This window comes from Nocardioides sp. NBC_00850 (assembly GCF_045207335.1).
Taxonomy (GTDB): Bacteria; Actinomycetota; Actinomycetes; order Propionibacteriales; family Nocardioidaceae; genus Nocardioides.
The window spans coordinates 5,257,783-5,482,219 of sequence record NZ_CP108845.1; the positions used below are offsets into that span (position 1 = coordinate 5,257,783).

The 224,437-nt window shown below is 69.7% G+C and carries 216 protein-coding genes, 2 tRNA genes, 1 other RNA gene and 2 riboswitches (2 of these 221 running past the window's edge); of the genes, 87 read left to right on the plus strand and 132 right to left on the minus strand.

Annotated features, from left to right (window positions below):
• On the minus strand, positions 1-471 hold the 5' portion of the coding sequence (locus OH802_RS25460; RefSeq protein WP_406023197.1) for a DsbA family oxidoreductase. Its footprint begins 225 nt before the window's first position; the window shows 471 of its 696 coding nt (coding positions 1-471); its start codon is at positions 469-471; its stop codon lies beyond the left edge, outside the window.
• A 148-nt stretch (positions 472-619) separates the two neighbouring features.
• Between OH802_RS25460 and OH802_RS25465 the strand changes: the two genes are divergently transcribed.
• Both OH802_RS25465 and OH802_RS25470 read left to right on the plus strand, forming a co-directional pair.
• On the plus strand, positions 620-1,555 hold the full coding sequence (locus tag OH802_RS25465; protein ID WP_406023198.1) for an ABC transporter ATP-binding protein: 936 nt from the start codon (positions 620-622) through the stop codon (positions 1,553-1,555).
• Positions 1,552-2,385, plus strand: a complete 834-nt coding sequence (locus tag OH802_RS25470) for an ABC transporter permease (protein ID WP_406023199.1) — start codon at positions 1,552-1,554, stop codon at positions 2,383-2,385. The genes OH802_RS25465 and OH802_RS25470 overlap by 4 nt, the downstream gene beginning before the upstream one ends.
• Positions 2,386-2,565: 180 nt before the next feature.
• Here the strand turns inward: OH802_RS25470 and ilvC are convergent, their stop codons facing one another.
• The 3 genes from ilvC to OH802_RS25485 are packed head-to-tail and all read right to left on the minus strand — an operon-like array spanning position 2,566 to position 5,940.
• The gene (gene ilvC, locus OH802_RS25475) at positions 2,566-3,591 is read right to left on the minus strand and encodes a ketol-acid reductoisomerase (protein WP_160024591.1); all 1,026 of its coding nucleotides are present in this window, start codon (positions 3,589-3,591) and stop codon (positions 2,566-2,568) included.
• Between the two features lie 34 nt (positions 3,592-3,625).
• Positions 3,626-4,189 carry an acetolactate synthase small subunit gene (gene ilvN / locus OH802_RS25480; protein WP_183546677.1) on the minus strand — a complete coding sequence of 188 codons (564 nt, stop codon included), beginning with the start codon at positions 4,187-4,189 and terminating at the stop codon, positions 3,626-3,628.
• Positions 4,189-5,940: an acetolactate synthase large subunit gene (locus tag OH802_RS25485; RefSeq protein ID WP_406023200.1), complete on the minus strand. Its 1,752-nt coding sequence runs from the start codon at positions 5,938-5,940 to the stop codon at positions 4,189-4,191. The genes ilvN and OH802_RS25485 overlap by 1 nt, the downstream gene beginning before the upstream one ends.
• Positions 5,941-6,306: 366 nt before the next feature.
• Between OH802_RS25485 and OH802_RS25490 the strand changes: the two genes are divergently transcribed.
• Complete coding sequence (locus tag OH802_RS25490) at positions 6,307-6,789, plus strand: nitroreductase/quinone reductase family protein (protein WP_406023201.1); 483 nt, start codon at positions 6,307-6,309, stop codon at positions 6,787-6,789.
• A 13-nt stretch (positions 6,790-6,802) separates the two neighbouring features.
• Here OH802_RS25490 and OH802_RS25495 read toward each other — a convergent pair whose 3' ends face one another.
• Entirely contained in the window at positions 6,803-8,923 is a 2,121-nt protein-coding gene (locus OH802_RS25495) for a prolyl oligopeptidase family protein (protein WP_406023202.1), read from the minus strand.
• 54 nt (positions 8,924-8,977) lie between these two features.
• On the opposite strand from OH802_RS25495, the gene OH802_RS25500 reads away from it, so the two are divergent.
• The gene (locus tag OH802_RS25500; protein WP_406023203.1) at positions 8,978-10,315 is read left to right on the plus strand and encodes an ABC1 kinase family protein; all 1,338 of its coding nucleotides are present in this window, start codon (positions 8,978-8,980) and stop codon (positions 10,313-10,315) included.
• A gap of 10 nt (positions 10,316-10,325) precedes the next feature.
• Here OH802_RS25500 and OH802_RS25505 read toward each other — a convergent pair whose 3' ends face one another.
• The 3 genes from OH802_RS25505 to OH802_RS25515 form a co-directional block, all read right to left on the minus strand.
• Positions 10,326-10,736: a VOC family protein gene (locus OH802_RS25505; protein ID WP_406023204.1), complete on the minus strand. Its 411-nt coding sequence runs from the start codon at positions 10,734-10,736 to the stop codon at positions 10,326-10,328.
• Between the two features lie 46 nt (positions 10,737-10,782).
• Positions 10,783-11,100, minus strand: a complete 318-nt coding sequence (locus tag OH802_RS25510) for an SHOCT domain-containing protein (protein WP_378836921.1) — start codon at positions 11,098-11,100, stop codon at positions 10,783-10,785.
• A gap of 71 nt (positions 11,101-11,171) precedes the next feature.
• On the minus strand, positions 11,172-12,428 hold the full coding sequence (locus OH802_RS25515) for a multidrug effflux MFS transporter (protein WP_406023205.1): 1,257 nt from the start codon (positions 12,426-12,428) through the stop codon (positions 11,172-11,174).
• A gap of 59 nt (positions 12,429-12,487) precedes the next feature.
• Here OH802_RS25515 and OH802_RS25520 point away from each other — a divergent pair, with 59 nt between their 5' ends.
• Complete coding sequence (locus tag OH802_RS25520) at positions 12,488-12,952, plus strand: MarR family winged helix-turn-helix transcriptional regulator (RefSeq protein ID WP_406023206.1); 465 nt, start codon at positions 12,488-12,490, stop codon at positions 12,950-12,952.
• Here the strand turns inward: OH802_RS25520 and OH802_RS25525 are convergent.
• The 5 genes from OH802_RS25525 to OH802_RS25545 all read right to left on the minus strand — a co-directional run bounded on the left by OH802_RS25525 (position 12,930) and on the right by OH802_RS25545 (position 18,554).
• Positions 12,930-13,634 carry a GNAT family N-acetyltransferase gene (locus tag OH802_RS25525; RefSeq protein WP_406023207.1) on the minus strand — a complete coding sequence of 235 codons (705 nt, stop codon included), beginning with the start codon at positions 13,632-13,634 and terminating at the stop codon, positions 12,930-12,932. The two genes, OH802_RS25520 and OH802_RS25525, sit on opposite strands and share 23 nt — an antisense overlap.
• Positions 13,635-13,682: 48 nt before the next feature.
• Positions 13,683-14,903 (minus strand): MFS transporter, encoded by a 1,221-nt coding sequence (locus OH802_RS25530; RefSeq protein ID WP_406023208.1) that lies wholly within the window; start codon positions 14,901-14,903, stop codon positions 13,683-13,685.
• Between the two features lie 91 nt (positions 14,904-14,994).
• Complete coding sequence (locus tag OH802_RS25535) at positions 14,995-15,558, minus strand: pyridoxamine 5'-phosphate oxidase family protein (protein WP_406023209.1); 564 nt, start codon at positions 15,556-15,558, stop codon at positions 14,995-14,997.
• A gap of 6 nt (positions 15,559-15,564) precedes the next feature.
• Positions 15,565-17,412, minus strand: coding sequence for a dihydroxy-acid dehydratase (gene ilvD, locus OH802_RS25540; protein WP_406023210.1), 1,848 nt, complete (start codon positions 17,410-17,412; stop codon positions 15,565-15,567).
• Between the two features lie 74 nt (positions 17,413-17,486).
• On the minus strand, positions 17,487-18,554 hold the full coding sequence (locus OH802_RS25545) for a WD40/YVTN/BNR-like repeat-containing protein (protein ID WP_406023211.1): 1,068 nt from the start codon (positions 18,552-18,554) through the stop codon (positions 17,487-17,489).
• Between the two features lie 128 nt (positions 18,555-18,682).
• Between OH802_RS25545 and OH802_RS25550 the strand changes: the two genes are divergently transcribed.
• The 5 genes from OH802_RS25550 to OH802_RS25570 all read left to right on the plus strand — a co-directional run bounded on the left by OH802_RS25550 (position 18,683) and on the right by OH802_RS25570 (position 24,385).
• Entirely contained in the window at positions 18,683-19,450 is a 768-nt protein-coding gene (locus tag OH802_RS25550; RefSeq protein WP_406023212.1) for an HAD family hydrolase, read from the plus strand.
• Positions 19,447-22,092: a glycoside hydrolase family 65 protein gene (locus OH802_RS25555; protein WP_406023213.1), complete on the plus strand. Its 2,646-nt coding sequence runs from the start codon at positions 19,447-19,449 to the stop codon at positions 22,090-22,092. Before OH802_RS25550 ends, OH802_RS25555 begins: the two co-directional genes overlap by 4 nt.
• 30 nt (positions 22,093-22,122) lie before the next feature.
• On the plus strand, positions 22,123-23,010 hold the full coding sequence (locus OH802_RS25560) for an EamA family transporter (protein WP_406023214.1): 888 nt from the start codon (positions 22,123-22,125) through the stop codon (positions 23,008-23,010).
• 117 nt (positions 23,011-23,127) lie between these two features.
• A complete protein-coding gene (locus tag OH802_RS25565) occupies positions 23,128-23,385 on the plus strand; it encodes a hypothetical protein (protein ID WP_355021049.1) in 258 nt (85 codons plus the stop codon).
• A 76-nt stretch (positions 23,386-23,461) separates the two neighbouring features.
• Positions 23,462-24,385: an alpha/beta fold hydrolase gene (locus OH802_RS25570; RefSeq protein WP_406023215.1), complete on the plus strand. Its 924-nt coding sequence runs from the start codon at positions 23,462-23,464 to the stop codon at positions 24,383-24,385.
• A 1-nt stretch (position 24,386) separates the two neighbouring features.
• Here the strand turns inward: OH802_RS25570 and OH802_RS25575 are convergent, their stop codons facing one another.
• The 5 genes from OH802_RS25575 to OH802_RS25595 are packed head-to-tail and all read right to left on the minus strand — an operon-like array spanning position 24,387 to position 29,581.
• Positions 24,387-25,178, minus strand: a complete 792-nt coding sequence (locus OH802_RS25575) for an ECF transporter S component (RefSeq protein WP_406023216.1) — start codon at positions 25,176-25,178, stop codon at positions 24,387-24,389.
• Positions 25,175-26,779: an ABC transporter ATP-binding protein gene (locus OH802_RS25580; RefSeq protein WP_406023217.1), complete on the minus strand. Its 1,605-nt coding sequence runs from the start codon at positions 26,777-26,779 to the stop codon at positions 25,175-25,177. The genes OH802_RS25575 and OH802_RS25580 overlap by 4 nt, the downstream gene beginning before the upstream one ends.
• On the minus strand, positions 26,776-27,891 hold the full coding sequence (locus tag OH802_RS25585; RefSeq protein WP_406023218.1) for a CbiQ family ECF transporter T component: 1,116 nt from the start codon (positions 27,889-27,891) through the stop codon (positions 26,776-26,778). Before OH802_RS25585 ends, OH802_RS25580 begins: the two co-directional genes overlap by 4 nt.
• Entirely contained in the window at positions 27,888-28,514 is a 627-nt protein-coding gene (locus tag OH802_RS25590) for a hypothetical protein (RefSeq protein ID WP_406023219.1), read from the minus strand. The genes OH802_RS25585 and OH802_RS25590 overlap by 4 nt, the downstream gene beginning before the upstream one ends.
• Entirely contained in the window at positions 28,508-29,581 is a 1,074-nt protein-coding gene (locus tag OH802_RS25595; protein ID WP_406023220.1) for a hypothetical protein, read from the minus strand. The genes OH802_RS25590 and OH802_RS25595 overlap by 7 nt, the downstream gene beginning before the upstream one ends.
• Positions 29,582-29,646: 65 nt before the next feature.
• Positions 29,647-29,779: riboswitch (cobalamin riboswitch) on the minus strand.
• A 65-nt stretch (positions 29,780-29,844) separates the two neighbouring features.
• On the opposite strand from OH802_RS25595, the gene OH802_RS25600 reads away from it, so the two are divergent.
• Complete coding sequence (locus OH802_RS25600; protein WP_406023221.1) at positions 29,845-30,480, plus strand: hypothetical protein; 636 nt, start codon at positions 29,845-29,847, stop codon at positions 30,478-30,480.
• Between the two features lie 10 nt (positions 30,481-30,490).
• Here the strand turns inward: OH802_RS25600 and OH802_RS25605 are convergent, their stop codons facing one another.
• The 6 genes from OH802_RS25605 to ligA all read right to left on the minus strand — a co-directional run bounded on the left by OH802_RS25605 (position 30,491) and on the right by ligA (position 39,128).
• Positions 30,491-31,249 (minus strand): NYN domain-containing protein, encoded by a 759-nt coding sequence (locus OH802_RS25605; RefSeq protein WP_406023222.1) that lies wholly within the window; start codon positions 31,247-31,249, stop codon positions 30,491-30,493.
• 131 nt (positions 31,250-31,380) lie between these two features.
• A complete protein-coding gene (gene gatB, locus OH802_RS25610) occupies positions 31,381-32,874 on the minus strand; it encodes an Asp-tRNA(Asn)/Glu-tRNA(Gln) amidotransferase subunit GatB (RefSeq protein ID WP_406023223.1) in 1,494 nt (497 codons plus the stop codon).
• Positions 32,871-34,367 carry an Asp-tRNA(Asn)/Glu-tRNA(Gln) amidotransferase subunit GatA gene (gene gatA / locus OH802_RS25615; RefSeq protein WP_406023224.1) on the minus strand — a complete coding sequence of 499 codons (1,497 nt, stop codon included), beginning with the start codon at positions 34,365-34,367 and terminating at the stop codon, positions 32,871-32,873. Before gatA ends, gatB begins: the two co-directional genes overlap by 4 nt.
• A complete protein-coding gene (gene gatC / locus OH802_RS25620) occupies positions 34,364-34,663 on the minus strand; it encodes an Asp-tRNA(Asn)/Glu-tRNA(Gln) amidotransferase subunit GatC (RefSeq protein ID WP_350663917.1) in 300 nt (99 codons plus the stop codon). Before gatC ends, gatA begins: the two co-directional genes overlap by 4 nt.
• A 66-nt stretch (positions 34,664-34,729) precedes the next feature.
• Positions 34,730-36,997 carry a glycosyltransferase gene (locus tag OH802_RS25625; RefSeq protein ID WP_406023225.1) on the minus strand — a complete coding sequence of 756 codons (2,268 nt, stop codon included), beginning with the start codon at positions 36,995-36,997 and terminating at the stop codon, positions 34,730-34,732.
• A 25-nt stretch (positions 36,998-37,022) separates the two neighbouring features.
• Complete coding sequence (ligA, locus tag OH802_RS25630; protein WP_406023226.1) at positions 37,023-39,128, minus strand: NAD-dependent DNA ligase LigA; 2,106 nt, start codon at positions 39,126-39,128, stop codon at positions 37,023-37,025.
• 245 nt (positions 39,129-39,373) lie between these two features.
• On the opposite strand from ligA, the gene OH802_RS25635 reads away from it, so the two are divergent.
• On the plus strand, positions 39,374-40,849 hold the full coding sequence (locus tag OH802_RS25635; RefSeq protein ID WP_406023227.1) for a hypothetical protein: 1,476 nt from the start codon (positions 39,374-39,376) through the stop codon (positions 40,847-40,849).
• A 6-nt stretch (positions 40,850-40,855) separates the two neighbouring features.
• On the opposite strand, the gene OH802_RS25640 is transcribed toward OH802_RS25635, so the two are convergent.
• Genes OH802_RS25640 through OH802_RS25655 form a run of 4 tightly spaced genes read right to left on the minus strand, consistent with a single transcriptional unit; the run spans position 40,856 to position 45,263 of the window.
• On the minus strand, positions 40,856-41,953 hold the full coding sequence (locus tag OH802_RS25640; RefSeq protein WP_406023228.1) for a hypothetical protein: 1,098 nt from the start codon (positions 41,951-41,953) through the stop codon (positions 40,856-40,858).
• A 9-nt stretch (positions 41,954-41,962) separates the two neighbouring features.
• Complete coding sequence (locus tag OH802_RS25645) at positions 41,963-42,961, minus strand: methionine synthase (RefSeq protein WP_406023229.1); 999 nt, start codon at positions 42,959-42,961, stop codon at positions 41,963-41,965.
• Positions 42,958-44,058, minus strand: coding sequence for a tRNA 2-thiouridine(34) synthase MnmA (mnmA, locus tag OH802_RS25650; RefSeq protein WP_406023230.1), 1,101 nt, complete (start codon positions 44,056-44,058; stop codon positions 42,958-42,960). Before mnmA ends, OH802_RS25645 begins: the two co-directional genes overlap by 4 nt.
• 11 nt (positions 44,059-44,069) lie before the next feature.
• Positions 44,070-45,263 (minus strand): cysteine desulfurase family protein, encoded by a 1,194-nt coding sequence (locus tag OH802_RS25655; protein ID WP_406023231.1) that lies wholly within the window; start codon positions 45,261-45,263, stop codon positions 44,070-44,072.
• Positions 45,264-45,371: 108 nt separating this feature from the next.
• Between OH802_RS25655 and ppk2 the strand changes: the two genes are divergently transcribed.
• Entirely contained in the window at positions 45,372-46,262 is an 891-nt protein-coding gene (gene ppk2, locus OH802_RS25660) for a polyphosphate kinase 2 (protein ID WP_160024629.1), read from the plus strand.
• Between the two features lie 4 nt (positions 46,263-46,266).
• Here ppk2 and OH802_RS25665 read toward each other — a convergent pair whose 3' ends face one another.
• Complete coding sequence (locus tag OH802_RS25665) at positions 46,267-47,082, minus strand: phosphotransferase enzyme family protein (protein WP_406023232.1); 816 nt, start codon at positions 47,080-47,082, stop codon at positions 46,267-46,269.
• Positions 47,083-47,732: 650 nt separating this feature from the next.
• Positions 47,733-48,995: a DUF222 domain-containing protein gene (locus OH802_RS25670; protein ID WP_406023233.1), complete on the minus strand. Its 1,263-nt coding sequence runs from the start codon at positions 48,993-48,995 to the stop codon at positions 47,733-47,735.
• 448 nt (positions 48,996-49,443) lie between these two features.
• On the opposite strand from OH802_RS25670, the gene OH802_RS25675 reads away from it, so the two are divergent.
• The gene (locus OH802_RS25675) at positions 49,444-49,998 is read left to right on the plus strand and encodes a GNAT family N-acetyltransferase (RefSeq protein ID WP_406023234.1); all 555 of its coding nucleotides are present in this window, start codon (positions 49,444-49,446) and stop codon (positions 49,996-49,998) included.
• A gap of 65 nt (positions 49,999-50,063) precedes the next feature.
• Here OH802_RS25675 and OH802_RS25680 read toward each other — a convergent pair whose 3' ends face one another.
• From OH802_RS25680 to obgE, 4 genes are read right to left on the minus strand one after another with little or no spacing between them, the layout of a single operon-like run.
• Positions 50,064-50,642 carry an STM3941 family protein gene (locus OH802_RS25680; protein ID WP_406023235.1) on the minus strand — a complete coding sequence of 193 codons (579 nt, stop codon included), beginning with the start codon at positions 50,640-50,642 and terminating at the stop codon, positions 50,064-50,066.
• A 29-nt stretch (positions 50,643-50,671) separates the two neighbouring features.
• Positions 50,672-51,646, minus strand: coding sequence for an endonuclease/exonuclease/phosphatase family protein (locus OH802_RS25685; protein ID WP_406023236.1), 975 nt, complete (start codon positions 51,644-51,646; stop codon positions 50,672-50,674).
• Positions 51,643-52,755 carry a glutamate 5-kinase gene (proB, locus tag OH802_RS25690; protein ID WP_406023237.1) on the minus strand — a complete coding sequence of 371 codons (1,113 nt, stop codon included), beginning with the start codon at positions 52,753-52,755 and terminating at the stop codon, positions 51,643-51,645. Before proB ends, OH802_RS25685 begins: the two co-directional genes overlap by 4 nt.
• Entirely contained in the window at positions 52,752-54,302 is a 1,551-nt protein-coding gene (obgE, locus tag OH802_RS25695) for a GTPase ObgE (RefSeq protein ID WP_406023238.1), read from the minus strand. Before obgE ends, proB begins: the two co-directional genes overlap by 4 nt.
• Before the next feature lie 77 nt (positions 54,303-54,379).
• On the opposite strand from obgE, the gene OH802_RS25700 reads away from it, so the two are divergent.
• Positions 54,380-55,234: an LLM class flavin-dependent oxidoreductase gene (locus tag OH802_RS25700; RefSeq protein WP_406023239.1), complete on the plus strand. Its 855-nt coding sequence runs from the start codon at positions 54,380-54,382 to the stop codon at positions 55,232-55,234.
• Between the two features lie 149 nt (positions 55,235-55,383).
• On the opposite strand, the gene rpmA is transcribed toward OH802_RS25700, so the two are convergent.
• Together rpmA and rplU are read right to left on the minus strand one after the other, a co-directional pair.
• Complete coding sequence (gene rpmA / locus OH802_RS25705; protein ID WP_141803598.1) at positions 55,384-55,641, minus strand: 50S ribosomal protein L27; 258 nt, start codon at positions 55,639-55,641, stop codon at positions 55,384-55,386.
• Positions 55,642-55,677: 36 nt separating this feature from the next.
• Positions 55,678-55,980 (minus strand): 50S ribosomal protein L21, encoded by a 303-nt coding sequence (gene rplU, locus OH802_RS25710; protein WP_160024636.1) that lies wholly within the window; start codon positions 55,978-55,980, stop codon positions 55,678-55,680.
• 298 nt (positions 55,981-56,278) lie between these two features.
• Between rplU and OH802_RS25715 the strand changes: the two genes are divergently transcribed.
• The 5 genes from OH802_RS25715 (at position 56,279) to OH802_RS25735 (ending at position 61,811) form a co-directional block, all read left to right on the plus strand.
• Positions 56,279-57,061: a DeoR/GlpR family DNA-binding transcription regulator gene (locus OH802_RS25715; protein ID WP_406023240.1), complete on the plus strand. Its 783-nt coding sequence runs from the start codon at positions 56,279-56,281 to the stop codon at positions 57,059-57,061.
• 109 nt (positions 57,062-57,170) lie between these two features.
• Entirely contained in the window at positions 57,171-58,547 is a 1,377-nt protein-coding gene (locus tag OH802_RS25720; RefSeq protein ID WP_406023241.1) for an ABC transporter substrate-binding protein, read from the plus strand.
• Positions 58,547-59,506 carry a carbohydrate ABC transporter permease gene (locus tag OH802_RS25725; RefSeq protein ID WP_406023242.1) on the plus strand — a complete coding sequence of 320 codons (960 nt, stop codon included), beginning with the start codon at positions 58,547-58,549 and terminating at the stop codon, positions 59,504-59,506. The genes OH802_RS25720 and OH802_RS25725 overlap by 1 nt, the downstream gene beginning before the upstream one ends.
• Entirely contained in the window at positions 59,503-60,339 is an 837-nt protein-coding gene (locus OH802_RS25730) for a carbohydrate ABC transporter permease (protein WP_355020621.1), read from the plus strand. Before OH802_RS25725 ends, OH802_RS25730 begins: the two co-directional genes overlap by 4 nt.
• Positions 60,336-61,811, plus strand: coding sequence for a mannitol dehydrogenase family protein (locus OH802_RS25735; RefSeq protein WP_406023243.1), 1,476 nt, complete (start codon positions 60,336-60,338; stop codon positions 61,809-61,811). Before OH802_RS25730 ends, OH802_RS25735 begins: the two co-directional genes overlap by 4 nt.
• A 56-nt stretch (positions 61,812-61,867) precedes the next feature.
• On the opposite strand, the gene OH802_RS25740 is transcribed toward OH802_RS25735, so the two are convergent.
• Positions 61,868-65,470: an Rne/Rng family ribonuclease gene (locus OH802_RS25740; RefSeq protein WP_406023244.1), complete on the minus strand. Its 3,603-nt coding sequence runs from the start codon at positions 65,468-65,470 to the stop codon at positions 61,868-61,870.
• Positions 65,471-65,950: 480 nt separating this feature from the next.
• Here OH802_RS25740 and OH802_RS25745 point away from each other — a divergent pair, with 480 nt between their 5' ends.
• Both OH802_RS25745 and OH802_RS25750 read left to right on the plus strand, forming a co-directional pair.
• Positions 65,951-66,847 (plus strand): ABC transporter ATP-binding protein, encoded by an 897-nt coding sequence (locus tag OH802_RS25745; RefSeq protein WP_406023245.1) that lies wholly within the window; start codon positions 65,951-65,953, stop codon positions 66,845-66,847.
• On the plus strand, positions 66,844-67,569 hold the full coding sequence (locus tag OH802_RS25750; protein ID WP_406023246.1) for a hypothetical protein: 726 nt from the start codon (positions 66,844-66,846) through the stop codon (positions 67,567-67,569). The genes OH802_RS25745 and OH802_RS25750 overlap by 4 nt, the downstream gene beginning before the upstream one ends.
• 27 nt (positions 67,570-67,596) lie before the next feature.
• Here OH802_RS25750 and OH802_RS25755 read toward each other — a convergent pair whose 3' ends face one another.
• Complete coding sequence (locus OH802_RS25755) at positions 67,597-68,793, minus strand: winged helix DNA-binding domain-containing protein (protein ID WP_406023247.1); 1,197 nt, start codon at positions 68,791-68,793, stop codon at positions 67,597-67,599.
• Between the two features lie 24 nt (positions 68,794-68,817).
• Positions 68,818-69,546 (minus strand): TIGR03936 family radical SAM-associated protein, encoded by a 729-nt coding sequence (locus tag OH802_RS25760; RefSeq protein WP_355231603.1) that lies wholly within the window; start codon positions 69,544-69,546, stop codon positions 68,818-68,820.
• Between the two features lie 100 nt (positions 69,547-69,646).
• Here OH802_RS25760 and OH802_RS25765 point away from each other — a divergent pair, with 100 nt between their 5' ends.
• Positions 69,647-70,639 carry an endonuclease/exonuclease/phosphatase family protein gene (locus OH802_RS25765; protein WP_406023248.1) on the plus strand — a complete coding sequence of 331 codons (993 nt, stop codon included), beginning with the start codon at positions 69,647-69,649 and terminating at the stop codon, positions 70,637-70,639.
• Between the two features lie 31 nt (positions 70,640-70,670).
• Here the strand turns inward: OH802_RS25765 and OH802_RS25770 are convergent, their stop codons facing one another.
• Complete coding sequence (locus OH802_RS25770) at positions 70,671-71,039, minus strand: nuclear transport factor 2 family protein (protein ID WP_406023249.1); 369 nt, start codon at positions 71,037-71,039, stop codon at positions 70,671-70,673.
• 48 nt (positions 71,040-71,087) lie between these two features.
• On the opposite strand from OH802_RS25770, the gene OH802_RS25775 reads away from it, so the two are divergent.
• Both OH802_RS25775 and OH802_RS25780 read left to right on the plus strand, forming a co-directional pair.
• On the plus strand, positions 71,088-71,510 hold the full coding sequence (locus OH802_RS25775; RefSeq protein WP_406023250.1) for a GNAT family N-acetyltransferase: 423 nt from the start codon (positions 71,088-71,090) through the stop codon (positions 71,508-71,510).
• Positions 71,511-71,561: 51 nt separating this feature from the next.
• Positions 71,562-71,942, plus strand: coding sequence for a RidA family protein (locus tag OH802_RS25780; RefSeq protein ID WP_406023251.1), 381 nt, complete (start codon positions 71,562-71,564; stop codon positions 71,940-71,942).
• Positions 71,943-72,254: 312 nt separating this feature from the next.
• Here the strand turns inward: OH802_RS25780 and OH802_RS25785 are convergent, their stop codons facing one another.
• A complete protein-coding gene (locus OH802_RS25785) occupies positions 72,255-74,225 on the minus strand; it encodes a TIGR03960 family B12-binding radical SAM protein (RefSeq protein ID WP_406023252.1) in 1,971 nt (656 codons plus the stop codon).
• A 97-nt stretch (positions 74,226-74,322) separates the two neighbouring features.
• On the opposite strand from OH802_RS25785, the gene OH802_RS25790 reads away from it, so the two are divergent.
• A complete protein-coding gene (locus OH802_RS25790; RefSeq protein WP_406023253.1) occupies positions 74,323-74,997 on the plus strand; it encodes a class I SAM-dependent methyltransferase in 675 nt (224 codons plus the stop codon).
• A 70-nt stretch (positions 74,998-75,067) separates the two neighbouring features.
• Here OH802_RS25790 and OH802_RS25795 read toward each other — a convergent pair whose 3' ends face one another.
• The 8 genes from OH802_RS25795 to ndk form a co-directional block, all read right to left on the minus strand.
• Positions 75,068-76,285 (minus strand): S8 family peptidase, encoded by a 1,218-nt coding sequence (locus tag OH802_RS25795; protein ID WP_406023254.1) that lies wholly within the window; start codon positions 76,283-76,285, stop codon positions 75,068-75,070.
• 360 nt (positions 76,286-76,645) lie between these two features.
• On the minus strand, positions 76,646-78,241 hold the full coding sequence (locus tag OH802_RS25800; RefSeq protein WP_406023255.1) for a S8 family peptidase: 1,596 nt from the start codon (positions 78,239-78,241) through the stop codon (positions 76,646-76,648).
• 209 nt (positions 78,242-78,450) lie between these two features.
• A complete protein-coding gene (gene rodA, locus OH802_RS25805) occupies positions 78,451-79,674 on the minus strand; it encodes a rod shape-determining protein RodA (RefSeq protein ID WP_406023256.1) in 1,224 nt (407 codons plus the stop codon).
• A 10-nt stretch (positions 79,675-79,684) separates the two neighbouring features.
• Entirely contained in the window at positions 79,685-81,772 is a 2,088-nt protein-coding gene (gene mrdA, locus OH802_RS25810) for a penicillin-binding protein 2 (RefSeq protein ID WP_406023257.1), read from the minus strand.
• A gap of 160 nt (positions 81,773-81,932) precedes the next feature.
• Positions 81,933-82,487, minus strand: a complete 555-nt coding sequence (gene mreD / locus OH802_RS25815) for a rod shape-determining protein MreD (protein WP_406023258.1) — start codon at positions 82,485-82,487, stop codon at positions 81,933-81,935.
• Positions 82,484-83,437, minus strand: a complete 954-nt coding sequence (gene mreC / locus OH802_RS25820; protein ID WP_406023259.1) for a rod shape-determining protein MreC — start codon at positions 83,435-83,437, stop codon at positions 82,484-82,486. The genes mreD and mreC overlap by 4 nt, the downstream gene beginning before the upstream one ends.
• A gap of 73 nt (positions 83,438-83,510) precedes the next feature.
• Positions 83,511-84,536, minus strand: a complete 1,026-nt coding sequence (locus OH802_RS25825) for a rod shape-determining protein (RefSeq protein ID WP_160024659.1) — start codon at positions 84,534-84,536, stop codon at positions 83,511-83,513.
• A 274-nt stretch (positions 84,537-84,810) separates the two neighbouring features.
• Positions 84,811-85,215 carry a nucleoside-diphosphate kinase gene (gene ndk, locus OH802_RS25830; protein ID WP_045549664.1) on the minus strand — a complete coding sequence of 135 codons (405 nt, stop codon included), beginning with the start codon at positions 85,213-85,215 and terminating at the stop codon, positions 84,811-84,813.
• A 112-nt stretch (positions 85,216-85,327) separates the two neighbouring features.
• Here ndk and OH802_RS25835 point away from each other — a divergent pair, with 112 nt between their 5' ends.
• Positions 85,328-87,760: a Tex family protein gene (locus tag OH802_RS25835; RefSeq protein WP_406023260.1), complete on the plus strand. Its 2,433-nt coding sequence runs from the start codon at positions 85,328-85,330 to the stop codon at positions 87,758-87,760.
• A gap of 81 nt (positions 87,761-87,841) precedes the next feature.
• Here the strand turns inward: OH802_RS25835 and OH802_RS25840 are convergent, their stop codons facing one another.
• Positions 87,842-88,540, minus strand: a complete 699-nt coding sequence (locus OH802_RS25840; RefSeq protein ID WP_406023261.1) for a pyridoxamine 5'-phosphate oxidase family protein — start codon at positions 88,538-88,540, stop codon at positions 87,842-87,844.
• A 74-nt stretch (positions 88,541-88,614) separates the two neighbouring features.
• Here OH802_RS25840 and OH802_RS25845 point away from each other — a divergent pair, with 74 nt between their 5' ends.
• Positions 88,615-89,961, plus strand: coding sequence for a PLP-dependent aminotransferase family protein (locus tag OH802_RS25845; protein ID WP_406023262.1), 1,347 nt, complete (start codon positions 88,615-88,617; stop codon positions 89,959-89,961).
• Here the strand turns inward: OH802_RS25845 and OH802_RS25850 are convergent.
• The 3 genes from OH802_RS25850 to OH802_RS25860 are packed head-to-tail and all read right to left on the minus strand — an operon-like array spanning position 89,958 to position 92,077.
• Positions 89,958-90,203, minus strand: a complete 246-nt coding sequence (locus tag OH802_RS25850; RefSeq protein ID WP_406023263.1) for a competence protein CoiA family protein — start codon at positions 90,201-90,203, stop codon at positions 89,958-89,960. The two genes, OH802_RS25845 and OH802_RS25850, sit on opposite strands and share 4 nt — an antisense overlap.
• 34 nt (positions 90,204-90,237) lie before the next feature.
• A complete protein-coding gene (locus tag OH802_RS25855; RefSeq protein WP_406023264.1) occupies positions 90,238-90,645 on the minus strand; it encodes a DUF4233 domain-containing protein in 408 nt (135 codons plus the stop codon).
• Entirely contained in the window at positions 90,635-92,077 is a 1,443-nt protein-coding gene (locus OH802_RS25860; protein ID WP_406023265.1) for a bifunctional folylpolyglutamate synthase/dihydrofolate synthase, read from the minus strand. The genes OH802_RS25855 and OH802_RS25860 overlap by 11 nt, the downstream gene beginning before the upstream one ends.
• 103 nt (positions 92,078-92,180) lie before the next feature.
• Between OH802_RS25860 and OH802_RS25865 the strand changes: the two genes are divergently transcribed.
• Positions 92,181-94,013: a M48 family metallopeptidase gene (locus tag OH802_RS25865; RefSeq protein WP_406023266.1), complete on the plus strand. Its 1,833-nt coding sequence runs from the start codon at positions 92,181-92,183 to the stop codon at positions 94,011-94,013.
• A gap of 17 nt (positions 94,014-94,030) precedes the next feature.
• Here OH802_RS25865 and OH802_RS25870 read toward each other — a convergent pair whose 3' ends face one another.
• Complete coding sequence (locus OH802_RS25870) at positions 94,031-94,900, minus strand: GNAT family N-acetyltransferase (protein ID WP_406023267.1); 870 nt, start codon at positions 94,898-94,900, stop codon at positions 94,031-94,033.
• 79 nt (positions 94,901-94,979) lie between these two features.
• On the opposite strand from OH802_RS25870, the gene valS reads away from it, so the two are divergent.
• Entirely contained in the window at positions 94,980-97,607 is a 2,628-nt protein-coding gene (gene valS, locus OH802_RS25875) for a valine--tRNA ligase (RefSeq protein ID WP_406023268.1), read from the plus strand.
• 149 nt (positions 97,608-97,756) lie between these two features.
• Here valS and OH802_RS25880 read toward each other — a convergent pair whose 3' ends face one another.
• The 5 genes from OH802_RS25880 to OH802_RS25900 form a co-directional block, all read right to left on the minus strand.
• Positions 97,757-98,686, minus strand: a complete 930-nt coding sequence (locus OH802_RS25880) for a hypothetical protein (protein WP_406023269.1) — start codon at positions 98,684-98,686, stop codon at positions 97,757-97,759.
• A gap of 116 nt (positions 98,687-98,802) precedes the next feature.
• Positions 98,803-100,095, minus strand: a complete 1,293-nt coding sequence (gene clpX, locus OH802_RS25885) for an ATP-dependent Clp protease ATP-binding subunit ClpX (RefSeq protein ID WP_141803564.1) — start codon at positions 100,093-100,095, stop codon at positions 98,803-98,805.
• 100 nt (positions 100,096-100,195) lie between these two features.
• A complete protein-coding gene (locus OH802_RS25890) occupies positions 100,196-100,801 on the minus strand; it encodes an ATP-dependent Clp protease proteolytic subunit (RefSeq protein WP_396982814.1) in 606 nt (201 codons plus the stop codon).
• A gap of 4 nt (positions 100,802-100,805) precedes the next feature.
• Positions 100,806-101,414 (minus strand): ATP-dependent Clp protease proteolytic subunit, encoded by a 609-nt coding sequence (locus tag OH802_RS25895; protein WP_168381170.1) that lies wholly within the window; start codon positions 101,412-101,414, stop codon positions 100,806-100,808.
• 175 nt (positions 101,415-101,589) lie between these two features.
• Positions 101,590-102,576 (minus strand): hypothetical protein, encoded by a 987-nt coding sequence (locus OH802_RS25900; protein WP_406023270.1) that lies wholly within the window; start codon positions 102,574-102,576, stop codon positions 101,590-101,592.
• Positions 102,577-102,785: 209 nt separating this feature from the next.
• Between OH802_RS25900 and OH802_RS25905 the strand changes: the two genes are divergently transcribed.
• On the plus strand, positions 102,786-103,547 hold the full coding sequence (locus tag OH802_RS25905; protein ID WP_406023271.1) for a hypothetical protein: 762 nt from the start codon (positions 102,786-102,788) through the stop codon (positions 103,545-103,547).
• A gap of 71 nt (positions 103,548-103,618) precedes the next feature.
• On the opposite strand, the gene tig is transcribed toward OH802_RS25905, so the two are convergent.
• The 7 genes from tig to OH802_RS25940 all read right to left on the minus strand — a co-directional run bounded on the left by tig (position 103,619) and on the right by OH802_RS25940 (position 109,293).
• Positions 103,619-105,004 (minus strand): trigger factor, encoded by a 1,386-nt coding sequence (gene tig / locus OH802_RS25910; protein WP_406023272.1) that lies wholly within the window; start codon positions 105,002-105,004, stop codon positions 103,619-103,621.
• Between the two features lie 57 nt (positions 105,005-105,061).
• Positions 105,062-105,134, minus strand: a tRNA-Pro gene (locus OH802_RS25915).
• Between the two features lie 35 nt (positions 105,135-105,169).
• Positions 105,170-105,243 (minus strand) — tRNA-Gly (locus OH802_RS25920).
• A 105-nt stretch (positions 105,244-105,348) separates the two neighbouring features.
• Positions 105,349-106,425: a PP2C family protein-serine/threonine phosphatase gene (locus tag OH802_RS25925; RefSeq protein ID WP_406023273.1), complete on the minus strand. Its 1,077-nt coding sequence runs from the start codon at positions 106,423-106,425 to the stop codon at positions 105,349-105,351.
• Between the two features lie 66 nt (positions 106,426-106,491).
• On the minus strand, positions 106,492-107,352 hold the full coding sequence (locus OH802_RS25930) for an Fpg/Nei family DNA glycosylase (RefSeq protein ID WP_406023274.1): 861 nt from the start codon (positions 107,350-107,352) through the stop codon (positions 106,492-106,494).
• Positions 107,353-107,359: 7 nt separating this feature from the next.
• Entirely contained in the window at positions 107,360-107,878 is a 519-nt protein-coding gene (locus OH802_RS25935; RefSeq protein WP_350716267.1) for a ribose-5-phosphate isomerase, read from the minus strand.
• Between the two features lie 152 nt (positions 107,879-108,030).
• Positions 108,031-109,293, minus strand: coding sequence for a DUF222 domain-containing protein (locus OH802_RS25940; RefSeq protein ID WP_406023275.1), 1,263 nt, complete (start codon positions 109,291-109,293; stop codon positions 108,031-108,033).
• Between the two features lie 406 nt (positions 109,294-109,699).
• Between OH802_RS25940 and OH802_RS25945 the strand changes: the two genes are divergently transcribed.
• On the plus strand, positions 109,700-110,938 hold the full coding sequence (locus tag OH802_RS25945) for an inositol monophosphatase family protein (RefSeq protein WP_406023276.1): 1,239 nt from the start codon (positions 109,700-109,702) through the stop codon (positions 110,936-110,938).
• Positions 110,939-110,948: 10 nt separating this feature from the next.
• On the opposite strand, the gene OH802_RS25950 is transcribed toward OH802_RS25945, so the two are convergent.
• Genes OH802_RS25950 through OH802_RS25960 form a run of 3 tightly spaced genes read right to left on the minus strand, consistent with a single transcriptional unit; the run spans position 110,949 to position 113,075 of the window.
• Positions 110,949-111,521, minus strand: coding sequence for a hypothetical protein (locus tag OH802_RS25950; protein ID WP_406023277.1), 573 nt, complete (start codon positions 111,519-111,521; stop codon positions 110,949-110,951).
• Between the two features lie 19 nt (positions 111,522-111,540).
• On the minus strand, positions 111,541-112,185 hold the full coding sequence (locus OH802_RS25955) for a methyltransferase domain-containing protein (protein ID WP_406023278.1): 645 nt from the start codon (positions 112,183-112,185) through the stop codon (positions 111,541-111,543).
• Positions 112,182-113,075, minus strand: coding sequence for an alpha/beta hydrolase (locus OH802_RS25960; RefSeq protein ID WP_406023279.1), 894 nt, complete (start codon positions 113,073-113,075; stop codon positions 112,182-112,184). The genes OH802_RS25955 and OH802_RS25960 overlap by 4 nt, the downstream gene beginning before the upstream one ends.
• Positions 113,076-113,114: 39 nt before the next feature.
• Between OH802_RS25960 and cls the strand changes: the two genes are divergently transcribed.
• Genes cls through OH802_RS25975 form a run of 3 tightly spaced genes read left to right on the plus strand, consistent with a single transcriptional unit; the run spans position 113,115 to position 115,825 of the window.
• Complete coding sequence (gene cls / locus OH802_RS25965; RefSeq protein ID WP_406023280.1) at positions 113,115-114,569, plus strand: cardiolipin synthase; 1,455 nt, start codon at positions 113,115-113,117, stop codon at positions 114,567-114,569.
• A gap of 51 nt (positions 114,570-114,620) precedes the next feature.
• Positions 114,621-115,094 (plus strand): thioredoxin family protein, encoded by a 474-nt coding sequence (locus tag OH802_RS25970; protein ID WP_406023281.1) that lies wholly within the window; start codon positions 114,621-114,623, stop codon positions 115,092-115,094.
• Positions 115,091-115,825 (plus strand): cytochrome c biogenesis CcdA family protein, encoded by a 735-nt coding sequence (locus OH802_RS25975; RefSeq protein ID WP_406023282.1) that lies wholly within the window; start codon positions 115,091-115,093, stop codon positions 115,823-115,825. Before OH802_RS25970 ends, OH802_RS25975 begins: the two co-directional genes overlap by 4 nt.
• On the opposite strand, the gene OH802_RS25980 is transcribed toward OH802_RS25975, so the two are convergent.
• From OH802_RS25980 to OH802_RS26005, 6 genes are all read right to left on the minus strand, one after another.
• On the minus strand, positions 115,809-116,576 hold the full coding sequence (locus OH802_RS25980; RefSeq protein ID WP_406023283.1) for a 2-phosphosulfolactate phosphatase: 768 nt from the start codon (positions 116,574-116,576) through the stop codon (positions 115,809-115,811). The genes OH802_RS25975 and OH802_RS25980 overlap by 17 nt on opposite strands.
• A 19-nt stretch (positions 116,577-116,595) precedes the next feature.
• Positions 116,596-117,225 (minus strand): non-canonical purine NTP pyrophosphatase, encoded by a 630-nt coding sequence (locus tag OH802_RS25985; RefSeq protein WP_406023284.1) that lies wholly within the window; start codon positions 117,223-117,225, stop codon positions 116,596-116,598.
• Positions 117,215-117,922: a ribonuclease PH gene (gene rph / locus OH802_RS25990; RefSeq protein WP_355018684.1), complete on the minus strand. Its 708-nt coding sequence runs from the start codon at positions 117,920-117,922 to the stop codon at positions 117,215-117,217. Before rph ends, OH802_RS25985 begins: the two co-directional genes overlap by 11 nt.
• 9 nt (positions 117,923-117,931) lie before the next feature.
• Positions 117,932-118,711: an SGNH/GDSL hydrolase family protein gene (locus OH802_RS25995; protein ID WP_406023285.1), complete on the minus strand. Its 780-nt coding sequence runs from the start codon at positions 118,709-118,711 to the stop codon at positions 117,932-117,934.
• A gap of 73 nt (positions 118,712-118,784) precedes the next feature.
• On the minus strand, positions 118,785-119,624 hold the full coding sequence (locus OH802_RS26000) for a hypothetical protein (RefSeq protein WP_406023286.1): 840 nt from the start codon (positions 119,622-119,624) through the stop codon (positions 118,785-118,787).
• Positions 119,621-120,550, minus strand: coding sequence for an ABC transporter ATP-binding protein (locus OH802_RS26005; RefSeq protein ID WP_406023287.1), 930 nt, complete (start codon positions 120,548-120,550; stop codon positions 119,621-119,623). The genes OH802_RS26000 and OH802_RS26005 overlap by 4 nt, the downstream gene beginning before the upstream one ends.
• Positions 120,551-120,683: 133 nt before the next feature.
• Here OH802_RS26005 and OH802_RS26010 point away from each other — a divergent pair, with 133 nt between their 5' ends.
• A complete protein-coding gene (locus tag OH802_RS26010; protein WP_406023288.1) occupies positions 120,684-121,844 on the plus strand; it encodes a sensor histidine kinase in 1,161 nt (386 codons plus the stop codon).
• Positions 121,841-122,527, plus strand: coding sequence for a response regulator (locus OH802_RS26015; RefSeq protein ID WP_406023289.1), 687 nt, complete (start codon positions 121,841-121,843; stop codon positions 122,525-122,527). Before OH802_RS26010 ends, OH802_RS26015 begins: the two co-directional genes overlap by 4 nt.
• Positions 122,528-122,645: 118 nt before the next feature.
• Here the strand turns inward: OH802_RS26015 and OH802_RS26020 are convergent, their stop codons facing one another.
• Together OH802_RS26020 and murI are read right to left on the minus strand one after the other, a co-directional pair.
• The gene (locus OH802_RS26020) at positions 122,646-123,416 is read right to left on the minus strand and encodes an MBL fold metallo-hydrolase (RefSeq protein ID WP_406023290.1); all 771 of its coding nucleotides are present in this window, start codon (positions 123,414-123,416) and stop codon (positions 122,646-122,648) included.
• A complete protein-coding gene (gene murI, locus OH802_RS26025) occupies positions 123,413-124,270 on the minus strand; it encodes a glutamate racemase (protein ID WP_406029412.1) in 858 nt (285 codons plus the stop codon). Before murI ends, OH802_RS26020 begins: the two co-directional genes overlap by 4 nt.
• A 136-nt stretch (positions 124,271-124,406) precedes the next feature.
• On the opposite strand from murI, the gene OH802_RS26030 reads away from it, so the two are divergent.
• From OH802_RS26030 to OH802_RS26045, 4 genes are all read left to right on the plus strand, one after another.
• Positions 124,407-125,405, plus strand: coding sequence for an alkaline phosphatase family protein (locus OH802_RS26030; protein ID WP_406023291.1), 999 nt, complete (start codon positions 124,407-124,409; stop codon positions 125,403-125,405).
• Positions 125,406-125,447: 42 nt separating this feature from the next.
• Positions 125,448-126,485, plus strand: a complete 1,038-nt coding sequence (locus tag OH802_RS26035; RefSeq protein WP_406023292.1) for an alkaline phosphatase family protein — start codon at positions 125,448-125,450, stop codon at positions 126,483-126,485.
• A 75-nt stretch (positions 126,486-126,560) separates the two neighbouring features.
• Positions 126,561-127,784 (plus strand): FAD-dependent oxidoreductase, encoded by a 1,224-nt coding sequence (locus tag OH802_RS26040; RefSeq protein ID WP_406023293.1) that lies wholly within the window; start codon positions 126,561-126,563, stop codon positions 127,782-127,784.
• 30 nt (positions 127,785-127,814) lie between these two features.
• Entirely contained in the window at positions 127,815-128,159 is a 345-nt protein-coding gene (locus tag OH802_RS26045) for a hypothetical protein (protein ID WP_406023294.1), read from the plus strand.
• 28 nt (positions 128,160-128,187) lie between these two features.
• On the opposite strand, the gene OH802_RS26050 is transcribed toward OH802_RS26045, so the two are convergent.
• Positions 128,188-129,135, minus strand: a complete 948-nt coding sequence (locus OH802_RS26050) for a pyridoxal-phosphate dependent enzyme (RefSeq protein WP_355232119.1) — start codon at positions 129,133-129,135, stop codon at positions 128,188-128,190.
• 90 nt (positions 129,136-129,225) lie between these two features.
• On the opposite strand from OH802_RS26050, the gene OH802_RS26055 reads away from it, so the two are divergent.
• The 4 genes from OH802_RS26055 to OH802_RS26070 are packed head-to-tail and all read left to right on the plus strand — an operon-like array spanning position 129,226 to position 132,758.
• Positions 129,226-130,167 (plus strand): ABC transporter ATP-binding protein, encoded by a 942-nt coding sequence (locus OH802_RS26055; RefSeq protein WP_406023295.1) that lies wholly within the window; start codon positions 129,226-129,228, stop codon positions 130,165-130,167.
• A complete protein-coding gene (locus OH802_RS26060) occupies positions 130,164-130,907 on the plus strand; it encodes an ABC transporter permease (RefSeq protein WP_406023296.1) in 744 nt (247 codons plus the stop codon). The genes OH802_RS26055 and OH802_RS26060 overlap by 4 nt, the downstream gene beginning before the upstream one ends.
• Before the next feature lie 13 nt (positions 130,908-130,920).
• Positions 130,921-132,135 carry a sensor histidine kinase gene (locus tag OH802_RS26065; RefSeq protein ID WP_406023297.1) on the plus strand — a complete coding sequence of 405 codons (1,215 nt, stop codon included), beginning with the start codon at positions 130,921-130,923 and terminating at the stop codon, positions 132,133-132,135.
• Positions 132,132-132,758: a response regulator gene (locus OH802_RS26070; protein ID WP_406023298.1), complete on the plus strand. Its 627-nt coding sequence runs from the start codon at positions 132,132-132,134 to the stop codon at positions 132,756-132,758. Before OH802_RS26065 ends, OH802_RS26070 begins: the two co-directional genes overlap by 4 nt.
• A gap of 5 nt (positions 132,759-132,763) precedes the next feature.
• On the opposite strand, the gene OH802_RS26075 is transcribed toward OH802_RS26070, so the two are convergent.
• From OH802_RS26075 to OH802_RS26085, 3 genes are all read right to left on the minus strand, one after another.
• On the minus strand, positions 132,764-133,039 hold the full coding sequence (locus tag OH802_RS26075; RefSeq protein WP_008358635.1) for a MoaD family protein: 276 nt from the start codon (positions 133,037-133,039) through the stop codon (positions 132,764-132,766).
• 32 nt (positions 133,040-133,071) lie between these two features.
• Positions 133,072-133,500, minus strand: a complete 429-nt coding sequence (locus OH802_RS26080; RefSeq protein WP_355232109.1) for a M67 family metallopeptidase — start codon at positions 133,498-133,500, stop codon at positions 133,072-133,074.
• An 83-nt stretch (positions 133,501-133,583) separates the two neighbouring features.
• Positions 133,584-135,416: an ABC transporter ATP-binding protein gene (locus OH802_RS26085; RefSeq protein WP_406023299.1), complete on the minus strand. Its 1,833-nt coding sequence runs from the start codon at positions 135,414-135,416 to the stop codon at positions 133,584-133,586.
• Between the two features lie 74 nt (positions 135,417-135,490).
• On the opposite strand from OH802_RS26085, the gene OH802_RS26090 reads away from it, so the two are divergent.
• On the plus strand, positions 135,491-135,919 hold the full coding sequence (locus tag OH802_RS26090) for a MarR family winged helix-turn-helix transcriptional regulator (RefSeq protein ID WP_406023300.1): 429 nt from the start codon (positions 135,491-135,493) through the stop codon (positions 135,917-135,919).
• Here the strand turns inward: OH802_RS26090 and OH802_RS26095 are convergent, their stop codons facing one another.
• Both OH802_RS26095 and clpS read right to left on the minus strand, forming a co-directional pair.
• Entirely contained in the window at positions 135,920-136,510 is a 591-nt protein-coding gene (locus OH802_RS26095) for a DUF2017 domain-containing protein (RefSeq protein WP_378834366.1), read from the minus strand. It lies immediately after the preceding gene.
• Positions 136,510-136,803, minus strand: coding sequence for an ATP-dependent Clp protease adapter ClpS (gene clpS / locus OH802_RS26100; RefSeq protein WP_040755277.1), 294 nt, complete (start codon positions 136,801-136,803; stop codon positions 136,510-136,512). Before clpS ends, OH802_RS26095 begins: the two co-directional genes overlap by 1 nt.
• Before the next feature lie 80 nt (positions 136,804-136,883).
• Here clpS and OH802_RS26105 point away from each other — a divergent pair, with 80 nt between their 5' ends.
• The 3 genes from OH802_RS26105 to OH802_RS26115 are packed head-to-tail and all read left to right on the plus strand — an operon-like array spanning position 136,884 to position 140,043.
• A complete protein-coding gene (locus OH802_RS26105) occupies positions 136,884-138,122 on the plus strand; it encodes a nicotinate phosphoribosyltransferase (protein ID WP_406029414.1) in 1,239 nt (412 codons plus the stop codon).
• 45 nt (positions 138,123-138,167) lie between these two features.
• Positions 138,168-138,743, plus strand: a complete 576-nt coding sequence (locus OH802_RS26110) for an isochorismatase family protein (protein ID WP_406023301.1) — start codon at positions 138,168-138,170, stop codon at positions 138,741-138,743.
• Positions 138,744-138,798: 55 nt separating this feature from the next.
• Positions 138,799-140,043 carry an MFS transporter gene (locus OH802_RS26115; RefSeq protein WP_406023302.1) on the plus strand — a complete coding sequence of 415 codons (1,245 nt, stop codon included), beginning with the start codon at positions 138,799-138,801 and terminating at the stop codon, positions 140,041-140,043.
• A 10-nt stretch (positions 140,044-140,053) separates the two neighbouring features.
• Here OH802_RS26115 and OH802_RS26120 read toward each other — a convergent pair whose 3' ends face one another.
• A complete protein-coding gene (locus OH802_RS26120; protein WP_406023303.1) occupies positions 140,054-140,656 on the minus strand; it encodes a TetR/AcrR family transcriptional regulator in 603 nt (200 codons plus the stop codon).
• Positions 140,657-140,715: 59 nt separating this feature from the next.
• Here OH802_RS26120 and OH802_RS26125 point away from each other — a divergent pair, with 59 nt between their 5' ends.
• Positions 140,716-141,663 (plus strand): patatin-like phospholipase family protein, encoded by a 948-nt coding sequence (locus OH802_RS26125; RefSeq protein ID WP_406023304.1) that lies wholly within the window; start codon positions 140,716-140,718, stop codon positions 141,661-141,663.
• The gene (locus OH802_RS26130) at positions 141,660-143,141 is read left to right on the plus strand and encodes a flavin-containing monooxygenase (RefSeq protein WP_406023305.1); all 1,482 of its coding nucleotides are present in this window, start codon (positions 141,660-141,662) and stop codon (positions 143,139-143,141) included. Before OH802_RS26125 ends, OH802_RS26130 begins: the two co-directional genes overlap by 4 nt.
• 25 nt (positions 143,142-143,166) lie before the next feature.
• Here OH802_RS26130 and OH802_RS26135 read toward each other — a convergent pair whose 3' ends face one another.
• The gene (locus OH802_RS26135) at positions 143,167-143,706 is read right to left on the minus strand and encodes a DUF1697 domain-containing protein (RefSeq protein ID WP_357353650.1); all 540 of its coding nucleotides are present in this window, start codon (positions 143,704-143,706) and stop codon (positions 143,167-143,169) included.
• Positions 143,707-143,764: 58 nt separating this feature from the next.
• Here OH802_RS26135 and OH802_RS26140 point away from each other — a divergent pair, with 58 nt between their 5' ends.
• On the plus strand, positions 143,765-144,256 hold the full coding sequence (locus tag OH802_RS26140) for a MarR family winged helix-turn-helix transcriptional regulator (protein WP_406023306.1): 492 nt from the start codon (positions 143,765-143,767) through the stop codon (positions 144,254-144,256).
• Here OH802_RS26140 and OH802_RS26145 read toward each other — a convergent pair.
• From OH802_RS26145 to OH802_RS26165, 5 genes are all read right to left on the minus strand, one after another.
• On the minus strand, positions 144,253-144,984 hold the full coding sequence (locus tag OH802_RS26145; protein WP_406023307.1) for a copper homeostasis protein CutC: 732 nt from the start codon (positions 144,982-144,984) through the stop codon (positions 144,253-144,255). The two genes, OH802_RS26140 and OH802_RS26145, sit on opposite strands and share 4 nt — an antisense overlap.
• A 143-nt stretch (positions 144,985-145,127) precedes the next feature.
• Positions 145,128-146,915 carry a DEAD/DEAH box helicase gene (locus OH802_RS26150; RefSeq protein WP_406023308.1) on the minus strand — a complete coding sequence of 596 codons (1,788 nt, stop codon included), beginning with the start codon at positions 146,913-146,915 and terminating at the stop codon, positions 145,128-145,130.
• Positions 146,912-147,190 (minus strand): DUF3039 domain-containing protein, encoded by a 279-nt coding sequence (locus tag OH802_RS26155; RefSeq protein ID WP_160024715.1) that lies wholly within the window; start codon positions 147,188-147,190, stop codon positions 146,912-146,914. The genes OH802_RS26150 and OH802_RS26155 overlap by 4 nt, the downstream gene beginning before the upstream one ends.
• Before the next feature lie 21 nt (positions 147,191-147,211).
• Positions 147,212-147,778 (minus strand): YqgE/AlgH family protein, encoded by a 567-nt coding sequence (locus OH802_RS26160; RefSeq protein WP_406023309.1) that lies wholly within the window; start codon positions 147,776-147,778, stop codon positions 147,212-147,214.
• A 175-nt stretch (positions 147,779-147,953) separates the two neighbouring features.
• Positions 147,954-148,484, minus strand: a complete 531-nt coding sequence (locus OH802_RS26165; protein ID WP_406023310.1) for a hypothetical protein — start codon at positions 148,482-148,484, stop codon at positions 147,954-147,956.
• A 125-nt stretch (positions 148,485-148,609) separates the two neighbouring features.
• On the opposite strand from OH802_RS26165, the gene OH802_RS26170 reads away from it, so the two are divergent.
• Positions 148,610-149,302 carry a TetR/AcrR family transcriptional regulator gene (locus OH802_RS26170; protein ID WP_406023311.1) on the plus strand — a complete coding sequence of 231 codons (693 nt, stop codon included), beginning with the start codon at positions 148,610-148,612 and terminating at the stop codon, positions 149,300-149,302.
• Between the two features lie 19 nt (positions 149,303-149,321).
• Here OH802_RS26170 and OH802_RS26175 read toward each other — a convergent pair whose 3' ends face one another.
• The 13 genes from OH802_RS26175 to ftsE all read right to left on the minus strand — a co-directional run bounded on the left by OH802_RS26175 (position 149,322) and on the right by ftsE (position 161,359).
• On the minus strand, positions 149,322-150,362 hold the full coding sequence (locus OH802_RS26175; protein WP_406023312.1) for a DUF3048 domain-containing protein: 1,041 nt from the start codon (positions 150,360-150,362) through the stop codon (positions 149,322-149,324).
• Positions 150,363-150,467: 105 nt separating this feature from the next.
• A complete protein-coding gene (locus OH802_RS26180; protein WP_406023313.1) occupies positions 150,468-151,235 on the minus strand; it encodes an SDR family NAD(P)-dependent oxidoreductase in 768 nt (255 codons plus the stop codon).
• A 90-nt stretch (positions 151,236-151,325) separates the two neighbouring features.
• The gene (locus OH802_RS26185; protein WP_406023314.1) at positions 151,326-152,489 is read right to left on the minus strand and encodes a glycerophosphodiester phosphodiesterase; all 1,164 of its coding nucleotides are present in this window, start codon (positions 152,487-152,489) and stop codon (positions 151,326-151,328) included.
• A 76-nt stretch (positions 152,490-152,565) separates the two neighbouring features.
• On the minus strand, positions 152,566-153,477 hold the full coding sequence (locus OH802_RS26190; protein ID WP_406023315.1) for a glycerophosphodiester phosphodiesterase: 912 nt from the start codon (positions 153,475-153,477) through the stop codon (positions 152,566-152,568).
• 115 nt (positions 153,478-153,592) lie between these two features.
• Positions 153,593-154,000 carry an HIT family protein gene (locus OH802_RS26195; RefSeq protein WP_406023316.1) on the minus strand — a complete coding sequence of 136 codons (408 nt, stop codon included), beginning with the start codon at positions 153,998-154,000 and terminating at the stop codon, positions 153,593-153,595.
• A 79-nt stretch (positions 154,001-154,079) separates the two neighbouring features.
• Positions 154,080-154,907 carry a hypothetical protein gene (locus OH802_RS26200; RefSeq protein WP_406023317.1) on the minus strand — a complete coding sequence of 276 codons (828 nt, stop codon included), beginning with the start codon at positions 154,905-154,907 and terminating at the stop codon, positions 154,080-154,082.
• Positions 154,908-154,944: 37 nt separating this feature from the next.
• The gene (locus tag OH802_RS26205; RefSeq protein ID WP_406023318.1) at positions 154,945-155,826 is read right to left on the minus strand and encodes a phenylalanine 4-monooxygenase; all 882 of its coding nucleotides are present in this window, start codon (positions 155,824-155,826) and stop codon (positions 154,945-154,947) included.
• A 232-nt stretch (positions 155,827-156,058) separates the two neighbouring features.
• Positions 156,059-156,429, minus strand: a transfer-messenger RNA (tmRNA) gene (ssrA, locus tag OH802_RS26210).
• Positions 156,430-156,502: 73 nt separating this feature from the next.
• A complete protein-coding gene (gene smpB, locus OH802_RS26215) occupies positions 156,503-156,982 on the minus strand; it encodes an SsrA-binding protein SmpB (protein ID WP_160024725.1) in 480 nt (159 codons plus the stop codon).
• Between the two features lie 66 nt (positions 156,983-157,048).
• Entirely contained in the window at positions 157,049-158,320 is a 1,272-nt protein-coding gene (locus tag OH802_RS26220; protein ID WP_406023319.1) for a peptidoglycan DD-metalloendopeptidase family protein, read from the minus strand.
• A 78-nt stretch (positions 158,321-158,398) separates the two neighbouring features.
• A complete protein-coding gene (locus tag OH802_RS26225) occupies positions 158,399-159,664 on the minus strand; it encodes a murein hydrolase activator EnvC family protein (protein ID WP_406023320.1) in 1,266 nt (421 codons plus the stop codon).
• Positions 159,665-159,688: 24 nt separating this feature from the next.
• Positions 159,689-160,597 carry a permease-like cell division protein FtsX gene (ftsX, locus tag OH802_RS26230; RefSeq protein ID WP_406023321.1) on the minus strand — a complete coding sequence of 303 codons (909 nt, stop codon included), beginning with the start codon at positions 160,595-160,597 and terminating at the stop codon, positions 159,689-159,691.
• A 72-nt stretch (positions 160,598-160,669) separates the two neighbouring features.
• A complete protein-coding gene (gene ftsE / locus OH802_RS26235) occupies positions 160,670-161,359 on the minus strand; it encodes a cell division ATP-binding protein FtsE (RefSeq protein WP_008358693.1) in 690 nt (229 codons plus the stop codon).
• A 74-nt stretch (positions 161,360-161,433) separates the two neighbouring features.
• Here ftsE and OH802_RS26240 point away from each other — a divergent pair, with 74 nt between their 5' ends.
• Complete coding sequence (locus OH802_RS26240) at positions 161,434-162,057, plus strand: hypothetical protein (protein WP_406023322.1); 624 nt, start codon at positions 161,434-161,436, stop codon at positions 162,055-162,057.
• 165 nt (positions 162,058-162,222) lie between these two features.
• Here OH802_RS26240 and OH802_RS26245 read toward each other — a convergent pair whose 3' ends face one another.
• The 6 genes from OH802_RS26245 to OH802_RS26270 all read right to left on the minus strand — a co-directional run bounded on the left by OH802_RS26245 (position 162,223) and on the right by OH802_RS26270 (position 168,046).
• On the minus strand, positions 162,223-162,966 hold the full coding sequence (locus tag OH802_RS26245) for an alpha/beta fold hydrolase (protein ID WP_406023323.1): 744 nt from the start codon (positions 162,964-162,966) through the stop codon (positions 162,223-162,225).
• Positions 162,967-162,970: 4 nt separating this feature from the next.
• Positions 162,971-164,089, minus strand: coding sequence for a peptide chain release factor 2 (gene prfB / locus OH802_RS26250; RefSeq protein WP_400458673.1), 1,119 nt, complete (start codon positions 164,087-164,089; stop codon positions 162,971-162,973).
• A gap of 167 nt (positions 164,090-164,256) precedes the next feature.
• Entirely contained in the window at positions 164,257-165,075 is an 819-nt protein-coding gene (locus OH802_RS26255) for a C40 family peptidase (protein ID WP_406023324.1), read from the minus strand.
• 5 nt (positions 165,076-165,080) lie between these two features.
• Positions 165,081-165,252, minus strand: a riboswitch (cyclic di-AMP (ydaO/yuaA leader).
• Between the two features lie 213 nt (positions 165,253-165,465).
• Positions 165,466-166,146, minus strand: a complete 681-nt coding sequence (locus tag OH802_RS26260; protein WP_176884042.1) for a response regulator transcription factor — start codon at positions 166,144-166,146, stop codon at positions 165,466-165,468.
• 14 nt (positions 166,147-166,160) lie between these two features.
• Positions 166,161-167,078, minus strand: a complete 918-nt coding sequence (gene ligD / locus OH802_RS26265) for a non-homologous end-joining DNA ligase (protein ID WP_406023325.1) — start codon at positions 167,076-167,078, stop codon at positions 166,161-166,163.
• Complete coding sequence (locus OH802_RS26270; protein ID WP_406023326.1) at positions 167,078-168,046, minus strand: DNA ligase; 969 nt, start codon at positions 168,044-168,046, stop codon at positions 167,078-167,080. The genes ligD and OH802_RS26270 overlap by 1 nt, the downstream gene beginning before the upstream one ends.
• Positions 168,047-168,167: 121 nt before the next feature.
• Between OH802_RS26270 and OH802_RS26275 the strand changes: the two genes are divergently transcribed.
• From OH802_RS26275 to kynA, 7 genes are all read left to right on the plus strand, one after another.
• Positions 168,168-169,001, plus strand: coding sequence for a Ku protein (locus OH802_RS26275; protein WP_406023327.1), 834 nt, complete (start codon positions 168,168-168,170; stop codon positions 168,999-169,001).
• Positions 169,002-169,104: 103 nt separating this feature from the next.
• The gene (locus tag OH802_RS26280) at positions 169,105-169,461 is read left to right on the plus strand and encodes a YciI family protein (protein WP_406023328.1); all 357 of its coding nucleotides are present in this window, start codon (positions 169,105-169,107) and stop codon (positions 169,459-169,461) included.
• Positions 169,458-170,735: an RNA polymerase sigma factor gene (locus OH802_RS26285; RefSeq protein ID WP_406023329.1), complete on the plus strand. Its 1,278-nt coding sequence runs from the start codon at positions 169,458-169,460 to the stop codon at positions 170,733-170,735. Before OH802_RS26280 ends, OH802_RS26285 begins: the two co-directional genes overlap by 4 nt.
• Before the next feature lie 53 nt (positions 170,736-170,788).
• The gene (locus OH802_RS26290; protein WP_406023330.1) at positions 170,789-171,604 is read left to right on the plus strand and encodes an alpha/beta fold hydrolase; all 816 of its coding nucleotides are present in this window, start codon (positions 170,789-170,791) and stop codon (positions 171,602-171,604) included.
• A gap of 34 nt (positions 171,605-171,638) precedes the next feature.
• Positions 171,639-172,271 (plus strand): arylformamidase, encoded by a 633-nt coding sequence (gene kynB, locus OH802_RS26295; protein ID WP_406023331.1) that lies wholly within the window; start codon positions 171,639-171,641, stop codon positions 172,269-172,271.
• Positions 172,268-173,533 carry a kynureninase gene (gene kynU / locus OH802_RS26300; protein ID WP_406023332.1) on the plus strand — a complete coding sequence of 422 codons (1,266 nt, stop codon included), beginning with the start codon at positions 172,268-172,270 and terminating at the stop codon, positions 173,531-173,533. The genes kynB and kynU overlap by 4 nt, the downstream gene beginning before the upstream one ends.
• On the plus strand, positions 173,530-174,330 hold the full coding sequence (kynA, locus tag OH802_RS26305; RefSeq protein ID WP_406023333.1) for a tryptophan 2,3-dioxygenase: 801 nt from the start codon (positions 173,530-173,532) through the stop codon (positions 174,328-174,330). The genes kynU and kynA overlap by 4 nt, the downstream gene beginning before the upstream one ends.
• Before the next feature lie 110 nt (positions 174,331-174,440).
• On the opposite strand, the gene OH802_RS26310 is transcribed toward kynA, so the two are convergent.
• The 3 genes from OH802_RS26310 to OH802_RS26320 all read right to left on the minus strand — a co-directional run bounded on the left by OH802_RS26310 (position 174,441) and on the right by OH802_RS26320 (position 177,045).
• Complete coding sequence (locus OH802_RS26310; RefSeq protein ID WP_406023334.1) at positions 174,441-175,361, minus strand: methylenetetrahydrofolate reductase; 921 nt, start codon at positions 175,359-175,361, stop codon at positions 174,441-174,443.
• Between the two features lie 71 nt (positions 175,362-175,432).
• On the minus strand, positions 175,433-176,341 hold the full coding sequence (locus tag OH802_RS26315; RefSeq protein WP_406023335.1) for an HpcH/HpaI aldolase/citrate lyase family protein: 909 nt from the start codon (positions 176,339-176,341) through the stop codon (positions 175,433-175,435).
• 113 nt (positions 176,342-176,454) lie between these two features.
• Entirely contained in the window at positions 176,455-177,045 is a 591-nt protein-coding gene (locus tag OH802_RS26320) for an ArsR/SmtB family transcription factor (RefSeq protein ID WP_406023336.1), read from the minus strand.
• A gap of 67 nt (positions 177,046-177,112) precedes the next feature.
• Here OH802_RS26320 and OH802_RS26325 point away from each other — a divergent pair, with 67 nt between their 5' ends.
• A complete protein-coding gene (locus tag OH802_RS26325; RefSeq protein WP_406023337.1) occupies positions 177,113-178,414 on the plus strand; it encodes an MFS transporter in 1,302 nt (433 codons plus the stop codon).
• Positions 178,415-178,472: 58 nt separating this feature from the next.
• A complete protein-coding gene (locus OH802_RS26330; protein WP_406023338.1) occupies positions 178,473-180,530 on the plus strand; it encodes a collagen binding domain-containing protein in 2,058 nt (685 codons plus the stop codon).
• Here the strand turns inward: OH802_RS26330 and OH802_RS26335 are convergent.
• Entirely contained in the window at positions 180,490-184,440 is a 3,951-nt protein-coding gene (locus OH802_RS26335; RefSeq protein ID WP_406023339.1) for an NAD-glutamate dehydrogenase, read from the minus strand. The genes OH802_RS26330 and OH802_RS26335 overlap by 41 nt on opposite strands.
• A gap of 184 nt (positions 184,441-184,624) precedes the next feature.
• Here OH802_RS26335 and OH802_RS26340 point away from each other — a divergent pair, with 184 nt between their 5' ends.
• The 3 genes from OH802_RS26340 (at position 184,625) to OH802_RS26350 (ending at position 187,335) form a co-directional block, all read left to right on the plus strand.
• Positions 184,625-185,098 carry a DUF2505 domain-containing protein gene (locus OH802_RS26340; RefSeq protein ID WP_406023340.1) on the plus strand — a complete coding sequence of 158 codons (474 nt, stop codon included), beginning with the start codon at positions 184,625-184,627 and terminating at the stop codon, positions 185,096-185,098.
• A 51-nt stretch (positions 185,099-185,149) separates the two neighbouring features.
• Positions 185,150-185,626: a DUF2505 domain-containing protein gene (locus OH802_RS26345; protein WP_160024749.1), complete on the plus strand. Its 477-nt coding sequence runs from the start codon at positions 185,150-185,152 to the stop codon at positions 185,624-185,626.
• Positions 185,627-185,748: 122 nt separating this feature from the next.
• Positions 185,749-187,335 (plus strand): lysyl oxidase family protein, encoded by a 1,587-nt coding sequence (locus OH802_RS26350; RefSeq protein WP_406023341.1) that lies wholly within the window; start codon positions 185,749-185,751, stop codon positions 187,333-187,335.
• A gap of 31 nt (positions 187,336-187,366) precedes the next feature.
• Here the strand turns inward: OH802_RS26350 and OH802_RS26355 are convergent, their stop codons facing one another.
• Entirely contained in the window at positions 187,367-187,711 is a 345-nt protein-coding gene (locus OH802_RS26355; RefSeq protein ID WP_406023342.1) for a DUF6912 family protein, read from the minus strand.
• Positions 187,712-187,726: 15 nt separating this feature from the next.
• Positions 187,727-189,181, minus strand: a complete 1,455-nt coding sequence (locus OH802_RS26360; RefSeq protein WP_406023343.1) for a wax ester/triacylglycerol synthase family O-acyltransferase — start codon at positions 189,179-189,181, stop codon at positions 187,727-187,729.
• Positions 189,182-189,373: 192 nt separating this feature from the next.
• Between OH802_RS26360 and OH802_RS26365 the strand changes: the two genes are divergently transcribed.
• From OH802_RS26365 to OH802_RS26375, 3 genes are all read left to right on the plus strand, one after another.
• Positions 189,374-189,718, plus strand: a complete 345-nt coding sequence (locus OH802_RS26365; protein WP_378834193.1) for a hypothetical protein — start codon at positions 189,374-189,376, stop codon at positions 189,716-189,718.
• Complete coding sequence (locus tag OH802_RS26370; protein WP_406023344.1) at positions 189,715-191,058, plus strand: hypothetical protein; 1,344 nt, start codon at positions 189,715-189,717, stop codon at positions 191,056-191,058. Before OH802_RS26365 ends, OH802_RS26370 begins: the two co-directional genes overlap by 4 nt.
• Positions 191,059-191,181: 123 nt before the next feature.
• Entirely contained in the window at positions 191,182-191,442 is a 261-nt protein-coding gene (locus tag OH802_RS26375) for a helix-turn-helix domain-containing protein (protein ID WP_091049065.1), read from the plus strand.
• A 91-nt stretch (positions 191,443-191,533) separates the two neighbouring features.
• Here the strand turns inward: OH802_RS26375 and OH802_RS26380 are convergent, their stop codons facing one another.
• Positions 191,534-192,022 (minus strand): MarR family winged helix-turn-helix transcriptional regulator, encoded by a 489-nt coding sequence (locus OH802_RS26380; RefSeq protein ID WP_406023345.1) that lies wholly within the window; start codon positions 192,020-192,022, stop codon positions 191,534-191,536.
• 82 nt (positions 192,023-192,104) lie between these two features.
• Between OH802_RS26380 and OH802_RS26385 the strand changes: the two genes are divergently transcribed.
• Both OH802_RS26385 and OH802_RS26390 read left to right on the plus strand, forming a co-directional pair.
• A complete protein-coding gene (locus OH802_RS26385) occupies positions 192,105-193,994 on the plus strand; it encodes an FAD-binding protein (RefSeq protein ID WP_406023346.1) in 1,890 nt (629 codons plus the stop codon).
• A complete protein-coding gene (locus tag OH802_RS26390; protein ID WP_406023347.1) occupies positions 193,991-194,899 on the plus strand; it encodes an LLM class flavin-dependent oxidoreductase in 909 nt (302 codons plus the stop codon). The genes OH802_RS26385 and OH802_RS26390 overlap by 4 nt, the downstream gene beginning before the upstream one ends.
• Here OH802_RS26390 and OH802_RS26395 read toward each other — a convergent pair.
• From OH802_RS26395 to sigE, 3 genes are all read right to left on the minus strand, one after another.
• Positions 194,896-196,290 carry a S1C family serine protease gene (locus OH802_RS26395; RefSeq protein WP_406023348.1) on the minus strand — a complete coding sequence of 465 codons (1,395 nt, stop codon included), beginning with the start codon at positions 196,288-196,290 and terminating at the stop codon, positions 194,896-194,898. The genes OH802_RS26390 and OH802_RS26395 overlap by 4 nt on opposite strands.
• Positions 196,291-196,360: 70 nt before the next feature.
• Positions 196,361-196,828, minus strand: coding sequence for a hypothetical protein (locus tag OH802_RS26400; protein WP_406023349.1), 468 nt, complete (start codon positions 196,826-196,828; stop codon positions 196,361-196,363).
• Positions 196,825-197,421 (minus strand): RNA polymerase sigma factor SigE, encoded by a 597-nt coding sequence (gene sigE, locus OH802_RS26405; RefSeq protein ID WP_222118728.1) that lies wholly within the window; start codon positions 197,419-197,421, stop codon positions 196,825-196,827. Before sigE ends, OH802_RS26400 begins: the two co-directional genes overlap by 4 nt.
• A 178-nt stretch (positions 197,422-197,599) precedes the next feature.
• Between sigE and OH802_RS26410 the strand changes: the two genes are divergently transcribed.
• Entirely contained in the window at positions 197,600-198,235 is a 636-nt protein-coding gene (locus OH802_RS26410) for an O-methyltransferase (RefSeq protein WP_406023350.1), read from the plus strand.
• A gap of 90 nt (positions 198,236-198,325) precedes the next feature.
• Here the strand turns inward: OH802_RS26410 and OH802_RS26415 are convergent, their stop codons facing one another.
• From OH802_RS26415 to dapE, 6 genes are all read right to left on the minus strand, one after another.
• Positions 198,326-199,864, minus strand: coding sequence for a leucyl aminopeptidase family protein (locus OH802_RS26415; RefSeq protein ID WP_406023351.1), 1,539 nt, complete (start codon positions 199,862-199,864; stop codon positions 198,326-198,328).
• The gene (locus OH802_RS26420) at positions 199,865-200,038 is read right to left on the minus strand and encodes a DUF3117 domain-containing protein (RefSeq protein ID WP_008358749.1); all 174 of its coding nucleotides are present in this window, start codon (positions 200,036-200,038) and stop codon (positions 199,865-199,867) included.
• Positions 200,039-200,184: 146 nt separating this feature from the next.
• A complete protein-coding gene (locus OH802_RS26425; RefSeq protein WP_406023352.1) occupies positions 200,185-201,939 on the minus strand; it encodes a hypothetical protein in 1,755 nt (584 codons plus the stop codon).
• Positions 201,940-201,954: 15 nt separating this feature from the next.
• Entirely contained in the window at positions 201,955-202,293 is a 339-nt protein-coding gene (locus tag OH802_RS26430; RefSeq protein WP_406023353.1) for a DivIVA domain-containing protein, read from the minus strand.
• A 3-nt stretch (positions 202,294-202,296) separates the two neighbouring features.
• Positions 202,297-203,016 carry a TIGR00730 family Rossman fold protein gene (locus OH802_RS26435; RefSeq protein ID WP_378835715.1) on the minus strand — a complete coding sequence of 240 codons (720 nt, stop codon included), beginning with the start codon at positions 203,014-203,016 and terminating at the stop codon, positions 202,297-202,299.
• The gene (dapE, locus tag OH802_RS26440) at positions 203,013-204,098 is read right to left on the minus strand and encodes a succinyl-diaminopimelate desuccinylase (RefSeq protein WP_406023354.1); all 1,086 of its coding nucleotides are present in this window, start codon (positions 204,096-204,098) and stop codon (positions 203,013-203,015) included. The genes OH802_RS26435 and dapE overlap by 4 nt, the downstream gene beginning before the upstream one ends.
• A 136-nt stretch (positions 204,099-204,234) precedes the next feature.
• Here dapE and OH802_RS26445 point away from each other — a divergent pair, with 136 nt between their 5' ends.
• From OH802_RS26445 to OH802_RS26470, 6 genes are all read left to right on the plus strand, one after another.
• Positions 204,235-205,308 carry a homoserine O-acetyltransferase gene (locus tag OH802_RS26445; RefSeq protein WP_406023355.1) on the plus strand — a complete coding sequence of 358 codons (1,074 nt, stop codon included), beginning with the start codon at positions 204,235-204,237 and terminating at the stop codon, positions 205,306-205,308.
• Entirely contained in the window at positions 205,305-206,627 is a 1,323-nt protein-coding gene (locus OH802_RS26450) for an O-acetylhomoserine aminocarboxypropyltransferase/cysteine synthase family protein (RefSeq protein ID WP_406023356.1), read from the plus strand. Before OH802_RS26445 ends, OH802_RS26450 begins: the two co-directional genes overlap by 4 nt.
• Positions 206,627-207,121 carry a CoA-binding protein gene (locus OH802_RS26455; protein ID WP_406023357.1) on the plus strand — a complete coding sequence of 165 codons (495 nt, stop codon included), beginning with the start codon at positions 206,627-206,629 and terminating at the stop codon, positions 207,119-207,121. Before OH802_RS26450 ends, OH802_RS26455 begins: the two co-directional genes overlap by 1 nt.
• Positions 207,122-207,193: 72 nt before the next feature.
• Positions 207,194-207,715 (plus strand): OsmC family protein, encoded by a 522-nt coding sequence (locus OH802_RS26460; protein WP_406023358.1) that lies wholly within the window; start codon positions 207,194-207,196, stop codon positions 207,713-207,715.
• 46 nt (positions 207,716-207,761) lie between these two features.
• A complete protein-coding gene (locus tag OH802_RS26465) occupies positions 207,762-208,316 on the plus strand; it encodes an OsmC family protein (protein WP_406023359.1) in 555 nt (184 codons plus the stop codon).
• Positions 208,313-209,557 (plus strand): NAD(P)-binding domain-containing protein, encoded by a 1,245-nt coding sequence (locus OH802_RS26470; protein WP_406023360.1) that lies wholly within the window; start codon positions 208,313-208,315, stop codon positions 209,555-209,557. Before OH802_RS26465 ends, OH802_RS26470 begins: the two co-directional genes overlap by 4 nt.
• Here the strand turns inward: OH802_RS26470 and OH802_RS26475 are convergent.
• Positions 209,554-210,324 (minus strand): TetR/AcrR family transcriptional regulator, encoded by a 771-nt coding sequence (locus OH802_RS26475; protein WP_406023361.1) that lies wholly within the window; start codon positions 210,322-210,324, stop codon positions 209,554-209,556. The genes OH802_RS26470 and OH802_RS26475 overlap by 4 nt on opposite strands.
• A gap of 99 nt (positions 210,325-210,423) precedes the next feature.
• Between OH802_RS26475 and OH802_RS26480 the strand changes: the two genes are divergently transcribed.
• Genes OH802_RS26480 through OH802_RS26490 form a run of 3 tightly spaced genes read left to right on the plus strand, consistent with a single transcriptional unit; the run spans position 210,424 to position 212,647 of the window.
• Positions 210,424-210,879 carry a nitroreductase/quinone reductase family protein gene (locus OH802_RS26480; RefSeq protein WP_406023362.1) on the plus strand — a complete coding sequence of 152 codons (456 nt, stop codon included), beginning with the start codon at positions 210,424-210,426 and terminating at the stop codon, positions 210,877-210,879.
• On the plus strand, positions 210,876-211,838 hold the full coding sequence (locus OH802_RS26485; RefSeq protein WP_406023363.1) for an ATP-binding cassette domain-containing protein: 963 nt from the start codon (positions 210,876-210,878) through the stop codon (positions 211,836-211,838). The genes OH802_RS26480 and OH802_RS26485 overlap by 4 nt, the downstream gene beginning before the upstream one ends.
• On the plus strand, positions 211,835-212,647 hold the full coding sequence (locus OH802_RS26490) for an ABC transporter permease (RefSeq protein ID WP_406023364.1): 813 nt from the start codon (positions 211,835-211,837) through the stop codon (positions 212,645-212,647). Before OH802_RS26485 ends, OH802_RS26490 begins: the two co-directional genes overlap by 4 nt.
• 62 nt (positions 212,648-212,709) lie before the next feature.
• Here OH802_RS26490 and OH802_RS26495 read toward each other — a convergent pair whose 3' ends face one another.
• A complete protein-coding gene (locus OH802_RS26495; RefSeq protein ID WP_406023365.1) occupies positions 212,710-213,186 on the minus strand; it encodes an aromatic ring-opening dioxygenase LigA in 477 nt (158 codons plus the stop codon).
• A gap of 176 nt (positions 213,187-213,362) precedes the next feature.
• Here OH802_RS26495 and OH802_RS26500 point away from each other — a divergent pair, with 176 nt between their 5' ends.
• Positions 213,363-213,833, plus strand: coding sequence for a DUF6069 family protein (locus OH802_RS26500; protein WP_406023366.1), 471 nt, complete (start codon positions 213,363-213,365; stop codon positions 213,831-213,833).
• Between the two features lie 14 nt (positions 213,834-213,847).
• On the opposite strand, the gene OH802_RS26505 is transcribed toward OH802_RS26500, so the two are convergent.
• The 4 genes from OH802_RS26505 to OH802_RS26520 form a co-directional block, all read right to left on the minus strand.
• The gene (locus OH802_RS26505; RefSeq protein ID WP_406023367.1) at positions 213,848-214,528 is read right to left on the minus strand and encodes a class I SAM-dependent methyltransferase; all 681 of its coding nucleotides are present in this window, start codon (positions 214,526-214,528) and stop codon (positions 213,848-213,850) included.
• Between the two features lie 56 nt (positions 214,529-214,584).
• Complete coding sequence (locus OH802_RS26510) at positions 214,585-215,538, minus strand: type IV toxin-antitoxin system AbiEi family antitoxin domain-containing protein (RefSeq protein WP_406023368.1); 954 nt, start codon at positions 215,536-215,538, stop codon at positions 214,585-214,587.
• Positions 215,539-215,635: 97 nt separating this feature from the next.
• Complete coding sequence (gene ileS, locus OH802_RS26515; RefSeq protein WP_406023369.1) at positions 215,636-218,866, minus strand: isoleucine--tRNA ligase; 3,231 nt, start codon at positions 218,864-218,866, stop codon at positions 215,636-215,638.
• 279 nt (positions 218,867-219,145) lie between these two features.
• Positions 219,146-219,592, minus strand: a complete 447-nt coding sequence (locus tag OH802_RS26520; RefSeq protein WP_406023370.1) for a GNAT family N-acetyltransferase — start codon at positions 219,590-219,592, stop codon at positions 219,146-219,148.
• 56 nt (positions 219,593-219,648) lie between these two features.
• On the opposite strand from OH802_RS26520, the gene OH802_RS26525 reads away from it, so the two are divergent.
• The 4 genes from OH802_RS26525 to OH802_RS26540 all read left to right on the plus strand — a co-directional run bounded on the left by OH802_RS26525 (position 219,649) and on the right by OH802_RS26540 (position 223,483).
• Positions 219,649-220,419 carry an enoyl-CoA hydratase/isomerase family protein gene (locus tag OH802_RS26525; RefSeq protein WP_406023371.1) on the plus strand — a complete coding sequence of 257 codons (771 nt, stop codon included), beginning with the start codon at positions 219,649-219,651 and terminating at the stop codon, positions 220,417-220,419.
• 41 nt (positions 220,420-220,460) lie between these two features.
• A complete protein-coding gene (locus OH802_RS26530) occupies positions 220,461-221,030 on the plus strand; it encodes a DinB family protein (RefSeq protein ID WP_406023372.1) in 570 nt (189 codons plus the stop codon).
• Positions 221,031-221,120: 90 nt separating this feature from the next.
• On the plus strand, positions 221,121-223,301 hold the full coding sequence (locus tag OH802_RS26535) for a carbon starvation CstA family protein (RefSeq protein ID WP_406023373.1): 2,181 nt from the start codon (positions 221,121-221,123) through the stop codon (positions 223,299-223,301).
• Complete coding sequence (locus tag OH802_RS26540; RefSeq protein WP_406023374.1) at positions 223,298-223,483, plus strand: YbdD/YjiX family protein; 186 nt, start codon at positions 223,298-223,300, stop codon at positions 223,481-223,483. The genes OH802_RS26535 and OH802_RS26540 overlap by 4 nt, the downstream gene beginning before the upstream one ends.
• A 4-nt stretch (positions 223,484-223,487) precedes the next feature.
• Here OH802_RS26540 and OH802_RS26545 read toward each other — a convergent pair whose 3' ends face one another.
• A complete protein-coding gene (locus OH802_RS26545) occupies positions 223,488-223,778 on the minus strand; it encodes a hypothetical protein (RefSeq protein WP_406023375.1) in 291 nt (96 codons plus the stop codon).
• Between the two features lie 68 nt (positions 223,779-223,846).
• Between OH802_RS26545 and dapD the strand changes: the two genes are divergently transcribed.
• Positions 223,847-224,437: the 5' portion of a 2,3,4,5-tetrahydropyridine-2,6-dicarboxylate N-succinyltransferase gene (dapD, locus tag OH802_RS26550; RefSeq protein WP_406023376.1), read on the plus strand. The gene runs 354 nt beyond the window's last position; 591 of the gene's 945 nt are visible here — the first part of the coding sequence; its start codon is at positions 223,847-223,849; its stop codon lies off the right edge, out of view.

A 224,437-nucleotide genomic window follows, 5' to 3' on the forward strand; every position in this document is an offset into this window, starting at 1 on the left:
CGCGAGGACCTCGTCCACCCGGGCGGCGTCGAGGCCGACGTTCACCGCGGCCTGCTTCAGGACGGCGTGGTCGCCCATCGACTCACCGCGGGTGAAGTACGCGGCGAGTAGCTCCTCCTTGAGCACGGCCTGCTTGCCCTCGGCCTTGGCCAGGTGGAGCAGTCGGTGGGCGTCGATGGTCCGCGCGTGCGGGGTGTCCTCGTGACGGAACTCGAGCCCGGCCGCGGCCGCGGGCACGTTGGCCTGCTTCATCATCTCGCGGGCCTGGTCGACGGAGGCGCCGAACTTCTTCGCCAGGGCCTCGACCGTGGTCTCGACGGGCACCTGCGGCGCGCTGGGGTCGAGCTCGAAGGAGTGGTAGACGATCTCGACGTCGTCGCTGTGCTCGAAGCGCTCCAGGGCTTCCTCGAGGTGGCGCTTGCCGATGTAGCACCAGGGACAGACAACGTCGGACCAGACATCAATACGCATGCCCTGAGAACGTTTCGTCCCGTACGAAACATTCCACAGCGGACTGATCTACCCCGAGACGGTCTCAGGGGAGATCAGGGGAAGGTCCAGGCACCCGCCAGGGATCTGCCCGACGCGCCGGAGGGCCGCCTGGCACCAGGCTCGGAGCATGATCCAGATCGATGCCCTCTCCAAGAGGTACGGCAGGTTCACGGCCGTCGACAACGTGACCTTCACCGCCGAGCCCGGTCGGGTGACCGGCTTCCTCGGCCCCAACGGCGCCGGTAAGTCCACGACCATGCGCATCCTGGTCGGACTCACCGATCCGTCCTCCGGCAGCGCCCACCTGCTGGGCCGCCACTTCTCCCAACTGCCCAACCCCGGTCGCGAGGTCGGAGTGCTGCTGGATGCCTCCGCCCAGCACGGCGGCCGCACCGGCCGCGAGATCCTCACCCTGGCCGCCCGCACCATGGGGCTGCCGAAGTCCAGCGTCGCCGAGACCCTCGACCGGGTGAGCCTGACCGAGGAGGAGGCCGGTCGTCGCGTACGCAACTACTCCCTCGGGATGCGGCAGCGGCTCGGCATCGCGACGGCCCTGATCGGCGACCCCGAGGTGCTCATCCTCGACGAGCCGGCCAACGGCCTCGACCCGGCCGGCATCCGCTGGATGCGCGACCTGCTGCGTGGCTTCGCCGACGACGGCGGCACCGTGCTGCTCTCCTCGCACCTGCTGCACGAGATCGAGGTGATCGCCGACGACATCGTGGTGATCGGCAACGGCCGGATCGTGGCGCAGGGCACCAAGCAGGAGCTGCTCACCAGCGGCGAGACGTACGCCCGTTCCAGTGATCCCACCTCACTCGGCCGGGCCCTCCAGCGGGCCGGCCACACCGCCGAGATCACCACCGAGGGGGCCGTCCTCAGCGACGCCGACCTCACCACCGTCGGCCAGATCGCCTTCGACACCGGGCTCGTGCTGACCGAGCTCCGCGCCGCCGACGGCGCCGGCCTGGAGGAGATGTTCCTCCAGCTCACCGCCGAGACCCAGCGCGACCACCTCCAGACCCCCGAAGGGCTGGATTCATCGAAAGGGAAGGCAGCATGACCACCACGACCCTCGCCCCTGAGCCGGCCACGCCGGCCGGACGCAACCCCGAGGCGGTACGCCGCCGCGAGCGGGCCGTGCCCGCCCCGATCCCCTTCGGCCGGATCGCCGGCGTCGAGCTGCGCAAGATGTTCGACACCCGCTCGGGGTTCTGGCTGATGGCCAGCCTGGTCGTGCTCTCGCTGGCCGCGACCGCGGTGACGATCATCTTCGTCGACGCCGACAACCTCGACTACGAGGGCTTCGCCAGCGCCTGGGGCATGCCGATGTCGGTGGTCCTGCCGATGATCGCGGTGCTAGCGGTCACCAGCGAATGGAGTGCCCGCAGCGCACTGACCACCTTCACCCTGGTGCCCGGCCGCGGCCGCGTCATCGCCGCGAAGGCCCTGGTCACCGCCGTGGTCGGCGTCGTCGCCATCGCGGTCGCCGCGGCCGTCGGGGCGCTCGGCTACCTCGGCGTGGCAGCCGTCATGGACCTCGACCCGGTGTGGAACATCTCGTTCACCGAGCTCGCCCAGGTGACCCTGGCCAGCGAGATCGGCATGTTCATGGGCTTCATGCTCGGCACGCTGTTCCGCAGCTCGCCGGCCGCCATCGTGGCGTACTTCGTCTACGCCCTCGTCCTGCCCGGTGTCTCATCGGCGCTCGCCTCGACCAACACCTGGTGGGCCGAGCACGGCAATTGGCTCGACCTCAACTGGGCCACCATGGGCCTCTACACCGAGATGACCGACAAGATGTGGGCCCAGCTCGGCGTCACCAGCGTGATCTGGCTGGTGGTCCCGATGCTCGTAGGCCTCCGCCTGGTCCTCAAGTCCGAGGTCAAGTAACCCGCCGAGTCGGCGCAAACTGACCACAAATCCAGCCGAGTCGGCGCGTTGGAACGCGCCGACTCGGCTGGGTTTTGACGAACAGCGGGATCAGCGGGCGGCTGAGCCCGAGCGCCCCTTCGGGACGCTGGGTCGCTTGCTCGGCGAACGAGCCAACGCTCGCTGGCGCTCGCGAGCTCGTTACCTCGCTGCGCTCCCCTCGGTGTAGTCGTCGTCGGACTGGCTCCACGAGAAGTGGGCGCGCAGGGCCTTGCCGGTGGCCTCGATCGGGTGACCGGCCTCCTCCTCGCGCAGCTTCTGGAACTCGGCCGCACCGTTGTCCTGGTCGGCGATGAAGCGGGCGGCGAAGGAGCCGTCCTGGATCTCGGCGAGCACCTGCTGCATGGTCTCCTTGACCTGCGGGCCGATGACGCGCGGGCCGGAGACGTAGTCGCCGTACTCAGCGGTGTCGGAGATCGACCAGCGCTGCTTGGCGATGCCGCCCTCCCACATCAGGTCCACGATGAGCTTGAGCTCGTGGAGCACCTCGAAGTAGGCGATCTCGGGCTGGTAGCCGGCCTCGGTCAGCGTCTCGAACCCGGCCTGGACCAGGTGGGACACGCCGCCGCAGAGAACGGCCTGCTCGCCGAAGAGGTCGGTCTCGGTCTCCTCGGTGAAGGTCGTCTTGATGACACCGGCGCGGGTGCCGCCGATGCCCTTGGCGTACGACTTCGCGAGGTCCCACGCGGAGCCGGAGGCGTCCTGCTCCACGGCGATGATGTCCGGGATGCCGCGGCCGGCGACGTACTCACGACGGACGGTGTGGCCCGGGGCCTTCGGGGCGACCAGGATCACGTCGACGCCCTCGGGCGCCTTGATGTAGCCGAAGCGCACGTTGAAGCCGTGGCCGAAGACGAGGGTCTTGCCGGCGGTCACGTGGGGCGCGAGCTGGTCGTTGTAGAGACCACGCTGGTGCTGGTCGGGGGCGAGGATGACGATCACGTCGGCCTCGGCGGCGGCGTCGGCCGGCGCGAGGACCTTGAAGCCCTCCTCCTCGGCCTTGGGGGTCGACTTCGAACCGGGCTGCAGGCCGATGCGCACGTCCACACCGGAGTCACGCAGGTTGAGCGCGTGGGCGTGGCCCTGGCTGCCGTAGCCGATGACGGCAACCTTCTTCGCCTGGATCAGCGCGAGGTCGGCGTCGTCGTCGTAGAAAATCTCAGCCACGAGGGCTTCTCCTTTAGTTGTGTTTGATAGGGGTTCAGACCGCGGAAGGCGGAGCGGGCACAGCCACGGATCGCAGGCTGCGCTCGGAGATCGACCGGGAGCCGCGGCCCATGCCGACCATGCCGGACTGGGAGAGCTCACGGATGCCGAAGGGCTCGATGACCCGGAGGAAGTCGTTGAGCTTCCCGGTGTTGCCGGCGAGCTGGACGACGACGGTGTCGGTGGACACGTCGACGACCTTTGCCCGGAAGAGCTGGATGGTGTCGAGCACCTGGCTGCGGGTCTCCGTGGTGGCGGTGATCTTGACCAGCATGAGGGCGCGCTGGACGCGCGTCTCAGGCTCGAGCTCGACGATCTTGATCACCTCGACCAGCTTGTTGAGCTGCTTGGTGACCTGCTCGAGGGGGGTGTTCTCGAGATTGACCACGACCGTCATGCGGGAGAGCTCGTCGTGCTCGGTCGGGCCCACCGCGAGAGATTCGATGTTGAAGCCGCGGCGCGAGAAGAGCGCGGCCACGCGGGCCAGGACGCCGGGCTTGTTCTCGACCAGGACGCTCAGCGTGTGCTTGCCGCCGGTCTTCACGGGCTGGATGCTCATCAGAGGTCGTCCTCGTCGAACTCGGGCGCGAGGTCGCGCGCGTACTGGATCTCGTCGTTGGAGGAGCCGGCGGCGACCATCGGCCACACCATGGCGTCCTTGTTGACCCGGAAGTCGACGACGACGGGCATGTCGTTGATCTCCATGGCCTTCTCGATGGTGGCGTCGACATCCTCGGCGGAGTCGCAGGCCAGGCCGACGCAGCCCATGGCCTCGGCCAGCTTGGGGAAGTCAGGGATGCGCTTGGGCTGGCCGTGGGACTGCAGGTTGGTGTTGGAGTAGCGCTCGCCGTAGAAGAGCGTCTGCCACTGGCGCACCATGCCGAGGTTGTCGTTGTTGATGATCGCGACCTTGATCGGGATGCCCTCGATCGCGCAGGTGGCCAGCTCCTGGTTGGTCATCTGGAAGCAGCCGTCGCCGTCGATCGACCACACCGTGGAGTCCGGGCAGCCGACCTTCGCGCCCATCGCGGCCGGGACGGAGTAGCCCATCGTGCCGAGGCCGCCGGAGTTGATCCAGGTGTTGGGGTGCTCGTAGTCGATGAACTGCGCGGCCCACATCTGGTGCTGGCCGACACCGGCGGTGAAGATCGTCTCCTCGCCGGAGATCTTGCCGAGCCGCTCGATGACGTACTGCGGCGAGAGGCCCTCGGTGGGGAGGTCGTAGCCGAGCGGGTACGCCTTCTTGATCCCGGCCATGAACGCGACCCAGCCCTCGTAGTCGCCCTCCTTGCCGGCTTCCTTCTCGGCGGTGAGCACCGCGATCAGGTCGGTGAGGACCTCACGCACGTCGCCCACGATCGGGACGTCGGCGTAGCGGTTCTTGCCGATCTCGGCCGGGTCGATGTCGGCGTGGATCACCTTGGCGTTGGGGGCGAAGGAGTCCAGGTTGCCGGTGACGCGGTCGTCGAAGCGGGCGCCCAGGCTGATGATCAGGTCCGACTTCTGCAGGCCGGCGACGGCGGGGACGGTGCCGTGCATGCCCGGCATGCCGAGGTGCTGCGGGTGGGAGTCGGGGAAGGCGCCGCGCGCCATCAGGGTGGTCACCACCGGGATCCCGGTGAGCGTGGCCAGCCGCAGGAGCTCGCGGTGGGCGCCGGAGCGGATCGTGCCGCCACCGACGTACAGGACCGGCTTCTTGGCCTCCAGCATCAGGCGCGCCGCCTCGCGGATCTGCTTGGCGTGCGGCCTGGTCACCGGGCGGTAGCCCGGCAGGTGGAGCTCGGTCGGCCACCGGTAGGTGGTGGTGGCCTGCAACGCCGACTTGGTGACGTCGACGAGGACCGGACCCGGCCTCCCGGAGGAGGCGAGGTGGAAGGCCTCAGCGACCCGCAGCGGGATCTCCGCGGGGTCGGTGATGAGGAAGCTGTGCTTGGTGACCGGCATCGTGATGCCGCGGATGTCCGCCTCCTGGAAGGCGTCGGTGCCGATCATCGCCGCGCCGACCTGGCCGGTGATGGCCACCATCGGCACGGAGTCCATGTTGGCGTCGGCGAGCGGGGTGACCAGGTTGGTCGCGCCCGGGCCGCTGGTGGCCATGCAGACCCCGACCTTGCCGGTCGCGGCGGCGTAGCCCTGGGCGGCGTGGCCGGCGCCCTGCTCGTGACGTACGAGGATGTGGCGGATCTTCGAGTCCATCAGCGGGTCGTACGCCGGAAGGATCGCTCCTCCCGGAATGCCGAAGATGTTCTCGGCCCCCGCTGCTTCCAGCGACTTGATCAGGCTCTGCGCGCCTGTCATCTGCTCGCTCATGTCCGCCGTCCTACTCATCAGAGCTGTCTACTCATGGGATCTCGTGGTCTGTCGCTTGTGCAACAAAAAACCCTCCGGCCCGGCGGGCAACGGAGGGAGACGCGTCGTCTGGGGCCAGTGGCTCCTAGGCGACGCGCCTGATAAGTACGAGAATGCTGTTCAGCATGCCCACACGTTAACCCCATGTGTCGCGCCGTGTCACCCAACCCTATCGTGCGTCCCATGATCTGAGATCACCGTCCCAGTATCTGTCAGTCGTTCGGCTGGGGCGGATCTCAGGGTTCTCACCGAGGCGACCGGCCCGCGGCCGTCGATACGCTGGCCGGACAAGTGGATCTCGGGTCTGACTGCCCCATGGAGGCAACGATGTCGACCGACGAGAAGCAGAAGTCCCCGTGGCTGCCGCCACACTGGTTCATCCGCGCCGCGTGGTGGTTCCACCGCCGGCTGTACGCCGCGGGCGGAGCCCGCTTCCTGCGCCGCCCACGCGCCGGCCGGGCCGGCATGCTCCGGCTGACCACGGTCGGGCGCCGCACCGGACAGGAGCGTTCGGTCATCGTCTCCTACGTCCCCGACGGGTCCGGCTACGCGACGCTCGCCATGAACGGCTGGGCCGATCCGGCTCCGGCGTGGTGGCTCAATCTGCAGGCGCTTCCCGAGGCGCGCGTGGAGACGGTCGAGGGCGGCGTACGCGAGGTGCGTGCGCGCGAGGCCGTCGGGCCCGAGCGCGACCGGCTCTGGGAGCTGCTGGCAGCCGTGGACGACGGATGGGGCGAGCTCGACGACTTCGCCGCTCGCCGCTCGCACCCCACCCCCGTCGTGGTCCTGGAGCCCACCGAACCGTCGTAGCCCGCCTCCGGGATCAGGCCAGACCCAGCCGCTCGCGCAGGAAGGTCCAGGCGAAGGCGGAGAGGTGGGCCGACTGGGCGTTGTTGGCGGCGCCGCCGTGGCCGCCCTCGATGTTCTCGTAGTAGGTGACGTCCTTGCCGGTCGCGGCCAGGAGCGCGGCCATCTTGCGGGCGTGGCCGGGGTGGACGCGGTCGTCCTTGGTGGAGGTGGTGAGCAGGACGGGCGGATAGGTCCTGGCAGCGTCGAGCAGGTGGTAGGGCGAGAAGGTCTTGATGAACTCCCACTCCTCCGGCACGTCCGGGTCGCCGTACTCGGCCATCCAGCTCGCGCCGGCAAGGAGATGCGAGTAGCGCTTCATGTCCAGCAGCGGAACCTGGATCACGACCGCGCCGAACAGCTCGGGGTAGAGGGTGAGCATGTTGCCGGTCAGCAGCCCGCCGTTGGAGCCGCCCTGGATCCCGAGGTGCTGGGCGTCGGTCACGCCGGTCTCGGCGAGGTGGCGGGCGACCGCGGCGAAGTCCTCGTACGCCTTGTGCCGGTTCTCCTTCAGCGCCGCCTGGTGCCAGGCCGGGCCGTACTCCCCTCCCCCGCGGATGTTGGCGACGACATAGACGCCGCCCTCGCCGAGCCAGGACCGGCCGACGCCGGCGGAGTAGCCCGGCGTCATCGGGATCTCGAAGCCGCCATAGCCGTAGAGCAGCGTCGGCGCCGGTCGACCGTGTCCGGCGAGGGCGGCCTCGGAGCCGACGATGAAGTAGGGGATCCGGGTGCCGTCCGCCGAGGTGGCGAAGCGCTGCTCGGCGCGGAGCCCGTCGGTGTCGAACCAGGCCGGCGCCGACTTGAGCGGCTCGATCGCCTCCGCGCCGATCTCGGTCAGCCCGTACGTCGCCGGGGTCAGGTAGCCGCTGGTGACGACCCAGACCTCGTCGGACTCGACCGCGTCGACGGCACGAGTGCCGACCGCGGCCACCGGGTCGGTCGCGGGGAAGTCGGAGCGCGTCCACTCGCCGGAGGGCGACGGGGTGAGTACATGGAGCCGGTTCTTGACGTCCTCGAACACGTTGAGGACGAGGTGGTTACGGGTCCAGGTCGCCCCGGCGAGCGAGGTCTTCGCGGTGGGCTCGAAGAGCACGGTGAGGTCGCGCTCACCGGCCAGGAACCGCTCCGCGTCGGTCGCGAGCAGCGAGCCGGCGGCGTACGTCGTTTCGGCGACGGTCCACTCGTCGCGGAGCTCGATGACCAGCCACTCACGGTGGAAGCCGGCCTCGGCCGAGTCGGGGATGTCGAGCTTGGTGAGGGTCTGCTCGGGGGTGCCGGGGTCGGTGGCGACGTAGGTCTCGGACTTGTAGAACGCGATCGAGCGGCTGACCAGATCGCGCTCGAAACCGGGGGTGTGGATGCGTCGGGCGGAGATGTACATGTCCTCGTCGGTGCCCTCGTAGACCACCGCCGCGTCCTCGAACGGGGTGCCACGGCGCCACAGCTTCACGATCCGCGGGTAGCCGCTCGGGGTCAGTGAGCCCGGGCCGAAGTCGGTGTAGACGTAGACCGCGTCGGGTCCGCACCAGGAGAGCGCGCCCTTGGCGCCGCCCTGCTCGACGGCGCGGGTGAAGCCACCGTCGGCCGGGCTCACGAAAGCCTTGGTGACCAGGTCGAACTCCCTCGTCACGTCGGCGTCGGAGCCGCCCGGGGAGAGGTCGACGAGCACCTTGCGCCACGGCTCGCCTGGCTCGGGCCGGAGCACCGAGGCGCCGTGCCAGACCCAGCTCTCGCCCTCCTCCTCGGCGAGCGCGTCGAGGTCGAGCAGGATCTCCCACTCGGGATCGTCGGTGCGGTAGGACGCCGGCGTGGTGCGCCGCCAGATGCCGCGCTCGTGGTCGGCGTCGCGCCAGAAGTTGTAGAGATGCTCGCCGAGGCGCGAGACCTCGGGCACCCGGTCGTCGGAGTCGAGGACCTCGAGGATCTGCGCCTCGATCTTGGCGAAGACGGGGTCGGCACCGACGCTCGCGTGAGCCTCCTCGTTGCGGGCCCGGACCCAGGCCAGCGCCTCGACCCCTTCGACCTCCTCCAACCAGCCGAACGGGTCCTCCCCGGCGGGGTCGAGCGGGGTCACGATCGTCAGCTCAGAGGTCATGCCGGAAGGCTACTTCGCGGTGTGCAAGTTGCAGCCGACAGGCACAATTGCGACATGAGTGACGCGGAGGGGTCGTCGAAGGGGTTGCCGCGGCGAGCGGCGACACGGACGGCGAAGCTGGCCGCGCTGCCGATGGGGTACGCCGGGCGCAAGGCGCTCGGGCTCGGGAAGCGGATCGGGGGCAAGCCCGCCGAGGCGGTGCTGGCCGACGTGCACCAGCGTACGGCCGACCAGCTGTTCCGCACCCTGGGCGAGCTCAAGGGTGGTGCGATGAAGTTCGGGCAGATGCTCTCGGTGATGGAGGCGGCGCTGCCGGAGTCGCAGGCGGCCCACTACCGCGCCCAGCTCACCCGGCTCCAGGACTCCGCTCCCCCGATGCCGACCGGGATCGTACGCGGCCTGCTGGCCCGCGACCTCGGACCGGACTGGGCCTCGCAGCTGATCGAGCTCTCCGACAAGCCGGCCGCCTCGGCCTCGATCGGGCAGGTGCATCGGGGCCGGTGGTCCGACGGTCGCGAGGTCGCGGTGAAGGTGCAGTACCCGGGCGCCGACGAGGCGCTGCGCGCCGACCTGCGCCAGATCGGCCGGGTCGCGGCGATCGGCAACGCGGTGGTGCCCGGGATGGACGTCAAGGCGCTGGTCGCCGAGCTGCAGGAGCGGGTCGTCGAAGAGCTCGACTACCCGAAGGAGGCCGAGGCCCAGCACGTCTTCGCCGAGGCCTATGCGTCTCATCCCCTGATCGACGTCCCCGATGTCGTCGCCGTGGGACCCTCGGTGCTCGTCACCGAGTGGGTGGAGTCGGAGGGCTCGATCGCGAAGATGATCGCCGAGGGCACTCCCGAGGAGCGCGACCACTACGGCGAGCTGCTCGCCCGGTTCTGGTTCTCCGCGCCCGGACTGACCGGGATGCTCCACGCCGACCCGCATCCGGGCAACTTCCGGGTCCTTCCCGACGGTCGGATGGCCGTGCTCGACTTCGGGCTCGCCGCGCGGCTCCCGGAGCGGGGCTTCCCCGAGCCGATGGGGCGGCTGATCCGGATCGCCGCGACCGGCGACGCGGACGCCCTGGTCGCGGGCCTGCGCGACGTGGGCTTCATCCGCGAGGGCATCAAGGTCGAGCCGCAGCACGTGCTCGACTACCTGGCGCCGTTCGTGACCCCGGCGCTGGAGGAGCGCTTCCGGTTCACCCGGAAGTGGATGCGGGAGGAGTTCAAGCGGATCAACGACCCCAAGGATCCCGCCTACACGGTCGGCCTCAAGCTCAACCTGCCGCCGTCCTACCTGCTCATCCACCGGGTCTGGCTCGGTGGACTCGGGGTGCTGGCGCAGCTCAACGCGGAGGCGCCGTTCCGGGAGATCCTCGAGGAGTATCTGCCCGGGTTCGCGGACTGAGGTTCCGCGGTCAGGGCAGCACGGTCTGCCCGACCGGGCCGGGGTTGTAGGCGATCTCCCAGCGCACGCCGTCGGGGTCGGCGAAGTAGCCGGTGTAGCCGCCCCAGACCCGCTCCTCGGCGACCGAGGCCTCCCGCCCGAGCGACCGGGCGAGCTCGAGGACGTCGTCGACCTCCTCGCGGGTGGCGACGTTGTGGGCGAGGGTGAACGGCGCCACGCCGTCGGCGACGGCGATCTTGCCGACCTCCTCCTCGAACTCGCCCCGGTCCCACAGCGAGAGGATGACGTGCTCACCGACGCGGATCATGAGCACCCCGTCCGCCTCCATCTCGGGGGTCCAGCCGAGGCCGTCGACATAGAACGCCCGGCTCGCCGCCACGTCGGCGACGGCCAGGGTGATGAAGCTGATGCGCTGGTCCATGGCAGCCACACTGCCATGGACCAGCGAGGGCGTCAGGCCTCCACTGTCAGGCTTCCTTGGGCCGGCCCGGCTTCTCGCGCAGGACGTCACGACGAGCGCGGTACTCGTTCTCGTCGATCTCGCCCGCGGCGTACCTCTCGGCCAGCCTCGCCTCGCCCGCGCGCCGCGGCCCTTCGGCCACCCGCTTGCGGTTGAAGAGGACGACCGCGGTGATGATCGCCGCGATCACCAGGAACCACAGGATCGGGAAGATCGGCCAGAACGCCGGCGGCCCTCCCCCGTCCTGCCATGGTCCGTTCTCGCGCCACGGACCCCAGTTGTCGCCGGTCACGGCGAGGGTTGCCACGGTCTCGTTGATGCTCATTGCTCGTGTCCTGTCTGTTGGGCTTCTCGATGCCCTCCAGACTGCTGCGCGCGAGCCGCCCGCACATCGGCTCAGGAGCGGGGGCTGCGTACGCAATCGTGCGTAGGCCGCCCCGCGAGAACGAACGCGACACAGGCGATGACCGCCGAGGTCACCATCACGATCGCGGCCGGCACGGCGGTGCCCTCTCCGCCGAGACTGACCAGCGGCGAGACCAGCGCGGCGAGCCCGAACTGGAGGGCGCCGAGTAGGGCCGAGGCGCTGCCGGCGGCACGAGGCACCGACTCGAGCGCGAGCGCGGTCGCGTTGCCGAAGACCAGGCCGAGGGGTGCGACCGCGACGAAGACCGTGACGGCGAGGAGACCGACCGGTAGGCCGGTGAGCGCGATGGCCAGGAACAGCACGGTGCCAGCGAGAGAGACCGCGAGCCCGAGGCCCACCAGGCGGCGTACGTCGACCCGGCCGGCGAGGTTGGCCGAGGCCGCGCTGACGATCATGAGGGCGAGCGCGTTGAGGCCGAAGAGCAGGCCGTACGCCATCTCGCTGAGGCCCATCATCTCCTGGTAGAGGAACGGCGAGGCCGAGATGTAGGCCATCATCACCGCGAACCCGAACGCGAAGGCCAGCGTGTGGCCGACGTAGCCCCGCGAGCCGAGCTCACCGGCCACCGACCCCTGGTCGACCCGGGCGGCGCGGAGCTCGGCGCGGCGGACGGGCGGCAGCGACTCGCGCACGACCGCGAGGACCGCCACGAGCATCAGTACCCCGATCGCGAGCACGACGGCGAGCACACCGCGCCAGCCGAGCGGCCCGGCGATGAAGCCGCCGGCCAGCGGCGCCACGACCGGGGCGACGCCGCCGACGACCATCATCAGGCTCATCGCGCGTGCTGCGGCGGGCCCGTCTGCGCGGTCGGAGACGATCGCGCGGCCGAGCACCATGCCCGCGGCCCCGGACAGACCCTGCACGAGCCGGGCCATGACCAGGAGCTCGACGGTCGGCGCGAAGACGGTGGCGAGGCTCGAAAGCACGAAGACCGCGGCACCGACGAGAAGAGGCGTACGTCGCCCGACCCGGTCCGAGAGCGGCCCGAAGGCGAGCTGGCCCACGGCGACGCCGACGAGGAACGCCGTGAGCGTCAGCTGGATGCTCGTGGCGTCGGTGCCGAGGTCGGTCACCATCGCCGGGAACGCCGGGAGATAGAGGTCGGTCGCGAAGGGCGCGACGGCGGAGAGAAGGGCGAGCACGAGCAGCAGCGCCGGCCCGATCGCGGATACGGCAGGCCGAGACGGCGGCTCGAGGGTGGAGGTGGCGGCGGGCGAGGTCATGTGACGCAACATTAGTTATGTTTTCATAATTATCCAAGCGCAACCATTAGACTGTGAGCATGCTTACCCGCGCCGACGCCGACGAGCTCGCCGACCTCGCGGAGATCGTCGCGACACTCGCCCGTGACATCGAACGCCACCACATCCGCGACCCGGAGATCACCGAGCTCTCGACGGGCGAGCAGGCGGTGATGCGCTACGTCGACCGCCACCCCGGCGCCACCCCCAGCGAGATCGCCCAGGACGTCGGCATGCAGCGCCCCAACATGAGCGCCACGCTCCGCAAGCTCGAGGAGCGCGGCCTCGTGGTGCGCACCGAGGGTCAGGGAGACCGGCGGGGGAAGGTCGTCACCCCGACCCCGTACGCCGCCGAGAACCTGCGCCAGCTGCGCGCGGTGTGGAGCGACGCGCTCGCCCCGGCCGCCAGCGAGCCGGACCTTGCCGAGCTCACCGCCCGGCTCAGCGCCATCCGCGACCTCGTCGCGGCCAACCGCGGCAGGCTCAGCGCCGGGTCAGGTCGCTGAGCGCAACCCGCTGACCACCGTCGGCATCGAAGTTGTCGGGTGCGAGCCAGCGCTCGTGACCCTCCCGAACGCCTCGCCACTCCTCGGCGGTCACCGAGAACCAGTCGGTGTCGCGGTTGCGGCCCTTGACGACCATGTGGTTGCGGAACCGGCCCTCGTAGCTGAACCCGAGCCGCTCCGCGGCCCGCCGGGACGGTTCGTTGAGCGAGTCGAGCTTCCACTCGAAGCGCCGATAGCCCAGCGTGTCGAACGCGTGCCGCATGAGCAGGTGGATCGCCTCGGTCGCTGCCCTGGTGCGGGCCAGCGCGGACCCGAAGAGCACCCCGCCGACCTCGATGCTCCCGTTCGCCGGGTTGATCGCGTGGTAGCCGGCGACCCCGGTCGCCCGGCCCTCCCGCTCCCCCTCCTTCGGGACGAACGCGAACGGCACGACGTCGGCCGCGTCGACGAGCCCGGCCAGGTGCATCCACAGGTCCTGCAGCGAGGTCGGCATCGCGATCGGCCGGTAGGTCCACAGGTCGGCGTCCTCGGGGCCGCAGACCGCGGTGTAGAGGTCCGAATACTGTGCCGACGAGAGTGGCGCGACCCGGACGTAGCTTCCCTCGAGGGTCACCGGCTCGGGCCACGGCCGCACCTCCCAGCCTTCGACGACAGCACCAACGGGATAGGAGAAATCGGTCACGGCGGTCATTGTCTCCGACCGCCGTGACCGTTGCTCAGGAGGCCGCGCTCAGGAGGCGGCCGCGTCCACCGTGGCGAGCGAGCGCCGAGCGCTGCCGAGGGCGAGCATCCCGACCAGGCAGCCCAGGAGCAGCACCCCGGCCAGGACCATCACCGACTCCACCGCGAACCTGTCCGCGAGCGGCCCGAAGACGATCATCGAGACCGGCATCGACACCGACATGACGATCCCGTAGAACCCGAACACCCGGCCGCGCATCGAGTCCTCGACCTGCTCCTGCAGAACCGTCGCGGCGGGCACCAGCAGCGTCTGGAAGAGGACGCAGATCACCAGGCCGGCGACCGAGAACACCCAGAAGTCGGTCGAGACGCCCAGACCGATGACGAGCACCCCGACACCGACCGAGGCGGCCACCATCAGCCGCACCCGGCGCTTCACCCGCGGCCCGAAGACGGCCATCATCGCGCCGCCGACGACCATCCCGATGCTCCAGAACAGCTCGTTGACGCTCAGCATCCAGACCTCGTCGCCGAAGCTGCGCGTGATCATCAGCGGCGTGAGGTGCGCCGGGGCGCCGGCCATGAACATGACGACGGCCACGAGACCCATCACCCAGCGCACGGAGGGGTTCCCCTTGACGTACCGCACCCCGGCGAGGAGGTCGCCGAAGTAGCTGACCGGTTCGGTCGAGCGGACCATCCGCGCCACCGGCACCAGAAGCAGCAGGAGTACGCCGGCCACGGCCGTCACCACGTCGATGAAGAAGACCGCGACGATGCCGGTGCTGGCGTAGACCGCGGCGGCGACCGCAGGCGCGAACAGCATCATCCCCGACTGGATCGTCTGCTGGGCGCCGTTGACCCGCATCAGGTGCTCGGCGGGGACGATCTGCGGGAGCATGGCGTTGACCGCCGGCCCCTGGATCCCGGCCAGCGCCGAGCGGACCGCCATCGCGACGAAGATCATCCACAGGTCACCGACACCGCTCAGCATCAGCAGCGCGAGCACCAAGGTCGCCACCGCGATCGCCGAGTCGGCCCCGATGATCAACAGCTTGCGCGAGTGCCGGTCGGCCCATACGCCGCCGAAGACCGACACCACCGCCTGCGGCAGCATCCCGGCCGCGACGCTCAGGGTCAGCACCGCGGCCGACCCGGTCTCGACGGTGAGGTGCCACATCACCGCGTACCCGACGATCATCGATCCCAACGACGACACCGTCTGGCCGCCTAGGAAGACCAGCAGATTCCGCTTCCATCGATCCGACATCGCAACCACTCCCGCATCAGGTGGGCCGCCGTGTCGGCCCCTCACCCATGCCACGAACGGTTGCCGCCGGTTTCGACAGTCGCGAAGACGGCTATTCAGGTGCCGGGTCGAAGTCGAACGCCGGGAGCCCGTCGAGACTGACGAGGTTCTTGCGGTGCCGATACTCGGCGGAACCCTCGACCCCCTTGCGCTCGAAGTACGCCGGGAGCAGGTCGCGCTCGCCGACGTACGACATCAGCGGGACGGCGAAGCCACAGGAGTCCGAGACCCGCTCGATGTCCACGACGACGACCGCCCGGGCACCGGGAAGGTCCGTGAAGCGGCCGGCCAGGTCGGCGTACTCCTCGTCGTAGCGGGTCACGACCCGGCCACGCCCGTGGAAGCGGACGATGTTCGGTGCCCCGTCGAAGGCACAGAACATCACGGTGATCCGGCCGTTCTCACGCAGGTGCGCGATCGTCTCGCTGCCGCTCCCGGTGCCGTCGACCCACGCGAAGGTGAGCTCGTCGAGCATCCCGAAGGTGCCCGGGATGCCCCGCGGCGACAGGTTGACGTGGCCCTCCTCGGAGAGCGCTGCGGTGGCTACGAAGAAGACGACCTGGCGGTCGACGAACTCCCGCAGCCGCCCCTCGACGCGGGCATGAACCTTTCCCACGCCCGTCTACTCGGGCACGAGGCGGTAGGCGCCGTCGGAGGCGGAGGTGGCCATCGAGGCGTACGCCCGCAGCGCAGCGGAGACCTTCCGGTCCCGGTCGGCCGGGGTGTAGGGCTTGTCCCGCTTATCCTGAGCGGCGCGACGCTGGTCGAGGACGAGGTCGTCGACGTCGAGGGAGATCGAGCGGTTCGGGATGTCGATGGAGATCTGGTCGCCGTCCTCGACCAGGGCGATCAGGCCGCCACCGGCCGCCTCCGGGGAGACGTGGCCGATCGAGAGGCCGCTGGTGCCGCCGGAGAAGCGGCCGTCGGTGATCAGCGCGCACTTCTGGCCCAGACCGCGGCCCTTGAGGAACGAGGTCGGGTAGAGCATCTCCTGCATGCCCGGCCCGCCCTTCGGGCCTTCGTAGCGGATCACCACGACGTGGCCGGCCTCGACCTTCTTGGCGAGGATGCCCTCGACCGCGGCGTCCTGGGACTCGAAGACGATCGCGGTGCCGGTGAAGGTCAGGCAGTCGTCGGGAACTCCGGCGGTCTTCACGACACAGCCGTCGGGGGCGATGTTGCCCGACAGGATCGCCAGCCCGCCGTCGGCGGAGTAGGCGTGCTCGAAGTCGCGGATGCAGCCCTCGGCGGCGTCGGTGTCCAGGCTCGCCCAGAGGTTCTCGGTGGAGAACGCCTCGGTCGTACGCACCCCGCCCGGTGCGGCGAGGAAGAGGTCGAGCGCCTCCTGGCTGGGGTTCTCGGCGCGGATGTCCCAGGTGCCCAGCCACTCGTCGATGGTGTCGGAGTGGATGGTGTGGACGTCCTCGTTGAGCGCGCCGCCACGGCGCAGCTCACCGAGCAGGGCGGGGATGCCGCCGGCGCGGTGGACGTCCTCCATGTGGTACTTCGGGCTGTTGGGCGCGACCTTGCTCAGGCACGGCACCCGACGGGAGATCGCGTCGATGTCGTGCACGTTGAAGTCGAGCTCGGCCTCACGCGCGGCCGCGAGCAGGTGCAGCACGGTGTTGGTCGAGCCGCCCATGGCGACGTCGAGGGCGACCGCGTTCTCGAAGGCGCTGCGGCTGGCGATGCTCCGTGGCAGGACGGACTCGTCGCCCTCCTCGTAGTAGCGGCGGCACAGCTCGACGACCGTACGTCCCGCCTCCTCGAAGAGCGCGCGGCGCTTCGCGTGAGTGGCCAGGGTGGACCCGTTGCCCGGCAGGCTGAGGCCGATGGCCTCGGTGAGGCAGTTCATCGAGTTGGCGGTGAACATGCCGCTACAGGAGCCGCAGGTCGGACACGCGGAGCGCTCGACGGTGTCGAGCAGCTCGTCGCTGACCGCCTCGTTGACCGAGAGCACCATCGCGTCGACCAGGTCGAGCTTGTCGTGGACCAGGCCCTCGACGGCGACCGTCTTGCCGGCCTCCATCGGGCCGCCGGAGACGAAGACGACGGGGATGTTGAGGCGCAGGCTGGCGAGCAGCATGCCGGGGGTGATCTTGTCGCAGTTGGAGATGCACACGATCGCGTCGGCGCGGTGCGCCTCGACCATGTACTCGACCGCGTCCGCGATCAGCTCGCGGCTCGGCAGCGAGTAGAGCATCCCGGCGTGGCCCATCGCGATGCCGTCGTCGACGGCGATCGTGTTGAACTCCTTCGCTACTCCCCCGGCCTCCTGGATCTTCTCGGCGACGATCTTGCCGAGGTCACGGAGGTGGACATGGCCGGGCACGAACTCGGTGAACGAGTTGGCGATCGCGATGATCGGCTTGCCGAAGTCGTCATCAGTCATGCCGGTGGCGCGCCACAGCGCGCGGGCACCCGCCATGTTGCGGCCCGAGGTCGAGGTTGCGGAGCGAAGAGTGGGCATGCCAGAAGGCTAGACCCGTCGGCACAGGTCTTCTGACACGCGCCACGCGATGGACTGTCGGTCCCGGACGGGACTCAGACCTTCGCGGCCCGAACAACCATCACGTCGGGGATGTCGCGGAGGATCTCGCGCCAGGTCTCACCGGCGTCGGCGGAGGCCCAGACCGAGCCGTTGCGGGCGCCGAAGTAGACACCGGCGGTCTCGTGGTCGTCGGCGCACATCGCGTCGCGCATGACGCCGACGTAGAAGTGGTCGGGCAGGCCCTTGTCGAGCGGCTCCCAGTGGTCCCCGGCGTCGCGCGAGCGCCACACGATCGGCTTGGCCTCCGGTGGGTAGCGGGACTCGCCGGCGCCGATCGGGAAGGTGAAGATCGTGTCGGGCTCCTGCGGGTGGACGACCACCGCGAAGCCGAAGTCGGTGGGCAGCCCGTCGGCGATGGACTTCCACGACAAGCCCTCGTCGTCGGAGCGGTAGACGCCACCGTGGTTCTGCAGGTAGAGCCGCTCGGGACGGGAGGAGTGTCGGGCGACCTTGTGCACGCACTGGCCGAACTCGGGGTACTGCTGCCCCTCGGGCAGGAAGACCGCGATGATGCCGTTGTTGCGCGCCTCCCAGGTCTCCCCGCCGTCGCGGGTCTGGTAGACGCCGCCGGTCGAGATCGCCGCGGTCACCGAGTCGGGGTCGGTGGGGTGCGGCAGGATCGTGTGGAACGCCTGCCCGCCGAAGCCCTCGTTCCACTCCGTGCGGTGCGGGTGGTCCCACAGCCCTCGCACCAGCGAGAAGCTGGCTCCGCCGTCGGTCGACCGGAAGATCGCACCGGGCTCGACGCCCGCCCAGATCGTGCCCTCCGGCAGCCCGGGCTGGAGCTGCCAGACCCGGGCCAGGCTCGCGTCGACGTCCTCCGGGAACGACATCGAGGTCTCGGTCCAGGTCTCGCCGCCGTCGGCCGAGGCGCGTACCAGCGCACCCATCCACAGCGAGGAGCATCCGGCAAGGACTCGCCCGGTCCCGGGCTCGATCATGGCGGAGTAGATCTCCTCCATGTCATGGTGCGGACCGGTGAAGTCCCAGTCCTGCCGGGCGTCGTCAGAGCGCCCTATCCACAGACCCTTGCGGGTCCCGACAAGCAGCTGCGTACCCATGCCTTCCAGCATCCACCCGCCCGCCTTCTGTGGCCAGGAGATTTCGGCGAAAGAACGGTGAGGGAAAACACCACCACCAGCGGGGCCTGATTCTTCGGCCTGGGCCACCCAGCCCCTAGCCTGAAGTCATGACCAGACCTGTTGCCTGGGAGACGTTCACCGCGATCCTCTTCGACCTGGACGGCGTGATCACGCCGACCGCGGTCGTGCACATGCGTGCATGGGAGGAGATGTTCAACGCCTACCTGCAGGAGAAGACCCCGGGGGCGCCGGCCTACACCGACCAGGACTACTTCGCGTACGTCGACGGCAAGCCGCGCTACGACGGCGTCCGTGACTTCCTCGCCTCCCGCGACATCCGGCTTCCCGAGGGCACCCCGGACGACGCGCCCGAGCTCGAGACCGTCTGCGGTCTCGGCAACCGGAAGAACAACGCCTTCAACATGGTGCTTGAACGTGACGGCGTGGAGGCCTACCCCGGCTCGGTGCGGTTCCTGGACTATCTGACCACCCTCGACGTCCGGCTCGGCGTGGTGTCCTCGTCGGTCAACGCGCCGACCGTGCTGAAGGCGGCAGGGCTGCTGGACCGGTTCGAGACGGTCGTGTCGGGAGCCGTCGCAGATGAGCAGGGCCTGCCCGGCAAGCCTGCACCGGACACGTTTGTCTACGCGGGTAAGGTCCTCGGAGCCACCCCGAGCGAAGCCGTCGTCCTCGAGGACGCCGTCTCCGGGGTGCGCGCCGGCAAGGCAGGAGATTTCGCGCTCGTCGTCGGGGTGGACCGTGGCGCCGGCCACGACACCCTCACGGCCGCCGGCGCCAGTCTCGTCGTATCCGACCTTGCTGAACTTGTCCCTGATCGGCACAGCCCTGACCCTGCTCGAGGAGCACAGCAGTGAGAACCAACGTCGGCCCGAACCCCCTGGACCGGGCCCGTTATCCCATCGACCCGTGGCGGCTGGTGGAGACCAGCTACTCCCCCGAGGACCTCGGCCTGACCGAGACGATCTTCAGCGTCGCCAACGGCTATCTCGGCATGCGCGGCACCCCCGAGGAAGGTCGTCCGACCTACGCGCACGGCACCTTCATCAACGGGTTCCACGAGACCTGGCCGATCCGCCACGCCGAGAACGCCTACGGCTTCGCCAAGACCGGCCAGACCATCGTCAACGCCCCCGACTCCAAGATCATGAAGATCTACGTCGACGACGAGCCGCTGACCTTCGGCACCTCCGACCTGGAGGAGTACGAGCGGGAGCTCGACTTCCGGGAGGGTGTGCTGCGGCGGCATCTGGTGTGGCGTACGCCCTCGGGCAAGCGGGTCGCGATCAAGTCGACCCGGATGGTGTCGATGACGCAGCGGCACCTCTCGATCCAGACCCTCGAGATCACGATGCTGAGCGGCGCGGCGCCGATCGTGGTCTCGTCCCAGCTGCTCAACCGGCAGGACGGCAAGGACGAGTACCACGTGCCGTCGGCGGCGCTCGGCGAGGGCATGGACCCCCGCAAGGCCTCCGCCTTCGACACCCGCGTCCTGCTCCCGCAGATGTCGGTCGCCGACGAGGAGCAGATGACCCTCGGATACCGGTGCGCCAACTCCGGGATGACGATCGCGGTCAGCGCCGCCCACCAGATCGACACGCCGGACCAGGTCGAGACCGTCGTCCGCGCCGAGGACGACCTGGCCAAGACGGTCTTCCGGGTCGACGCGACCGAGGGCAGCACGCTGCGGCTGCAGAAGACCGTGGCGTACCACACCTCACGCGGGGTGCCGGTGCGCGAGCTGGCCGACCGCTGCGGACGTACGCTCGACCGGGCGATCCGCCTGGGCGTCGGTCACTTCGAGCGCGACCAGCGCAACTGGTACGACGAGTTCTGGTCCGCTGCCGACGTCGAGATCTCCGCCGCGGAGGAGGACGACGCCGAGGACATCGCCGCGGCCCAGCAGGCGATCCGGTTCAACCTGTTCTCGCTGGCCCAGGCGACCGCCCGCACCGACGGGCTCGGCGTCCCCGCGAAGGGGGTCACCGGCTCCGGCTACGAAGGCCACTACTTCTGGGACACGGAGTGCTACGTCGTCCCGTTCCTCTGCTACACCCAGCCCGAGGTCGCCCGCAACGTGATGCACGCCCGCTCGGTGATGCTTCCCGCGGCCCGGCAGCGGGCGCTGGAGATGGCCGCGAAGGGCGCGCTGTTCGCCTGGCGCACCATCAACGGGCAAGAGGCCTCGGCCTACTACGCGGCCGGCACCGCGCAGGTGCACATCGATGCCGACATCGCCTTCGCGCTGATGAAGTACGTCTACGCGAGCGGTGACACCGGCTATCTCATCCGCGAGGGCGTCGACATCCTGGTCGAGACCTCGCGGATGTGGGCCGACCTCGGCTTCTGGCGCCACAACGGCGAGCCGTCCTTCCACATCCACGGGGTGACCGGGCCGGACGAGTACACCACGGTGGTCAACAACAACCTGTTCACCAACGTGATGGCTCGCTACAACCTGGAGAAGGCCGTCGAGACCATCGAGATGCTCCGGGCGGACTATCCGCGCGAGTATGCGCAGGTCATGGGCCGGCTCGACATCTCCCCCGACGAGGTCGAGGAGTGGGGTCGCTGCGCCGCCGCGATGCACATCCCCTACGAGGAGGGGCTCGGCATCCACCCGCAGGACGACAACTTCCTCGACCGCGAGGTGTGGGACCTGCCCAACACCCCCGACGACGTACGTCCCCTGCTGCTGCACTACCACCCGCTGGTGATCTACCGGTTCCAGGTGCTCAAGCAGACCGACGTGGTGCTCGCCCTCTTCCAGCAGGGCAACCGGTTCACCCCTGAGCAGAAGCGGGCCGACTTCGAGTACTACGACCCGATCACCACCGGCGACTCGACGCTGTCGGCTGTCGTGCAGTCGATCGTGGCGGCCGAGGTGGGCTACCAGGACGACGCGCTGCGCTACTTCTACGACGCGCTCTACGTCGACCTCCACAACATGCACGGCAACACCGTCGACGGGATGCACATCGCCTCCACCGGCGGCGTGTGGGGCGGGCTCGCGTTCGGCTTCGGCGGGATGCGCGACTACGACGGGAAGCTCTCCTTCGACCCGCGCCTTCCGGTCCAGTGGGGCTCGCTGATCTTCCGGGTCCAGTGGCACTCGACCCGGATGCAGGTCGCGCTGACCAGCGACCAGATCGTGTTCACCGTCGTGGACACCCCGGGCGAGGAGTTCGACATCCCGATCAGCGTCCGCGGGGAGGAGTTCGTGGTCTCGAAGGGCTCGCCGGTCATCGTGCCGCTCGCCGACCAGGGGCCGCGGATCGGGACCCACCTCGACGAGGAGCCGCACGGCGGCATCCGCCCCGATGGATCGCGGATCACCGCGACCGTGCCGGCGCCGATCCCGCCGGAGATCTACGAGCAGGACCATGTCGAGCATGCGATGGTCCCGCAGGAGTCGCGGCGTGGGTCCGAGCGGCTCGCGGAGGAGGCCAACAAGGCCACCAACCTGTCCAACATCTCGCAGACGGACTCGGCGCAGTAGCGGGTCTTTACGTGGTCCTAGACTGACCGGGTGGTCACAGCTTCTTCCTCTCTGCGGGCGAGGCTGGCCCACCCGGTCGTCCTGGTTCTGATCGGGATCGCGTCGGTGCAGGTCGGCGCGACCTTCGCCAAGTCGCTCTTCGACGAGGTCACCCCGACGGCCATGGTGTGGCTGCGGCTGACGCTGTCCGCGCTGATCCTGCTGGCGATCACCCGACCCCGGGTGCGCGGCCTATCCCGCCGCGACTGGCTCGTCGTGGTCGCCTTCGGCGCATCGCTCGGGCTGATGAACTGGGCCATCTACCAGTCCTTCGCCCGGCTCCCGATCGGGATCGCGGTCACCATTGAGTTCATCGGTCCGCTCACGATCGCTCTGGTCACCTCGCGGCGCGCCCGCGACCTGGTCTGGGTCGCGCTGGCGGCCGCGGGGGTCGTGCTGCTCGGTCTCGAGCCCGGTCGGATCTCGATCGTGGGTGTGTTGTTCGCGCTGCTCGCGGGAGCCTGCTGGGCTGCGTACATCGTGCTGTCGAAGGCGACCGGAGCGCGGTGGGAGGGACTCGACGGGCTCGCTCTGGCCTCCACCGTCGCGGCGGTGGCGCTGACGCCTGCGGCGATGGCGTACGCCGACGGGCTGGGGTCTCCGCACGTGTGGCTGGTCGGCCTGATGGTGGGCCTGATGTCCTCGGTGATCCCCTACTCCCTCGATCTCGTCGCCCTGCGTTCGATCAAGTCGGGGCTCTACGCGATCCTGATGTCGCTGGAGCCGGCCGCCGGCGCGCTGGCCGCGATCCTGATCCTCCACGAGGGACTCTCGGTCCTGCAGTGGCTGGCCATCGCGTGTGTCGTGGTCGCCTCCGCGGGCGCGACGCGCACCGGCAAGCCGGAGCATCACGTGCCGGCGGAGTCGACCCCGGTGTAGTGCCGCGTTTCACACAAGCGACATCGGAACGTCACTGACTCCGAACGTTGAGGTCACTACAGTTCGGTGACAACTCCCCCTCGCCGCCCGGTCCCGCCAGTCCTTGGAGTTGCTCCGTTGTCGACCATCACCGCACCCGTACACACCGCTGCCGTCGCCCAAGTCGCCGCCCTCCTCGCCGCTCGCACCGCTGGGCGAATGGTCGGCCCGTTCCTACGACCGATCCAGCTGCTGCTCGCCTGGCCGGTGGCCTCCCAGCTCGTCGCCCGGCACAACGCCAAGGCCGCCGAGGAGGCGCTCCTGCTGCGGCGTGCCGAGCGTGAGGATGTGCAGAACTATCTCCAGCTGCTCGCTTCGGAGAGAATGTCTGCATGAGCGAGCGCCAGCGAGAGACCATCGAGGTCATGCCGCCGCTTCCGTATTCTGTGCTCTGTCCTACGGAAGCGGCGGCATGACTGTCCCGCGGGCCGTTGCTGAGTCCACCGTTGCCTTCCGGGACGTGCTCTCCGATGACGGCACCCTGATCCGCGCGTGGACCAACGACCCCGAGGGCGTGATCGATGGGCCGACGGTGCTGCTGTGCAACGGCCTCGGCACCAGCCCGTGGAACTGGCCGGCGCTGCTGCACACCTCGTGCGGCATACGCGTCGTCTCCTGGCAGCACCGCGGCACCTCCGGCTCGGCGCGGCCGAAGGACCCGGAGCAGACCACCTCGAGGCACTTCGCCGAGGACGCGCTGTCGGTGATGGACGCCTTCGCGCTCTCCCGGCCGGTCGTGATGGGCTGGTCGATCGGGGTCAACACCGCTTTCGAGCTGGCCGCGGACCATCCCGAGCGGGTCTCGGGCGTCTTCGGTGTCGCCGGCGTGCCCGGCGACACGTTCAAGTCGATGCTGGGGCCGCTGCGACTGCCCGCCCCGGCGGCGGCGACCGTGACCCGCACCGCCTCGAGGGTGCTGTGCCGCACCGGCTCCCTGATCACTCCCCTGGCGGCGCGCCTCGATCTCGGCCCGCGGGCGATCGAGATGTTCTCCAAGGCCGGCCTGATCGGCAAGGTCCCTGATCCCGAGCTCGCCGCGGCGGCGCTGGCCGAGTTCCTGACCACCCCGGTCGAGTGGTACTTCCACCTCGCGCTGCGCACCTCCCAGCGCCGCCCGGTCTCGCTGCGCCGGATCAAGGTGCCGGTCGTGCTGGTCGCGGGCACCCGCGACCTCATCGCCGGTGCGCGCCACATGTCGCGGGTCGCCGCCGGGGTCAAGGACGGCACCTTCGTCGAGCTCGAGGGCACCCACTTCGTACAGATGGAGCAGCCCGACCGCGTCCACCAGCTGCTGCTCGCCTTTCTCGCCCGGGTCTCCGAGCACCAGCGCGTCTGACCTAACCGGTCGAGCCTGTCGACACCACGCCGGTGACCGTTGCCCGGCGGGCGACGCGGCGCAGGGTGGCGAGTACGGCGGGGCCGAGCAGCGCGATGGCGACGGCGGTGGTGATCGCGCGCACGGTGTCCCAGCTGCTGGTCGAGGTGACCAGGGTGTAGCGCAGGAAGGTCGCCAGGTTCTCGCCGAACGCCGCACCGGGTTCGTAGGAGAGGTTGCCGCTCGCGCCAGGCACCGTGACGCCGGTGAGCAGTGGCCACCCCTGCAGGTTGAGGAGGAGCCCGTAGGCGTACGAGGCGAAGATCCCGTACGCCGCCAGCAGCCCGATCTCCCGGCGGCCGCTCGCGGGTGGCAGGAGCCCGGCGCCCATCGCCACCCAGGCGGCGCCGAGCATCTGGTAGGGCAGCCATGGTCCGACGCCGGCGGTGACGAGCGCGGCGACGAACAGGCTGGTGCAGCCGAGGACGAAGCCGAAGGCCGGACCGAAGACCCTGCCGCCGAGGATGAGCATGAAGAAGACCAGCTCCACCCCGCCGGTGCCGGCGGAGACGGCGCGCAGGACGGCCTCGATCGCGCTGAGCACGCCGAGGACCGCGATCATCCGGGTGTCGATCCCGCCCGTGGAGAGCTCGCTCAGCAGCACCACCAGCATCAGCGGCAGCAGCGCCAGGAAGATGAACGGCGGCTGCACCCGGTCGTAGCCGTGGAGCAGCAGCGGCCAGCCGAACATCATCAGCCCGGCCGCGGAGATGATGACGAGCAGGACCGCCGTGCGGGGCGAGAACCTGATCATCTCTCGCCCACCGCCTCGACGATCTCGCGTACGTTCAGCCAGCCCGGGCCGAAGACCTTGCTCGCCTGGGGCGCGAACGCAGGCGACTCGGCCGTGACGGTGCGTACGTCGCCCGCAGAGACCACCTCGCCGTCGGCGAGCACCACCACGTCGTCGGCGGCCTCGGCGACGAACTCGACGTCGTGGGTCGCCACCAGGACCGCCTTGCCTGCCTCGGTGAGCTCGCGCAGGATCTCGGAGAGAGCGTGCTTGGCGGCATAGTCGAGGCCGCGGGTGGGCTCGTCGAGGAGCACGACCGGCGGGTCGGCGCTCAGGATCAGCGACAGCGCCAGAGCGAGGCGCTGGCCCTCCGAGAGGTCGCGCGGGTGCTGGCCGTCGGGGATGCCTGGAACGAGGCTGTCCAGGATCTCCCTCGTCCGTGGGCCGCCGGCATCGCACTCCTCGGCCACCGTCTCCAGGTAGAGCAGATCCGCCGCGGTCTGCGGCAGCAGCCCGACGAGCTCGCGTCGCTCTTCGGGGTCGAGGGTCGCCGGATCCTTGCCTTCCACGTCCACCGACCCGGCCAGCCGCTTCTGGGTCCCCTGCAGCGTCCACAGCAGCGTCGACTTGCCCGATCCGTTGCGTCCCATCAGCGCCGTCACCCGCCCCGCGGGCAGCTCGATCGAGACGTCGTGCAGGACCGGCGTACGTCCTCGGGTGACCGTGAGCCCGGAACTTCTCAGGCTTTTCCTGCGCTTCTCTGGCATTGCAATGCCAGAGAAGCGCAGGCCTGAGAAATTGGTAGAGGGCCGGTTAACCGGGTATTCCAACGACCGCGCCCGCCGCTTCGCATCCCGCACCGTGAGCGGCAGGGGCGACCAGCCGAGCTCGCGGCCGAGCTCGACGAGCGGCGGCACGATGGGCGAGGTCTCCAGGACCTCAGCGGGGTCACCGACGGCGACGGAGCCGTCGCCGACGAGCAGCGCGATGCGGTCGGCGAACGGCACGACCCGCTCGAGCCGGTGCTCGGCGAGGACGACGGAGGTGCCGAGGTCGTGCACCAGCCGGGTGATGGTGGCGAGCACGTCCTCGGCGGCGGTGGGGTCGAGGGCGGAGGTGGGCTCGTCGAGCACGACGACCCGCGGGTGGGTGGTGAGCACCGAGCCGATCGCGACGCGCTGCTGCTGCCCTCCCGAGAGCGTACGCAGCGACCGCTGCCGCAGCTCGGCGATGCCGAGCAGGTCGAGGGTCTCCTCCACCCGGCGCCGCATGGTCGCCGGCGGGAGGCCGAGCTGCTCCATCCCGTAGGCGAGCTCCTCCTCGACCGTGTCGGTGACGAACCCGGCCACCGGGTCCTGCCCGACGTAGCCGATGATCCCGGCGCGCTCGCGCGGCGGCGTACGGACGATCGAGGCCCCGTCCAGCAGGACGTCACCGTCGAGCAGGCCGCCGGAGAAGCGCGGCACCAGGCCGGCGAGCACGCCGAGCAGGGTCGACTTCCCCGAGCCGGTCGGACCGGAGACGAGCAGCAGCTCGCCCTCCTCGATGGTGAGATCGACGTCCTTGAGCACGTGCTCGGAGGAGTCGGGCGGGGTGAACGTGATGCCTCGCAGCTCGATCATGCGACTGCCTCCTCGTGGACGAGCGATGATGCCGGTAGCGGGGCGGCGACGGCCGGGACCAGCCCGACGAGCACACCAGCCATGGCGGTCAGGGTGACTTCCGGGACGGTGCTCACGCCCGGGAAGGCGACCGGGACCTGGTAGCGGGCGACCCACCAGCCCACGGCGATGACCACGATCCCGCTCAATGCCACCACGACCTCCGGCCAGCGCCACCGGTCGGGTCGGTAGACGGTCCGTGTCACCCGGCGGCCGGCGAGCGCCAGCCCACCAGCGGCGGCGCCGACGCCGAGCGCGAGCATGGTGGCGGCCAGCCAGCCTGGCGTGGTGCCGTCCAGCACCGCGTAGACGCCGGCGCAGAGCCCGACGAGCGAGACCAGCATGAGCGCCGAGGTGATCCGCCTGGTGGCGACCGGGACGCCGGCCGTACGTCCGTAGCCGCGCGTGTCCATGCCCGCCGCCAGCGCCATCGACCGCTCCAGGGCGTCCTCGAGCACCGGCACGAGGAAGCGGCGCAGCCGCTTGACCTTTCCGGTCGCACCGGCACGCAGCCGCTGCGCGGCGCGCACCCGCTGCACCGACTCGGCGAGCTGCGGCAGCACCGTCACGGCGACCACGACAGCGGTGCCGATCTCGTAGAGCGCCGGCGGCAGCGAGCGCAGCAGCCGCTTCGGGTTCGCGAGCGCGTTGGCCGCGCCGACGCAGATCACGATGGTGCCCAGCCGCATCCCGTCGTAGAGGCCGGCCAGCAGGGCCTCTCGGGTGAGCGGCCCGAGCAGCCGGATCCCCAGTACCCACTCCGGGAGCGGGATCTCGGGCAGGTCGAGGATCACGTGACCCGGAACGGCACCCAGGAGCACCCGGAAGAGCACCCGGGTCACGACGATGAACACCGCGAGGCCGACGTAGAGCCGGAACGCCTTCGCCCACGGTTGGTCGCCACGACGCGCGGCGACCACGACCGACACCACCCCCACCACGAGCAGGAGCAGCAACGGGTTGGTGGTGAAGGAGGCGTACGCAGCCATGCCGATCGCCCACACCCACCAGGCGACGGGGTGCAGATCACGGGGCAGGTGCGCGACCGCGGCCGTACGCAACAGCGTGCTCATCGCCGGCGCCACCACACGGCACCGGCCACGGTGAACAGTGCGAGGATCCCCGCGGGCGCGACCCAGGTGGGCAGATGCTCGGTCTCGGAGGTCGAATCCGTCGACTCCTCCGGAAATAACTCCGGCGACGGGCTTGAGGGCGCCCCCACAGCATCCCCAAGCTCCGTCGCCGGAGCGGTAACGACATCGTCGTCTATCCACGTGAACGCAACACCCTGCCCGGAGGTCACGCTGATTTCGGTAACATTTCTGGAGGCATAGCTCCAGGCCCCCGAATCGTCGGTGATCCAGAGCGACCAGTACGCGTCGGCAGGCGGCATCTGGGCGCAACCGGCTGCTTTCGGCCGCTCATCGACGCGACATACGACGCTGGGCATCGAGGTCACATAGGTGAGCGGATGTCCCGCCTTCTCGAAGAGGTCGGCGCCGGTGTCACCCTCCTCGGGCTGGACACAGGTGACCTCAGGGCCGCCACCCAACGCGTTGGGCTCGACGACGACGGTGACGCCGTCACACGCCTCGGCGGACGAGGCCGCAGACCAAGCGGAGACGGGGGTGAAGACAGGTGCGGTGGCCCCGGCGAGGATCGCCAGGGCCACCAACGAGGACCGCAGGATCAGCACGAGCTCTTCGCGGTCGCATCCTTGGGCAGGAAGACCAGCGACGGCAGCGCCTGGGCGGCGGCGAGGCGGTACATCCCCTCGGACTCCTTGGTCAGGCCCTTGGTGTTGCCCTCGGTCAGCGCGGCGTCGTCATAGGCCACCGCGCCGGCGTCGTCGCCACAGGTCACGACGTGGTCGGCGACCCAGCTCGCCGCCTTCTCGGCGGCGTCGGTCTCACCGGCGCGTCCGAACGCCCACCCGGCCAGGCCGGTGGTGTTGGAGTTGGCGATGTTGCCGGTGGCCGCCTTGAACGACCCGTCCTCCGCCTGGGTCTCCTTCAGCCAGCTCACGCCGGCCTCGACGGCCTTCTCCGCCTCCGGGGACGCGACCCCGGACAGGGCGATCAGCGCGAACGCGGTGGCGTCGGCGTCCGGGACTGCCTTCGGGTCGGCGTCGCAGGTCTGATCAGCAGCGGCGGGGTCGGCCGTGAAGGTGACCCGGAACCACCCCTCCTCGCACTGCTGCCCGGCCAGGAACTCCGTCGCGGCCGCGGCCTCCTCGCTCTCGGCGTTGTTCAGCGCCCACACGGCGTACGACTGTCCGATGGTGTTGGAGTAGTCAGCCGCCTTCTTGTCCTTGGGGTCGAGCTCGTCGGCGATCCGGCCGTTCTCGGCGACCGTGCCCTCGAGCTGCTCGAGCAGACCGGGGTCGGAGGCGTCGACGTTCTGCTGGAGGACGAGCGCCTTCGCGGTCGCTCCGGCCGAGGTGATCGTGCCGAACCCGGGCGAGGTGTAGGCCTTCTTGTTCTCCATCACCGCCGCGGCGATCGTGGAGATCTCCTCGTCGTAGCCACCGACCTCTGCCAGCGCGATCCCGATGTCGGCGCTGAGCCCGAAGTCGTCGGTGCCGTACTGCGCGTTGCGGGCCACGCCCTCCGGCGCCTGGGCCACGAGCCAGTCGGCCACCGCGGTGGACACCTTGGCGTCGTAGGTGGGCTTCTCCCCCTCCTCGACGGCTTTCTCGCCACAGCCGGCGAGCGAGGTGAGGGCGAGGGCGGCGGCGATGCCGCCGAGGACGGTCTTCTTCATGGTTCCTTCCGCGCTGTTCGTCGGGAAGGCCCAGGGCCGACCCGCTGCTTTCCACGACAGCGTCAGGTCAGTACGCGCCCGTCGGCAGGTGCTCCGGCTCGCTCAGGACTCTCGGTCCTGGGCCTACGGTTGCGGGTCAGCGCCGGGATCCGACCGGCTTCCCCCACCACGGCGTGTGTTGATTGAGGCTCTGCTATGCGGGGCAATCCTATGCCGGGCAGGCCCTGCTTGCGGGATCGCCGCCGAGCAGTCACTCTGTCCCCATGCGCCACAGGATTCTCGGCCTTGTCGCAACCTCGATCTCGGCCACCTTTCTCGCCCTCTCCCCGACCACGACGGCGGGTGCGGAGGAGGCACGGACATCGGTCACGTACGCCGATCTGGTCGCCATGTTCGGCGAGAAGGTCGGTGACCGGAGCACCGTCGAGACCGGGCTGCCGAGCCTCAACCGCGCCATGGCCGATGCCGGGATCACCACGGCCTACCGGCAGGCGGCGTACCTGACCACGCTCGCCAACGAGAGCTCCTTCCACCACGACGCCAAGGGTCGCGACAAGCGGAAGTTCACCGGTCGCGGCTACATCCAGCTGACCGGCGAGGCCAACTACACCGACGCCGGCGCCTACTTCGACATCGACCTGCGCCGCCGCCCCGAGCTCGCCCGGTCGCTGGACTACAGCGCGCCGATCTCGCGGTGGTACTGGACCGTCGCCCGCGACATCAACCCGCTAGCCGACGCCCTCGACATGGGCGGGGTCAACGCGGCGATCGGCTACCCCCGCAACAAAGAGGAGGACACCGAGCGCTGTCGCGACTTCAAGGCCGCGCTGAAGCACCTCCACGGGTCGGTGCCCAAGGGCGTTCGATGCTCTCGCCCGGCGTCCACGGAGACCCGGTAGAGGACGTACGTCACTTCTTGTTGCGTTTGTCGCTGACCGCGATCGCCGAGGTGCCCTCGTCCTTGAGCTCGAAGAGGTCGATCGCCTTGATGAGCTTGGTCCAGGTGGCGTACCCGTAGTTGCGCGGGTCCTCGGAGGACTGGTTGCGGATGCGGGAGACCACGGTGCCGACCAGTGCCCAGCCGTCGTCGTCGGCGGCCGCGGCGATGGAGTTGCGCAGCAGCTGGATCAGCCGGGCGTTGCGCTTCAGCGCCTGCCCGTTGGTCGCCGCGGACGACTGCTTGCGGGTGCGCGTGGTCCCGGGCTCGGTGTCGGCCTCGGTCTCCTCCTCGGAGCCACCGAGCTTCTCCACCACGGTGAACCGGGTGCAGGCGCTCTTGAACGGCGCCGGCGTCTTCTCCCGGCCGTAGCCGTAGACCGCCCGGCCCTTCTCCCGCAGGTAGTGCACCAGCGGCGTGAAGTCGGAGTCGGAGGAGACCAGTGCGAACGCGTCGGGGATCGCCGCATGTAGCAGCTCGACGGCGTCGATCGCGAGCGCCATGTCGGAGGCGTTCTTGTGCGCGGTCAGGTCGAACTGCTGCATCGGCCTGATCGCGGCGTCATGCAGCTCCTCGATCCAGCCCTTGAGCTCGGACTTGGTCCAGTTGCCGTAGGCCCGCCGGATCGTCACCTCGCCGTATTCGGCCAGGTCGTTCAAGATCTCGTCGATCTTCGAGGCAGGCGCGTTGTCGGCGTCGATGAGCAGTGCGATGCGGAAGGGCTCGGTCACGCCGGACAGTCTGCCAGTGCACCCCATCGCCGAGTCGGCTCATTCTGACCAAAACCAACGCCGAGTCGGCGCGTCATGACGCGCCGACTCGGCGGAGTTTGTTGTCAGGACGAGCCGACTCGGCGTGGGTCTTAGGCGAGCTTCTCCAGGATCAGCTCGCGGACACGCTTGGCGTCGGCCTTGCCGCCGGTCGCCTTCATGACCGCGCCGATGAGCGCACCGGCCGCGGCCTGGTTGCCGCCGCGGATCTTGTCGGCGACCGCGGGCTGGGCGTCGATGGCTTCGTCGACGGCTGCGCCGAGCGCGCCGTCGTCGGAGACCACGGCGAGCCCGCGGGCGTCGATGATCTCCGAAACCGTGCCCTCACCTGCGAGAAGACCCTCGAAGACCTGGCGGGCCAGCTTGTCGGTCAGCGTCTTGGCGTCGACCAGCTTCTGCACCTCGGCGACCTGCACCGGGGTGACACCGAGCTCGGCGAGCTCGACGCCACGGTCGTTGGCGCTGCGGGAGAGCTCGGCCATCCACCACTTACGGGCGGCCTGTGCGGAGGCTCCTTCGGCGACCGTCGCCTCGATCAGCGACAGCGCACCGGCGGCCCAGACGTCGCGCATCTCCAGGTCGGAGTAGCCCCACTCGACCTGCAGGCGGGCCCGCTTGTCAGCGGTGCGCTCCGGCAGGCTCGCCCGCAGCTCCTCGACCCACTCTCGCGACGGCGCGACCGGGACGAGGTCGGGCTCGGGGAAGTAGCGGTAGTCGTCGGCGTCCGACTTCGCCCGGCCCGCCGAGGTGGTGCCGGTGTCCTCGTGGAAGTGGCGGGTCTCCTGGAAGATCGCCTCCCCCGCGTCGAGGATCCCGGCGTGGCGCGACATCTCGAAACGTACGGCCCGCTCGACCGAGCGCAGCGAGTTGACGTTCTTCGTCTCGGTGCGGGTGCCGAGCTTGCCGGAGCCCTTCGGGGACAGCGACAGGTTGACGTCGCAGCGCATCGAGCCCTGGTCCATGCGTACGTCGGAGACACCCAGACCCAGCAGGATCTCGCGCAGCGCGGCGACGTAGGCCTTCGCCACCAGCGGCGCCTTGGCACCGGTGCCGAGGATCGGTCGGGTGACGATCTCGATCAACGGGATGCCCGCACGGTTGTAGTCGACCAGCGAGTAGTCGGCGCCGTGGATGCGGCCGGTCGCGCCACCGATGTGGGTGGTCTTGCCGGTGTCCTCCTCCATGTGGGCACGCTCGATCTCGACCCGGTAGGTCTCCCCCTCGACCTCGACGTCGAGGTAGCCGTCGTAGACGATCGGCTCGTCGTACTGCGAGGTCTGGAAGTTCTTCGGCATGTCCGGGTAGAAGTAGTTCTTCCGGGCGAACCGGCACCACTCCGCGATCGAGCCGTTGAGCGCAAGGCCGATCCGGATCGCGCTCTCCACCGCCTTGGCGTTCACGACCGGCATCGAGCCGGGCAGACCGAGGCAGGTCGGGCAGACCTGGGAGTTGGGCTCGCCGCCGAACGTCGCCGGGCAGCCGCAGAACATCTTGGTGTTGGTGTTGAGCTCGACGTGCACCTCGAGCCCGAAGGCCGGGTCGTAGCGCTCCAGCACCTCGTCGAAACCGACCAAAGTCTCGCTCATCGGGCCACCTCCAGCTTGTCGATCGAGAGCACCGGGCCGATGGCGCCCTCGAGCGCGGCACCGACGCGGTAGAGACGGGCGTCCTCCAGGACCGGAGCCAGGAGCTGTACGCCGACGGGCAGCCCGTCCACGTCGGAGACCCCGGCCGGGACGGAGATACCGGGCGTGCCGGCCAGGTTGGCCGGGATGGTGGCCAGGTCCTGCATGTACATGGCCAGCGGGTCGTCGAGCTTCGCGCCCAGCGGGAACGCGGTCGACGGGGAGGTCGGCGAGACCAGCACGTCGACCTGCTCGAAGGCCTTCTTGAAGTCCTCGATGATCAGCGTGCGGATCTTCTGCGCCTGACCGTAGTAGGCGTCGTAGTAGCCGCTGCTGAGCGCGTAGGTGCCGAGGATGATGCGGCGCTTGACCTCGTCGCCGAACCCGGCGTCACGCGACGCCTTCATGACGTCCTCGGCGCTCGGGTCGCCGTCGGGGGTGACCCGCAGGCCGTAACGCATCGCGTCGAACTTGGCCAGGTTGGAGGAGCACTCCGCCGGCAGGATCAGGTAGTAGGCCGCCATCGCGTGCTCGAAGCTCGGCGTGGAGACCTCGACGACGTCGGCACCCAGCTTGGTGAGCAGGTCGACCGACTCGTTGAACTTGCTCATCACGTCCGGCGCCCAGCCCTCGCCGGCAAGCTCCTTGATGACGCCGACCTTGACTCCCTTGAGGTCACCGGTCGCGCCGGCACGGGCCGCGTCGACGAGCCCGGTCACCGGGGTGGTCGTCGACGTGGAGTCGAGCGGGTCGTGGCCGCCGATGAGCTCGTGCAGCAGGGCGCTGTCCAGGACCGTACGGGTCACCGGACCGACCTGGTCCAGCGAGTTGGCCAGAGCGACCAGGCCGTAGCGGGAGACCGACCCGTAGGTCGGCTTCACGCCGACGGTGCCGGTGACGGCACCCGGCTGGCGGATCGAGCCGCCGGTGTCGGTGCCGAGCGCCAGCGGCGCCTCGAAGGCTGCGACGGCCGCGGCCGAGCCACCACCGGAGCCGCCGGGGATCCGATCGAGCTTCCACGGGTTCTTCGTCGGGCCGTACGCGGAGTGCTCGGTGGAGGACCCCATCGCGAACTCGTCCATGTTGGTCTTGCCCAGGATCGGCAGACCGGCTGCCTTGATCTTCTTGACCACTGTCGCGTCGTAGGGCGGAACCCAGCCCTCGAGGATCTTGGAGCCGCAGGTCGTCGGCAGGCCGGTCGTGGTCAGCACGTCCTTGACCGCGATCGGCACGCCGTCGAGGGCATGGAGCGCGTCGCCGTTGGCCCGGCGCGCGTCGGAGGCGGCGGCCTGGGACAGCGCGCCCGCGGCGTCGATGTGCAGGAAGGCGTGGACGTCGCCGTCGACCGCGGCGATCCGGTCGAGGTGGGCCTGGGTCAGCTCGACCGAGGTGGTCTCACCGGCGGCGAGAGAGTCGGCCAGCTCGGCCGCCGACTTCAAAATGAGGTCGCTCACTGCTCGTCCCCCAGGATCCGCGGAACCGAGAATCGCTGCTCCTCGACACTCGGCGCACCGGAGAGCGCCTGCTCCGGCGTCAGGCCGGGCACGACGACGTCCTCACGGAAGACGTTGGTCATCGGAAGCGGGTGGGAGGTGGCAGGCACGTCGTCGCCGGCAAGCCCCTGGATCGAGGCGACGGACTCGAGGATCACCTGAAGCTGCGGAGCAAGGTGATCGAGCTCGGCGTCGCTGAGGTCGATGCGGGCGAGGTCGGCCAGGTGCGCGACCTCGTCGCGGGTGATTTCTGGCATGCGCACATCCTAGGTGTCAGCGGCCCCAACTCTCATCTCGGCTGCGCCGCGGCGAGCAGATGAGGCCTACGGCGCCTTGTTCGGGCCGCCGCCGTTGGACGGCTTGTCGGTCGGTCTGCCCGCCGAGCTCGGCTGGGCGGGGGCCGCCTGAGTCGGATCGGCACCGCGAGTGGGATCGGTCGACGGGGTCGGGTCGGCGGCCTGGGTCGGCCGGGTGCTGGCCGTGGCGCCGGCGCCGCTCGATGACGGCTCCGGGGCCTGGGTCGTCGGGTCAGCGGTCGGCTCCGGCGCCGGGCTCCGTGCGGGCGTGGGCCGGTCCTCCCCGTCGCGCGGCTTCTTCTCGAGCGCACCGTGGACGTCGCCGACCTCGGGTACGTCCGGGCTGCCCACCGGCGCCGCGAGCGCGACCAGGCCGGCGAGCATCACCGAGCTGAAGGCCAGCACCAGTCCCCCGCGCCGAGCAGCGGGCGCCGCGGCGGCGCTCCATGCCCAGATCCGCTCGCGACGGCGCCGCAGGTCGGCGGGCAGGTCGCTGCGGATCGCCGCCCAGCTGTTGATCGGGGCCAGCGCGTAGCCGATCCCCTGGAAGGCGAGCAGCGACGCGATGGCGAGCCCGGTCGCCCCGCCGAGTGCGCCGACCAGGACCGCCATGACCAGGCAGGCGACCGCGGCGAAGGTCTCCACCAGGTTGCCCCGCACCACGTCCCGCACCCGCGGCTGCCCCTTGATCTTCGGCGTACGCAGGAAGGTGCCCTCGCGCGAGACCAGCCCGAGCCAGGAGGCCCGCGCGACGGTCACCCCGAGCGCCAGCCACAGCCCGAAGGCACCGAGCGCGTCGCGCCACGAGGCCCCGCTGCGCAGGCGGACCAGTGCGATCGAGCGGGCCGCGCCGAAGAGCACCAGCGCGACAGTGGCGAACAGGAGGAGCCCCGAGAGGCGGCGTACGACCAGTCCCCCGCCCAGCATCAGGTCGAGCGCGCCCGAGATCAGGAAGAAGGTGAACAGGGCTCCGGCGAGGTCGCCGAACCACTGCAGCCCGCCGACGAGGTAGGCCCAGCGCTGCCCCAGGGTCATCTGGTTGTCCTCGGTGCGACGCCCGGGCAGCAACGAGCGCCAGTGCATGCGCAGGATCTGGATGCCGCCGAAGCACCACCGGAACCGCTGCTTCTTGAGCGTCTCGAAGGTCAGCGGCATCACGCCGCGACCGTAGGAGCGGTCGACGTGCATGCCGTTGTAGCCCATCTTCAGCAGCCGCAGCGACAGCTCGGCGTCCTCCGTGATGCACCACTCGTCCCAGCCGCCGGACCGGACCAGCGCGGAGGCGCGGATCAGTCCCATGGTTCCGCCGAAGATGGCGCCGTTGCGCTCGTTGCGAGACACCTGGCTGACGTCGAAGAAGTAGCCGTAGGAGTGGTAGAGCCGGCGGAAGTACGCCGAGACGTCCCAGTCCCGGTAGTCCTGCGGCGTCTGCACGAAGGCCACCGACTCGTCGCTGAACAGCGGGGCGTTGTGGGCCAGGAAGTCAGGAGCGACGTGATAGTCGGCGTCGACGATCCCGACGACCTCGGTGCGCGGGTTCATCCGGGTCAGCGCGTAGTTGAGCGCCCCGGACTTGAACCCCGGCCAGTTGGCCAGGTGGATGAAGGTGACGCCGTCGTACTGCTCGCAGAAGTCCTGCACCGGCCGCCACAGCGCGGGGTCGTCGGTGTTGTTGTCGATGACCAGGATCTCGTACGCGTCGTAGTCCAGCTCGAGCATCCGCTGGAGCGTCTCGATGACCATCTCCGGCGGCTCGTTGTGGGTCGGGACGTGCAGGCTCACGAAGGGCCGGCCCCAGCCGGGGTGGTGCTCGCCACGCGTCGGCCAGCCACGCCAGCGGCGCCGGGCGAGCACGTCGACCATCTCCCACAGGTAGCCCACGCCGATCACGAAGACGAAGACCTCCAACAGCCACAACAGGCTCGACAGCGTCGTCGTCCACGCGCCGGGGTGGACCGTGACCGTCCACAGCCCCACATAGGTCAGGTAGAGCAGACCGACGTCGATGGTGAGCGCCCAGGCGACCAGGCCGCGTACGTCCCAGTCCCGCGCCGCGGGCAGCCAGGCCAGCAGCGAGGCGCCGAGGACGACGCCGCCGATCGCGGCCCGGACGGCGTCCTGGCCGAGCAGCAGGCCGGCCCCGAGGGCGAGCACTGCGGTGAGCGTGGCCGCGAGGACCGCCGTGCCCGCGGAGAGCGAGCCGGTACGCGGCATACGGATCGTGAACAGAAGCACGGTCGCCGGGACCAGGAGGACCGCGGCGACCGTGAGAAGTGGGGGAAGGGCCTCGAGCACGAGGCCACACTATGGGGGGTATTTTCTAGCCGAGTCCAGCGGGTCCGGCCTCCAGCAGAACCTTGAACGCCGCTTCGTCGAGGATCGGCAGGCCGAGCTCCTCGGCCTTGGCGGCCTTGGAACCCGCGCTCTCACCGACCACGACGTAGTCGGTCTTCTTCGAGACCGACCCCGCGGCCTTGCCGCCGCGGCTGATGATCGCCTCCTTGGCGCCGTCGCGGGAGAAGTCGTCCAGCGAACCGGTGACCACGATGGTCAGGCCCTCGAGGGTCCGCGCCACCGACTCGTCGCGCTCGTCGGCGAGGGAGACCCCGGCCGTACGCCACTTCTCCACGATCTCCTGGTGCCACTCGACCTGGCGCCACTCGACGATGGCCTCGGCGATGATCCCGCCGACGCCCTCGGTGGCGGCCAGCTCTTCCTGGGAGGCCGCCCAGATGGCGTCGAGCGAGCCGAACTCGGTGGCCAGCGCCCGGGCCGCGGACGGGCCGACGTGGCGGATGGACAGCGCGACCAGCACCCGCCACAGCGGGACCTGCTTGCGCTCCTCCAGGTTGCGCAGCAGTCCCAGCGCGTTGGCGTTGAGCACCCGGTCGCCGGCCCCGGCCTCCTTCTCGGCCTTCTTCGCGGCCCGTGTGAAGAACGCCGTGGTGGCGAGCTTGGCCTCGTCGAGCGAGAAGATGTCGCCCTCGTTGGTGATCACCTCGGCGGCCAACAGCGCGTCCGCCGCCTCGTAGCCCATCCCCTCGATGTCGAAGGCACCCCGTCCGGAGGCGAAGAAGACCCGCTCCCGCACCTGCGCCGGACAGCCGCGGTGGTTGGGGCAGCGCAGGTCCTTGTCGCCCTCCTTCTGCTCGGCGAGCGTGGTGCCACACGCGGGGCACTCGGTGGGCATCACCCACTCCGGCAGCCCCTCGGGTCGCAGCGGCAGCACCGGGCCGAGGATCTCCGGAATGACGTCGCCGGCCTTGCGGAGAATGACGGTGTCACCGGGCCGTACGTCCTTCCGCTTCACCTCGTGGGCGTTGTGCAGCGTCGCGCGCTCGACGGTCGAGCCGGCGACCTTGGTCGGCTCCATCACACCGAAGGGCGTGACCCGGCCGGTGCGGCCCACGCCGACATCGATCGCGAGCAGCTTGGCGTTGACCTCCTCAGGCGGGTACTTGTAGGCGATCGCCCACCGTGGCGCGCGGCTGGTCGAGCCGAGGCGGCGCTGCAGCGAGATGTCGTCGACCTTGATCACGACACCGTCGATCTCGTGCTCGGTGACGTCGTGGCGGTGCTCGCCGAAGTAGCTGATGAACTCCTCGACCTCGGCGAGGCTCTTGAGCACCTTGACCCGCTTGGAGGTGGGCAGCCCCCAGGCCTTCAGGGCGTCGTACGCATGCGACTGGGCGACCGGCTGGAAGCCCTGCCGGGCGCCGATGCCGTGGCAGACCATCCCGAGCTCGCGGGTCGCGGTCACCCGCGGGTCCTTCTGGCGCAGCGAGCCGGCGGCAGAGTTGCGCGGGTTGGCGAACATCGGCTTGCCCGCGTCGACCAGGGAGGCGTTGAGCTTGTCGAAGGCCTCGATCGACAAGAAGACCTCGCCGCGCACCTCGACCAGGTCCGGCACCGGGAACTCGTCGGTGCCGGTGAGCCGGTGCGGGATCGACTTGATGGTGCGTACGTTCGGGGTGACGTCCTCGCCCGTGCGGCCGTCGCCGCGGGTCAGCGCCCGGACCAGGCGGCCCTTCTCGTAGAGCAGGTTGATCGCCAGGCCGTCGACCTTGAGCTCGCACAGCAGCTCGGCCTGGCCGGCGCCGTCCTTGGCGATCCGGGCATGCCAGCCGGCGAGCTCGTCGAACGAGAAGACGTTGTCGAGCGACTCCATCCGCTGCAGGTGGTCGACCGCGGTGAACTCCGTCGAGAACGTGCCACCGACCTTCTGGGTCGGCGAGTCGGGGGTGCGCAGCTCGGGGAACTGCTCCTCGAGCTCGTTGATCCGGCGCCACTTCTGGTCGAAGTCGGCGTCGGAGAGCGTCGGGTCGTCGAGCACGTAGTAGCGGTAGCGAGCGTCCTCGATCTGCTCGGCGAGCTCCTGGTGCTCGTTCTTCTGCTCAGGGCCCGCGTCGGTCACGTCATCGTTCACGGGCACCATCTTGCCTGGTCCCGCCGACAATTTCCGACGCCATACCCACCCGGGCGTTTTCGGCGTTTCATCGACCCGAACGACACTCAACCCCCTCAATATCGACGCAACCGATCAACACCTGGGTGACGCGGGTCACGACAGAGGGTAAAGAGCGCTACTTTCCTCCCCCGTCGGGAGAGGCGGGCCGACACCAACCCCCAAGTGACCGCCTTGTGAGGTCTGCAGTGGTATCTCGGGTCGTGGTGACGCTGCTGACGGCGCTCGCGCTTCTGCTGGCTCCGGTCGGCGCTACGCACGCCCTCGGGCTGGGGGGTGTCTTCTCCGACGCCGAGGTCGAGGTGTCGATCATCGAGCAGTCCAAGAGCGGCGTCATCCTTCAGGTGCACGGCACCGAATACAGCGGTGAGAGCCCGGGCATCGAGATCGCGCTCAACCCGGTGGGCTACTACGGCTCCGGCACCAGGAACACCTTCATCAAGTCGGTGCTGCACGACCCCGAGAACCCCGACGACTGGACCTACCGGTTCACCCTCGACGCCGCCCAGGTCGCCGCACTCGACCCGGACACGAACTACCAGATCATGACGATGCGCGGCGAGGGGCGCGACATCTACGACTCCTCCGAGTCGAGGCACGTGGAGGTGCCCTTCGACTTCGACGCGCTCGCCCAGCCCGAGAGCTCGCCGACTCCGGACGAGCCCTCGACCGGCACCGGGTCGTCGGACGGCTCAGGCTCGGGCTCCGGCGGTGCCGGAGGCGGAGGCGGTACGTCCTCGGGCCGGACCACAGGTGGCGACTCCGGCGACGGGGCCGGTGCCGGCTCCGGCGAGAAGCCGACGAAGAAGGCGTCCAAGAAGCCTTGGACCGCGCCCGAGGAGCCGCCGACGACCAAGGGCCTGAACCTGGCCGGGATCGACGACGCCTCCGTGGACGCCGAGGACGTGATCCGCGCCGAGGCCTCCGGCTTCAAGCCCAACGAGACCGGCATCAGGGTCGTCGTCTACTCGACCCCGCTGGTGCTCTCGACCAGCGTCAAGGCCAACGGTCACGGCGTCGCGAAGTGGTCCGGCCGGCTTCCCAAGGACATCGGCCTCGGCAAGCACACCCTCACCTTCCAGGGCTCGGTGAACCGCGGGATCTCCTTCGTCGTGACCGGCACCCCGAGCGACGGCGAGTGCGTCCAGAGCGGCTGCGCCCCGAAGACAGAGGCCGTCAAGCTGGCCGCGCCGGCCGAGGAGAGCGGCGTCGGCCCGCTCACCTGGATCATCGTGGCCTCGATGATCGTCCTCGCCCTCGTGGCCAGTGCCGTCGCGATGCTCTCCGGACGTCGCAGGCGCGAGCGGGAGTGGGACGAGCCGGGCTACGCCCAGGCCCCGCGGTTCCCCGCTGACCCGCGACAGGCATCTGGACCCTACCCGGCCCACCCTCGCCAGCAGCCCCAGTCCCGACCCGAGCCTCCGCTCCCGCGCCGGCTACCTGAGGGCCAGGAGCCGATCCGGCGCCAGCCGGGTCCGCGCCAGCCCGATCCTCGCCAGCCCGTTCCGCGTCAGCCGAGCCACCGTCAACCGGGTCCCCAGCACCTGGAACCGCAGCACGCGGCTCCCCAGCAGCCCGCTCATCGCCAGCCGCGTCCGCCCGAGTCGTTCGCACCGCCGGGCCAGCGGGGTCAGGCCTACGACAGCCCGAACTACGAGGGCCAGCGGGTCGCCGGGCGCTGAACGCGCTCAGCCGACCAGCGACTCACCCCGGCTGGCGGTCTCGGCCGCAACCGTCGGCCACAGCGTCTCCAACGCCACCTCGAGCCCGGACAGGACCGAGTCGAGGTCGTCGCCGGGGAACGGTGCGGGCGCCTGCTGGCGTACGACCGCACAGAACGCGGGAAGGTCCCCCTCCGCCTCATGGCAGCGGACGGTCTCGGCAGACCCGTCGGTCCAGCCGTCGTAGCCGTCGGTGTCGCCCTTGGAGCAGGTGAGCGTCGCGGGGCACTTCTGCTTCCCGGCGGGCAGGTTCGGGGCGTGGACCGCGGTGACGGTGCCGCCGCCGGGGGTGGTGCCGACGACGCCGAAGGCACCCTTGCCGTAGGCCGAGACGTCGGCCTTCTCGAAGGAGTCGATATCGGCGTACGCCTTGGTTTCGAGCAGCCCCGCCGCGATCGCGCCGGCGGTCAGCGCGACCTCGTCGGTGCCGTTTGCGCCTTCCGAGGGAAAGCCGCTGACCTGCGCCTTCGTCATCTTCATGGTCGTCTTCGTGCCGAGGCGCGGGTCGGTGACCAGGGCGACGAGATCGTCCACGCTCACCTCGAGATCGAGCTTGCGGGGGTCGCCGGTGATCTTCTCGCCGACGTACGCGGCCCGTCGCTCCTCTCCCCCGGAGGCGTGGGAGACCATCAGCTGACCGGGTGTGCCGTCGTCGGTGGCGAGGTCCCAGGCGACGGTCGCCGTGCCGGTCTCGGCCTTCACCTCGGCACAGCCCGACATCCCGTCGTGGCACCAGGTCGAGAGGAGGTCGTCGTCGACCGGGCCGGCCTTGACCTCGAGCGAGTGGTCGGCTCCCCACAGGAGCACGGTGCCGACCTCGTTCTGCTCGAAGTAGAGGTCGCCGCCCTCGAACGCCTCCTGCTGGACGGGCACACGCTGGAGCGTGATCGCCGCGATCGCCTCGGGGGTCGCCGGCTGGTTTCCGGGCCTCAGATCGGCCGGGTCGATGCTCGCTGCTTGCGTCGGCCTGGGCTTCTCGTCCGCGTCGTCCGCCTGGCGCACCTCGTTGCCACAGCCGGCGAGCAGAAGAGCCGCGGCCACCAGTGCCGTCCCCCGTTTTTGCATGAGGGGAATCTACGCCAGGTGACGCGCGCTTTCGGTGAGGATTCGCAGGACGGTGCGGGCCCATCGCCCATCGGCGCCGGCGAGGCCGCATGAAGGCGTCAGCACGATGTCGTGGGCGCTATCCAGCCCGAGCATGTCGAGCCAGCGCTCCACGGTCTCGGTGACCGACTTGTCGGTGGGCGCGGCGCCCGCCGGAGCGATCGCGGGGACCACGCCGAGCGCGACCGTGTCGCCCGCTTCCAGGGCCGTGGCCAGGTCGTCGTGGTCGGCGGCGGTGAGCTGGGTCAGGTCGACGCTGATCCCCTTCGCCCCAGCGTTGCGGAGCAGGCCCAGCGGGGTCCCGGGTGCGCACGAGTGCACCCACGGGATCGCGCCCTCCTCGGCGATCCCGCCGAGCACCCACTCCAGCGCCTGGGAGGCCTCGGGGAGGTCGATGCTGCGGTGCTTGCCGAACCCCGAGGCGGTCGGCACCTGGGCGTTGAGCACGGCGCTCAGCGCCGGCTCGTCGACCTGGACGATCAGCGTGTCCGCGCCCGGGAGGCGGCGGCGTACGTCACGGATGTGGGTGCGTACGCCGTCGGCCAGCGCCTGCGCCAGGTCACGCCGGGCGCCGTGGTCGGCGAGCAGCTTGTCACCGCGCGGCCGCTCGACGGTTGCGGCGAGGGTCCAGGGTCCGGCGACCTGGATCTTGAAGGTGCCACCGCCGGAGGTGAGCGGAGAGTCCTGGACCAGCTCCTCGACGGTGTCGAGGTCCTGGGCGAGCAGGCTGCGGGCGCGCCGGTGGTCGACCCCGGCGGAGCCGGAGGTGCCGGTCAGGCGCCAGCCCGCGGGCTGCAGGTCGGCGTCGAGCCCCTCGAGGACCGCCAGCGCCCGACCGGTCATGTTCGCGATCGCGCCACGCGCGGGCAGCTCGGGAAGGTGCGGCAGGTCGGTGAGCTCGCCGAGCACGACGCGGCAGGCCTCTGCGTAGTCCTCACCAGGCAGCGACCCGACCCCGGTAGCCCTCACGCGAGAGCCACCCGGCGGGTCGAGGAGATGGTGACCGAGCCGACGACGCGGGTGCCCTCGTAGATGACCGCGGCCTGACCCGGCGCGATGCCGTAGGCCGGGTCGAGCAGCTCGATCTCGGCTCCCTCGGGAAGCACCGTCACCCGGGCCCGGTGCTCGTCGCCGTGCGCGCGCAGCTGGACGGTGCCCTCGAGGACGCCCTCGGGTGCACGCCCGGCCCACCGGGGACGGATCCCGGAGAGTCCGTCGACGGCCAGGTGCTCCCGGGGCCCCACGGTGACGGTGCCGGAGACCGGCTCGATGTCGAGCACGAACCGCGGCTTCCCGTCGGGCGCGGGCTTGCCGAGGCGGAGGCCCTTGCGCTGTCCGATCGTGTAGGCGTACGTCCCCTGGTGCTCGCCCAGGACCTCACCCGTCTCATCGACGATGGGCCCGGACTCGTTGGGCGCTCGGTCGCCCAGCTTCTCGCGCAGCCAGCCGGCGTTGTCGCCGTCGGCGACGAAGCAGATGTCGTGGGAGTCGGGCTTGTCGGCGACGAGCAGGCCACGGCGAGCAGCCTCCTCACGCACCAGCGGCTTGGGGGTGTCCCCGAGCGGGAACAGCGAGTGCTCGAGCTGAGCCTGGTCGAGCACCCCGAGCACGTAGGACTGGTCCTTGCCGGCGTCGACGGCGCGGTGCAGCTCGACGAGCCCGTCGGCGCCGTTGCGAAGCGTCGCGTAGTGGCCGGTCGCGACCGCGTCGAAGCCGAGCGCGAGCGCCCGGTCCAGCACGGCGGCGAACTTGATCTTCTCGTTGCAGCGCAGGCAGGGGTTGGGGGTGCGCCCCTCGGCGTACTCCGACATGAAGTCCTCGACCACGTCCTCGTGGAAGCGGTCGGAGAGGTCCCAGACGTAGAACGGGATGCCGATCACGTCCGCGGCACGGCGGGCGTCGTTGGAGTCCTCGATCGTGCAGCACCCGCGGGCGCCGGTGCGGTAGGACGCCGGGTTGCGCGAGAGGGCCAGGTGGACGCCGGTGACGTCGTGGCCGGCCTCCTTCGCGCGGGCGGCCGCGACGGCGGAGTCCACTCCCCCGGACATGGCGGCGACGACTCTCATCCCGGTTCCCATCAGCGCTGCAACCCCGCAGCCCGGCCGCGCTCGACCGCAGGCCCGATGGCCGCGACCAGCCGGTCCACGTCCTCGGCGGTCGTGGTGTGCCCGAGCGAGAAGCGCAGCGAGGAGCGCGCCTGCTCGTCCGACTGACCCATGGCCAGGAGCACGTGAGAGGCCTGAGGTACGCCGGCCGAACAGGCCGCACCGGTCGAGCACTCGACCCCGGCGGCGTCGAGCAGCATCAGCAGCGAGTCGCCCTCGCACCCGGGGAACGCGATCTGGGCGTTGTTGGGCAGCCGGTGGCGGCCCAGCGGCGCAAGCGGCGGGCCGTTGAGGTGGGTGTCCGGCACGACCGCGAGCACCTGCTCGACCAGCTGGTCGCGCAGCGCACCGACCCTGGTCGCGTACGCCTCCTGCTCCTTGACCGCGAGCTCGACGGCGGCCGCGAAGCCGACGATGGCCGCGGTGGCGTGGGTGCCGCTGCGTACGTCTCGCTCCTGGCCGCCCCCGTGGACCAGGGCGGTCAGCTCGAGCTCGCGGCGCACGACGAGCGCCCCGGCGCCGACCGGGCCGCCGAGCTTGTGGCCGGTCAGGGAGAGCGCGTCGACGCCGCTGGTCGCGAAGTCGACCGGCACCGCGCCGACCGCCTGGACGGCGTCTGAGTGGACCGGGATGCCGTGCTCGGCGGCGATCGCGGCAATCTCGGCGACGGGCTGCAGGGTGCCGACCTCGTTGTTGGCCCACATCACCGAGATGAGTGCGACCGAGGCGGGGTCGCGCTCGATGGCCTCCTTCATCGCGGCGAGGTCGATGCGACCGGTCGCGTCGCACGGGACCAGCTCGACCTGAGCTCCCTCGGTCGACTCCAGCCAGTGCAGCGGGTCGAGAACGGCGTGGTGCTCGACGGTGGAGGCCAGGATGCGGGTGCGGGCCGGGTCCTGGCCGCGGCGGGCCCAGTAGGCCCCCTTGAGCGCCAGGTTGTCCGCCTCGGTGCCACCGGAGGTGAAGACGACCTCACCCGGCCGGGACCCGAGCGCCGCCGCGATCCGTTCTCGAGACTCCTCCAGCACCCGGCGGGCGCGGCGGCCCGATGCGTGCAGCGAGCTCGCGTTGCCGACCAGCGCCAGCTCGGCGGTCATCGCCTCGATCGCCGCCGAGGCCATGGGCGTGGTGGCGGCGTGGTCCAGATAGACGGTCCGGGGGTTCATCGTCTACCAAGGGTACGGCGCATCGGGTGTGCTCCACGAACCGCCGCCGACGGTCCGTGCGAGCTGCCGCGCTACCTGACGTTCACCTCGGATCTCTAGGTTCGTGCCATGTCCCAGGGATTCCGCGAATACATCGACAACCTGATCACCGAAGGTCACACGATCGGCGAGGATCACGACGACGACCCCGTACTCCTGGACCCGGCCGGCAAGGCCGTCGACACCTGGCGCGAGAACTATCCCTACACCGAGCGGATCGCCCGCGAGGTCTACGACGAGCAGAAGTACCTTCTCCAGGTCGAGCTGCTGAAGTTCCAGCGCTGGAACGACCGCGTCGGCGGCAAGCACGTACTGATCTTCGAAGGCCGGGACGCGGCCGGCAAGGGCGGCACGATCAAGCGGTTCATGGAGCACCTCAACCCTCGCTACGCCCGCACGGTCGCGCTGTCCAAGCCGTCTGACCGCGAGTCGCAGCAGTGGTTCTTCCAGCGGTACGTCCAGCACCTGCCCACCGCCGGCGAGATGGTCCTCTTCGACCGCTCCTGGTACAACCGCGCCGGCGTCGAGCGGGTCATGGGCTTCGCCTCCGACGACCAGTACGAGCAGTTCATGCACCAGGTGCCGCTCTTCGAGCAGATGCTCGTCGACTCCGGCATCACGCTCACGAAGTTCTGGTTCTCGGTGGGGCGCTCGGAGCAGCGGACCCGCTTCATCATCCGCCAGATCGACCCGGTACGGCAGTGGAAGCTCTCCCCGATCGACGTGCAGTCGCTGGACAAGTGGGACTCCTACACAGCCGCCAAGGAGGAGATGTTCCGCCGCACCGACACCGACTGGGCGCCCTGGACCACGATCCGCTCCAACGACAAGAAGCGTGCCCGGCTGAACGCGATGCGCTACTTCCTCGCCCACCACGACTACGACGAGAAGGACCCCGAAGTCGTCGGCACCCCCGACCCCCTCATCGTCCAGCGAGGCATCGACGCCGTCGGCGACTGACCGATCAGCCCGGCCACGGGATGCGCCGCAAGTGCGCCTCGATGCCGTCCTCGAGCGAGCCCGCGTCGTTCTTCGCCAACGGATGAACCGACTCGTACGCCGCGACGAACTCCCCGCGCACATCCGCCGGTGTCGGGCGCCAGTGGTGGTAGCGCGTGCCGAGCAGGACGGCGGCCTGAGCGAGGTCGTCCACCCGGCGGCGGTACGTGGTCTCCTCCAGGTCCAGGACCGCCGCGATCTTGCCTCCTGACCAGATGATGTTGGCCGACCTGAAGTCGTTGCCGACCAACTGGGCGCCCGGAGCCGGCGGCTCGTCGGTGGGGATCAGCTCCGGGTAGCCAGCCATCGCAGCATGCATCCTCGCGAGCATCTCGCCCGCAGCCCTCACCTGGTCGGGATCGGTGATGTCCAACAGCTCGCCATCGACCACCCGCTGAAGCCCGAGCGAAAACCCATCGACCTCCACCTGGACCCTGCCGTCCCGAGCCGCCTGCGGCATCGACGCAGGTATCCCACGCTCCCCCAGCCACACCGTGAGTCGTGCGATTGCCGCCAAGCGCGCAAACAACCGTGGCCGCATCGACCACTTGGCGATCATCCGACAGCCGTCGACGGTGATCCACGCCAGGCAGTTGGCGTCGCTGATCACCAGCCGCTCGCACGCGGCCACCTTCAGCCCCCAGTGCTCGGCCAGTACCCCGGTCAACCACTCGGTCGCCTCGGTCGCGGAGGCGAAGCCGAACCGCTCGATGAGCGCAGCGCCTGGATCGGCCGACTCCCAGAGCATGCTGATCTTCGTCAGTTCTTCGGCTTCGGTCATGGGTCGCAGTCAAGCAGGTGGGGTGTGGCCGTTGTTGGGTGTTGCGTGGTGCTCGATCTGGAATGCTGATGGCCGCCGACCCTTTCGGGAAGGGTGTTCTCAACGGGTCCCGGAGTAAAGGACGGCCTTCGGCCGCCGGCTTCGCCGGTCGCCTTCGGCGATCCTTGACACCGGGACCCGCCGAGAATTTTGGCTGGCTATCGGGTCGGCGGCGGGGTTTGGCGCGGATTCCATTGGTTGCGTACGGGCTTGGGATCTCTGGGCGGTGACTCCTGACAGTGGAGGGCTCCCTCGTGCTTTTACAAGACGATGACGCTTTGTGAACGCTTCACAAGCAGGGGCAGGGGCGGGCGACGACCTACGCGTGCGGACGGTGCTGCCTCAACTATCTGCTGACGACGCCGGGCTCGGACGGGCAGACGGGGCGGACGGACAGCCAGGGTCACCAACTAGCGACGAGTAGGCCGAGTACTGGCAGCACCGCGGATGCAGCGGGCCAGATCGGCCTGGCCTACCGAAGAAACCACAGACCTCGCGCCCACCCGCCAGCAGTGGCACGACGGGCGCCAAAGACAACGACCAGCGAGCGTCGCATGGTCGGCTCGGATGAATATGGGCACGGCAACGGGGCCGGCTCCGGATCAACCGGTTCAGGTACGCCGGGTGAACCGGATCCGCCCACTTGGGAGTCGCTCATACCCGTAGTTCGGATCGTGGATCCGGCGATGGTCGCTCGCACACAGCAAGACCATGTTCGCCAGATTCGTGAGGCCGCCTTCGGACCAGGGTTTCAAGTGGTGAGCCTCGGTCCAGGCTGCTGGTGCGTCGCAGTCCTCGGCTTGGCAACACTTATCCCGTAACCGGAGCGCTCGGTGTTGGACCGGATACGCCAACCGGGCAGTACGACCGAAGTCGAGGATCTCAGAGTCAGTGCCCAACACCACCGGAACAAGATCCGCGTTGCAGGCCATCCTGCGGGCTTCGGCGGCGGTGATCTGCTCTCCGTCGAACCCCAACGCCGCGGTGCCGAGGTCCTTGCGGAGGTCCTCCACGCTCATCGTGATGAACACCGTGGTGCCGTGGCCACCGTGGCGGGGCAACTGGTCCACGTCGTAGGTCTCGACCACCCGACCAAACGCCTGACCCAGCAGCCGGTCATAGGGCGCCTTGCGGCCCTTGTCCTCGGCCGACTGCTTCCTCGGCTGGGCCAGGGAGTCCAGCAGGGTGCGGAGCCGCATCCCGACAGCGCGGGAGACGCGAGCGTGGATGTCGACAGTGCCATCGCCGTTGTCGCGAGACTGGAAGAAGGTACGCCGCTGCGCGTGCTCCTCCTCCCGCTGCAGAGCCTTGGCCTCAGCCTGCTCGAACCGCTCCGGGTCGATCTCCGCGAGGATCCGTCGTCCGACGACCTTCAGCTCGTTTGCCGTGAGGCTGGTCGCGTAGTCGACCAGGAGCTTCTCAGCGAGACTCAGGTCCTCGCCGCTGGCGGTGGGGTCGGCTTCGATCTGGTCGAGGGCCTGGGTGATTACCCGCGCCTTGTCCTGGGACACGACGCCTTCGGCCAGCCCAGCGGCGACGAGGTCGTACTTCGCGACACCGGTTGCGAGCTTGATCTGGGATCGGGCAACTGCCTTGTCGACGAGGAGGTCGGTCCGCATCCACCCGGAGGCGTCCTTCGCGCCGGTCTCCTCGGCGATGTCGCCGGCCGTCGCGAGCACCCGCAGCTTCAACGCGGCCTGTTGGGCCTGGAGCTTCTCCAACCGTTCCAGCAGGTCCTTCTTCTGGCCGGTGCGCCAGTAGGCGGGATCGGTGGCCAGGAGTTCTTGGAGGGCGGTCTCGATGGCCTTCAAGGCAGCGTCGATCAGGTCGCCGGGGTTGGTGCCCCACGGGTTGATCGAGCGGCCGAGACTCATCGCCATCCTCCCCTTCAAAGAGGTGTTGTGATGGGTCTGATTGTACGCCTCCGGTCCTTCGTTGGCCATCTATTTTCCCAGGTCAAACCCAAGTTTCGCGGTGAGCGAACGACCTAGCATCTGTGGATGGTAAGTGGCCCGAAGGGCCACCCTTCCGCCCCAGAAACCTCACCTGTCCCAAGCAAGAATCCGCTGCGCCACACCCGGGCCGCCGCCCCGATAGCCAGCCAAATCTTTTCTCGATCTGGTCCGGAGTCCAGGACCGCGAAGCGGCCGGCGAAGCCGGCGCCCGAAGGGCGTCCTTGACGCCGGACCAGATCGAGAAGACCCTCCAAAACGGGTCGGCGGCCAGACCAACCAAGAAGCACCGCACCCGACGAACCAGAACCACCCACGTACAACCCAAAAGGCCTCTGACCAACCCCGAATCCGGCTACCGTCCAAGAACATGAAACCCCTCGGCGACGTCCCCTGGCCCCCAGACCCGATCGTCACCGAGCGCCTGATCCTCCGACAGACCAAGCCCGAGGACAGACAAGCGCTCGCCGAGCTCCTCTCGAACGAGACCGTGCAGGCGTACCTCGGCGGCCCGCAGCACACCCGAGAAGAGCTGGAACAGCTGATCCCCGAGGATCCGAACACCAGGCCCGGAATCTTCGCCGTCGAGCACGGGGGCGAGTTCATCGGAAGGATCACGATCCAGCGCCGCGATCGGGCGTGGGCGCACCACGTACGCGAGGAGGGCGACGAGGTCGAGCTCGGCTACGAGTTTCTTCCGACATCGTGGGGCGCGGGCATCGCGACCGAAGCGACCAGAACCGAAGCGACCAGAGCGGCCCTCGGCTGGATCGAGAAGACGCTCCCGGGCGAGCCGATCGTCCTCACCACCCAGGTGGCCAACGAGCGCTCCCTGCGCCTGGCCCGCAGGCTCGGGTTCGTCGAGGTGGAACGGTTCGAGGCCTACGGCGCGGAGCAATGGTTCGGTCACCATCGCGGCGATTAGTCGTGCTTGACCGGAACCGGTCTCCGCAGTGAGGACGTGTCGACCGCGGTGGGAACCATCACCTATCACGCCGACCGACGGGAGGCACCATGCGCTATCCATGCCGCGACGTTCTCGGCGCTGGCTTTGAGCGGCCCTGGCAGTGCCAGGCTCGGCCCAGCTCGCAACCGCCGTTGTGCGGCCATCATCCTCCTCGCCAGGGGGCCGAGTTGAGCCAGATACTCTGCTTCGAACGCCTCGGTGACATGCAGGATCACGACCTTCGTACTGGCCATCTCGAACACGGACGCGTGCCGGATCGCTGACCACGGCACCAACTCCGGCCAGCGGATCAGACTGCCATGGAGCCTTCCAATCACCAGATGTATGCCCGTCGCATCGACAACGATCGCAATCGTCCGCAGGAGCTGCACGACGAACAACGGAATGCCGATGACTCCGAAGAACGCAACGCTCATCCACCCCGCCAGCTGTTCGTCAAGTGCGGTCGCGTTCAGTGCTATCAAGAGGCCAACGACGGTGAATCCGATCGCCCCGAGCAAGTGCAGCCATGTTTGGCGCCTGCCTACCTTGAGTTCGACCCGCCCGTTTCTGGCGAGCTCCTGCTCCCACTCCTGCCAGGCAGGGGAACCCGATTCACGCATCCGGACAAACTAGCGGAGCGGCCGAGCGGTCACTCCTCGGGAGTACCGAGGTAGGCGACCAGCGCCAGGTGGTCGGAGCCCGGGACCTCGACCGTCTCCGTCGCCAGCGCGACCAGGTCATCCCCGATCAGGACGTGGTCGATCGCGGTCGACGGCGGAAGAGGTACGCCGGCGAGCCCCTCGGTCGGCCAGGTGGGCTGCCATCCGGCGTTGCTGGCCCGGGCCGCGTCCTGCAGGTCTGCGTCGTCGAGCAGCCGCCGGACCGTGTGGTGGTCGAGCGAGGCGTTCAGGTCGCCCAGGACGAGGTCGGGCTTCTCCGCGGCCGCTTCCTCGATCATCAACTCCTGCTCGGCCGGCCAGGATGCGAGCGTGGGCGGCGCCGGATGCGCGACGACGACCCGCCGCTCCCCCACGTCGGCGACCCACGACCCCATCGCCGTCTCGATCCGGCGCGACTTGGTGATCGGCTGGTCGGCGAAGATCATCGTGCCCGCGGTGCCGGGGGCGGCCTCGCCGATCCGGTAGGGCAGCTGGTCGCGCAGCGTCCTCGACAGCTTCGCGAACGCCTCCGGGGTGATCTCCTGGATGGCGAGCACGTTGACCTTGTGCGCGCGCACCGTCTCGACCACGACGTCGGTGTCGCCCTTGCCCTCGAGAAGGTTGGTGGTCATCACGGTCAGCGGCTCACCGGCACTGGTCGCGCGGGACCCCGCATAGAGCGGCGCCTGCCAGGCCAGGTGCACCGCCAACAACAGCGCGACGACCCCGGCGACGACCGCGAGCCGGATCCGCCCGGGGCCGGTGGCCAGCCAGACCAGCACCAGGACCGCGACCAGACACAGGGCGTACATCCCGACGCCGAAGGGCGCGAACGCGGCCAGGCGCACCGCACGCAGGTCCGTGCTCGCCAGCGCCCGGGAGAACGTGATCGCCAGCGCAGGCAGGCCACAGAGGACCAGCACTCCCCACGCCAGCGCCAGCGGCACCCACCGGGCTCGACTCATAGGACGACCAGGTCGTCGCGGTGGATGACCTCCCGAGCGTACGCAGCGCCCAGATTGGCCTCGAGATAGCCGGAGGAACGCCCGGCCAGCCGCGGGATCTCGTCGGCGTCGTAGTTCACCAGGCCGCGCGCGACGGCCACGCCCGACGGGTCGACGACGTCGACCGGGTCACCGGCATGGAACGCCCCGGAAGAGCCGGTGACCCCCGCGGCGAGCAACGAGGCACCGCGGCGACTGATCGCGGCGACCGCGCCGGCGTCGACAGTGATCGAGCCGACCGGCTCGGTGGCGTGCTGAAGCCACAGCAGCCGCGCCGGGCGCCGCTTGCCGACGGCATGGAACAGGGTGCCGACCGCCTCGCCCGCGAGCGCGGCCTCTGCCTGAGCGGCCGAGGTCAGCACGACCGGGACACCGTCGTCGACGGCGATCCGGGCGGCCTCCAGCTTGGTCACCATGCCCCCGGTGCCGACGCCGGCGGCACCGGCCTTGCCGACAGTCACGCCGTCGAGGTCGGCCAGCGAGGCGACCTCGTCGATCCGCTGCGAGCCAGGCTGGGACGGCGGCGCGTCGTAGAGCGCGTCGACGTCGCTGAGCAGCACTAGCAGGTCGGCCTTGACCAGGTGGGCCACCAGCGCCGCCAGCCGGTCGTTGTCGCCGAACCGGATCTCGGAGGTGGCCACGGTGTCGTTCTCGTTGACGATCGGGAGCACACCCAGGTCGAGCAGCTTCGACAGTGTCGCGTCGGCATTGCGATAGTGGGCCCGCCGGTTCAGGTCATCGACCGTGAGCAGCACCTGACCTGCAATGATGCCGTGCCGGGCGAGCTCGTCGGTGTAGCGGTGAACGAGCAGCCCCTGCCCCACGCTCGCCGCCGCCTGCTGCTTGGCCAGCGCCCGCGGACGCTTGGCGAGCCCCAACGGCGCCAGCCCCGCCGCGATCGCCCCGGAGGAGACCAGGACGACCTCCTGTCCGGCGGCCCGCGTCTTGGCGAGTACGTCCACGAGCCCGCTGAGACGGGCCGGGTCGATGCCGCCGGCCGCGGTCGTCAGTGACGAGGAACCGACCTTGACGACGATCCGCCGCGCGCCGGTGACCTGGACACGACTCACTCGGCCTCCTTGGCCTCGGGATCGTCCTCGGCCCAGTCGCTGTCCGGATCGTCCTCCCCGCCGATCTCGTACGCCACCGGGCCGGCCCCGTCACGCAGCCGCCGGGCGACGTCGGCCCGGGCTTCGTACTCTTCCTTGGTCTCCATCCCGGCGTCGATCTCGCGCCGCCTGGAAGCAGCGGGCCGCTCCTCGTAGAAGCGCTGGTCCTCACCGCGGCGGCCGAGCATCTCGGCACCGGTGTCGATCGAGGGACGGAAGTCGAAGACGACCGAGTTCGCCGGGTCGCCGATGATGACGGTGTCGCCCTCCTCGGCCCCGAGCTCGACCAGGCGCTTCTCGACGCCGAGCCGGTTGAGGCGGTCGGCGAGATAGCCCACGGCCTCCTCGTTCTCGAAGTCGGTCTGCCGCACCCAGCGCTCGGGCTGCGGGCCGCGTACGAGGAATTCGCCGTTCTTCGACACCTTGACCGTGAACCCGTTCTTGCCCTCCACGCCCTCGGGGCGCAGCACGATCCGGGTCGGCGGCGCCACCGGGACGTCCTTGCGGGAGTCAGCGACGATCTCAGCCATCGCGTAGATCAGCTGCTGGGTGCCCTCGCCGGAGGCGGCGGAGATCTCGAAGACCTTCATCCCGCGCTTCTCGAACTCGCCGATGGTCATCTCGGCGATCTCGCGGCCGTCGGGGACGTCGACCTTGTTCAACGCGACCAGCCGGGGCCGGTCCTCGAGGCCGCCGTGGCGGGAGAGCTCGTTCTCGATGACGTCGAGGTCGTCGATCGGGTTGCGGCCCGGCTCGATGCTCGCGGTGTCGATGACGTGGACGAGCGCGGCACAGCGCTCGATGTGGCGCAGGAACTCGTGACCGAGGCCGCGACCGTCGGCGGCACCCTCGATCAGGCCAGGTACGTCGGCGACGGTGAAGGTGATCTCGCCGCCCTTCACGACACCGAGGTTGGGCACCAGGGTCGTGAACGGGTAGTCGGCGATCTTCGGCCTGGCGCGCGAGATGGCCGCGATCAGGGACGACTTGCCGGCGCTCGGGAACCCGACCAGGCCGATGTCGGCGACGACCTTGAGCTCCAGCCCGATCTCTCGCGCCTCGCCCGGCTCGCCGAGGAGCGCGAAGCCGGGAGCCTTGCGCTTGGAGGAGGCCAGTGCCGCGTTGCCGAGCCCGCCACGGCCGCCCTCTGCGATGACCAGCTCGGAGCCGGGGCCGACCAGGTCGGCCAGGACGTTGCCGTTCATGTCGGTCACCACGGTGCCGTCGGGGACCGGAAGCACCATGTCCTCGCCGTGGGCGCCGTTCTTGTGGTCGCCGGCGCCCTGGCCGCCGTTGGGGGCCTTGCGCTTGGGACTGTGGTGGTAGTCGATCAGGGTGGTCACGTCGGGGTCGACGCGGAGGATGATCGACCCGCCCGGGCCGCCGTTGCCGCCGTCGGGACCGCCGAGCGGCTTGAACTTCTCGCGGTGAACCGACGCCACCCCGTGCCCGCCGCGACCGGCCTCGACGTGGAGGGTGACGCGGTCGACGAAGGTGGGTACAGCCATGGCTCCAGCCTACCGATGGCACGCCCCACACCTGTTATCCGCGCGACGCGTCGCGGCCTCGGGTGCAGACTGTGCGCATGCGTGTGGGAACTGTGATGTGGCCGATCGAGGACTGGCCGGCGATGGGCGAGCGTTGGGTGCAGGCCGAGCAGCTCGGGTTCGAGACGGCGTGGGTCTATGACCACTTGGCGTGGCGCGGGCACAGCCCGTGGGAGGAGGCGTTCACGTCGATGGCGGCCGCAGCCGCGCTGACCTCCACGATCCGGCTGGGCACGCTGGTGACCACCCCGAACTTCCGTACGCCGATCCCGACCGCCGCGGCGATCCGCAGCCTCGACCGGATCTCCGGAGGGCGCGTGACGATCGGCATCGGCGCGGGCGGCGACGACCACACCTCCGACGGGGACGTGCTCGGGCGGCAGTTCACGCCTCGCGAGCGCGCCGACCGGTTCGCGGAGTGGACCCGCACCGTCGACCAGCTGCTGCGCGACTCGCCGGTGACGATCGACGGCGAGCACTGGCAGACCCACGAGGTCTCCGTCTCCCCCGGTCAGGTGCAGCAGCCCCGCACCCCGCTCTGGCTGGCCGGAAACGGCCCACGCGGGATACGGCTCGCAGCCGAGGTCGGCGACGGGTGGATCGCCAATCCGCAGAGCGACGACCCGAAGGCGTACGTCGCCCAGCGGCTCGAGATGCTCCGTACGGCCTGTGAGAAGGCCGGCCGGGACTACGACGCGATGCCGAAGCTCTTCATGTCCGGCTTCACCGACGAGCCGTGGACCGAGTCGGCCGACTCGTTCGAGGACCTCGTCGGCTCCTACGCCCAGATCGGGATCACCGACATCGCGATCCACTGGCCGCGTGCCGGGACCCGCTGGGAGGTCTCCTGGGACACCTTCGAGGCGATCGCGGCTCGCGCGGCGTACGTCTGATCCTTCGTCAAGGTATGCAGGTCAAGGCGCACATCCCCAGCGGAGCTCCGCAAGGGATGTGCGCCCTCGTCTGCATCCCTTGACGACGGAACACCCAAAACGCCGAAGGGCCCTCGCCGTGATGGAGAGGGCCCTTCGAAAATCCTGGCTCAGGCGTCAGCCGGAACGATGTTGATCACGCGGCGGCCGCGGCGCTTGCCGAACTCGACCGCGCCCGGCTGCAGGGCGAACAGGGTGTCGTCGCCGCCACGGCCGACGTTGGTGCCGGGGTGGAAGTGGGTGCCACGCTGGCGGACGATGATCTCGCCGGCGCTGACAACCTGGCCGCCGAAGCGCTTCACGCCGAGGCGCTGGGCGTTGGAGTCGCGACCGTTCTTGGTGCTTGCCGCACCCTTCTTGTGTGCCATCTTCTCAGTCCTTTAAGTGTCTCTAGAACGCCGGAATCAGGCGTTGATCGCGGTGACCTTGACCTGGGTGTACTTCTGACGGTGACCCTGGCGCTTCTTGTAGCCGGTCTTGTTCTTGTACTTCTGGATGATGATCTTCGGGCCCTTGGAGGCACCGACGATCTCAGCAGCAACCGAAGCCTTGTCGAGGCCGGTCGAGGTCACGTTCTCGCCGTCGACCAGGAGGACCACGGGCAGCGAGACGGCCGAGCCGTTCTCACCGTCGAGGCGGTCGATCTCGATGACGTCGCCGACAACGACCTTCTGCTGCTTGCTGCCAGCCTTCACGATCGCGTACACCGCGGTCTCCTTCATTGCTCCGAACTCAAAGTCTTGTGTCGACCCGCGGCAAGGCAGACCGGACCCCGAAGCGATAGGTGCCAGCAGATGCCTGCAGGAACGGCGCACTGCGCACGCCGAGATTCAATCTTACGTACGCGGCGAGGTAGCCGCAAAACGCCGCGGCACCGTCTACCCGACAGTGTCGCGATGGGTGCCTGCGACATGGTGCCCCAGAGGGCCCCGATCGCACCAACCGGGCGCCCGGTTCGGCCCCAACCACTACGAACCGGGCACGATTCCGGGCATGATGGCGCCCATGACGTCGACCGAACCGTCGCTCGCGAACCAGGCCCGGCAGGAGGAGATCCTGGCGCGCGCACGCACGACCGGCCGGGTGTCGGTGACCGATCTCGCGCCCGATCTCGGGGTGAGCGTCGAGACGATCCGGCGCGACCTCAAGGTGCTGGCCGACCGCGGCGTCGTGGAGCGGGTCTACGGTGGCGCGGTCGCCCTGGAGAGCGGCAGCTTCGAGACCTCCCTCGAGTTCCGCGCGGGCCGCGACGTCGACGAGAAGCACCGGATCGCCCGGGCCGCCCTCCAGCACCGGCACGGCGCGGAGACGATCTACATCGACGAGGGCACGATGCCGCAGTTCCTCGCCGAGGAGCTCATCGGCCAGGGGCCCGCGACGATCATCACCCCCTCGCTCCCGGTGGCCACCCGTCTCTCCGCGGACCCGGACCTCACCGTGATCATCCTGGGCGGGCGGGTCCGCACCATCACCCGGGGCGTCGTGGACCAGTGGGCGACCCGGATGCTCGCCGACCTGGTGATCGACCTGGCCTACATCGGCGCCAACGGGATCTCCCGCGAACAGGGTCTGACCACCCAGGACCCCTCCGTGGCCGCGGTCAAGCGCACCGCCATCGAACGATCGAGGCGGCGGATCTTCTTCGGCGCCCACACCAAGTTCGGAGCCTCCAGCCTGTGCCGTTTCGCCGGCGTACGCGACTTCGAGCTGCTCATCACCGGCACCGAGCTGTCGGCCTCCGAGGCCCGCCGGTTCTCGGCACTCGGACCCCGGGTCGTACGCGCCTGAGAACGGGCAGCAACCGGTCGCTTCGGGCGCAGCGACCGGGCTAGGGGGTCCGGCCAGAATTACGCCATCGTGGTCCGTGACGACAGTCACACTGCGAGGAGGCAGATCGATGCGGGTACGGAGACGGACCTCCGCAGCGCTGACAGCGCTCTCATTGACCACCGTCTTGTTGACGGCATGCGGGACCGGCGGACTGGGCGCCGGCGGGACGAGCGCGGGTGAGCACAGCATCACGGTGCTGATGGTCAACAACCCCCAGATGCTCGAGCTCCAGGAGCTCACCGCGGAGCACTTCACCGAGGAGACCGGGATCGAGGTGAACTTCGTGGTCAAGGTCGAGCAGGACATGCGCGACACCGCGAGCACCGAGTTCGCCAACCAGTCCGGGATCTATGACGTGGCGACGCTGTCCAACTTCGAGATCCCCTACTACGCCGAGGCCGGCTGGATCTCGGACATGGAGAGCATCGCGAACGACCCGGAGTTCGACCAGGACGACATCCTGCCGCCGATGACCGAGGCGCTCTCGGCCAACGGCAAGGTCTACGGCCAGCCCTTCTACGGCGAGTCCTCGTTCCTGATGTACCGCAAGGACCTGTTCCAGAAGCACGGCATCGAGATGCCGGTCAACCCGACCTGGGAGCAGGTCGCAGGCTTCGCCGCCCAGATCAACGAGGCCGAGGCCGACATGCGCGGCATCTGCCTCCGTGGCCTGGCCGGCTGGGGCGACAACCTCGCCTCGATCACGACGGTGGTCAACACCATGGGCGGCACCTGGTTCGACGAGGACTGGAACGCCCAGGTCAACAAGGGCGGCTTCAAGAAGGCGGCCAACTTCTACGTCGACCTGGTCCGCGAGCACGGCGAGGCCGGCGCCGCGACCTTCAGCTTCCCGCAGTGCCTCAACGCCATGCAGCAGGGCAAGGTCGCGATGTGGTACGACGCCACCTCCGGTGCCGGGTCGCTGGAGGCCGAGGACTCGCCGGTCAAGGGCAAGGTCGGCTACGTCGCCGCCCCGCACGACCAGACCGAGAACGCCGGCTGGCTCTACACCTGGGCCTGGGCGATCCAGAAGGCGTCACGGCACCAGGAGGACGCCAAGAAGTTCGTCGCCTGGGCCTCCAGCAAGGAGTACGAGCAGCTGGTGATGGCCGACACCGAGAACGACACCGGCGGGCCGACCAACGTTCCCGCGGGCAAGAGGGCGTCGACCTATGCGGACCCCGAGTACCTCGAGGTGGCCGGTTCCTTCGCGACCCCGACCATGAACGCGATCAAGAACGCCCAGGCCGACAACCCCGGCGTCCAGAAGCGGCCCTACAACGGCATCCAGTTCGTCGGAGTTCCGAGCTTCACCGACTTCGGCACCGAGTGCGCCAAACAGCTCAGCAGCGCCATCTCGGGCTCGAAGACCACCGACGCGGCACTCGACCGCTGTCAGTCGCTCGCCCAGGCGTACGGCGACGTCCAGAAGGAGAAGCAGTGATGGCCACTGTGACCGCACCACTCCGCGAAACGACCGAGCCGACGGCCACGCGGCCGCCCGCGGCGTACCGGAAATGGGGCCGGGAGTCGTGGAAGCTGCGCGCGCCGCTGCTGCCCGCGCTGATCTTCCTGATCGTGGTGACGCAGCTGCCGTTCGTGGCGACGCTGGTGATGTCGTTCATGAACTGGAGCGCTCAGCCCGACGCGCCGGAGCGCAGCTTCGCCGGCTTCGACAACTTCAAGACCGTGTTCACGACGCCGGCCTACCGTACGGCCGTCCTGAACACGATCGAGATGACCGTGGTCGTCGTCGGGGTCAGCGCCGTGCTCGCCCTCGGGATCGCGCTGCTGCTCAACCACGCCTTCATCGGCCGCGGTCTGGTCCGCACTATGATGATCGCGCCGTTCCTGATCGTGCCGATCGCGGCCGCGGTCTTCTGGGGCAACGGCATCCTGATGACCGGGTTCGGCCTGGTCGACGGTGTGCTCGGTCAGCTCGGGGTGCCCGGCGCCCAGGACATCGCCTTCCTCACCGACCATCCCAAGCTCGCCATCGAGATCGAGCTGATCTGGCAGTGGACACCGTTCATGATGCTGATCCTGCTCGCCGGCCTGCAGTCGCAGGATCCGGAGGTCCTGGAGGCGGCGAGCATCGACGGCTGCAACGGATGGCAGACGTTCGTGTACATGACGCTCCCCCACGTACGCCGCTACCTCGAGCTCTCGATCGTGCTCGGCACGATCTTCATCGTCCAGAACTTCGACTCGGTCCTGGGTATGACCGGTGGGCTGAACTCCACCAACATCCCCTACGCCGTCTACGAGACGTTCTACTCGGCCAAGGACTACGGGGTCGCCTCCGCACTGGGCGTCGTCGTGGTCATCGGCTCACTGATCATCGCGACCTTCGCGCTGCGCGTCGTGTCGTCCCTGCTGACCGACGAGGAGGCAAGCCGATGAACACATGGAACCGGCAACGGGTGGCGAAGATCGTCATCCCGATCGCAGCGTGGCTGGTCGGCATCATCTTCGTGATCCCGATCCTCTACATGGTCCTGACCTCGCTGCACGCACCGCAGGACGCTCAGACGTACCCGCCCAGCTGGGGTGCCCCGCTGACGCTGGACAACTACACCGGCCTGTTCACCTCCGCGAACCCGATCACCCCGGCGCTGATCAACTCGGTGATCACCAGCGTGATCTCGACCCTGCTCGTGCTCGCCCTCGCCATCCCCGCCGCGTACGCCCTGGCGATCAGGCCGGTGAGGAAGTGGTCGGACGTGATGTTCTTCTTCCTCTCGACCAAGATGCTGCCGATGGTCGCGGGCATCCTGCCGCTCTACCTGTTCACGACGAAGGTCATCAACATGCCCGACAACGTGATCGTCCTGATCCTGATCTACACCGCGATGAACCTGCCGATCGCGGTCTGGATGATGCGCTCGTTCCTGGTCGAGGTGCCGCCCGCGATCATCGAGGCGGCCTCGATCGACGGCGCCAGCACGTTCCGCATCCTGACCCGCATCGTGGCCCCGATCGCCATGCCCGGCGTCGCGGCCACCTCGCTGATCTGCTTCATCTTCGCCTGGAACGAGCAGCTCTACGCCAAGGTGCTCACCAGCGTCGCCGCGCAGACCGGACCGGTCTACGTGAACACCCTGATCCAGACCGAGCACGCCTACCTCGCCGAGCTGGCCGCCGGGGCGACGCTGATCTCGCTGCCCGTGCTCATCGCCGGGTTCGCCGCTCAGGACAAGCTGGTGCAGGGACTCTCCCTCGGGGCGGTCAAGTGACTCATCTGCGACTCACGACAGCGCGGCTCGGCGAGCTCTCCGCGGCCGTCGCCGTCCCTGCCTACGACCGCTCCGCCGTCACCCCCGGGATCGTGCATCTCGGGGTCGGTGGCTTCCACCGCGCCCACCAGGCGCGCTACGTCGACGACCTGCTCGCCTCGGGCGTCCGCGACTGGGGCATCGTCGGGGTGGGGCTGATGCCCCAGGACGTACGCATGCGGGATGCTCTCGCCGCGCAGGACCATCTCTACACGCTCGTCGAGCGGGCGCCGGACGGGGGCGTGCGGGGGCGGGTGATCGGCTCGATCATCGACTACCTCTTCGCCCCCGACTCCCCCGCGGATGTGCTGGCGCTGCTCACCGACCCGCGGATCCGGATCGTGTCGCTGACCATCACCGAGGGCGGCTATCACGTCAACCAGGCGACGGGTGGCTTCGACGCATCCGACCCGGCCATCCAGGCGGACCTGCGGCCGGGTGCGGTGCCGACCACGGCATTCGGGTATGTCGTGGAGGCGCTGGCTCGCCGTCGGGCCGCCGGGGTGGCCCCGTTCACGGTCATGTCGTGCGACAACATCGCCGGCAACGGGGAGGTCGCGCGGGCGATGCTGTCGGCGTTCGCGTCGTTGCGCGACCCGGCGCTGGGTGACTGGATCGGGTCCGAGGTGGCCTTCCCGAGCTCGATGGTGGACCGGATCACTCCGGCCACCACCTATGCCGACGTCGAGGAGGTCGGCTGGCGGTTCGGGATCGGAGACGCCTGGCCGGTGGTCAGCGAGCCGTTCTCCCAGTGGGTGCTCGAGGACCGCTTCCCCCAGGGACGGCCGCCGTTCGAGCAGGCCGGGGTCGAGATGGTGCCCGATGTCGAGCCGTACGAGCTGATGAAGCTGCGGCTCCTCAACGCCAGCCATCAGGCGCTGTGCTACCTCGGCTACCTGTCCGGCTACCGCTACGCCCACGAGGTCTGCACGGACCCGCTGTTCGTCGACTTCCTGCTCGGCTACATGTCGCAGGAGGGCACCCCGACGCTGCCGCAGGTGCCCGGGGTGGACCTGCCGGGCTACCAGCAGGAGCTGATCTCCCGCTTCGCCAACCCCTACATCCGCGACACCCTGGCACGGCTGTGCGCGGAGAGCTCCGACCGGATCCCCAAGTGGCTCGTACCCGTCATCTCGGCCCAGCTCGCCTCGGGAGGATCCGTCCGCCGATCGGCGCTCGTCGTCGCCTCCTGGGCCCGCTACGCCGAAGGCGTCGACGAGCAGGGCGCGCCGATCGACATCGTCGACCGGCGCCGGGCCGACGTGACGGCCCGCGCGATCGCACAGCGCGAGGACCCCCTCGCCTTCCTCCGCGACCCCGACCTCTTCGGCGACCTCGTCGACTCCCCTGAGTTCACCGAGCCGTACGCCGAGGCGCTGGCGTCGTTGCACGCCGTCGGGTCGCGCAAGACCCTCGAGGTCTGGGAGACCTGACGGAACAGCACGACGCCCCGGTGACCACGAGGGGGTCACCGGGGCGTCGCGGTTGGTCAGCTGTCCTGGGACGGCGTGGTGTCGCGGCTGGCACCACCGCGGGTGCGGGTCACGACCTTGGGTGCCGGGGTCGAGGCGGTGCCGTTGCTGACGACCGGCGCCTCGGACTTGGTCGCGGTCATCACCGCGCCCTCGCCGGTGCTCACGACCTCGCGGCGGGCGCCGCGGCGCTGCCGGGTGACCACCTTGGGCTTGGAGTCGACCGGCTCGGCCGCAACCGGCTCAGCCACGATCGGCTCCGGCTTCGACTCCGGCTCGGTCGCCTCGGGCTCGACGGCCGGGGCCACGGGAGCGGGCTCCTTCTCGGCAACCGGCTCGGTCGCAACCGGCTCGGTCGCAACCGGCTCGGTCACAATCGGCTCGGACGGCGCCGGCTCCGGCTTCGATGCGGTCGAGCTGCCGACGACGGCGGCCAGGACCGGACGGCCGGTGGTGGCGGCACGACGGGTCCGCGTACGCGTGGTGACCTTCGGGGCCTCCGGCTCGGCCGGCGTCTTCGGCTCGGCCGGAGTCTCGGCGGCCGGGGTCTCGGCGGGCGTCTCGACCGGCTCGGTCACCGGGGTCGATGCCTTGGACCGGCGCGAGCGAGTGCGGGTCGTGACCTTGGGAGGCTCGACCGCCGCCGGCTCGGGCGCGGACTCGACGGCCGCGGCCTCGACGGGCTCGGCGACCGGGGACTCGGCGGGGGTCTCGACCGGCTCGGCCACCGGGGCCGACGCCTTGGACCGACGCGAGCGGGTGCGGGTCGTGACCTTGGGGGCCTCGGCGGGCTCGGCGGGGGTCTCGACGGGCTCGACGACCTGGGCAGCCGGCTCGTCGGTCTTCTCCACGCCTTCGCTCTGTCCGGCCATGGCAGCGAACTCGGCGGGCGTGGGCGTCTTGGCGGACTCCTCGACGGGCTCGGCGCGGTGCTCGGTGCCGATCTCGTCCTTGCCCTTGCCGCGACCACCCCGACCACCGCGACGGCGCGAACGCGGCTCGTCGGGGGCGACACCGGAGGACTTGCCGGCCTCGACCGGGTGCTCGTGGATCACGAGGCCACGGCCGCCACAGGCGTCGCAGTTCTCGGAGAAGGCCTCGAGCAGGCCGGTACCGATCCGCTTACGGGTCATCTGCACCAGGCCCAGCGAGGTGACCTCGGCGACCTGGTGACGGGTGCGGTCGCGGCCCAGGCACTCGACCAGGCGACGAAGCACCAGGTCACGGTTGGACTCGAGGACCATGTCGATGAAGTCGACGACGATGATGCCGCCGATGTCGCGCAGCCGGAGCTGGCGCACGATCTCCTCGGCCGCCTCGAGGTTGTTCTTGGTGACCGTCTCCTCCAGGTTGCCCCCGGAGCCGGTGAACTTGCCGGTGTTGACGTCGACGACGGTCATCGCCTCGGTACGGTCGATGATCAGCGAGCCACCCGACGGCAGCCAGACCTTGCGGTCCAGGCCCTTCGCGATCTGCTCGTCGATCCGGTACGCGGCGAAGGCGTCGGCCTCACCGTCGTACTTCTCCACCCGCTCCTCGAGGTCGGGGGCCACCGACTGGACGTAGTCCTTGACGGTCTCCCACGACGAGTCGCCGGAGATGACCAGCTTGGCGAAGTCCTCGGTGAACAGGTCGCGGACGACCTTGAGGGTCAGGTCGGGCTCGCCGTAGAGCAGCTGCGGGGCGTTGCCGTTGGCCTTCTTCTCGATGTCCTCCCAGCGCGCCTTGAGCCGCTCGACGTCACGCGTGAGCTCGTCCTCGGCAGCGCCCTCGGCAGCGGTGCGTACGATCACGCCGGCCGTGTCGGGGACGATCTCCTTCAGGAGGGTCTTGAGGCGGTTGCGCTCGGTGTCGGGCAGCTTGCGGGAGATGCCGGAGGTGGTGCCGTCGGGCACGTAGACCAGGAATCGGCCGGCCAGCGAGATCTGCGAGGTCAGGCGGGCGCCCTTGTGGCCGATCGGGTCCTTCGTCACCTGGACGAGCACCTTCTGGCCGGAGGTCAGCACCGACTCGATCTTGCGGGGCTGGCCCTCCTTCCAGCCGAGCGAGGCCCAGTTGACCTCACCGGCGTAGAGCACCGCGTTGCGGCCCTTGCCGATGTCGATGAACGCGGCCTCCATGCTCGGCAGCACGTTCTGGACACGGCCCAGGTAGACGTTGCCGATCAGGCTGGTCTGGCTCTCGCGGGCGACGTAGTGCTCCACGAGCACCTTGTCCTCGAGCACCGCGATCTGGGTGAGGTCCTCGAGCTCACGGATCACCATGACCCGGTCGACCGACTCGCGGCGGGCCAGGAACTCGGCCTCGCTCACGATCGGGGCGCGACGACGACCGGCCTCGCGGCCCTCGCGGCGGCGCTGCTTCTTGGCCTCCAGGCGGGTCGAGCCCGCCAACGCGGTGATCTGGTCATCGCCGGTGCGGCTCTGGCGGACCTTGGTGACGGTGTTCTCCGGGTCGTCCCCGGTGGCGGCGTCGCCCGAGGCCTCGCCGGCCCGGCGGCGGCGACGGCGACGGCGCGAGGAGGTGCTGCCCTCGCCCTGGTCGGCGTCGGCGTCCTTGCCGGCGTCGTCGTTCTCGGCCTCGGCGTCCTCGGACCTGTCCTCGGTGTCGGACGCGTCGGAGCCGTCGGCGTCGCCGTTGGCACCCTTGCGACGGCGGCGGCCACCACGGCGGCGACGACGACGGCCGTTGCCGCCGCCCTCACCGTCGTCGGCCGAGCTCTCGTCGGACTCGTTGCCGGTCTCAGACTCGGTCTCGGGCTCGGTGTCGGTGGCCTCGGGCTCCTCGTCGGCAGCCTTCTCCTCGACCGGGGCCGCGTTGCGCGAACTGCGCTTGCGGGTCCGGGTCGGGGCCTCCTCCTTCGCAGCCTCGGCGGCAGGCTCGACCGCGGGCACGGCTGCGGGCTCGGTGGCCTGCGGCTCGACCTCGGCGGGAGCTTCGACAGCGGCCTCGACCGGCTCCGCGACGGGCTTCGGCTCGGCCGTCTTGCGCGTACGCCGACGGGTGGTCGTCTTGGTCGGCGCCTGGAACAGCACCGCGGGGGCCGGCGGACCGGCCTGCTCGGCCTCGGTCTCCTCGAGAGTCTCGTCGGCGACCTCCTCGGCGGGGGTCTCGACGGGCTCGGCGACGGGCGCGGCGGCCTTCTTGGCGGCCGTCTTCTTCGCGGTGGTCCGCTTGGTGGCGGTCTTCTTCGCCGCCGTCTTCTTGGCCGGAGCCTCGACGGCCTCGGCGGGAGCCTCGGGGGTCTCGGAGGTCTCGCCCTCCGGTGCGGTGGTGGCCTCGGGGGTCTCGACCTCGGCCGGCACGGGGGCGGCAGCCTTCTTGGTCGTACGCTTCCGGGTCGTCTTCTTCGCCGCCGTCTTCTTGGCGGGGGCCTCGGCCGCCTCAGTGGTCTCAGCAGACTCGGCGGTCTCCTCGGCGGGGGCCTCGACAGCCTCCGCCGGGGCCGCGGCCGCGGCCTTCTTGGTGGTGCGCTTGCGCGTGGTCTTCTTCGCCGCGGTCTTCTTCGCGGGAGTGGTCTCGCCGGTCGCTTCCGCGTCGGTCGTGGGGGTGTCGGTCACCGGAGCCTGCGCTGTTTCAGCGTCGTTCTCGGTGTTCTCGACAGTGGTCTCGTCGGCCATGCCGTTCTCCTCATCCAGGACCTTCACAGGTGCCGGATAGTCAGGTGCCGGGAAACGGGCGCTGCGCAGTATCGAACTTTTTCCACGTAGCAGCCGCATCGCGGCGCAAAGCTTGTCAGGGCGGCGGCATCCTCCGCAGCGGTGCGTCACAGGCGGCGGTTCGTCACCTGCCGCGGTCGCTCGGCCGTCCGGGACCTTCCCGGGCGAGTCGCTCTCACTGACCTGCTAGGCCTGCGTCGCGGTCTGGTGACGACCTACCTCCTGCGTGCCGGAGTGCGGCCCCGGAGGACCCACGCCGGCGAGGCGTCGTCGGACTGTCCATTCCTCGGGGCGGGCCCGATTGTTTGAGCAGTCGTCTCGGAGTATCGCATACACCCTGTCAACAGATCGATATCCGGGATGACGTACGCCCCTGGACGGACGTGCCAGATCATCCCGCGGGCTGATTCGCCCACCGGGCCGCGCGCCTAGGCTCGGTCCGTGATCCAACTGCGCAACCTCACCAAGAGGTACGGCGACAAGACCGCCGTGGACGACCTCACCCTCGATCTCGAGCCCGGCTCCGTGACCGGCTTCCTGGGCCCCAACGGCGCCGGGAAGTCGACCACGATGCGTCTCATCCTCGGCCTCGACGCCGCGACGTCGGGCACTGCGACCGTCGACGGCAAGGCGTACGCCGATCTCGACCGTCCCGCGCACACCATCGGCGCGCTCCTGGACGCCAAGGCGGTCCACCCGGGCCGTTCGGGACGGGACCACCTGCGCGCGATGGCCCGCAGCCAGGGCATCGAGGACCGCCGGGTCGACGAGGTTCTGGAGCTGACCGGCATGACCGCTGCCGGCCGCCGCCGCGCCGGGATGTACTCCCTGGGCATGAGCCAGCGGCTCGGCATCGCCGGCGCGCTCCTCGGCGATCCGAAGGTGCTGATGCTCGATGAGCCGGTCAACGGCCTCGATCCCGACGGCGTGCGCTGGATTCGTACGCTGCTTCGCGGCCTCGCCGCCGAGGGCCGCACCGTCTTCGTCTCCTCCCATCTGATGAGCGAGATGGAGCAGACCGCCGACCGGCTCGTCGTCCTGGGCCGCGGGCGCCTGGTCGCCGACGCGCCGATGAGCGAGTTCCTCTCCCCCAGCGGCACCCGCGTACGCGGCCCCGACCTCGGCCCGCTCGCCGATCTGCTGGCCGGCCACGAGGTCACCTGGCACGGCGAGAACGAGCTGACCGTGGCGGTGCTGTCCACCGAGGAAGTCGGCACGCTCGCCCATCGGGCCGGGGTGCTCCTGCACCTGCTCGAACCCGTCGAACCGACCCTGGAGGAGTCCTACGTGAAGCTGACCGCGGATGCCGTCGAGTACACCGCCGGAGGTGCCGCGTGAATGCCCTCGCACGGGTCGTGAGCTCGGAGTGGCTCAAGATCCGGACCGTACGCTCCTCGCTCTGGTTCCTCGGCGGCGCGACCGCGATCATGCTGCTGACCTCGCTGCTCCAGGCCGACGACGGCGATCCGTCGGCCGTCGCCTCCACGGCGTCGGTGATCGGGTCGACGCAGTACTTCGTCCAGTTCCTCGCCGCCGCCTTCGGCATCCTCGCGATCACCGCGGAGTTCGCATCGCGCTCGATCACCGTCACCTTCGCCTGTACGCCTTCGCGGACCCGGGTGATGAGCGCCAAGGCGCTGGTCGTGGCGACCAGCGTTCTGGTGGCTGGGGTGGCCGTGGCCGGGCTTGGCCTGCTGGCCGCGGCGATCCGGCTCGGGGAGCTCGGCGACCTCACCGGCGACGACGTCGCACTCGTCCTGCGGCTCGGCGTGTTCTTGGCACTGCTCGCGACCGTCGGCCTCGGTTTCGGCGGCCTGTTCCGCCGCACCGCCGGCGCGCTCTCCTTCGTGCTCTTCCTGCTGCTGCTGATGCCGGAACTGCTCGGGCTGCTCGCCCAGCGGTTCGGCTGGTCGTGGCTGGAGACCGCGATCGACTACACCCCGGCACCGGCCGGGTACGCGCTCGTCGAGGGTGACTGGCTCTTCGGCGGCGTACTCCTGACCTGGGCGGTCGGGCTGGTCGCCGGCTCGGCCTGGGTGCTGCGCCGCCGCGACGTCTGACCCCGCCTGTGGGTGGCGCGGTCGTCCCTAGGGGAGCCGCGCATCCTTCATCTGCCGCGAGGCGTACACGTTGGTGATCACCACACCGTCCAGCCAGGCGGTCAACCGCTCCGCCTCGGCCTCCAGCGCCGCGCGGCCCGCGCCGCCGATGTCGTGGCGGAGGATCACCCGCACCGTCGCGTCCGCGTCCTGAACCCAGCAGCCGACGATCCGGCCGTCCCACCAGGCGGTGTTGCCGGCGTTGCCGTTGGAGTCGAAGAGGTACGCCACATCCTCGGCGTCCAGATAGAACCCGCGTTCCTTCCAGCCCATGACGGTGGGGTCGAGGGTGGGCAGCAGCGCGGCCCAGGGCTCGATCTCGGGCTCCGGCGAGGTGGCGATCGGGTCGTCCGGAAGGACCCATCCCGTGCCACCGCCCTCGAGCCCGACCTCCACGGCACCGACCTCGGCGAGCGCGGCCCGCACGGCCGACTTCGTGGACCCGAGCCACCAGACCACGTCGGCCTCGGTGCCCGGACCGAAGGTCCCCAGCCAGCGGCGGACGAGCTCGGCATAGCCCTCCGCAGACGCGAGCGGGACCGGCACCTCGTCGAGCCACGACTCGGTCAGCGTCCAGGCCGGCTTGTTCAGCCGCCAGTGACCGAGGTTGGTCGCCCGCATCAGCCGACCCTGCGCCGCGAGAGTGCCGATCACCCAGCGGCCGATCGGAAACTCTCCGCCCCACTTCTTCCCCGGCGTGCCGAGCTGGAAACGCGCGTCGAGCTCGGGCACCAGCTCGCGCAACTGCGTCGTGGTCCGCGGCTCTCCGTCGGCGAGCGCGGCGAGCGTCGCCGCGTACGCCTTCTCGATCCAGCCGTCCTGGTCCTCGTGAATGCCACCCGCGGTCAGCCACTTATAGAGGTTCTTCTCCTCCTGGGCGGCCACCCGGGCCGAGGCGCTCCCCAGCGCGGCCGGCAGCAGGTCGCGCGGGAAGGCGAAGAGCGTACGCCGCATCGCCAGCTGCTTGACCAGCGAGCGCTCCTCGTAGAGCGCCCGATCGACGTCCTCGACGCAGAGGTCGTGGACCCGCGCGTGCAGGGCGAGGTGGACGGTCGCGGCCTCGGTCGCGTGCCAAGCGGTCATCGCCTGCGTCGCGGCCACCACGTCGGCGTACCTGTGGTCGGGGGCGATCCCGTGCCGGCGGGCCAGTCTCGCCCGGCGCTCACGGTCGGTGACCATTCTCATCGGCAGAGCCTCACCCAAGGCACGTTAGTGGAGCGGGTCGCCGATCGTGCCGGAAGCCTCGTCGAAGACTCCCTGGCTGAGCCGGGTCAGGAGCGGCAGTCCGCCGTGCTCGGGGCCGACCTTCAGACCGCCGATGCGCTCCAGGCCGGTGACGACGTCGTCGGGACGTACGGTCGGGGTGCCGTGCTTGAGCAGGAGCTCCAGCCGGGAGCCACCCTCACGGGGCGCCGAGCCGAGGCGTACGACCGCGCTTCGGGCATCGAACTCACGCAGACCCTTCTTGGTCATCCGGGACACGATGACCTCCTCGGCTCCGAGGAACGCCTCGACCGCCGCAGCGGCCTCCTCCGGCGCCGTCGGCAGGTCGATGATCCACTCGCTGCCGGTGAGCAGGTCGGCCAGCGCACCCTTGGGCGAGGTGGCGGTGTCCACGACGTCGATCAGGTCGAGGCCGTCGGGCATGACCTCGTCCAGGGCAGCCTTGGTCGCGGCTGGGTCGACCGTCTCGCGCAGTCCCAGCTCGACGTACTCGGCCTCGCTCGCCGCTCCCGTCGGCGCCGCACCGGCGTAGGAGATGCGCGGGTGCGGGTTGAAGCCCGAGGAGTAGGCCACCGGGATCCGTGCCCGCGCGACCGCGCGCTCGAAGGCGCGGCTGAAGTCGCGGTGGCTGGTGAACCGGAGCCGGCCGCGCTTCGCGTAGCGGATGCGGAGACGCTGGACCGGCGGGGCCTGCTGTTCGGGCTGTTGACGCACGAGGTCGATTATGTCGGTCCTCGGGCGCGATCACCCATCCGGCGAATGGAAGGCGAACGGTCTGTAACGGTTTGCGCACGAAAAATGGGAGACTCGCGCGGTGACCCACCACAGAAGCAGGAAGTTCTCGGTACGCCTCAAGGAGCTTTTGCCGATCTTCGCGGTGGTCCTCACGGTCGGCGCCATCGCCGCGCTGACCGTCCTCGCACCCCGGTTGAGCGACTCCAGGCAGGCCTCCGCGGACACCTCCTCCTCACCGAGCGCCGATCCCGATGCGGCCAGCCCGTCGGCCTCCGCCTCGGCGCTGTCGGAGCCGCTGCCGAAGTTCAAGACGCTGGACGCACCGCCGGCGATCGACAAGGCCCCGAAGAAGCCGAAGATCGACCCGTGCGCGGTCCCGCGCAACCTGACCGTGATGACCTTCAACATCAAGGGTGGCCGGGTCTCCCCCGGCGAGCTCGGCGGCATCGCGAGCGTGATCCGGGCCTCTGGCGCCGACGTCGTACTCCTCCAGGAGGTCGACCAGAACCGCCGCCGCTCCGGCAATGTCGACCAGCCGGCGATCATCGCCTCGCACCTGGGCATGCAGTCGGTCTTCGGCGCCAACGCCTACATCACCGACCGCGGTGGCTACGGCACCGCGATCCTGTCGCGCTACCCCATCGACGGCTACGACAACACCCACCTGCCCAACCGTGACGGCAAGGAGCAGCGCGGCGTGCTCCGGGCCAACATCCTCGTCGAGGGCCAGCGCCTGGTCGTCTTCAACACCCACCTCGACCACACCTCCGACTCGCTGCGGCAGGCCCAGATCGGTGCGGTCATGTCGAAGGTGAACGCCTACGACGGCGCCAAGCTCCTCGGCGGCGACCTGAACGCAGGCGACGGCTCCAGCGTCCTGGGCGCCGCACTGGGCACGCTGTCCGACGCCGGCGCCTCTCTCGGCGCCAGCCACGACGGCGGCGGCCGCGTCGACTACCTGCTCCCCAACTCCTGGCTCTCCGCCGGTGACGGCAACGTCACCCCCACCGGCCTCTCCGACCACCACGCCGTCAGCATCGACTTCGCCATGCGCGGCGCCGCGGACTGCTGAGGCTCCAGCGTCGGGTACGACGGCCGGCGCGTCAGTAGCGCTCGACCGATACTGCGCGTTCCGGCGGGTCGTACGCCTCCGGCCAGAAGTCGGTCACTCGGGTGATCCGGCCGCCACGGATCTCGAGGAACGTCTGCGACTCACCGGACTCGTCCCCCATCCTCCAGTCGAACCAGACCACGGCCCGATCGTCGTCGGCGATCACGATCTTCGGGCTGAGGCGCCACTCTCCGGGGTAGGTCTGGTTGAACTCGAGGAACGCCTGGCGCCCGATGATCAGCTCGCGGGTCTGCGGCATGTCGTAGACGACGTCCTCGTCCAGCACCGCCGCCAAGGCGTCCCACTCTCGAGCATCGAGGAGCTGGAGATATCTACGTGCCAGTGAACTGTTGTCCGACATGGCGGCAACCTACCGGTGGTCGAGCGAGGGCGTGGGAGACTTCCCGCCGTGATCGAGTTGCGCCCAGCCGCTGCTGCTGACGTCCCCGCACTTCTCGAGCTGTGGGAGGTGGCTGCGGAGAACGACTCGCGGCCGACGGACTCCGCGGTGAAGGTCGAGACGCTGATCTCGCGCGACCCGGAGGCCTGCACGGTCGCGGTCACCGAGGAGGGCCGGGTCGTCGGTTCGTTGATCTCCGGGTGGGACGGCTGGCGCGCCCACCTCTACCGGCTGGCGGTTCATCCCGACGTACGCCGCCAGGGGCTGGCCCGCCGCCTCCTGGACCACGCCGAGACCCGTCTCGTGGCGCTGGGCGCGGGCCGGATCGACGCGATGGTCCTGGAGGGCAACGACCTGGGGCAGTCGCTGTGGAAGAGCTCGGGATACGAGTCGCAGGCCGAGTGGCGCCGCTGGGTCCGCCCGGTCGGCTGAGCGGCGGGTAACCGGTCGCCAAAGAGACCGAGTCGGGTCTACCTTCAGCGGATGGAGTTCCTGACCCCCGAAGACCTTCCCGCACCCGCCGGCTACAGCCACGCGGTGATCACCGACCCCGGCGCCCGGCTGGTCGTGACCTCGGGCCAGGTCGGCGTCACAGACGAGGGCGCCGTGGCCGACGGCTGGGAGGCGCAGACCCGGCAGACCTTCGTCAACCTCGGCGTGGCCCTGGCCGCCGCGGGCGCAGCCTGGGCGGATGTGGTGAAGCTGACCTACTTCGTCGTCGACACCACCGAGCTGCCGCTGATCCGGTCGGTACGCGACGAGTTCGTCGACCTCGCACACCCGCCGGCCAGCTCGCTGGTCCAGGTCGCCGGCCTCTTCCGCCCCGACGTACTCATCGAGGTGGAGGCCACCGCCGCCATCTAGCTGGGGTGGAGGTCGCCGGCTCCACGCTCCCCGACAAGGGCTGGTTCGAGGATGCTGAAGCCGAAGCTGATCCGCTCTGCTCCAACGCCGTGGCAAAGTACCTCGACATCCCCGAGGACGAGGCTGCCTGGCGCTACGGACTCTCCATCTCCGGAGACGAGCCCTACGTGGTCTCTTGCTGGGCCGTCTCCGAAGACCCCGTCACCGGCACGATGCGCGCGACTAGTCCCCGATCAAGAGCTACGGCGGTCACTTTCCCGCATGTGAGGTGCACATGCGGGAAAGCGACGGCTCTCAGACGAGTCGTACGACTCAGACCACGGACAGCGGCAGCAACTTCTTGCCGGTGGGGCCGATCTGGATGTCGGTGTTCATCTCCGGGCAGACGCCGCAGTCGTAGCAGGGGGTCCAGCGGCAGTCCTCGACCTCGATGTCCTCGCCGTTGGCGACGGCGAGGGCGTCCTCCCAGTCGGCCCAGAGCCAGTCCTTGTCGAGGCCGGAGTCGAGGTGGTCCCAGGGGAGGATCTCGTCGTACTCACGCTCGCGGGTGGTGTACCAGTCGAGGTCGACGCCGGTGCCGGCGAGACCGGTCTCGGCGGCGGTCATCCAGCGGTCGTAGGAGAAGTGCTCGCTCCAGCCGTCGAAGCGGCCGCCGTCGCGCCAGACGTGCTCGATGATCCGGCCGACCCGACGGTCGCCGCGAGACAGCAGGCCCTCGACGATGCCGGGCTTGCCGTCGTGGTAGCGGAACCCGATCGCCCGGCCGAACTTCTTGTCGGAGCGGACCACGTCGCGCAGCTTCTGCAGCCGCTCGTCGGTGGTCTCGTGGTCGAGCTGGGAGGCCCACTGGAAGGGGGTGTGGGGCTTGGGTACGAAGCCACCGATCGAGACGGTGCAGCGGATGTCGTTGCGGCCCGACACCTCGCGGCCCTTGGCGATGACCTTCTTGGCGAGCTCGGCGATCTGGAGCACGTCCTCGTCGGTCTCGGTCGGCAGGCCGCACATGAAGTAGAGCTTCACCTGGCGCCAGCCGTGGGAGTAGGCCGCTCCGACGGTGCGGATCAGGTCCTCCTCGGTGACCATCTTGTTGATCACCTTGCGCATCCGCTCGGAACCACCTTCGGGGGCGAAGGTCAGACCGGAGCGACGGCCGTTGCGGGAGAACTCGTTGGCCAGGGTGATGTTGAAGGCGTCGACACGGGTCGAGGGCAGCGAGAGCGACACGTTGGTGCCCTCGTAGCGGTCGGCCAGGCCGGTCGCGACGTCACCGATCTCGGTGTGGTCCGCCGAGCTCAGCGAGAGCAGGCCGACCTCCTCGAAACCGGACTTCCGGATCCCGTTCTCGACCATGTCGCCGATGGTCGTGATCGAGCGCTCGCGCACCGGGCGGGTGATCATCCCGGCCTGGCAGAAGCGGCAGCCACGGGTGCAGCCGCGGAAGATCTCCACCGAGAACCGCTCGTGCACGGTCTCGGCCAAGGGCACCAAGGGATTCCGCGGGTAGGGCCAGGCGTCGAGGTCCATCAGGGTGTGCTTGCGCACCCGCCACGGGATGTCGGGGCGGTTGGGGACCACGGCCTCGATCTGGCCGTCGGCGGCGTAGTTCACGTCGTAGAACTTCGGCACGTAGACGGCACCGGAGACGGCGAGGCGCCGCAGCAGCTCGTCGCGGCCGCCGGGGCGACCGTCCTTCTTCCACTCGCGCACGACCTCGGAGATCTTGAGCACGACCTCCTCGCCGTCGCCGAGCACGGCAGCGTCGAGGAAGTCGGCGATCGGCTCGGGGTTGAACGCGGCGTGGCCGCCGGCGAGCACCACCGGGTCGTCGTCGCCGCGGTCGACCGCGTGCAACGGGATCCCGGCGAGGTCGAGCGCGTTGAGCATGTTGGTGTAGCCGAGCTCGGTCGAGAACGAGAGCCCGAACACATCGAACGCCTTCACCGGACGGTGGGCGTCGACGGTGAACTGCGGGATCGGCCCGTGCTCGTCACCCTCGCGCATGATCTTCTCGAGGTCGGGCCACACGGCGTAGGTGCGCTCGGCGGCGATCCAGTCACGCTCGTTGAGCACCTCGTAGAGGATCTGGACACCCTGGTTGGGCAGGCCGACCTCGTAGGCGTCGGGGTACATCAGCGCCCACCGCACCTCGACCTCGTCCCACTTCTTGACGGTCGAGTTGAGCTCCCCACCGACGTACTGGATCGGCTTGGACACCAGCGCCAGGCGCGGCTCCAGCCGAGGGAAGACAGACTCAGGAACGAGGTCGCTCTGGGCGACGGTCACGATGGGCACCTCAAAGCTCGGGAACGATCAACCCCAAGCGTACGCCGCCTCCTGACTCCCCTACCAAACCTGGCGTCGCGAGGACAGAATGCCGGGCATGGCTTTGCGTACGTGGGCAGGAGAGTTCGCCGGCGGGACCGTGGCGACAGGCATGGCCAGGCTCAACGCCCGGCATCCCTGGAGCCACAACGACCACTTCCACAGCTGGATCCTCGCGAACCTGCCGGCGTGGCGCCGCAGCGCGCTGGACGTCGGCTGCGGCCGCGGCGAGCTCGTCGCCGCGTTGTCGCCGCGGTTCGCAGCGGTCCGCGGGAACGATCGGGACGAGGAGATGCGGCGACACGCCACCGCCCGCTGCGCGGGTCTCGCCAACGTCACCGTCGACGGTCGCCCCTGGGCCGAGACCACCGGGCCGGTCGACCTGGTCACGATGGTCGCCGTCCTGCACCATCTGGACGTCGCCGCCGCCCTCGCTGATGTGCGCCGTCTCCTGGAGCCGGGAGGGCGCTTCCTGGCGGTCGGCCTCGCGCCGCCGCGCAGCGCGACGGATCACCTCTGGGACCTCGCGTCAGCCGTGACCAATCCGGTGATCGGCTACGTCAAGCATCCGTGGCCGTCGGCCGACGGCACACCCGTCACCCCGGTCCCGATCACGGACCCGACGATGCCCTTCGACGAGCTGCGCGAGACCGTCCGAGACGTCATGCCCGGCGCCTCGATCCGCCGCCGCCTCGGGTTCCGGCACACCATCGAGTGGACCAAGCCGTTGTAGCGGAGCGGAAATGGGTGTTGGGGCCGCCCCTCCCGGACGGCCCCAACACCCTGAGCTCAGAGCCGGTGGCTCAGAACAGCGTGGTGAGCAGCAGGTTCGGCGAACCGGTGCCCGGGTTGGTGACCACGTCGGGGGTGGCGGCGCCGGTCAGGCCCGTGGCGACGTCGGCCGGGGTGGCCGAGGGGTTCGCCTCGAGGAAGAGCGCGGCGGCACCGGCGACGTGGGGGGTCGCCATCGACGTACCGGAGATGGTGTTGGTCGAGCCGTCGTTCCAGGCCGAGGTGATGTCGACGCCGGGGGCGAAGATGTCGAGGCACTCACCGGTGTTGGAGAAGTCCGCGGCGGCGTCGGTGTCGTCGGTGGCACCGACGGTGATCGCCTCCGGAACGGCCGCCGGCGAGGAACCGCAGGCGTCGGAGCTCTCGTTGCCGGCCGCGACGGCGTAGGTCACGCCGTCGGCGATCGAGGCCTGGACGGCCGCGTCGAGAGCGGCGTCGTTGCCACCACCGAGCGACATGTTGGCGACGGCCGGGCCGTCGGTGTGGTTCTCGGTGACCCACTCGATGCCCGCGACGACACCCTCGGTGGTGCCGGAGCCCTGGTCGTCGAGGACACGGACCGGAACGATCGTGGCCTCCTTGGCCAGACCGTAGGTGGTGCCGGCGACGGTGCCCGCGACGTGGGTGCCGTGGCCGTTGCCGTCGGTCGGGTCGGTGTCACCGTCGACGGCGTCGAAGCCCTCACCGATGCGGCCGCTGAACTCCGAGTGGTCGGTCGCGACGCCGGTGTCGATGATGTAGGCGGTCACGCCCGCACCGGTCTGCTCGTAGTGGTAGTTCTTGTCGAGCGGCAGCGCGGCCTGGTCGACCCGGTCCAGACCCCAGGTCGGGTCAGCCTGGTCACCCTGGGTGGTGTAGCGGTGGTTGGCCTGCACGTAGGCGACGTCCGGGTTGGAGCGGACCTCTTCGAGCGCGTCCTTGTCGAGCGAGGCCGAGAAGCCGTTGAACGCCGTGTTGAAGACCTCCCGTACGTCTCCACCGGCGTCGCGGGCCTCGCTGCGGACCGACTTGGCCTCGGACTTGGCCATGTCGCTGCGGCCCTGCTTCTCCATCACGACGATGTACTGGCCCTCGATTGCGGTCGAGGCGTCCGCGCCGCGCAGCGGTGCAGGACTGTCCGCGGCACCGGCCGGGACGGTGAAAGCGATCGCCGAGGCTGCTGCTCCAACAGCTACGGCGGAGATGACTGCCGGCGCCTTGAAGGCCCGGTTCTTGATGGTTCGGTTCACGAACTGACTCCCGTCATCGTGCGGCCCGATGGGGCCACAACCATTCATTGCACCGGACTTGGGAACCGCCTGTAGGTGGTCCCACGCGCAGACCTCGCACGTGCCGGCCGAACGCCCTGCGCCCTCCCTACGGCCGCAACCCGAAGCGTTCGGTCAACCACGTAATCACGTTACGTAGCACCCGTAACGACCCAACTCTTCGCATTGCAGCAACGTGCAGATACCAAAGGTGAACACCCATAAACAGGCCATAAACAAGGTAGGAAAAATGGCTGTAACCAACACGCCGGGCCGCCCGCGTTACGCGAGCGACCCGGCGTGGTCAGGCCTCGGATCAGGCCATCGGATGTGCGCCCGAGATCAGGCGACGGAGGTGTCGTCGATCAGGAAGCTGGTTCCGAGCGAGGAGTCCTCGGTGCCGGTGAACGTCAGTGTGACGGTGCTGCCGGCGAAGGACCCGAGCGAGAACGACTTCAGCGAGTACGACGAGCTCGCGTTCAGGTTGGAGTACGTCGCCAGCGTCGTCGACCCGACCTTGACGGTCAGCTTGTCGTAGGCCGTCGAGGTGGTCGTCTCGTTGGTGATGACCCGCAGGTAGAACGACAGGGTCTTGCCGGTCGTGGGCAGGGTGACCGACTGCGACAGCGTGTCGGTGTGGGCGGAGCCGTAGCCGTTCAGCCACGCCTTGTAGGAGCCCGTACGCGCCGGCGCGCTGCTCGAGTTGTCGATCACACCGGAGGAGGCGCTCCAGCCGGTCGCGCCCGACTCGAAGCCCGGGTTCGTCAGCAGGTTGCCCGTGGTCGGCGGGTCCGTCGGGTCGGTGCCACCGCTCCACAGCGAATGGAGGAGACGGTTGGGTGAACCGGTCCCGGGCGAGGTGACCACGCCGGTGGTGGCGTTGGAGTTGATCGCCGAGGCGACGGCGGAGGCCGATGCCGTCGGGTTCGCCTGCAGGTAGAGCGCTGCCACTCCCGCGACGTGCGGGGTCGCCATCGACGTACCGGAGATCGTGTTGGTCGCCGTGTTGGAGGTGTGCCACGCCGAGGTGATCGAGGAGCCCGGGGCGAACAGGTCGACGCACGAGCCGATGTTGGAGAAGCTCGACCTGGCGTCGGTGTTGGTCGTCGAGCCGACGGTCAGGGCTCCGGCCACTCGGGCGGGCGAGCCGTTGCACGCGTTCGCACCGGAGTCGTTGCCCGCGGCCACGGCGTAGGTGACACCGTCCGCAATCGAGCTGGAGACCGCGGAGTCGAGGGTCGAGGAGACCCCGCCGCCGAGCGACATGTTGGCGACCGCCGGACCGGAGGTGTGGTTGGAGGTCACCCAGTTCACACCCGCGATCACGCCGGCGGTCGTGCCGGACCCGGAGGCGTCGAGCACGCGGACGGGCACGAGGGTGACGTTCTTGGCGACACCGTACGTCGACCCGCCGACGGTGCCGGCGACATGGGTGCCGTGGCCGTTCTCGTCCTCGGTGCTGGACCCGATGGCGGTGTAGCCGGAGGTCACCCGGCCGCCGAAGTCCGCGTGCGCGGAACGGATGCCGGTGTCGATGATGTACGCCTTCACACCCGAGCCGGTGTAGTCGTAGTGGTAGTTCGAGTTCAGCGGCAGGTTGCGCTGGTCGATCCGGTTGAGCCCCCAGGTGGGGTTGGCCTGGTCGCCGCTGGCCTTCACGACCTGGTTGGCCTCGATGTAGTCCACATCGGGGTTGCTGCGGAGCGCGTCGAGCGCGTCGGCGTCGAGCGTGGCGGAGAATCCGGTGACCGCCTTGTCATAGGCGTACTTCACCGAGCCACCCTTCTCCTTGGCGAGCGCCCGGGCGTCGGCGGCGTTGGCCTTGGCCGCCGCACCGCTGCCCTTCATCACGACGATGTAGGAGTTGTCGATGGCCGTCGACCTCTCGGCACCGATCAGCGGTGCCGGACTGTCTGCTGCGCCGGCGGGACCGGACATGGCCAGGATGGTGGTAGCGGCACCGACGGCGGTGACCGTCGCTGCTGCCAGTGCGCCGAGGCGCTGGGTTCTGTCGAAGCGGAGCCCGAGACTACGAGCTCTGTGGGGTCGGTTCACGATTGCTGCTCCCGTCGTCAAGCAGCCTCGGGTTGAGGCTGCAAGGGGTCACAGATGCCCTGTAGGGCAACCGGGACGGAACGTAATCGAGTTTAATTTCGATGAAACGCGACATCTTTTCGCACTGCAGCAACCTGCAGGCGATCACGCGAGCGGAGGTCCTGAAGTGGTCCGGACCGGTCCAGACCGGTGCGCCGCGAACGGGCCGAGATGCCCAGCAGCAGACCCACCGCCAGCAGGGCCGCGATCATCGAGGAACCGCCGTAGGAGATCAAAGGTAGCGGTACCCCGGTGACCGGCATGATGCCCAGGCACATCCCGATGTTCTGGAAGCTCTGGATGCCGAGCCAGCACACGATCCCGGCCGCTGCCACGCGCCCGAAGAGGTCGTCGGTGCGCGCCGCGATCCGCAGTCCGCGCCACAGCACGACGCCGATCAGCCCGATCACCAGCAGCGAGCCGACCAGCCCGAGCTCCTCCCCCACGACCGTGAAGATGAAGTCGGTGTGCTGCTCGGGGACGAAGCCGGCACGCGCCTGCGAGCCCTGGAAGAGACCCTGCCCGAAGATGCCGCCGTCACCGATCGCGATCCGCGCCTGCTGGACGTTGTAGCCGGCCCCGCGAGGATCCAGCGACGGATCGGTGAACGCCATGAACCGGTTGATCTGGTACTGCTTCAGCACCCCGGTCGCGACCACCGTCGTGGCACCCGCCACAGCGGTCAACGCCAGCAGCGCCAGCCATCGACGCGGCGTTCCCGCGGCCGCGAGCACGCAGAAGACCGTCACACCGAGCACCAGCGTGGTGCCGAGGTCGGGCTGGAGCAGGACCAGGACGATCGGCACCGCCGCGACCAGGATCATCGCGATCACGTCGCCCACCGACACCCGTGCCCGCCAGCGGCCCTCGCTGCGCTCGGCCAGGACCAGCGCCATCGCGATGACCACGGCCAGCTTGGCCAGCTCCGAGGGCTGGACCTGCACCGGCCCGAGATTCACCCACGACTTCGACCCGTTGACCGTGGAGCCCATCACGAGCACCAGCACCAGCCCGATCACCGCGGCCAGGTAGACCACGGGTGTCAGAAGCCGGACCCAGCGGTGGTTGGTCGCGACCACGCCCACCATCAGCACCAGCCCGGCGGCCACGTTGATCGCCTGTTTGCGCAGGTAGGCGGTGGTGTCGCCACCCGTGATCGCATCGCGGTGGATGGTCGCGGACCAGACCAGCAGCACCGAGAGCGACACCAGGACGAGCACCGCGCCCAGGAGGACCAGGTCGATGCGGCGTACGAAGGCCATCACGTCGTTCTTCATGCTCTGCCCCTCAGTCCTTCGGGGCGACGATCGAGCCGTCGGCACCGAATGCGGGCAGGTTCCTCGGCGGGTCGATGCCCCGGATCGCGGCCTTGTCGGGCCGCACCTCGGCACCGCCCTCCTCGACTCCGTAGAGCGTCTCCCACAGCTTGCGTACGGCATCACCGACCGAGCCCGAGCCGGTGCCGCCCTGGGAGATCGTCATGATGACGACGTACTTCTTGTTGTACGTAGCGACCCAGCCGGTCGTCTGCTTGCCGGTGACCTCGGCGGTGCCGGTCTTGCCGCGCACCTTCACCTCGTCGAGCGGGAACCCGCCGAACTTCCAGGCCAGGGTGCCGGCGCGTGGGGTGCCGAGGAGCGCCTCGTTGACGTAGTCGATGCTCTTGGCCGACATCTTGACCTTGCCGGAGACCTTCGGGTCGATCTTCTCGACCACGGTGCCGTCGCCGCTGACGACAGCCTTCCCGACCCTGGGCTCGAAGAGGGTGCCCCCGTTGGCCAGCGAGGCGTAGGCCCGGGCCAGCTGGATCGGGGTGACCATCGTGTCGCCCTGCCCGATCGAGAAGTTCACCGCGTCACCGGTGCGGTAGTAGTTGCCCTCGATGCAGAACTCGTGGGCGAACAGCTGCAGGAACGAGGTCGGCGCGTTCTTCTTCTCGTCCATCCGGCAGTAGTAGCCCTTCATGGCCTCGTAGTACTCGGCCTTCCACTTCCGGTCCGCGATCCGGCCCGCCGACTCCCCTGGCAGGTCGATGCCGGTGCGCTTGCCGAAGCCGAAGGCCTTGGCGGTGTCCACCAGCGGATCCCTGGCCTTGACGTCGGCCGGGTTCGAGCCGTACTTCTGCCAGTAGTTGACCGCGATCCGGTAGAAGAACGTGTCGCAGGAGAGCTCGAGCGCCTCGGCGAAGTCGATGTAGCCGTAGGCGGCCGACTCGTAGTTCTTGAACCAGCGGTTGCCCACCTGGAGTCCGCTGGAGCAGTCGAGCTGGGTGTCGCGGCTGTAGCCGTTGTTGAGCGCACCGACCGTCATGAACGGCTTCCACGTCGAGCCGGGCGCGAACTGGCCCTGCGTGGCCCGCGGCAGCAGCGGGTAGCCCGCCTTCTCGGAGTAGAGCCTGTCGAGCTGCTTCTGGGTGATCCCGCCGACCCACTCCTCCGGGTCGTACGTCGGCTGGCTGGCCATCGCGACCAGCCGGCCGGTCTGTGCCTCCATGACCACAACCGAGCCGGAGTCGGCCTCGTAGTTGCGGCCGGTGATCTTGTCGAAGGTGTTGCGGGCGGTCTCCATCGACTCGGCCAGCAGCTTCTCGGCGCGGCCCTGCACCTTGGCGTCGATGCTGGTCACCAGCGTGTCGCCGGGCTGGGAGGCGACCGAGTCGCCGCGCCCGATCTCACGGCCGAGCGAGTCGACGGTGACGGTGTCGTAGCCGGGCATCCCGCGCAGCCACTGGTCGTACTCCTTCTCGACGCCGGAGCGACCCACCATCGAGGTGTTGTTGAGCGACTCGTCGCCGCGCTCCTTGGCGTTGTCGTTCTCGTCCTCGGTGATCGGAGAGAGATAGCCGAGCACGCCGGCGGCGTTGATGCCGTAAGGGCTCGGGTAGGAGCGCAGCGTCTGCTTCTCCGCGACCACTCCGGGGAAGTCCTCCGGCTGCTCGAGGATGCGCAGCGCGGTCGACTCGGAGACGTCGGTGGCGATCGGGACCGGCTGGTAGCGGGTGCCGGACCAGTTGGCGATCGCCTCGTTCTGCTTCTTCGGGGACACGTCGACGGCCTTGGCGACGCGGGCCATCAGCGTCTTCCTGTCGTCGTCGTCGAGCCCGTCGAGCACGCCCTGGTCGAGGCTGACCACCCAGGCGGAGCGGTTGGTCACCATCGGCCGGCCCTGGGCATCGACGATGATGCCGCGCACCGGCTGGCGCACGATCTCGCGTTTGGACTGCGAGGCCGCGGCTGCCTGATAGGCGTCGCCGTGGCGTACCTGCAGGTAGAAGAGCCTGACCCCGAGCGTGGCCAGCAGCGAGAAGACGAGCGCCTGGATCACGATCAGCCGCAGCCGGCTGACCTGGGCGGTGGAGAGTCGACTCGCCGCCATCAGTGCCCCAACCCGAGAGGCCGTGCCGTAGGTCGTGCGATGCGTGCGTGCATCGCAAGGCGGCGTCGCGATGGCATACCGGGTGTCTTCCGAGCGGCGCCAACGCAGCGAGGTGCGTGCGCAGCGTGCGACCTACGGTGCGGAATCGAGGGGCGGGGCACTAGAGATCTCCCTTGCCGATCAGCCACAGCAGCGCCGGGATCAGCAACGGCGCCAGCAGCAGGTCGTAGCCCACGCTGATCGCCACGGTCGGCAGCAGCGTCAGCGGCGCCTCCCCCAGGATCAGGCCGCTGACCGCGAAGATGCTGACCCCGATGAACGCGCAGGTGGCCACCGTGGCCATCACGGTCATCGCGTTGGGACGGCCCTGGCCACCGTGGATGCTGCCCTCGCCGATGCTCCCTTCGCGGACGCGTCCGGCGACGTAGCCGACAATCAGCAGCGCGAGCGCCCACCGGCCTGCGGTGTGGTCGGCGGGCGGCGCCAGATCGAGGAGTACGCCGGCGGCGAACCCGGTCACCAGACCGGCCTGCCCGCCACGGGTGAGCGCGACCGCGAGGACGACCAGGAGCGCCAGGTCAGGGGTGATCCCGCGGATGGCGAAGGCCGGCGCCACGCTCAACTGGAGGACGACGGCGATGACGACCAGCATGCCGACCAGGACGTTGCGCAGCACCGGAGCGGCGCCGGAGGCACGGCCTTCCATCTCGCTCATCGCAGCTCCCCTTCCGGTGTGATGACGGCCCGGTCGCTCATGGTGTCGTTGGGCACCACCACACCGACGACGTCGAGCGAGCCGAAGTCGACGTACGGCTTGATCCGGACCGTCTGCGAGGAGTCACGCACGCTCTCGAAGCTGTCGGTCACCTCGCCGATCGGCAGCCCGGAGACGTAAGGAGCGGCCCGGCCGTCACCCCAGGTGATGACCGTGTCGCCCTTGAGCGGAGTGGTGGACTGGTCGACGAGGTCGAGGGTCAGCAGACCGGCGTTGGCGCCTCCGGCGACCACGCCGGAGCCCCGGACCATGCCGACCTGGCCGGACTTCTTGCCGCTGCGGTCGGCACCGCCGAGGCGGCCGCCGACGACCGAGGCGGCATCGACGATCAGCAGGACCGTCGCCGAGGTCTTGGTGACCCGCAGGACCCGGCCGACCAGGCCGTCGCCGGTCACGACCGACATGTCGGACCTGATCCCGGCGGCGCTGCCGGCGTCGATGGTGACGGTGCGGTTGAAGGTCTGGGCGGGGCCGTAGGCGGTGACCCGCGCCGGCACCATGGCGTAGCCGAGGTCCTCGGCGGCGCGGGTGATCGACTCGTACTCGGCGAGCTTGGCGCGGCCGTGGTCGGTGACCTCGACCTGGCGGCGCAGCGTGGAGTTCTCGGCCTCGAGCTTCGCGACCCGGTCGCGCAGCTCGTCGCGGGTGTCGAACCACTCCGGGATGTCGGTGAACGGGCGGGCCACCAGCGCCGCGCCGGTCTCCAGCGGGGAGATCACCTCGCCGACGGCGGCGCGGGCCGGCTCCAGGACGGGGGTCTGGTCGAGCGTGGCCAGCGTCGCGCAGCACAGGATGAGCGCGATCAGCCAGGAGCGCTTCGGACCACCGCCGCCGGCCTTGGTCTCGAGGCTGCCGCGGCGGTTGAGCCGCTCCCGCGGCGTACGGGCCATGGGTTTTGGCCCTTTGCGTTGTTCCAGCCCTTTGCGCAGACGTTCGCTGGGGCGGGGGCTCAGCAACGACACGTCACCATCTCCTGTTCTCGTTCACCAGGACGGGGCGGAGCACGTCGTAGTCCTCGACGCAGCGGCCGGCTCCCATCGCGACCGAGGTCAGCGGGGACTCGGCGACGTGGACGGGCATGCCGGTCTCGTGGCGCAGGCGCTCGTCGAGCCCGCGCAGGAGGGCACCACCGCCGGTCAGCACGATGCCGCGGTCCATGATGTCGCCGGCCAGCTCGGGCGGGGTCTGGTCGAGGGTGGAGCGGACCGCGTCGAAGATGTCGTGCAGCGGCTCCTCGATCGCCTTGCGCACCTCGGCGCTCGAGACGGTCACGGTGCGCGGCAGGCCGCTGACCAGGTCGCGTCCCCTGATCTCGGCCTCGGGCTCGTTGGGCAGCGGCCAGACCGAGCCGAGGGTCATCTTGACCTCCTCGGCGGTGCGCTCTCCCAGGAGCAGCGCGTGCTCCTTCTTCAGCCAGGTCATGATCGCGTTGTCGAGCTGGTGGCCGGCGGTCCGGATCGACTGCGAGGTGACGATGCCGCCGAGGCTGATCACCGCGACCTCGGTGGTGCCGCCGCCGATGTCGACGACCATGTTTCCGGTCGGCAGGTGCACCGGGAGCCCGGCGCCGATCGCGGCCGCCATCGGCTCCTCGATGATGTTCACCATCCGGGCGCCGGACTGGTAGCCGGCCTCCTTCACCGCGCGGATCTCGACCGCGGTGATCCCGGACGGGACGCAGATGACCATCCGCGGCTTGGCGAAGTAGCGGCGGCGATGGACCTGATGGATGAAGTAGCGGAGCATCTGCTCGGTCGCCTCGAAGTCGGCGATCACGCCGTCCTTCAGCGGTCGCAGCGCGACGATGTCGTCAGGCGTACGTCCCAGCATCTTCTTGGCCTCATGGCCGACGGCGACCATCTCGCCGGTGTTCTTGTTGAGCGCGACCACACTCGGCTCATCGACAAGGACACCCTTGCCGCGGACGTAGACGAGTGTGTTTGCGGTGCCGAGGTCCACCGCCATGTCACGTCCAATGATGCTCGCCATGCGTCCTCGCGTTCCCGGGGCGCCGCGTCGGGGATCTGTGCTGCAGGATGCGGGCCTCCCGACGAGGCTACGAAGGTCCGAGCCTCAATCCGGAGAGGCTCGCCGAAACCGCAACGATACGGGGTGCATCCACTTCGCCGAACCAGGGGATGCCTGTGTTCACCGGGTGTTGCGGAACGGCTGACAGAGGCCCGCGAAAGCGGCCTCCAGGGCAAATGAGAGATCGCGCCGGTAGGGCCACCGGCGCGATCTCGGGTCAGACTCTCCGGTCGCCTCAGGCGCCGAACCAGAGCTTGATCTCGCGGTCGGCCGACTCGGGCGAGTCGGAGCCGTGGACGAGGTTCTCGCGGTTGGAGAGGGAGTAGTCGCCGCGGATGGTGCCCGGGGCGGCCTTGCGACCGTCGGTGGCACCGTTGAGCGCGCGGACGACCTCGATCGCCTCGTCGCCCTCGAGGACGGCGGCGACGAGCGGGCCGGAGGTGACGAAGTCACGCAGCGGCGGGTACCACGGCTGCTCGACGTGCTCGGCGTAGTGCTCGTCGGCCATGCCCGCGTCGATGGTGCGGTGCTCCAGTTTCACGATCGAGAGGCCCTTGGCCTCGTAGCGGGACAGGATCTCCCCCACCAGGCCCCGGCGGACGGCGTCGGGCTTCAGGATCACGAACGTGCGCTGCGTCATGGGGCCGAGCGTATCGGTGAGGGCCCGCCCGGGCACGTTCGGGCCGGTCGCCGCTGTGCACTTGTCGGCCATGTTGAAACCATGTCGGTGGGATGCGGCAGGATGGCGCCCCGTGACGACAACCCCATCAGCTCCGACGCTCGCAGACTCGATGGCCGCCATCCCGGCCCGCATCGCCGAAGATCTCGGGGTGCGCCCGGCGCAGGTGACCGCAGCGGTCGCCCTGCTCGACGAGGGCTCGACGGTGCCGTTCATCGCGCGCTACCGCAAGGAGGTGACCGGCGGCCTCGACGACGCCCAGCTGCGTACGTTGGAGGAGCGACTCGGCTACCTGCGCGACCTGGAGGAGCGGCGTGCCGCCGTGCTCGCCGAGATCGCGAAGCAGGACAAGCTCACCCCGGAGCTGCAGGCCTCGATCCTCGCCGCCGATACGAAGGCGCGGCTGGAGGACATCTACCTGCCGTTCAAGCCGAAGCGTCGCACCAAGGCGATGATCGCCCGCGAGAACGGGCTCGAGCCGCTGGCCGACGGTCTGCTGGCCGACCCGTCGCTGGACCCGGTCGTCGAGGCGGAGAAGTACCTCGGAGAGCAGGTCGCCGACACCAAGGCCGCGCTCGACGGCGCCCGGGCGATCCTGGTCGAGCGGTTCGGCGAGGACGCCGACCTGATCGGCACGCTGCGGGAGCGGATGTGGAAGCAGGGTCGCCTGGTGACCCGCGTCCGCGAGGGCCGCGAGAACGACCCGGCGGCGGCGAAGTTCTCCGACTACTTCGAGTTCTCGGAGGCGTACGCATCGCTACCGTCGCACCGCACCCTGGCCGTCCTGCGCGCGGAGAAGGAGGAGGTTCTCGACGTCACCCTCTCCCCCTACGCCGAGGAGCCGGAGCCGGGCGAGGTGACCGACTACGAGCGCTCGATCGCTGCTCGTTTCGGGATCACGGACTCCGGCCGTCCGGCGGACAAGTGGCTGGCCGAGACGGTGCGGTGGGCGTGGCGTACGCGGATCCTCTTCCGCCTCGAGCTCGACATGCGCACCCGGATCCGCACCGCCGCCGAGGAGGCCGCGATCGCGGTCTTCGCCGACAACCTGCGCGACCTGCTGCTGGCCGCGCCGGCCGGCACCCGGGCGACGATGGGCCTCGACCCCGGCATCCGGACGGGCGTGAAGGTGGCCGTCGTGGACGCGACCGGCAAGGTGGTCGACACCTCGACGGTCTACCCGCACGAGCCGCGGCGCGACTGGGACGGATCACTGGCCACGCTGGCGAAGCTGGCGAAGAAGCACTCGGTCGACCTGATCGCGATCGGCAACGGCACCGCCTCGCGCGAGACCGACAAGCTCGCCGCCGACCTGCTCAAGCTGCTGCCGGACCTGAAGATGACCAAGGTGATGGTCTCCGAGGCGGGCGCCTCGGTCTACTCCGCCTCGGCCTACGCCTCCGCCGAGCTTCCGGATCTCGACGTGTCGATCCGTGGGGCGGTGTCGATCGCGCGCCGTCTCCAGGACCCGCTGGCCGAGCTGGTGAAGATCGAGCCGAAGTCGATCGGCGTCGGGCAGTACCAGCACGACCTGCCCGAATACGGGCTCTCCAAGTCCCTGGACGCCGTCGTCGAGGACTGCGTGAACGGCGTCGGCGTCGACCTCAACACCGCCTCGGCTCCCCTGCTGCGCCGGGTCTCGGGGATCACCGAGTCGCTCGCCTCGGCGATCGTCGCGCACCGGGACACCAACGGCCCCTTCCGCACCCGCCGCGAGCTCACCAAGGTGGCGCGACTCGGCCCGAAGGCGTTCGAGCAGGCGGCCGGGTTCCTCCGGATCCGCGGCGGCGACGACCCGCTCGACATGTCCGGTGTGCACCCGGAGGCCTATCCGGTCGTCAACCGCATCCTGGACAAGGCGTCGGCGGACATCGGGTCGCTGATCGGCAACGCCTCGGCGCTGAAGTCGCTGAAGCCGTCGGAGTTCGTCGACGAGAAGTTCGGCCTGCCGACGGTCACAGACATCCTCGCCGAGCTCGAGAAGCCCGGACGCGACCCGCGTCCGGAGTTCCGCACGGCGACCTTCTCCGAGTCGGTGCACGTGATCGCCGACCTGCGTCCCGGCATGGTCCTGGAAGGCACCGTCACCAACGTGGCCGCCTTCGGCGCCTTCGTCGACATCGGCGTCCACCAGGACGGCCTCGTCCACATCTCCGCGATGTCGGACAAGTTCGTCGAGGACCCGCGCGACGTGGTCCGCTCCGGTGACGTGGTGCGCGTCAAGGTCCAGGAGGTCGACGAGGCCCGCAAGCGGATCTCGCTCACGCTCCGGCTCAACGACGACGCTCCCGCGGAAGCTCCCGCCAAGGGCGAGTCCGGCGGCCGCCCCGGCCGTGGCCAGCGTGGCCAGGGCAAGGGCGGACCCAAGGGCAACGGCGGCGGCAAGGGTGGCGGGCGTCCCGGTGGCAACCGTGGCGGCCAGGGTGGCCAGGGTGGCGGGCGCGGCTCGTCCGCGCCGGCCAACAGCGCCATGGCAGATGCGCTGCGGCGCGCCGGTCTCAGCTGAGCGTCGCCTGTTCCTTCGTCAAGGTATGCAGGTCAAGGGTCACATCCCCAGCGGACTTCCGCACGGGATGTGACCCTTCGGCTACATACCTTGACGAAGGTCCAGCCCGGCGGCGCGGCGTACGACATCCTCCGGCACCGGCCCGGTCGCGTCCTCGGCGGTGACCGGGGCGCCGGCGACGCGGTGGATCGGGATGACCCCCGCCCAGGTCCCGGCCTCGATGTCGTCGGGGTCGTCGACCGGCCCCTCGGCGCGCGCCTTCATCGACGCCTCGGCGAGCGGGAGGGCGAGTACGGCGGTCGCGGCGAGCTCCTTGCGGGTCGCCGGACGCAGGGTGTCCCAGCGGCCGGGGATCATCTGGTCGACGACCAGGGCGAGGGCGCGCTCGCGCTCCTCTGGGTCCTCGACCAGGCGTGCGCGGCCGATGACCACGGCAGAGCGGTAGTTCATCGAATGGTGGAACCCGCTCCGCGCTGCGACCAGACCGTCGAGCTCGGTGATCGTGACGCACACGTCGCGCTCCAGCGCCCGCGCGAGCCAGCCGGCGGCCACAGAGCCGTGCAGGTAGAGCGACCCGCCTGCGTCCGGGCCGTCGAGATCGAAGCCGTACGCGGTGGGCAGGACGACCGGGTGGGCCTCGTCGCCCGACCCGACGGTGACGCCCAGGTGGGCGATGAGTGCCTCGCCGAGGAAGGTGTGCAGGCGCTCGCGGTCGGGGACGGCGCGGTTCTTCCCGCGGCTGATCCGGGTGCGTGGGGTGGGTGACAACGTCGTGCTCATGGCACCATCCTGGTAGCGAAGTGGCCTGCATGCACGGGCCAATTCCGACCGACTCCGACAGGCCATTCGAACCGATGCTCCCCGTGACCCTCGACCGCACCTCCGGCGAGCCGCTCCCCGCCCAGCTCGCCGGCCAGGTCCGCGCCCTGGTCCTCACTGGCACCCTCGGGACCGGCGACCGGCTGCCTTCGAGCCGTGCGCTCGCGGCAGACCTGGGCGTCTCGCGCGCGGTGACTGAGCAGGCCTACGACCAGCTCACCGCCGAGGGCTGGCTCGAGGCGCGCCGCGGATCCGGGACGTACGTCACCGCGACCCGCACCCCGACGACCGCAGTGGCACCCCAGATGACGTCTCGGCCGACGCGGCCGACGCCTCGGCCGACCGGGGTGACGTCGCGATTGGACACGGGCACGCCGTTCTTCGACCCGCGGCTGGAGCCGGGATGGCGGCGGGCGTGGCGGGAGGTCTCGGTCGCCACTCCCCCGCCTGGCTACGACGATCCGCGCGGTCTGCTCGAGCTGCGTGAGGCGCTGGCGGCGAGGCTCGGACGCACCCGCGGCCTGGAGCTCCATCCGGACGAGATCCTCGTGACCGCGGGCACCACAGACGGGCTTCGCGCGCTGCTTCCCGAGCTGCGGCCCGGGCCGGTGGCGGTGGAGGACCCGGGATACCGGGCCGCTGCCGAGACGGTGCTCACCTACGGTCGTGAGGTCGTCGACCTGCCCGTCGTGGAGACGGTGAGCGACCTGGGTGATGCGGTGGCTGCGTACGTCACTCCGGCGCATCAGCACCCGCTGGGACGCGTCATGCCGGCGGCCGACCGGCTGACCCTCCTGGAGGCCGCCCGACGGGCGGACGCGGTGGTGATCGAGGACGACTACGACTCGGAGTTCCGCTATGACGTCGCGCCGGTGCCCGCGATGGCGCGGCTGGACCGCGGCCGGGTGGTCTATCTCGGCACCGCGGCGAAGTCGGTGGTCCCGACGCTTCGTCTCGGCTGGCTGGTCGCGCCGCCCGATCTGCACGAGCTGATCCTGCGCCGCCGCACCATCACCCACGCCGGCGCCGCCTGGCCCTCGCAGCGCGCACTGCTGACGCTGCTCCGCGACGGCTGGCTGGACAGGGCCGTACGCTCCGCCCGCCGCGTCTACGCCGAGCGCGCCCCGAGGGTGGCGGAGGCGATGACCCCGTACGCCACGCTCGCCGGCCCGCTCGCCGGGATGTACTCCACCTGGCTGCTGCCCGAGACGGATGCGCGCCGAGCCCGCGACGCCGCCCGAACTGCCGGCTTCGAGATCAACCTGCTCTCCACCTACGCCCGCTCCAGCGGCCTGACCGGCCTGGTGATCGGCTTCGGCGGAGTGACCGACGCGGAGCTCGATCAGGCGCTCGCCGCGATCACCGGCGCGCTCAGGGCCTAGCGGCCGGGTGCGTCGTCCTCGATCAGGTCGAAGAGGTTCTCGAGGCTGTCCGGGTCGTCCTCGCCACCGCCGACGGCCCACCCGGAGCTGGTACGCCGCAGCTGCGCGCCGACGAGCCGGCACGACTCCCCGGCCTTGTGCGCGTAGTGGGCCGTACGCGTCCGCGGCCGCCGCAGCACCAGCGCGTTCCCGCACGCCGGGCAGAGTGCCCAGTCGGTCGCGGTCTCGTCGTCGGTTGCCATCTGAAGCTCGTCGCGCTCCTCCACGGCAGCCAACCTACCTGGGCTCGGCCTCTTCCCCGGCGCTTTCCTCGGCGGCGATCCGGTCGAACGCCTCGAAGGCCGCGGCCCGCTCGCTCTCGATCTTGCGACCGAGGATGTCGGCCATGCCCCACAGGACCGCGAAGATCACGCCGACGACGAACATGATCGAGATCAGGAAGCCCATCCCGATCGCGACGACCTGCAGCGCCCAGCCGAGCCAGTAGGCCCAGGGGCGGCGCAGCAGGCCGGCCACCACGATGCAGGCCACGAAGAACCCGAGGCCCAGCGGGAGCGCCAGCCCGGCGGAGACCCCACCGATCGAGATCATCACGGGTGCGGCCAGCGCGACCGCGAGTCCCTCCATCGAGATGATCGCGGCACACATCCCGCGGCGCGGCGACTTCTCCCGCTCACTCGTCATCTGCGTCCGCCTCCAGATATGCCTCCAGCTCGGGGTCGGCGGTCGGGACGACCCGGGCGGTCCCAGCCGACCGGGCGGCCGGGCCGCGGGAGCCCAGCAGCGTACGCGCCTCTCCGGCGGTCACCACGGAGCCCGTCACCAGCACCGCGCCCTCGGAGATCGAGCCGCCGCCGGAGGACTCCGACAGGCCGATCGCGGCGTCGATGGCGTCGGCGAGACGCGGGACCACCGAGACCCGTTCCTCGCCGTAGAGGTCGACGGCGATCTTGGCGAGCTCGACCGCGGGAAGGGCTCGCTCGGTGGAGTTCTGGGTGACGACGAGATGCTCAAGCACGGGCTCGAAGACGGCGAGCAGACCCTCGACGTCCTTGTCGCCCATCACCCCGATGACACCGACGACACCGGAGAAGGAGAAGGAGTCCTCGAGGGCGGCGACCGTAGCCTCGGCACCGGCTGGGTTGTGGGCGGCGTCGAGCAGGACGGTCGGGGACGACCGCATGATCTCCAGCCGCGCCGGCGAGTCGACCTTGGCGAACGCGTCGCGCACGAGCTCGTCGGCCAGCACGGTGTCTCCCAGGAACGCCTCGACCGCGGCCAGCGCCGTCGCGGCGTTCTGCGCCTGGTGGGCGCCGTAGAGGGGCAGGAAGAGGTCCTCGTACTCCCCTCGCAGGCCACGCAGCGTGAGGATCTGTCCGCCCACGGCCGGGGTGCGGGAGACGACCCCGAAGTCGGTGCCCTCCCACAGCAGCCGGGCGCCGACCTCTGCCGCGTGCTGGTCCAGCACCGCGGCGACCTCGACGGACTGCTCGGCGATCACGGCGACCGAATCCGGCTTGATGATCCCGGCCTTCTCGCGCGCGATGGCGACCGGGTTGTCACCGAGGTACTTCGCGTGGTCGACGGCGATCGGGGTCACCACTGCGACGTCGGCGTTCGCGACGTTGGTCGCGTCCCAGCCACCGCCCAGCCCGACCTCGACGACGGCCACGTCGACCGGCGCCTCGGCGAACTTGGCGTAGGCCATCCCGACCATGGACTCGAAGAACGACAGCGGGTGCGGCTGGTCGTCGTCGACCATGCCGAGGTAGTGGGCGACGTCGTTGAACGCGGCCACGAACTCGTCGTCGGTCAGCGGCTCGCCGTCGATCGAGATCCGCTCGTTGATCCGCTCCACGTGGGGCGAGGTGAACCGCCCCACGCGCAGGTCGAGGGACCGCAGCAGCGTGTCGATCATCCGGGAGGTGGAGGTCTTGCCGTTGGTGCCGGTCAGCTGGATGATCCGGAACGCGTTCTGCGGATCACCGAGGATCTCGAGCAGGGCGCGGATCCGGTCCAGGGAAGGCTCGAGCCGGGTCTCGGGCCAGCGCGACTGCAGCGCTTCCCAGACCTCCTCGATCGTGGCCGCCAGACGCGGCGCGGGAGTCTCACTCATCGGGTCGAGTCTATGGTGTAGGCGCTTCCCAGCGAATTGCCAGACCCGCTACCCTCCCACTCATCTCGGACTGAACCCCATCCCCCCACAAGGTCCACCATTCATGCGTACGCTCCGGGCTGCTCTCGCGGTCTCGTTCCTGGCCGTTGCCTACGTCCTGGCTGCCTTCGCGCTGGTCGGTCAGCAGATGGCCCCACGGCGGCGCACCAGGTCCTCGGGCGACCCCGGCGGACTCGTCCTCACCGAGCAGGAGCAGCCCGGGCTGTGGGCCGAGGTCCGCGCGCTGGCCGCCACCGCCGGGACCCGCGCCCCCGACGAGATCCGGCTGGTGCCGGAGGTCAACGCGGCGGTCAGCGAGGAGACCAGCCTGCTCGGGCTCAGGACCGGGACCCGGCGCATGTTCCTCGGCGTACCTCTCCTCCAGGGCCTCTCCCGCAACCAGCTCCACGCGGTGCTCGCCCACGAGCTCGGCCACCACAGCACCAGCCGCTCCCGGCTAGGCGCCCTCATCCACCGGAGCCGCCTGGCGATCGCCGAGGTCGCCGCGGGCCTCTCCAACCCGCTGGTGAAGCGGCCGTTCCGGACGTACGCCCGTCTCTTCTTCTCCCTGACCCGCCCGCTCGCGCACGCCCATGAGATCGACGCCGACCAGCTCAGCGCGACCGTCGCCGGGCCGCGGACCGCGGCCACCACGCTGCGCACCCTCCCCGCGCTCGACGCCGCCTGGCACATCTACCTGGAGCAGTACGTCGAGGCCGGCACCCACTACGGCCTGCGGCCCACGCGCTTCTTCGACAACTTCACCAACCTGATGAGCGACCCCGAGCGGCTCGAGGAGCTCGCCAGGATCAGCGCTGCGCCGCCCGAGGCGAAGACGTCGGCCTACGACTCACACCCACCGATGGCGGAGCGGATCGAGCGACTGGAGGCGATGGCCTCCGCGGACGAGGCGGACAATTCCGGCAACGCCGCCAGCATCCTGCGCTACCCGTCCCAGAACTTCCTCGCCCTCGAGGACAAGACGTTCGCCGGCTCGGGTCTGACGCCGGCGCCGATGGCCGAGATCGTGAGCGTCGCCGGCGCCCGTGCGGCGGCGATCAACGCCGAGACGCTCCTGAACGCGATGCAGGAGAACCAGATCGTGCCGGCCACCGTCCGCGGGGCCCTCGACCTGATCGCCTCCGGCAACCTCGACACGCTCCTGGACCTGGTCGACATCGAGTCCACGACCCCCGAGGCGGCTGGCAACGAGGCTGACGAGGCGAAGCGGAAGGTCATCGCCCGGCTTCTCGGCGCCGCCATCGCCCACGAGCTGGTCGGCGAGGACAAGGCGCGCTACGAGCTCAGCTGGGCCGGTCCGTGGCGGCTGGTCGACATCGCCGGCCAGGAGGTCGACCCAGAGGAGCTCGCCTACGAGGCGCTCGGCTCCCCCGGCTACGCCGCCGCGCTGCGCGCCTGGGTGCACCAACTCGACGCGCAGGTCGACGCCGAGACGCAGGCGGACCCTGACGCCGAGACGCCGGCCCCGTCGCCGCCCGACGGCTACATCGGCGCCTTGGCCCCGATCTCCGGCGACGGCTTCCGTACGCTCCTGGTGACCGAAACAGGGCTGATGCTGCTCAAGCCCTCCGGCTCCGACCGCCTCGCCACCGGCCTGGCCTCGGTGACCTCCGGCTCGCCCGGCAGGAAGCTGATCCAGCGCGCCCTGGACAGGTCACCCGCCGAGCTGGCCACCGCCTCCAACTCCGCCTACCTCCCCTGGGACCAGATCCGCGCCCTCCACCTCAAGCAGAGCAGCAGCGGCCGCCGCTCCGCCGACATCACCACCGCCACTGGCGGAGGCTGGTCCCTGCGCTGGACCAACGCCGCCGAGTCGGAGGGCCACATCTGGCCTGCTGTCGACCACTACCTCGGCCGCCGCTTCACCGTCGACTGAGACGCCGAGTCGGCTCGTCAGGGGACGATCGTGTGGTTGGCCATGTCGACGACGGGGCGGTAGCCGATCTTGGCGTAGACGTGGTTGGAGACGGGGTTGTCGGCGTCGGTGAACAGGCACAGCCGGGTGCCGTCGGCGCCGAGGAGGCGTGAGGCCTCGGCGGTCACCGCGGTGCCGTAGCCGTGGCCCCGCTGCTCCTTCGGCGTGTAGACCGGCGCGATCCGGACCACGCCGTGCGCCGGCGGCGTCGCGCCGACCAGGGACACGACCTCACCGTCGACCTCCCACAGCAGCAGGAACTCCTCGATCCGGCGCCGCACCTCGTCCTCGCCGACCGCAGCGTGCTCGTGGGCGTAGGCCTTGTTCGAGGACTGCTCCCGGGCCGCGTGCCCGAAGTCGGCCAGCCACTCCCGGCACAGCTCGAGGTCGTCGTACGTCGCCGGGCGGGCGTGCCCGGGCACGCCGGACGGCATCACCAGCGTGCCGAGCTCGTGCAGACGCGACGCCATCGCGACGCTCACCTGCCCGCCCGCGAGCCGGGCGGTCTCCTCGGTCACCGTCCGGGCTGCCGGGAGCGCGCCGTTGGCCCCACCCGCGTACTCGCCCCTCGCGTGCAGCGCCCGCGCCAGCTCGAGCGCCGCGGGTTCGGGCATCGGGCAGACGTAGAGCGGGTACGGCTCGAAGTTGGCCGTCCGCATCGCCGCCCCCACGACCCGGTCACCCTCGCGAGCGACGGCGAACCACCGGTACGGCCCCTCCTGCTCCATCCGGGTGGCCTTCTCCGCGTTGGTGGCGACCACGTTGGCGGTCACCGGCTCCGCGGCGAGATAGTCCTTCGCGACGGCGAGGAACTCGGCTGGGTCGGTGAAGAAGTCGATGGTGCCCATGACCGAAGCATGGCGAGTGTGCAACGCCGGTCTCAACCGGTTTCGCGCCAGCCACCGCGCGCCCATAGGATTTGGTCCCATGACTGAGACCACGCCCACGCAGACCGCACCGGAGACGACTACGCCCGCTGAGCAGCGCGTAGTCGCCGTACCGGACAAGCCGGTCCTCGAGGGTCTGGAGGCCAAGTGGGCCGAGCAGTGGAAGAACGAGAAGACGTACGCCTTCGACCGCACCCAGCCGCGCGAGAACGTCTACTCGATCGACACCCCGCCGCCGACCGTCTCCGGCAGCCTGCACGTCGGCCACGTCTTCTCCTACACCCACCCCGACCTGATCGCCCGCTTCCAGCGGATGAACGGCAAGTCGGTCTTCTACCCGATCGGCTGGGACGACAACGGTCTGCCGACCGAGCGCCGGGTCCAGAACTACTTCGGCGTCCGCTGCGACCCGAGCCTCCCCTACGACCCCGACTTCACCCCGCCGGAGAAGCCGGACCCGAAGCGCCAGATCTCGATCAGCCGGCCCAACTTCGTCGAGCTGTGCAACCAGCTGGTCGTCGAGGACGAGAAGGTCTTCGAGGACCTGTGGCGCACCCTGGGTCTCTCCTTCGACTGGGACCAGCAGTACACAACCATCGGCAAGGTCTCCCAGACCGCCTCGCAGAAGGCGTTCCTGCGCAACCTGGCCCGCGGCGAGGCCTACCTGCAGGAGGCGCCGACCCTGTGGGACGTCACCTTCCAGACCGCCGTCGCCCAGGCCGAGCTGGAGGCGAAGGACTACCCCGGCTTCTTCCACCGCGTCGCGTTCCACCGCGCTGACGGCACCCCGGTCCACATCGAGACCACCCGCCCCGAGCTGATCCCGAGCGTCGTCGCGCTGATCGCACACCCCGACGACGACCGCTACAAGGACCTGTTCGGCAGCACCGTCACCAGCCCGATCTTCGGCGTCGAGATCCCGGTCCTGCCTCACGAGGCCGCCGAGATGGACAAGGGCGCCGGCATCGCGATGTCCTGCACCTGGGGTGACCTCACCGACGTCCAGTGGTGGCGTGAGCTCAACCTTCCCGCCCGCGCCCTGATCGGCCGCGACGGCCGCTTCTCCCGCGAGACCCCGGAGTGGATCACCACTGAGGCTGGGATCGCGGCGTACGAGGAGCTGAAGGGCAAGACCGTCCACTCGGCCCGCGAGGCCGTCGTCGCGATGATCCGCGAGTCCGGTGACCTCGACGGCGAGCCGAAGAAGACCCAGCGGATGGCCAACTTCTACGAGCGGGGCGACAAGCCGCTCGAGATCGTCGCCAGCCGGCAGTGGTACATCACCAACGGTGGCCGCAACCCCGAGCTGCGTGAGCAGCTGTTGTCCCGCGGCGGTGACCTGACCTGGCTGCCCGAGCACATGCGCCACCGCTACGACAACTGGGTCGGCGGCCTCAACGGCGACTGGCTGATCTCCCGCCAGCGCTTCTTCGGCATCCCGTTCCCGGTGTGGTACGCACTCGACGCCGAGGGCAACCCCGACTACGACAAGCCGCTGCTGCCGAGCGAGGACCAGCTCCCGATCGACCCGTCCACGGACGTCCCGGCCGGCTACGAGGAGGCGCAGCGCGGCAAGCCCGGCGGCTTCCAGGGCGACCCGGACGTCATGGACACCTGGGCGACCTCCTCGCTGACCCCGCAGATCGCGGGCGGCTGGGAGGCCGACCCCGACCTGTTCAGCCGGGTCTACCCGATGGACCTGTGCACCCAGAGCCACGAGATCATCCGCACCTGGCTCTTCGGCCGCATCGTCCGCGCCCACCTCGAGGACGGCACCGTCCCGTGGAGCCACGCGATGATCGCCGGCTGGATCCTCGACCCCGACCGCAAGAAGATGTCGAAGTCCAAGGGCAACGTCGTCGTCCCGACCGAGATCCTCGACAAGTTCGGCGCCGACGCGGTTCGCTGGCGTGCCGCGCTGACCCGCCCGGGCATGGACTCGCCGTTCGACGAGACCCAGATGAAGGTCGGTCGCCGCCTGGCGATGAAGATCCTCAACGCCTCCAAGTTCGTCCTCGGCAATGTCGGCGCGACCACGCTGAACCCGGTCGCGATCACCCAGCCGGTCGACTGCGCGCTGATGGCCCGTCTCAAGGAGACGATCACCAAGGCGACCGACGCCTTCGCGGCCTACGACTACTCCACGGCGTTGGAGGCCTCGGAGAAGTTCTTCTGGGAGTTCTGCGACGACTACCTCGAGCTGGTCAAGGAGCGTGCGTACGACGAGGACGGCGGTCTCGCCACCGAGTCCGCGCGCGCGACGCTCGCCACGGCCCTCCACGTCCAGCTGCGCCTGCTGGCCCCCTTCCTGCCGTACGTCACCGAGGAGGTCTGGTCGTGGTGGCAGACCGGTTCCATCCACACCTCCTCGTGGCCGCGTGAGCTCGAGCTCGGCACCGCTGCCGCCGCCGACCCGGCGGCGCTCGACGCCGTCGCGGCGACCCTGACCGGGATCCGCGGAGCGAAGTCGACCGCGAAGGTGAAGATGCGTCACCCGCTGGCCAAGGCCGAGGTCACCGGCCCGGCCAAGCTGGTCAAGGACGCCGAGGCCGCCGCGCCGGACCTCAAGCGGGTCGGCAACATCGTCGGCGACCTGTTCTTCACCGTCGACGAGAACGCCACCGAGATCTCCGTCACCGCTGAGCTGGCAGAGGTCCCCGAGGCCTGAGCCTCAGGCCGACGGAGCCCTACGACGGAGCAGGCCCCGGACCGCGATGCGGTTCCGGGGCCTGCTTCGTCCCTCACTCCAGCCAAGCGCCCGGGGGGACTCGCTCGGCCGGTCACTCTGGCGTGGTGCAGTCGCCATCGGAGTGATCCCTACTGCACCGACTTCTCGGCACAAGTCTGGTCGTCCTTGCTGCCTTCCTTCGGCTCCTGCTCCGGCTCCTCTGTATCCGTCGTCTCAGCGTCGGACTGCTCGGTGTCGGACGGCTCAGCGGATTCGGTGGTGACCTCGGGTTCGGCTGCGGGCGACGACCCTACCGGTGTCTTCGGCTCAGCGCACGCCTCATCGCACTTCGGCGTGGCCCCCGGTTCGGAAGCGTCGTTGGCTCCCGGCAGCGTCTTCACGTCCTCGGTGATCGCGGCGGTGAGCTCGCAGGCGTCCTCGATGACCCGTTCGGCCTCGGACTCCTGCTTGGTCGACTCCGCATCGGGCTCCTTCGACTCCGCGGTCGCCTCATCCGTCTCCCGGTCTTCCTTGGGCTCTTCCAGCGGAAGATCCTCGACCGGGACGCCCGCGTCGGCAGCGATCAACTGCCGCAGGAACATCGGCACGGCCTCGTCGACGGGGCGGGCGTCCTCCTCGGCCACGAACGGCCACAGCAGCGGCGCCATGATCCCCGGGATCGGCCCCACGGACGGGACCAGCTTGGGCGGCTTGCCGTTGCCGTGGCCCTCACCGGGGTCGGCGGGCGTCGTCGGCTCCTCGGAGGGCTGTGCGTCTGGCTGCTCAGCAGGGGCAGAGGGCGCCTTGTCCGGCTTCTCTTCCTCGCGGCTCTTCGGCGGGGCAGAGTCCTCCCGGTCGCTCTCCCGGTCCGCATCGGGCGTGTTGCTGGGGATCGTGGACACCCCGGAGACACCGGGAGACGGCGCCGGCGGGATCACGGTGAAGTCAGCCTGGCCTGAGAGCGTACGCGGCACCCGGTGCAGCGCTGAGACGTCCGGGCTGAGGGTCTGGATGACCACGAGCAGGCCGATGAGCACTACGGCGGCGTAGGCCATCACCGGGCCCCTCTGGAACCTCACGTGCCCACTTCCCTACCGAGTGACGGAGCTGGAAAGGTACAGATGATCATCAGTGCGTATTGTGTCCGACCGCCCGGGCCAATACCGACCCGGGCGGCGAAAATGACCCAAACGGGCTACGCGGACTTCTTCTTGGTTTCCTTCTCGCGAGGAACGAGCGTCGGCATCTCGCCGTCGTCGACCACCTCGCGGGTCACGATGACCTTGCCGACGTCGCCGCGGGAGGGCACGTCGTACATCACGTAGAGGAGGACCTCCTCGATGATCGCTCGCAGGCCACGGGCACCGGTGCCACGCTCGAGGGCCTTGTCGGCGATTGCGGTGATCGCGTCCTCGGTGAACTCGAGGTCGACGCCGTCCAGGTCGAAGAGCTTCTGGTACTGCTTCACCAGCGCGTTGCGCGGCTCGGTCAGGATCTGAACGAGCGCGGCCTGGTCGAGCTTCTCGACGCTCGCGATCAGCGGCAGCCGGCCGATGAACTCCGGGATCAGCCCGAACTTGGTGAGGTCCTCGGGACGCACCAGCTTCAGGAGGTCCTCGGACTCCTTCTCGGCCTTGCCGCGAACCTCGGCGGTGAAGCCGAGGGTCTTCTTGCCGACCCGCTGCTCGATGATGTGCTCGAGACCGGCGAACGCGCCACCCACCACGAAGAGGATGTTGGTGGTGTCGATCTGGATGAACTCCTGGTGCGGGTGCTTGCGGCCGCCCTGGGGCGGCACCGAGGCGGTGGTGCCCTCGATGATCTTCAGCAGCGCCTGCTGCACGCCCTCACCGGAGACGTCGCGCGTGATCGAGGGGTTCTCCGCCTTGCGGGCCACCTTGTCGATCTCGTCGATGTAGATGATGCCGGTCTCGGCCTTCTTGACGTCGTAGTCGGCGGCCTGGATCAGCTTGAGGAGGATGTTCTCGACGTCCTCACCGACGTAGCCCGCCTCGGTCAGCGCGGTGGCGTCCGCGATCGCGAACGGGACGTTGAGCATCCGGGCCAGGGTCTGCGCCAGGTAGGTCTTTCCGCAGCCGGTCGGGCCGATCACCAAGATGTTGGACTTGGCGACCTCGACCTGCTCCTCCTTGGCGTGCTTGCCCGGGCCCTGCGGGCCGCCGGGCTGAAGGCCGGCCTGGACGCGCTTGTAGTGGTTGTAGACCGCCACCGCGAGCGACTTCTTCGCCTGCTCCTGGCCGATGACGTAGGAGTTGAGGAAGTCGAAGATCTCCTTCGGCTTGGGGAGGTCGGCGATCTCCACCTCGGAGCCCTCGTTGAGCTCCTCCTCGATGATCTCGTTGCAGAGGTCGATGCACTCGTCGCAGATGTAGACGCCGGGACCCGCGATGAGCTTCTTGACCTGCTTCTGGCTCTTCCCGCAGAAGGAGCACTTCAGCAGGTCACCTCCGTCGCCGATGCGTGCCACGAGTGGCCTTCCTTCCCCGACTTGTGCTGCTAGGTCCGAATAATTACTGACGGTACCCCGCGCCGCGCCTTCGATGTGGGAGCGGCGCGGGGCCCGATGGTCAAACGAGCGCCGGCGTCTTGAGCGACTCGAGCACCGAGTCGATCAGGCCGTACTCGACCGCCTGGGCGGCGGTGAGGATCTTGTCGCGCTCGATGTCGTGGCTGACCTCTTCGAGCGACTTGCCGCTGTGGTCGGCGATCATCTTCTCGAGCAGCTCACGCATCCGCAGGATCTCGTTGGCCTGGATCTCGATGTCGGAGGTCTGGCCGAAGGTGCCCTCGGTGTAGGGCTGGTGGATCAGGATCCGGCTGTTGGGCAGCGCCATCCGCTTGCCGTGGGCACCAGCGCCGAGCAGGATCGCGGCGGCCGAGGCGGCCTGACCGATGCAGACCGTCTGCACGTCCGGCTTGATGAACTGCATCGTGTCGTAGATCGCGGTGCAGGCCGTGAACGAGCCACCGGGGCTGTTGATGTAGATCGAGATGTCCTGATCCGGGTTCATCGACTGCAGGCAGAGCAGCTGGGCGATGACCGCGTTGGCGACATCGTCGCTGATCGGGGTGCCCAGGTAGATGATCCGGTCCTCGAAGAGCTTGGCGTAGGGGTCGATCCGGCGCACGCCGTAAGACGTACGCTCCTCCCACTGCGGGATGTAGTAGTTCATGTCCTCAGTCCTTCTTGTGAGCGGGTCGGCCCTCGTCGGAGGCTTCCTTGGCGCTCCGGATGACCTGGTCGACCAGGCCGTAGTCGAGAGCTTCGGCGGCGGTGAACCAGCGGTCGCGGTCGGCGTCCGTGGTGACCTGCTCGACGCTCTGGCCGGTGTGCTCGCTGATCAGCTCGAGCAGCACCTTCTTGATGTGCAGCGACTGCTGGGCCTGGATCTTGATGTCTGAGGCCGAGCCACCCATGCCCGACGAGGGCTGGTGCATCATGATCCGCGCGTGCGGCAGCGCGTAGCGCTTGCCCTTCGCGCCGGCGCACAGCAGGAACTGGCCCATCGAGGCGGCCAGGCCCATGCCGACGGTGGCGACGTCGTTGGGGATGTAGTGCATCGTGTCGTAGATGGCCATACCGGCATCCACCGAGCCACCGGGCGAGTTGATGTGAAGGAAGATGTCGGCTTCGGGGTCCTCCGCGGAGAGCAGCAGGAGCTGCGCGCAGATCGCGTTGGCGTTCTGGTCGCGGACCTCGGAGCCGAGGAAGACGATGCGCTCCCGCAGCAGTCGGTTGTAGATGTTGTCGTCGAGAAGGCTCAGACCGCCGCCGTTGCCGCCCAGGCTCGGGGAGAGCCCTGGGGCACCGGCATGAGCGTCAGCCGCGCTGGAGTCGATGTTCACAGGATCGACACTAGCCGCCACATCCAGTTGTTCCACGGCTGGTGTGCCATTGTTCGCCGACGGCAGAACTATTGGGAACCGCGCCGCAATCCGAGGGGCGCCGCGATTCCGACGGCTACGCCAGCCAGCGCAGCAGGGCGTCGTGAACCGCCGGATGGTTCGACAGCGGCGTCTCGGCGGTCGAGAGCGTGAAGCGCTCCGCTGTCGGGAACAGATCGCGCACCCGGCGCGACCGCAGCGGCGTCTTGTGCCGCCACCACAGCATCTCCCCGAAGAGTCTCCCGACCCGGTTGGGGCGCGAGGTCGCCTTGTCGGTGACCAGCAGATAGTCGACATCCGGTCGCGGCGGGAGCATCGCCTCGTCGGCCCCGACGACCGCGATCCCGGCGAGATGCTCGTCGAGCTGCTTGCCGACCCCACCCGAGATCGGGGCGGAGGTGACCGCGTAGGGCGTCGTGCCGAGGGCGATCAGCTCGGAGACGTACGTCGTCCACGGCCGTGGCCCGGCGGTGGCCACGCCGAGCGCGTTGCGGGCGATCAGACCACCACCGGCGTAGCCCACCAGGACGATGCGCGGCTCCGCCGCGAGGGCGTCGACGCACTCCTGGATCCGGCTGCTGAGCGCCACCGCGGCGGGCACCGACTTGCTGCCGGCCGACACGTGCATGTGCAGCGGCATCCAGCCGAGCAGTTCGGCGAGCCGGTCGGCGTACGTCGCGCCGGTCGCCTGCGAGCCCTCGTCCCAGACGGTCTCGTCCTTGCCCGCCGGCGGGATCAGGACCAGGATCCGAGGGCTCGTCCCGACCTGCCGCTGGGCGGCGGCCCACTCCTTCGGGCTGACCATGCGGCCCGGGTGCCGGACCGCGACGGCGGGTCCGGAGTCGGTGTTGACAACACCGCGGATGATCGGGGTCGCGAGCGCGAACGGGGCCGCGAACGGGCGACGCGCGAAGGCCGTGATCCGCCAGGCGAGCTTCGCCAGACCGACGAGGCCGGCCACCTTGCCCTGACCGCGGTCGAGCAGCTCCTCGGTGTCGGGGTCCACCGGGGCGTCCTCGACGTTGAGGACAACGGCGCGGACGGTCTCAGGGCTGGAGGTCACGCTGGCAGCGTAGGGCCTACGCCGGGCCGACAGGATCACCTGTGCCCACTGTCCGGCCCGTCTGTGTCTCAGATCACACCACCTCGACCGCATTCAGTACGGTTGCGTTCACTCACGCGTATGGTGTCCGTGATGCTGTTGTTACTGGTGTTGCGTGACGACAGCGGTCTCCGCGGGTTACCGTCGGATGCGGAAGGGGGTGTCCGCGCGTGAGCGACGAGAAGGAATCACACTGCCAGTCGTGCGGCGATGATCTGCTGCCCGGGGCCATCTACTGCATCGGCTGCGGAACCCCGCTCCTGGCTCCCCCGGAGCAGCACCGTCCGCTCTTCGTGGACGAGCTCGGCGACGATGCGACCACGGGTCGCAGCACGCGGGGATACTTCTTCGACGACGCCGCCTCGCCACCCCCGGCGCAACGGAAGGGCCGCACCGCGCCGATCCTGGTGATGATCGTGGTGCTGGTGCTCGTCGCCGGTGTGCTCGGGTTCATCTTCGGCAAGGACGGGGACGGACCCGTGCAGTCCGAGGCGGAGCCGGAGCCTTCGACCAGCCCCACCACGAGCAAGCCGTCGAGCGTGCCCTCCGTGGACCCGAGCGCCCCTCCGGAGGACCAGCTGCTCCGCATCTCCCGCCTCGACACCGAAGCGGCCACCAAGCTCATCGGCACCTGGATCCCGCAGCTCGCGGCGGTCGGTGCCGGCGATGGCGGCGACGCCGACTGGCACCAGGCGCTGAGCCGCTACCGGAAGATCAAGACCCACCACCCTGACGCGCTGCTCCTCGACACCGGCGAGTGGCCGAGCTCGTACGTGAAGCCCGGGATGTACGCCGTAGTGCTCCCCCATCCCAGCGACACCTCCACGCCCGCGTTGGAGTGGTGCGTCGAGCAGGGCCTGTCGAAGACCGACTGCGCGGCCAAGCACCTGGAGGTCTCAGGCGACCCGACGGACAACTTCGACGCCCAGTAGCGCCGACTCACCCGAAAACGACAGCGCCCCTGCCGTGAGGCAGGGGCGCTGTGACGTACGTCTGAGGGTGATCAGGCGTCGGCCTTCTCGGTCTCCTCGGGGGCCTCGGGGGCCTCGGCCTCGTCCTCGCCGATGGTGCCGTCGGGGCGGAGGTTCTTCAGCTCGACGTGGTTGCCGGACTCGTCGGTGACCTTGGCGGCCTCGACGAGCTGGGCGAGCGCCTTGCCGCGCAGGATCTCCTGGACCAGCTCGGGCACGTGGTTGTGCTCGAGCATGTGGTTGACGAACTCCTGCGGGTCCTGACCGGACTGCTGCGCACGGCGCATCATGTGCTCGGTCAGCTCCTGCTGCTCGACCCCGATCTCCTTCTCCTTGGCGATCTGGTCGAGGATCAGCTGGGCGGCGACGGCGTCACGAACGCGGCGCTCGAGGTCGGCCTCGAACTCCTCGATCGTCTGCTCCTCGTCCTCGAGGTACTTCTCGAAGGTGAGGCCGGCGAAGCCGAGCTGCTGCTCGATGCCCTCGCGGCGCGCGTTGAGCTCGTCGGTGACGATGCTCTCCGGCAGCGGGATCTCGATCTGCTCCAGGAGCGCCTCGAGGACGGCGTCACGGGCGGCGGCGGCCTGCTCGAGGCGCTTGCCGTTGCCGAGGCGGCCGCGGACGTCCTCCTCGAGCTCCTTGACGGTGTCGAACTCGCTGGCGAGCTGGGCGAAGTCGTCGTCGTAGGCCGGGAGCTCCTGCTCCTGCACCTGGTTGACGGTGACGTTGACGTCGACCTCCTGGCCGATCAGCTCACCGCCCACGAGGGTGCTCTTGAAGTCCTTGGACTCGCCGGCGGACAGACCGACGATGGCCTCGTCCAGGCCGTCGAGCATGCCGCCCTTGCCGACCTGGTAGCTCATCCCGACGGCCTCGGCGCCTTCGACGTCCTCGCCGTCCTTGGTCGCCTTCAGGTCGATGACCACGAAGTCGCCGTCAGCGGCGGCGCGCTCGACGTCCTTGAGGGTGCCGAAGCGCTCGCGCATCGCCTGGATCTGCTCCTCGACGTCAGCGTCGGTGAGCTCGATGTCCTCGACCTTGGCCTCGATGCCCTCGTAGTCGGGCAGCGTGATCTCGGGCTTGATGTCGACCTCGGCGGTGAACTCCAGCGTCTCGTTGTCCTCGAGCTTGGTGACCTCGATCTCGGGCTGCGCGAGCGGCTCGAGCGAGTTCTCCTGGAGGGCGTCGAAGTACATCTGCGGGAGGACGTTGTTGACCGCCTCGGAGAGCACCGCACCGCGGCCGACCTGCTTGTCGATCACCTGGGGCGGGACCTTGCCCCGGCGGAAGCCGGGGACATTGATCTGCTTGGCGATCTGCTTGTACGCCGCGTCGAGGCTCGGCTTGAGCTCCTCGAAGGGCACCTCGACGGTCAGCTTGGCCCGGGTCGGGCTCAACGTCTCGACGGCGCTCTTCACAGGGTGTCTCCTGTCGTTTGTTTCTGAGAATGATGTCGCGTGCAGGGGAATGAGATGTCGGGGCGACAGGACTCGAACCTGCGGTCTCCTGCTCCCAAAGCAGGCGCGCTAGCCACTACGCTACGCCCCGTCAAGGGCCCCTCCCCAATCAGCGGGAATGGCACTTGGAGCGGATGACGGGAATCGAACCCGCGTAATCAGTTTGGAAGACTGAGGCTCTACCATTGAGCTACATCCGCGCACGCGAGAGCCAGCGCCCTCGTGCGACCTGCGAAATCCTGCCATAGATCTGGCTCACACCTGTAACCGGCTCCCCTACCGGCCGGTTCGCAGGGTCGGTTCGGTCACCTACGCCCGACCGCGACGAGCGCGCGATCGTCGGAGCTGGCGCTCAGTCCCTCGAGCAGGCGGCGCGCTCCCCCGCCTCTGCCGGTGACCGCGAGATGGTCGGCGGTGGCGACCAGGTTGCCGATGCCGCGCTCGAGGTCGACGCCTCGCGCCTCCACGACGCCGTCGGTGTAGAGCATCACCATGTCGCCCACCCCGAGCACTCCCTCGCAGGCGTCGAACTCGACGTCGTCGATGAGCCCCAGCACCGTGCCGTTGCTCTCGGCCTCCTCCCAGCGGCCGGTGGCGGCGCGGCGTAGGAGGGCGGGCGGGTGGCCGGCCGAGCGGATCTCGTACGCACCGTTGCCGAGGTCGATCGAGAGGTAGACCGCGGTCGCGAAGCCCTCCTGCCAGTCCTGACGGAGCAGGTAGCGGTTGGCGGCGGGCAGGAACTCGGCCGGCGGGACGGCACCGAGGAGTCCGCCGAACGCACCGGACAATTGAAGTGCTCTGGTGCCCGCACGCTCCCCCTTGCCGGAGACGTCGACGACGACGATCTCCAGCCGGTCGGCCTCCCGCGCGGCCACCACGAAGTCGCCGGCGAACCGGGTGCCGCCCGCGGGTAGGACGGCCGAGTCCGCGAGCCACCCGGGAGGCATCGGAGGGATCGCACCCTGGTCGAGCTTGTGGGTCAGGTCGAGCAGCATCAGCTCGTCGTTCAAGCCGCCCACCCCGAGGTAGGTGCGGCGCATCGCGACGGACAGCACGATCGCGCCGAGCAGGAAGTGCACACCGATGGCGGCGGCGTCCCTGTCGGAGAGCGTCACCTGGCTGGCGGCGACCACGATCATCACCATCACGAAGACCACGAACCAGCTGAGCGTACGCGGCCCGAGCAGCACCGCTCCGAGCAGCAGCGGCACGGTGAGCACCGCCACCGGGACCACCTGCAGCCAGCCCGTCTGAGCCGCCGCGAGGACCGTCAGGACGATGGTGAGCAGCCCGAGCCACAGCACCGCTCGCAGCTCCGGGTCACGGAATCTGCGGCGGATCGCGTTGCTCCGCAGGCGGTCTGCGAAGGCATGGCTCGACATGGCCTCACTCTAGGTCTCGAGGTGGGGACTGCGTGGTCGTTCTCGCAGGCCGGAGAGTAGTGCGGGCTACTTCTTTACGGTCGTCCGGGGCCGGTAGGTGCGCTGGCACTTCGGGCACCAGAACAGGTTGCGCTGCTGCAGCTCGGTCGTGCGTACGCTCGTGCCGCACACCAGGCAGGGCTGGCCGTGGCGGCGGTAGACGTAGACCTCGCCGCCGTGGTCGTCCTTGCGCGGCGGACGGCCCATCGCCTCGGGGGTGTGCTCGTCGCGGACGGTGTCGATGCGGTTCCTCTGGACGCCGAGCTTCATGAGCTCGACCAGGTCGTCCCAGATGGCGTCCCACTGCTGCCGGCGCAGGGTGTTGCCGGGGCGCATCGGGTCGATTCGGTGCTGGAAGAGCACCTCGGCCCGATAGACGTTGCCCACCCCGGCCAGGACGGACTGGTCCATCAGCAGCGCGCCGATGGTCGTGCGGCTCCGGCTGATCCGCAGCCACGCCCGGCCCGGGTCGGCGTCGTCGCGCAGCGGGTCCGGACCGAGCTTCGCGACCACCGCGTCACGCTGGGCCGCGGTGACGAGGTTGCACGTGTTGGCGCCGCGCAGGTCCGCGTACGTCCCATCCTCGGTGGTCGAGCTTGTCGAGACCAGGCGGAGTCGGACCTGGCCGATCGGAAGCGGCGGCTCGGTGGCGTACGGCTTCAGGTCGAGCTTGCCGTAGAGGCCGAGGTGGATGTGAACGTACTGCTCCCCCGGGAACTCGAGGAACAGTTGCTTGCCCCACGCCTCGGCGCCGGTGAAGACCTGGCCGTCCAGCAGCGCGGCGGAGTCGGCGAACCTGCCCTGCGGGCTGCTGACACGGACCTGCTGGCCGGCGAAGGCGCCGCTCAGATCGAGCGCGAGGCGGTGGAGGGTGTGCCCCTCGGGCATCCCCGGATCAGTCCTGGTCCTCGGCGGGCCCCAGGCCCTTGGCCGAGTCGGGAAGCGGCGGGCGTACGCCGTCGGCGTCGTAGGCGTGGAGCTGGTCGATGCGGCGTACGTGCCGCTCGTCCTCGCTGAACGGCTCGGCCAGGAAGATCTCGACGAACTTCGTCATGTCCTCGAGGCTGTGCATCCGGCCGCCCACCGCGACCACCTGGGCATTGTTGTGGTCACGGGCGAGCTTGGCGGTCTCCTCGCTCCACGCGAGCGCGCAGCGGATGCCGGTCACCTTGTTGGCCGCCATCTGCTCACCATTGCCCGACCCCCCGATCACGACCCCGAGGCTGTCCAGCCCCTGCTCCCGATCCCGGGCCACACCTTCGGCCGCCCGGATGCAGAAGACCGGGTAGTCGTCGAGTGCGTCGTAGACGAACGGGCCATGGTCGACAGGCTCGTAGCCGAGCTCCGTCAGACGGTTGATCAGGTGGGACTTCAGTTCGAGACCGGCATGGTCACAGCCGATGTGGACGCGCATGCCGCCCATCCTCTCTTACCGCTGGCCCATCTTCGGATTTGGTGGGTTGGTGTCTCTTGTTGGGCTGAGGCCGCCGACCCGTTACGGAGGGTGTTCTCGCCGGATCCCGGAGTAAGGACGCACGGGTGAGCGGTCGCGCCAGAGCAGCTCGCTCAGGTACGTCGGGCGAACCGGATCCGCCCATCCGGAAGTCGCTCATACCCGTAGGTGGGGTCATGGATTCGGCGATGGTCGCTCGCGCAGAGCAGGACCATGTTGGCCAGGTTGGTGAGGCCGCCTTCCGACCAGGGTTTGAGGTGGTGGGCCTCGGTCCAGGCTGCTGGTGCGTCGCAGTCTTCGGCTTGGCAACACTTGTCCCGTAGCCGGAGTGCACGGTGTTGGATCGGATACGCCAACCGGGCGGTGCGTCCGAAGTCGAGGATCTCGGAGTCGGTGCCCAACACGACCGGGACGAGGTCGGCGTTGCAGGCCATCCGGCGGGCTTCGGCGGCGGTGATCTGCTCGCCGGCGAAGCCGAGGACTGCGGTGCCGAGGTCTTTGCGGAGGTCATCGACGTTCATGGTGATGAACACCGTGGTGCCGTGGCCACCGTGGCGGGGCAAGTTGTTGACGTCGTAGGTCTCGATGATGCGGGCGAAGGCCTGACCCAGGAGCCGGTCATAGGGGGCCTTGCGGCCGCGGTTCTCGGCCGAGAGCTTCCGCGGCTGGGCCAGCGCGTCCAACTGGGTGCGGAGCCGCATCCCGACAGTGCGGGAGACGCGGGCGTGGATGTCGATGGTGCCGTCGCCGTTGTCGCGGGAGGAGAAGAAGGTGCGCCGTTGGGCGTGCTCCTCCTCCCGTTGGAGGGCTTTGGCTTCGGCGGCTTCGAATCGTTCGGGGTCGATCTCGGCGAGGATCCGTCGTCCGACGATCTTCAGCTCGTTCGCGGTGAGGCGGGTCGCATGGTCGACGAGCAGTTTCTCGGCCAGGACCAGGTCCTCGCTGCTGGCGGCCGGATCGGTCTCGATGGCATCGAGGGCCTGGGTGATCACCCGCGCCTTGTCCTGGGACACCACACCTTCGGCCAGGCCAGTGGCCACGAGGTCGTACTTCGCGACACCGGTTGCGAGCTTGATCTGCGAGCGGGCGACAGCCTTGTCGACCAGGAGGTTGGTCCGCATCCACCCGGAGGCGTCCTTGGCACCGGTCTCCTCAGCGATGTCACCGGCAGACGCGAGCACCCGGAGTTTCAACGCGGCTTGTTGGGCCTGGAGCTTCTCCAACCGTTCCAGCAGGTCTTTCTTCTGCCCAGTGCGCCAGTAGGTGGGATCGGTCGCGAGGAGTTCTTGGAGGGCGGTCTCGATGGCCTTCAAGGCAGCGTCGATCGCGTCGCCGGGGTTGGTGCCCCAGTGGTCGATGTCGCGGCCGAGACTCATCGATCCATCCCTTCAAACGGGTGTTGTGATGGGTCTGATTCTACGCCGCCTGCACTCCAGTTTCCACCTATTTGACCAGTTCAACGACTATTTTCGCGGCGAGCGAACGACCTCGCCTCTTTGGATGGTAAGTGGCCCGAAGGGCCACCCTCCCGCCCCATCAACATCACCCGTCTCGAGCAAGATCTCTCCGCGCCACACCCGGGCCGCCGCCCCGATAGCCAGCCAATTCCTTTCTCGATCTGGTCCGGAGTCCAGGACCGCGAAGCGGCCGGCGAAGCCGGCGCCCGAAGGGCGTCCTTGACGCCGGTCCAGATCGAGAAGACCCTCGAAAACGGGTCGGCGGCCAACCCCAACCCCGAAAAGCAGTCCGCGAAAGACGAAGGCACCGATAGATTCCCCCACCGTGGACCACTGGACGACGATGGACGAGATCCTCGCGGCAAGATCAAGGTTCGAGTCAGCGATCGACGGCTGGACGCCCCCGAACGCCCACGGCGTCGGCCTCCGCCCATCGACAGCACCCGACCACAAGCCAGAACATTTCCCCCTGGTCAACGCCTACGGCCACCGCCTCCCGGCCGTGGTGATCGCGACAGTCGTCGGTCACAAGCGCGGAACCGCGGCGTACCGGCTGTCCCGAGACGAGCTCGAGCGGGCGATCGAGCTCCTCTCGCCTGCGGAGGCGTACGTCGACTACGACCATCCCAACGTGCGGAGCTGGCGCGACAGGATCCTGCCGGCGCTGACCGAGGATCCCGAGGCCGAGGTGGTGGCGGTGTTCATCGGCGACGAGCCGGAGGAGTCCCCCGACCCCGCGATCGACGCGTTCCGGGCGGCGTTCCCGGACCAAGCCGTCGCGATCGCGGCCGCTACCGCGGGGGCAGCGGTCGTCAGAGAGATGTACGGCACCGACCTGAGCCACTTCGACAAGTCCCCGACCGACTTCGCGACCGAGGCGGACATCGCCTCGGAGAAGGCGATCCGGGAGACGATCGCGACGTACCGGCCCGAGGACGCCTTCGAGGGCGAGGAGACCGGGCGCAGCGGCGACAGCGAGCGGCGATGGTTGGTCGACCCGCTCTGCGGGACCCTCAACTACGCCGCCCAGACCCCGCTCGCCGCGGTGAACGTCGCGCTCGTAACACCCGACGGCGTCGAGACGGCGGTCTCGACGGATCCGATCAGCGAAGAGATCTTCTGGACCGACGCGACCTCCGCCTGGTTGCGCCAGGGCGGCGGGGACACCGTCCTGACCCCGAGCCCCCGCACCCGGCTCGTCGACATCCAGTGCGACGGCCCGCTCGACCGGCCGTTCGTCGGCGGGCAGCTCGTCGCCGACCCGCGCCTGCGAGCCCAGTTCGGCCCGCGCGTGATGTCCTCCACCCTCGCGGTCGCCTGGGTCGCGGCCGGCCGGCGGGCGGCGTACGTCACCGACGGCCACCTCGAGGGAAGCGTCCACTTCACCGCCGGCATCGCACTGTGCCAGGCCGCCGGCTGCGTCGTCACCGACCTCAACGGCGACCCGATCCACACCGGCCGCGGGATGATCGCCGCGGCCGACGCGGCCACCCACCAGCTGCTGCTGGACCTGGTCCGCCCGCACCTGGCGGCGGCGGACCCGGACCGAACGAGCCCAGCCTGAGCCGAGCGGCTCAGCGCTGCATCAGCGCGTCCATCGCGACCGCGAGGGCAGCAGCGACCCGGAAGTCGACGCGCGGGTCGTGGACGGTGACCGTGTACTTGTCGCGGAAGGCGAAGCGGCGCTCGATCGAGACCAGCGGCTGACCCTCGGAGGACACGTAGTCGAAGTGGATCGGGAGGAAGTCGAGCTCGGTGAAGCGGCGCAGGATGGCGATCACCTGGTTGCGCTCCTGACCGGAGCCGGCGTAGCCCGGACCCTCGACCTGGAACGTCGAGCGCAGCAGGCTCTTGCCGAAGTCCTTGCGGAAGAAGCCCAGCGCCGCACCGCTCGGGTCGGTGACGTCGTAGCCTGCGTTGAGGTCCATCACCGCACGCGCCTTGAACGCGAAGACCGCCTGCGACTTCGACTCGTCGGCGTAGAACGTCACCTGCTCCTTGAACGCCAGCCGCTTCTGCTGCGCGAAGGCGAGCACCTGCCCCTCGGAGCCGTCGGCGTTGGCGGCCTGAGCGACGTACTTGTTGGTGAAGGGCGTCACTTTCTGGCGGAGGAAGAAGCGGGGGACGTGGTACGGCTGCTGCGTCATGGGCGCAACCTATCGGTCGTCAGCGACGGCGCGCGACGAGATACGCCTGCGGCGTCCGCTCCCAGTCCTCGGCGGAGCGCACCACCGTCGCGGTGACCTCGAAACCCGCCTCCTCGAGCAGGGCGCTGGTCGCCTCGACAGGGAGCCGGTAGCCATCGAAGGTGACGTCGTGGCCATAGGCGCCGATGTGGCGTACGTGCTCGTCCCCGACCTGGAACGCGGTCACGAACCGGCCGCCGCGGCGGGTGACCCGGGCGAGCTCGGCGATGACCTCGGGCCGGCGCGCGGGCGGGGTGTGGATGAGCGAGTACCAGGCCAGCACCCCGGCGAGCTCACCGTCGCGGAGCGGGAGGCGCGCCATGTCGCCGACCTCGAACCGGAGCGCCGGATGCCGCTCCTTGGCCTGCGCGATCATGCCCGTCGACAGGTCGACCCCGAAGACGTCGATCCCCCGCTCGGCCAGATAGGCCGTCACCCGCCCGGGCCCGCAGCCGATGTCGCCGACCAGCCCGCCACCGTCCTTGCGTACGTAGCTGACGAACGTGTCGAGGACACCGGCGTCGAAGGAGGTCTCGGTGATCGTCGGGTCGACGATCTCGGCGTACGCCTTGGAGACGGTGTCGTAGGCAGCCCGGACCTCGGTGACGTCGTAGGGCTCCGTCACTGACGTCCCCGCATGCTGTGCTGGCTCAAGAAGGCAGCGGTCATCGCCATCACTGACTCCGCGGCCGGGAAGGTCTGACCGTGGCGCCAGAAACCGTGGATCTGGCCGACCGCACGGAAGGCGACCACCTCGACGCCGAGATCGGCCAGCCGGAGCGCGAAGTCCTCGTTCTCGTCGGTGAGGATGTCGCCCTCGGCGCTGACGATCAGCGTCGGCGGCAGGCCGCGAAGCTCCGGGTCAGAGGCGAGATAGGGGCCGAGGTCGGGGTTGCGGAGATCGGCCTCGGTGGCGGCGTACTGCTTCCAGTACCACGCCGCCTCCTCGTTCCAGCCGTCCTCCATCGCGTAGCCCGGGGTGCTCATCGACGGGTCGAGGAACGGGTAGACGAGCACCATCGCGCCGAAGACGCCCGGGTTGCGCAGCGCCGCGACGAGGGCGAGGTTGCCGCCGGCGCTGTCGCCGTGGACGTACGCCGGCAACGTACTCAGCAGCGAGTCGTTGCCCAGCCACTTGACGACCGTGTCGACGTCGTCGGGAGCCGCCGGATAGGGGTGCTCCGGAGGCCTGCGGTAGTCGACCGACAACACCCGCAGCCCACTCCGGTTGGCCAGCCGCCGGCACGCGGCGTCGTGGACCTCGACGTCGTTGAAGACGAAGCCACCGCCGTGGAGGTGGACGATCACCCCCTCGCGTACGTCCTCGGGGGTGTAGAGCCGGCACGGAACCCCGTCGGCGTCGATCCCGGCGACCTCCGCGACCTCCTCCTTCGCCTCGGCCGCGGCCAGCTTGCGGGCCTGGTCGCGCTGGGCGGCGACGTCGACCTCCCAGACCGGCGGCGAGGCCTCCTCGGCAGCGATGGCACGGCGGGCGGCAGGGAAGAGTCGAACCATGTCAGAAGATTCCCACACGAGTGGCGGTGGTGCATGCTGATGCGCATGACAGTGGCGGGGGTCATGGGGACCTCGATCTACATCATCGACCTGCTGGTCAAGATCATCGCGCTCGGGGTGGTGCCGAAGAACCGGCGTCCGAGCAGTGCGATGGCGTGGCTGCTGGCCATCTTCTTCATCCCGGGAATCGGCCTGATCGGCTACCTGCTGCTCGGTCAGACCCGGCTGGATCGCCGGCGTCACGAGCGGCAGCGGGCGCTCAACGAGGAGGTGCTGAGCTACGTACGCGGCCTACCGAGGACGCCGCACCAGAAGACGATCTCCGAGGTCGACGCGGCCACGATCGAGCTGAACGAGCGGCTCGGTTCGCTGCCTGCCACGGCGGGGAACCTGATCGATCTGATCGACGACTACGCCGCCTCCATCGAGGCGATGACGGCCGCGGTAGACGAGGCCGAGACGTACGTGCACGTGCAGTTCTACATCACCGCCTGCGACCACATGACCGAGCCGTTCTTCGACGCCCTCGACCGGGCCGCGGCGCGTGGGGTGAGCGTCCGGCTCCTCCTCGACCACCTGGGCTCGCGCGGCATCCCGCTCTGGCGACCGCTCGTCAAGCGGCTCAACGCCTCCGGCATCGACTGGCACCCGCTGCTGCCGATCGACCCCCTCCGCGGCCAGATCCGCCGCCCCGACCTGCGCAACCACCGCAAGCTCCTGGTCGTCGACGGCCGGGTCGCGTTCACGGGCTCGCAGAACCTCATCGAGCCCGGCTACAACAAGCCCAAGAACCACCGGGCCGGCCGGGAGTGGGTCGAGCTGAACGCCCGGATCGAGGGTCCGCTGGTGACTGCGCTGAACGTCGTGTTCGCCAGCGACTGGGACACCGAGACCGGGGAGCTGCTGCGGTCCGAGCTGGCCGCCACCGCGCCGCGCGCCGGCGACGTGACCGGTCAGATCGTGCCCAGCGGACCGGGTGTCGACGCCGAGAACAACCTGCGCGCGTTCACCCACCTCATGTACGCCGCCAAGAAGCGGATCTCGATCACCAGCCCCTACTTCGTGCCCGACGAGTCGCTCCTCTACGCGGTCACCACCGCCGCCCGCCGCGGCGTCGAGGTCGAGCTCTTCGTCAGCGAGGGCAAGGACCAGTTCATGGTCTACCACGCCCAGCGCTCCTACTACGAGGCGCTGCTGAAGGCCGGTGTCCGCATCTACCTCTACCCCAAGCCCGCCGTCCTGCACTCCAAGCACTTCAGCATCGACGACGAGGTCGCCGTACTCGGCTCGAGCAACATGGACATGCGCTCCTTCGCCCTCAACTACGAGATCTCGCTGATGCTCTTCGACGGCGAACCGGTGGCACAGCTGCGGAAGGTCGAGGACAGCTACCGGACCATCTCCCGCGAGCTGCTGCTCGAGGAGTGGCTCGCGCGGCCGAAGGTCGCGGCGTACGTCGACAACGTGCTGCGCCTGACCGCCGCTCTCCAATGAAGTCTCCTGCACACACCAGTCCGCGGGAACGTACGCTCCGAACCCATGCCCGTGAGCACCCGAATCCTGGCCCTGTTGACCATCCTCTGCGCGGTGACCGTCGGCTGCGGCTCGGCGGAGACCGCCGATGACTCGGCATCGCCCACCACCAGCGCGAGCACGTCGCCCACCTCGCCCGCAGCCGGGAACGACCCGTCCCCCTCGTGCGAGGCAACGGGACGCTACTCCGACTACTCCGAGGCGGCCGTCGCCGACGAGTGCTACACCGACACGATCCTCTTCTTCCACGCACCCTGGTGTCCCGAGTGCCGCGGGTTCGAGGAGGCGATCAAGAGCGGCGAGGTGCCTGACGGGGCACAGATCCTGAAGGTCGACTACGACTCCGCGACCGACCTGCGCAAGCAGCACGGGGTGACGATCCAGTCGACCTTCGTACGCGTCGACCCCGCCGGCAAGACGGTCAAGCTCTGGTCGGGCTACGGCCAGGACAAGTCGGTCGAGGCCATTCTCGAGAACACCCGGTGACGCTGCTGCTCGCGTCGTTCCTCGCCGGAGCGCTCTCGGTGCTCGCCCCGTGCGTGGTGGCGTTCGTGCCGGCCATATTCTCCCGTGGGTACGGCCTCTCCCGCGGGACCGGCGAGCGACGGCCGTGGGTGGCGGTGGCCGCGCTCGGCGTCTCCGTCATCGTGTTCAGCGTCCTGCTCAAGTCGACGACCCTCTTGATCGACGTCCCGCCACGGTTCTGGAGCGTCGTCTCGGGTGTGATCGTGGCGCTCTTCGGTGTCGTGATGATCTGGCCACGGCTGTGGGACGCGGTGGCGTTCCGGCTCGGGCTCGGATCGCGCGCCCAGGAGCGTCTGGCCCGGGCGAGCACCCGTCGCGGGATCGGCGGCGACATCCTCCTGGGCGCGAGCATGGGGCCGGTCTTCAGCGCCTGCAGCCCGACGTACGCCTTGATCGTGGCCGCCATCCTTCCGGCTGAGCCGCTGCGCGGGCTCGGCTACCTGCTCGCGTACGTAGCAGGCCTGACGCTCCTGCTGGCCGCGGTCATGGCGGGTGGGCGGGCGCTGATCGCCCGGCTCAGGTGGGCGATCGACCCCGAGGGCGCGTTCCACAAGGTGCTCGGCGTCGTCCTCGTGCTCATCGGCGTCGCGATCGCGACCGGGCTGGACAAGGCCCTGCTCGCCCTGCTCGTGGAGCAGGGGGTCTTCGACTGGCAGATCGGTCTGGAGGGTCGGCTCAGCACGGATCAGTGAGCCCGCCTGTGGCCGACGCGAACGACCGGCCGCGCAGGAGCGGCACCACCGACGAGCCGTCCACCTCGGAGGCCACGACCACATCGTCGGCGTAGCCCTTCGCGGCCAGCTCCCGCCCACCGGAGCAGGCATGGAGCGCGTCCGGGAGATCTGCGGCCCGGAACGCGTCGCGCGCCATCGCGGCCTCGGGCGAGAGATCGTCCGGGTCGAGAGCGGCCAGGACCGCGCCGGCACCCCAGAGATCCTCGACCGCGGGGCGGAGCGTGCCGTCCGGCCAGCGCTCCCCCGACGCGATGAACGCGACGCTCGCGCCCTCGGCGCAGCGAGGAGCCAGCCACTCGGCGACCGCGGTGCGGTTGCGGAGCGAGGCACCGACGACCGTGGCACCTCCGTCGGCGAGCAGGGTGCTGATCGTAGAGCCGTTGGGCGAGGGCAGCACGAGCCGCCGGACGCCCTCGGCCTGGCGCAGCGACGCGGGCGAGAGCGAGGGCCGGCCCGGCACCGCGTCCTGACGCTGCACCGCGAGAACGGCGTCGTGCTCGCGTGCGTACGCCTCCGCCCGGTCGTCCCGCCACCGGAACGGGAACACCTCGATCCCGCGCTCGACGGCGACCGTCAGCGTCGTGGTGAACGAGAGCACGTCCACCACGACGGCGATGTCCACCGGGCCGATCGCCTCGGCGCCCACCGGCCCCCACTCGAGGCGGAACCGGTAGCCGTGCTGACGGTGCTGCGCGTCGAAGGTGGTCACCCGCCGAGGCTAGTGACCCCTAGCCGAGTGCGGCGGCGATCTTCGGGGAGATCTCGCGCAGGGCGCGACCGCGGTGGGAGATGGCGTCCTTCTCCGCGATCGACAGCTCGGCAGACGTACGTCCGTCCTCGGTGTCGACCGCGACGAACAGGACGTCGTAGCCGAAGCCGCCGTCACCGCGGACCTCGCGGATGATCCGGCCGTCCATGCGGCCCTCGACGACGATCTCGCCACCGTCCCAGACGAAGGCGATCGCACAGGCGAAGTGGGCGCCGCGGCGCTCGTCGGGCACGTCGGAGAGCTGAGCCAGGAGCAGCTCGTTGTTGCGCTCGTCCGCCAAATCTTTCGAGCCCAGCGGCGGGCCGCCCCAGCGTGCCGAGAGCACCCCGGGCATCCCGTTGAGCGCGTCGACGCAGAGACCGGAGTCGTCCGCGACGGTCGGCAGACCGGTGGCCGCGTACCCGGCCCGCGCCTTGATCAGCGCGTTGCCCTCGAACGTCGGGGCGTCCTCGACCGGCTCGTCGTAGTGGGTGACGTCGTCGAGGCCGACGACCGAGACCCCGGGCACCAGCGGCGAGAGGATCCGGAACATCTCCTCAAGCTTTTTGGCGTTGCGCGAGGCGACGTGGATCTTCGGCTCAGCCGGCAAGTGCGGCCTCCTGCAGCTTGGTCAGGTCGGCGCAGCCCTTCTCGCCCAGCGCCAGCAGGGCGTCGAGCTCGGCGCGGTCGAAGGCGACGCCCTCGGCGGTGCCCTGCACCTCGACGAACTTGCCCTCGCCGGTCATCACGATGTTCATGTCGGTCTCGGCGCGCACGTCCTCCTCGTAGGGGAGGTCGAGGCGCGGCACACCGTCGATGATCCCGACCGAGATCGCCGCGACGGAGCCGGTCAGCGCCTTCTGCACGCCCAGCGAGGCCACCGCGTCGGACAGCGCGACATAGGCGCCGGTGATGGCTGCCGTACGCGTCCCGCCGTCGGCCTGCAGCACGTCGCAGTCGATGTTGATCGTGTTCTCGCCCAGGGCCTTGTAGTCGATCACGGCGCGCAGCGAGCGCCCGATGAGGCGCGAGATCTCGTGCGTACGTCCGCCGATCTTGCCCTTCACCGACTCGCGCGAGGAGCGCTCGTGGGTCGAGGCCGGCAGCATGGCGTACTCCGCCGTCACCCAGCCCAGCCCGGAGCCCTTGCGCCAGCGCGGCACGCCCTCGGAGGCCGAGGCGGCGCACAGGACGCGGGTCTTGCCGAACTCGATGAGGACGGAACCGGCCGCGTGGTCGAGCCAGTTGCGGGTGATCTTGATGGGGCGCAGCTCGTCGTCGGCGCGCCCGTCAGCTCGTGTGGTCACGAGACCACCCTATGCAACGCTCTCCCGACTGGGTTCACCGCTGGGTCGAGCCCATGCCCGGCGTACGACCCACGGCCCCAGATCCCGTGCCCGCCGACCCATCCACGGCACACCCTCACCAGCCATCCAGGCCAGATCCTGCCGCCAGGTGGTCGGCAGCCCGCCGGCCGGCTCGAGGCTAGGCGGCTCGAAGGTGAAGCCGTACGTCACCAGCTGCTCGCCGAACGCACGCGCCATCCGCCGGTGGCCGAGCTCGGAGGGATGCAGCCGGTCGGCGGCCCAGAACCTCCGCTCGTGCAGGTCGGGAACCGCACCCAGGTCCAGCCGCAGACCACCGTAGGTGGCATGGACCTCGTCCCAGATGGCGTTGAGATCGGCCGTACGCCGCTGGATCGACCGCTTCACCCAGCCCGGCATCGGCCACATCACCGAATGATCGTGGAAGCGCGCCGTCATCAGCAGCGCACCCGGGCCCGCGAGCGCATCGGCGCAGGTCATCAGATCGTTGCGGAGTCGCTCGGTGTCCCAGCCGGACCGCATCACGTCGTTGACCCCGACGATCAGCGAGGCCACATCGGGCCGGTGCGCCACCGCGTCGGCGAGCTGCTGCTCGACCACCACGGTCGAGGTCGCACCGATCACCGCGGTGTTGCAGAAGGAGATGTCGTACGTCTGTCCCAGAGCCTCGGCGAGAAGCCGGGCCCATCCTCGCCAACCGGTGGAGACCGGGTCGCCGAGGCCAACGGTGGCGCTGTCGCCCAGCGCCGCGTAACGCAGGTAGTTGCCCACGTCTCACAACGGTGACGGGGGCGGGTGCCGAAGCACCCACCCCCGCGTGTCGTGTCGCGAACAGTCCGATGAACTACTTCACCTCGGACTTGAGCACCCGGTAGGCACCCAGCACGACCGGCAGCACGACCCACAGGAAGATGCTGCAGATCAGCGCGAGCACCTGCTGCGTACCGATGTCGGGGAGCTGAGCCCCGTCAGGCATCGTGCCGCCGCCCGCGGCGAACGGCGACAGCGCGTAGCCCATGTCGACGAACGGGATCACGTCGGCGGCCCAGTCGAAGATGAAGTACAGCGTCGACCACACCATCAGCGGCAGGATCAGCTGGTCGACGTAGACGACCACGATCGAGAACGGCGTGCTGAGCAGGCACATCGCGATACCGAAGGCGCTCACAAAGTAGAGCAGCTGCTGCGCGATCGTCCAGGCCAGCATCTCGCCGTTGATCGTCCAGCTCGCGTCGTAGCCGCCGACAGCGGCAGCGAGCGCGTTGCCGACGATGCCGCACAGCAGCGCGACCGCGATCAGCGCGATCGCGAGCGCAACGACGGCGACCAGCTTGGCCGCCATCACCCGCAGCCGGCTCGGCTCGAGGCTGAAGGTCACCATGTTGGTGCGCTGGCCCCACTCCTGGGTGACGATCATGATCGCCAGCACCGGAGTGAGCAGCGAGAGCGGGATAGTCAGGATCGAGGACCAGGCGGAGAGCCCGAGCGAGAAGGTCTCGTTGAGCGCGGCCACCAGGACCACGATGCCCATGGCCAACAGCAGCATGCCGGCCGAGATGATCAGCAGGGCGCGTCCGGCCCGGGTGTCGGTCATCTTGCGCCACTCGACCAGCAGGAGCCGGCCGAACGGCACCTTGGTCACCGCCGGGAGCGGGGTGGAGGGCGCTACGGATACGGCGCTCATGCGGAGGCTCCTTCTGCCTGGATGGGTGCGACGCTCTCGCGCTGGGTTGCGGCGGTGAGCTGCAGGAAGATGTCCTCGAGCCCGGCGCCGCCGTCACGCAGGTCGGTCAGCACGACGCTGGCCTCCAGGGCAGCCTTGCCGACCTCGGCAGGCGGAGCGGAGACGCGCATGCCGGTGCCGACCGGCTCGACGCTGTAGCCCTTGCCCTTGAGCGCCACGGTGAGCGCCTCGTTGTCCAGGGAGGTGACCAGCGACTGGCCGGCGGTGCCCTGGCCGGCGAGGATGGCGTCCTTGGTGCCCTCGGCCACGATGCGGCCGTTGCCGATGAGGATCAGCTCGTCGGCGATCTGCTCGACCTCGTGCAGCAGGTGGGAGGAGAGCAGGACGGTGCCGCCGCGGTCGGCGTACTCCTTCAGCAGGCCACGCATCCAGCGGATACCCGCCGGGTCCAGGCCGTTGGCCGGCTCGTCCAGGATCAGCACCTTGGGGTCACCGATCAGCGCGTGCGCGATGCCGAGACGCTGCTTCATGCCCAGCGAGTAGTTCTTGATCCGGCGCTTCGCCTCCGACGGCGTCAGCGAGACCAGCTCGAGCATCTCGTCGACGCGCGACTTGGGCAGGCCCATCGTCATCGCGGCGAGCGTGAGCACCTCGCGGCCGGTGCGGCCGTCGTGCTGGGCGCTGGCGTCGAGCAGCACGCCGACGTGGCGGCCGGGGTTGGGGAGGTCGGCATAGAGGCTGCCGTTGATCGTTGCCCGACCCTTGGTGGGGTTGGTCAGTCCGACCATGATGCGCATGGAGGTCGACTTGCCCGCGCCGTTCGGGCCGAGGAAGCCGGTGACTTTGCCGGCCTCGGCGGTGAACGACACGTCGTCGACCGCGGTGAAGGTCCCATAGACCCTCGTCAGTCCTTCGACTTTGATCATGACGTACATCCTGCCGTGCCTCCGGCGCAGACTGCATCGGACATACGGATGACCCTCGACCCGACGAAAGTATGGGGCCTGGCGCGACCGCGGGATCCTGTGTCCCCGACCTCGGTTGACTAGCGTGTACGACGTGCAGCAACCGTCGCCCGAGGCCTATCAGCCACGTCTGAGCCTGTGGGGGCACGTGTGGAGGTATCTCCTTGCGCTGGGGATCAGCGCCCTTGGCTTGATATCCAGCACCGATGGGTGGCCGGAGTGGCGCTTCCTGCTCGACCTCGGCCTCGGCGTCCTCTGCATGGTCCTGGTCTTCTGGCGCCGACGTTGGCCGGTGGCGATCGCGACGTTCACCATCGTCGCCGGGGGGTTCTCGATCCTCTCCGCCGGGGCGTCGAGCCTCGCCCTGGTCTCGCTGGCGACCCGGCGCCGCTGGCGCGAGATCATCCCGATCTCCCTGCTCAACGTCGCCGCGGGCATGTTCTGGTTCGCGGTGATGGAGACCACCCCCGCGGAGGAGATCCCTGGCATCCCGTTGTGGGGCTTCAACCTCGGAGCCAACGTGGTGATCATCGCCGCGATGGTCGCCTGGGGCATGTACATCGGCTCCCGTCGTGAGCTGATCGCCACGCTCCGGCTCCGCGCCGAGACCGCCGAGGCCGAGCAGGCACTGCGTGTCTCCCAGGCCCGCGAGACCGAGCGCCGGCGCATCGCCCGCGAGATGCACGACGTGCTCGCCCACCGCATCTCCCACATCTCCATGCAGGCCGGCGCGCTCGCCTACCGCGAGGACCTCTCCGCCGACCAGATGCGGGCCGAGGTCGGCACCATCCGCGACGGTGCCCACCGGGCGCTCGACGACCTCCGGACCGTCCTCGGCGTGCTGCGCGGCAACGGCGAGGATCCCGAGACCGCGCCCCAGCCGACGTACGCCGACCTCGGCCGCCTCATCGAGGAGGCCCGTGCCGGCGGCATGAACATCACCTTCGATGACGACGTCGAGGGCTCGCCGCCAGAGGCGGTCGGGCGGTCGATCTACCGGGTCGTGCAGGAGGGCATCACCAACGCCCGCAAGCACGCGCCCGGGGCGGCCCTGAAGGTGTCCCTGCAGGGCTCGGAGGAGCACGGGATCGAGGTGCTGCTGCGCAACCGGCTCGGCTTCGACTCCAACACGCCGGGCGCCGGGCTGGGCCTCGTCGGGCTCACCGAGCGCGTCGACCTGGCGGGTGGACGCCTCGCGCACCGCACGGAAAAGGATGTCTTCATCCTCGAAGCATGGCTACCGTGGGGCCAGTGAGCAGCCCAGGGACCAGCCCAGAGAGTCCGGTCAAGATCAAGGTGGGGATCGTCGACGACGACCCGCTGGTACGTTCGGCCCTCGGGCTGATGCTCGGAGGTCAGGCCGACATCGAGGTCGTCGGCGAGGCGACCGATGGCCAGGAGGCGCTCGCCCTGGTGCGTACGTCCGCCCCTGACGTGGTGCTGATGGACATCCGGATGCCCCGCATCAACGGCCTCGAGGCCACCCGGCGGGTGCTCACCGAGTCACGGTCGCCGCGGGTCATCGTGCTGACCACCTTCGGTGCCGACGAGTACGTCGTCGACGCCCTCGCCGCCGGCGCCGACGGGTTCCTGCTCAAGGACACGCCCCCGCCCGAGATCGTCGCGGCCATCCGCGCGGTCGCCTCCGGCGAGCCGATCCTCTCCCCCAAGGCCACCCGCACCCTGATCACCCGGCTCCGCGCCGAGCCGACCGGCGAGCGCGCCGCTGCCGCCAGCCGCCGTCTCGAGGCGCTCACCGAGCGCGAGCACGAGGTCGCCCTCGCCGTCGGGCGCGGGCTGAGCAACGCCGAGATCGCCAAGGAGCTCTACCTCTCGATCCCGACCGTCAAGGCGCACGTGTCGCGCCTCTTCGACAAGCTCGGTGCCACCAACCGCGTCCAGATCGCGATCACCGTGCACGACGCCGGCCTGGTCTGAGCGCTCGCCTCACCGACCACATGCGTCACACTGCTCGGGGTTTTCCTGCACTTCTCGGGTGTTGCAACGCCTGAGAAGTGCAGGGATACCCGGTTAACCGGGTATCCCCTACCCGACCTCAGACCTCGTACACAGCCCCGGTCGCCGCCAGCTCGGTCGGACCGTCGTACGCCGAGCGCGCCTCGCGGAGAGCGTCGGCGGGGTCATGCCAGGGCGGGACGTGGGTGACGACCAGCTTCTTCACATGGGCCTTGGTGGCGTACTCCCCCGCGTGAACGCCGGTGATGTGCACGCCGGGCGGGTTGTCGACGCCGTCGCGGAAGGCGGCCTCGCAGACGAACAGGTCGGCGTCGGTGGCGATGTCGAGCAGCGCCTCGGTCTCGGCGGTGTCGCCGCTGTAGGCGATGACCTTGCCGTGCGCCTCGATCCGGAGCCCGTACGCATCGACCGGATGCTCCACGGCAGTCGGGGTGATCACGAACGGGCCGAGATGGATCGGCCCGGTGTAGGTCGAGAACGCGAACTCCTCGCGCATCCCGGGGCGCTTGGGCAGGTCGTAGGCCTTCGCCAGGCGCCGGCCGGTGCCCTTGGGGCCGTAGACGGGGATCGGCGGCTGCGGGCCGGTCGGGTGCCACTTGCGGAGCACGTAGTAGGAGGTCATGTCGACGCAGTGGTCGGCGTGCAGGTGCGAGAGCAGGACCGCGTCGATCAGCAGCGGGTCGATGTAGCGCTGCAGGACCCCGAGCGCACCGTTGCCCATGTCGAGCACGATCCGCCACGTACGTCCGGCCTCGTCGTCGGCCTCGACGAGATAGCAGGAGGCGGGGCTGTCGGGCCCGGGATAGGAGCCCGAGCATCCGATGACGGTCAGCCGCATCCGGGAGGTCATCCCATCCCTCCGGCGAACTGCTGGGCGGCGGCGAGCTCCGGGCCCAGGAACCGAGCACCGATCGCCTTGAACTCGGCGGGGTTGCCGGTGGTGAGGAACGTGTAGGTCGGCTCGCCGCCCTCGCGCATCAGGTCGTGCTCGGCGAGGACGCGGTAGACGTCCTTCGCCGACTCCTCGGCACTGCTGACCAGCGTCACGTTGTCGCCCATCACATAGGAGATCACACCAGTCAGGAGCGGATAGTGGGTGCACCCGAGGATCAGCGTGTCGACCCCGGCGCTGGTCAGCGGGTCCAGATACTCGTGCGCGGCGGCCAGGAGCTCGTCGCCGCCGGTGATGCCGGCCTCGACGAACGGGACGAACTGGGGGCACGCCTGGGTGTGCAGCGAGACATGGGGAGCCGCGGCGAAGGCATCGTCGTACGCCATCGACTCGGCGGTCGCATGGGTGCAGATGACCCCGATCCGGCCGGTGCGGGATGCCGCAACGGCGCGGCGGGTCGCCGGCAGGATGACCTCGACAACGGGCAGCGGCTTGTAGCGCTCCCGGGCATCGCGCAGCATCGCGGCCGAGGCCGAGTTGCACGCGATGACCAGCGCCTTCACGCCCTGCGCGACGAGATGGTCGAGGCACTCCAGGGCGTACTCGCGCACCTCGGCGATCGGCTTGGGCCCGTAGGGCGCGCGGGCGGTGTCGCCGACGTACAGGATCGACTCGTGAGCAAGCTGGTCGATCACCGACCGTGCCACGGTGAGACCGCCGAAGCCCGAGTCGAAGATCCCGATCGGGGCGTCGCGGTCGGGCTGGGCTGAACCCAGGGGCGAGGGCGAACCCAGGGACGAGGGCGAACCCAGGGACGAGACGGACTGCACGATCGTCAAGGCTAGGCCCAAACAGCGCAACTTCGCAGTGCTGGGGGTCACTCGAGACATACCCGAGATCCATCTCACGTTCATGAGCGGGCCGGATCGGTGTTGTTAACGTCCGGTTATGACGATTTCTCGACGCTCGCTGGTGCTGATGGTCCTGATCACCCTGTTGGGCGTCACCTTCGCGGTCGTTGAGCTGCCCGGGCGGCCCGCACAGGCGGCGACCACGAAGCGGGTGCTGGCGATCTCCGTCGACGGTCTCAGCGTGACCGCGGTCGAGAAGCTCGGCCCGGGCAACCTGCCCAACATCTACCGGCTGATGCGCGGCGGCGCCTCGACCCGCGAGGCGCGCAGCGAGTACGAGCAGAACGTCACCCTGCCCAACCACACCTCGATGGTCACCGGCCGCCGGATCACCCGCTCCGCGCACGGCCACGGGGTCACCTGGAACGACGACCGCCGCTGGATGACGGTGCAGGAGGCCGCCGGCCACTCGGTCTCATCGGTCTTCAGCCAGGTCGAGCGCACCGGCCGGAGCAGTGCCCTGTTCGCATCGAAGTCGAAGTTCGGCATCTTCGACCGCTCCTGGCCCACGATCGACCGGTTCGTGGTCGACGGCGACGCCGACCTGGTCAGCCGGGCGGCCGCCGACCTGGCGACCAACAAGCGTGCCTTCACCTTCGTCCACCTGGGCTCCCCCGACCACTACGGTCACCGCGACGGCGGGATGAGCGCGGCCTACCGCGCCTCGGTGATCCGCACAGATGCCCGCATCGGCAAGCTGCTGAAGGCGATCGACTCCTCGGCGACGCTGAAGCGGTCGACGTACGTCATCCTCACCGCCGACCACGGCTTCAAGGCCGCCGCCAGGGACCACGGTGCCCACCTCTACTCCAACTACCGGATCCCGTTCGTCGTGTGGGGTCCCGGCGTCACCCGCGGCGCCTCGCTCTACCGGCTCAACCCCGACTACCGGGCACCGGGGACGACCAGGCCGACGTACGCCGGCAGGCAGCCGATCCGCAACGGCGACCTCGGCAACCTGGCCCTGGACCTGCTCGGCCTGGGCCCGATCCCCGGCAGCACGCTGAACTCAACTCAGTCACTAGACATTCGCTGAGCGTTCGCCCGGGGTGCCATCGGGTTCACTTAGGGTGTGCCGGTGCGTCGCCTCTTCCCTCTCGTCTCCCTCGGCATCTTCCTCGTCGTCGTGCTCGTCGTGGCATTCACCGCCCTGCCCGACCGGGACGGCGGCGGTGGCGGCGGGGACGACGGTCGCGACCGTGCGGAGCGTGAGCCCACCCAGGTCGGCCGCAAGGTGCTCGCGATCTCGATCGACGGGCTCAACCCGGATGCGCTGGCGAAGCTGGGGCCGGCGAAGACGCCCAACATCCACCGGATGATCGACGAGGGCGCCTCGACGCTCAACGCCCGCACGGCCTACGAGAAGAACATCACCCTGCCCAACCACACCAGCATGGTCACCAGCGACCCGATCAACGCCGACGACGGCGGCCACGGGGTCACCTGGAACGTCGGCGACCCGTCGAAGTCGATCTCGAAGAACGAGAAGTCGGTGTTCACCGTCGCCCACGAGGCTGGGCTCAGCACCGGGGTCTTCGTGACGAAGCAGAAGTTCGAGCTGTGGCAGCGGGCCTGGGAGGACGACATCGACCTCTACGTACCGATCGACGACCACGACGAGCTGGTCCCGGAAGCCGCCGAGGACCTCGCCGACGAGCGGCGGGACCTCACCTTCGTACATCTGTCCCTTCCCGACGCCGCCGGACACGCCTCGGGCGGGATGTCGCCGGAGTATCTGGAGGCCGTCGAGGAGTCCGACGCCCAGGTCGGCGAGTTCCTCGACGTCATCGACGCCGACCGCGGGCTGGCGAAGGAGCTCGACGTCATCCTCACCGCCGACCACGGCTTCAAGCCGGGCATCACCAACCACTCCGAGAAGGTCTACGAGAACTACCGGATCCCGTTCATCGTGTGGGGGCCGGACGCCGGCGCCGGCACGGACCTCTACGAGCTCAACGCCGACGACTACCGCGACCCCGGCAAGGACCGGCCCGACTACGAAGGCCCCCAGCCCGTACGCAACGCCGACCTCGGCAACCTGGCCCTGGATCTCCTCGGCCTCGGTCCCATCGGGACCAGCGACATCGGCAAGAAGCAGACGCTCGACGTCAAATGATGTTTGCCGTAACCGTCCACGAGCACACACGCCCCTGAGGTACGTTTCGAACGTAACCTCCCCAAGGAGCGTGCGATGTCAGTCACCCGGATGGCTCGGGCAGCTTTACGCAGGGATCGGCGTGCCCGGCGGGTCACGATCGTCGGCGCCGGCATCGGCGGCCTGACCCTCGCCGTCGAGCTGCGCCGCCGGGGCGTCGAGGTCGAGGGGTACGAGGCCGCGACCGATCCACGCCCTGCCGGCGACGCCGTGCTGCTACCGGCCAACGCGACCCGGCTCCTGGAGCGCCTCGGACTCGAGCCCGATCTCGGTGAGGCGGCGGCGACCGTCGGCGGCTGGGTCTGGCGCGACGGCCACACCGGCGCCGCGATCGGACGGGTGCTCTCCGCCGCGGAGTACGCCGACCGCGCCGGGGCTCCGTGCTACGGCATCGATCACGCCGACCTGCACGCGCTCCTGAGCGAGGCATTCGGCACCGAGGGGCTCCACCTCGGCCACCGCCTGGTCGCGCTCACCGATCCCGGCGACGGCCCCGTGACACTGGAGTTCGCCGACGGCGAGTCGGTCGAGGCCGACCTGGTCATCGGCGCCGACGGCGCCGCATCGATGCTGCGCGAGCACGTCGTCGGCTACGACGACGCCCAGTTCTCCGGGTGCATCGCCTGGCGTGGGATCGTCCCGCGCTCGCAGCTCACCCTGCTCCCCGATCCTGGCCGTGTGCAGGTGTGGACGGGAACCGACGGCCACCTGATGCATCACCCGGTCGGCAAGGGCGACCACGCGTTCCTGCTGGTCAAGCGACAGCTCGGGCCCTGGGCACCGGACTCGTGGTCCTGGCCGGCCGACCCCGACGAGCACGTCCATGCGTACGCCGGCTGGCATCCGGCCGTGGTCCAGATGATCTCCGCGGCACCGTGCTCAGAGCACTGGGGCCTCTTCCACCGTCCGCCCCTGGCCACCTGGTCGCGCGGCCGGGTCACGCTGCTCGGCGACGCCGCTCACCTGATGGTGCCCCACCACAGCCAGGGTGCCGCCCAGGCGATCGAGGATGCGATCGTTCTCGCCGACTGCCTCGCCACCGACGACTGGGACCGCGCCACCACGACCTACGAGGTACGCCGCCGCGACCGCACCCGCCGGATCCAGATCGCCTCGCTGGCCGCCGCCGACGTCCTCCATCTCCCCGACGGTCCCCGCGCCCAAGCCCGCAACAAGCGGCTCGGGTCAGGCGATGCGTACGACCGCCATCTCGCCTGGATCCACGACCACGACGTGGCCGACCCCGGCCACCGCCCGTAACCCCGGGGCCCGCTGCCGCGTTGCCCAGGAGTGAGAGCCTTCCTCGGACGCAAGGGGTTCCTGGCGCTCGGCATCTGGGCGATGTACGCGTCGGCCATCGCCGTAGCGCTGGTGCAGCTCGGCGCCAAGCCCGAGGCCGGCAGCGTCTGGTCGGGGCGCCCGATGGCCCCCGGCAGCCCCGCCGCCCTCATCGAGAAGCACGACTGCTGGAGCGCCGAGGCCCCGCGCGACATGACCGGCAGGCTCCCCGGCCACGCCATCGTCGCCACTGGCCCCGCTCCGCGCTACGTCGACGCCCACCTCACCGGCAAGGCCCTCGACCAGGTCTTCTCCGGCGAGGACCACGGCCTCGTCGTCTACGCCTTCTGCCGCTGACGCGCCACCGGCTCGATCAGCGGGGCGGTCAGGCCCAGAGCTGGCCCTCGAGGCCTTCCTCGGCGTCGTCGATGGTGCCCTCGTACGCCCCGGTGGAGAGGTACTTCCAGCCGCCGTCGGCGACGACGAAGGCGATGTCGGCCTTCTCGCCGGCCTTGAGGGACTTGGCGGCCTGGGCGAGCGCGGCGTGGAGGATGGCGCCGGTGGAGATGCCGGCGAAGATGCCCTCGAGCTCGAGGAGCTCGCGGACGCGGCGTACGGCGTCGCGGGGGCCGACCGAGAAGCGGGCGTCGATCAAGGACGCGTCGTAGAGCTCGGGGACGAAGCCCTCGTCGAGGTTGCGCAGGCCGTAGACGAGCTCGCCGTAGCGCGGCTCGGCGGCAACGATGCGTACCTCCGGCTTGGCGGTGCGGAAGAAGCGGCCGACACCCATGAGCGTGCCGGTCGTGCCGAGTCCGGCGACGAAGTGGGTGATCGAGGGGAGGTCGGCGAGGAGCTCGGGGCCGGTCCCCTCCTCGTGGGCGCGCGCGTTGGCGGCGTTGCCGTACTGGTAGAGCATCTCCCAGTCGGGGTGCTCGGCGGCGAGGCGCTTGGCGACCCGGACGGCCTCGTTGGAGCCACCGGCGGCGGGCGAGGAGACGATCTCGGCGCCCCACATCCGCAGCAGCTGGCGCCGCTCCTCGGAGGTGTTCTCGGGCATCACGCACACGATCCGGTAGCCCTTGAGCTTGGCCGCCATGGCCAGCGAGATCCCGGTGTTGCCGGAGGTCGGCTCCAGGATCGTGCAGCCCGGGCGGAGCCTGCCGTCCTTCTCGGCCTCTTCGACCATGCGAAGAGCCGGGCGGTCCTTGATCGAGCCGGTGGGGTTCCGGTCCTCGAGCTTGGCCCACAGACGTACGTCGGGAGAGGGCGAGAGGCGGGGCAGCCCCACCAACGGGGTGCCCCCGACCGACGCCAGCAGGTTGTCGTAGCGCATGGGGTCCATCGTCGCATCAACCGATCGACTGATGGCCACTCGCGCCGATCGCCCGATCCGTGAGACCGCGTCACCGACCAGGCTGGAGGTATGCATCAGGAGCGAGAACCAGCGGTCGTCGTGGACGGCCTGCGCAAGACCTATGGCGACAAGGTGGCGGTCGACGAGATCAGCCTGAGCGTCCACGAAGGCGAGATCTTCGGCATCCTCGGCCCCAACGGAGCCGGCAAGAGCACGACCGTCGAGTCGATCGCCGGCCTGCGGGTCGGCGACCGCGGCCGGATCCGGGTCCACGGCATCGACCCGTGGACCGATCGCGCTGCCGTGACGGAGGTGCTCGGCGTACAGCTCCAGGAGGCGAAGCTGCAGCCGAAGATCACCGTCCAGGAGGCGCTGGAGCTGTGGAGCGCGTTCTATCCCGACCCGGAGCCGTGGGCACCGCTGGCCGAGCGGCTCGGCCTCGGTCCTCACCTGCGGCAGCGGTTCGAGAACCTCTCCGGCGGCCAGCAGCAGCGGCTCTCGATCGCGCTGGCTCTGATCGGCCGGCCGCGGGTCGTCGTGCTCGACGAGCTGACGACGGGCCTGGACCCACGTGCCCGTCGTGAGGTGTGGGACCTGGTGCGGGACGTACGCGACCGAGGTGTGACCGTCCTGCTGGTCACCCACTCGATGGAGGAGGCGCAGACGCTCTGCGACCGGATCGCCATCGTCGACGCCGGCCGGATCCGGGCGCTGGACACCCCGGCGGGGCTCATCGACTCCGCCTCCGCCTCCACCATCACCACCTTCGAGACCTCGGTCGCGATCGACTTGGCCTCCCTGCGCGACCTCGACGGAGTCACCGCCGCACGCAGCGAGAACGGCACCGTCACCGTCGAGGGCGCCGAAGGGGTCGCGCTCGCGGTCGTCGAGCTGCTGCGTACACAAGGCGTGACCCCGCAGCGACTCCGCATCGCCGCGGGCAGCCTCGACGCCGCCTACCTCGACCTCACCGAAACCGACACCGACGCCCGCCAGGAGGCGCTCCGATGACCAGCCCGACCGTTGCCGTGATCCGTACGGAGTCCCGGCTCTTCGCCCGCGAGCGGCTCTCACTCTTCTGGATCGTCCTGTTCCCGAGCCTGTTGCTGGGAGTGCTCGGGGTGATCCCGAGCTTCCGCGAGGACAGTGTCGACCTCGGTGGCCGGAGCCTGATCGATGTCTACGTTCCGGTCACGGTGCTGCTCTCGATGATCATGGCGGCGATCATGACGATGCCGCCGACGCTGACCGGTTACCGCGAGAGCGGGGTCCTGCGGCGACTCGGGACCACGCCGGCCCGCCCCGCCTCGATCCTGCTCGGCCAGGTGCTCGTCCACGCTGTCGCGGTCGCTGCCTCCTCGGTGATCGTGATCCTCTTCGGCCGGGTGGTGTTCGGGACCCCGCTCCCGGAGTCGCTCGTCGGATACGTCGTCGCCTACGTCCTGGCGCTGGCGGTCTCGCTGGGGATCGGCGCCGCGATCACCGCGGTCTCCCCCAACGCGAAGACCGGGCAGGTGGTGGGGATGGTGGTCTTCTTCCCATCGATGTTCACCGCGGGGGTCTACTTCCCGGTCGAGGCCTTCGGCGGCACGGTGCGCGACGTCATCTCGCTCTCGCCCTACGGGGCCGCGTCCAACGCACTCAACGACGCCGCGGGCGGGAGCTTTCCCCAGCTCGCGGACCTGGCCGTGATGGGCGGCTGGGCCGTGGTGCTCTACCTGATTGCCGTGCGCGCCTTCCGCTGGGAATGAGAAGGTCCTCCACATGACCTCGGCCGTCGAGCACGAGCAGCTCTGGGAGCGAAACCTCAAGGCGCTGCCCTTCGTGCTGCTCGCGCTCGCCACGGTGATCAGCGTCGCGACCATTCCGGAGATGGGCCCGCACACGCTCGGCATGCAGGTGACGCTCGGCGTGCTGGTGGCGGTGACCGCGGTGTGGATCTGGCGGTGGATGTATGTCTACGGCCGCCCACATCCGGTCGGCTACGTCGGGCGCACCCTGCTGGCCGCCGCCCTCACCATCGTCCATCCGCTCTTCTGCATCTTCGCCTGGGTCGGCTTCCTGGACGCCTTCGAGTCCTTCCGCGGCCGCTGGAGATGGGTGGCGATGGCGGCCACCTCGCTGATCATGGCCACCGGCCAGACCGGCGGGCCGCCGCCGTACGACAGCCCGTGGCAGAGCGCGGCGCTGCCCGTGCTCTTCGTCGTCAACTTCGGCCTCGCGACCCTGATGGCCCGCTACAGCATGCACCTCGACGCCGTCAGCCAGGAGCGGGCCGACACGATCGTCCGGCTGGAGAACGCCCTCGCCGAGAACGCCCGCCTCCAGCAGCAGCTCCTCGCCCAGTCCCGCCAGACCGGCGTACGCGACGAGCGCGAGCGCCTCGCCCGCGAGATCCACGACACCATCGCCCAGTCCCTGGCCGGCGTCGTGGCCCAGCTCCAGGCCGCCGAGGGCTCCGCGGACGCCCAGGACGTACGCCGTCGGGTGGCCCGGGCAACCGAGATGGCCCGCACCGCGCTGGTCGAGGCCCGGCGGTCCGTGCAGGACCTCACCCCTGCCGAGCTGGCCGACACGGGCCTCGCCGATGCCCTGTCGAGACTGGTCACGAGCTGGCGCGACGACCACGGCGTCGAGGCCTCCTTCGTCGTCGTCGGTGATGCCACGGCGCTGCACTCCGAGGTCGAGGCGACGCTGCTGCGGATCGCCCAGGAGGCGCTCGCCAACGTCGCCAAGCACGCCGACGCATCCCGGGTCGGCGTCACCCTCACCTACGACGATGCCGACGTCATCCTCGACGTGCGCGACGACGGCTCCGGCTTCGACCCCGCCGCTCCGCGCCGCTCGTCCTCGTTCGGGCTGGGCGTGATGCGCGAGCGCGCCCAGCGTCTGGCCGGCACATTCACCCTCGAGTCCGCCCCCGGCGCCGGCACCGCCGTCTCCGCCAGCATCCCCGCACTCCCCCGAGGACCCGCATGACTCAGATCAGGATCGTGGTCGCCGACGACCACCCCGTCGTACGCGACGGGGTGGTCGGAGTGCTCCGCGCGCAAGGCTTCGAGGTCGTCGGCCAGGCGGGAGACGGGGCGCAGGCCCTGGCTCTCGTCGCGGAGCTCGAGCCGGACGTGCTCGTGCTCGACCTGCGGATGCCCGGCACCGGAGGGGTCGAGGTGATCGAGCGGCTCCGGGCGTTGGAGTCGCGGACCGGCGTACTGGTCCTGACGACGTTCGACACCGACTCCGACGTGGTCGCCGCGATCGAGGCGGGTGCGACCGGCTATCTGCTCAAGGACGCGCCGACTCAGGACCTGGTCGAGGCCGTCCGCGCCACCGCGGCCGGCGAGACGGTCCTCTCCCCCGCGGTCGCGACCAGGCTCGCCTCCCGGCTGCGCTCACCCGGCCCGACGGCTCAGCTGAGCCCCCGCGAGCGCGAGGTGCTCACCCTCGTCGCGCGCGGCACGACCAACCGCGCCATCGCCGCAAAGCTCTTCGTCAGCGAGGCGACGGTCAAGACCCACCTGGGTCACATCTTCGACAAGCTCGGGGTCACAGACAGAGCAGCCGCGGTCGCACGAGCGTACGACCGCGGCATTCTGGGCTGAAGGGTTCAGCAGCCGCCGGCGACGGCGGGAAGCACCACGACCTGGTCGCCGTCCTTGAGCTCGGCGTCGAGACCGCCGATGAAACGTACGTCCTCGTCGTTGATGTAGACGTTGACGAAGCGGCGCAGGTCACCGTTGTCGATGAGGCGCTCCTTGATGCCGGAGTGGTTCGCCTCGAGGTCGTCGATGAGCGCACTCAGGGTCTTGCCCTCGGCGCTGACTGCCTTCTCACCGGCGGTGTAGGTGCGGAGGATGGTCGGGATCTTGACCTCGATGGCCATGGGTTCTCCTAGCTGGATGTTTCTTGGGCGCGTCACGACAACGTCGCGACGATGCTGATTTCTTCCTCGGTGACGTTGCCGTCGACGATGCGGTACGACCGGAACTCGACCGGACCCTCGTCATTTCCGTGCTCTCGGGTGCTGACCAGCACGTAGTGCGCGTTCGGCTCCATCGCCAGCCCGATGTCGGTCCGGGACGGGTAAGCCTCGGTCGCGGTGTGGGAGTGGTAGACGATCACCGGCTCCTCATCGTTCGCGTCCATCTCCTTGTAGAGCTGGAGCAGATCGGTCGAGTCGAACTCGTAGAAGGTCGGCGAGCCGGCGGCGTTGATCATCTCGATGAACCGCTCCGGCCGGTCGGACCCCTCAGGGCCCGCGACGATCCCACACGCCTCGTCGGGATGGTCGCGCTTCGCGTGGGCGACGATCGCGTCGTACGTCGCCTGGTCGATGGTCAGCACGCTGCTCAGCGTATGCGCCCGAGCACCGGATCCTGAACGTGACCGGCCCTCGGACGCCGTCCGCCTCGCGCACCGGATCCGTGCTAGGCAGCCGCCGTCAGACCGCCGCGTACGAGGTCGGCGTAGGCGCCGGCGCGCAGCAGCAGCTCCTCATGGGTGCCGACCTCGACGACCCGGCCCCGGTCGAGGACGGCGATCTGGTCGGCGTCGCGAACGGTGGAGAGGCGGTGGGCGATGGTGATCGTCGTACGCCCCTCCGCCAGGCGGTCCAGGGCGGCCTGGACCTCCCGCTCGGTGGTGTTGTCGAGCGCGGAGGTGGCCTCGTCGAGCACGAGCACCCGCGGGTCTCGCAGCAGCGTGCGGGCGATCGCCAGCCGCTGTTGCTCACCGCCGGAGAAGCGGTGGCCGCGGGAGCCGACGAGCGTGTCATAGCCGTCGGGGAGCCCGACGATCAGGTCGTGGATCCGGGCCGCACGAGCAGCTTCCTCGATCTCGTCGTCGCTCGCCTCGGGGCGCGCGTGGCGCAGGTTGTCTCGAACGCTCGCATGGAGCAGATAGGTCTCCTGGGTGACCATGCCGACGTTGGCGGCCAGGTCGGCGAGGGTCAGGTCGCGCAGGTCGACCCCGTCGAGCAGCACCCGGCCAGAGGTCGGGTCGTGCAGCCGCGCGACCATCCCGGCCAGCGTCGACTTCCCTGACCCTGTGGCCCCGACAAGCGCTAACGAGCCGCCGGCGGGCACCCGCAGCGAGATGTGCTCGAGGACGGGTTGCGAGCCGTCGTAGGAGAACCCGACGTCGTCGAGGACGACCTCCCCGCGAGCCTCACCCAGAGGCACCGGGGAGGCCGGGTCGTCGATCTCGACCGGCAGGTCGAGGTACTCGAAGATCCGCGAGAAGAGCGCCAGGGAGGAGGTCACGTCGACCCCGACGTTGAGCAGACCCATCAGCGGCCGGAAGAGCGAGCCCTGGAGCGAGACGAATGCGACCAGGGTCCCGATGGTCAACGTACCGGAGGTCGCCGGGAAGCCCGCGGCGAGGTAGAGCGCGGCCGGAACCGCGGCGAAGACCACCTGCATGGTCGCCATCCGCCACCGCCCGGCGAGCTGGCTGCGTACCTCCAGACCGACGAGGTCGTGGGAGGTCTGCTCGAAACGGGAGGCCAGGGCGGGCGCGGCACCGAGCGTCTTGGTCAGCAGGATGCCGCTGACCGAGAGCCCCTCCTCGACCTGCACGTGCAGGTCGGCCATCTTCGCCTGACGCTGCGTCGTGACCGCGTAGCGCATCTGCGCCACCTTGCGGGTCGTCCACACCGCCGGCGGCAGCACCACCAGCGAGATCAGCGCGAGCCGCCAGTTGAGCGCCATCATCGCGATCACGGTGCCGACGACGACCGTGACGTTGGCCGCGATCGAGGTGGCGGTGGAGGTGACCACCGACTGCATCGAGCCGATGTCGTTGACCATCCGCGACTGCACCTCGCCACCCCGGGTACGGGTGAAGAAGTCGAGCGACTGGCGCTGCAGGTGCCCGAAGAGGTCGGTACGCAGCCGGTGCATGACCCGCTGGCCGACCTCGGTCGAGATCAGCGTCTGGGCCACTCCGAGGGCGGCGGAGGCGATCGCGACGAGCACCATCGCGGCGACGCTGAGCACGAGCAGCGTGGTGTCACGCTCGGGCAGGGCGGTGTCGATGACGTGCTTGACCAGGAACGGCTGCGCCAGACCGATCACCGAGCTCACCACGATCAGCGCCACGACGAGAAGCAGGCGCCCACGGTAGGGCGCGAAGAGGCGCGCGATCCGCCGCAGCGAGACCGGCTTGGCCTCGAGCTGGGCGCGATCGGCGCGCTTGCTGCCGGGATCACGGCCGGATCGGCCGGATTCGCCGGACGGTTTGTACGGGTGCGGCTCACTCATTCGAACACCTCGATCCTATTTACTGAGGTTGGCTCACAATGAGGCCAACGCACGATGGCGTTAGGATTATTCCTGTGGACGAGACCGCCGACCTGCTGATGGCGGCAGCGCGCACCCTGCGCCGCCGCTTCGGCGACGCGACCGCCCGCTGGGGGGTCACCCCCTCGCAGGCCCGTGCCCTGCGGATGGTGCTCGCCGCCGATGAGCCGATGCGCCTCTCGGCCCTCGCCGAGAGGCTCCGCATCGTCCCTCGGTCGGCCACCGAGGTCATCGACGGCCTCGAGCTCCACGGCCTGGTCGTGCGCCAGCCGGATCCCGCCGACCGTCGGGCGGTCTGCGTGGTTGCGACCGAGGAGGGCGTACGCCTGGGACGACTGATCGAGGATGCTCGTCAACAGGCGGCCGACGAGCTCCTGCAGCCCCTGCCCGAGGAGGACCGGAAGACGCTCACCCGGATCCTGGTCACCCTGCTGGACGGTCGTACGGCCGAACGTTCGCCGTAGTCAGGACGCCGCCCACAGCGCCTCGACCATGGTCTCCTGCAGGATCCCCACCCACTGGTAGATCCCGTAGACCTGGCCGGCGGGGTCGTCGTCGGGCAGCGAGTCCCAGAAGTCCTCGTCGCCCTCCTCGACCCCGAGCCGGGTCGCCAGCGCGAGCCGGATGTCGGTGAAGGAGCGCATCCACGCCTCGGCGTCCGGGATCGGGAGCTCGACGTCGATGACCAGCCCGTCCTCGTCGAGCTCGGGCGGGAGGCCCGCCTCCTCGAGCGAGTCGATGATCGTGCACGCGGCCCGCGCCTTGCCGTCGCGCAGCCCACCCTCGGTGAACCGCCGGAACTCCCCGGCGGCCTCTTCGTCGTTCCCGTAGGCAGAGGGGAAGAGCCGCTTCAGGACCGGGTCCTCGGGCTCGGTGGTCGGCCCCGAGAAGTCGAGCAGCGCCTCGAGCGGGTCATCGCTCTCGGCAGGGGCGGCGACCTCGTTGCGCAACAGCTCGACGAGCTGCGAGGCCAACGAACGGAGCAGGTCGGCCTCGAACCCGGAGAAGGTCGCGATGATCTGCTTGCTGCGGCGGTGGTAGCTGAACCCGCCCATCAATCCTGCTTCTCCAGCGTCGCCCACAGGCCGTATTCGTGCATCGCCTGCACGTCGCGCTCCATCTCCTCGCGTGATCCGGAGGAGACGGCCGACTTGCCGTCGTTGTGCACCTCCATCATCAGCTTCTCCGACTTCTTCTTGGAGTAGCCGAAGTACTTCTGGAAGACGAAGGTGACGTACGACATCAGGTTGACCGGGTCGTTCCAGACGATGGTCACCCACGGGGTCGCGGGCGCTACGAGGTCGTCGACCTCGGGCTCGTCGAGCTCCACGGGGCTTGGCGCACTCATGCCATCCATCGTGCCACGATGTGCCCGTGGACTCGACAGCGGACTCGACCGCGCTCCTGACAGATCACTACGAGCTGACCATGCTCCAGGCCGCCCTGAAGGCGGGCACCGCGGAGCGTCGTGCCGTCTTCGAGCTGTTCCCCCGGCGCCTGGCCGGCGGGCGGCGCTACGGCGTGGTGGCCGGGGTCGGGCGGGCGCTCGACGCCCTCGAGGCGTTCCGCTTCGGCTCGGAGCAGCTGGCCATCCTGGAGGGCGTCGTCGACGGCCCGACCCTGGAGTGGCTGGCCGGCTACCGCTTCACCGGCGACATCTGGGGGTACGCCGAGGGCGAGACCTTCTTCCCGCAGTCGCCCCTGCTCGTGGTCGAGGCCAGCTTCGCCGAGGCGGTCGTCCTGGAGACGGTGCTCCTCTCGATCTACAACCACGACTCGGCCATCGCCACCGCGGCCTCCCGGATGACGCTCGCGGCCGGCGAGCGCCCGTGCATCGAGATGGGCTCGCGCCGCACCCACGAGGCGGCCGCGATCGCCGCCGCCCGCGCGGCCTATGTCGCCGGCTTCACGGCCACCTCCAACCTCGCCGCCCGCGCCCGCTTCGGCGTGCCCACGACCGGCACCTCTGCGCACGCCTTCACCCTCCTGCACGACACCGAGGAGCAGGCCTTCCAGGCCCAGGTCGCCTCCCTCGGCAAGGGCACCACGCTGCTGGTGGACACCTATGACATCGCCGAGGCGGTGGCCAAGGCGGTCGAGATCGCCGGCCCCGAGCTCGGTGCGGTGCGGATCGACTCCGGCGACCTGGGGCTCCTCGCCCATGACGTACGCCACCAGCTGGACGGCCTCGGCGCCACCGAGACGAAGATCATCGTCACCAGCGACCTGGACGAGTACGCCATCGCCGGCCTCGCGGCCGCCCCGGTCGACGGCTACGGCGTCGGCACCCAGCTGGTCACCGGCTCCGGTCACCCGACGGCCGGCTTCGTCTACAAGCTGGTCGCCCGCGAGGGCGCCTCTGGCGACCTGGAGCCGGTCGCCAAGAAGAGCGCGTCCAAGGCCTCGATCGGCGGTCGGAAGTACGCCCTGCGCCGCCGCAACCGCAAGGATGTCGCCGACGCCGAGGTGATCGGCATCGGCACCGCACCCGAGGGCGACGGCAACGACCGGCCGCTGCTCACCCAGCTGGTCAAGAACGGTGAGGTCGTGGGCCGCGAGCCCCTCGACGCCGCGCGCGAGCGCCACCGGGCTTCGGTCGCCGAGCTCCCCGTCATCGCCCACTCGCTCCTGAAGGGCGATCCGGCGATCCCGACGCTCTTCCAGTGATGTCTCGCCGGGCCGGTCTCGCCGGGCCGGTCTAGGCTGGCGGGCATGACGCGTGCACTGATCGTGGTCGACGTACAGAACGACTTCTGCGAGGGCGGGTCCCTGCCGGTCGACGGCGGGGCTCGGGTCGCCTACGACATCGGTCAGCTGCTGCGGGAGCGGGCGGCGAGCAAGGACCCGGAGCAGACGTACGGGCTGGTCGTGGCGACCAAGGACCATCACATCGACCCGGGCGACCACTTCGGCAACCCCCCGGACTACGTCGACTCCTGGCCGGCCCACTGTGTGGTCGGCACCGACGGCGAGGCCTTCCACCACAACCTCGACCCGGTCACCTTCGACGAGGTCTTCCGCAAGGGTGAGTACGCAGCGGCCTACTCCGGCTTCGAGGGCGCGGCCACCGGCGGCGCCAATCTCACCGACTGGCTCCGGGCCCACGGCGTCGAGGAGGTCGACGTGTGCGGGCTGGCGACCGACTACTGCGTACGTGCCACCGCGCTCGACGCCCGAGCCGCCGGTTTCCACACCACGCTGCTCGCCGATCTGGCCGCAGGCGTGGCCGCGGCGAGCACATCGGCTGCCATCGAGGAGATGCGCTCGGCCGGGATAACGGTCTCGTGACAGAATTGAGAATTTTGGGCAGATAGAAATCACCCGAAGGTCTATTCTCTCTCGAATGGCTCGGATCTCGGCGACAGCCCCACTTCGCGAACCCCACTTCCGCTGGTTCTTCGCCTCGCGATCGATCAACCTGGTGGGCAACTTCATGGCGCCCGTCGCCCTGGCCTTCGCGGTCCTGGAGGTCAGTGACGCGCCGATCGCGATCGGCGCCGTCCTCGCGGCCCGCACCATCCCGATGATCGTCTTCATGCTCATCGGCGGCGTGCTCGCCGACCGGATGGGCCGAGCCCGGATCCTGTTCGCCTCCAACCTGGTCTCGGGGCTGAGCCAGGCGGTCGTCGCCGTCCTCGTCATCGCAGGTGTCGCCGAGCTGTGGCACCTGATCGCACTCTCCGCGCTCAACGGCATCGTCTCCGCCGCCGGCCTGCCCGCCCAGCAGGGGATCATCCCGCTCGTGGTGCCTCGCACCATGCTGCAGGAGGCCAACGTGCTGATGTCGCTGACCCGCGCGATCGTCGCGGTCGCCGGTCCCGGCACCGCCGGCCTGCTCGTGCTCAGCGTCGGCGCAGGCTGGGCGCTCGCGCTCGACGCCGCCACCTGGATCATCGCGGCGCTGCTGCTGCTGCCGGTCAAGCTCAGTGGCTCGGTCGGCAAGGCCTCGGTCATCGGCGATCTGCGCACGGGATGGGACTACTTCCGCTCGACGAGCTGGCTGTGGCTCTGCGTCGGCGCCGCGACCATGCTCAACGCGCTCTACGAGGGCGGACTGCTCACGCTCGGCCCGCAGCGGGCCGAGGGCTCAGGGCTGGGCGCGGGCGGCTGGGGCCTGATCCTCACCTTCCAGGGGATCGGCGTGCTCGCCGCGACGCTCGTGCTGATGAGGGTCCGGCTCGAGCGGCCGCTGTTCTACGGCATGATCGGCATGGCCCTGTTCGGGCTGCCGATCGCCGCTCTCGGCTTCTCCACCGACCTCGCCGTGCTGCTGCCCGCGGCCGCCCTCTCCGGCGCCGGCATCCAGGTCTTCAGTCTCGGCTGGCAGCTCTCGATACAGGAGAACGTCCCCAGCGACCTGCTCTCCCGGGCATCCTCCTACGACCAGCTCGGCACCTACATCGCCATCCCCGTCGGGCAGCTGGCGATGGGGCCGCTGGCCGCTGCGTACGGGATCGAGAACATGCTCGCGATCGCCGGCATCGCCTACGTGGTGATCTCGCTGGCGACGCTGCTGAGTCCGGCCGTACGCCGCCTGAACCGGGTCTCCTTCCCGGCCCCCGAGCGCAACGGCGCCCCGGCGCACTAGCCCTCGCGGCCTACGACGCAGGCGTCGCGCTCTCCAGCAGCGAGCGCAGCAGGTCGACCAGGCTGGTGACCGAGAGGTCGGGGTCGAACGCACGCTGGACACCGAGCCCGATGCCCAGGGAGAGCAGCTGGACAGCGGCGTCCTCGGCCGGTGAGGCCAGTGCGAGGCCGAGGTCGGCGGCCTGCTGCTCGATGAGTCCGGCGATGGCCGCGGTGAGCTCGCGGCGCCGGCCGGCGAGCTGTTGGCTCACGCCCGGGACCCGGCGGGTGCTGGTCGCGAACTCGACCTCGAGCGCGGTCCAGCCGACGTCGCCGATGTTGGCCTCTGCCCACGCCGCGAAGGCGTCGATCCGGCCCTCGACGGTGTCGACGTCCCTGACGGCGTCCGCCAGGGACTGGGCCCGCTCCCGATGGATCACGTCGAGCACGGCCAGGCCGAGGTCGTGCTTGGTCGAGAAGTTCGAGTAGACCGCGCCCTTCGAGAAGCCCGCCGTGGTGGCGACCTTGTCGAGCGAGGTCGCGTTGTAGCCGTCGGAGAGGAACAGCCGGTGCGCGGTCGCGATGAGTCGCTCACGCGTCTGCGCGTGCGACTCCTTGCGCGTGATCCGACCCACGGGCCAGATCTTACCAGTTCGGGCTACCGCCGGTATTCAAATACCGTTAGTATCCGAATATGACCCCACGACGCGCACTGGCCATCGGCTGCGGCGGCACCCTCGGCTTCGCCTGGACGGCTGTGGCCCTCCGCGCCCTCGAGGAGGCGCTGGACTGGGACGTCCGCACGGCCGACGTCCTCGTCGGCACCTCCGCGGGCTCGGAGATCGTCGCGGCCCTCGGGTCCGGCCGTACGCCGCAGGACCTGCTCGACGCTCTCGATGGGACCCCTGGCGCCGACCCCGTCCTGACGGCCCACGTCGCCGCCCACCCCGGCACGGCGCCACCGGTGCCGGCTCCCGCGCTGCCCGCGCTCGGCCTGGTCCGCCCCGGCCTCTCCCGCCGATCGCCCTACAGCGCGCTGGCCGGCCTGCTCCCCCGCGGCCGCGGCGACGCCACCTGGCTGAGGGCGTACGGTGACGCGCTGGCCGACGCCGACGGCTGGGTCGACCACCCCGCGACCTGGCTGGTCGCGGCGGACGCGGCCACCGGCGAGAGGGTGGCGTTCGGCTCCGAGGACGCCCCCACGGCCACCCTGGGTGCGGCGGTCGCGGCCTCCTGGGCGATCCCCGGCTGGTTCCCGCCGGTCGAGATCGCTGGCCGTCGCTACGTCGACGGGGGTGCGGTCTCCTCCGTCTCGGCCGACCTCCTCCTCGGCCAAGCGGTCGACGAGGTCGTCGTGGTCGCCCCGATGACCACCGAGGGCGGCGTCCCCGCCCGTGGCGTCCACCGGATCGAACGCCTGCTGCGCTCCCAGATGACCGCCGTGCTCGACCGCGAGGTCGTCCGGCTCCGAAAGGCCGGCGTACGCGTCGTCCGGGTGGAGCCCGTTGCCGAGGAGCTGGCCGCGATGGGTCCCAACTTCATGGACCTCGGCCGTCGCGAGGCCACTCTCGCCGCGGCCCGCCGACACCTCCCCGACCGCGTCGCGGCCGCGATCTCGACCAGCGAAGGAGCAACCGCATGAGCACCCAGCACGAGGTCGTCGTCATCGGCGCCGGCATCTCCGGCATCGCGGCCGCGATCAAGCTGCGCGAGGCGGGCGTCGAGGACGTCGTCATCCTCGAGAAGGCCGACACCTACGGCGGCACCTGGCGGGCCAACACCTATCCGGGGTGCGCGTGCGACGTACCGTCCAACCTCTACTCGTTCTCGTTCGCGCCCAACAGCGACTGGTCACGGGTCTACGGCAACCAGCCGGAGATCCTCTCCTACATCGACGGCGTGGCCCGGGATCGCGGCCTCGAGGACATCACCGGGTTCGGGGTCGAGGTCCGCGGTGCGACCTGGAACGCCGAGTCCGCCGGGTGGCACCTGGACACCAGCGACGGCGAGATCACCACCCGCTTCCTGGTCGCCGCCGCAGGGCCGTGGAACGAGCCGAAGATCCCGGACCTGCCCGGTCTGGCCGAGTTCCCCGGCGAGGTCTGGCACTCGGCCCGGTGGAACCACGACGTCGACCTCGACGGCAAGCGGGTGGCCGTGATCGGCACCGGAGCGTCGGCGGTCCAGTTCGTACCCGAGGTCCAGAAGCAGGTCGCCGACCTGCACCTCTTCCAGCGCACCGCCCACTGGGTGCTGCCCAAGGTCGACCATCCGGTGCCGGACGCGGAGAAGTGGGTCAAGCACCACGTGCCGTTCTTCGAGAAGGCGCTCGGAGCGGTCGAGTACGCCGCCATGGAGGCCGTCGACATCGCCTTCCGCCGGCCGCAGCCGCTGATGCAGGGCCTGCAGCAGGTCGGCCGGGCCTACCTGCGCGCCGCAGTCCGGGACCAGGAGCTACGGGCGAAGCTGACGCCCGACTACCTGATCGGCTGCAAGCGGATCCTCTTCTCCAACAACTACCTGCAGTCGCTGACGAAGCCGAACGTCGAGGTGCACGCGACCGGCGTCGCCCGGGTCGAGGGCGCGACCGTGATCGGCACCGACGGCAGCGCGACGGAGGTCGACGCGATCATCCTCGGCACCGGCTTCCACATCCTCGACATGCCGGTCGCCGACCTGATCCGTGGAGCCGACGGCCGTACGCTCGCAGAGCACTGGGCCGGCTCCCCCGAGGCCTACCAGGGCACCTCGGTCACAGGCTTCCCCAACGCGTTCGTGGTGCTCGGCCCGAGCCTCGGCACCGGTCACGGCTCGGCCTTCGCCGTCGCCGAGTCGCAGGTGGAGATGATCACCGAGGCCATCACCACCGCCCGCGCACAGGGCTGGGCGAAGCTCGACGTCAGTCCGCAAGCCCAGGCCGCGTACGTCGCGGATGTGCAGGCCGCGCTCGCCGGCACCGCCTACAGCGGCGCGTCCTGCCACAGCTACTTCATCGACACCAACGGTCGCAACAGCTTCTCCTGGCCGTGGTCCACCGGCGAACTGGTCCGCCGGATCAGCCGCTTCGACCCGGCCGACTTCGAGATCACGGTCAACGAGACGGAAGAGATTCCCGCATGACCCGACACTCCAGTCGCCGCAGGCCTCAGGCCCACTTGTCGGCGAGCGTGCGGATCACGTTGATGTTGCGGTTGGTGCTGATGGCGATGTGGCGCTCGACGACGGCGTTGGTGATCTTCGTCTGCTGGAAGCTCTCGGTGAGCAGGTGCACGGCGCGGCCGATGACATAGACCCGCTCGCCCTCCCCCGCCCGAGCGACCAGCGCGTCCCGGGAGCCGGAGTCGGTGAGCTCCTTGCACAGGAACACGAACTGCTTTCCCTCGTGACCCATCCCGACCGCCGCGGCGTCGTTGGCGATCACCTTCAGCTCAGCGGGCGTCACGCAGATCGTCGGCACCTCGAAGAATCGGTCGGCCGCGAAGGCCTCCTCGAGGATCGCCTCCATCTCGGCCCGGTCGCCGACCGGGTGGTCGAAGCGTACGTTGCCTGTGTTGATGTAGGTCTCGACATCGGTTCCGCCCGCCCTCACCACGGCGGCAGAGATCGCCTGTTTCGGGAATTTCCGGGTCGCACCGAGGTTGATGGCGCGCAGGAACGCGATCCAGGTGTGCCGTTCCGTAGTCATTCTCAGATAGTCTCCACCCGTTCACCGCGCCGCAACCCCCAACTCTGGATTCCGATCGATGCCTTCACAGCAGCTGCTTCCCTCGGAAGCCCCGACCGCCTCGGCGACACCCATGGCCTCGGGCTCCGCTTCGGCGAAGACCCTGGACCTCTCCAGCGACCTCGTCGTCTACGCGGCTCGGCTCATGCGCCTGGTCCGCCGAGCGCTCGACCTTCCGGCCAGCGTCCGGGTCCTCACGATCCTCGACGCCATCGGACCGCTCGGCATCACCGACCTGGCCCGCGCCGACGGCTGCTCGCAGCCGACCATGTCGGCCCAGATCGCCCAGCTGGTGGAGACCGGCCTGGTCAGCAAGGAGCCCAACCCCGCCGACGCGCGGGCGAGTCTGGTGACCCTGACCGACGCCGGCCGCGCCGACCTCGCCGACGTACGTGAACGCATCTCCCACCTCATCGCCGAGCGGCTGGAGTCGCGTCACCGCACCCAGGCCGATCTCGAGGGCGCCGTCGCCGTGCTGCGGGACCTGGTCGAGGGCGACTCCCCCGCCTAGGCCAACGCGGCGGCCGCTGCGGCGATCACGTCGGCATCGGTCACCCAGTGCCCACCGTCGTCGGCGACTCCCAGCGCCACCCGGCCGGCCGTGACGACCCGTCGCTTGGCGGAGAGATGTATGCCCTCGACGCCGAGCGCCGCGAGCGCCCCGATCGCGTCGACGGTCACGCCACCTCCGGCCAGTACGTCCGGTCCGCCGACCGCGACCATCTCGGCGATCGTCGCGGCCCCTGCCGCGGCGGCCGGCGCGCCTCCTGAGGTCAGCACCCGGTCGACCACGCCGTCCAGCGCCCGGATCGCCGCGACCGGGTCCGCGCTGAGGTCGATCGCCCGGTGGAACGTCACCGACGCCTCGTACGCAGCGGCCGCCCCCGCCACCTCCCGGACCAGCTCCACGTCGGGCTCCCCGTGCGGGGTGAGCGCGCCGATCACGATCCCGTCGGCTCCGGCTTCCAGGACCGTCGCGACCTCGCGCCGCAGGAGGTCGCGCTCCTCGACGGAGTAGCCGAACCCGCCCGGCCGGGGCCGGACGAGCACATGGACGCCCTGCCAGCCGTCATCGGCGTCGACGCCGCCGACCTCGTCGAGGACTCCCTCGACCAGCCCCTGCGACGGGGTGACGCCACCGACCTCGAGGGCGGAGCAGAGCTCGACCCGGTTCGCCCCGCCCGCACGCGCGGCGAGCGCGCCTGCCACCGACGTCACGGCGATCTCGAGTGCTGTCATCGCGTTCTCACGACAGAGAGTGTGCCCGACTCCTCGACCCTCCCGCCGAGTCGGCTCATCCTGACCAGTTCCGACGCCGAGTCGGCTCGTCTTGACGAGCCGACTCGGCGGGAATTTCGGTCAGGATGAGCCGACTCGCCGATTCAGGCCGAGCCGCGCGCGGCCCAGTCGCGCAGGGTGTCGATGCGGGCCTTGAGCTGGTCGGCGTTGGCGACGGCGGCGGGCGGGCCGCCGCACTCCTTGCGGAGCCGGTTGTGGGTGACGCCGTGGGGCGTCTTGGTGCGGTGGTGCCATGCGGCGACCAGGCCGTTGAGCTCGCGGCGAAGCACGGCAAGCTGCTCGTGGGCGGCGACCGCGGCCACGGGCTCGTCGGCCGCGACCGGCGCCGAGGCCGAGGCGGACTTCTGCTTGCGCGCCCGGTCGCTCTGCCGCTGCTGGAGCACGGTCCTCATCTGGTCGGCGTCGAGCAGCCCTGGGATGCCGAGGAAGTCCATCTCCTCCTCGGAGCCGACGTGCACCTCGCCGGAGTGGCCGAACTCGCCGCCGTCGAAGAGAACCCGGTCGAAGCGCGCCTCGGAGCCCATCGCCTCCCAGGCCCCCAGCTCCTCCTCGGAGGCGCCCTCCTCGGCGTTGGCCGCGGCCATCAGCGCGTCCTCGGCGGCGAAGATGTCGTCCTCGCTGGTGACCTTCTTGCCGAGCACGTGGTCGCGCTGCAGCTCCAGCTCGGAGGCGAAGCCGAGCAGGTTCGGGACCGACGGCAGGAAGACGGAGGCGGTCTCGCCCCGCGTACGAGCACGTACGAAGCGCCCCACCGCCTGCGCGAAGAAGAGCGGCGTCGAGGTGGTGGTCGCGTAGACCCCGACCGCGAGCCGGGGCACGTCGACCCCCTCGGAGACCATCCGGACCGCGACCATCCAACGGTCCTCGGACTCGGAGAACTTGGCGATCTTCTTCGAGCCGGCCTTCTCGTCGGAGAGCACCACGGTCGCGCTCTGCCCGGTGATGGTCTTCAGCGTCTTGGCGTAGGAGCGCGCCGAGTCCTGGTCGGTCGCGATGACGAGCCCGCCCGCGTCCGGGACGTGGCGCCGCACCTCGGTCAGGCGCTTGTCGGCGGCCGCGAGCACCGACGGGATCCATGATCCGGCCGGGTCGAGCGCGGTCCGCAGCGCCTGCGAGGTCAGGTCCTTGGTCAACGGCTCGCCGAGGTGGGCGGCGATCTCGTCGCCTGCCCGGGTGCGCCACTGCATCTGTCCCGAGTAGGCCATGAACAGCACCGGCCGGACGACGTGGTCGCGCAGCGCCTCGGCGTAGCCGTAGGTGTAGTCGGCCGCCGAGCGCGGGATGCCGTCCTCGCCGGGTGCGTAGGTGACGAACGGGATCGGGTTGGTATCGGAGCGGAACGGTGTGCCGGTCAGCGCCAGCCGTCGCGCGGCCGGCTCGAAGGCCTCCCGGACCCCCTCGCCCCACGAGAGCGCGTCGCCGGCGTGGTGCACCTCGTCGAGGATCACCAGCGTCTTGAACCGCTCGGTGCGGATCCGCATCGCGAGCGGGTTGACCGCCACCCCGGCGTACGTCACCGCGATCCCGACGTAGTCGGCCGATGTCTTGCCCTGGCCCGCGGAGTAGGTCGGGTCGATCGCGATCCCGGCCCGCGCGGCGGCCTCGGCCCACTGGACCTTGAGGTGCTCGGTGGGCGCGACGATGGTCACCCGGTCGATCAGCCTGCGGCCGAGGAGCTCGGCGGCGACGGTCAACGCGAAGGTCGTCTTCCCGGCGCCGGGCGTCGCGACGGCGAGGTAGTCACGGGGCTGTTCGGACAGGTATTTGGACAGCGCCTCCTGCTGCCAAGCGCGCAGCTTGGGCGCAGTGCCCCACGCGGCCTTGTTGGGCCACGCGGGTGTGAGGGCGCCGGGAAGGTCGGCGCTACTCACTCGTCGTCGCCCTCGCCACCGCTAGGCGGCATCCCCTCGAAGATCTCCTTGCAGTCGGGGCAGACCGGGAACTTGGACCCGTCGCGGCTCGGCACCCACACCTTGCCGCACAGCGCGACCACGGGCGTGCCCATGACCATCGCCTCGGTCAGCTTGTCCTTCTCCACGTAGTGGGAGTAGCGGTCGTGGTCACCCTCCTCGGTGGGGACGTCCTGCTCGCGGATGTCCTCCCGTTCCTTGACGGCTTCTTTCGTGCCGAATCCCAGGATGCCCATGCCCCCAACCTTACTAGCCCGCTAATTCAGTTCGGGGTCGGGCGGTCGCGTGGCGTGGAAGGCCAGCTCACCGGGCTGACGCCGGAGCACCGCTGCCCACATCGAGCTCACGTCGTCGAGGAAGGAGTCGTACGGCTCGCTGTCGACGACATACCAGGACCCTTCGTCGACCTCACCCTGGAGCTGGGCAGCGCCCCAGCCGGCGTATCCGGCGAAGATGCGCAGCCTCGACAAGGTGCCGTCGACCAGCTCGACGGGCGTGTCGAGGTCGAGCAGCCCGAGGCGCCCGAAGACGGGCCGGAAGCCCAGCGGCGGGTCGTCGGAGTCGACCAGGAGCGCGACCGCGATCGCGGAGTCCGTGCTCACCGGGCCGCCCTGGAAGAGGACGTCGGGATCGGCGACGGAGGTCGCCCACGGATGGAGCACCTCGGCGACCGGTACGGGCGAGGGCCGGTTCAGCACCACGCCGAGCGCACCGTCGTCGTTGACCTCGATCAGGAGCACCACGGTGTCGACGAAGTTGGGGTCGCGAAGCTCCGGGGTGGCTACCAGCAGCCGCCCGGCGCGTACGTCCTTCTGCTCCGTCATGACGCCATGATCGCACCACCTCGGTCACGCCACCCGCAACAAGAAACCAACAAAGCACGCCGATCGGAACGAGACAGGAAAAGGCCCCGGGGCCGGCACTTAGGGAGGTGCGGAGGGAGTCCGCGAAGGGAGCGCACCGGCACCCGGGGCCTGGTCAGACGGCCCGTACGCAACTTCAGGCCGCCGAGCGGACCGCTCGGAACATGTCGACGAGGCCGGCGAAGGGCCCGCGCTCGACGACCTCGACGGCCGGTACGTACTCGGCACGGGCACGCGCCTCGATCATCGAGCCGAGACGGACGCACTCGGCGTCGGCGAACGCGCCGCGGCCGGCCATGACCGCGAGGGTCAGGTGCTCCTTGGCCTGCGACTTGGCCAGCGCGGTGGCCATCGCCTCGTCGACAGGAAGCGCGTGGTAGCGGTCGAGGACCGTGCGGATGCCGGGCAGGTCGTCGGCAGCGCCGTGCCAGGCCCGGACGACGGCGTCCTCGAGGTCCATCGGCTGGCCGGCGAGCTCGCTCTCGATACGGCCGGACAGACGGGTGTGCCAGCGCAGCTGCAGGGCGGCGAGCAGATCGAGCTCGTCGGTGAAGGTTTCGGTGACGCCGGGAAGATCCATGGGCAGCAGACCGTCTCGACGCTCGTCGATGACGGCGACCACGCCGCGGAGGATCTCCCCGCGCTTGTGATGGCTGGTCCAGCTCATTTGTCGGCTCCTTGCGGAAGGTGAGCACTCACATACCGTGAGTACGTACCTATAGTATTGGACATACCGACGGTATGGCCAACACCTGGGACGGTGATTCCGAACACGGCCGTTAGAGTGGACGAGTGGCAAAGTCGTCCGTGAGCAAGCTCGTCCCCAAGGTTCCTCCGCTTCCGTCGGTGCCGGGGATGTCACGGAGGCAGCAGTTCTCCGCCTCGACCAAGAAGACGCTCGTCGAGGTCGCCGAGAGACTCTTCACCGAGCACGGCTACGCGAGCACCTCACTGGACGCCATCGTGGCCGGGGCCGAGGTCACCAAGGGCGCGCTCTACCACCACTTCAGCGGCAAGCAGGCGCTCTACGAGGTCGTCTTCGAGAAGGTCGAGGCCGCCACCGCGCAGAGCATCGACGCCGCCATGCGCGAGACGAAGGACCCCTGGGAGCAGGCCCGAGCCGGGCTGCGTACGTTCCTGGAGGCCGTCCAGCAGCCCACCTACCGCCGCATCGTCGTGCAGGAGGGGCCTGCTGTCCTCGGCTACCAGCGCTACCGCGAGCAGGAGGAGCGCTCCACCTTCACCGTCGTCGAGGACATCGTCGCCGCCGTCCTGCGGGCCGGTGACCGGACCGTCGACGACGAGATGGTCGCGACCTTCGCCCGGCTCTTCTTCGGCGCGATGTCGGCAGCCGGCGAGTCCGTCACCGAGGCCAGCGATCCCGAGGACGCGGCCGAGCGCATCGAGCTGGCCGTGACCTACCTGCTGACCGGGGTCCAGACCCTGGCGAAGCAGGGCGTCAAGGTCGAGGACATGCGCGAGTAGATCGCGCGATCTCTGCGCACTACTTGACGATCACGCCACCGGGCTCGACCTGGCCGTTGCCCTTCGGGATCAGGTCCAGCCAGACCTTGCCCGGCGGGATCTCGATCGCGGCGCCGCTGGCGTCGGTGAACGTCACCGCACCCTTCTCGCCCTTCTTCACCCAGGTCGCCTCGACGATCTGGCCGGCGCGCATGATCCACGCCTTGCCCCGGCCGGTGAAGTGGGAGACCGGCACGATCGCGCCGCCCGGGTCCTTGTAGGGGGCGATGGTGGTCTTGGTCTGCGCGACCACGACGGTGTCGGCGAGGAACTGGCCGCTCTTGGACATGTAGTTGTTCTGCAGGCGGTACTTGCCGCCCTTGAAGACCCAGTTGTCCGTGCGCGCCTGGGAGAACTTCACGTCGACGGCCTTGGCGGGCTTGCCACCAGCCAGCTCGGTGGTCGCGTCGCCCCAGGGCATGAAGTCGCCGGGCCGCTTCGCCTTGCCGTCCTTCGCGGCCGCGTTGCCGGCCTTCGCGACCTTGCCGACCACGCTGTGCAAGAAGTCGTGGGGCTTGCTGGTGTCGCGTACGACGTAGGGGGTGGACATGTCGATCCACGAGATGTCGTGCTTCTTCAGCTGCGCGAAGGTGTACGGCGCCGCGCCGCTGGTCATGATCTTGGCGTCGATCGGCGCGGCGATCCCGGCGTCGGTGGCCCGCATCGAGCGGACCGGACCGGCCTCCTTCGGAAGCTGGGAGTAGTACGCGACGGCCAACCGGGTCACGCCACCCTCGACCAGCTCCTGGACGACCAGGTCGGCCTTGGCGAGACCGTACTGCGGGTCGCTGGCCGAGGTGTTGTCGATCTTGACGATGTAGGCGGGGTGCTTGCGCGCGGCGGTCTGCCCCTCGGGGAGCTCGACGCCCGTCAGCGGCTCGTGGTCGGGCTCAGCAGGCGCGGACGGCGACGGCTTCGCGTCCGTCGGCTCCTCAGAGGAGCCACAGCCGGTCAGGACCAGACCCGCGGCGGTCAGCGTCGCCGCTGCTCGCAGGAGGAACCCCGGGCGGGACGTACGCATCATCAATCTCCATCTGCATCTGCATCGGCTCAGTACCAAGACGAGTGTCAGACGGTAATCGTTGCGCCCAACGGGCCCGCGCCCGGGGTTCCTTCTTCGAAGGACTCAGGCGACGGTGGCGCCACCGTCGACATAGAGGGTCTGGCCGGTGATGTAGGAGGCCTCGTCGCTGGCCAGGAAGGCCGCGGCGGCGGCGATGTCGGCGGGCTCGCCGACGCGCTTGACCGGGTTGGCGTCGGCCGAGAGCTTGCGGAAGTCGTCCACGTCGAGCCCGAGGCGGGCCGCGGTCTGGTCGGTCATCTCGGTGGCGATGAACCCCGGCGCGATGGCGTTCACGTTGACACCGAACGGGCCGAGCTCGAGCGCGAGGGTGCGGGTGAAGCCCTGCACGCCCATCTTGGCGGCCGAGTAGTTCGCCTGGCCGCGGTTGCCCAGGGCCGAGGTGGAGGAGACGTTGATAATCTTGCCGTACTTCTGCTTCACGAAGACCGCCTGCGCGGCCTTCGACATCAGGAAGTGGCCCTTGAGGTGGACGTTCATGACCAGGTCCCAGTCGTCCTCGGTCATCTTGAAGAGCAGGTTGTCGCGGGTGATGCCGGCGTTGTTCATCAGGATGTGCAGGCCGCCGAGCTCCTCGACGATGCGAGCGACCGCGGCCTCGGTGTCCTCGGCCTTGGCGACGTTGGCGCCGATGCCGACCGACTTGGCACCCTCGGTCAGCGGAAGCTTCGCGGCGGCCTCAGCGGCGGCGGCCTCGTCGAGGTCGATGATCGCGACCGAGGCACCCTCCTCGGCGAAACGCGTGGCGACTCCGAAACCGATCCCGCGCGCTGCACCGGTGATGACTGCGACGCGTCCGTCGAAACGACCCATGACTCAAACTCCTTTGGTTGTGACCGGGCCCACGAACACGTGCGGCCCCCGCCGACAATAGCGAGGGCCGTACGTCATGTCGCGAGGTGTCTACTGATTGGTAGCCAGCCAGGCGTTGCGCGCCCGCACGGCCGAGTCGGGGTAGTCGGCGAAGACGCCGTCGACGCCCGCGTCGAGGAACGCTGTCACCTCAGCCGCGATGTCCCCCTTGGCCAGCGGGTCGGTGCCGTTGCGGAAGTCGGCCGCCATGTACTTGTTCTCCTCGCGCAGGGTCCACACGACCACCTTCAGGCCGACGTCGTGAGCGTCGCCCACGACTGCCGTCGGGCCGGTCAGATAGCCGTCGGCACCCTGCGGGAGCACCCACTTCTTCTCGGGGGCGACCCAAGTGGCGTACGCCTCGATGTCCTTGAGGCCGCCGGGCGTGAGCATCGCCTTGTAGGTGAGCCCGGTGCCGGCGACGACCTGGTCGTAGGGGGCACCGGAATTGCTGACCAGCTGGACGAGCGAGGCCTTGGTCAGCCGATCGATGTCCTTCAGGTTGCTGATCTCAAAGGACTGCACCGAGACGGGTGAGTTGCGGCGATCGTAGCCGTAGCGCTTGATCAGCTTCGCCAGCGGCTCCTCCAGGGAGAGGTCGATGGAGTCGAAGTAGGTCGGGTGCTTGGTCTCCGGAGCGAGGCCGATGGTGCGGCCGGCGCGCTTGGACTCGCGCTGAGCGAGGGCGAAGACCTCTGCGATGGTCGGCACCTCGAACCGGCCGTCGTAGAGCGTGTTGCCCGGGCGCTCCTGCGGCAGCCGCTCCTTGGCACGCAGGGTCTTGAGCTCGGCGAGGGTGAAGTCCTCGGTGAACCATCCGGTCAGCGCGGCGCCGTCGATGGTCTTGGTGATCTTCCGGTCGGCGAACTCGGGACGCGCCGAGACGTCGGTCGTACCGGAGATCTCGTTCTCGTGGCGGGCGACGAGCACGCCGTCCTTGGTGGAGACGACGTCGGGCTCGATGACGTCTGCACCCATGTCGATGGCCAGCTTGTAGGCGGCCAGGGTGTGTTCCGGACGGTGGCCCGAGGCACCGCGGTGGGCGAAGACGAGCGGCTCAGCGGTGTGGTGCTTGCCCGCCTGGACGGCTGTCGTGGTGCCAGCGGTGGTGACGGCCGAGGAAGGATTCGAAACCAGAACGGTCCCGGCGACGAGCACGGTGGTCAGGGCGAGCCCGACGCGACGCATGCGGGTGGTGGGGTTCAACGTGGTCATGCCCCGATCACACCGGCCCCGGGAGTCCCTGGGCCCGGTGTGCGGTGAACGTGGCGTGACGATCTGCCGAAGCGCCTCAAGCAGCATCGCCCAAGTCTAGGGACGGCGTACGCCGCCCAGCGATCACTTCGCGGAGCACGTCGGGGTTGTTGGTGATGATGCCGTCGACACCGCGGTCCAGGACGGAGCTCATCGTGGCGGCGTCGTTGACCGTCCAGGAGTGGATGTGCATCCCGAGCGTGTGCACCCGGGCGACGTAGCCCGCGTCGAAGGAGCCGAAGTGTGGGTTGATCTGGTCGGCCCAGGTGTAGCTGTCCAGATCGGCGTAGGCCGGGGTGCCGAGCAGGCCGACCGGCACCTCGGGCTGGATGCTCTTGTAGGTCTTTATCGAGTCGAAGTCGAAGCTCTGCACGGCGAGGCGGTCGGCGGCGACCGCGGCGGCCACGTAGCCGGGGAACGAGTCGAACTCGGCCGCGACCTTCTTCTCGATGCCGGGGTAGAGCTCCGGCGACTTGATCTCCATCAGGATCCCGGACGGCGTCGGCCGCACCTGCTCGACCATCTCCCTCAGCGTCGGCACCGGCTCGCCGGCGTACTTCTCGCTGAACCAGGAGCCGGCGTCCAGCGTCTTGATCTCGGCGAGGGTGAAGTCCTTGACGTTCCACGGCGAGCGGCCGGGGAAGCGCTGCTCGACGTCGGTGGTGCGCGACAAGGTCGTGTCGTGCATCAGCACGAGCTCGCCGTCCTTGGTGGCCTGCACGTCCGACTCGATCCAGTCGGCCCGCTGCTCGATGCCGACGGCGAAGGCGGCGAGGGTGTTCTCCGGGGCGTAGGCGCTCGCCCCACGGTGGGCGGTGACGGTGATGTCGTCGGCCCGGTTGGCCTCGACGGCGTTGACCGCCACCGGAACGATCATCGTGCCTGCTGCCAGCGCAACGCCGGCCAGTGCTGAGGTGAAGGTTTTGGACGCGACGGACGACAGCGACATTGCGCACTCCCGGGATCAGTGGACAACAACTGATCTCGAGTGAATCGGCCCTCCCCGACCTCGCCCCGACCTCTTCATGGCCGGAGCCGTACGCCTCGGTGAACTCAGCCCGGAGTCAGCCCAGCACGGCACGCAGCCGGTCGGCGTACTCCTTCTGCTCGCCCTCCCGATATTTGTGGCGGGGCCAGAAGAAGCCCTTGAGGCCGTCACCGCGGGTGCGGGGGACGACGTGCAGGTGGAGGTGTGGGACGGACTGGCTGACCACGTTGTTGATCGCCACGAAGCTGCCCTGGGCGCCGAGCCCGTCCACGACGGCTGCGGCCAGGCGCTGGGCGTTCGCGACGAAGCGTTCGTGCAGGTCAGAAGGGAGATCGAGCAGCGTAGCGAGATGCTGCCTGGGCACCATCAGGATGTGGCCCTTCTGCACCGGCCGATGGTCGAGGAAGGCCAGGAAGCCCTCGTCCTCGAAGACCACCTCGGCGGCCAGGTCACCGGCGACGACGTCGCAGAACACACAACTCACGCCGCCACCTCCGTTGCGCAAGCGCCATCGTACGGACGCGGCGGCGTGTAGAGCTCATGGTTCGCTCGCTGACGCTCGCTCACGACTCGTCTCCCCACGACAGCGTCGCGACCACGAGGTCGACGGTCGGCAGGGCCAGGTCGGCGAGGTCGGGGTGCGGGAAGGAGTAGATCAGCCGCGACTCGTAGAGCCGGTCGGGCGAGGCCACCCACCGCTCCCCCACGGTCGTCGTCTCGGCCTGCAGCGGGTGCCGCACCATGCCGAACGGAGCCGGCCGGCTCAGCGCGACCGCCAGCCCGGCCGGGCGCCGCCCGACCCGCTGCAGCCAGTAGGCCAGGAACGCGGCGCCCTGCTCGACTGCCGCGTCCTTGGCGGCAGCCATCCACTGTGCCCAGTCGGGCTGCTCGACCCTGGACCGCTGCACCTTCGGGAGGACCTTGGCGGCCAGGTCGGCGAGCTGGTAGTCGCGTACGTCCTCGTCGGACATGTCCACGACGTACCACTCCTGCGCCTTCGGCAGCCGCAGGTCGACGTGCGGCTTGGGGCCGATCGCCTTGAGCACGTCCTTGATGCCTGCCCGGAACCGGTTCGGCCCGGCCGGGTCGAAGGTGACGTACGCGATCTCCTCGATGTTGGCGGTCAGGAACTCCCGCAGCCCGTCGGCGTTGCGCAGCTGCGCGCGCCGGCGGGTGTCCTCGGCGAGGAAGGCCTCCAGCGCCTCCTGGGAGGAGAAGAGCATCGCCTCGTACGGTGGCCGGTTGCCGCGGTCCCCGGGAAAGACCCTGATCCGGGCCTCGTCGAGCTGGGGAACGACAACCTGCCCCGTACGCAGCGCGGCACCGACCGCGTCGGCGTCGGCGGCGGCGAGCGCCGCCTCCAGCGCGCGGTTTCGGTAGCCATCGATCATCTTCCGAGGCTAACGCCTCGGAACCGGTCGAATCGGCCTAGACGGCGCCGAGACGCTGTGGCGTGTCGTCGTCGCAGGTCGCGAAGAAGTTTCCGACCTCATCGACCATGTGGCTGAACGACTCCGCGGCAAAGAGCACCGGCTGGTAGTGGGTGATGTCGTAGTCGACCGTCGCCATCTGGGCGAAGTCGATCGGACGCACCTCCACCTCATGCATCTCCTCGATCTCGCCGTAGGACGAGAGCAGCCCGGCCCCGTAGGCCTTCAGGTCGCCGTCCTCGTGGAGCACGCCGAACTCGATGGTGAACCAGAAGACGTCGGCGACGACCTGGAGCGCCTCCCTGGTCTCGACGCGACGCGCGGCGGCACCTGCGAGACGCTTGACCTCGGCGACCTGGGGGTCGGCGAGGAGGTTCCCGTGGCCGATCACCTCGTGGATGATGTCGGGCTCCGGGGTGTAGAGCGGCACGGCGTGGTGACGCAGATACTGCGTCGAGTGGAACTGCCCGTCGGCCAGGCTCCCGTAGAACTCCTCCAGCGGGACGATCCCCGCGGCCGGGACGTACTCGAAGCCGGTCAGCGGCTTCAGGCCGGCGCTCACCTCGTCGAGCTGTGGCACCCGGTCCTGCGGGAGGTTGAGAGCCTCCACGGCCGCGATGTAGTTGCGGCAGGCGTACTTCGCGTGCAGCGGTGCGATCTCACGGCACACCGTGCGCCAGATCTCGTTCTCCGTCTCGGTGTAGTCGATCCGGGGAACGGCGTCCCCCGGCTTCCAACCCAGCGCCGCGGCAGCGATCTCGCTCCGCCGTGCCCGGTAGTCCTGGTCTGCGAACCCGGGGTGGTTGTCCCCCAGATGCACCTCGACCTGCCCATCCTCGCCCACGGTGACGGGTGAGTAGAGCTGTCCTTCCTCGAACATCCTTACCTCCATGTGACGTACGCCTCACAACCCTATCGCGCACGCAAGAGAAGTCATCCCGCCAGGGAGATGAACAACCGGAAGTCTTCCGACAAGAGCGGCCAAGCCACAAACACCAGCCACGCGGAACTAAGGGGGTGCGGGGGATCTCCCCCGCCGCGACGCGGAGCGTCGCCTGAAAATGACAAACCGACGCGGCCCTCCGAATGGAGGGCACACGTCGGCCAAAGGTTTGTGGAGCTGCGGGGAATCGAACCCCGGTCCTCGAGCGCCGTGCCAGGTCTTCTCCGGGTGCAGTCTGTGGGTGGCGTTCTCTCATCCCCGGGGCTCGACGCAGACACGTCCCCGACAGGCTCAGCCGACTAGATGTCCCTCATGCCCCGTCGGCATGTGCATGAGGTTGAGTCTCCTAGATGACGCCTGGATCCGAGCCGGAGACGGATACTCGGTCAGACGCTTCGATCACCGCTCAGGCGGCGAGAGCGAAGGAACTGCGCTTAGCGTTGGCAGTTATTGGTTTCCAGCGATCGTTTACGAGATGACGCTGGCTCCTCGACCCGCTTCCCCTGGGAGCAACGTCCCAAGTCGAAACCGATCAGCCCCTTTTGAGTTTTCAACGCCTGCAACCAGGCAACAGGACAACACTACAGTCCCCCGCCGGCATTCCCCACTCGGTTTATCCCGTCATCCCCTTGAGCTTGCGGCCGACCTCGACCTCGGCCTCCCGCTTGGCCGTACGCTCGGCGATGGTGTTGCGCTTGTCCCACGACTTCTTGCCCTTGGCGACGCCGATCTCGACCTTGGCGCGACCGTTGAGGAAGTAGAGGGCGAGGGGGACGACGGTGAGGCCCTTCTCGGAGACCTTGCGCTCGATCTTGTCGATCTCGGCACGGTGCAGAAGGAGCTTGCGCTTGCGGCGGGCGGAGTGGTTGGTCCAGGTGCCGTTGAGGTATTCGGGGATGTGGATCCCGTGGATCCAGGCCTCGCCACGGTCGATGTCGACGAACCCGTCGACCAGGGAGGCGCGACCCTCACGCAGCGACTTCACCTCGGTGCCCTGCAGGACCATGCCGGCCTCGTAGGTGTCCTCGATGTGGTAGTCGTGTCGCGCCTTCTTGTTCTGCGCGATCATCTTGCGCCCCTGCTCCTTCGCCATTCCTCCATTCTCTCAGGCGCAGGGTCATGACCGCGAAACGTTTAGAACCCCCAGCCGGACAACCAGCTACAGACCCAGCATCGGCATCGGGTCGATGATCTCGCCGTCCCGCAGAATCATGAAGTGCAGATGGCACCCGGTGGACCAGCCGGTCGTCCCGGCGAGCCCGATGACATCGCCGCGCGAGACCGTGTCGTCGACGTCGCTCCGGTACGCCTCGAGGTGGTTGTAGACGGCCGTGTAGGAGTGCCCGTTGATGTTGCCGAGGAACAGGTGCAGACGGTTTCCGTACGCGTCGTTCCACTCCTGCGCGATGACGGTGCCCGACTCGGCAGCCCGCAGCGGCGTGCCGCAGGGGGCGTGCAGGTCGACCCCGTCGTGCAGCTTGTACTCCCCGGTGGTCGGGTGGGTGCGCATCCCGTAGGGCGAGGTGACGTACGAGTCGGCGACCGGCATCGCCAACATGCCCACGAGCGAGTCGACGGTCCGGTTCTGCGCGCCCTCGGCGAGCGCGGCGATCTTCTTCTCGAGCTCGGCGTCCTGCTTCTGGAGCTCGGCGAGGACCTTGCGGTCCTCCTCGGCCAGCTCGGCAGCCTTCCTCCTGGCCGCCGCCGTCCGTGTCACCAGGGCCGCGATCTCGTCGCTGGCCTCGGCCGCGCGGGCCCGGAGCCGCTTGACCTCGGCGACCTTCCTGGCGGCGGTCCTCTCGGTGGCCGCCACGGCCGTGGTCGCCCGGCGCTGGCCGCGTTCGCGACGGGCGACCAGCCGCTCCCCGGCCCGCAGCCGGTCCAGCGTGCTGGCCTTCGAGGAGGTCACCGCGTCGGTGTAGTTGCGCCGCCGCATCAGCTCCTCCAGCGTCGCGCCCTCGAGCAGCGCCGAGAACTCCTGGAGCCGCGGGTCACCGACGGCGGTGAACTCCTCCAGGATCGTGTCGCGGAGGTCCTCCTGGGACTCGGTCGCCCGCTTCCGCGCGGTACGCAGGTCCGTACGCGCGGCCTCGAGCACGGCTCGCTGCCGCTCCAGGGACGCCTCGGCACGGCGGTGCTCACGGGCGGCCGCCCGCAGGCGTACGTCCGTCTTCTTCAACCGGGACCGGGCGCCGGCCAGCTTCTTCTGGGCGGCGGCCAGGGCCGTGGTGGCTCGCTGCAGAGCGTCGCTGGAGTGCTCGACGGCGTGCTTGGCCGCCTCCTTCTCCTTCTCGATCTGCTCCTGCTGGTCCTCGAGCGAGTCGTCGGCTCGGGCGAGCGGGGTGATCAGCGTCCCGGCGAGCACGCAGCCGATGAGCAGCGCGAGCAGGGGACGGCTCAGACGGATGGCGCCGAGTCGCGCGGGGTGCAAAGCATTGCCTCCGGTGGCAGTGGGGGGGGTGACCGGACGAGCAGGAGACGATACCCCCCAGGGCTCAGCTGCCGGAGTTCAGCCCAGCAGTGGTGCCGGGTCGACCGGAGTGCCGTCGCGCAGGATCGTGAAGTGCAGGTGGCAGCCCGTGGACCAGCCGGTGGTCCCTGCGTACGCCACGGTCTCACCGCGCCCGACGGACCCTGAGGTCCTCGCGTAGCTCGAGATGTGGTTGTAGACGGCGGTGTAGGAGTGCCCGTTGACCTTGCCGAGATACAGGTGCAGACGGTTGCCCCACACGCTGGAGTACGAGGTCGAGATGATCTGCCCAGAGTCGACGGCGAGCAGCGGGCGGCCGCAGGGTGCGGAGAAGTCGGTGCCGTTGTGCAGCGAGACGTAGCCGTAGATCGGGTGCTTGCGGATGCCGTAGGGCGAGGTGACGTAGGTGTCGGTCACCGGCGGCCCGAAGAGCCCGCCGACCGACCCGACGTTGCGGTCGGAGCCGGAGCCCGCCGAGGCGAGCGACCGGATCTTCGTACGCAGCGCCGACTCCTCGGCCTCGAGCTTGCGCAGCTCGGCGGCGTCCGCCGCCCTGGCCGCCTCGGCCGACTGCTTCGCGGTGGCTGCCTGGTCGGCCAGCGTGGACATCTCGGCGTGGGCCGCGGCGGCCTGGTCCCGGAGCGAGTCGACCTCGGCGACCAGCTGCCGGGCCTTCTTCTCCTTGGCCGCGATCGCGTCGGTCGCCTCCTGCACCTCGCCCTCGCGGACGACGAGCATCGTCTCGGTCGCCTCCATCCGTTGGAGGGTGGCGTCCTGGCCCGCAGAAGCCGCGTCGACGTACGTCTGCTGGCGCATCAGGTCCTCGAGGGAGCCTCCGGAGAGCAGGGCCGCCGCCTGGGCGAGCTGCGGGTCTCCCCCGGTGAACCGGGTCAGGATCGCGTCGCGCATCTCCTCGCGCTGCACCTTCACCTCGGCCTGGCCCTCGGCGAGCTCCCGCTTCGCCTCGGCGAGCAGCAGCTTCTGCTCGGCGAGCTCGGCCTCGAGCTTGTCGTGCGCGGCCTGCACCTCGACGAGCTTGGCGTTGAGCTCATCGAGACGGGTCTTGGCCTGGTCGAGCTTCTTCCGGGCCGCGGCGTACGTCGCCGACGCCTTGCGCAGGCCGGCGCTGGAGTGCTCGAGATCCTCGGCGGCGGCCTTCTGGTCCTGCTGGACCTCGCGCTGCTCCTGCTCGAGGCGGTCCTTCTCGTCGGCGGAGGAGGGAAGGGTGGGCGAGAGCAGCACGGCAGCCACCACGGCGCAACTGAGCACAGCGGCGAGCGAACCGGCACGGGGGAAGGCGTGCACCCCCCAGACGCTAGGGGATCCGGGTCAGACCTTGATGTATTTGCGGGTGAGCAGGAGTGTCGGGACGAGCGTGAGCAGGATGCCGAGGATCGCGACGATCGCGAAGGAGCTGAAGAACTCCTCCCAGCCGACCCACTGGGTCACCGCGGTGGACGAGAGCCGCTGCTCGACGCCGAAGTACATCACCGCGGCCAGCGCGATCCCGGACAGCCCGATCCCGACCAGGGCCACCACGAGCGACTCCAGGAGGAACGGCAGCGCGATGTAGAGGGTCGAGGCACCGACCAGTCGCATGATCCCGATCTCACGACGGCGGGCGAAGGCCGCCAGCCGGATGGTGTTGGCGACCAGCAGCAGCGCCGCGATCACCAGCACGATCGCGCCGACCAACGCCGCGCTCTGCAGCCCGTCGACGGCGGCGAGGATGGGCCCGGTGACCTCGTGGACGTCGCCGACGTGGTCGATGCCGTCCAGGCCGGCGACCGCCTCGATGATCTCGGCGGAGTGGTGCGGGTCGGTCATCGTGACCCAGTAGGACTCCCACATGTCGCTGGACTTGACCACCGGGTCGGGACCGCTGACGCCTTCGACGTCGAGAGCCTGCAGCCGCGCATAGGCCTGCTCCTGGCTCTCCTCCTCGATCTTGTCGACGTACCTGTTGTCGTCGAGGGCGGCGGTGATGACCTTCTTCTGGCTGTCGTCGACGGCCCCAGCGCACTGCGGGTTGCGGTCGTTGGCGCCGTTGCACATGTAGAAGGTGATCTGCAGCTCGTCGCCCCAGACCTCCTCGGTCAGCTGGGCCTGCTCACGCAGCAGCAGGCCGACGCCGGCGAGGGTGAGCGAGACGAGCAGCGTCAGGGCCACCGCGACGTGCATCGACAGGTTGCGGCGTAGCCCCTGGCGGAGCTCGGTGAATACATAGCGCAGCTGCATGGCGGGTCGAGGAACCTTTTCTGGGTTGTGGAACCTGGTCGAAGGTGAGGGGGCCGGCTCAGAGCCGAAGCCTCAGAACTGGGCTCCGTAGCCGCCCTGGACCTGGTCGCGTACGAGGTGGCCGTGCTCGAGCTCGATGACGCGCTTGCGCATCTGGTCGACCATCTGGACGTCGTGGGTCGCCATCACGATCGTGGTGCCGGACCGGTTGATGCGGTCGAGCAGGCGCATGATGCCGACGGTGTTGCCGGGGTCGAGGTTTCCGGTCGGCTCGTCGGCGATCAGGATCATCGGCCGGTTGATGAACGCGCGGGCGACGGCCACGCGCTGCTGCTCACCACCGGAGAGCTCGTCGGGCATCCGGTCGCCCTTGCCGTCGAGACCGACCAGCTCGAGCGTCTCCGGGACGCGCTCCCGGATCTCGCGGTTGGAGTGACCGGTCACCTGCATCGCGAAGGCGACGTTCTCGGCGACGTTCTTGTTTGCCAGGAGGCGGAAGTCCTGGAAGATCGTGCCGACCTGGCGGCGCAGCCGCGGCACCTTCCAGCCGGCGAGCCGGTTGATCTCCTTGCCGGCGACGTAGACCCGGCCGGTGGTCGGGCGCTGCTCGCGCAGCATCAGCTTGAGCGCCGTCGACTTCCCAGAGCCGGATTGGCCCACGAGGAAGACGAACTCCCCCTTCTGGATGTCGATCGAAAGGCTGTTGAGGGCGGGGCGCGCCTGCCCTGGGTAGGCCTTGCTGACCTTCTCGAAGCGGATCACCGCACCGAGGGTAGTGCAACGGTGGTGGGCTCAGCACTTCGGCTCTGAGATACCTGCCCCTGTACTCTGACGGCGTGCGCTCTGCAGTCCGGATCCTCATCGGTGCCGTAGTCCTCACCGCGATCGCGGTCGGGGTCGGCGTACTCACCCTGAAAGACGACGAGCCCGAGGTCGCCGAGGTGAAGGGCGACCTGAGCACCACGGACACCACCACGATGCACGTACGCCGCGGCGCGTTCTGCGACCGCGTCCCCACCGAGGACGCGACCGAGGCCCTCGGCGGCGCTGCCGCCGAGAAGAAGGCCTACGGCGACGGCGACCAGACCGCCATCTCGGGTGAGGTCAACGACGTCTCGCAGGAGTACGGCTGCATCTGGACCGGCCCGGAGGACTCGGCCACCTCCGCGCGGGCCTGGGTCTTCGCGCCGCCGGTCACCCTGGACTGGGCCACGCAGATGACCAAGAGCGTGCCCAAGGGCTGCAAGGCCGCGTCGACCCCTGCGTACGGGAAGCCGTCGGTCGCCCTCACCTGCACCGACGCGAAGAAGCAGACGAAGGTGGTCTACCGCGGCCTCTTCGGCGACGCCTGGCTCTCCTGCGAGCTCACCGGCAAGGCCGGCGAGGCGCCCGCGACGGTCCAGAAGCGCGCCTCCCGCTGGTGCCTGGTGACCCTCACCGCGGCCGCCGCTGACGCCTGAGGTTCTCGATCGAGGCCCGGTCCCGGCGCGTCGTTTGCACCGACCTAAAGTCTAGTGCTTTAATCGACTTAGTCGCTCGGGCCGGGTAGGCACCTCACCGGGCGGCGCGCGCCGCCGCGGGCACTGAGTCAGAGCAGAGCCGGCTGGCGAGAGCGGGTGGGGTCCTTAGGGATGGGGATCCCACCCGCGACGCGGGACGCGTCGCATCCAGCACCGCGACGCGAGCCAGGCCAGGACGGTTTCGGCGAACTCGGCGGGCTGGTTGCGATGCACGAAGTGACCGACGTCGAAGTGGACGAGGTCGGCCTGCGGAATCCGCTGAGCGACCTTCTCCAGGTCCGACTGCGGGATGTGGCTGTTGCCGCCACCGGCCACGATCAGGGTCGGCATGGGCAGCAGCTCGAGCTGCTCCCACATCCACGCGTCGTACGTCGTCGCTTCGACCAGCAGGGACGCGATGCACTCCCAGTCGTGGGGCATCGACCTGCCCGCGCGCCCGGGCGACCTGCGCTCGCGCGGCGCGGGTGGCACCACGTCCTCGATGATCAGCCGGGAGACCAGGTCGGGCCGGTGCATCGCAACCAGGAGGGCGACGTTGCCGCCGGTCGAGTGCCCGACGACCACGGCACCCGAGATCCCGAGCGCGTCCATCGCCACGATGACGTCGTCGGCGATGAGCCGGTGGGAGTACTCCGAGGCCCAGTCCGAGTCCCCGTGTCCACGCATGTCGAAGGCATGCACCCGGTGGGCGGCTGCGAACGGCGGCACCACACCCTGCCACCGCTTCGCACTGCCTCCGAGCTCGTGCAACAGCACCATCGGCACCCCGTCCTCGGGACCGTAGGCGTCATAGACGTACGCCGCTCCCCGGCCCGGGAGTGGAAGCCTGGTGCGCGTCAGCGCAACCATCAACTCAGTTCTGTTCGGCCTTCTCGGCGCCGCGGCGCCATCGGATGCCGGCCTCGAGGAACCCGTCGATGTCGCCATCGAAGACCGCCTGCGGGTTGCCGGTCTCGTAGGTCGTACGCAGGTCCTTGACGATCTGGTACGGGTTGAGCACGTAGTTGCGCATCTGGTCGCCCCACGAGGCGGCGACGTCACCCTTGAGATCCTTGAGATGGGCCTCCTCCTCGGCCTTCTTCAGCGCGAGGAGCTTGGCCTTGAGGACGATCATCGCGGCGGCCTTGTTCTGCAGCTGCGACTTCTCGTTCTGGCAGGAGACCACGGTGCCGGTCGGGATGTGGGTCAGCCGGACCGCGGAGTCGGTGGTGTTGACCGACTGGCCACCCGGCCCCGAGGAGCGGTAGACGTCGACCTTGATCTCGTTCTCGTCGAGCTCGATCTCGTCGGTCTGCTCCAGCACGGGCACGACCTCGACCGCGGCGAAGGAGGTCTGGCGGCGGCCCTGGTTGTCGAAGGGGCTGATCCGCACCAGACGGTGGGTGCCGGCCTCGACGGAGAGGGTGCCGTAGGCGTAGGGGGCGTGGATCGCGAAGGTGGCGGACTTGAGGCCGGCCTCCTCGGCGTAGGAGGTGTCGAAGACCTCCACCGGGTACTTGTTGCGCTCGGCCCAGCGGACGTACATCCGCATCAGCATCTCGGCGAAGTCGGCGGCGTCGACGCCACCGGCGCCGGAGCGGATCGTCACCAGGGCCTCGCGGGAGTCGTACTCCCCCGAGAGCAGGGTGCGGATCTCCAGGCTCTCGACGGCCTTCTTGACCCGGCCCAGCTCGGCCTCGGATTCGGCGAGCGAGTCGGCGTCGCCCTCCTCCTGGGCCATCTCGACCATCAGGCCGAGGTCCTCGATGCGGGTGCGGAGCTCGGTGAACTTGTTGAGCTCGCCCTGCAGCAGGGAGAGACGGCCGGTGACGCGGGTGGCGTTGTCCTGATCGTCCCAGAGGTCGGGCGCGGCGACCTGCTCGCCGAGGTCGGCGATCTCCTTGCGCATCGCGTCCAGGTCCAGCACCTGGCCGATGGTCTGCATCGTTGCCTGGAGCTGCTTGATCTCGGTGTCGAATTCGGGGCCTGCCACGTCTTACAGGTTACTTGACGCGTGGTACCGCACCCGATTCGCCGACCCCACTGTGCCGACCTCCTCGGGGCTCCGCTTCGGAAAATATGCGCTCGCCCTCCGGTAGGGGAACCGGAGGGCGAGCGCCAGGGGGATATATGGGTCCCGAGACTGTGCCGAAAAGAGGGTCAGGCCTGGTGGGTCGAGCCGGCGAACCAGCCGTCCCAGGCAGCCTCTTCACGAACAGACGCGCCCGGCTTGGGAGCGTGCAGCATGATCGCCTGGCCATTCTCCCAGCGCAGGAAGATGCCGACGTGATAGACGGGGCTACCGAAGAACATCAGGTCGCCGCGCTGGATCTGGTCGTTCGGGATCGTCGGCAGCGCAGCGGCCTGGTCCCGCGAGACCCGGGGAAGCTCGATGCCGGCGGCCCTGAAGGCGTACTGCGTCAGGCCGGAGCAGTCGAACGAGCTCGGACCGGTGGCACCCCAGACGTACGGGTCGCCGATCTGCTCCGAGGCGACACTGATCGCCCGCTCGATCTTGCCCTCCTGGCTCGCGGCGTAGGCCTTCGCCTCTGCCTCGGCCTTCTTCTTCGCCTCCGCGGCCTTCTTGGCGGCGATCGCTGCCTTGCGCTTCGCCTCGGCGGCCTTGCGAGCTGCCTCGGCCTTGCGCTCCTGCACCTCGACAGCCCTCTCGAGCTGCTTGATGTCGGTGAGCATCGCCGTGGGGGTGGCCGAGGCCTCCAGGGTCGGAGCCTCCACCACCTTGGCCGGCGCGACGGTCGACTCGGCGGTGGTGGTGGTCTCGTGGGAGACCGGGGCGGCGTTGGCGGCGGGCACCGCTACCAGGGCACCGGCGGCGATGCCGCTGGCGAGGGTGATGCGGCCGACGAGCTTGCCGTGGCCACTGAGAGATCCTGCGATCGTCCGGGCGATCGAGACGTTCGGCGACCGGAACGGGCGCGGCGTGCCTCGATGGGCAGGATGAGATACGGACTTGGACATGCGTGAGTTCCTTCCCACGCCTGCGAGGTGAGCTGTCGGGTTCGGGCTAGAAGGTTGCCCGGCCATCTGCGATGGCTTCACCCCAAGCGACCGTCCGAGTTAGTCGCGTGGAACTTGGGTCCCCCGCTCCTGTCCCATACGTACTGCTGAGTGTGAGGGTAAAGGGGGTTCAGTAGTAGGGGCCGGCGTCCGGAGGGACAGGATTCGGCGTGTACCGGGGCCGGTCGTGCGTTCTGCACGGCTCATCCAAGGTGACATGCGATCTGGAACGGATCCAATCCCGAATGGCCGAATCTGGAGCACAATCGGCGTGTTCACGCGTGACTTTGCCGTCGTTTGTGAAACATCTCACGCACTGAACACGCATATGACACCGTGTCGAACTTGCGTTTACTCCGCTGCTTCGAGACGGAAACCGACGCCGCGGACGGCGACGACCTTCTCCTGCACACCGGCCGCCTCGAGCTTCTGGCGAAGGCGTCCGACGGTGACGTCGAGCGTCTTGGTCGAGCCGTACCAGTTCTCGTCCCAGACCTCGGCCATCAGCCGGTCACGGGAGACGACCTTGTCGCGGGAGGCGGCCAGGACGGCCAGCAGCGCGAACTCCTTGCCGGTCAGGGTCACCTCGCGCTCGCCGGCGTAGACCCGGTGGGCAGCCACGTCGATGCGCAGGGCGTCGTCGTCGGCGCCGGGCTCGACCGGACCCGAGCGGCGCAGGAGGGCACGGACCCGCGCCTGGAGGACGGCCAGCGCGAACGGTTTGGCCAGGTAGTCGTCGGCACCGGCGTCGAGCCCGACGACCAGGTCGATCTCGGCGTCACGGGCGGTGAGGATCATGATCCCGCCCTCGTAGCCGTTGTCGCGAGCGGCCTTGCAGACCTCGAGCCCGTCCATGTCCGGAAGGCCCAGGTCGAGCAGCACCAGCTCGGCGTCGTACGGAGGTGCCAGCAGCTCCAGCGCCTTCTTGCCGGAGTCGACCCAGGTGACGTCATAGCCCTCACGCTGGAGCGTGCGCACCAGGGGAGCAGCGATGTCCTCTTGGTCTTCTACGACAAGCACGGAGTTCGACATGAAGAGAACAATAGTTACAGCCCCGTAGGGCTTGTGAAGAGATCCCCCCTTTCAGATAAGCGCGTGATCACATCGTTAGGTCCCAGCTGGTCGATACCGAGCGGATCCTCGGCCCCTTCTGAGACCTCGTCCCAGGTGACCGGGGCCGCGACCGTCGGGGTCGCCTTGCCCCGTAGCGAGTAGGGACAGATCGTCGTCTTCGATCCCGAGTTCTGCGACCAGTCCAGGAAAACCTTCCCTGACCTGCGGCTTTTTGTCATCGTCGCGGTGACCTTGCGCGGGTGGGCCTTCTGGAGGTCCTCGGCGATCTCCTTGGCCAGCGCGGTGGCGACGTCCGGTTCGACGGGGTCCGGCAGGGCGGCGTACAGGTGGAGGCCCTTGCTCCCGCTGAGCACCGGGGTCGCGGGTAGGTCACGGGCGGCCAGCGCCTCCCGCACCAGCAGCGCCACCTCGCAGCACTCCTGAAGGCCGGCCGGCTCGCCCGGGTCGAGGTCGATCACGATCCGGTTCGCGCCGGCCGGGGTGCCGTCGGCGCCGACCGTCCACTGGTGGACGTGCAACTCCAGCGCGGAGAGGTTCGCGGCCCAGGTGAGGGCGGCGAGGCTGTCGAGGATCGGAAAGGTGAGTGTTCCCTCCTTGTGGTCGGCGGTTCGGGATCCCGTTGTCGGAACGATGACCGTGCGGACCCAGCTGGGGGTGCCGGCCGGTGCGTTCTTCTCGAAGAACGACATGTCGCCGACGCCGTGCGGCCAGCGGATCCTCGTCACGGCGCGGTCCTGGAGCTGCGGCAGGAGCGCCGGCGCGACCTGGGCGTAGTAGTTGAGCACCTCGCCCTTCGTCATGCCCGTACGTGGATAGAGCACCTTGCTGAGGCTGGTCAGGGTCAGGACCCGGCCGTCGACCTCGACGCGTACCTCTTCTCGTTCGACCATCACAGATCCTCCGGTGAGACGTCGTCCCTGATCCCGATGAAGCTCGGCTGCCTCAGCCGGCCCTTGTAGCTCGCCGCCGCGACGGCGGTGCCGTGGGTCTCCACCTCGACGACGAGGAGCGGCTCGACCCAGTGGGTGCCGCGAGCGTCGACCGGCGGCACTCCCCCGTCGGGGTCGACCTCGGGTCCGGCGAAGGGGCTCCGGCTGGTCTCGCGGAGCAGCTCCCCGAGCCGCTGGGCCCGTTTGCCGGTGATGCCGCTGCCGACCCGCCCGCGGTAGATCAGACCTTCGGGCGTCGGCTGCCCGACGAGCAGAGCGCCGAGACGTTCCGTGCCGCCCTCGGTGCCCACCTCGGGGCGCCAGCCGCCGACCACCAGCGAGGCCCGGTAGCGGTGGGCCAGCTTGATCCAGTCCTTGCTCCGCTCCCCCGGCCGGTAGCGGCTGCCACGACGCTTGGACACGATCCCCTCCAGCCCTTGCGCCCGCGTCACCTCGTGGAGCATTCGGCCGTCGTCGTACGTCGCCGGCACCTGCCACGAGCCCAGGTCGCCTTCGGCATGGACGGCCTCGAGGATCTTGCGGCGCTCGGTCCAGGGCTCCTCGATGAGCAGCCGCCCGTCGAGACGGAGAAGATCGAAGACCATGTACGTCGCGGGGATCTTCTCCGCGAACCGCGCCGCCCGACGGACGTCGCGGTTGTGCATCCGGTCCATGAGCACTCGGAAGTCGGGCAGCCCGGCATCGTTGAGCGCGATCACCTCCCCGTCGACGACGATGTCGCGTTCCGGGCCCGTCGCGATCTCGGGCCAGGCGGGGGTGGCGTCGTTGTCGTTGCGGGTGACGAGGCGGGTCTGCGTACGTCCTTGCCCGGACTCTCCGATGAGGCGGATGCCGTCCCACTTGACCTCGTGGACCCACTCCTCCCCCGGAGGAACGTGGGCGCCAGGGGTGGCGAGCATGGGACGCATGCGTCCATCTTGCTTCATCTCGCGAACGGGTGTGGCGGCTCTGACGTGGGCGAATGGGGTACCGGTATTGGGGAATCCGACAGATACTTGGTGAATCCATCCCAACCGACGAGGGGGCCGCATGCGTGCGATCTGGAAGGGCGCGGTGTCGTTCGGGCTGGTCAGCGTGCCCGTGAAGCTCTATTCGGCGACGGAGTCCCACGACGTCTCCTTCCGTCAGGTGCACCAGTCCGACGGTGGCCGGATCCGCTATCAGCGGATCTGTTCGATCGACGGCGAGGAGGTGCCCTACTCCGAGATCGCGAAGGGCTACGAGACCGAGGACGGCGAGATGGTCGTGCTCACCGACGACGACTTCGCCAACCTGCCGACGACCTCCTCGCGCGAGATCGCGGTGGAGAAGTTCGTGCCGAGCGACCAGATCGACCCGATGCTCTTCGAGAAGAGCTACTACCTGGAGCCGGAGAACACCGGGGTCAAGCCCTACGCGCTGCTGCGCCAGGCTCTGCTCGAGGCCGACCGTGTCGCCCTGGTGACCGTCGCGCTGCGGCAGCGCACCACGGTCGCGGCGCTGCGGGTGCGGCCGACCGACAACGGCGACGTGATCGTGCTGCAGACGATGATGTGGCCCGACGAGATCCGGGTGCCCGACTTCAAGGTCGAGGCCGGCGAGATCAAGGACTCCGAGATCAAGATGGCCAACATGCTCGTCGAGACTCTCGCGGGCGACTTCCATCCCGAGGAGTTCTCCGACGACTACGCCAGCGCGGTCGAGGAGATGGTGAAGGCCAAGATCGAGGGCGGCGAGGTCGAGCGGACCCCCACCTCCACCAAGACCTCCGGCGAGGTCGTCGACCTGCTCGCAGCCCTGCAGCGCTCGGTCGCCGCGGCGAAGAAGTCGCGCGGTGAAGAGGTCCCCGACGAGGCCGAGGACGCAGCGACCGAGGCTTCGTGAGAATTTTCTGGCGCACGGGTGTCGAAGACGCGAGGGTGAGTTCGACGCGTACGTGACGCCGCACCCGACCGAGGCTGCGGCAACGACCTGCGAGGAGCAGACGATGCGCTACATCATGTTCGTGAAGATGGCCCCCGGCCACGACGCCCCGCCCGCCACGCTGATGAGCGCGGTGGAGGCCGAGATCAAGCAGCAGGCGGCCGACGGGATCCTGCTCGACGCCGGCGGCTACGGCCCGATCCACGAGCTGCGGCTCGCGGGCGGCGAGGTGACCACCACCGACGGGCCGTTCTCCGAGACCAAGGAGGTCATCGGCGGCTTCTCGCTCTTCGAGGTCCGTGCGCGCGACGAGGCCGTCGAGCAGGCCCGTCGGATGATCGCGCTGCACCAGGAGTTCTGGCCCGGGCAGGATGTCGCGATCGAGGTGCGCGAGGTCGCCGGCGGGCCCGCGGAGGAATGAGCGATCTCTCGACCGACGGGGCGGTCACCGCGGTCTGGCGACGAGAGTCCGCACGCGTCGTGGCCGGTCTTGCGCGGATGACCCACGATCTCGACCTCGCCGAGGACCTCGCGCAGGACGCTCTCGTCGCGGCCCTGGAGCAGTGGCCGCGCGAGGGCATCCCGCGCAACCCCGGGGCGTGGTTGATGTCGGTCGCGAAGCGGCGCGCGATCGACGGGTTCCGGCGCGAGGAGGTGCTGCGCCGCAAGGTGACCGAACTGGGACATGGGCTGGAGGAGGCTGACGTGGCTGATCTCGCCGAGGCTGTCGACCACATCGAGGACGACGTACTCCGACTGATGTTCCTGTGCGCTCACCCAGCGCTGCCGCCGGAGTCGCGTACGGTGCTGACACTGCGGCTCGTCGCCGGCTTGTCGACGGCAGAGATCGCGCGGGCCTACTTCGCGAAGGAGTCGGCGGTCGGGCAGCGGATCTCGCGCGCGAAGCGGACCCTGGCCGAGGCGAAGGCATCCTTCGACGCGCCAGCCGCCGCCGAGCGCGCGCCGCGGCTGCGGCATGTGCTCCAGACGGTCTATCTCCTGTTCAGTGAGGGGTACGCCGCGACGGGAGGCGACTCCTGGACCCGCCCCGAGCTGTGCCAGGAGGCGATGCGGCTGGCCCGGATGCTGGCCGCGCTGGCACCCGACGAGCCCGAGGCGCAGGCGCTGCAGGGGCTGCTGGAGATCCAGGGCTCCCGGCTCCCGGCCCGGTTCGACGCAGCCGGCCATCCGGTGCTGCTGGAGGACCAGGACCGCACCCGGTGGGACCAGCTGCTGCGCCGCCGCGGACTCGCTGCCGTCTCCCGTGCCCAGGCGCTCGCAGCGTCCGGTCACCCGGGCGGGACCTACCTCGTCCAGGCGATGATCGCCGCCTGCCATGCTCGCGCACGGCGCGCGGAGGAGACCGACTGGACCGAGATCGCCCGGCTCTACGACATCCTGGCGCAGATCGCGCCAGGCCCAGTCGTCGAGGTCAACCGCGCGGTCGCCCACGGTCGTGCCTCCGGGCCCTCGGCCGGGCTGGCCGTGCTCGACGCCCTGCCGGAGGACACCCTGCGCGGCTCCCACCTGGTCCCATCCGTACGCGGCGACCTCCTCGAGCGCGCCGGACACGCGGCAGCGGCCGCGGCCGCGTTCACCGCGGCTGCCGCGCTGACCACCAACACGGACGAGCGTGCGCTTCTGGAAAGGCGCGCGGCCGCGTGTCGAAACCATCCGTCCCCGTCCGACGCGTAAGTATCAACCGGGCTTCGACAGGCTCGACCACCGCGACAGAAGTGAGCAGAACGATGACCAAGACCACCACCTCCGCCGACGGCACCACGATCGCCTACGACGTCGTCGGCACCGGCCCGGCGCTCGTCCTGGTCGACGGGGCCATGTGCTACCGCGGCTTCGGGCCGTCGAAGGAGCTGGCCGACGCGTTCTCGGACCGGTTCACCGTCTACCGCTACGACCGTCGCGGCCGCGGCGACAGCAACATCGCCAAGCCGGCTGCCGCCGGCACCATGGAGGCGGTCGAGCAGGAGGTCGCCGACCTGGGCGCGATGATCGAGGCGGCCGGCGGGCACGCCCATCTGCTGGGCCTGAGCTCGGGTGCGTTCCTCGCTCTGGAGGCCGCGCGGGCCGGGCTGCCGATCGACAAGATCGTCGCCTACGAGGCGCCGCTCATCCTCGACGACACCCACCGCCCCAACGACGCCGACCTGGCGCAGCAGGTCGAGGCCCTGGTCGAGAAGGGCAAGCGGGCCGCCGCGGTCGAGCTGTTCATGCGCGTGGTCGGGATGCCACTGGTCGCGGTCAAGATCATGCGTCTCACCCCGGCCTTCAAGAAGCTCACCCCGGTCGCCCACACGCTGGTCTACGACCTGGGCATGTGCGTGCCGTTCCAGCAGGGCCTGCCCCTGCCGGGCGGCTACTTCAAGAACGTGTCGGTGCCCGTGCTGTCGGTGGCGGGCAGCAAGAGCCCGACCTACATGACCAACGCCCAGCAGGCCATCTGCAAGGCCGTTCCCGAGGGCCGCTACGTCGTCCTCGACGGGCAGGACCACATGGTCAAGGCCGACGCCCTGGCTCCGGTGGCCACCGAGTTCCTCACCGCCTGACCGACCCCGCCGGAGGGCGGCCTATCCTGGCGCCATGGCGCAGCTCTGGGACATCTCCCCACCGGTCCATGCATCCTCGCCGGTCTTCCCCGGCGACCATGCCACCGAGGTCGGCTGGACGTTTCGGATCGGCCCCGGGTGCCCGGTCAACGTCGCCGAGCTGAGCCTGTCGGCCCACGTCGGCGCGCACGCGGACGCTCCGCTGCACTTCACCGACGACGGCACGCCCGCCGGCGAGATGCCGTTGGAGCCGTTCCTCGGTCCGTGCCGCGTGGTCGACGTGTCGGGGGTGCGGCCGCTGGTCACCGTCGACGACATCGACGTCACCGACCTGCCGCCGCGCGTGCTGTTCCGGACGTACGCCACCCAGCCGACGACCTGGGACGACGACTTCTGCGCGCTCGACCCCGCGCTGATCGACCTCCTGGCCGCCCACGGAGTGCAGCTGGTCGGCACCGACGCGGCCAGCCTGGACCCGTCCTCGTCCAAGGATCTTCCGGCCCACTTCGCGACCCATCGTCATGACGTACGCATCCTGGAGAACCTGCTGCTCGACGAGGTGCCCGCGGGCGACTACGAGCTGATCGCGCTCCCCCTCAAGCTCACCACCGCCGACGCCGCGCCCGTGCGGGCCGTGCTCAGGCCGATCAAGGAGACTGCCGAATGAACCGCGACGATGCGGTCGCTCTCGACCGGGCCGACCCGCTGGCCCCGCTGCGGGACCTCTTCGACCTGCCCGAGAAGACGATCTACCTCGACGGCAACTCGCTGGGGGCACTCCCCCGCGCCACCGCCGGCCGGGTGGCCGAGGTGGTCACGCAGGAGTGGGGCCAAGGGCTGATCGAGTCCTGGAACACCGCCTCCTGGATCACCCTCCCCCAGCGCGTCGGCGACAAGATCGCCCGGCTCGTCGGCGCAGGTCAGGGCGAGGTCGTGGTCGCCGACTCGACCTCCCTCAACGTCTACAAGGTCCTGGCCTCGGCGCTCTCGATCGCCTCGGTCGACTCACCCGATCGCCGGGTCGTGGTCAGCGAGCGGAGCAACTTCCCCACCGACCTCTACATCGCCTCCTCGCTGTGCCGCGAGCGCGGCTACGAGCTGGTGCTGGTCGACTCGCCCGACGAGATCGAGGGGCTGCTCGACCGCACCGCGGTGCTGATGCTGACCGAGGTCAACTACCGCACCGGCTACCTGCACTCGATGGCCTCGGTGACCGCGCTCGCGCACGAGCACGGCGTCCTCGCCGTCTGGGACCTGTGCCACTCGGCCGGCGCGGTGCCGGTCGACCTGCGGGGCGCTGACGCCGACTTCGCGATCGGCTGCGGCTACAAGTTCCTCAACGGCGGCCCCGGCTCGCCGGCGTTCCTGTGGGTCAACCCCCGCCACGTCGACCGCTTCGAGCAGCCGCTGTCGGGCTGGATGGGTCACGCAGCGCCGTTCGAGATGTCGCCGGGCTACCGGCCCGCGGAGGGGGTCTCGCGCTATCTGTCCGGCACCCCCGCCGTCATCGGCATCTCCGCCCTGGAGTGCGGGGTCGACACGCTGCTGGCGGCCGATGCGTACGGCGGTCTCGAGGCGATCCGGGAGAAGTCGCTCGCGCTGACCCGTCTCTTCGCCCACCTCGTCTCCTCCAGGCTTCCCGGGTTCACGATCGAGTCCCCGCTGGACGACGACCAGCGCGGCAGCCAGCTGTCGCTGAGCGTCGCCGACGACGGGGCGTACGCGATCGTGCAGGCCCTCATCGAGCGAGGTGTGGTCGGCGACTTCCGCGCTGGATCGGCCGATGGGACCGACATCCTGCGCTTCGGCGTCACCCCGCTCTACACCCGCTACGTCGACGTGTGGGACGCCGTCGACCACCTGGTCTCGGTGATGGACAACGACGAATGGCGCGACGAGCGCTTCTGGACCCGAGGAGCAGTCACATGAGCAGCACGCAGGATCTTCCGATGGACTACTCCGACTACCTCCACCTGCCGGAGGTGCTCGGCGCGCAGAATCCGCTCTCGGGCGACCACAACGAGATGCTCTTCATCGTGCAGCACCAGACGATGGAGCTGTGGATGAAGCTCGCGCTGCACGAGCTGACCGAGGCGCAGCGGCTCCTCGCCGAGGATGCGGTGCGTCCGGCGTTCAAGGGACTGGCCAGGGTCTCGCGGATCATGGAGCAGCTCGTGCACGCCTGGGACGTCCTCTCGACGCTGACCCCGACCGAGTACGACAAGTTCCGCCCCTACCTCGCCACCGGCTCGGGCTTCCAGTCGTGGCAGTACCGCTGCATCGAGTTCGCGCTCGGCAACAAGGCCGCCTACACGCTCCGCGTGCACGAGGGACGCCCGCACGAGCAGGACGTGCTCGCCGCGTACGGACGTCCGTCTCTCTACGACGAGTCGCTGCGCCTGCTGTCCCGGCGCGGCTTCGACATCCCCGCCGATCATCTCGACAGGGACTGGAAGCAGGAGTACGCCGCCTCCGACGCCGTCGAGGCCGCCTGGGGCGAGGTCTACCGCGACCCGGAGAAGCACTGGGACCTCTACGAGCTGGGTGAGGAACTCACCGACCTCGAGACCGCCTTCCGGGTCTGGCGGTTCCGGCACGTGACCACCGTCGAGCGGATCATCGGGTTCAAGGTCGGCACCGGCGGGACCAGCGGTGTCTCCTACCTGCGCAAACAGCTCGACATCATCCTGTTCCCCGAGCTGTGGGCGATGCGTACGGAGCTCTGAGCGGGGTGGATGCTCACCGAGGTAACTCGGTGAGCGCGCGCCTCCTTCGTGGAACTCCACGAGGGAGGTGACTGTTGACCGAGGTACCTCGGTCAACATCCCGCCCCTGCCTAGCGCGCGAGCTTCCCTCGGAGCCGTTCGGCGAGACGTACGGAGGCCTCGATCTCGACCTTGCGGATCGAGACGGACTCGATGTTGATGCCGAACGGCACGCCGAGCTGGCGGCAGAAGGACATCAGCTCGATCGCCGTCGCCTCGGCCTGCTCGAGCGAGGCGTCGAGGGTGTCGGTGGCGTGGCGCAGCTCGTTCTCGATCCAGCGCGGTACGTCGACGCCGAGCCAGCGGAGGAACTCGAGGGTCTTCATCGAGCCGCAGACGGAGAAGGTGAACACGATCGGCACCGGCTGGAGGCCGCGGGTCTCGCACTCGTAGCGGTAGTCGGAGACGAGGTTCTTGGCGGCGTTGACGTCGTAGACGACCTGGGTGACGAAGTAGGAGCAGCCCGCCTCCTGCTTGGCGATCAGGCGAAGGTGCTCGTCGCCCTTGGCCGTGTGTCGCTCAGGGATCGCGACGGCGCCCAGGAGCAGGTCCGGGTTGGCCTCGTTCCGGATCTGCTGGGCACGGCGAAGGCTGGTGGCGACCCGCTTCTCACCCGAGGAGGCGCCGACGAAGACCGACAGCGCCTTGGCCGGGTCCTGGGTCTTGACCCAGTCGCGCAGCGTCGGCTCGTCGTACTTCCCGGTGGCCCGGTAGACGACGGCCGGCACGTCGAGACCGGCGAGGTTGCGATCGAGGAACTCGGCGGGGTCGAGGGTGCGTACGAACGGGAACGGCCGCTCTTCCGGGTTGCGGTCGGACTCGTCGTCGATGTCGTAGAGGATCAGCCCGTCGACATCGAGGGGCCGGATCCGCTCGAGCGTGACCTCCGCGATCTGCTGAACCCGCTCGGGTGCCGTCGTCACCCTCGGCGGGGTGACGGCGAACAGGAGAATCTCACCGGCCCGGTCATTGATGCGCTGCTGCAGATCCACGACGTCAACGCTAGCCGAGCCGTGCGGACCCGGCGCGTCTGTCCCATCCCAGAGCGCCGAGTCGGCGTCGATCAGTAGACGCTCGGCCCCGAGGTGGGGGCGTCGTAGGCCTCGGTGTCCGGCTTGATCTTGAACAGCTCGGCACGGCGCTTGATCGTCTCGGCGCGAGCCAGGCGCGGCTTGTCGCTGCCGTCGCGGATCACGCGGCCGCCCTCCTCGAACTTGTGGAGGAACTCGTGGGCCCAGGTCACGTCGGACGGGGACGGGCTGAACGACTCGTTGATCACCGAGGGCTGCTCGATGTCGAGGCAGAGCTTGCCGGTCATACCCATCGCGACGCCGTCGGCGGACTGCTCACGCAGCAGCGGGTGGCTGCTGCCGACCGTCGGGCCGTCGATCGGACCGGACAGGTTGCCGATCCGCGAGGCCAGGACCAGCTTGGTCCGCGGGTAGGCCATGGCGAGGGGGTCGTTCTCCGTACCCGTGTCGCGGCGGTAGTCGCCGGAGCCGAAGGCGAGCCGGTAGGCGCCCCGGGCGCGCGCGATCGTCGCGGCGTCCTCGATGCCCAGCGCCGATTCGAGCAGCGGGATCACCGGGGTCTTGCCACCCAGTCGCTGGAACGTGTCAGTCACCTGGTCGGGCGACTCGGTCTTCGCGAGCATCACACCGGCGAGCGTCTCGATCCCGGCGAGCGCCGCGATGTCCTCGCTCCAGTCCTCGGTGGTCCAGTCGTTGATGCGCACCCAGGCACGGCCGCCACCCTTGAGCCAGCTGGTCACGTTCTCGCGCGCCTGCGACTTGAGCGAGGTGTCGATCGCGTCCTCCATGTCGAGGATGATCTGGTCGGCTCGGCTCAGCTGGGCGTCGTCGAAAATCTCCGTACGCATCGCGGAGACCAGGAGCCAGGACCGGGCGTTGTGGCCCTCGACTCGGTTGGCTTCGCGGACCTCGCGCTTCTCGGCGATCTGGCTCGTGCTCATCGTTCGTCTATCTCCCTACTGGCGTCCTGGGATGGGCGCGACTTCGGACGGTAAACCAACTTCTCGGTGACTCGCGAGTAGGAGGCGGCCTGAGGCAGGCGTTGAGACATGACTCACGTCGCCGCCTCCGGAGCGGGCTCACCGGCCAGGTCCGGCATCGGCTGGACGATCTGGTAGACCGAGTAGAGGTCCCGCTCCTCGCCGGAAGGCTGGCGGCCGGTCTCGCGGTAGCGCGCGACGACCTGGTTGAGCTCCTGCTGCAACTGGAGAGCCTCGTCGCTGGTCAGCCGCAGGGACGACTCCGACACGTACCGCTTGGCGGGATCGTCCTCGGTCTCCGGAGGGACCTTGAAGGCCTCGTCGACCAGGTGGTGGCCCCAGGCGACGGAGCTGCGCTGGAACACCGTGTACGCCGCCTCGCCTCCCGGCTGCTGGACCATCTCTCTCGGGCTGATGGTGATGTCGTCGTCGGTGAGCCGCCAGACACGGTCGCGCTTGTCACGGCCGGCGTCGGGGTCGACCTCCACCAGGCCGTACTTCGCCAGCTGCCGGAGGTGGAAGCTGGCCTGGTTGGCCGGGATGCCGGTGCGCTGCGCGACATCCGCGGCGCGGAGGGATCCCGCTGCGGACAGCTCGTGCAGCACCCGGTTGCGAGTCGGGTGGGCGATCGCGCGCAGGATCCGCGGGTCGTCGTACGTAGCCATGGCCGCAGTCTACAGAATTCCGCAATACATATTGCGCAACATATCTTGCGCACCTTATGGTGCGGGTATGTCCTCCTACCGCGAGCTCGCCCGCAACCACGACTTCACCGCTCTCTGGGTCGGCGCCACCGTCGCCGAGCTCGGGACGCGGGTGAGCCTGTTCGCGATGCCGCTGGTCGCCTATGCGATGACCGGCTCGGCGTTCTGGGCAGCGGCCGCGGAAGCGGTCCATCTCATCGGGATGGTCGGCATGCTGCTACCCGCCGGGGTGATCGCCGACCGCCGCGATCGACTGCGGCTCATGCGGTTCACCCACGGTTCCGGGGCCTTGTTGTACGCCTCGTTGGCCGTCGCGGGAGTGCTCGGCTCCCTCACCCTCCCCCACCTGCTCATCGTCGCTCTCCTCACCGGGGCGCTCAACGGCCTCTTCGTCCCCGCCGAGAACTCTGCGATCCGGTCGGTCGTCGCGACCGAGCAACTGCCCACGGCGCTCTCCCAGCAGCAGGCCCGGCAGCACATCGCCGGGCTGCTCGGCGGACCACTGGGCGGCGTGCTGCTGGGCGTCACTCGCTGGGCGCCGTTCGCCGGCAACGCCGTCACCTACGCCGCCGGCTGGCTGCTTCTCGGACGCGTGCGAGCAGACCTCTCCACACCTCCGGCGCGGGAACCCGGGACACGGACGAAGCCGTCGGCCGATCTGGTGGCCGGGCTCCGCTACAGCTGGCAGCAGCCGTTCCTCCGTACGCTGCTCTTCTTCTCGCCTGCGGCCAATCTCGGTCTCAATGCACTCTTCTTCCTGGCGCTGCTCCGCTTGATCGAGGCAGGGTTCCCGGCCTGGCAGATCGGGCTCGCCGAGGCGGCCATCGGAGCGTGCGGGATCCTCGGAGCGGTGGCCGCGCCATGGATCATCGACCGGATCGCGACCGGTCGCCTCACCGTGCTCGTCGCCTGGAGCTTCGTACCGCTGTCGATCCCGCTCGCGTTCTGGACCCACCCCGCTGTGATGGCGCTCGCAGCCTCCGTGGGGCTGTTCCTCAACCCGGCGGGCAACGCCGGCTTCGCCTCCTACCGGATGGCGATCACACCGCCCGAGCTGGTCGGACGCGTGCAGTCCGCGGCCCAGTTCGTCTCCATGCTCTCGATCCCACTGGCGCCCGCCCTGGCCGGGGCGCTGCTCGCCGTCACAGACGGCACCACCGCCGTCCTCGCCGTCACGGCGCTGGTCGCTCTCGCCGCCCTCATCCCCACGCTCGCCCGTTCGGTGCGGTCGATCCCGCGCCCCGCGGACTGGCAGACGCTGTCCTCGAACGAGGACAACCTCGGCCACACACGCGCTTCAGAGCGTAAAAATCCAGTTCCGCAGGGCTAACCTTCTCAAAGTCCCCCAACGCAACGTTTTGCTCCTCGGAAGCAAAGGATCCCCTCGCATGTTCAACCGGGCCTGTCTGGCGTTGGCGCTTCTGGCCGGCGTGTTCGTCACGGTGCTGTCCCCGGGCCCGGCTCACGCCGTGACCGACTCGTGGGCCGAGTGGGCGCCCGTCTCCGGGACGTCCAACGACTACTCCACGACGATGACCCAGCGGTCCGCGGGCTTCCCCGCGGCCCAGATGGCCAGCGACTCCCGGGCCAACGTCGCCCTTCCCAGCGGCGCGAGCACGTTCCTCGACGCGAGCACGCCTCCTGGAGCGAAGTACGGATCGAGCCGCGGCTCGGCCTACATCAACCTGCGCCCGAAGGCCGACACCCCGACCGGCGCCTCGACCACGACGTACGCCTTCGAGAACCCCACGCCCGACACCGGCTGGGCGTTCGTGCTCGGTGACATCGACTCCGACGAGGTCCAGGTCCAGGCGACCGACGAGAACGGCGAGGATGTCCCGGCCGCGGAGATCTCCTCGTGGTTCCAGGGTTCGTTCAACTACGCCGGCGGCACCGACCAGCCGACCTGGAACCCGGCGACCTCGACGCTGACAGGCAACCCCACCGCCACCGACACCAACGGTGCCAGCGGCTGGTACGAGCCCGACATCCGACTCACCAGCCTGACCTTCGTCTTCACCCGCCGGGCCGGGTTCCCGGTCTACCAGACCTGGTTCGTGAGCCGGGCGCGGCCGATCGGCGGCATGGTCTCCGACGTGTCGACCTCCGGGTCGTGCCCTGTCGAGAGCTCGGTGCTCACCCTCGTCTCGCCCTACGGGGAGACCCTGGCCACCACGAGCCCCGCCGCCGACGGCACCTACTCCTTCGGCGACTTCGCCACCCAGGACGGCTACACCGTCCGGCTGAGCCAGCCCGACGGATGTGCGATCGTCGGAGCGACCGAGGCGACCGCCAGCAACCGCGGCGAGGACGACGCCCCCGCCTCCCGGGCCGACTTCGAGGTGCGGCAGGTGATCCCGCAGGCGATCAGCGGCACCGTACGCGACGACGCCGGCGCTCCGGTCCCGGGCGCGACCGTGACCCTCACCCGGCCCGACGGGACCACCGCGACCACGACCACCGGCACCGACGGCAGCTATCTCTTCGACGACAACGCGGTCGGCACCGGCTACTCGGTGACCCTGACGGTGCCCGACGGCTACACCGCGGGCCCCGACGGTACGACCCGCTCCGACATCACCGTCGACGACAGCCCGATCACCGACCAGGACTTCGTGGTCAACCAGCTGGCCAGCGTCTCCGGCACCGTGACCGGCGGCGGCAGCGGGCTCGGCGGCGTCCAGGTGCGCCTGGTCCCCTCCGGCGGCGGCGACCCGATCACCACCGTCACCGACGGTGACGGCAACTACCGGCTGGACGGAGTTCCGCCCGGCGACTACACCGCCGAGATCGACGCACCCGAGGGCTACACCGGCGCCACCACGCGACCTGTCACCGTGGCCACGACCGACGTGACCGGGGTCGACTTCGACCTCACCCGCCCCGGCACGATCGCCGGGCGGGTCACCGACGCCTCCACCGGAGACCCGGTCGCCGGCGTCACCGTCACCGTCGACGGGCCCGACGGCCCGGTCACCGCCACCACCGACGACGCGGGCGGCTACATCGTCGAGGATCTCCCGCCGGGCGACTACACCATCACCGTCACCGCACCCGATGGGATGCGGGTCGTGGGTGAGGGCTCGCGTACGGTCACGATCACCTCGGCCGGCGAGATCCGGGGCGGACAGGACTTCAGGATCGACGAGGTCCCCACCCCGAGCCCCACCCCGGACCCGACCCCGACGCCGGACCCGACCCCGGATCCCACGCCGACCCCGGATCCGACGCCCACGCCGGACCCGACCGACATGCCGATCCCCGGCGGAGATGAGAATCCGCCGACGGCCCCGAACCCGGGACCGCCGACGGAGACCTCACCTCAGAGCTCGCTCCCCGAGACCGGCGGCCCGTCGTGGGTGTTCGCCGCGCTCGGCATCTCGCTCCTGCTCGCCGGCACGGTGCTCACCGTGACAGCGCGTCGAGCGTCCCGAATGCGAGATTGACCTCCTCGTTGACCACCGAGGTCGCCCAGATCTCCCACCGCAGCGGGTGATCAACGATGGCCTCGGGGAACCGCTCGCGGATCGCGGTCGGGAAGTACGCCACCAGGCGCTTCGTCATCTCCGGATCCGCGGCCGGGTCGGGGACGCCCTCGGCGACCAGCTCGCGCCGGCGCTCGATCTTGGTCCAGGCGAGCAGGACGGCGAGCTCGGGGGCGGTGAGGCCCTCCCCCGCCTCCAGACGGCGCGCGACCTCGGTCGCGGAGGGCAGGCCCTCCACGTCGCGGTCGAGCAGGCCTGCCGTGACCCACTCCGCGATCTGGCGCTCGTGAGCCTCCAGGAGCTGCGGGGCCGCGGCCACCGCACGGGTCAGGGTCACGTTGTGAGCCTCGTTGTCGGCCAGGACCAGCGCGGCGACCTCGTCGGTCATCTCCTCGAGGAGCTCGTCACGCGCGGCCAGCGTCAGCGAGCCCGCGCGTACCTCACGTTCCAGCAGGATCTTGAGGTTGACCTCGTGGTCGGAGGTGTCGACACCGGCGGAGTTGTCGATCGCGTCGGTGTTGATCAGCCCACCCTTGCGGGCGAACTCGACGCGGCCGGCCTGGGTGATGCCCAGGTTTCCGCCCTCACCGACGACCCGCACCCGCAGCTGGGCGGCGTCCACGCGGACCCCGTCGTTGGCGTGGTCACCGGCGTCGGCGTCGGTCTCGCTGGACGCCTTGACGTACGTCCCGATCCCGCCGTTCCACAGCAGGTCGACCGGCGCGCGCAGGATCGCGCTGATCAGCTCCTGCGGGGTGAGCCGCTTGACGTCGGTCGCCAGACCGAGCGCCTGCCGCACCTCGGGGCTGATCGGCACCCACTTCAGCTGCCGCGACCACACGCCGCCGCCCGCCGAGATCAGTGAGGTGTCGTAGGACTCCCAGGTCGACCGAGGCATCTCGAAGAGCCGCTTCCGCTCCTGGAAACCCACTGCCGCGTCGGGCGTGGGGTCGATGAAGATGTGCCGGTGATCGAAGGCGGCCACGAGCCGGATGCGATCCGAGCGCAGCATGCCGTTGCCGAAGACGTCACCGGACATGTCCCCGACGCCGACCGCGGTGATCTCGTCGGTCTGCGGGTCGATGCCGAGCCGCTTGAAGTGGTGCTGCACCGAGACCCAGGCGCCACGCGAGGTGATGCCCATGGCCTTGTGGTCGTAGCCCGCCGAGCCGCCGGAGGCGAACGCGTCGCCGAGCCAGAAGTCGTACTCCGCCGCGACCGAGTTGGCCAGGTCGGAGAACGTCGCGGTGCCCTTGTCTGCGGCGACGACGAGGTAGGTGTCGTCGGAGTCGTGGCGCACCACGTCGGGCGGCGGCACGATCTCACCGTCCACCCGGTTGTCGGTGACGTCGAGCAGGCCACGCAGGAACGTGACGTACGCGTCCGGACCGGCCACGCCCTTGGGGACGAAGCCACCCTTCGCGCCACCCGGCACGATCACGGTGTTCTTGACCTGCTGCGCCTTCGCCAGCCCGAGCACCTCGGTGCGGAAGTCGTCGCGCCGGTCGCTCCACCGCAGCCCACCACGGGCAACGGCGTCGAAGCGCAGGTGCACGCCCTCGACGTCGGGCGAGTAGACGAAGATCTCGTACGCCGGCCGCGGCAGCGGCAGTTCGGGCACCTGCTGCGGGTCGAACTTGAGCGCCAGGTAGCGCCGGTTCCGGTAGTAGTTGGTCCGCGTCGTCGCCTGGATCGTGGTGACGTAGCTGCGCAGGATCCGGTCCTGGTCCAGGCTCGCGACGTCGTCGAGGGCCTCGATGATCGCCTCGGCCCGCTTCGCCTCGTCACGCGTGGTGAGCGAGGGGTCGAAACGGGTCTCGAACAGCTCCACGATCTGCCGGGCGATGCCCGGGTTGGCGCAGAGCGCGCCCGCGATCGTCTGGAACGAGTTGGGCGTGCCGGCCTGGCGCAGGTAGCGACCGTAGGCACGCAGCAGCGTCACCTGACCGTGGTCGAGACCGGCCAGGACGAGCGCGTTCAGCCCGTCGACCTCGCTGCGACCGGACCAGGCCTGGTGCAGCGCGGCGACCAGCTGGGTCGGGGTGCCGACCGGGGTGCCCGAGTAGGCGAGCCCGAAGTCGTAGATGAACCACTCCTCCGACCCGGACGTGCCGACGCCCTCGAGGTCGTAGGGCCGCTCGTCGGTGACCTCGAAGCCGAACGAGGACAGGATCGGGAGCATCAGGGACAGCGAGAGCGGGCCACCGGTGCGGTAGATCTTGATCCGGAAACCGCCGGGGCTCTCCGGGTCCTTGTAGAAGGAGAAGTCGACCGCCTCGCCCTGGTGCGAGAGCATCTCGAGCCGGGTCAGGTCGGCGGCGCCGGTGTCGGCGTCGAAGTCCTCCTTGTAGGCCTCCGGGAACGCGTCGAGCACGTGCGCGAGCCGGGCCGCGCCGTCCTCGCCGGCATGGGCGATGACCGCGCTGACCAGGTCGTCGCGCCAGCTCCGCGCGGCCTTGCGCAGCCGCGACTCGAGGCTGTCGACCAGCCCCGGGGTGTCCAGGGCCTCCCCCAGCGACTCGGTGGTGCCGTGGACCACGAAGTGCACCCGGGCGGTGGTCGACTCGCTGATGCGTACGGTGAACTCCAGGTCGGTGCCGCCGAGCACGTCGAGAAGCACCTTCGAGAACCGCTCGCGGACCGTCGTGTTGTAGCGGTCACGCGGCAGCGAGACGAGGACCGAGACATAGCGGCCGTACGTGTCGGGCCGGACGGCCACCCGCAGGATGCGACGCTCGATCGCTCCCAGCGCGGCCTCGGCGAGGTCCATCAGCTCCTCGGTGGAGGCGTGGAAGAGCTCCTCGCGAGGGTAGGACTCCATCGCGTCGAGCATCGCCTTGCCGGTGTGGCTGCGGGCGTCGTAGCCGGTGTGGTCGAGGACCGCGGCGACCTTGCCGCGTACGACCGGGATCCGGGTCACCGACTGCCGGGCCGCCTTCGTGGTGAAGAGGCCGAGGAAGCGGTGCTCGCCGATGACCTCACCGGCGCCGTTGAAGATCTTGATGCCGACGTGGTCGAGGTAGGCGGGCTCCCCGACGGTCGAGCGTGAGTTGGCCTTGGCCAGGACGAGCATGACCTTGTCGCGGGCGTGGGCGGCGACCTTGGCCGGCATCTTGCCGTGGTCGGGGGCCTGCGGCGGGTCGGCGCGCAGGATGCCCAGGCCGGTGCCGGAGCGACCGCGCAGGTAGTCGCCGTCGAGGCGGTACTCGCGGTAGCCGGTCAGCAGGAAGTGGTCCTCGGCCAGCCAGGCCAGCAGCTCGGCGGCCTCCGAGGCCTCCTCGCGCGGCACGCTGTTGGGCGGGGTGTAGCGCAGACCGGCCGCGATCTCCGCCAGCCGGCGGTGCAGCCTCGGCTCGTCCTCGACGACCTCGCGTACGTCCTCGAGGACTCCCTCGAGGCCGGAGACGATCTCCTTGGCGGCGTCGGGGGCGAGACGGTCGATCTCGATGTGCATCCAGGACTCGCTGATGTCGCCTTCGTTCACCCCCTCGAGCGCACCGGTCACGTCACGGGCGACGTCGATGACGGGGTGGACGACTAGATGTACGTCGAGGCCACGACGGTAGAGCTCGGTCTTGACCGAGTCCACGAGGTAGGGCATGTCGTCGACGACGATCTCGACGACGCTGCGGCCTCCGGCGGACCAACCGTCTGCGGCGGTGGTCGGGGTGAGGATGCGCACGGCGGCGGTGCCCTGCGGGCGGTTCGCTGCCAGCGCCAGATGCGATCCCACCGCGCCGGCGAGATCAGCCTCGCTGCGGCCGGTGAGCTCCTCGGGGGCTACGTGGCGGAAGTAGGTGGTGCTCGGCAGGCGGTTCTGCAGGACGTTCTGCTGAGCTTGGACAGGTTTGATATGCGTCTCCGTTGACACACCTGTCACGGTATCCCGGGAGGGCTCTGAGTAGGCGGCTGGATCCGAAGGAATCGCCGATGTGAGTCATAGGCTCACGGCCTCCTGCCGGCCTGGGGGTAAAGAGCATACTCCCGGAATGTGTCCGTTCTCTCGGCCGCTCCATTGATGACTCTGGCCCGCCTAGGCGTCATGATGTGTGGTTATGAGCAAAAAGCTGTCGATCGACTTGGCCTACGACGCCCCGATCGCAGCCGTCTCCGGGATGCTCGCCGACGCGGCGTTCCGCGAGCAGGTCTGCGACGCCCAGCACGCGCTGTCCAAGAGCGTGGCGATCACCGGGTCGACGGTGAGCATCCGCTACGCCCAGACCGTCAACGGAGTGCCCGGGTTCGCGAAGAAGTTCGTGGGCGACACCATCGAGGTGCACCAGGACGAGATCTGGTCGGCCGACTTCACCTCCGGCGACCTCAAGGTCATCCTTCCGGGCAAGCCGGGCTCGCTCTCCGGCGTCGCACGGGTGGCCGAGAACGGCACGAAGACCATCGAGACAGTCACCCTCACCGCTACGGTGAATGTGCCCCTGGTCAGCGGAAAGCTGGAGGATCTCATCCTCTCGATCTTCAAGAAGGCGCTCGAGAAGGAGCATGAGGTAGGCACCCGCTGGCTCGCCGCCTGAGCCTCCTCATCCCCCGTCCAAACCCGCAGAAGAGCCCCAAAGGATTCGGCAATGACGACGACCCTTCAGCACGAGCTCGTCTACGACGCCCGCATGGGCGAGGTGTCCGCGATGCTCGCTGATCCGGGCTTCCGCGAGCGGGTCGCCGACGCCCAGGGAGCGCTCCGTCGCCGAGTGACCATCGGCGGTGCGCCGCGGGAGGTCCGGATCGACCGGGTGCAGTCGACCGTCGGCGTACCCTCCTTCGCGAAGCGGATCGTCTCCGGCGACCTCACCGTCCATCAGAACGAGGTCTGGTCCTCCGACACCGTCGCCGTCGTCGACATCACCGTCCCCGGTGGCCTGGCCACCTTGCGCGGCAACATCTCGCTGTCCGAGTCCGACGGACGCACCACCGAGAGCGTGCGGCTGAACATCAAGGTGCCCGTGCCGCTGGTCGGGGCCAAGCTCGAGGAGTACGTCGAGGAGCTGATGCTCAAGGCCTTCGACCTCGAGCAGGCGGTCGGCGCGGCGTACCTTTCTCGCTGATCTCACCGATCTGGTGCAACCAGACCGGGAAACCAACCGTCCCCATATGCGGCGGGCACTAGATTGCCGGCCACTCGGCGCCTCGGATCGGGAGGATCCAAGGCCGTTATAAGGGGATCTCGATGGTCAAACCTCGCACTCGCGTCCGGCAGCTGGTCTCGGCCGGCATCGGGCTGGTCGCAGCTGCACTCGTCGTCACCACGACGGTGACGGCGAACTACGGTGCCGCGAGCGGCACCACCGGCAAGGGAACGTTGAAGCTCGTCGCCGCTGCCGACACCGTCGAGGTGGCGTCCTACGACGGGGTGGCGTACGTGGAGCCGTCGGTCTGGCTGGCCGCCTATGACGCGGCCTTCGAGTTCCGCGCCAGCCACACGGCCTACGACAAGCCGGTCAAGCTGACCAAGACCATCATCCGGGGCAAGAAGCGCACCACCACGACCGCGCCCGCCTCGATCGTCGACGGGATGAAGGGCTTCAAGGACGGCCTTCGGGTCACGCTCAAGAACAAGGCCGGCAAGGTGATCCTCGACGAGAGCCGACCGCTGTGTCCCGGCGGCTACGACAGGCAGCGGGTGCAGACCGACGGCGCCACCGGACCGGTCTACCCGGAGTTCTGCGGCGGCAACTGGTTCACCAAGGGCGTCCTGTACGGGATCGAGCGTGGCATGGCGGTCCCGACCGTCTCCGACCTCGAGTTCGAGACCAAGGGCGAGACCAAGCTGACCATGACGATGAGCGTCAGCAAGCCCGTCGCCGACTTCCTCGGTCTGCCGAAGACCAGCCGCAGCGCCAAGCAGAACCTGGTCATCGTCGACGGTTGCCCCGAGGGCGGCTGCGAGGGTGAGGGCGAGATGGGCGCTCGCTCAGCCCATGGAGCCCACGGAGCCGATGACGACCAGGGCGCTCGCACGGTGGTCCCGCGAGAGTCGCTGGAAGGCGCCGAGGACGGTCGTGGACGACTCCCGCTCGGCGGCGGCGCAGGAGGTACGTCCCACGGCAAGCCCAAGAAGAGCAGCCTGCCCGACCTCGTCTCCGTCCCCGCCTGGCAGATCTCGACCGCGGTCGACGAGGAGGGCACCGACCGCCTCAACTTCGCCGCCAACGAGTGGAACGCCGGACCGGCTCCGATGATCGTCGAGGGCTTCCGGCGCGGCACCGCTCCGGTGATGGACGCCTACCAGATGTTCTACCGCGACGGTAAGCAGGTCGGGATGAAGCGCACCGGCACCATGGAGTTCCACGAGGCGCCGGAGCACAACCACTGGCACTTCCTCGACTTCGCGAAGTACGAGCTGGTCGACGCCAAGGACAAGGTCGTCTCGACCAGCGGCAAGCAGTCGTGGTGCCTGGTGCCGACCGACCCGGTGGACCTGACCGTGCCCGGTGCGACGCTGCGGCCGGGGCAGACCGGCCTGGAGTCGGCGTGCGGCTCGAAGTCGGCGCTGTGGCTGCGGGAGAGCCTGCCGTCCGGCTGGGGCGACACCTACGACCAGTCCCAGACCCAGGCCTTCGACCTCTCCAAGGTCAAGAACGGCACCTACCGGATCAAGGTCACCGTCAACCCGGACGGCAACCTCTACGAGACCACCCGGTCCAACAACGTCAGCCACCGCACCGTGATCATCGGCGGCAAGGCCGGCGCCCGCACCGTCACTGTCCCGCCCTACCAGGGCGTCGACACCGAGACGTGGTGGAACGAGAGGTGAGCCCGGCCTGAGCCGGCGCTGCCGGCGTCGATCACCCGATGAGCTGCGGGATCTCCTGGGTCGCGAACCAGCCCAGGTCCTCGTCGGGGTCGGCGTCGGCAGGCCGGTCGGCCAGGTCGGCGTGCACAGCGGCGACGAGCTTGAGCGGCACCACCTGATCACCCAAGGCAGCCGGGGCCTCGACGACGACCACCACCCTGCGCCCGGCGCCTGCCAGGAGTGCCGCCGAGTCGTCGGCGGCGCTCATCAGGGCGGCGTACTCGGCCTCTTCGCTGTCGTCGGGGGCCGCGTAGCCGTCGGCGGTGCCGGGCAGCTCGCCCTTGGCGTACCAGTCAGCGAGGAGCTCGAGCGTGGCGGGTACGTAGATGCGGGTCACGGGTCGGATTCTGCCTCACTCGCCGGAGTTCTTGACCACGCGCAGGCCCCGCGGCGCCCGGAACCGGCGTCCGGAGATGGTGTCGAGCAGCTCGTCGAGGGCCTCGCTGATGCACTGTCCGACAAGCGACGCGTCGGGCACCAGGTCACGGTCGGCGGTGATCGCGAAGAAGACCTGCCCGTCGTAGGAGGTCACCCCGATCGCGAGGGTGTGCCCCTTGGCCAGCGGGTGGATGGGATAGGAGGCGACCAGACGGGAGCCAGCCGCATAGCGCGGCTCCTGCGGGCCGGGCACGTTGCACACCGAGAGCAGGTAGTCGTGCTCGCTCTCGGCGGCCACCCGGGAGCCGACCATGTGGAAGGTCGCCGGGGCGAAGCCGCTGATCCCGGCCAGCCGCTGCGCACTGACCGTGCGGGCGTTGGCCTGGTGCTGCTCGAAGGAGTAGGACACCTGGTGGAGGCGGACCACCGGCGACGGCTCTGCCACCGGGAGCACCACGAAGTGGGGCGCCACCGCGGAACCGAGCTGGGTCGGGTCGAGCTCCTCGTCGATCACCGAGACCGGCACCAGCGCCGGCACCTGGCGTACGCCGGCCAGGGACTGCTGCCGGGTCATCAGCCAGTCGCGCAGGCCGCCGGTGACGGCGGCGAGGATGACGTCGTTGACGGTGCCGCCGTGGGTGTCCCGGATGCGGCGGAAGTCGGCGAGATCGGCCTGCAGCGTGACCACGAGACGCTGCTGGGAGAGGGGCCCGTTGAGCGGCGTCGGCCGCTCCGGGGCCCGGCGGGTGAGCGCCCGGGCGATGCCGGTACCCGCGTTCTGGACGTCCTTGGCGACACCGGTGACCCGCCCCAGGGCGAAGCCGCCGAGGCTGCGCGCCGTGTCGGTCAGGCCGCTGACCGAGGTGATCGCCTCGAAGACCGCGCCCGCGACCAGGCGCGCGCTCGACTGCGGCTCGGGCGGCTCCCACAGGTCCGGCACGACCGGCCCGACCTCGGGCTTGTCGTCGAGGAGCAGCTGGACCAGGTCGACGGTCTCGGCTCCGTCCACCAGCGCCTGGTGGGTCTTGGTGATCAGCGCGACCCGGTCGCCGGCCAGCCCCTCGATGACGTACAGCTCCCACAGCGGCCGGGAGCGGTCCAGGGGCCGGGAGACGATCCGTCCGGCGAGGTCGAGGAGCTGATCCATCGAGCCCGGACGGGGCAGCGCGGAGCGGCGTACGTGGTAGGTGAGGTCGAAACGGTCGTCGTCCGCCCACACGGGGTAGGCGATGCGGCCGGGCACGACACGGACCCGTTGCCGGTAGCGGGGCACGAAGGACAGCCGGTCCTCGACGTGCTCGAGGAAGGCGCCGTAGTCGAAGCCCTCGGCCTTCGGCTCGATCAGCTCGATACTCGCCACCTGGTGCGGAACGGACAGCGTCTCCCCGTCCAGGAAGGCCACGTCCCGTGCCCCCAACCGATCACTCATGCCGCCACCTCCGTAGCGCAGGCGCCATGGTACGGACGCGGCGGCATGTTGGTCCGATGATTCGCTCGCTGGCGCTCGCTCATGCCCTCTCAGCCCCCTCTTTGGTTCATGTGCGATTGTGGCAGACGCCAGCTTGAACTTAGCCCACGAAACGGGGGAGCAATGCGCCTCACGGCCCGGATAATCGCGGTCGTGGCAGCAATCTGCGGGATCGCGTGCGTCGCGACAGCCTGCGGAAACGACGTCGCCACCGAGCCCAGCAAAGACAGCGACCCGGTGGTCGTCCAGATCAACTTCTCCGGCGACTCGGTCGACCCGCACGGGACCCAGATCGACGTCCCCGTCGGCCACGGAGTAGAGCTCGACGTGACCGCCGACGCCGCCGGCGAGATCCACGTGCACTCCGACCCGGAGCAGTCCGCCGCCTACGGCGTGGGCACCACGCGGATCAGCCTGGGCGCGTTCGAGATCCCTGGTCAGTACGAGGTGGAGTCTCACACCCTCGGCAAGACCATCGTCACCCTCGAAGTCAAGTGATCCTCACCCACGGCGTGGGTGGTCGCCAGGACCTCCCACTGCCGCTCGAGTACGTCATCGCGGGCGCGGTCCTCGCCCTCCTCGTCTCCTTCGGGCTGCTGGTGCTGACCACCAAGCGCGCCGCCGAAGGCCAGGTGGTTGGCCCAGAAAATCCGCAGAGCCGCAACCCACGCGGCTGGCCGGTCCCCCGTCTCGGGCGTGTCGTCGACTCCTCCGCCTGGATCGCGCTGTGGCGCGTCGTCGGGCTGCTGATCTTCGCCTACTTCGTGCTGGTCGCCTTCGCCGGCTCAGACAACGCCAACAACCCCATCTTCGGGATGACGTACGTCTGGCTGTGGGTCGGCCTCGTCCCGTTCTCCCTCCTCTTCGGACGGGTCTTCCGGGCGATCAGCCCGGCCCGGACGATCGTGGCCGGACTGACGTGGCTGCGCGGTGCCGGCGATCCGCCGCTGCGCCTGCCCGAGCGTCTCGGCTACTGGCCGGCGGCGTTCACGCTGCTCGCCTTCGCCTGGCTCGAGCTGGTCTACCCGGAGAACAACTACCTCGGCCCCGTACGCCTCTGGCTGGCCGTCTACCTGGCCGTGATGATCCTCGGCGGCGTGCTCTTCGGCGAGGAGTTCCTGGAGCGCTGCGACCCGTTCGAGGTCTACTCGTCGCTGACCGCGCGGCTGTCGGTGTGGGGACGCACGCAGGCCGGCAACCTGGTCCTGCGGACCCCGCTCGGCAACCTGGACACCCTGCGTCCGACCCCGGGGCTGGTCGCGGTCGTCTCGGTGCTCTTCGGCACCATCGTCTACGACTCCTACCGGGAGTCGCCGGCGTGGCTCCAGTTCGTGCAGAACCCGGAGATCTCGGGCAGCACTGCCTACCTGATCAGCAACGTCGCCCTCATCGCGTTCCCGCTGCTCGTGGCCGGTTTCTACTGCACCGGGACGATGCTGACCGGCGTCGGTGACGTGCCGCGCCGGGCGCTGCCCGGCGAGCTGGCGCCTTCGCTGGTGCCGATCATCGTCGGCTACGTCGTTGCTCACTACCTCAGCTACTTCTGGGAGAGCGGGCTGGCAACGCTGCGCAACGCCTCGGATCCGTTCGGAAACGGAAGCGACTGGTTCGGAACCGCGGACCTGCCGGTCTCCTACTTCTTCGCCTTCCACGCCACGCTGCTGGCCGTCATCAAGGTGGCCGCGGTGATCACCGGACACGTGCTGGGAGTCTGGTCGGCCCACATCCGGGCGCTCCAGGTGCTTCCGCCGCAGCACCTGGTGACCGGGCAGATCCCGCTTCTGCTCACGATGGTCGGCTTCACTGTTGGTGGGTTGTATCTGCTGTTCGCTGCATAGCGCGTCTCTGCTTCACGGTTCACCCACCACGCATCCACAAAGCAGCGCAACAGTACCTAATGCGGACTAACAGGTTGGCGCGATGGTTTACGGCCGCTTGCAGAGTCTGGGAGACTGATCCTTATGTCTGGTACCCCCCGCTTCCTGACTCTTGCCGACGTCGCCGAGGTGCTCAACACCTCGAGCGCACAGGTCTATGCCCTTGTCCGCCGTGGTGAGCTCCCCGCCATCAAGATCGGCGGGCGCGGCCAGTGGCGCGTTGAGTCCAGCGTCCTCGAGAAGTTCATCGATGACATGTACTCGCAGACCAAGGCCTTTGTGGCCGACCACCCGTTCGTCGAGGCCGAGGCCCCCGCGCCCGCTGCCACGCCGGACGCTTCTTGAGTCAAAGCAACCTCAACCCCCACAACTAAACCTTCCCCACAACAACGCGAAGAGCTGCCAGGCATGCTGCCGAGCAGCTCTTCGCGTCTTTTCACGCCTTGGGGTCCTCTCCGGTGACCACCGCACAGGCCTCCGGGCTGTGCGCGGGGGCCGCGCCGGCCGCCTTCCGGAGCAGCTGGCGCAACTGGCCACGCTCCTCGGGCTCCAGACCGGAGAGCACGCCCACCTCGGCGGCGGCCACCTGCCGGCACAGCGCGGCGACAGCCTCCGCGCCGGCCTCGGTCGCGACCACCTGGCGCTGGCGACGGTCGGCGGGGTTGGCGCGCCGCTCGACCAGTCCGGCCTCGACCAGGTCGTCGACGAGGTAGGTCATCACCGTGCGGTCGATGCCCAGATGGGTCGCCAGGGCGAGCTGGCTGGGCTGGTCGCCCCGGACGACCGCGCACATCGTCTCGTAGCCGCGCTGCCCGTGCGGGAACTCACCGATCGCGGCGTTGACGTGCTCCCGGTAGCCGCGCAGCAGGGTGCCGAGGCTCCATCCGAGGTCGGCATCGGTCTGCTCGTCTGCGTTCGTGGTCACCGGAACATCCTAGCAATTCCTGCTGTTGAACCAATCGTCTGTTTCACATACGATCTTCTTCACCGCGTATTGGAGGATGTGCATGACGATCGAAGTGGGCGTCGCCCTCGCTGCCGGCCTCGCCCCGGACCGACTGCTCGCCCTGGCCCGCCGGGCCGAGGAGGGTGGTCTGGACCTGGTCGTGCTCGACCCCGGTGCCGACGACCCCTGGACCGTTGCCACCTGGCTGCTCGGCAGCACCAAGGCGATCCAGGTCGGAGTCGACATCGAGGCGGCGGGCGTGGCGGACCCCTCGGCCGCTGACGGGTGGTTCCCACAGGTAGCCGAGAAGGCGAGGCAGAGCCTCGACGAGGTCGCCGGCGCCCGCTTGCTCACCGACACTTCCGCCTGGGTCGTCGCCCCCGCGGGGGCGGCCCCGGACTCGCTGACATCGCTGATCTCGACCGACGAGCCGAGCGGCCCCGGCGGCCGCGCAGTGGTCGTCCCGGCCACGACCGAGGCCGAGGTCGACCGGGTCGCGGGGCTGCTCGCCGAGCTCGGCGGCCCGGCTTCGGGCAGGCCCCGGCGTCCCGCGGCGGTGCGCGCGCTGCGACGCCCGGGGATCGCCTACGACGAGATCCCGGCGACCCTGGCGGCAGGCGCGGTGGAGCCGGGCGACCCGGGCTATCGCGGCGTACGCTCGACCTATCTGCGCGGCGGGAGCCCCGGCCTGGTGCTGCGGCCACGTACGCCGGCGGAGGTGTCCGACGCGCTCGGCTTCGCCCGCCGCCACACCCACCTGCCCCTCGGGATCCGCAGCGGCGGGCACGGGGTGAGCGGGCGCTCGACGAACGACGGCGGGATCGTGATCGACCTGAGCGCCATGAACCGGATCGAGGTGATCGACCCGGCGCGGCGCCGGGTCCGCATCGGCCCCGGCGCCACCTGGAAGCAGGTGGCCGCCGCCCTCGACGCGTATGGCTGGGCGATCGGCTCCGGCGACTACGGCGGTGTCGGTGTCGGCGGTCTGGCGACCGCGGGCGGCATCGGGTTCCTCTCGCGCGAGCACGGACTGACCATCGACCATCTGATCGCGGTCGAGATGGTGCTCGCCGACGGGTCGATGGTCCGCGCCACCGCAACCGAGAACCCCGACCTGTTCTGGGGCGTACGCGGTGCCGGGGCCAACTTCGGCGTGGTCACCGCCTTCGAGCTCGAGGCCCACGAGGTCGCCGAGGTCGGTTCGGCCCAGCTGATGCTGGTCGTTCCCGACCTCGAGGAGGCGCTGCTCCGCTTCGGCGATCTCGCCACCTCCGCACCTCGCGACACCACGGTGTTCCTGGTGACCGGCCCACCGCGGCCGGGAGGTTCGGTGATCCAGCTCTACGGGCTGGTCGACTCCTCCGATCCCGAGACCATCGTCGAGCGGCTCAACCCGTTCGCCGGCCTCGGCAGTCTCGTCCAGCAGCAGGTGGTGCTGGCCCGCTACACCGACGTCATGAACCAGGCGCCGGACGTCGGTAGCGACGGGCACCACGGCCACGGCGAGCCACACTCGCACTCGGGCCTGATCGGCGCGCTCACCCCGGAGTTCGCGCGCGACGCAGCCGCGATGCTGCGTACGGGAGGTGTGCAGTTCTTCCAGCTGCGCACCATGGGCGGCGCGATCGCCGACGTGCACCGCGGCGCGACCGCGTTCTCGCACCGCGACGCCGCCTTCCAGGTGACCGCGCTCGGCGGGAACCGGCGTGCACTCGACGCAGCCTGGGACGGGTTACGCAACCATCTGGACGGCCTCTATCTCAGCTTCGAGACCGACACCGATCCGGACCGGCTGGCCGACGCCTTCGGGACCCGGGCACTGGGTCGGCTGCGGGAGATCAAACGACGCTATGACCCGCAGAACCTGTTCCGCGACAACTTCAACATCGCACCACACTTCAACTCGAACAACTCGAACAACTCGGACAACGACCCGGCGGAGGACGCATGAGCGACTACGGACACGACCTACTCTTCGGCACCTTCGTCACCCCCAGCGCACGGACGCCGCAACGCGTCGTCGACCTCGCCGTCACCGCCGACCGCGCGGGACTGGACCTGGTCACCTTCCAGGACCATCCCTATCAGCCGGCGCTCCTCGACGCCTGGACCCTGATCTCGTACGCCGCTGCGCGCACCGAGCGCATCCACCTGGCCGGCAACGTCCTCTCCCTGCCGCTGCGCCCGCCCGCGACGCTCGCCCGTGCGGTCGCATCCCTGGACCGGCTGGCCGGAGGCCGCATCGAGCTCGGACTCGGCGCCGGAGCCTTCTGGGACGGAATCGCCGCGATGGGCGGTCGGCGGCTCGGCGCCGGCGCGGGGGTCGACGCGCTGCGCGAGGCGATCGGCATCATCCGGGACGTGTGGGACACCGAGAGCCCCGGCGGCGTCCACTTCCGCGGCGACCACTACGTCGCCGACGGCGTCAAGCGCGGCCCCGCCCCCGCCCACGACATCCCGATCTGGGTCGGCTCCTACAAGCCCAGGATGCTGGCGCTGACCGGGGCGCACGCCGATGGGTGGCTGCCCACGGTGGAGTACATCGAGGGTGGTCCGGCCGCGGTTCCCGCCCTCAACGACCGCATCGACGAGGCGGCCGTCTCAGCGGGCCGCTCGCCCGGCGACGTACGCCGCCTTCTCAACATCATGAACGTCTCGCTCCAGCCGGCCAGCCGCGGGCTGCTCGACGGACCGGCGGACCAGTGGGTCGAGGATCTCGCCGGACTCACCCTGGAGCACGGCTTCTCCGCGTACCTCATCGGGGGCGACGACCCTGCCATCACCGAGCGCCTCGGCGCCGAGATCGCCCCGGCTGTGCGGGAGCTGGTCGCGGCGGAGCGTGGCGTCGACGTCTAGGCGAGGTTCTCGGTCTGCGCCTCGAGCTTGATCTTGAGCTCGTGGCGGGCGCCGTTGCGCATCACCGTGAACTCGACCGTCTCCCCGGGCTGGTGAGCACGGATCGCGACGATCATGCCGATCCCGTCGGTGACGGTGACGTCTCCCACCTTGGTGACCCGGTCGCCGTCCTTGAGCCCACCGGCGGCGGCCGGCGAGCCGGCGTCGACCACCGAGATCAGCGCTCCGTTGTGGTCGGCGGCCTGCACGTCGACGGAGGCGCCCACGATCGGGTAGGTCGCCTTACCGGTCTTCAGGATCTGCGCGGCGGTCACCTTGACCTGGTCGATCGGGATCGCGAAGCCGACGCCGATGCTGCCGCCTTCTCCACCCTCTCCCCCGCCGGCGGTCGCGATGGCCGAGTTGACCCCGATCACCTGGCCGACGAGGTTGACCAGCGGACCGCCGGAGTTGCCGGGGTTGATCGCCGCGTCGGTCTGGACAGCGTTGATGTAGGAGGTGTCGTCCTCGGTCTGCCCGGTGCTCACGGGGCGCTGGAGCGCACTGACGATGCCCGAGGTCACCGTGGAGCTGAGGCCCAGCGGCGACCCGATCGCGACGACGCCCTCACCGATCCTCAGCCGTGACGTGCTGCCGAGCGAGGCCGGCTCGAGCTCCTTGACCTCGGGAACGTCGAGGACCGCGAGGTCGTAGACCGCGCTGCGCCCGACCACGTCGGCCTTGTAGCGGCGGCCCTTGTGGTCGACCACCTCGATGCTGCCCTTGGCCTTGGCGGCGTCGGCGACCACGTGGTTGTTGGTCACCACGTGGCCGTTGCGGTCGAAGACGAAGCCGGAGCCGGTCGCGGCGTCCTCCACGCCCTGGTACTCGGCGAAGATCTGGACCGTCGAGGGCAGCAGCGTCGCGGCCACCTTCACGATGCTGGCGTCGTCGCCCTCCAAGGGCGCGTCGGTCTCGATCGAGCCCGGGTCGAGCCCACCGCCGGCCAGGCTGGACATGTCGTCCTGGTCCTCGAGTACGCCGCCCGCGTAGCCACCCAGCACGCCGAGCAGGAACGCGACGGCGGCAGCGAGCGCCCAGATCGGGCCGGGGATACGGCGGCGCTGCGAGGAGTCGGTCCGGGGTGAGGACGGTGGTGGCGCAGGCGGGCCGTCGAACCCGGGCAGGGAAGCGCCCGGCGGTGGCGGCACCATGGGCGGCAGCGGAGCGGTGTCGGCGGCCGTAACCGGCTCGACGGCGGGTCTCGGCATGCCCGGCAACGGCACCTCGGCCGTGTCCCGCTCGTCGTCGACAAGGTCGTCAGGGGACGACTGCCCGGCCGGGGGCACGTCAGACGGTGGTGCCCAACGGGAGATCGGCCGCGACTGGTCGTCTTGTGGTTCCTGCGTCACGACACCCATTCTTCCCACTCGCCCCAACAATGGGCAGCCCGGGTCTCGTGTCGCGTCGCCGGGCCGACGCTCAGCGGCGTACGTGGGCGACGACGGGAGCGCCCGGAGTGCCCGGGAGCTGGGTGACCGCGGTGACCGGGAGATTCCTGGGGACCGGCGCGTCAGCCGGCGCGGCGGCGAAGGTGAACATGCCGAAGACGGCGGCACCGACAGCACCGCCACCGGCGGCGACCATCACCAACGTACGCCGCATCGACCGGGGGTCGGAGTAGGTCTCGTCGAGGTCGTCGGCGGGCCACATCGAAGCGGCCAGAACACCGCCGCGGAGCGAGCCCTTCAGGTCGGCCGGTGCGGTGACGCCGGGGTCGACGCTGAGGCCGGCCAGGCGTCGCTTGAGCCAGCCCTCGCGCTCCACGGCGCGGCGGCAGGCGCAGCACTCGTGCACGTGCGCCCAGGCGCGCTCCTCCTCTGCTGCGGGGAGCTGTCCGTCGAGAAGGGCGCTGATGCGCGCGCCGAGGTGGTTGCCCAGAAGACTCATGAAGCCCCGCCCCACAACACCTTGGGCCCGGAGTGACGCAGTCGTCCGCCGCGCGGGGCGCGGTGGGCGAGGGCGTCACGGAGCATCGCCCGGCCGCGGTGGATACGCGAGCGGACGGTGCCGAGCTTGGCACCGAGGATCTCGGAGATCTCCTCATAGGAGAGCCCCTCCACGTCACAGAGCACGACCGCGGCCCGGAAGTCGGGCGGCAGCGTGGCCAGCGCACGCTCGATGTCGTCATCGAAGCGCTGGTCGGTGTAGGCCACGTCCGGCGTCGGGCCGCTGCTCGTCAAACGCGAGGCGCGCTCGTCGGAGAGGGCATCGAAGCGGATCCGCTGCTTACGACGGGCCTGGTCGAGGAAGAGGTTGGTGGTGATCCGGTGCAGCCAGCCCTCGAAGGTGCCGGGGCTGTAGGTGTCGAGAGAGCGGAAGACGCGCACGAAGACCTCTTGGGTGAGGTCCTCCGCGTCGTGGCGGTTGCCGGTGAGACGGTAAGCGAGCCGGTAGACCCGGTCGGAGTGCTTCTCCACGATCTCGTCCCACGTCGGAACACCCGGCTCTACGGTCGGGGCCTGCGTGGGTTCCGCGGTCATGGTGCTCCTGTCGTCTGTCTCGCTGATCGCTGACATCTCCTACGGTAGATCCCCTGGGACCGGAAGGGCTGAGAGTTGCCTGTGAGGCTCCTATTTTTCCTCTTCCTGTGCTCTTCCAACGCACGAGTTGGATCAGGCGTTCCCGCACCGTTACGCGAAACAGGTTAGGTTTTGCGGTGTGACCAGCCCTGTCTCGACCGCAAGTTGGACCTACGCCGACGAGTTCGTCGCGGAGGACGACCTCCTCGCAGCCGCCCGATCCCGGGCCGAGGAGGTCGGAGTCGCACCCATCGGGCCCGGCGGCGGTGCGGCGCTGCGCTTCCTCGCCTCCGTCCTCGACGCCAAGAACGTCGTCGAGGTCGGCACCGGCACGGGTGTCTCCGGGCTGTGGCTGCTGCGCGGCATGCGCCCCGAGGGGGTCCTGACCACCGTCGACATCGAGACCGAGCACCAGCGGCTGGCCCGCCAGAGCTTCACCGAGGCCGGCTTCGGCCAGCGGCAGGCGAGGTGCATCGCCGGCGCCGCCCTCGACGTGCTCCCCCGGCTCACGGACGACCACTACGACCTGGTGTTCGTCGACGGCGACAAGACCGAATACTCGGCCTACCTCAAGGAAGCGCTGCGCCTGCTCCGTCCCGGCGGCGTCGTCGCCTTCGACAACGCGTTGTGGCACGACCGGGTGGCCGACCCGTCCGTACGCGACGAGGAGACCGCCACCATCCGCGAGCTCAACCAGCAGGTCGCCGACAACGACGGCCTCATCCCGCTGCTGCTCCCAGTCGGCGACGGCCTACTGCTCGCCCGAAAGATCTAGCCCAGACGTCACCCCCGTCGGCCGAGGCGGCACCTGAGTGCCATCTCGGCCGACGTACGTGACCTCTCGGCCGACGCGGGTGACGTCTCGTCAGGAACCGACGCCGGAGAGCGGGTCGGCGCTTGCCAGCCAGCTCAGGAGGACCCGGGCACCGAAGCCGGTGGGGCCGGGAGTGAGCTCGTGGACGTCGGCGTACGCGTCACCGCAGGCGACGTCGATGTGGGCCCACGGGATGCCACCGGTGAAGTGGTGCAGGAAGAGCGCGGCGGTGATGGCACCGGGCCCGCCTGGGGCGTTGTCGGCGTCGGCGACCTTCGAGGAGAGCTTGTCCTCGTAGTCGGCGACCAACGGCATCCGCCACAGCGTCTCGCCGGAGACCTCGGACGCCTCGGCCAGCAGCGTGGCCAGCGCGTCGTCGTCGGCGAAGTAGCCGGCCATCGTCTGCCCGAGCGCCACCCGCATCGCACCGGTGAGGGTCGCGATATCGACCAGGGCGGCCGGCTTGAGCTTGTCCACGGCGTACGCCATCGCGTCGGCCAGCACGAGGCGGCCCTCCGCGTCGGTGTTGGTGACCTCGGAGGTGCGGCCGCCGTAGTGGGCGACCACGTCGCCGGGGCGCAGCGCCGAGCCGGAGATGGCGTTCTCGGCGGCGGCGATGAGGCCGACCACCTTGACCGGGCAGCCGATCTCGGCCAGCGCCGACATCACCGCGAGCACCACCGCGCCGCCGGTCATGTCGCGCTTCATGTTGAGCATGCCCTCGCCGGGCTTGATGTTGAGCCCGCCGGTGTCGAAGGTGATGCCCTTGCCGACCAGTACCACCGTCGGCGCCGTCTTCAACGAGTTCAGCCGCCCAGCCTTGCGGGGCGTGTAGTCGAGCCGGATCAGCCTCGGCGGGGTCGCCGAGCCCTGGCCGACCGCGACGATTCCTCCGAAACCTTCCGCCGCGAGCTGGTCCTCGTCCCAGACGGTGACCTTCAGGCCGGTCTCGGCTGCCAGTGTCGTCGCCTGCTCTGCGAGCCAGGGCGGGTTCTTCAAGTTGCTCGGGACCGAGGAGAAGAACCGCGCGCGCCAGCTGGCGCGCGCGATCGCCTGGGCCCGGTCCAACGCTGCCGCCTGGTCGTCGCCGAGGTCGGCCAGAGTGATCGTCTCCACCGGTTTCCACGGCGCACCCTCGGAGCGCCAGTGGAAGAGGAAGGACCCCAGCGTCGCACCGGCCACGAACGGCTCCAGCCCGACCTCCGGGTCGGCCGCCGGAATGGTCGTGACCACCTCGGACCGATCCCGCACGGCGCGAGCCAGCGCGGCCCCCGCCCGCCGGAAGTCGTCGCGACGTTGCGCGCCGACACCGATCAGGAGGATCTGCCGCAGGGTGCCGGAGCCGGTGACGGCGTACGTCGTCACCTCACCGGCGCTGCCGGTGGCACCTTCGAACTCGAGATGACCCAGGAGGTCGTGCTGGTCGCCGAGGTCGGCGGCCCCAGGACCGATGACCAACTCGTCCTCGCCCGGGATGACCGGGAGCGCGATGATCTCGGCATCGAGGCTCTCCGGGCCGAGCGGATTGAGCATGAAGGTGGGTGGCCCGACCTGCGACGGCAGAGCCGGTGACGGCAGCGTTGTGGTCATCTACGCGTTCAGCCCAAGACCTTTGATCTCTTCGCCGAGCGCGGCGGCCTCTTCGGCGTTCAGTTCGACGACCAACCGGCCACCACCTTCGAGCGGGACGCGCATCACGATGCCCCGACCTTCCTTGGTGACCTCCAGCGGACCGTCTCCTGTCCGCGGCTTCATCGCCGCCATGCGGCACCTTCTTCCGTGTCTCGCGTGTCGGCGCTCACCTGCCGGATGGCCTCGGAGCGCGCATTGCACGTCCATTATCCCTCATCAGGTCAGCAGACCTGACGGCAAGGTGGGAGTTTCGGCGGGTTGACCTGCGTTCGAACCTGTCAGATGACCGAGGTTCCGTAGGCCCAGGTCAGCCAGATCGCGAGGATCACCAGCGTGAGGTGCACCACGATGGCCGCTCCGGAGGACTCGTGGAACGCTCCGTCCCGGTCCCGACGGTCGCCTCCGACCGACCGATCGTAGGCGTCGTCGTAGCGCTCGTCGTAGCGCTCGTCATAGCCACGGTCGTAGGCCGCGTCGTAGTCGTAGCCCTGCGCGTACGCCTGGTCGTAGCCCTGCTCGTAGCCCGCGTAGGCGGGCTCGTCGTAGCCCTGGTCGCGCTGACGTCGACGCGGCTGCGCCTCGGGCGCGGGCGGGGTCGGGGCAGGGGGCTCGGTCCGGTCGCGGCCCCGGTCGCGGTCGCGCGGACCGTAGGACTCGAAGGAGTAGGGGTCGTACGTCTCGGGCTGCTGCCCCGGCGGGCGGCCGGACTGCCGGCTCGGCACGGGCGGCGGCGCAGGCGCGGGTGCGGGCTGGGGTGCGGGCTGGGGTGCCGGTTGGGGCGCGGGCCGGGGTGCGGGGCGCGGCGCGCGCGGCGGGCTCGGCGGGCTCGGCTGCTGTTGACCCGGGTAGTCGGAGTAGCTGCTGTCGCGCCGGTAGCGGCGGTCGGCGAACTCGTCGTGGCTGTCGTTGCGGCGGTCGTCGTAGCGATCGTCGTAGCCGCGCGAGCGGCGCTGCGGCGGCTCCTGACGGCGACCCCACGGGTCCTGGCCGCTCCGGCCCGGCTCGCCCTGACTCGGCTGGGGCTGCTCGGGCGCCGGTCGCTGAGGAGCCGGACGCTGAGGGTCGGGGCGCTGCGGGGCGGGACGCTGGGGTGCCGGACGCTCGCGCATCGGCTGCTCAGGGGCTCGCCGCTCCTGTGCGGGTCGCGCGGGAACAGGGCGGTCCTGTCGCGGCCGGGCGGGAGCCTCCGGGGCCGGCGGCTGGGGCACGGGCTGGTGACGTACGGGCTGCTGGGGCGCCGGTGGCTGGGGTGCGGCTGCCCGCCGCGGAGGCCGCTGCGGGGAGGGCTGGGGCTGCGGTGCAGGCTGAGGTGCGGGCGGGGGCGGTGCCTGCCGCCCGGCCACGCGGCGACCGATCTGCCCGTCCCGAGCAGGAGCGGGAGCAGGAGCCGGCGCTGGCGCAGGAGCCGGAGCCGGTGCGGGGGCCGGCGCAGGCCGCGGCGCAGGCGAGGGGTCACGCTCGATCGGCGCCATCACGGCGGTCTCGTCCACACCCGATGCGGCTCGCCGGGGCTCGGGCCGGCGTTCGGCCGGACGTCCCTGCTGGGCCACGGGCTGAGGAACAGGCTGCTGAACCGGTCGGCGCGGGTCCGCGTAGCCTGCCCGGCCGTCAGGCTCGGCGTAGTCGTCGTAACCCGGCTCTGCATAGCCGGTCTCGTCGTAGGCGTAGCCGTCCTCGGCGTACTCCTCGGCGTAGTCGTCGTAGCCGTCGTCATAGCCGTAGTCGTCGTGGCCGGAGGCTGCGGCGCGCTGCTCCTTGAGCCGGCGGGCGAGCAGGTAGAGGCCGGCGATCGCGGCGAGCCAGATCCCGAAGAGCCCGATCACGCCCGGGATGTCGCCGCCGAGGAAGAACGACGACGGCGAGGCGAGGAAGAGGACCCAGACCAGGAGGCCGGCTGCACCGGCGTACAGGTGGATCTTGGGCGGCAGCCCCGCCTCCTGCGGCTGCAGGAGATGTGGCTTCAGATAGGTGAGCGCGACGATCACCGCGACCAGGGCGGTCACGGCGTAGACGAGTACGGCAGCGAAGCTCACGGCAGCGATTCTGTCCTAGACGTCGGGCGAGCCCGAATCGGGCTCGGGCGTATGTGATGTGAGTCCCCCGACTCCGACCTCGGCACCGGCATCCCCGGCCGCGGTCGACTCACGCCATTCTGCCTCCTCGGCAAGGCGGGCGATCAGAGCGTCCACCTCGTCCATCCGGTAGCCGCGGAAGGCCACCGAGAAACGTACGTGACGCAGGTCTGCCGCCTCCAGGACGCGGTCGCGGGGCACCAGAGCGTCGGGCTGGTCGCCGTACTCCTCCCCCATCGGCGCGCCCGTCCCGGCGGCTATGAGGGCGACTCCTCCGAGAGCCAGCACGATGAGTGCCGCGAAGATCCAACCCATCAGTCAGTCACGCGCCTTCTGCATCAGCTCGACCGCCTCGTCCACGTCGTCGGTGAGGGTGATCATGTCCAGGTCGCTCTGCTTGATACGGCCGTCGGCCAGCATCGTCTCGCGCATCCAGTCGAGCAGCCCCTGCCAGTGCTCGACGCCCATCAGCACGATCGGGAACTGGGTGATCTTCTTGGTCTGGGAGAGCGTCATCGCCTCGAAGAGCTCGTCCATGGTGCCGAGACCGCCGGGCATGACGATGTAGCCCTGGGAGTACTTCACGAACATCATCTTCCGCACGAAGAAGTAGCGGAAGTTGAGCCCGAAGTTGACGTAGTCGTTGAGCCTGGCCTCGAAGGGCAGCTCGATGCCGAGGCCGATCGACTCGCCACCGGCCTCGAGAGCGCCCTTGTTGGCCGCCTCCATCGTGCCCGGGCCGCCGCCGGTGATCACCACGAAGCCGGCCTCGGCCAGGCCGCGGCCGATCGCCTCGGCCTGGGCGTAGGTCGGGTGGTCCTGGGGCGTGCGCGCGGACCCGAAGACGCTGATCGCCGGACCGATCTCGGAGAGGTCGTTGAACCCCTCGACGAATTCGGCCTGGATCTTCATGACCCGCCACGGATCGGTGTGGACCCAGTCGCCGTGGCCGGAGCTGTCCAGCAGTCGCTGGTCGGTGGTGCTGCCGGCGGGCCGCCCCTTGGTGGGGCGTGGGCCGGAGCCGCTGCGTCGGGTCATGCGGTCAACCAATCACGAAGGGCCTGCTCGCACGCGGTGATCTCGGAGATCCGCACGTGCTCGTCGGCCTTGTGGGCGAACATCGGGTCACCTGGACCATAGTTGACCGCCGGTATGCCGAGAACCGTGAACCGCGCCACATCGGTCCAGCCGAACTTGGGTCCGACCTCGCCGCCGACGGCGGCGATGAAGTCCTTCGCCGCCGGCCGGTCCAGGCCGGGCAGCGCGCCCGGGGCCGAGTCGGTCAGGGTGACGTCGTAGCCCTCGAAGAACTCGGTCACGAACGCCAGCGCCTCCTCCTCGCTCCGGTCCGGCGCGAAGCGGAAGTTGACCGTCACCACGCACTCGTCGGGGATCACGTTGCCGGCCACTCCCCCGGCGACGAAGACCGCGTTGAGGCCCTCGTGATACTCCAGCCCGTCGATGACCGGCTTGCGCGGGACGTACGACTCCAGGCGGCGGAGCACCTCGCCGGCCTTGTGGATGGCGTTGACGCCGCGCCAGGAGCGGGCGCTGTGGGAGCGCTCGCCGGTGGTGCGTACCTCGACCCGCAGCGTGCCCTGACAGCCGGCCTCGACGCCGGCGTTCGAGGGCTCCATCAGGATCGCGAAGTCTCCGGCGAGGAGGTCGGGCTCGCTGGCCGCGAGCTTGCCGAGACCGTTGTGGACGGCCTCGATCTCCTCCGCGTCGTAGAAGACGTACGTCACGTCGCGGTTGGGCGTCTGAAGAGTGGCGGCGAGCTTGAGGATGACCGCGTCACCGGACTTCATGTCGCAGGCGCCGAGCCCGTGCAGGATGCCGGTGGCCTCGTCGAAGCGGCTGGGGAAGTTGCCGTTGACCGGCACCGTGTCGAGGTGGCCGGCGATGACGACGCGCTCGGGGAGGCCGAGGTCGGTGCGCGCCACGACCGAGTTGCCCCGCCTCTCGACGACGAGGTGGTCGTACACAGCCAGCGCGCGCTCCACGGCGTCGGCCAGCCCCAGCTCGTTGAGGCTCACCGAGTCGATGTCCATCAGCTGCCGGGTCAGCGTCACCACGTCGGTCGTCAGGTCGATCTCGGGAGTGTCAGGACTGGTTGTCACAGGCGCTAGTCAACCAGCCCTCCATGAGAGATCACGCGGGGACCTGTCGCCTGGATGCCGGACATCCCTCCGCGGGCTCGGCACGCACGCTACATTCTGTAGTTAGAAACTCGACTTAATGGAGAGAGGGGTGTCGATGGCCACGGTGCGGCATGCCCGCCTCTTCGACGAGGCCGACCCGCTCCACCTGTCCGGCGGCGACACACTGGCGCCCGTCGACGTCGCCTACGCCACCTACGGCGAGCTGGCATCCGCCCGCGACAACGTCGTCTTCATCGCCCACGCGCTCACCGGCGACGCCGAGGCCGTGACGTGGTGGCCGACGATGGTGGGACCCGGGAGGCCGGTAGACACGGACCGGTTCTTCGTGGTCTGTGCGAATCTCCTCGGCGGCTGCCGAGGCACCACCGGGCCGTCCTCGACCGATCCCACCACCGGCCGGGCCTGGGGGCTCGACTTCCCGCTGATCTCGGTCGCCGACCTGGTCACCGTCCACCGCCGGCTGCTGGACCACCTCGGCATCGAGAAGCTCTACGCGGCTATCGGCGGATCGCTGGGCGGCATGCAGGTCCTGCAGTGGGCCGCCGATGCACCCGGTCAGATCGAGCGGACGGTCCTCGTCGCCGCCTCGGCCCGGTTGAGCGCCCAGAACATAGCGCTCTCGAACGTCGCCCGGCAGGCGATCCTGCGCGACCCCGACTTCCGCGGCGGACGCTACCCGGACCACGGCGTGGTCCCCGCCGACGGACTCTCGGTGGCGAGGATGCTCGGCCACGTCACGTACGTCTCCGAGCCCGGGCTGGAGGCGAAGTTCGGCCGGTCGCGGCGCGGCGCCACCCCGGGATTCGGGATCGACTTCGAGGTGGAGAGCTATCTCGACCACCAGGCGCGCTCGTTCGTCGACCGCTTCGACGCGCTCTCCTACCTCTACCTCTCCCGCCTCCTCGACTACTTCGACCCGTTCGCCTCGGCGGGTTTCGCCGAGCGGATCCGGGACACCCGGTTCCAGGTCATCTCCTTCGACTCCGACTGGCGCTTCGCCACCTCCCACTCGGTCCTGATCGAGAAGGAGCTGCGCCGCGCGGGCGTCGACGTCGAGCGCCACGAGATCGCCTCGACCTGGGGACACGACTCGTTCCTCCTCGACCCGCCGGGCTACCACGACCTCGTCCGGAGCTTCCTCAACGATCGAACTGGAGTTGGTTCATGAGTGACCACGCGTACGGCTTCAACACCCGTGCGATCCACGCCGGCAACATCCCCGACGGCGTCAGCGGCGCCCGGGCGCTGCCGATCTACCAGACGGCGTCGTTCGTCTTCGACGACACCGCCGATGCCGCCGCGCGCTTCGCACTGCAGAAGTACGGCAACATCTACACCCGCGTCGGCAACCCGACCGTGGCCGCGTTCGAGGAGCGTCTGGCCTCCCTGGAAGGTGGCATCGGGGCGGTCGCCACCGCCTCTGGCCTCTCCGCCGAGTTCGTCACCTTCGCCTCCCTGGCCGGCGCCGGCGACCACATCGTCGCCTCCGCCCAGCTCTACGGCGGCTCGGTCACCCAGCTCGACGTCACCCTGCGCCGGTTCGGCGTGGAGACGACCTTCGTCTCCTCGACCGACCCGGAGGCGTACGCCGCGGCGATCCGCCCCGAGACCAAGCTCGTCTTCGCCGAGACCGTCGCCAACCCGTCCGGCGACATCGCGGACCTGGAGGGACTGGCCGACGTCGCGCACGCGCACGGGGTGCCGTTCGTGGTCGACTCGACGATCCCGACGCCGTACCTGTCCCGGCCGATCCAGTGGGGCGCCGACATCGTGGTGCACTCGGCCACCAAGTTCCTCGGCGGACACGGGACCACGCTCGGCGGAGTCGTCGTCGAGTCGGGCCGCTTCGAGTACTCGCCCGAGCGGTTCCCGCTCTTCCACGAGCCGGTCGAGCACTACGGCGGGCTGTCGTGGTGGGGCAACTTCGGCGAGTACGCCTTCCTCACCCGGCTGCGCGCCGAGCACCTGCGCAACGTCGGCGCGACGCTGAGCCCGCAGTCCGCCTGGCAGCTCGCCCTCGGCGTCGAGACCCTGTCCCTGCGGGTCCAGCGCCACGTCGAGAACGCGCGGATCGTCGCCGAGTGGCTCGATGCCGACGACCGGGTCGAGAACGTACGCTGGGCCGGCCTGCCCTCGCACCCGCACCATGCGCGAGCGCAGAAGTATCTGCCCAAGGGGCCCGGCAGCGTCTTCTCCTTCGACGTCAGAGGCGGTCGCACCGCCGGCGAGCGGTTCATCGAGTCCGTCGAGCTCGCCAGCCATCTGGCCAACATCGGCGACGCCAAGACCCTGGTGATCCACCCCGCCTCCACCACCCACCGCCAGCTCAGCGAGGCACGGCTGGCCGAGGCCGGCGTCACGCCCGGGCTGGTGCGGATCAGCGTCGGCATCGAGGACGCCGACGACATCATCTACGACCTCGACCAGGCGTTCACGGCAGCCGTACCAACCGTCTCGGGCTTCGCTTCGACCAGGAAGGAGATCTGATGGCCATCCCGCAGATTCCCCACGAGCCGACCGCACGCGAGCGGCAGGGGCTCCTCCGGGCAGCGAGGTCGATCGCGATCGTCGGCTTCTCCCCCAACACCGCGCGGTCGAGCTACTACGTCGCCACCTACCTCACCCAGGACACCGACTACCGGCTCTACTTCATCAACCCGAACGCCGCAGGTCGCGAGGTGCTCGGGCAGCCGGTCTACGCGAGCCTGGCGGATCTCCCGGAGACCCCAGACATCGTCGACGTCTTCCGGAGGGCGAGCGACCTGCCCGCGGTCGTCGACGAGGTGGTCGCGCTGGGATCGCCGGTCGTGTGGTTCCAGCTCGGGCTGATCAACGACGAGGCCGCGGAGGCGGCGCGCGCGGCAGGGCTGAGCGTCGTACAGAACCGCTGCCTCAAGATCGAGCACGCCCGCTTCCACGGCGGCCTGCACCTGGCCGGGTTCGACACCGGGGTGATCACCTCGCGCCCGAGCGGGCGGTGAGACTCCTTCTTTAGTCGAGTTAGTTAGTCTATTATCTCGATTAATCCACTCCCTCGACTCCGGAGCGTTCTCATGAGCATCGATTCAACGACACAGCTCAACGATGTCGACCTCGCCGCCGTCGGCAACCTCGTCCAGGCGATCCAGGACGATCCCGCCAAGGCGCGCACCACCTGGGCCGCCCACGTGACCTGGAAGGGCGCCTTCGCATCCGAGGCGAAGATCCGATCCTTCGAGCCCACGCCGTCCGACGAGCCCGCAGGTCTTGGCGGCGGCGACACCGCCGCCAACCCCGTCGAGCAGCTTCTCGGCGCTCTGGGCAACTGCCTCGCCGTCGGCTACGCGGCGAACGCCTCGGTCGCCGGGATCGAGCTCGACGACCTGCGCATCGACCTCAAGGGCGACGTCGACCTCACGGTCTTCCTCGGCCTCGCCGAGGGCCACGCCGGCTTCGACACGATCGACGCGACGGTGACGATCGCGTCCGAGGCACCCCGCGAGGAGCTCGAGGCGCTCCACGCCAAGGTGCTCGCCAGCTCGCCCGTCGGCCACACGCTAGGCAGCGCCGTCCCGATCAACGTCTCACTGGCCTGACTCGCCTCCACCGCCCCATCCACACCCATCGAAACGAGGAACCACCATGACAGAGACCACCGTCGACAACGGCGTCAACGTCGCCGCCCTGCTCGGCGCACGTGCCGCCCTGCAGGAGGCCCCGGAGGCAGCCAAGTTCACCTGGCGCGCCACCAACACCTGGGTCAAGGGCACCCACTCCAAGAGCAAGGTCGAGGGCTTCTTCGGCCTCGGCGAAGAGCAGGAGACCCAGCGCTCCTTCGAGTCCGACGGCGACCACCCGCCCCAGTTCGCCGCCGACAACCAGGGCCCCACGCCGGTCGAGACCGTCCTGGTCGCGCTCGGCGGCTGCCTGACGGCCGGCGTCGCCGCCGTCGCCCAGCAGCGGGGCATCCAGCTCAACTCAGTGACCGCGACCATCGAGGGCGACCACGACATCCGCGGCATCCTCGGCGCCGACGCGGACGTACGCAACGGCTTCACCGGCGTACGCGTGAACTACTCGATCGACGCCGACGCCTCCCCCGAGGACATCGAGGCGCTGGTCGCGCAGTCCCAGAAGCGCTCGGCCGTCTTCGACATCCTCACCAACCCGACCGCGGTCAGCGTCTCGGTCTCGTGACAACGAGTGTCCCGTCTCGCCGCACCACCGTCGCGGTGATCGGGGCGGGGCACAGCGGCCTCGCAGTGAGCCACCGACTCAGCGCCGAAGGGATCGACCATGTCGTCCTCGAGCGCGGGCAGGTCGCTCACTCGTGGCGCACCCAGCGCTGGGACTCGCTCCGCCTGCTGACCCCGGGCTGGATGAACCGGCTGCCCGGGCTCGCCGACCCGCTGCTCGGCCCCGCGGAGGCCGACGAGTTCCTCACCGCCGCGCAGGTCGCCTCGCTGGTCACCGGCTATGCCGACGTGATCGCGGCGCCGGTGCACGAGAACGTCGAGGTCCACCGCGTCTCCCCCGACCGGAGCGGCTTCCTGGTCGAGACCTCCGCGGGTCCGTGGTCGGTGGAGCAGGTCGTGCTCGCCACCGGTTCGGTACGCGGCGTCGTGCCCACCCTCGCCGACGACCTCCCGCCCGGGCTGCCCTCGGTGCACGCCATCGACTATCGGCGCCCCTCGCAGCTGCCGCCCGGCGGCGTGCTGGTGGTCGGGGCGGCCGCCAGCGGCGTACAGATCGCGGCGGAGCTGCAGGCCTCGGGCCGCCAGGTCACCCTCGCGGTCGGCGAGCACGTCCGGGTGCCGCGCCGCTACCGCGGGCGCGACATCTTCGCCTGGATCGAGGAGGCCGGCATCCTCGACGAGCGCTGGGACGAGCTCGACGACATCACCCGCGCCCGGCGGCTCTCCTCCTTCCAGCTCGTCGGCGGCACCACAACGCTCGACCTCAACACGCTGCAGGATGCAGGCGTACGCGTGGTCGGCAAGCTGGCCGCGCTGCGCGACGGCGAGGTGCTCTTCTCGGGCTCGCTGACCAACATGGCTGCTCTCGCCGACCTCAAGGCCAACCGGCTGCTGAACGGCATCGACCAGGCCTTCGGCGGGTCCGGGGAGCGGCTCGAGCCGACCCGCGTGCCCGAGCCCGTGCTTTCGGCGTCGCTGACCTCGGGCGAGATCGGCTCCGTCGTCTGGGCGACCGGCATCAAGCCGGACCACGGCTTTCTCGACGCCGACGTCTTCGACCGCAAGGGCGCGATCCGCCACGACGGCGGCGTCACCGACCTGCCCGGCCTCTACGTCACCGGGCTCCCGGTGCTGCGGCGCCGGCGCTCGACCTACATCGACGGCGCTCGCGACGACTCCGCCGACCTGGTCGCGCACCTGTCGCAGCGGCTCGCCGACCCTGCCCGCCGCAGCGTCGGCTAACGGCCCACGTGCGCGAGCACGCCGTCGATGATCCGGGCCAGCCCGTAGTCGAGCTCGCGCGCGGGGTCGCTGGCCGCCTGATAGGCCTCGCCGGCAGCGGTGCCGACCCGGTTGGCCAGTGGATAGTGGCTGCCCGCCATGACTTCGTTCAGCGTGTCGTAGTTGGCCTCCCACCACTCTGACTCGGTCATCCCCGTGACCTGCTCGGCGCGGCGCTTCATGAGCTCGCTGCGGGCGATGTTGCCCGCGAAGCCGATCAGCACCGCGACCGTCTGGTCCATCTCCAGGTCGGAGAGCCCGAGACCGTCGACCGCCCGCAGCTGCCACTCGTAGCGGTCGCTCATGTTGGGACCCAGCCAGGGGCGTACGTCCTGCACCTCGAGCAGCCACGGATGGGCCCGGAGCTCGTCGTGCGTGAGGTTGGCGATCAGCTCGAGGCGCTTGCGCGGATCCTCCGGCAGCTCCGGGAGCTCGGCGCGGCCGGTCACCTGATCGGCCATGAGCACCAGCAGCGCGTCCCGGTTGGGCACGTAGGAGTAGAGCGTCATCGTCCCCAGGCCGAAGCGCTGGGCGATCGCGCGCATCGTCACGGCGGCCAGGCCCTCGGCGTCGGCGAGTTCGATCGCGGCGTCGACGATCTCGTCGACGCTCACCTTCTGCTTCGGGCCGCGTTTGGTCTTCGGCTCCTCGCGCGTTCCCGCCCGATGGCGCCACAGCAGGCGCAGGGAGGGGTCCGACTGGTCTGGCTGGTCCGGCACGTCGCTCATCGTAACCTCATCCCAAATAATTTCGTACGTCGTACGGAACAAATGCTACAGTCACTCCGTTGACATCTTCGTACAACGTACGAAATTGGAGGAACGTGTATGCCGAACGACGCGAAGCCGGTCCCGCCGCGCTGGCTCAAGCCGATGAACAAGGTCTTCATGACCCTGTCGAAGACCGGGCTCGGAATGAAGGAGCTGCCGGTGCTCACCGTGCCGGGCCGCGCGAGCGGCAAACCCCGCAGCACCCCGCTCTCGGTCCTGGACCTGGACGGACGGCGCTACCTGCTCGAAGGCTTCCCGGGAGCCGACTGGGCCCGCAACGTACGCGCCGCCGCCGGCCGCGCCACTCTCCGGGTCGGCAAGGACACCGAGGAGGTGCGTCTCGTTGAGGTGGAGCGCGAGGAGGCGTTGACCGTGCTCCGGGCCTGGCCGGAGCGGATGACGGACGGCGCGAAGATCATGCTCGACGCCGGCGTGGTCACGGCGGTGACGCCGGAGGCGTTCGAGGCGGTCGCCGGCCGCTGCGGCGTGTTCCGGATCGAGGTGGGCCGATGACCTCGACTCCCCTGTCCGCGCGCGGCGTACGCAAGCGCTACCGCGACACCCAGGCGCTCGACGGCCTCGACCTCGAGGTCACCACCGGCACCGTGCACGCCCTGCTGGGACCCAACGGCGCCGGCAAGTCGACCGCGGTGAACGTCTTCGCGACCCTGACCCGGCCGGACGCCGGTGAGGTGCGCGTCGGCGGCCACGATGCCGTACGCCACCCCGCCCGGGTCCGCTCCACGATCGGCCTGGTCGGGCAGAGCGCCGCGCTCGACGAGGCCCTCCACGGCCGGGAGAACCTGGTGATGTTCGGCCGCCTGCACGGCCTGCCGAAACCCGATGCCGTACGCCGCGCCGGCGAGCTCCTCGACGCCTTCGGCCTCACCGAGGCCGCCGACCGGAAGGTCTCGGGCTACTCCGGCGGGATGCGGCGGCGCCTCGACATCGCCGCCGGTCTGGTCACCCGTCCGCGGATCCTCTTCCTCGACGAGCCGACCACCGGGCTGGACCCGCGCGGCCGTCACGAGGTCTGGGAGATGGTGCGGCAGGTGGTCGCCGACGGGACGACGGTGCTGCTGACCACCCAGTACCTGGACGAGGCCGACCAGCTCGCCGGCATGGTCACCGTGCTCGGCGCGGGCCGGGTGATCGCCGAGGGCACCCCGTCGGCGCTCAAGAGCGATCTCGGCGGCGATCGGGTGATCATCACCGCGACGGGGCCGGACGACCTCGCCCGGATGGCCGGCGTCCTCGGCTCCGCCGCCGTCGTCGACCCCGACCGGCACGAGGTCACCGTCGAGGCCGGCGCGGCCGGCGGCGGTGCCGCGGTCGTGGAGGTCGTACGCACCCTCGATTCCGCCGGCATCACGGTCGATGACGTGCTGCTGCGCAGACCGACCCTGGACGAGGTGTTCCTCCATCTGACCGCCCCCGGCCACGTACCCGATCCTGAAGGAGCCGCCCGATGACTGATCTGACTTCAGGTCTCTCCTCCAGCCTGCGACAGACCGTGACCCAGACCTGGGTGATCACCCTCCGCGACCTCAAGCACTGGCAGCGTGAGCCGTGGGGACCGGTGTTCGGGATCCTGTTCGCGATCATGATGCTGCTGATCTTCGGCTACCTGTTCGGCGGCGCGATCGAGATGCCGGGCGGCGGGTCGTACCTGCCCTATCTGCTGCCCGGAGTGCTCGCGCTGACGATGATGTTCGGCATCGACGGCACCATGGCCGTGGTCACCGAGGACACCAAGCGCGGCGTCACCAACCGGTTCCGGTCGCTGCCGATGAGCGGTCTCGCAGTGCCGTTGGGGCGGGCGATCGCCGACCTGGGCAACTCGGCGGTCCAGCTGGGCGTCCTGATGCTCGGCGGGCTGTTGATCGGGTGGCGGATCGAGGGCTCGTTCCTCGAGGCAGCGGCAGCGGTCGGGCTCCTGCTCTGGCTGCGGCTGGCGATGCTGTGGCTGGGCATCTTCCTCGGGCTGACCCTGCGGATGGAGGGTGCGCTGACGATGGTGCAGGTGCTGGTGTGGCCGCTGGGGTTCTGCTCGAGCCTGTTCGTCTCCCCCGAGACGATGCCCGGCTGGCTCGGCTTCATCGCCGCCTGGAACCCGGTCTCGGCGACGGCCACGGCCTGCCGCGACCTCTTCGGCAACCCGACCGGGATCACCTCCGGCGTGCTCGCCGACCACGCGACGCTTCTGGCGCTGGCCTGGCCCGCGGTTCTGCTGGCGGTCTTCGTCCTGCTCTCCGTCCGCGCGTTCCGGCGCCTGGGCTGAGAACGGGAGAACGGGCCCGGGAAGGCGATGCCTTCTCGGGCCCGTTGGCGAATGGGTGGGGGTCAGGCGGTGGCCGGCTCGAGGCCGTCGGGCTCCTCCCCGGCCTTCTCCTTCGCCGGCGCGACGGCCCGGGTCAGCGAACCGAGCGCGAAGGCGACGAAGAGCAGCACGACGCCCAGGCCGGCGACCAGCGCCGAGAGGCCGAAGGCGGTGACCGCGGTCAGCAGGGAGGCGCGTACGAATGACGACTCCGCCGCGACCTCGCGGATCGGGTCCTCCTGTGCGAGCTCGGCGTACGTCTTGCCCTTGGTGATCCCGAGGGCGTGCTTCTCGACTGTGGCCGCCTGGGCGTAGGCGGAGAACGGGCCGTCGACGTTGTCTCCGGCGAGGAAGGAGGCGTCGTCGGCGACGGTGATCTCCTGCGCCTTCAGCTGGGTGTGGGCCAGGTAGTAGGTGGCGGCGCCACTGGCGGTGAACAGGAGGCCGAACAGCCCGATCAGGGGGCTCAGCAGCTTCGCGATCCGAGGTTTGCGGGTCATGCCGGTTAAGGCTCACCTAACTTACCTTCGGATGAAAGCCCCGGAGGGTGTGATCTTCGTCGTGCAGAACTTTTTTCCCGGAACCTGTCGGATCGGTGTCGAGCCGTTCGTGGAGTGAGTGAGAAGCGGCCAGACGGACCGCGCCAAACCACCACCACAGGACGAGAGGCACCATCATGAGCACCAGCACCTACACCCAGGCCACGACCACCTCCCGCGGTCAGTTCGCTGCGCGGATGCCGGTCTGGCTCGTCAGCGTCACCGCCGTCCTTGTCGGCGCCCTGGTCACCGGCGTCTACGAGTTCGTCGCCCGCGCGGTCGGGGTGCCGTTCAACGTCGCACTCCCCGGCACCGGCGTCGATCCCGCCGCGATCCCCGCGACCGGGCTCGCCTGGGCCGTCGCCGAGCTCGGTCTGATCGGCATCATCATCGCCGTCTGCCTGGCCCGTTTCGCCAAGCGTCCGCGCTCGACCTGGAAGCGCACCGCCTGGACCCTGACGGCGCTCTCGATGGTGCCCAGCCTGATCGCCGTCACCGACTCCTACGCCACCAACATCATGCTGGTGATCTCCCACCTCATCGCCGCGGTGGTGATCATCCCCGTCATCGCCGCCCGGCTCGCGGAGCGCAACCCGCGCCGCGCCTGAGGTGTCTGCGGACGTCAGCCCGGTGGTCGGCGAGCGATGATCAGCTCGCCGACACCGGGCATCGGCGTCGTCTCGACAGTGAACCCGGCGTTGGCCAGGTCGGCGAAGAGCGCCACCCTGGGATGGGTGCGGTAGTACATGACGAACTTCGGCCGCCACACCGCGTTGCGCACCCGCATGACCAGGTCGAAGCCGGAGAGCAGCCAGTACGCTGGGTGGGTCGGCCCCGGCGCCCGACTGACCGGCAGCGCGAACACCCCGCCCGGTCGCAGCGCCCGATGGATGCCGTCGAAGAGCGCCGGCCGCTCCTCCGGCAGGAAGTGCCCCAGCGCCCCGAAGCTCACCACCAGGTCGTACGCAGCCTCGAACGGCAGCGCGCGAGCATCCGCCCGCACCAGATCGGCGTCGGGGTGCGCGGCCCTGGCCTGCTCGAGCATCCCAACGCTGAAGTCGACCCCCGTCGGCCGCTCCGCGGTCGCCTCCGCGAGCAGCTCCAGCCCCGCCCCGGTGCCGGTGCACACATCGAGCCCTCGCTCGAACGGCCCGTACTCCCGCAGCGCGGTGATCGTCGCGGCCAGCATCCAGTCCGGCGTCCGGAACGGCGTCGCGTCGAACTTCGGCGCAAGCAGGTCGTAGCCATGCTCCACCGACGACAGCGCCTGCACCACCAGCTCGCGAAACGTCGGCCCCTGCACGCCACAAACCTAGCCCGACCTAGGAGGGTAGTAGCCGGATATGGGCTACAGCCCTCCTAGGTTCCCAGCTGACAGTCGTCGCCACAGGGGGTCGGGCGCTTCTTCCAGCCGGCTTTCGCCAGGATTCTGGCGATCCTCGTCGCTGTGCGACATGGCGTCCCGTAGATCTGCCGCCAGCGCAGTCTTGCCGTCATGCGGTTCGCCAGGGCGAGGTCGTCGAGGTCCCTGTCGGCGTCCTTTCCCTGGTCGTCCCACGAGTCGTGACCGATACGGCCGTCAAGCTCGACCACCAGCCCGTACGCCTCGTAGTCGACGTCGCGATACTGGTTGCCGCCTGATGTGCGCCTGAGCGCCTGGCGAGTGCCGAGCGGGAGCCCGTGGGCGCGTTCCACCTTGGTGAGGTAGCCGTGCTCGAGGACTGAGTCGGCTCCTGTCGCGAGATCGTTGAGCACGTCCGCGATCCAGGCACGCCGGCGGAGCCTCGGAAACCGGTTCAACGCCATGCGTACCTCGCCGACGCTCACGCCACGGCGCCCGATCCCGCGACCGAGCACCCCGATCACATCGATCTCGTCGTTGGCCTCGCCGGCCATCAGCAGCAGGTTGTCCTCGAGCCGCAACCGGGGCAGGACATCGGGGAACATGTGGTCGGCGAGGTCGACCATACGATGGAGAACGATCCCCGGCTGTGGGTCGACCCGACGCTTCTGGTCGATGGCGACATGGATCGGATCGCTCTCCCGCTGCGTCCCTGGCGCCGCCAGCGTAGGCCCGCAGATCGCCGACCTGCCGGCGTAGAGGATCGCCGCCCAGCTGCGCTGCTCGAAGGTCAGCGGGCCGGTGTGGTTCACATAGACACGTGGATGCACGCGACGCAGCTCGTTGTGACGTACGGCGCTCTTGATGTCCGACTTCGTCCACCCGGACTCGGTGAGCTGGGCGCGCGAGACCACCCCTGCCTGCAGCTGCAGGAGGGTCGAGTACCACTCGAAGTCGACAACAGCACCCACACCGATGACGCTAACGGCGCCCACCGACACCGGCCCCTCGAAACCTAGGAGGGCTGGTGCCGATGTATGGCTCCAGCCCTCCTAGGTTGTCGTGCGATCAGGCTTTCGTGACCGCGATCTGAGCCTTTTCGCCGTCGCCCAGGTCGACCGGGTTGCCCTCGAGCGAGTCGACCACGTCGTACGTCGTGGCGAGGGTCTCGCGGGAGATCAGGTCGGCGTGGGTGGTGGCTGCCTGGCGTACGGTCTCGGAGCCGGTCACCGACAGGGTGATGCGGTCCTCGACGTTGAGGCCGGAGTCCTTGCGGGCCTGCTGGACCGCGCGGATCAGGTCGCGGGCGAGGCCCTCGGCGGCGAGCTCGGGGGTGACGACCGTGTCCAGGACGATGAAACCGGTGGGCAGCATCGAGACGGCGATGTCGTCGGAGGCGGCACCGGCGACGGTCTCCAGGGTGTATTCACCCTCCTCCAGCGCCAAGCCTCCGGCGACGACCTCGCCGGAATCGGAGACCGACCAGTCACCGGACTTGGAGCCCTTGATGGCCTTCTGTACGTCCTTGCCCAGCCGCGGACCGGCGGCGCGGGCGTTGACGGCGAGCCGCTGCTCGATGCCGTAGGTGTCGGCCTCCTCGGAGTCGGCGGCGAGCAGCCGGACGGACTTGACGTTGACCTCGTCGGCGACGATCTCCTCGAAGCCGGCGATGTCGGCACCGACGACCGTCAGGCCACCGAGCGGCAGGCGGTTGCGGAGCTTGCGGGCCTTGCGCAGGGCGGAGGTCGAGGAGCAGACCGTGCGCACCGCGTCCATCCGGGCGACCAGGTCGGCGTCGGCAGGCAGGTCCTCGACGACCGGGTAGTCGGCCAGGTGCACCGAGCGGCCACCGGTCAGACCGCGCCAGATCTCCTCGGTGGTCAGCGGCAGCAGCGGCGCGACCAGGCGGGTCACGGTCTCCAGGACCGTGTAGAGGGTGTCGAAGGCGGCCTTGTCCTCGTTCCAGAACCGCTCCCGGCTCCGCCGGATGTACCAGTTCGTGAGCACGTCGATGAACCGCTGGGTCGCCTCGCAGGCCTCGGCGACGTAGTAGTCGTCCATCGCCGAGGTCATCTCGGCGACGTAGTCGCGCAGCTTGGCCAGGACGTAGCGGTCCAGCGGGTCCTCGGAAGCCGTCGAGCCGGTGGTCTCCAGATCGGCCGCGTTGGCGTAGAGCTGGAAGAAGTACCAGCTGTTCCACAGCGGGATCATCACCTGGCGTACGGAATCCCGGATGCCCTGCTCGGTGACGACCAGGTTGCCGCCGCGAAGGATGGGCGAAGACATCAGGAACCAGCGCATCGCGTCGGCGCCGTCGCGGTCGAAGACCTCGTTGACGTCGGGGTAGTTGCGCAGGCTCTTGGACATCTTCTGGCCGTCCGAGCCCAGCACGATGCCGTGGCTGATGCAGCTCGAGAACGCCGGGCGGTCGAAGAGCGCGGTCGCCAGGATGTGCAGGGTGTAGAACCAGCCACGGGTCTGGCCGATGTACTCGACGATGAAGTCGCCCGGGAAGTGGTGCTGGAACCACTCCTCGTTCTCGAACGGGACATGGTTCTGGGCGAACGACATCGACCCGGAGTCGAACCAGACGTCGAGGACGTCGGAGACCCGGCGCATCATCGACTTGCCCGTCGGGTCGTCCGGGTTGGGACGGACCAGGTCGTCGACGTACGGACGGTGCAGGTCGGGGTTGCCCTCGGCGTCCTTCGGAAGGGTGCCGAAGTCGCGCTCCAGCTCCTCGAACGAGCCGTAGACGTCCAGGCGCGGGTAGGCCGGGTCGTCGGACTTCCACACCGGCACCGGCGAGCCCCAGAAACGGTTGCGGGTGATCGACCAGTCGCGTGCGTTCTCCAGCCACTTGCCGAACTGGCCGTCCTGGATGTGCTCGGGCACCCAGCGGATCTGCTGGTTGAGCTCGAGCATCCGGTCCTTGATCTTGGTGACCTCGACGAACCAGCTCGAGACGCCCTTGTAGATCAACGGCTGACGGCAGCGCCAGCAGTGCGGGTAGGAGTGGTTGTAGGACTCGCGGCGCAGCAGGATCGTGCCCGCCGTCACCGATCCTCCGGCCTCGCCGCGGGTGACCGCCTTGAGGTGGTCGATGATCTGCAGGTTGGCGTCGAAGACCTGGACACCGGCATAGTCGACCACCGGCGCGGTGAAGCGCCCGTCCTTGCCGACCGGCATGACCGCCTCGATGTTCTCGCGGTCGGTCACCTCCTTGTCGACCTCACCGAACGCACCGGCGGTGTGGACGACCCCGGTGCCGTCCGTGGTGGTGACGGCGTCGTCGGCGGCCACGACCCGGAAGGCGTTCTGGTGACCGGCGTAGTAGGAGAACGGCGGCTGGTAGGTGCGGCCGAGCAGCTCGGCTCCCTTGTAGCGGCCCAGGACCGTCGCCTCCTCGGCGTCGGGGAAGAGCTCCTTCTGGTACGCCGCGAGGCGAGCCTCCGCGAGGACGTACTTGGCCGTCTTGTCCGTGCCCGGGACCGGGCCCTCGACCACGACGTAGTCGATCTCGGAGCCGACCATGACGGCGAGGTTGGACGGCAGGGTCCAGGGCGTGGTGGTCCAGATCAGGATGTGGGCGTTGTCGAGGACCTCGTCCTCACCGGTTGCATCGAGCGCGTAGCCCACGGTGACCGCGGGGTCCTGGCGGTCCTTGTAGACGTCGTCGTCCATCCGCAGCTCGTGGTTGGACAGCGGGGTCTCGTCCTGCCAGCAGTAGGGCAGGACGCGGAAGCCCTCGTAGACCAGGCCCTTGTCGTAGAGCGTCTTGAACGCCCAGATCACCGACTCCATGTAGTCGGGATTGAGGGTCTTGTAGTCGTGGTCGAAGTCCACCCAGCGCGCCTGGCGGGTGACGTAGTCGCGCCACTCGCCGGTGTACTTCAGCACCGAGGCGCGGCTGGCCGCGTTGAACTTGTCGATCCCCATCTCGACGATCTCGTCGGTCGTCTTCAGGCCGAGCTGGCGCATCGCCTCGAGCTCGGCGGGCAGGCCGTGGGTGTCCCACCCGAAGCGCCGCTCGACGCGCTTGCCACGCATCGTCTGGTAGCGCGGGACGATGTCCTTCACGTAGCCGGTCAGCAGGTGGCCGTAGTGCGGCAGGCCGTTGGCGAACGGCGGGCCGTCGTAGAAGACGAACTCGTTCTCGCCGTTCTCCCCGGCGTCGCGGTTGTCGATGCTCGCCTGGAAGGTCCCGTCCTTCTTCCAGTAATCGAGAATCTGCGTCTCGATCTCCGGGAAGCGTGGGCTGGCCGGGACTTTGGCTGAGTTGACCTTCGGATAGGCCATCGACGCATCTCCTGCTGGGTGGTAGTGGGTTGTCTTCACCACAGGGACGATCTTTCGACCGCGGTACCACCCTGCTTGTCCTGGTCGGCCACGCTCCACCGGTGGTTGAGCTTGTCGAAACCAGGGCCACTCATTCTCGGCTGTGACGGGCCACTCCCGCCGGGTTCTACTTGCCTTCGATCTACCTGGAGGCTTTCTTCCCGGGGCTCGCCGCTGATGACGGCTCGAACGCCTGTAAGGAAGAGAGTACGCCGCCCGGCGCCCGCCACGCGAACCCGATTACACCGCGCGCCACATCCGCACGTGCGGACCGATCTCGGGGTCGTCCCACGGCTCACCGATCTCGACGAACCCGGCCCTCGCGTAGAAGGCTGCCGCCGGCGTACGCGCGTTGCACCAGACCAGCCCGCCGCCTCTGGCCGCGACATGGTCCAGCGCCGCCTGCAGCACCTCGGCTCCGACACCCTTGCCGCGCCATCCGTCCGCCGTCGCCATCCCCCGGATCCGCCACCCCTTCCCGGGATGTTCGGCCAGGTCAGGGCATGCTTCCGGGAAGAGCCCGACACACCCGATCAGCGTCCCGTCCACATCCTGCGCAGCGTACGTCGCGACCTCGGGACCGTCATCCCCCGGCACCCTCGCCGCCTCCGGCGGCCCACCGTTGCGCAACACCTTCGCCCGCAGCGGATACGTCTCCTCAACCGCCACCCGGCGCACCGTGATCACGTTGCGACCATATCGGTGTGCGGACACCTCGTCTCGGCACCTGGCAGGATGCGCGCATGAGCCTGATTCGCTACGAGTACGCCGACGGTTGCGCCCGCATCACGATGACCAACCCGGACCGGGGCAACGTCTTCAAGCCCGAGGCGGGCGCGGAGATGCTGGCGGCGATCCTGCGGGCGAAGGCCGACTCGGCGCGCGTGATCGTGCTGGCGGCGGAGGGGAAGTACTTCTCCGTCGGCGGTGACCTGGCCGGGTTCGCCGCCGCCGACGACCTGGGGCCGTTCATCCTCGAGCTCGCCGAGGGCGCCAACCGGATCATCACCGAGCTCGTCCGCTGCGACGCGATCGTGGTCAGTGCGGTCCAGGGCACCGCCGCCGGGGTCGGGTTCCCGCTGGCCGCGGCCGCCGACATCGTGATCGCGGCCGACAAGGCGAAGTTCAGCCTGGCCTACGCCAAGGTCGGGCTGTCGGTCGACGGCGGCGGGTCGCTCCTCGTACACACCCTGGGCCTGCACCGGGTGCTCCGGCTGACCCTGCTGGGCGACATGCTCTCCGCGACCGAGGCGCTCGAGGCCGGGCTGGTCGCCCGCGTCGTACCGGCCGAGGAGCTCGCCGCCGCTGTCGACGAGGTCGTCGCGACCCTCCTCGCCGGCTCCCCGGAAGCGCTGGCAAGCACCAAGCACCTGATCCGCGACGTCGCCGACCCCAACCCCGAGTCCGCGCTGCGCCGCGAGGCGCAGTCGATCTCCGCGCTCGGTGGCTCGGCCTCCGGTCGCGAGGGCATCAACGCGTTCCTGGAGAAGCGGCCGCCCAGCTTCACCGGCTGAAATCATTGGCCGAAAGGCGCTCGTTCCGCGAGGGTGAGCCCATGAGCAGTGATCAGCGACAGGTGGGCTTCGGCGGAATCTGGCTTCCCGAGGCCGAGGACCCACGCCACCAGGAGCAGCAGGCCGTCGGAGAGCTGGCGACCTACCGGGACTACCTGCGCCACTACCGGCTCACCCTCGAGCTCAAGTGCCAGGACCTCGGTCCGGAGGACCTCGTCAAGCAGAGCGTGCCGCCGAGCGACCTCAGTCTGCTCGGACTGATCCGCCACATGGCGCGGGTCGAGCAGAGCTGGTTCCAGCGGGTGCTGAAGGAGAACCTCGAGCTGCCGCGCCTCGATGCCGACGACCCCACCGGCGGGTTCCACAAGGTTGAGCCGACCCAGGAGTCGGTCGACGAGGCGTTCGCGAGCTGGCGCGAGCAGGTCGCGGCGGCCGACGAGTGGCTCGACTCGATCGATGACTCGGTGCTCGGCGAGACCCGTGACGTCGGCCGCGGCGACGAGCCGACCAGCATCCGCGACATCCTGGTCCACATGATCGAGGAGTACGCCCGCCACGCAGGTCACGCCGACCTGCTGCGGGAGGTCATCGACGGGCGTACCGGGCAGTAGCCCCTCCCCCGCCCACCAGGCGGTTTCCTGAGACTAGGCTGAGACAGCGGTCACAACGACCGTTACCGCGCGCTGAATCAGAGGGAGACCATGTCGACGTCGACCGCCAACCCCACCAGCTCGGGCCCACGGTCCGGGCCCAACATGAAGTCGATCATCATCTGGACCGCCGTCGCTGTCGTCGGCGCCGTCTGCTGGGCCATGCTCGCCCTGTCCCGAGGCGAGGACGTCTCGGCACTGTGGATCCTGTTCGCCGCGCTGGCCTCGTACGCGATCGCCTACCGGTTCTACTCGAAGTTCATCGCCCACAAGGTGCTGAAGGTCGACGACACCCGGGCCACCCCGGCCGAACGGCTGGAGAACGGGCAGGACTTCGACGTCACCGACCGGCGAGTGCTCTTCGGGCATCACTTCGCCGCGATCGCCGGCGCCGGTCCGCTGGTCGGCCCGGTGCTGGCCGCGCAGATGGGTTACCTGCCGGGCACGATCTGGATCATCGTCGGCGTCATCTTCGCCGGTGCCGTGCAGGACATGGTCGTGATGTTCTTCTCGATGCGCCGCGACGGCAAGAGCCTCGGTCAGATGGTGCGTGAGGAGATCGGCACCGTCGCCGGCGTGGCCGCGCTGATCGCCGTCTTCGCGATCATGATCATCATCCTGGCGGTGCTCGCGCTGGTCGTCGTCAATGCGCTCGCGGAGTCGCCGTGGGGTGTCTTCTCGATCGGCCTCACCATCCCGATCGCGCTCTTCATGGGCTTCTACCTGCGTTACCTGCGCCCCGGTCGCGTCAGCGAGGTGACCGTCATCGGCGTCGCGCTGCTGCTGCTGGCCATCATCGGTGGTGGGTACGTCGAGGAGATGGGCCTGGCCAACGCCCTCACCCTCTCCCACGAGACGCTGGTGATCTGCCTGGTCGTCTACGGCTTCGTCGCCTCGATCCTCCCGGTGTGGATGCTGCTCACCCCGCGTGACTACCTCTCCACCTTCATGAAGGTGGGCGTCATCGTGCTGCTGGCCGTCGGCCTGGTCCTCGCGGCCCCGGCGCTGCAGAACGAGGCCATCACCGACTTCGCCACCAACGGCGAGGGTCCGGTCTTCGCCGGCAAGCTGTTCCCATTCGTCTTCATCACCATCGCCTGCGGCGCCCTTTCCGGCTTCCACGCCCTGATCGCCTCGGGGACGACGCCGAAGATGGTCGCCAAGGAGTCCCAGGTCCGCATGATCGGCTACGGCGGCATGCTGATGGAGTCGTTCGTGGCGATCTCGGCCCTCATCGCGGCCTCGGTCATCGACCAGGGCATCTACTTCTCGATGAACGCCGCCGTCGGCGCGACCGGCGGCACCCCGGAGACCGCCGCCGCCTTCGTCAACGGGCTCGGATTCTCGATCACCCCGGCCGACCTCGAGGCAGCCGCGGCCAGCGTGGAGGAGACGATCATCTCCCGCACCGGTGGTGCCCCGACCCTGGCGTTCGGGATGTCGCTGATCTTCAGCGAGGCGTTCGGTGGCGGCCTGGCCGCCTTCTGGTACCACTTCGCGATCATGTTCGAGGCGCTCTTCATCCTGACCGCCGTCGACGCCGGCACCCGCGTGGGCCGGTTCATGCTCCAGGACACGATCGGCAACGTCTGGAAGCGCTACGCAGACACCTCCTGGCGACCCGCGGCCTGGTCGGCCTCCGCGCTGGTCGTACTGGCCTGGGGCTACATGCTCTGGATCGGCGTCGGTGACCCGCTCGGCGGGATCAACCAGCTGTTCCCGCTCTTCGGCATCGCCAACCAGTTGCTCGCCGCGATCGCCCTGACCCTGGCCACGGTGCTGATGTTCAAGCACGGTCTGGCCAAGTTCGCCTGGGTGCCTGGCATCCCGCTGATCTGGGACCTCATCGTCACCATGACGGCGAGCTGGGAGAAGGTGTTCAGCGACAACCCCGCGATCGGCTACTTCGCCCAGGCCTCTGCCGCGCGCGAGGCACGCGACGCCGGTGAGCTCTACGGGGTTGCGAAGACCCCCGGGGACGTCGACCAGATCATCTACAACTCGACCCAGAGCGGCATCCTGCAGGCAGCGTTCGCGCTGCTGGTGATCGTGATCGTCGCCGGCGCCGCGGTGACTGTGGTCAAGACGCTCCGCGCCGGTGGTTCGCTGCCGACCACCGAGGTTCCGAAGGTCGAGTCGAAGGTCGTCGCGCCCTCTGACTTCTTCGCCACCAAGGAGGAGAAGGAGGCCGTACGCGAGTGGGAGGCCTCCCAGAAGGCGCCGGTGTCATGAGCCTGCTCACCGAGCGTGTCTCCGGTGCCTGGCGGCTGCTCCGCCAGGCGACCGGGGAGGCGAAGTGGGACGAGTACGTCGCTCGGTGCGAGCGCGAGGGCGTCGAGCCGATGAGCCGGCGCGCGTTCGAGCGTCACCGGGCCGACGAGAAGGAGCACAACCCGCAGGCCCGCTGCTGCTAGGGGCCTAGCGGGGGCTGTCGTCGGCGAAGGCGGTGTCGAGCCAGGCGTACACCTGCGAGTCACCTCGGGTGACGAGCAGGACCACCTGCTTCTCGGCGTCGCTGACCGGCTTGCCGTTGATCCAGCTGCGGACGATGTCGGAGGCGGCGCGGCGGACGACCTCGACGCCCTTGGCCATCGCCCACTCCGGCGCCGGGTGACCCTTGCTGGTCGCCACGCCGGGGATCTCCAGGGTCCAGGTGCCGTCCTCGGCCTGGAGGAGCTGGGGCATCGGCGGCGCGCTCTTCTTGCTCACCCGTCCATGTTCGCACGTCGAGACCGTCGATAAGGGACCACTCAGGCTCGGCCACTAGACTGCGCCCCGTGACGAATGCAGCTTGGGGCTTCGGCCTCGTGACGTACGCCGCCGACACTGGATCCGACAAGGGCAGTGTGCTCGACGTGTGGTTCCCCGCACCGCAGCTGGGCGAGAAGCCCGCCGACGCGACCGCGCCGGCCGAGCTGACCGCGCTCGAAGGCGCCGACGAGGTGCGCCAGGTCACCCAGCGGGTCGCCCTTGTCGAGGTCAAGGACCTCGAGACCGCGCCCGAGACCACCGAGGACGTCTGGCTGCGGCTCCACCTCCTCTCCCACCGCCTCGTGCAGCCGCACGGCCAGAACCTCGACGGCATCTTCGGCCTGCTCACCAACGTGGTGTGGACCAGCGCCGGCCCGTGCGCCGTCGAGGGCTTCGAGCTCACCCGCGCCCGGTTGCGCGCCGCCGGCCAGCACGTGACCGTCTACGGCGTGGACAAGTTCCCGCGGATGGTCGACTACGTCGTCCCGAGCGGCATCCGGATCGGCGACGCCGACCGCGTCCGCCTCGGCGCCCACCTGGCCTCCGGCACCACCGTGATGCACGAGGGCTTCGTCAACTTCAACGCCGGCACCCTCGGCGCCTCGATGGTCGAGGGC

What these genes read in the sequence shown, in the direction of transcription:
- OH802_RS25495 (WP_406023202.1), bottom strand. Translation starts at nt 8,923, where the DNA reads ATGACCTCTGAGCTGACGATCGTGACCCCGCTCGACCCCGCCGGGGAG.
- OH802_RS26350 (WP_406023341.1), top strand. Translation starts at nt 185,749, where the DNA reads ATGGTCAAACCTCGCACTCGCGTCCGGCAGCTGGTCTCGGCCGGCATC.
- OH802_RS26445 (WP_406023355.1), top strand. Translation starts at nt 204,235, where the DNA reads ATGGCCACGGTGCGGCATGCCCGCCTCTTCGACGAGGCCGACCCGCTC.
- OH802_RS25500 (WP_406023203.1), top strand. Translation starts at nt 8,978, where the DNA reads ATGAGTGACGCGGAGGGGTCGTCGAAGGGGTTGCCGCGGCGAGCGGCG.
- OH802_RS25640 (WP_406023228.1), bottom strand. Translation starts at nt 41,953, where the DNA reads ATGCAAAAACGGGGGACGGCACTGGTGGCCGCGGCTCTTCTGCTCGCC.
- OH802_RS26140 (WP_406023306.1), top strand. Translation starts at nt 143,765, where the DNA reads ATGCCTTCACAGCAGCTGCTTCCCTCGGAAGCCCCGACCGCCTCGGCG.
- OH802_RS26060 (WP_406023296.1), top strand. Translation starts at nt 130,164, where the DNA reads ATGACCAGCCCGACCGTTGCCGTGATCCGTACGGAGTCCCGGCTCTTC.
- OH802_RS26135 (WP_357353650.1), bottom strand. Translation starts at nt 143,706, where the DNA reads ATGACTACGGAACGGCACACCTGGATCGCGTTCCTGCGCGCCATCAAC.
- OH802_RS26450 (WP_406023356.1), top strand. Translation starts at nt 205,305, where the DNA reads ATGAGTGACCACGCGTACGGCTTCAACACCCGTGCGATCCACGCCGGC.
- OH802_RS26030 (WP_406023291.1), top strand. Translation starts at nt 124,407, where the DNA reads ATGACGATTTCTCGACGCTCGCTGGTGCTGATGGTCCTGATCACCCTG.
- OH802_RS26325 (WP_406023337.1), top strand. Translation starts at nt 177,113, where the DNA reads ATGTCCTCCTACCGCGAGCTCGCCCGCAACCACGACTTCACCGCTCTC.
- OH802_RS26420 (WP_008358749.1), bottom strand. Translation starts at nt 200,038, where the DNA reads ATGGCGGCGATGAAGCCGCGGACAGGAGACGGTCCGCTGGAGGTCACC.
- mnmA (WP_406023230.1), bottom strand. Translation starts at nt 44,058, where the DNA reads ATGAGAGTCGTCGCCGCCATGTCCGGGGGAGTGGACTCCGCCGTCGCG.
- OH802_RS25570 (WP_406023215.1), top strand. Translation starts at nt 23,462, where the DNA reads ATGACTGTCCCGCGGGCCGTTGCTGAGTCCACCGTTGCCTTCCGGGAC.
- OH802_RS26130 (WP_406023305.1), top strand. Translation starts at nt 141,660, where the DNA reads ATGAGCACCCAGCACGAGGTCGTCGTCATCGGCGCCGGCATCTCCGGC.
- OH802_RS25825 (WP_160024659.1), bottom strand. Translation starts at nt 84,536, where the DNA reads ATGGCGAGCATCATTGGACGTGACATGGCGGTGGACCTCGGCACCGCA.
- OH802_RS25670 (WP_406023233.1), bottom strand. Translation starts at nt 48,995, where the DNA reads ATGAGTCTCGGCCGCTCGATCAACCCGTGGGGCACCAACCCCGGCGAC.
- OH802_RS26415 (WP_406023351.1), bottom strand. Translation starts at nt 199,864, where the DNA reads ATGACCACAACGCTGCCGTCACCGGCTCTGCCGTCGCAGGTCGGGCCA.
- sigE (WP_222118728.1), bottom strand. Translation starts at nt 197,421, where the DNA reads ATGACCGCGGAACCCACGCAGGCCCCGACCGTAGAGCCGGGTGTTCCG.
- OH802_RS25515 (WP_406023205.1), bottom strand. Translation starts at nt 12,428, where the DNA reads ATGACCTCGCCCGCCGCCACCTCCACCCTCGAGCCGCCGTCTCGGCCT.
- OH802_RS25890 (WP_396982814.1), bottom strand. Translation starts at nt 100,801, where the DNA reads ATGAACTACTACATCCCGCAGTGGGAGGAGCGTACGTCTTACGGCGTG.
- OH802_RS26315 (WP_406023335.1), bottom strand. Translation starts at nt 176,341, where the DNA reads ATGAGCACGAGCCAGATCGCCGAGAAGCGCGAGGTCCGCGAAGCCAAC.
- OH802_RS26190 (WP_406023315.1), bottom strand. Translation starts at nt 153,477, where the DNA reads ATGTCGCTGTCGTCCGTCGCGTCCAAAACCTTCACCTCAGCACTGGCC.
- OH802_RS25510 (WP_378836921.1), bottom strand. Translation starts at nt 11,100, where the DNA reads ATGAGCATCAACGAGACCGTGGCAACCCTCGCCGTGACCGGCGACAAC.
- OH802_RS26040 (WP_406023293.1), top strand. Translation starts at nt 126,561, where the DNA reads ATGTCAGTCACCCGGATGGCTCGGGCAGCTTTACGCAGGGATCGGCGT.
- OH802_RS25685 (WP_406023236.1), bottom strand. Translation starts at nt 51,646, where the DNA reads ATGAGTCGAGCCCGGTGGGTGCCGCTGGCGCTGGCGTGGGGAGTGCTG.
- OH802_RS25845 (WP_406023262.1), top strand. Translation starts at nt 88,615, where the DNA reads ATGCTCCCCGTGACCCTCGACCGCACCTCCGGCGAGCCGCTCCCCGCC.
- OH802_RS26200 (WP_406023317.1), bottom strand. Translation starts at nt 154,907, where the DNA reads ATGATCGATGGCTACCGAAACCGCGCGCTGGAGGCGGCGCTCGCCGCC.
- OH802_RS25485 (WP_406023200.1), bottom strand. Translation starts at nt 5,940, where the DNA reads ATGAGCGAGCAGATGACAGGCGCGCAGAGCCTGATCAAGTCGCTGGAA.
- OH802_RS25575 (WP_406023216.1), bottom strand. Translation starts at nt 25,178, where the DNA reads ATGATCAGGTTCTCGCCCCGCACGGCGGTCCTGCTCGTCATCATCTCC.
- OH802_RS26375 (WP_091049065.1), top strand. Translation starts at nt 191,182, where the DNA reads ATGTCTGGTACCCCCCGCTTCCTGACTCTTGCCGACGTCGCCGAGGTG.
- OH802_RS26345 (WP_160024749.1), top strand. Translation starts at nt 185,150, where the DNA reads ATGACGACGACCCTTCAGCACGAGCTCGTCTACGACGCCCGCATGGGC.
- OH802_RS25860 (WP_406023265.1), bottom strand. Translation starts at nt 92,077, where the DNA reads ATGAGTGAGACTCCCGCGCCGCGTCTGGCGGCCACGATCGAGGAGGTC.
- OH802_RS26105 (WP_406029414.1), top strand. Translation starts at nt 136,884, where the DNA reads ATGCTCCAGGCCGCCCTGAAGGCGGGCACCGCGGAGCGTCGTGCCGTC.
- OH802_RS25730 (WP_355020621.1), top strand. Translation starts at nt 59,503, where the DNA reads ATGAACACATGGAACCGGCAACGGGTGGCGAAGATCGTCATCCCGATC.
- OH802_RS26475 (WP_406023361.1), bottom strand. Translation starts at nt 210,324, where the DNA reads ATGAGCGACGTGCCGGACCAGCCAGACCAGTCGGACCCCTCCCTGCGC.
- OH802_RS26175 (WP_406023312.1), bottom strand. Translation starts at nt 150,362, where the DNA reads ATGCGTACGTCCCGCCCGGGGTTCCTCCTGCGAGCAGCGGCGACGCTG.
- ligD (WP_406023325.1), bottom strand. Translation starts at nt 167,078, where the DNA reads ATGGTCGAACGAGAAGAGGTACGCGTCGAGGTCGACGGCCGGGTCCTG.
- OH802_RS25770 (WP_406023249.1), bottom strand. Translation starts at nt 71,039, where the DNA reads ATGTCGGACAACAGTTCACTGGCACGTAGATATCTCCAGCTCCTCGAT.
- mrdA (WP_406023257.1), bottom strand. Translation starts at nt 81,772, where the DNA reads ATGGCGGCGAGTCGACTCTCCACCGCCCAGGTCAGCCGGCTGCGGCTG.
- OH802_RS26495 (WP_406023365.1), bottom strand. Translation starts at nt 213,186, where the DNA reads ATGACCCGCAAACCTCGGATCGCGAAGCTGCTGAGCCCCCTGATCGGG.
- cls (WP_406023280.1), top strand. Translation starts at nt 113,115, where the DNA reads ATGCGCATGACAGTGGCGGGGGTCATGGGGACCTCGATCTACATCATC.
- OH802_RS26525 (WP_406023371.1), top strand. Translation starts at nt 219,649, where the DNA reads ATGAGCCTGATTCGCTACGAGTACGCCGACGGTTGCGCCCGCATCACG.
- OH802_RS25600 (WP_406023221.1), top strand. Translation starts at nt 29,845, where the DNA reads ATGCGCCACAGGATTCTCGGCCTTGTCGCAACCTCGATCTCGGCCACC.
- OH802_RS26535 (WP_406023373.1), top strand. Translation starts at nt 221,121, where the DNA reads ATGTCGACGTCGACCGCCAACCCCACCAGCTCGGGCCCACGGTCCGGG.
- OH802_RS25490 (WP_406023201.1), top strand. Translation starts at nt 6,307, where the DNA reads ATGTCGACCGACGAGAAGCAGAAGTCCCCGTGGCTGCCGCCACACTGG.
- ftsX (WP_406023321.1), bottom strand. Translation starts at nt 160,597, where the DNA reads ATGCAGCTGCGCTATGTATTCACCGAGCTCCGCCAGGGGCTACGCCGC.
- kynU (WP_406023332.1), top strand. Translation starts at nt 172,268, where the DNA reads ATGAACCGCGACGATGCGGTCGCTCTCGACCGGGCCGACCCGCTGGCC.
- OH802_RS25740 (WP_406023244.1), bottom strand. Translation starts at nt 65,470, where the DNA reads ATGGCCGACGAGACCACTGTCGAGAACACCGAGAACGACGCTGAAACA.
- OH802_RS26285 (WP_406023329.1), top strand. Translation starts at nt 169,458, where the DNA reads ATGAGCGATCTCTCGACCGACGGGGCGGTCACCGCGGTCTGGCGACGA.
- OH802_RS25755 (WP_406023247.1), bottom strand. Translation starts at nt 68,793, where the DNA reads ATGAGAATGGTCACCGACCGTGAGCGCCGGGCGAGACTGGCCCGCCGG.
- OH802_RS26430 (WP_406023353.1), bottom strand. Translation starts at nt 202,293, where the DNA reads ATGGGTTGGATCTTCGCGGCACTCATCGTGCTGGCTCTCGGAGGAGTC.
- OH802_RS26165 (WP_406023310.1), bottom strand. Translation starts at nt 148,484, where the DNA reads ATGAGCTGGACCAGCCATCACAAGCGCGGGGAGATCCTCCGCGGCGTG.
- OH802_RS25465 (WP_406023198.1), top strand. Translation starts at nt 620, where the DNA reads ATGATCCAGATCGATGCCCTCTCCAAGAGGTACGGCAGGTTCACGGCC.
- OH802_RS25865 (WP_406023266.1), top strand. Translation starts at nt 92,181, where the DNA reads ATGCGTACGCTCCGGGCTGCTCTCGCGGTCTCGTTCCTGGCCGTTGCC.
- OH802_RS26485 (WP_406023363.1), top strand. Translation starts at nt 210,876, where the DNA reads ATGACCTCGACTCCCCTGTCCGCGCGCGGCGTACGCAAGCGCTACCGC.
- OH802_RS26070 (WP_406023298.1), top strand. Translation starts at nt 132,132, where the DNA reads ATGACTCAGATCAGGATCGTGGTCGCCGACGACCACCCCGTCGTACGC.
- OH802_RS25790 (WP_406023253.1), top strand. Translation starts at nt 74,323, where the DNA reads ATGGCTTTGCGTACGTGGGCAGGAGAGTTCGCCGGCGGGACCGTGGCG.
- OH802_RS26290 (WP_406023330.1), top strand. Translation starts at nt 170,789, where the DNA reads ATGACCAAGACCACCACCTCCGCCGACGGCACCACGATCGCCTACGAC.
- OH802_RS26145 (WP_406023307.1), bottom strand. Translation starts at nt 144,984, where the DNA reads ATGACAGCACTCGAGATCGCCGTGACGTCGGTGGCAGGCGCGCTCGCC.
- OH802_RS26460 (WP_406023358.1), top strand. Translation starts at nt 207,194, where the DNA reads ATGAGCATCGATTCAACGACACAGCTCAACGATGTCGACCTCGCCGCC.
- OH802_RS25715 (WP_406023240.1), top strand. Translation starts at nt 56,279, where the DNA reads ATGACGTCGACCGAACCGTCGCTCGCGAACCAGGCCCGGCAGGAGGAG.
- kynB (WP_406023331.1), top strand. Translation starts at nt 171,639, where the DNA reads ATGGCGCAGCTCTGGGACATCTCCCCACCGGTCCATGCATCCTCGCCG.
- OH802_RS26530 (WP_406023372.1), top strand. Translation starts at nt 220,461, where the DNA reads ATGAGCAGTGATCAGCGACAGGTGGGCTTCGGCGGAATCTGGCTTCCC.
- OH802_RS26390 (WP_406023347.1), top strand. Translation starts at nt 193,991, where the DNA reads ATGAGCGACTACGGACACGACCTACTCTTCGGCACCTTCGTCACCCCC.
- OH802_RS25780 (WP_406023251.1), top strand. Translation starts at nt 71,562, where the DNA reads ATGGAGTTCCTGACCCCCGAAGACCTTCCCGCACCCGCCGGCTACAGC.
- OH802_RS26465 (WP_406023359.1), top strand. Translation starts at nt 207,762, where the DNA reads ATGACAGAGACCACCGTCGACAACGGCGTCAACGTCGCCGCCCTGCTC.
- OH802_RS25840 (WP_406023261.1), bottom strand. Translation starts at nt 88,540, where the DNA reads ATGAGCACGACGTTGTCACCCACCCCACGCACCCGGATCAGCCGCGGG.
- OH802_RS25960 (WP_406023279.1), bottom strand. Translation starts at nt 113,075, where the DNA reads ATGGTTCGACTCTTCCCTGCCGCCCGCCGTGCCATCGCTGCCGAGGAG.
- OH802_RS25665 (WP_406023232.1), bottom strand. Translation starts at nt 47,082, where the DNA reads ATGACCGAAGCCGAAGAACTGACGAAGATCAGCATGCTCTGGGAGTCG.
- obgE (WP_406023238.1), bottom strand. Translation starts at nt 54,302, where the DNA reads ATGGCTGTACCCACCTTCGTCGACCGCGTCACCCTCCACGTCGAGGCC.
- OH802_RS26270 (WP_406023326.1), bottom strand. Translation starts at nt 168,046, where the DNA reads ATGCGTCCCATGCTCGCCACCCCTGGCGCCCACGTTCCTCCGGGGGAG.
- OH802_RS25520 (WP_406023206.1), top strand. Translation starts at nt 12,488, where the DNA reads ATGCTTACCCGCGCCGACGCCGACGAGCTCGCCGACCTCGCGGAGATC.
- OH802_RS26540 (WP_406023374.1), top strand. Translation starts at nt 223,298, where the DNA reads ATGAGCCTGCTCACCGAGCGTGTCTCCGGTGCCTGGCGGCTGCTCCGC.
- OH802_RS26155 (WP_160024715.1), bottom strand. Translation starts at nt 147,190, where the DNA reads ATGGGCATCCTGGGATTCGGCACGAAAGAAGCCGTCAAGGAACGGGAG.
- OH802_RS25925 (WP_406023273.1), bottom strand. Translation starts at nt 106,425, where the DNA reads ATGTCGAGCCATGCCTTCGCAGACCGCCTGCGGAGCAACGCGATCCGC.
- OH802_RS25580 (WP_406023217.1), bottom strand. Translation starts at nt 26,779, where the DNA reads ATGATCGAGCTGCGAGGCATCACGTTCACCCCGCCCGACTCCTCCGAG.
- OH802_RS25545 (WP_406023211.1), bottom strand. Translation starts at nt 18,554, where the DNA reads ATGGGTACGCAGCTGCTTGTCGGGACCCGCAAGGGTCTGTGGATAGGG.
- OH802_RS26260 (WP_176884042.1), bottom strand. Translation starts at nt 166,146, where the DNA reads ATGTCGAACTCCGTGCTTGTCGTAGAAGACCAAGAGGACATCGCTGCT.
- OH802_RS26275 (WP_406023327.1), top strand. Translation starts at nt 168,168, where the DNA reads ATGCGTGCGATCTGGAAGGGCGCGGTGTCGTTCGGGCTGGTCAGCGTG.
- ileS (WP_406023369.1), bottom strand. Translation starts at nt 218,866, where the DNA reads ATGGCCTATCCGAAGGTCAACTCAGCCAAAGTCCCGGCCAGCCCACGC.
- OH802_RS26400 (WP_406023349.1), bottom strand. Translation starts at nt 196,828, where the DNA reads ATGAGTCTTCTGGGCAACCACCTCGGCGCGCGCATCAGCGCCCTTCTC.
- OH802_RS26490 (WP_406023364.1), top strand. Translation starts at nt 211,835, where the DNA reads ATGACTGATCTGACTTCAGGTCTCTCCTCCAGCCTGCGACAGACCGTG.
- OH802_RS25530 (WP_406023208.1), bottom strand. Translation starts at nt 14,903, where the DNA reads ATGTCGGATCGATGGAAGCGGAATCTGCTGGTCTTCCTAGGCGGCCAG.
- OH802_RS25505 (WP_406023204.1), bottom strand. Translation starts at nt 10,736, where the DNA reads ATGGACCAGCGCATCAGCTTCATCACCCTGGCCGTCGCCGACGTGGCG.
- smpB (WP_160024725.1), bottom strand. Translation starts at nt 156,982, where the DNA reads ATGGCGAAGGAGCAGGGGCGCAAGATGATCGCGCAGAACAAGAAGGCG.
- OH802_RS26245 (WP_406023323.1), bottom strand. Translation starts at nt 162,966, where the DNA reads ATGGTTGCGCTGACGCGCACCAGGCTTCCACTCCCGGGCCGGGGAGCG.
- OH802_RS25950 (WP_406023277.1), bottom strand. Translation starts at nt 111,521, where the DNA reads ATGACGCAGCAGCCGTACCACGTCCCCCGCTTCTTCCTCCGCCAGAAA.
- OH802_RS26180 (WP_406023313.1), bottom strand. Translation starts at nt 151,235, where the DNA reads ATGGGTCGTTTCGACGGACGCGTCGCAGTCATCACCGGTGCAGCGCGC.
- kynA (WP_406023333.1), top strand. Translation starts at nt 173,530, where the DNA reads ATGAGCAGCACGCAGGATCTTCCGATGGACTACTCCGACTACCTCCAC.
- OH802_RS26455 (WP_406023357.1), top strand. Translation starts at nt 206,627, where the DNA reads ATGGCCATCCCGCAGATTCCCCACGAGCCGACCGCACGCGAGCGGCAG.
- OH802_RS26185 (WP_406023314.1), bottom strand. Translation starts at nt 152,489, where the DNA reads ATGACCACGTTGAACCCCACCACCCGCATGCGTCGCGTCGGGCTCGCC.
- OH802_RS25940 (WP_406023275.1), bottom strand. Translation starts at nt 109,293, where the DNA reads ATGAGTCTCGGCCGCGACATCGACCACTGGGGCACCAACCCCGGCGAC.
- OH802_RS26085 (WP_406023299.1), bottom strand. Translation starts at nt 135,416, where the DNA reads ATGAGTGAGCCGCACCCGTACAAACCGTCCGGCGAATCCGGCCGATCC.
- OH802_RS25680 (WP_406023235.1), bottom strand. Translation starts at nt 50,642, where the DNA reads ATGCGTGAATCGGGTTCCCCTGCCTGGCAGGAGTGGGAGCAGGAGCTC.
- OH802_RS26110 (WP_406023301.1), top strand. Translation starts at nt 138,168, where the DNA reads ATGACGCGTGCACTGATCGTGGTCGACGTACAGAACGACTTCTGCGAG.
- OH802_RS26050 (WP_355232119.1), bottom strand. Translation starts at nt 129,135, where the DNA reads ATGCGCTACGACAACCTGCTGGCGTCGGTCGGGGGCACCCCGTTGGTG.
- OH802_RS25470 (WP_406023199.1), top strand. Translation starts at nt 1,552, where the DNA reads ATGACCACCACGACCCTCGCCCCTGAGCCGGCCACGCCGGCCGGACGC.
- OH802_RS26330 (WP_406023338.1), top strand. Translation starts at nt 178,473, where the DNA reads ATGTTCAACCGGGCCTGTCTGGCGTTGGCGCTTCTGGCCGGCGTGTTC.
- ndk (WP_045549664.1), bottom strand. Translation starts at nt 85,215, where the DNA reads ATGACGCAGCGCACGTTCGTGATCCTGAAGCCCGACGCCGTCCGCCGG.
- OH802_RS25930 (WP_406023274.1), bottom strand. Translation starts at nt 107,352, where the DNA reads ATGCCCGAGGGGCACACCCTCCACCGCCTCGCGCTCGATCTGAGCGGC.
- OH802_RS26065 (WP_406023297.1), top strand. Translation starts at nt 130,921, where the DNA reads ATGACCTCGGCCGTCGAGCACGAGCAGCTCTGGGAGCGAAACCTCAAG.
- OH802_RS26160 (WP_406023309.1), bottom strand. Translation starts at nt 147,778, where the DNA reads ATGACGGAGCAGAAGGACGTACGCGCCGGGCGGCTGCTGGTAGCCACC.
- ppk2 (WP_160024629.1), top strand. Translation starts at nt 45,372, where the DNA reads ATGTCCCAGGGATTCCGCGAATACATCGACAACCTGATCACCGAAGGT.
- OH802_RS26480 (WP_406023362.1), top strand. Translation starts at nt 210,424, where the DNA reads ATGCCGAACGACGCGAAGCCGGTCCCGCCGCGCTGGCTCAAGCCGATG.
- OH802_RS26280 (WP_406023328.1), top strand. Translation starts at nt 169,105, where the DNA reads ATGCGCTACATCATGTTCGTGAAGATGGCCCCCGGCCACGACGCCCCG.
- ilvD (WP_406023210.1), bottom strand. Translation starts at nt 17,412, where the DNA reads ATGCCCACTCTTCGCTCCGCAACCTCGACCTCGGGCCGCAACATGGCG.
- OH802_RS26115 (WP_406023302.1), top strand. Translation starts at nt 138,799, where the DNA reads ATGGCTCGGATCTCGGCGACAGCCCCACTTCGCGAACCCCACTTCCGC.
- gatC (WP_350663917.1), bottom strand. Translation starts at nt 34,663, where the DNA reads ATGCCAGAAATCACCCGCGACGAGGTCGCGCACCTGGCCGACCTCGCC.
- OH802_RS26005 (WP_406023287.1), bottom strand. Translation starts at nt 120,550, where the DNA reads ATGATCAAAGTCGAAGGACTGACGAGGGTCTATGGGACCTTCACCGCG.
- ilvN (WP_183546677.1), bottom strand. Translation starts at nt 4,189, where the DNA reads ATGAGCATCCAGCCCGTGAAGACCGGCGGCAAGCACACGCTGAGCGTC.
- OH802_RS26075 (WP_008358635.1), bottom strand. Translation starts at nt 133,039, where the DNA reads ATGGCCATCGAGGTCAAGATCCCGACCATCCTCCGCACCTACACCGCC.
- OH802_RS26205 (WP_406023318.1), bottom strand. Translation starts at nt 155,826, where the DNA reads ATGTTCGAGGAAGGACAGCTCTACTCACCCGTCACCGTGGGCGAGGAT.
- OH802_RS26500 (WP_406023366.1), top strand. Translation starts at nt 213,363, where the DNA reads ATGAGCACCAGCACCTACACCCAGGCCACGACCACCTCCCGCGGTCAG.
- mreD (WP_406023258.1), bottom strand. Translation starts at nt 82,487, where the DNA reads ATGAGCGAGATGGAAGGCCGTGCCTCCGGCGCCGCTCCGGTGCTGCGC.
- OH802_RS25595 (WP_406023220.1), bottom strand. Translation starts at nt 29,581, where the DNA reads ATGAAGAAGACCGTCCTCGGCGGCATCGCCGCCGCCCTCGCCCTCACC.
- gatB (WP_406023223.1), bottom strand. Translation starts at nt 32,874, where the DNA reads ATGAGCGAGACTTTGGTCGGTTTCGACGAGGTGCTGGAGCGCTACGAC.
- OH802_RS25850 (WP_406023263.1), bottom strand. Translation starts at nt 90,203, where the DNA reads ATGGCAACCGACGACGAGACCGCGACCGACTGGGCACTCTGCCCGGCG.
- OH802_RS26360 (WP_406023343.1), bottom strand. Translation starts at nt 189,181, where the DNA reads ATGAGTGATCGGTTGGGGGCACGGGACGTGGCCTTCCTGGACGGGGAG.
- OH802_RS25870 (WP_406023267.1), bottom strand. Translation starts at nt 94,900, where the DNA reads ATGGGCACCATCGACTTCTTCACCGACCCAGCCGAGTTCCTCGCCGTC.
- rpmA (WP_141803598.1), bottom strand. Translation starts at nt 55,641, where the DNA reads ATGGCACACAAGAAGGGTGCGGCAAGCACCAAGAACGGTCGCGACTCC.
- OH802_RS26435 (WP_378835715.1), bottom strand. Translation starts at nt 203,016, where the DNA reads ATGACCCGACGCAGCGGCTCCGGCCCACGCCCCACCAAGGGGCGGCCC.
- OH802_RS26340 (WP_406023340.1), top strand. Translation starts at nt 184,625, where the DNA reads ATGAGCAAAAAGCTGTCGATCGACTTGGCCTACGACGCCCCGATCGCA.
- OH802_RS25720 (WP_406023241.1), top strand. Translation starts at nt 57,171, where the DNA reads ATGCGGGTACGGAGACGGACCTCCGCAGCGCTGACAGCGCTCTCATTG.
- OH802_RS25725 (WP_406023242.1), top strand. Translation starts at nt 58,547, where the DNA reads ATGGCCACTGTGACCGCACCACTCCGCGAAACGACCGAGCCGACGGCC.
- OH802_RS26255 (WP_406023324.1), bottom strand. Translation starts at nt 165,075, where the DNA reads ATGTCCAAGTCCGTATCTCATCCTGCCCATCGAGGCACGCCGCGCCCG.
- OH802_RS25585 (WP_406023218.1), bottom strand. Translation starts at nt 27,891, where the DNA reads ATGAGCACGCTGTTGCGTACGGCCGCGGTCGCGCACCTGCCCCGTGAT.
- OH802_RS26385 (WP_406023346.1), top strand. Translation starts at nt 192,105, where the DNA reads ATGACGATCGAAGTGGGCGTCGCCCTCGCTGCCGGCCTCGCCCCGGAC.
- rodA (WP_406023256.1), bottom strand. Translation starts at nt 79,674, where the DNA reads ATGAAGAACGACGTGATGGCCTTCGTACGCCGCATCGACCTGGTCCTC.
- OH802_RS25800 (WP_406023255.1), bottom strand. Translation starts at nt 78,241, where the DNA reads ATGTCCGGTCCCGCCGGCGCAGCAGACAGTCCGGCACCGCTGATCGGT.
- clpS (WP_040755277.1), bottom strand. Translation starts at nt 136,803, where the DNA reads ATGAGTGCGCCAAGCCCCGTGGAGCTCGACGAGCCCGAGGTCGACGAC.
- OH802_RS26320 (WP_406023336.1), bottom strand. Translation starts at nt 177,045, where the DNA reads ATGGCTACGTACGACGACCCGCGGATCCTGCGCGCGATCGCCCACCCG.
- OH802_RS26020 (WP_406023290.1), bottom strand. Translation starts at nt 123,416, where the DNA reads ATGACCTCCCGGATGCGGCTGACCGTCATCGGATGCTCGGGCTCCTAT.
- OH802_RS26095 (WP_378834366.1), bottom strand. Translation starts at nt 136,510, where the DNA reads ATGGGCGGGTTCAGCTACCACCGCCGCAGCAAGCAGATCATCGCGACC.
- OH802_RS25935 (WP_350716267.1), bottom strand. Translation starts at nt 107,878, where the DNA reads ATGCGCGTCCACATCGGCTGTGACCATGCCGGTCTCGAACTGAAGTCC.
- mreC (WP_406023259.1), bottom strand. Translation starts at nt 83,437, where the DNA reads ATGGCCCGTACGCCGCGGGAGCGGCTCAACCGCCGCGGCAGCCTCGAG.
- OH802_RS26125 (WP_406023304.1), top strand. Translation starts at nt 140,716, where the DNA reads ATGACCCCACGACGCGCACTGGCCATCGGCTGCGGCGGCACCCTCGGC.
- OH802_RS25550 (WP_406023212.1), top strand. Translation starts at nt 18,683, where the DNA reads ATGACCAGACCTGTTGCCTGGGAGACGTTCACCGCGATCCTCTTCGAC.
- OH802_RS25655 (WP_406023231.1), bottom strand. Translation starts at nt 45,263, where the DNA reads ATGAACCCCCGGACCGTCTATCTGGACCACGCCGCCACCACGCCCATG.
- OH802_RS25675 (WP_406023234.1), top strand. Translation starts at nt 49,444, where the DNA reads ATGAAACCCCTCGGCGACGTCCCCTGGCCCCCAGACCCGATCGTCACC.
- OH802_RS26000 (WP_406023286.1), bottom strand. Translation starts at nt 119,624, where the DNA reads ATGAGCGCCGTATCCGTAGCGCCCTCCACCCCGCTCCCGGCGGTGACC.
- OH802_RS25855 (WP_406023264.1), bottom strand. Translation starts at nt 90,645, where the DNA reads ATGACGAGTGAGCGGGAGAAGTCGCCGCGCCGCGGGATGTGTGCCGCG.
- OH802_RS25700 (WP_406023239.1), top strand. Translation starts at nt 54,380, where the DNA reads ATGCGTGTGGGAACTGTGATGTGGCCGATCGAGGACTGGCCGGCGATG.
- OH802_RS26055 (WP_406023295.1), top strand. Translation starts at nt 129,226, where the DNA reads ATGCATCAGGAGCGAGAACCAGCGGTCGTCGTGGACGGCCTGCGCAAG.
- valS (WP_406023268.1), top strand. Translation starts at nt 94,980, where the DNA reads ATGACTGAGACCACGCCCACGCAGACCGCACCGGAGACGACTACGCCC.